Annotated in this window: 209 protein-coding genes, 1 tRNA gene, 2 rRNA genes and 2 pseudogenes (2 of these 214 cut by a window edge); 133 read left to right on the forward strand and 81 right to left on the reverse strand. The window is 52.6% G+C overall.

The window, feature by feature from the left end; genetic code table 11:
- Nucleotides 1-1,029 (forward strand): 23S ribosomal RNA (locus tag MT343_RS01435); it begins 1,860 nt to the left of the window's first position.
- Between the two features lie 151 nt (nucleotides 1,030-1,180).
- Nucleotides 1,181-1,296, forward strand: a 5S ribosomal RNA gene (gene rrf, locus MT343_RS01440).
- A gap of 137 nt (nucleotides 1,297-1,433) precedes the next feature.
- Here the strand turns inward: rrf and MT343_RS01445 are convergent.
- Entirely contained in the window at nucleotides 1,434-2,321 is an 888-nt protein-coding gene (locus MT343_RS01445) for a LysR substrate-binding domain-containing protein (protein ID WP_243989447.1), read from the reverse strand.
- Between the two features lie 99 nt (nucleotides 2,322-2,420).
- Here MT343_RS01445 and MT343_RS01450 point away from each other — a divergent pair, with 99 nt between their 5' ends.
- The gene (locus tag MT343_RS01450; protein ID WP_145470594.1) at nucleotides 2,421-3,191 is read left to right on the forward strand and encodes a glutathione S-transferase family protein; all 771 of its coding nucleotides are present in this window, start codon (nucleotides 2,421-2,423) and stop codon (nucleotides 3,189-3,191) included.
- Nucleotides 3,192-3,254: 63 nt separating this feature from the next.
- Here MT343_RS01450 and MT343_RS01455 read toward each other — a convergent pair whose 3' ends face one another.
- The gene (locus tag MT343_RS01455) at nucleotides 3,255-4,283 is read right to left on the reverse strand and encodes a hypothetical protein (protein ID WP_145470596.1); all 1,029 of its coding nucleotides are present in this window, start codon (nucleotides 4,281-4,283) and stop codon (nucleotides 3,255-3,257) included.
- A 198-nt stretch (nucleotides 4,284-4,481) separates the two neighbouring features.
- On the opposite strand from MT343_RS01455, the gene MT343_RS01460 reads away from it, so the two are divergent.
- From MT343_RS01460 to MT343_RS01470, 3 genes are read left to right on the forward strand one after another with little or no spacing between them, the layout of a single operon-like run.
- Nucleotides 4,482-4,826 (forward strand): histidine triad nucleotide-binding protein, encoded by a 345-nt coding sequence (locus MT343_RS01460; protein WP_145470598.1) that lies wholly within the window; start codon nucleotides 4,482-4,484, stop codon nucleotides 4,824-4,826.
- A 7-nt stretch (nucleotides 4,827-4,833) separates the two neighbouring features.
- Nucleotides 4,834-6,267, forward strand: a complete 1,434-nt coding sequence (gene modF / locus MT343_RS01465) for a molybdate ABC transporter ATP-binding protein ModF (protein ID WP_145470599.1) — start codon at nucleotides 4,834-4,836, stop codon at nucleotides 6,265-6,267.
- 56 nt (nucleotides 6,268-6,323) lie between these two features.
- Nucleotides 6,324-7,613, forward strand: a complete 1,290-nt coding sequence (locus MT343_RS01470) for an HD-GYP domain-containing protein (protein WP_145470601.1) — start codon at nucleotides 6,324-6,326, stop codon at nucleotides 7,611-7,613.
- A gap of 44 nt (nucleotides 7,614-7,657) precedes the next feature.
- On the opposite strand, the gene MT343_RS01475 is transcribed toward MT343_RS01470, so the two are convergent.
- Together MT343_RS01475 and ilvD are read right to left on the reverse strand one after the other, a co-directional pair.
- On the reverse strand, nucleotides 7,658-8,929 hold the full coding sequence (locus tag MT343_RS01475) for a hypothetical protein (RefSeq protein ID WP_145470603.1): 1,272 nt from the start codon (nucleotides 8,927-8,929) through the stop codon (nucleotides 7,658-7,660).
- Nucleotides 8,930-9,054: 125 nt separating this feature from the next.
- Nucleotides 9,055-10,890 carry a dihydroxy-acid dehydratase gene (ilvD, locus tag MT343_RS01480; protein WP_145470604.1) on the reverse strand — a complete coding sequence of 612 codons (1,836 nt, stop codon included), beginning with the start codon at nucleotides 10,888-10,890 and terminating at the stop codon, nucleotides 9,055-9,057.
- Nucleotides 10,891-11,373: 483 nt separating this feature from the next.
- Here ilvD and MT343_RS01485 point away from each other — a divergent pair, with 483 nt between their 5' ends.
- A complete protein-coding gene (locus tag MT343_RS01485) occupies nucleotides 11,374-12,084 on the forward strand; it encodes an HNH endonuclease (RefSeq protein WP_222428617.1) in 711 nt (236 codons plus the stop codon).
- A 22-nt stretch (nucleotides 12,085-12,106) separates the two neighbouring features.
- Here MT343_RS01485 and MT343_RS01490 read toward each other — a convergent pair whose 3' ends face one another.
- On the reverse strand, nucleotides 12,107-12,433 hold the full coding sequence (locus tag MT343_RS01490) for a branched-chain amino acid transporter permease (protein WP_145470606.1): 327 nt from the start codon (nucleotides 12,431-12,433) through the stop codon (nucleotides 12,107-12,109).
- The gene (locus MT343_RS01495) at nucleotides 12,430-13,131 is read right to left on the reverse strand and encodes an AzlC family ABC transporter permease (protein ID WP_145470608.1); all 702 of its coding nucleotides are present in this window, start codon (nucleotides 13,129-13,131) and stop codon (nucleotides 12,430-12,432) included. The genes MT343_RS01490 and MT343_RS01495 overlap by 4 nt, the downstream gene beginning before the upstream one ends.
- Nucleotides 13,132-13,374: 243 nt before the next feature.
- Between MT343_RS01495 and MT343_RS01500 the strand changes: the two genes are divergently transcribed.
- From MT343_RS01500 to MT343_RS01530, 7 genes are all read left to right on the forward strand, one after another.
- A complete protein-coding gene (locus MT343_RS01500) occupies nucleotides 13,375-14,757 on the forward strand; it encodes a ribonuclease J (protein WP_145470610.1) in 1,383 nt (460 codons plus the stop codon).
- Nucleotides 14,758-15,168: 411 nt separating this feature from the next.
- On the forward strand, nucleotides 15,169-15,768 hold the full coding sequence (locus tag MT343_RS01505) for an FMN-dependent NADH-azoreductase (protein ID WP_145470612.1): 600 nt from the start codon (nucleotides 15,169-15,171) through the stop codon (nucleotides 15,766-15,768).
- A gap of 562 nt (nucleotides 15,769-16,330) precedes the next feature.
- Nucleotides 16,331-18,016 (forward strand): arginine--tRNA ligase, encoded by a 1,686-nt coding sequence (gene argS, locus MT343_RS01510; protein ID WP_145470614.1) that lies wholly within the window; start codon nucleotides 16,331-16,333, stop codon nucleotides 18,014-18,016.
- 78 nt (nucleotides 18,017-18,094) lie between these two features.
- Complete coding sequence (locus MT343_RS01515; protein ID WP_145470616.1) at nucleotides 18,095-18,631, forward strand: SPOR domain-containing protein; 537 nt, start codon at nucleotides 18,095-18,097, stop codon at nucleotides 18,629-18,631.
- A gap of 3 nt (nucleotides 18,632-18,634) precedes the next feature.
- Nucleotides 18,635-19,450 (forward strand): DUF817 domain-containing protein, encoded by an 816-nt coding sequence (locus MT343_RS01520; protein WP_243989448.1) that lies wholly within the window; start codon nucleotides 18,635-18,637, stop codon nucleotides 19,448-19,450.
- Nucleotides 19,451-19,493: 43 nt separating this feature from the next.
- The gene (locus MT343_RS01525) at nucleotides 19,494-20,366 is read left to right on the forward strand and encodes a hypothetical protein (protein ID WP_145470618.1); all 873 of its coding nucleotides are present in this window, start codon (nucleotides 19,494-19,496) and stop codon (nucleotides 20,364-20,366) included.
- Nucleotides 20,367-20,417: 51 nt separating this feature from the next.
- Nucleotides 20,418-20,960: a hypothetical protein gene (locus tag MT343_RS01530; protein ID WP_243989449.1), complete on the forward strand. Its 543-nt coding sequence runs from the start codon at nucleotides 20,418-20,420 to the stop codon at nucleotides 20,958-20,960.
- Nucleotides 20,961-21,050: 90 nt separating this feature from the next.
- Here MT343_RS01530 and MT343_RS01535 read toward each other — a convergent pair.
- A pseudogene (locus MT343_RS01535) lies at nucleotides 21,051-21,248 on the reverse strand (transposase); the annotation flags it as partial.
- Between the two features lie 216 nt (nucleotides 21,249-21,464).
- Here MT343_RS01535 and MT343_RS01540 point away from each other — a divergent pair.
- Together MT343_RS01540 and MT343_RS01545 are read left to right on the forward strand one after the other, a co-directional pair.
- On the forward strand, nucleotides 21,465-22,337 hold the full coding sequence (locus tag MT343_RS01540; RefSeq protein ID WP_145471126.1) for a hypothetical protein: 873 nt from the start codon (nucleotides 21,465-21,467) through the stop codon (nucleotides 22,335-22,337).
- Between the two features lie 85 nt (nucleotides 22,338-22,422).
- A complete protein-coding gene (locus MT343_RS01545) occupies nucleotides 22,423-22,842 on the forward strand; it encodes a hypothetical protein (protein WP_243989450.1) in 420 nt (139 codons plus the stop codon).
- A 358-nt stretch (nucleotides 22,843-23,200) separates the two neighbouring features.
- On the opposite strand, the gene MT343_RS01550 is transcribed toward MT343_RS01545, so the two are convergent.
- Nucleotides 23,201-24,196 carry a transposase gene (locus MT343_RS01550; protein ID WP_145470622.1) on the reverse strand — a complete coding sequence of 332 codons (996 nt, stop codon included), beginning with the start codon at nucleotides 24,194-24,196 and terminating at the stop codon, nucleotides 23,201-23,203.
- Between the two features lie 366 nt (nucleotides 24,197-24,562).
- On the opposite strand from MT343_RS01550, the gene MT343_RS01555 reads away from it, so the two are divergent.
- The 3 genes from MT343_RS01555 to MT343_RS01565 all read left to right on the forward strand — a co-directional run bounded on the left by MT343_RS01555 (nucleotide 24,563) and on the right by MT343_RS01565 (nucleotide 27,950).
- Complete coding sequence (locus tag MT343_RS01555) at nucleotides 24,563-26,035, forward strand: hypothetical protein (RefSeq protein WP_145470624.1); 1,473 nt, start codon at nucleotides 24,563-24,565, stop codon at nucleotides 26,033-26,035.
- A gap of 14 nt (nucleotides 26,036-26,049) precedes the next feature.
- Nucleotides 26,050-26,568, forward strand: coding sequence for a hypothetical protein (locus tag MT343_RS01560; protein WP_145470626.1), 519 nt, complete (start codon nucleotides 26,050-26,052; stop codon nucleotides 26,566-26,568).
- A gap of 302 nt (nucleotides 26,569-26,870) precedes the next feature.
- Entirely contained in the window at nucleotides 26,871-27,950 is a 1,080-nt protein-coding gene (locus MT343_RS01565) for a hypothetical protein (RefSeq protein ID WP_145470628.1), read from the forward strand.
- Nucleotides 27,951-28,061: 111 nt separating this feature from the next.
- On the opposite strand, the gene MT343_RS01570 is transcribed toward MT343_RS01565, so the two are convergent.
- Complete coding sequence (locus MT343_RS01570) at nucleotides 28,062-28,922, reverse strand: sterol desaturase family protein (RefSeq protein ID WP_145470630.1); 861 nt, start codon at nucleotides 28,920-28,922, stop codon at nucleotides 28,062-28,064.
- Nucleotides 28,923-29,011: 89 nt separating this feature from the next.
- Here MT343_RS01570 and MT343_RS01575 point away from each other — a divergent pair, with 89 nt between their 5' ends.
- The 7 genes from MT343_RS01575 (at nucleotide 29,012) to MT343_RS01605 (ending at nucleotide 38,650) form a co-directional block, all read left to right on the forward strand.
- Nucleotides 29,012-30,055: an AraC family transcriptional regulator gene (locus tag MT343_RS01575; RefSeq protein WP_145470632.1), complete on the forward strand. Its 1,044-nt coding sequence runs from the start codon at nucleotides 29,012-29,014 to the stop codon at nucleotides 30,053-30,055.
- 6 nt (nucleotides 30,056-30,061) lie between these two features.
- Complete coding sequence (locus MT343_RS01580) at nucleotides 30,062-32,053, forward strand: RecQ family ATP-dependent DNA helicase (protein WP_222428618.1); 1,992 nt, start codon at nucleotides 30,062-30,064, stop codon at nucleotides 32,051-32,053.
- A 49-nt stretch (nucleotides 32,054-32,102) separates the two neighbouring features.
- Nucleotides 32,103-32,966 (forward strand): alpha/beta fold hydrolase, encoded by an 864-nt coding sequence (locus MT343_RS01585; RefSeq protein WP_145470634.1) that lies wholly within the window; start codon nucleotides 32,103-32,105, stop codon nucleotides 32,964-32,966.
- Nucleotides 32,967-33,253: 287 nt separating this feature from the next.
- A complete protein-coding gene (locus MT343_RS01590) occupies nucleotides 33,254-34,885 on the forward strand; it encodes a BCCT family transporter (RefSeq protein ID WP_145470635.1) in 1,632 nt (543 codons plus the stop codon).
- 71 nt (nucleotides 34,886-34,956) lie between these two features.
- On the forward strand, nucleotides 34,957-36,837 hold the full coding sequence (locus MT343_RS01595; RefSeq protein ID WP_145470637.1) for a DUF294 nucleotidyltransferase-like domain-containing protein: 1,881 nt from the start codon (nucleotides 34,957-34,959) through the stop codon (nucleotides 36,835-36,837).
- 3 nt (nucleotides 36,838-36,840) lie between these two features.
- Entirely contained in the window at nucleotides 36,841-37,590 is a 750-nt protein-coding gene (locus MT343_RS01600) for a 3'-5' exonuclease (protein ID WP_145470639.1), read from the forward strand.
- A 379-nt stretch (nucleotides 37,591-37,969) separates the two neighbouring features.
- Nucleotides 37,970-38,650 carry a DNA-3-methyladenine glycosylase I gene (locus tag MT343_RS01605; RefSeq protein ID WP_145470641.1) on the forward strand — a complete coding sequence of 227 codons (681 nt, stop codon included), beginning with the start codon at nucleotides 37,970-37,972 and terminating at the stop codon, nucleotides 38,648-38,650.
- A 20-nt stretch (nucleotides 38,651-38,670) separates the two neighbouring features.
- On the opposite strand, the gene MT343_RS01610 is transcribed toward MT343_RS01605, so the two are convergent.
- The 11 genes from MT343_RS01610 to MT343_RS01660 form a co-directional block, all read right to left on the reverse strand.
- Entirely contained in the window at nucleotides 38,671-39,444 is a 774-nt protein-coding gene (locus tag MT343_RS01610; protein ID WP_145470643.1) for a response regulator transcription factor, read from the reverse strand.
- Nucleotides 39,444-40,805, reverse strand: coding sequence for a sensor histidine kinase (locus MT343_RS01615; protein ID WP_145470645.1), 1,362 nt, complete (start codon nucleotides 40,803-40,805; stop codon nucleotides 39,444-39,446). The genes MT343_RS01610 and MT343_RS01615 overlap by 1 nt, the downstream gene beginning before the upstream one ends.
- 172 nt (nucleotides 40,806-40,977) lie before the next feature.
- A complete protein-coding gene (locus MT343_RS01620) occupies nucleotides 40,978-41,838 on the reverse strand; it encodes a CLCA_X family protein (protein ID WP_145470646.1) in 861 nt (286 codons plus the stop codon).
- Between the two features lie 122 nt (nucleotides 41,839-41,960).
- Nucleotides 41,961-43,676 (reverse strand): peptidase inhibitor family I36 protein, encoded by a 1,716-nt coding sequence (locus MT343_RS01625; protein ID WP_145470648.1) that lies wholly within the window; start codon nucleotides 43,674-43,676, stop codon nucleotides 41,961-41,963.
- Nucleotides 43,677-43,918: 242 nt separating this feature from the next.
- Nucleotides 43,919-44,638: an enoyl-CoA hydratase/isomerase family protein gene (locus MT343_RS01630; RefSeq protein WP_145470649.1), complete on the reverse strand. Its 720-nt coding sequence runs from the start codon at nucleotides 44,636-44,638 to the stop codon at nucleotides 43,919-43,921.
- A gap of 12 nt (nucleotides 44,639-44,650) precedes the next feature.
- Complete coding sequence (locus tag MT343_RS01635; RefSeq protein WP_145470651.1) at nucleotides 44,651-45,535, reverse strand: SDR family oxidoreductase; 885 nt, start codon at nucleotides 45,533-45,535, stop codon at nucleotides 44,651-44,653.
- A 33-nt stretch (nucleotides 45,536-45,568) separates the two neighbouring features.
- Nucleotides 45,569-47,518: an acetyl/propionyl/methylcrotonyl-CoA carboxylase subunit alpha gene (locus MT343_RS01640; protein ID WP_145470652.1), complete on the reverse strand. Its 1,950-nt coding sequence runs from the start codon at nucleotides 47,516-47,518 to the stop codon at nucleotides 45,569-45,571.
- On the reverse strand, nucleotides 47,515-48,321 hold the full coding sequence (locus MT343_RS01645; RefSeq protein WP_145470654.1) for an enoyl-CoA hydratase/isomerase family protein: 807 nt from the start codon (nucleotides 48,319-48,321) through the stop codon (nucleotides 47,515-47,517). The genes MT343_RS01640 and MT343_RS01645 overlap by 4 nt, the downstream gene beginning before the upstream one ends.
- An 11-nt stretch (nucleotides 48,322-48,332) precedes the next feature.
- Nucleotides 48,333-49,493 carry an acyl-CoA dehydrogenase family protein gene (locus MT343_RS01650; protein WP_145470655.1) on the reverse strand — a complete coding sequence of 387 codons (1,161 nt, stop codon included), beginning with the start codon at nucleotides 49,491-49,493 and terminating at the stop codon, nucleotides 48,333-48,335.
- A 24-nt stretch (nucleotides 49,494-49,517) separates the two neighbouring features.
- Nucleotides 49,518-51,134 (reverse strand): acyl-CoA carboxylase subunit beta, encoded by a 1,617-nt coding sequence (locus MT343_RS01655; RefSeq protein ID WP_145470656.1) that lies wholly within the window; start codon nucleotides 51,132-51,134, stop codon nucleotides 49,518-49,520.
- 9 nt (nucleotides 51,135-51,143) lie between these two features.
- The gene (locus tag MT343_RS01660; RefSeq protein ID WP_145470658.1) at nucleotides 51,144-52,952 is read right to left on the reverse strand and encodes an acyclic terpene utilization AtuA family protein; all 1,809 of its coding nucleotides are present in this window, start codon (nucleotides 52,950-52,952) and stop codon (nucleotides 51,144-51,146) included.
- Nucleotides 52,953-53,099: 147 nt separating this feature from the next.
- Here MT343_RS01660 and MT343_RS01665 point away from each other — a divergent pair, with 147 nt between their 5' ends.
- The 6 genes from MT343_RS01665 to MT343_RS01690 all read left to right on the forward strand — a co-directional run bounded on the left by MT343_RS01665 (nucleotide 53,100) and on the right by MT343_RS01690 (nucleotide 56,955).
- Nucleotides 53,100-53,696, forward strand: coding sequence for a TetR/AcrR family transcriptional regulator (locus MT343_RS01665; protein ID WP_186436024.1), 597 nt, complete (start codon nucleotides 53,100-53,102; stop codon nucleotides 53,694-53,696).
- Nucleotides 53,697-53,715: 19 nt separating this feature from the next.
- Nucleotides 53,716-53,934: a DUF6500 family protein gene (locus MT343_RS01670; protein ID WP_145470659.1), complete on the forward strand. Its 219-nt coding sequence runs from the start codon at nucleotides 53,716-53,718 to the stop codon at nucleotides 53,932-53,934.
- A 41-nt stretch (nucleotides 53,935-53,975) separates the two neighbouring features.
- Complete coding sequence (locus MT343_RS01675) at nucleotides 53,976-55,238, forward strand: RNA polymerase sigma factor (protein ID WP_145470660.1); 1,263 nt, start codon at nucleotides 53,976-53,978, stop codon at nucleotides 55,236-55,238.
- Between the two features lie 86 nt (nucleotides 55,239-55,324).
- Entirely contained in the window at nucleotides 55,325-56,188 is an 864-nt protein-coding gene (locus MT343_RS01680; protein WP_145470662.1) for a YciI family protein, read from the forward strand.
- A gap of 55 nt (nucleotides 56,189-56,243) precedes the next feature.
- Nucleotides 56,244-56,627, forward strand: a complete 384-nt coding sequence (locus tag MT343_RS01685; protein ID WP_145470663.1) for a YciI family protein — start codon at nucleotides 56,244-56,246, stop codon at nucleotides 56,625-56,627.
- A 64-nt stretch (nucleotides 56,628-56,691) separates the two neighbouring features.
- Nucleotides 56,692-56,955, forward strand: a complete 264-nt coding sequence (locus tag MT343_RS01690; RefSeq protein WP_145470665.1) for a hypothetical protein — start codon at nucleotides 56,692-56,694, stop codon at nucleotides 56,953-56,955.
- A 77-nt stretch (nucleotides 56,956-57,032) separates the two neighbouring features.
- Here the strand turns inward: MT343_RS01690 and MT343_RS01695 are convergent, their stop codons facing one another.
- From MT343_RS01695 to MT343_RS01720, 6 genes are all read right to left on the reverse strand, one after another.
- A complete protein-coding gene (locus MT343_RS01695) occupies nucleotides 57,033-58,583 on the reverse strand; it encodes a Dyp-type peroxidase (protein ID WP_145470666.1) in 1,551 nt (516 codons plus the stop codon).
- 56 nt (nucleotides 58,584-58,639) lie between these two features.
- Entirely contained in the window at nucleotides 58,640-59,269 is a 630-nt protein-coding gene (locus tag MT343_RS01700; protein ID WP_145470668.1) for a hypothetical protein, read from the reverse strand.
- Between the two features lie 2 nt (nucleotides 59,270-59,271).
- The gene (locus tag MT343_RS01705) at nucleotides 59,272-59,946 is read right to left on the reverse strand and encodes a hypothetical protein (RefSeq protein ID WP_145470670.1); all 675 of its coding nucleotides are present in this window, start codon (nucleotides 59,944-59,946) and stop codon (nucleotides 59,272-59,274) included.
- Nucleotides 59,947-60,062: 116 nt separating this feature from the next.
- Entirely contained in the window at nucleotides 60,063-60,326 is a 264-nt protein-coding gene (locus MT343_RS01710) for a hypothetical protein (protein WP_145470672.1), read from the reverse strand.
- Complete coding sequence (locus MT343_RS01715) at nucleotides 60,323-62,182, reverse strand: Na/Pi cotransporter family protein (protein ID WP_145470674.1); 1,860 nt, start codon at nucleotides 62,180-62,182, stop codon at nucleotides 60,323-60,325. Before MT343_RS01715 ends, MT343_RS01710 begins: the two co-directional genes overlap by 4 nt.
- 921 nt (nucleotides 62,183-63,103) lie before the next feature.
- On the reverse strand, nucleotides 63,104-64,006 hold the full coding sequence (locus MT343_RS01720) for an AraC family transcriptional regulator (RefSeq protein WP_222428619.1): 903 nt from the start codon (nucleotides 64,004-64,006) through the stop codon (nucleotides 63,104-63,106).
- Nucleotides 64,007-64,129: 123 nt separating this feature from the next.
- Here MT343_RS01720 and MT343_RS01725 point away from each other — a divergent pair, with 123 nt between their 5' ends.
- Nucleotides 64,130-65,269, forward strand: a complete 1,140-nt coding sequence (locus MT343_RS01725; protein WP_145470678.1) for an aminotransferase-like domain-containing protein — start codon at nucleotides 64,130-64,132, stop codon at nucleotides 65,267-65,269.
- Between the two features lie 600 nt (nucleotides 65,270-65,869).
- On the opposite strand, the gene MT343_RS01730 is transcribed toward MT343_RS01725, so the two are convergent.
- From MT343_RS01730 to MT343_RS01775, 10 genes are all read right to left on the reverse strand, one after another.
- A complete protein-coding gene (locus tag MT343_RS01730; protein WP_145470680.1) occupies nucleotides 65,870-66,622 on the reverse strand; it encodes an ImmA/IrrE family metallo-endopeptidase in 753 nt (250 codons plus the stop codon).
- Nucleotides 66,606-66,926, reverse strand: a complete 321-nt coding sequence (locus tag MT343_RS01735) for a helix-turn-helix domain-containing protein (RefSeq protein ID WP_145470682.1) — start codon at nucleotides 66,924-66,926, stop codon at nucleotides 66,606-66,608. The genes MT343_RS01730 and MT343_RS01735 overlap by 17 nt, the downstream gene beginning before the upstream one ends.
- 576 nt (nucleotides 66,927-67,502) lie before the next feature.
- Entirely contained in the window at nucleotides 67,503-67,901 is a 399-nt protein-coding gene (locus MT343_RS01740) for an HNH endonuclease (RefSeq protein WP_145470685.1), read from the reverse strand.
- Nucleotides 67,902-68,029: 128 nt separating this feature from the next.
- Nucleotides 68,030-68,950 carry a zonular occludens toxin domain-containing protein gene (locus MT343_RS01745; protein WP_145470687.1) on the reverse strand — a complete coding sequence of 307 codons (921 nt, stop codon included), beginning with the start codon at nucleotides 68,948-68,950 and terminating at the stop codon, nucleotides 68,030-68,032.
- A gap of 2 nt (nucleotides 68,951-68,952) precedes the next feature.
- Complete coding sequence (locus MT343_RS01750) at nucleotides 68,953-69,225, reverse strand: DUF2523 domain-containing protein (RefSeq protein ID WP_145470688.1); 273 nt, start codon at nucleotides 69,223-69,225, stop codon at nucleotides 68,953-68,955.
- Nucleotides 69,218-70,333, reverse strand: coding sequence for a hypothetical protein (locus MT343_RS01755; RefSeq protein ID WP_145470690.1), 1,116 nt, complete (start codon nucleotides 70,331-70,333; stop codon nucleotides 69,218-69,220). The genes MT343_RS01750 and MT343_RS01755 overlap by 8 nt, the downstream gene beginning before the upstream one ends.
- Before the next feature lie 292 nt (nucleotides 70,334-70,625).
- Nucleotides 70,626-70,781, reverse strand: coding sequence for a major capsid protein (locus MT343_RS01760; RefSeq protein ID WP_145470692.1), 156 nt, complete (start codon nucleotides 70,779-70,781; stop codon nucleotides 70,626-70,628).
- Between the two features lie 125 nt (nucleotides 70,782-70,906).
- A complete protein-coding gene (locus MT343_RS01765; protein WP_145470694.1) occupies nucleotides 70,907-71,188 on the reverse strand; it encodes a single-stranded DNA-binding protein in 282 nt (93 codons plus the stop codon).
- Between the two features lie 30 nt (nucleotides 71,189-71,218).
- Nucleotides 71,219-73,018: a replication endonuclease gene (locus MT343_RS01770; protein ID WP_145470696.1), complete on the reverse strand. Its 1,800-nt coding sequence runs from the start codon at nucleotides 73,016-73,018 to the stop codon at nucleotides 71,219-71,221.
- A 90-nt stretch (nucleotides 73,019-73,108) separates the two neighbouring features.
- The gene (locus MT343_RS01775; protein WP_145470698.1) at nucleotides 73,109-73,324 is read right to left on the reverse strand and encodes a helix-turn-helix domain-containing protein; all 216 of its coding nucleotides are present in this window, start codon (nucleotides 73,322-73,324) and stop codon (nucleotides 73,109-73,111) included.
- Between the two features lie 147 nt (nucleotides 73,325-73,471).
- Between MT343_RS01775 and MT343_RS01780 the strand changes: the two genes are divergently transcribed.
- Together MT343_RS01780 and MT343_RS01785 are read left to right on the forward strand one after the other, a co-directional pair.
- On the forward strand, nucleotides 73,472-74,083 hold the full coding sequence (locus MT343_RS01780) for a hypothetical protein (RefSeq protein ID WP_145470700.1): 612 nt from the start codon (nucleotides 73,472-73,474) through the stop codon (nucleotides 74,081-74,083).
- A gap of 7 nt (nucleotides 74,084-74,090) precedes the next feature.
- Nucleotides 74,091-75,086, forward strand: coding sequence for a phage integrase (locus MT343_RS01785; protein ID WP_145470702.1), 996 nt, complete (start codon nucleotides 74,091-74,093; stop codon nucleotides 75,084-75,086).
- Here MT343_RS01785 and MT343_RS01790 read toward each other — a convergent pair.
- The 7 genes from MT343_RS01790 to MT343_RS01820 all read right to left on the reverse strand — a co-directional run bounded on the left by MT343_RS01790 (nucleotide 75,075) and on the right by MT343_RS01820 (nucleotide 81,595).
- Nucleotides 75,075-75,731 (reverse strand): DUF3800 domain-containing protein, encoded by a 657-nt coding sequence (locus MT343_RS01790; protein ID WP_186436025.1) that lies wholly within the window; start codon nucleotides 75,729-75,731, stop codon nucleotides 75,075-75,077. The two genes, MT343_RS01785 and MT343_RS01790, sit on opposite strands and share 12 nt — an antisense overlap.
- A 251-nt stretch (nucleotides 75,732-75,982) precedes the next feature.
- A tRNA-Phe gene (locus MT343_RS01795) sits at nucleotides 75,983-76,058 on the reverse strand.
- Between the two features lie 82 nt (nucleotides 76,059-76,140).
- The gene (locus MT343_RS01800; protein ID WP_145470706.1) at nucleotides 76,141-76,419 is read right to left on the reverse strand and encodes an oxidative damage protection protein; all 279 of its coding nucleotides are present in this window, start codon (nucleotides 76,417-76,419) and stop codon (nucleotides 76,141-76,143) included.
- The gene (mutY, locus tag MT343_RS01805) at nucleotides 76,416-77,519 is read right to left on the reverse strand and encodes an A/G-specific adenine glycosylase (protein ID WP_145470708.1); all 1,104 of its coding nucleotides are present in this window, start codon (nucleotides 77,517-77,519) and stop codon (nucleotides 76,416-76,418) included. The genes MT343_RS01800 and mutY overlap by 4 nt, the downstream gene beginning before the upstream one ends.
- Before the next feature lie 61 nt (nucleotides 77,520-77,580).
- A complete protein-coding gene (locus MT343_RS01810; RefSeq protein WP_145470710.1) occupies nucleotides 77,581-80,004 on the reverse strand; it encodes a bifunctional diguanylate cyclase/phosphodiesterase in 2,424 nt (807 codons plus the stop codon).
- A 425-nt stretch (nucleotides 80,005-80,429) separates the two neighbouring features.
- Nucleotides 80,430-81,074, reverse strand: a complete 645-nt coding sequence (locus tag MT343_RS01815) for an MlaC/ttg2D family ABC transporter substrate-binding protein (RefSeq protein ID WP_145470712.1) — start codon at nucleotides 81,072-81,074, stop codon at nucleotides 80,430-80,432.
- A 110-nt stretch (nucleotides 81,075-81,184) separates the two neighbouring features.
- Nucleotides 81,185-81,595, reverse strand: coding sequence for an acetyl-CoA sensor PanZ family protein (locus MT343_RS01820; protein ID WP_186436026.1), 411 nt, complete (start codon nucleotides 81,593-81,595; stop codon nucleotides 81,185-81,187).
- Between the two features lie 145 nt (nucleotides 81,596-81,740).
- Here MT343_RS01820 and hisB point away from each other — a divergent pair, with 145 nt between their 5' ends.
- The 6 genes from hisB to MT343_RS01850 all read left to right on the forward strand — a co-directional run bounded on the left by hisB (nucleotide 81,741) and on the right by MT343_RS01850 (nucleotide 87,558).
- Complete coding sequence (gene hisB / locus MT343_RS01825) at nucleotides 81,741-82,331, forward strand: imidazoleglycerol-phosphate dehydratase HisB (protein ID WP_145470716.1); 591 nt, start codon at nucleotides 81,741-81,743, stop codon at nucleotides 82,329-82,331.
- Between the two features lie 17 nt (nucleotides 82,332-82,348).
- Nucleotides 82,349-82,993, forward strand: a complete 645-nt coding sequence (gene hisH, locus MT343_RS01830) for an imidazole glycerol phosphate synthase subunit HisH (RefSeq protein WP_145470717.1) — start codon at nucleotides 82,349-82,351, stop codon at nucleotides 82,991-82,993.
- A gap of 28 nt (nucleotides 82,994-83,021) precedes the next feature.
- On the forward strand, nucleotides 83,022-83,762 hold the full coding sequence (gene hisA / locus MT343_RS01835; protein ID WP_145470719.1) for a 1-(5-phosphoribosyl)-5-[(5-phosphoribosylamino)methylideneamino]imidazole-4-carboxamide isomerase: 741 nt from the start codon (nucleotides 83,022-83,024) through the stop codon (nucleotides 83,760-83,762).
- A gap of 1 nt (nucleotide 83,763) precedes the next feature.
- On the forward strand, nucleotides 83,764-84,528 hold the full coding sequence (gene hisF / locus MT343_RS01840) for an imidazole glycerol phosphate synthase subunit HisF (RefSeq protein ID WP_145470721.1): 765 nt from the start codon (nucleotides 83,764-83,766) through the stop codon (nucleotides 84,526-84,528).
- 108 nt (nucleotides 84,529-84,636) lie between these two features.
- Nucleotides 84,637-85,050, forward strand: a complete 414-nt coding sequence (locus tag MT343_RS01845; RefSeq protein WP_145470723.1) for a hypothetical protein — start codon at nucleotides 84,637-84,639, stop codon at nucleotides 85,048-85,050.
- A 321-nt stretch (nucleotides 85,051-85,371) separates the two neighbouring features.
- Nucleotides 85,372-87,558: a TonB-dependent receptor plug domain-containing protein gene (locus MT343_RS01850; RefSeq protein WP_186436027.1), complete on the forward strand. Its 2,187-nt coding sequence runs from the start codon at nucleotides 85,372-85,374 to the stop codon at nucleotides 87,556-87,558.
- 99 nt (nucleotides 87,559-87,657) lie between these two features.
- On the opposite strand, the gene serA is transcribed toward MT343_RS01850, so the two are convergent.
- Nucleotides 87,658-88,887, reverse strand: a complete 1,230-nt coding sequence (gene serA / locus MT343_RS01855; protein ID WP_145470727.1) for a phosphoglycerate dehydrogenase — start codon at nucleotides 88,885-88,887, stop codon at nucleotides 87,658-87,660.
- Between the two features lie 232 nt (nucleotides 88,888-89,119).
- Here serA and MT343_RS01860 point away from each other — a divergent pair, with 232 nt between their 5' ends.
- Nucleotides 89,120-90,523: an FAD-binding oxidoreductase gene (locus MT343_RS01860; protein WP_145470729.1), complete on the forward strand. Its 1,404-nt coding sequence runs from the start codon at nucleotides 89,120-89,122 to the stop codon at nucleotides 90,521-90,523.
- Nucleotides 90,524-90,610: 87 nt separating this feature from the next.
- Here MT343_RS01860 and MT343_RS01865 read toward each other — a convergent pair whose 3' ends face one another.
- A complete protein-coding gene (locus MT343_RS01865) occupies nucleotides 90,611-93,079 on the reverse strand; it encodes a penicillin-binding protein 1A (RefSeq protein WP_243989451.1) in 2,469 nt (822 codons plus the stop codon).
- Nucleotides 93,080-93,284: 205 nt separating this feature from the next.
- Here MT343_RS01865 and MT343_RS01870 point away from each other — a divergent pair, with 205 nt between their 5' ends.
- The 19 genes from MT343_RS01870 (at nucleotide 93,285) to MT343_RS01960 (ending at nucleotide 119,538) form a co-directional block, all read left to right on the forward strand.
- Nucleotides 93,285-94,382: a pilus assembly protein PilM gene (locus tag MT343_RS01870; RefSeq protein WP_366516530.1), complete on the forward strand. Its 1,098-nt coding sequence runs from the start codon at nucleotides 93,285-93,287 to the stop codon at nucleotides 94,380-94,382.
- Complete coding sequence (locus tag MT343_RS01875; protein ID WP_145470732.1) at nucleotides 94,382-94,930, forward strand: PilN domain-containing protein; 549 nt, start codon at nucleotides 94,382-94,384, stop codon at nucleotides 94,928-94,930. Before MT343_RS01870 ends, MT343_RS01875 begins: the two co-directional genes overlap by 1 nt.
- 4 nt (nucleotides 94,931-94,934) lie before the next feature.
- On the forward strand, nucleotides 94,935-95,579 hold the full coding sequence (locus tag MT343_RS01880; RefSeq protein WP_145470734.1) for a type 4a pilus biogenesis protein PilO: 645 nt from the start codon (nucleotides 94,935-94,937) through the stop codon (nucleotides 95,577-95,579).
- 1 nt (nucleotide 95,580) lies between these two features.
- Nucleotides 95,581-96,120, forward strand: a complete 540-nt coding sequence (locus MT343_RS01885; protein ID WP_145470736.1) for a pilus assembly protein PilP — start codon at nucleotides 95,581-95,583, stop codon at nucleotides 96,118-96,120.
- A 55-nt stretch (nucleotides 96,121-96,175) separates the two neighbouring features.
- The gene (pilQ, locus tag MT343_RS01890; RefSeq protein ID WP_243989452.1) at nucleotides 96,176-98,230 is read left to right on the forward strand and encodes a type IV pilus secretin PilQ; all 2,055 of its coding nucleotides are present in this window, start codon (nucleotides 96,176-96,178) and stop codon (nucleotides 98,228-98,230) included.
- A gap of 3 nt (nucleotides 98,231-98,233) precedes the next feature.
- Entirely contained in the window at nucleotides 98,234-98,749 is a 516-nt protein-coding gene (gene aroK / locus MT343_RS01895) for a shikimate kinase AroK (protein WP_145470740.1), read from the forward strand.
- 5 nt (nucleotides 98,750-98,754) lie between these two features.
- Nucleotides 98,755-99,846 carry a 3-dehydroquinate synthase gene (gene aroB, locus MT343_RS01900; RefSeq protein ID WP_145470742.1) on the forward strand — a complete coding sequence of 364 codons (1,092 nt, stop codon included), beginning with the start codon at nucleotides 98,755-98,757 and terminating at the stop codon, nucleotides 99,844-99,846.
- A 22-nt stretch (nucleotides 99,847-99,868) separates the two neighbouring features.
- A complete protein-coding gene (locus MT343_RS01905; RefSeq protein ID WP_145470744.1) occupies nucleotides 99,869-101,401 on the forward strand; it encodes an AAA family ATPase in 1,533 nt (510 codons plus the stop codon).
- Nucleotides 101,402-101,605: 204 nt separating this feature from the next.
- Entirely contained in the window at nucleotides 101,606-106,057 is a 4,452-nt protein-coding gene (gltB, locus tag MT343_RS01910; protein WP_145470746.1) for a glutamate synthase large subunit, read from the forward strand.
- Between the two features lie 30 nt (nucleotides 106,058-106,087).
- Nucleotides 106,088-107,506 (forward strand): FAD-dependent oxidoreductase, encoded by a 1,419-nt coding sequence (locus MT343_RS01915; protein WP_145470748.1) that lies wholly within the window; start codon nucleotides 106,088-106,090, stop codon nucleotides 107,504-107,506.
- 162 nt (nucleotides 107,507-107,668) lie between these two features.
- A complete protein-coding gene (locus MT343_RS01920; protein WP_145470750.1) occupies nucleotides 107,669-111,286 on the forward strand; it encodes an Ig-like domain-containing protein in 3,618 nt (1,205 codons plus the stop codon).
- A gap of 157 nt (nucleotides 111,287-111,443) precedes the next feature.
- Nucleotides 111,444-112,511 carry a uroporphyrinogen decarboxylase gene (gene hemE / locus MT343_RS01925; protein WP_145470751.1) on the forward strand — a complete coding sequence of 356 codons (1,068 nt, stop codon included), beginning with the start codon at nucleotides 111,444-111,446 and terminating at the stop codon, nucleotides 112,509-112,511.
- 231 nt (nucleotides 112,512-112,742) lie between these two features.
- Complete coding sequence (locus tag MT343_RS01930; RefSeq protein WP_145470753.1) at nucleotides 112,743-115,538, forward strand: monovalent cation/H+ antiporter subunit A; 2,796 nt, start codon at nucleotides 112,743-112,745, stop codon at nucleotides 115,536-115,538.
- On the forward strand, nucleotides 115,538-115,861 hold the full coding sequence (locus MT343_RS01935) for a Na+/H+ antiporter subunit C (protein WP_145470755.1): 324 nt from the start codon (nucleotides 115,538-115,540) through the stop codon (nucleotides 115,859-115,861). Before MT343_RS01930 ends, MT343_RS01935 begins: the two co-directional genes overlap by 1 nt.
- A 2-nt stretch (nucleotides 115,862-115,863) precedes the next feature.
- Nucleotides 115,864-117,384 carry a monovalent cation/H+ antiporter subunit D gene (locus MT343_RS01940; RefSeq protein WP_186436028.1) on the forward strand — a complete coding sequence of 507 codons (1,521 nt, stop codon included), beginning with the start codon at nucleotides 115,864-115,866 and terminating at the stop codon, nucleotides 117,382-117,384.
- Nucleotides 117,381-117,866 carry a Na+/H+ antiporter subunit E gene (locus tag MT343_RS01945; protein ID WP_145470759.1) on the forward strand — a complete coding sequence of 162 codons (486 nt, stop codon included), beginning with the start codon at nucleotides 117,381-117,383 and terminating at the stop codon, nucleotides 117,864-117,866. Before MT343_RS01940 ends, MT343_RS01945 begins: the two co-directional genes overlap by 4 nt.
- Nucleotides 117,860-118,144, forward strand: coding sequence for a K+/H+ antiporter subunit F (locus tag MT343_RS01950; protein ID WP_145470761.1), 285 nt, complete (start codon nucleotides 117,860-117,862; stop codon nucleotides 118,142-118,144). The genes MT343_RS01945 and MT343_RS01950 overlap by 7 nt, the downstream gene beginning before the upstream one ends.
- A gap of 5 nt (nucleotides 118,145-118,149) precedes the next feature.
- A complete protein-coding gene (locus MT343_RS01955) occupies nucleotides 118,150-118,509 on the forward strand; it encodes a Na+/H+ antiporter subunit G (protein WP_145470763.1) in 360 nt (119 codons plus the stop codon).
- A 93-nt stretch (nucleotides 118,510-118,602) separates the two neighbouring features.
- A complete protein-coding gene (locus MT343_RS01960) occupies nucleotides 118,603-119,538 on the forward strand; it encodes a chemotaxis protein (RefSeq protein ID WP_145470765.1) in 936 nt (311 codons plus the stop codon).
- A 46-nt stretch (nucleotides 119,539-119,584) separates the two neighbouring features.
- Here the strand turns inward: MT343_RS01960 and radA are convergent, their stop codons facing one another.
- On the reverse strand, nucleotides 119,585-120,955 hold the full coding sequence (gene radA / locus MT343_RS01965) for a DNA repair protein RadA (RefSeq protein WP_145470767.1): 1,371 nt from the start codon (nucleotides 120,953-120,955) through the stop codon (nucleotides 119,585-119,587).
- Nucleotides 120,956-121,134: 179 nt separating this feature from the next.
- On the opposite strand from radA, the gene MT343_RS01970 reads away from it, so the two are divergent.
- From MT343_RS01970 to MT343_RS01990, 5 genes are all read left to right on the forward strand, one after another.
- Nucleotides 121,135-122,406 (forward strand): bifunctional O-acetylhomoserine aminocarboxypropyltransferase/cysteine synthase, encoded by a 1,272-nt coding sequence (locus MT343_RS01970; RefSeq protein ID WP_145470769.1) that lies wholly within the window; start codon nucleotides 121,135-121,137, stop codon nucleotides 122,404-122,406.
- A 61-nt stretch (nucleotides 122,407-122,467) separates the two neighbouring features.
- On the forward strand, nucleotides 122,468-123,121 hold the full coding sequence (locus tag MT343_RS01975) for a hypothetical protein (RefSeq protein ID WP_145470771.1): 654 nt from the start codon (nucleotides 122,468-122,470) through the stop codon (nucleotides 123,119-123,121).
- A gap of 36 nt (nucleotides 123,122-123,157) precedes the next feature.
- Nucleotides 123,158-123,892, forward strand: a complete 735-nt coding sequence (locus MT343_RS01980; RefSeq protein ID WP_145470773.1) for a hypothetical protein — start codon at nucleotides 123,158-123,160, stop codon at nucleotides 123,890-123,892.
- Complete coding sequence (locus MT343_RS01985; RefSeq protein ID WP_145470775.1) at nucleotides 123,889-124,557, forward strand: hypothetical protein; 669 nt, start codon at nucleotides 123,889-123,891, stop codon at nucleotides 124,555-124,557. The genes MT343_RS01980 and MT343_RS01985 overlap by 4 nt, the downstream gene beginning before the upstream one ends.
- Before the next feature lie 101 nt (nucleotides 124,558-124,658).
- A complete protein-coding gene (locus MT343_RS01990) occupies nucleotides 124,659-124,892 on the forward strand; it encodes a TIGR02647 family protein (protein WP_145470777.1) in 234 nt (77 codons plus the stop codon).
- A gap of 27 nt (nucleotides 124,893-124,919) precedes the next feature.
- On the opposite strand, the gene MT343_RS01995 is transcribed toward MT343_RS01990, so the two are convergent.
- The 4 genes from MT343_RS01995 to pomA all read right to left on the reverse strand — a co-directional run bounded on the left by MT343_RS01995 (nucleotide 124,920) and on the right by pomA (nucleotide 128,078).
- On the reverse strand, nucleotides 124,920-125,648 hold the full coding sequence (locus MT343_RS01995) for a 16S rRNA (uracil(1498)-N(3))-methyltransferase (protein WP_145470779.1): 729 nt from the start codon (nucleotides 125,646-125,648) through the stop codon (nucleotides 124,920-124,922).
- A gap of 110 nt (nucleotides 125,649-125,758) precedes the next feature.
- Nucleotides 125,759-126,316: a PilZ domain-containing protein gene (locus tag MT343_RS02000; protein ID WP_145470781.1), complete on the reverse strand. Its 558-nt coding sequence runs from the start codon at nucleotides 126,314-126,316 to the stop codon at nucleotides 125,759-125,761.
- A gap of 17 nt (nucleotides 126,317-126,333) precedes the next feature.
- Nucleotides 126,334-127,314, reverse strand: coding sequence for a flagellar motor protein MotB (locus tag MT343_RS02005; RefSeq protein ID WP_145470783.1), 981 nt, complete (start codon nucleotides 127,312-127,314; stop codon nucleotides 126,334-126,336).
- Nucleotides 127,315-127,319: 5 nt separating this feature from the next.
- The gene (gene pomA / locus MT343_RS02010; protein ID WP_145470785.1) at nucleotides 127,320-128,078 is read right to left on the reverse strand and encodes a flagellar motor protein PomA; all 759 of its coding nucleotides are present in this window, start codon (nucleotides 128,076-128,078) and stop codon (nucleotides 127,320-127,322) included.
- A gap of 195 nt (nucleotides 128,079-128,273) precedes the next feature.
- Between pomA and MT343_RS02015 the strand changes: the two genes are divergently transcribed.
- From MT343_RS02015 to MT343_RS02035, 5 genes are all read left to right on the forward strand, one after another.
- A complete protein-coding gene (locus MT343_RS02015; protein ID WP_145470787.1) occupies nucleotides 128,274-128,516 on the forward strand; it encodes an exodeoxyribonuclease VII small subunit in 243 nt (80 codons plus the stop codon).
- A complete protein-coding gene (ispA, locus tag MT343_RS02020) occupies nucleotides 128,516-129,418 on the forward strand; it encodes a (2E,6E)-farnesyl diphosphate synthase (protein WP_145470789.1) in 903 nt (300 codons plus the stop codon). Before MT343_RS02015 ends, ispA begins: the two co-directional genes overlap by 1 nt.
- Before the next feature lie 212 nt (nucleotides 129,419-129,630).
- The gene (dxs, locus tag MT343_RS02025) at nucleotides 129,631-131,511 is read left to right on the forward strand and encodes a 1-deoxy-D-xylulose-5-phosphate synthase (protein ID WP_145470791.1); all 1,881 of its coding nucleotides are present in this window, start codon (nucleotides 129,631-129,633) and stop codon (nucleotides 131,509-131,511) included.
- 79 nt (nucleotides 131,512-131,590) lie between these two features.
- Nucleotides 131,591-133,267, forward strand: coding sequence for a sensor histidine kinase (locus MT343_RS02030; RefSeq protein ID WP_186436029.1), 1,677 nt, complete (start codon nucleotides 131,591-131,593; stop codon nucleotides 133,265-133,267).
- The gene (locus MT343_RS02035; RefSeq protein WP_145470795.1) at nucleotides 133,257-134,597 is read left to right on the forward strand and encodes an HD domain-containing phosphohydrolase; all 1,341 of its coding nucleotides are present in this window, start codon (nucleotides 133,257-133,259) and stop codon (nucleotides 134,595-134,597) included. Before MT343_RS02030 ends, MT343_RS02035 begins: the two co-directional genes overlap by 11 nt.
- Nucleotides 134,598-134,612: 15 nt before the next feature.
- Here MT343_RS02035 and ribA read toward each other — a convergent pair whose 3' ends face one another.
- Complete coding sequence (ribA, locus tag MT343_RS02040) at nucleotides 134,613-135,269, reverse strand: GTP cyclohydrolase II (protein ID WP_145470796.1); 657 nt, start codon at nucleotides 135,267-135,269, stop codon at nucleotides 134,613-134,615.
- A gap of 247 nt (nucleotides 135,270-135,516) precedes the next feature.
- Here ribA and MT343_RS02045 point away from each other — a divergent pair, with 247 nt between their 5' ends.
- The 10 genes from MT343_RS02045 to MT343_RS02090 all read left to right on the forward strand — a co-directional run bounded on the left by MT343_RS02045 (nucleotide 135,517) and on the right by MT343_RS02090 (nucleotide 148,470).
- Nucleotides 135,517-136,194, forward strand: a complete 678-nt coding sequence (locus MT343_RS02045; protein WP_145470798.1) for a zinc metallopeptidase — start codon at nucleotides 135,517-135,519, stop codon at nucleotides 136,192-136,194.
- A gap of 65 nt (nucleotides 136,195-136,259) precedes the next feature.
- Entirely contained in the window at nucleotides 136,260-138,347 is a 2,088-nt protein-coding gene (locus tag MT343_RS02050) for an ATP-binding protein (protein WP_145470800.1), read from the forward strand.
- Complete coding sequence (locus tag MT343_RS02055) at nucleotides 138,340-139,161, forward strand: mechanosensitive ion channel family protein (protein WP_145470802.1); 822 nt, start codon at nucleotides 138,340-138,342, stop codon at nucleotides 139,159-139,161. The genes MT343_RS02050 and MT343_RS02055 overlap by 8 nt, the downstream gene beginning before the upstream one ends.
- A gap of 76 nt (nucleotides 139,162-139,237) precedes the next feature.
- Complete coding sequence (locus tag MT343_RS02060) at nucleotides 139,238-140,005, forward strand: hypothetical protein (protein ID WP_145470804.1); 768 nt, start codon at nucleotides 139,238-139,240, stop codon at nucleotides 140,003-140,005.
- A 28-nt stretch (nucleotides 140,006-140,033) separates the two neighbouring features.
- Complete coding sequence (nudC, locus tag MT343_RS02065) at nucleotides 140,034-140,858, forward strand: NAD(+) diphosphatase (protein WP_145470806.1); 825 nt, start codon at nucleotides 140,034-140,036, stop codon at nucleotides 140,856-140,858.
- Nucleotides 140,859-141,073: 215 nt separating this feature from the next.
- The gene (locus tag MT343_RS02070) at nucleotides 141,074-142,459 is read left to right on the forward strand and encodes an SWIM zinc finger family protein (protein ID WP_145470808.1); all 1,386 of its coding nucleotides are present in this window, start codon (nucleotides 141,074-141,076) and stop codon (nucleotides 142,457-142,459) included.
- Complete coding sequence (locus MT343_RS02075; protein ID WP_145470810.1) at nucleotides 142,453-143,925, forward strand: DUF5691 domain-containing protein; 1,473 nt, start codon at nucleotides 142,453-142,455, stop codon at nucleotides 143,923-143,925. Before MT343_RS02070 ends, MT343_RS02075 begins: the two co-directional genes overlap by 7 nt.
- The gene (locus MT343_RS02080; protein ID WP_145470812.1) at nucleotides 143,918-144,997 is read left to right on the forward strand and encodes an ATP-binding protein; all 1,080 of its coding nucleotides are present in this window, start codon (nucleotides 143,918-143,920) and stop codon (nucleotides 144,995-144,997) included. Before MT343_RS02075 ends, MT343_RS02080 begins: the two co-directional genes overlap by 8 nt.
- Before the next feature lie 21 nt (nucleotides 144,998-145,018).
- On the forward strand, nucleotides 145,019-147,319 hold the full coding sequence (locus MT343_RS02085; RefSeq protein WP_145470814.1) for a DUF5682 family protein: 2,301 nt from the start codon (nucleotides 145,019-145,021) through the stop codon (nucleotides 147,317-147,319).
- A complete protein-coding gene (locus MT343_RS02090) occupies nucleotides 147,307-148,470 on the forward strand; it encodes a VWA domain-containing protein (protein WP_145470816.1) in 1,164 nt (387 codons plus the stop codon). Before MT343_RS02085 ends, MT343_RS02090 begins: the two co-directional genes overlap by 13 nt.
- Before the next feature lie 214 nt (nucleotides 148,471-148,684).
- Here MT343_RS02090 and MT343_RS02095 read toward each other — a convergent pair whose 3' ends face one another.
- The 5 genes from MT343_RS02095 to MT343_RS02115 form a co-directional block, all read right to left on the reverse strand.
- The gene (locus MT343_RS02095) at nucleotides 148,685-149,260 is read right to left on the reverse strand and encodes a YdeI/OmpD-associated family protein (protein ID WP_145470818.1); all 576 of its coding nucleotides are present in this window, start codon (nucleotides 149,258-149,260) and stop codon (nucleotides 148,685-148,687) included.
- A gap of 59 nt (nucleotides 149,261-149,319) precedes the next feature.
- A complete protein-coding gene (locus MT343_RS02100; protein WP_145470820.1) occupies nucleotides 149,320-149,691 on the reverse strand; it encodes a VOC family protein in 372 nt (123 codons plus the stop codon).
- Between the two features lie 176 nt (nucleotides 149,692-149,867).
- Nucleotides 149,868-150,380 carry a phosphatidylglycerophosphatase A family protein gene (locus tag MT343_RS02105; RefSeq protein ID WP_145470822.1) on the reverse strand — a complete coding sequence of 171 codons (513 nt, stop codon included), beginning with the start codon at nucleotides 150,378-150,380 and terminating at the stop codon, nucleotides 149,868-149,870.
- A 22-nt stretch (nucleotides 150,381-150,402) separates the two neighbouring features.
- A complete protein-coding gene (locus MT343_RS02110) occupies nucleotides 150,403-151,218 on the reverse strand; it encodes a CZB domain-containing protein (RefSeq protein WP_186436030.1) in 816 nt (271 codons plus the stop codon).
- Nucleotides 151,219-151,330: 112 nt separating this feature from the next.
- Complete coding sequence (locus tag MT343_RS02115) at nucleotides 151,331-153,541, reverse strand: primosomal protein N' (protein WP_145470826.1); 2,211 nt, start codon at nucleotides 153,539-153,541, stop codon at nucleotides 151,331-151,333.
- A gap of 142 nt (nucleotides 153,542-153,683) precedes the next feature.
- On the opposite strand from MT343_RS02115, the gene rpmE reads away from it, so the two are divergent.
- A complete protein-coding gene (gene rpmE / locus MT343_RS02120) occupies nucleotides 153,684-153,893 on the forward strand; it encodes a 50S ribosomal protein L31 (protein ID WP_145470828.1) in 210 nt (69 codons plus the stop codon).
- Nucleotides 153,894-154,252: 359 nt separating this feature from the next.
- On the opposite strand, the gene MT343_RS02125 is transcribed toward rpmE, so the two are convergent.
- Nucleotides 154,253-155,116: a hypothetical protein gene (locus MT343_RS02125; RefSeq protein WP_145470830.1), complete on the reverse strand. Its 864-nt coding sequence runs from the start codon at nucleotides 155,114-155,116 to the stop codon at nucleotides 154,253-154,255.
- A 271-nt stretch (nucleotides 155,117-155,387) separates the two neighbouring features.
- On the opposite strand from MT343_RS02125, the gene MT343_RS02130 reads away from it, so the two are divergent.
- Entirely contained in the window at nucleotides 155,388-155,948 is a 561-nt protein-coding gene (locus tag MT343_RS02130) for a hypothetical protein (RefSeq protein ID WP_145470832.1), read from the forward strand.
- A 75-nt stretch (nucleotides 155,949-156,023) separates the two neighbouring features.
- Here MT343_RS02130 and MT343_RS02135 read toward each other — a convergent pair whose 3' ends face one another.
- The 3 genes from MT343_RS02135 to MT343_RS02145 all read right to left on the reverse strand — a co-directional run bounded on the left by MT343_RS02135 (nucleotide 156,024) and on the right by MT343_RS02145 (nucleotide 158,976).
- Nucleotides 156,024-156,671 (reverse strand): MBL fold metallo-hydrolase, encoded by a 648-nt coding sequence (locus MT343_RS02135; protein ID WP_145470834.1) that lies wholly within the window; start codon nucleotides 156,669-156,671, stop codon nucleotides 156,024-156,026.
- A gap of 99 nt (nucleotides 156,672-156,770) precedes the next feature.
- Nucleotides 156,771-158,327 carry a hypothetical protein gene (locus MT343_RS02140; protein WP_145470836.1) on the reverse strand — a complete coding sequence of 519 codons (1,557 nt, stop codon included), beginning with the start codon at nucleotides 158,325-158,327 and terminating at the stop codon, nucleotides 156,771-156,773.
- Nucleotides 158,328-158,397: 70 nt separating this feature from the next.
- Nucleotides 158,398-158,976 (reverse strand): LPP20 family lipoprotein, encoded by a 579-nt coding sequence (locus tag MT343_RS02145; protein ID WP_145470838.1) that lies wholly within the window; start codon nucleotides 158,974-158,976, stop codon nucleotides 158,398-158,400.
- A gap of 106 nt (nucleotides 158,977-159,082) precedes the next feature.
- Here MT343_RS02145 and MT343_RS02150 point away from each other — a divergent pair, with 106 nt between their 5' ends.
- A complete protein-coding gene (locus MT343_RS02150; protein ID WP_145470840.1) occupies nucleotides 159,083-159,481 on the forward strand; it encodes a hypothetical protein in 399 nt (132 codons plus the stop codon).
- 103 nt (nucleotides 159,482-159,584) lie between these two features.
- Here the strand turns inward: MT343_RS02150 and MT343_RS02155 are convergent, their stop codons facing one another.
- Complete coding sequence (locus tag MT343_RS02155; protein ID WP_145470841.1) at nucleotides 159,585-160,076, reverse strand: FKBP-type peptidyl-prolyl cis-trans isomerase; 492 nt, start codon at nucleotides 160,074-160,076, stop codon at nucleotides 159,585-159,587.
- A gap of 158 nt (nucleotides 160,077-160,234) precedes the next feature.
- On the opposite strand from MT343_RS02155, the gene hslV reads away from it, so the two are divergent.
- Nucleotides 160,235-160,765 carry an ATP-dependent protease subunit HslV gene (gene hslV / locus MT343_RS02160; RefSeq protein ID WP_145470843.1) on the forward strand — a complete coding sequence of 177 codons (531 nt, stop codon included), beginning with the start codon at nucleotides 160,235-160,237 and terminating at the stop codon, nucleotides 160,763-160,765.
- 3 nt (nucleotides 160,766-160,768) lie between these two features.
- Entirely contained in the window at nucleotides 160,769-162,112 is a 1,344-nt protein-coding gene (gene hslU / locus MT343_RS02165; RefSeq protein WP_145470844.1) for an ATP-dependent protease ATPase subunit HslU, read from the forward strand.
- Nucleotides 162,113-162,179: 67 nt separating this feature from the next.
- Here hslU and MT343_RS02170 read toward each other — a convergent pair whose 3' ends face one another.
- Entirely contained in the window at nucleotides 162,180-163,814 is a 1,635-nt protein-coding gene (locus MT343_RS02170) for a methyl-accepting chemotaxis protein (RefSeq protein ID WP_145470846.1), read from the reverse strand.
- 144 nt (nucleotides 163,815-163,958) lie between these two features.
- Here MT343_RS02170 and MT343_RS02175 point away from each other — a divergent pair, with 144 nt between their 5' ends.
- The 9 genes from MT343_RS02175 (at nucleotide 163,959) to MT343_RS02215 (ending at nucleotide 175,317) form a co-directional block, all read left to right on the forward strand.
- Nucleotides 163,959-164,330: a gamma-butyrobetaine hydroxylase-like domain-containing protein gene (locus MT343_RS02175; protein ID WP_243989453.1), complete on the forward strand. Its 372-nt coding sequence runs from the start codon at nucleotides 163,959-163,961 to the stop codon at nucleotides 164,328-164,330.
- A gap of 51 nt (nucleotides 164,331-164,381) precedes the next feature.
- The gene (gene rnr, locus MT343_RS02180) at nucleotides 164,382-167,042 is read left to right on the forward strand and encodes a ribonuclease R (RefSeq protein WP_145470850.1); all 2,661 of its coding nucleotides are present in this window, start codon (nucleotides 164,382-164,384) and stop codon (nucleotides 167,040-167,042) included.
- Nucleotides 167,043-167,049: 7 nt separating this feature from the next.
- On the forward strand, nucleotides 167,050-167,793 hold the full coding sequence (gene rlmB, locus MT343_RS02185; protein ID WP_145470852.1) for a 23S rRNA (guanosine(2251)-2'-O)-methyltransferase RlmB: 744 nt from the start codon (nucleotides 167,050-167,052) through the stop codon (nucleotides 167,791-167,793).
- A 75-nt stretch (nucleotides 167,794-167,868) separates the two neighbouring features.
- Nucleotides 167,869-168,951 (forward strand): mechanosensitive ion channel family protein, encoded by a 1,083-nt coding sequence (locus MT343_RS02190; RefSeq protein WP_145470854.1) that lies wholly within the window; start codon nucleotides 167,869-167,871, stop codon nucleotides 168,949-168,951.
- A gap of 175 nt (nucleotides 168,952-169,126) precedes the next feature.
- Entirely contained in the window at nucleotides 169,127-169,684 is a 558-nt protein-coding gene (ahpC, locus tag MT343_RS02195; protein WP_145470856.1) for an alkyl hydroperoxide reductase subunit C, read from the forward strand.
- A 202-nt stretch (nucleotides 169,685-169,886) separates the two neighbouring features.
- Nucleotides 169,887-171,440, forward strand: coding sequence for an alkyl hydroperoxide reductase subunit F (ahpF, locus tag MT343_RS02200; RefSeq protein ID WP_145470858.1), 1,554 nt, complete (start codon nucleotides 169,887-169,889; stop codon nucleotides 171,438-171,440).
- 199 nt (nucleotides 171,441-171,639) lie between these two features.
- Nucleotides 171,640-173,055: a hypothetical protein gene (locus MT343_RS02205; protein WP_145470860.1), complete on the forward strand. Its 1,416-nt coding sequence runs from the start codon at nucleotides 171,640-171,642 to the stop codon at nucleotides 173,053-173,055.
- Between the two features lie 100 nt (nucleotides 173,056-173,155).
- Nucleotides 173,156-173,692: a DUF1697 domain-containing protein gene (locus MT343_RS02210; protein ID WP_145470862.1), complete on the forward strand. Its 537-nt coding sequence runs from the start codon at nucleotides 173,156-173,158 to the stop codon at nucleotides 173,690-173,692.
- Between the two features lie 107 nt (nucleotides 173,693-173,799).
- A complete protein-coding gene (locus tag MT343_RS02215; RefSeq protein WP_145470864.1) occupies nucleotides 173,800-175,317 on the forward strand; it encodes a phage tail sheath family protein in 1,518 nt (505 codons plus the stop codon).
- A gap of 43 nt (nucleotides 175,318-175,360) precedes the next feature.
- Here the strand turns inward: MT343_RS02215 and MT343_RS02220 are convergent, their stop codons facing one another.
- Nucleotides 175,361-175,903, reverse strand: a complete 543-nt coding sequence (locus tag MT343_RS02220; RefSeq protein ID WP_145470866.1) for a thioesterase family protein — start codon at nucleotides 175,901-175,903, stop codon at nucleotides 175,361-175,363.
- Nucleotides 175,904-176,011: 108 nt separating this feature from the next.
- Here MT343_RS02220 and MT343_RS02225 point away from each other — a divergent pair, with 108 nt between their 5' ends.
- From MT343_RS02225 to MT343_RS19515, 3 genes are all read left to right on the forward strand, one after another.
- Nucleotides 176,012-176,995, forward strand: coding sequence for a GlxA family transcriptional regulator (locus MT343_RS02225; RefSeq protein WP_145470868.1), 984 nt, complete (start codon nucleotides 176,012-176,014; stop codon nucleotides 176,993-176,995).
- A gap of 70 nt (nucleotides 176,996-177,065) precedes the next feature.
- Complete coding sequence (locus tag MT343_RS02230; RefSeq protein ID WP_145470949.1) at nucleotides 177,066-177,275, forward strand: hypothetical protein; 210 nt, start codon at nucleotides 177,066-177,068, stop codon at nucleotides 177,273-177,275.
- A 38-nt stretch (nucleotides 177,276-177,313) separates the two neighbouring features.
- The gene (locus MT343_RS19515) at nucleotides 177,314-177,439 is read left to right on the forward strand and encodes a hypothetical protein (RefSeq protein ID WP_255449072.1); all 126 of its coding nucleotides are present in this window, start codon (nucleotides 177,314-177,316) and stop codon (nucleotides 177,437-177,439) included.
- 48 nt (nucleotides 177,440-177,487) lie between these two features.
- Here MT343_RS19515 and MT343_RS02235 read toward each other — a convergent pair whose 3' ends face one another.
- The gene (locus MT343_RS02235) at nucleotides 177,488-178,444 is read right to left on the reverse strand and encodes a LysR family transcriptional regulator (RefSeq protein ID WP_145470870.1); all 957 of its coding nucleotides are present in this window, start codon (nucleotides 178,442-178,444) and stop codon (nucleotides 177,488-177,490) included.
- A gap of 136 nt (nucleotides 178,445-178,580) precedes the next feature.
- Here MT343_RS02235 and MT343_RS02240 point away from each other — a divergent pair, with 136 nt between their 5' ends.
- The 3 genes from MT343_RS02240 to MT343_RS02250 all read left to right on the forward strand — a co-directional run bounded on the left by MT343_RS02240 (nucleotide 178,581) and on the right by MT343_RS02250 (nucleotide 182,603).
- Nucleotides 178,581-179,996, forward strand: a complete 1,416-nt coding sequence (locus MT343_RS02240) for an acetyl-CoA carboxylase biotin carboxylase subunit (RefSeq protein WP_145470872.1) — start codon at nucleotides 178,581-178,583, stop codon at nucleotides 179,994-179,996.
- 19 nt (nucleotides 179,997-180,015) lie between these two features.
- A complete protein-coding gene (gene oadA / locus MT343_RS02245; protein ID WP_145470951.1) occupies nucleotides 180,016-181,827 on the forward strand; it encodes a sodium-extruding oxaloacetate decarboxylase subunit alpha in 1,812 nt (603 codons plus the stop codon).
- Nucleotides 181,828-181,937: 110 nt separating this feature from the next.
- A complete protein-coding gene (locus MT343_RS02250) occupies nucleotides 181,938-182,603 on the forward strand; it encodes a carbonic anhydrase (RefSeq protein WP_145470874.1) in 666 nt (221 codons plus the stop codon).
- 39 nt (nucleotides 182,604-182,642) lie between these two features.
- Here MT343_RS02250 and MT343_RS02255 read toward each other — a convergent pair whose 3' ends face one another.
- The 3 genes from MT343_RS02255 to MT343_RS02265 are packed head-to-tail and all read right to left on the reverse strand — an operon-like array spanning nucleotide 182,643 to nucleotide 185,083.
- Nucleotides 182,643-183,014: a hypothetical protein gene (locus tag MT343_RS02255; RefSeq protein ID WP_145470876.1), complete on the reverse strand. Its 372-nt coding sequence runs from the start codon at nucleotides 183,012-183,014 to the stop codon at nucleotides 182,643-182,645.
- Nucleotides 183,015-183,051: 37 nt separating this feature from the next.
- Nucleotides 183,052-183,672 (reverse strand): trimeric intracellular cation channel family protein, encoded by a 621-nt coding sequence (locus MT343_RS02260; protein WP_145470877.1) that lies wholly within the window; start codon nucleotides 183,670-183,672, stop codon nucleotides 183,052-183,054.
- 43 nt (nucleotides 183,673-183,715) lie between these two features.
- Nucleotides 183,716-185,083 (reverse strand): leucyl aminopeptidase family protein, encoded by a 1,368-nt coding sequence (locus MT343_RS02265; protein ID WP_145470879.1) that lies wholly within the window; start codon nucleotides 185,081-185,083, stop codon nucleotides 183,716-183,718.
- Nucleotides 185,084-185,273: 190 nt separating this feature from the next.
- Here MT343_RS02265 and MT343_RS02270 point away from each other — a divergent pair, with 190 nt between their 5' ends.
- A complete protein-coding gene (locus tag MT343_RS02270) occupies nucleotides 185,274-185,693 on the forward strand; it encodes a YeeE/YedE family protein (protein WP_145470881.1) in 420 nt (139 codons plus the stop codon).
- Complete coding sequence (locus MT343_RS02275; protein WP_222428620.1) at nucleotides 185,690-186,121, forward strand: DUF6691 family protein; 432 nt, start codon at nucleotides 185,690-185,692, stop codon at nucleotides 186,119-186,121. Before MT343_RS02270 ends, MT343_RS02275 begins: the two co-directional genes overlap by 4 nt.
- A 5-nt stretch (nucleotides 186,122-186,126) precedes the next feature.
- Here the strand turns inward: MT343_RS02275 and MT343_RS02280 are convergent, their stop codons facing one another.
- Nucleotides 186,127-186,378, reverse strand: coding sequence for a hypothetical protein (locus MT343_RS02280; protein ID WP_145470883.1), 252 nt, complete (start codon nucleotides 186,376-186,378; stop codon nucleotides 186,127-186,129).
- A 166-nt stretch (nucleotides 186,379-186,544) separates the two neighbouring features.
- On the opposite strand from MT343_RS02280, the gene MT343_RS02285 reads away from it, so the two are divergent.
- The 5 genes from MT343_RS02285 to MT343_RS02305 are packed head-to-tail and all read left to right on the forward strand — an operon-like array spanning nucleotide 186,545 to nucleotide 189,892.
- Entirely contained in the window at nucleotides 186,545-187,120 is a 576-nt protein-coding gene (locus MT343_RS02285) for a hypothetical protein (protein WP_145470885.1), read from the forward strand.
- Nucleotides 187,117-187,791, forward strand: coding sequence for a response regulator transcription factor (locus MT343_RS02290; protein WP_145470887.1), 675 nt, complete (start codon nucleotides 187,117-187,119; stop codon nucleotides 187,789-187,791). The genes MT343_RS02285 and MT343_RS02290 overlap by 4 nt, the downstream gene beginning before the upstream one ends.
- Complete coding sequence (locus MT343_RS02295) at nucleotides 187,791-189,140, forward strand: ATP-binding protein (protein WP_145470889.1); 1,350 nt, start codon at nucleotides 187,791-187,793, stop codon at nucleotides 189,138-189,140. Before MT343_RS02290 ends, MT343_RS02295 begins: the two co-directional genes overlap by 1 nt.
- A 7-nt stretch (nucleotides 189,141-189,147) precedes the next feature.
- Entirely contained in the window at nucleotides 189,148-189,507 is a 360-nt protein-coding gene (locus MT343_RS02300) for a Bor family protein (protein WP_186436032.1), read from the forward strand.
- Nucleotides 189,500-189,892, forward strand: a complete 393-nt coding sequence (locus MT343_RS02305; protein ID WP_145470893.1) for a hypothetical protein — start codon at nucleotides 189,500-189,502, stop codon at nucleotides 189,890-189,892. Before MT343_RS02300 ends, MT343_RS02305 begins: the two co-directional genes overlap by 8 nt.
- A gap of 72 nt (nucleotides 189,893-189,964) precedes the next feature.
- Here the strand turns inward: MT343_RS02305 and MT343_RS02310 are convergent, their stop codons facing one another.
- The gene (locus tag MT343_RS02310; protein ID WP_145470894.1) at nucleotides 189,965-192,940 is read right to left on the reverse strand and encodes a hypothetical protein; all 2,976 of its coding nucleotides are present in this window, start codon (nucleotides 192,938-192,940) and stop codon (nucleotides 189,965-189,967) included.
- Nucleotides 192,941-193,195: 255 nt separating this feature from the next.
- Between MT343_RS02310 and rpsF the strand changes: the two genes are divergently transcribed.
- From rpsF to MT343_RS02350, 8 genes are all read left to right on the forward strand, one after another.
- A complete protein-coding gene (gene rpsF / locus MT343_RS02315) occupies nucleotides 193,196-193,621 on the forward strand; it encodes a 30S ribosomal protein S6 (protein ID WP_145470896.1) in 426 nt (141 codons plus the stop codon).
- Between the two features lie 15 nt (nucleotides 193,622-193,636).
- Nucleotides 193,637-193,867: a 30S ribosomal protein S18 gene (gene rpsR / locus MT343_RS02320; protein WP_145470898.1), complete on the forward strand. Its 231-nt coding sequence runs from the start codon at nucleotides 193,637-193,639 to the stop codon at nucleotides 193,865-193,867.
- A gap of 152 nt (nucleotides 193,868-194,019) precedes the next feature.
- Nucleotides 194,020-194,880 carry a hypothetical protein gene (locus MT343_RS02325; protein ID WP_145470900.1) on the forward strand — a complete coding sequence of 287 codons (861 nt, stop codon included), beginning with the start codon at nucleotides 194,020-194,022 and terminating at the stop codon, nucleotides 194,878-194,880.
- 24 nt (nucleotides 194,881-194,904) lie between these two features.
- Nucleotides 194,905-195,351, forward strand: coding sequence for a 50S ribosomal protein L9 (gene rplI, locus MT343_RS02330; protein WP_145470901.1), 447 nt, complete (start codon nucleotides 194,905-194,907; stop codon nucleotides 195,349-195,351).
- A gap of 167 nt (nucleotides 195,352-195,518) precedes the next feature.
- Entirely contained in the window at nucleotides 195,519-196,919 is a 1,401-nt protein-coding gene (gene dnaB, locus MT343_RS02335) for a replicative DNA helicase (protein ID WP_145470902.1), read from the forward strand.
- A 51-nt stretch (nucleotides 196,920-196,970) separates the two neighbouring features.
- Nucleotides 196,971-197,585, forward strand: coding sequence for a GNAT family N-acetyltransferase (locus tag MT343_RS02340; RefSeq protein ID WP_145470904.1), 615 nt, complete (start codon nucleotides 196,971-196,973; stop codon nucleotides 197,583-197,585).
- On the forward strand, nucleotides 197,582-198,112 hold the full coding sequence (locus MT343_RS02345; RefSeq protein ID WP_145470905.1) for a GNAT family N-acetyltransferase: 531 nt from the start codon (nucleotides 197,582-197,584) through the stop codon (nucleotides 198,110-198,112). The genes MT343_RS02340 and MT343_RS02345 overlap by 4 nt, the downstream gene beginning before the upstream one ends.
- 27 nt (nucleotides 198,113-198,139) lie before the next feature.
- Complete coding sequence (locus MT343_RS02350) at nucleotides 198,140-198,925, forward strand: hypothetical protein (protein WP_145470907.1); 786 nt, start codon at nucleotides 198,140-198,142, stop codon at nucleotides 198,923-198,925.
- Nucleotides 198,926-199,017: 92 nt separating this feature from the next.
- Here MT343_RS02350 and MT343_RS02355 read toward each other — a convergent pair whose 3' ends face one another.
- Complete coding sequence (locus MT343_RS02355; protein WP_145470908.1) at nucleotides 199,018-199,734, reverse strand: hypothetical protein; 717 nt, start codon at nucleotides 199,732-199,734, stop codon at nucleotides 199,018-199,020.
- 198 nt (nucleotides 199,735-199,932) lie between these two features.
- Here MT343_RS02355 and MT343_RS02360 point away from each other — a divergent pair, with 198 nt between their 5' ends.
- Nucleotides 199,933-200,565 carry a glycoside hydrolase family 25 protein gene (locus tag MT343_RS02360; protein ID WP_145470910.1) on the forward strand — a complete coding sequence of 211 codons (633 nt, stop codon included), beginning with the start codon at nucleotides 199,933-199,935 and terminating at the stop codon, nucleotides 200,563-200,565.
- 39 nt (nucleotides 200,566-200,604) lie between these two features.
- Here the strand turns inward: MT343_RS02360 and MT343_RS02365 are convergent, their stop codons facing one another.
- Nucleotides 200,605-201,792 (reverse strand): ABC transporter substrate-binding protein, encoded by a 1,188-nt coding sequence (locus MT343_RS02365; RefSeq protein ID WP_145470911.1) that lies wholly within the window; start codon nucleotides 201,790-201,792, stop codon nucleotides 200,605-200,607.
- 190 nt (nucleotides 201,793-201,982) lie between these two features.
- On the reverse strand, nucleotides 201,983-204,007 hold the full coding sequence (locus MT343_RS02370; RefSeq protein WP_145470912.1) for a TonB-dependent copper receptor: 2,025 nt from the start codon (nucleotides 204,005-204,007) through the stop codon (nucleotides 201,983-201,985).
- Nucleotides 204,008-204,245: 238 nt separating this feature from the next.
- Here MT343_RS02370 and MT343_RS02375 point away from each other — a divergent pair, with 238 nt between their 5' ends.
- The 6 genes from MT343_RS02375 (at nucleotide 204,246) to MT343_RS02405 (ending at nucleotide 213,702) form a co-directional block, all read left to right on the forward strand.
- Nucleotides 204,246-204,746 carry a FecR family protein gene (locus MT343_RS02375; RefSeq protein ID WP_186436033.1) on the forward strand — a complete coding sequence of 167 codons (501 nt, stop codon included), beginning with the start codon at nucleotides 204,246-204,248 and terminating at the stop codon, nucleotides 204,744-204,746.
- A gap of 186 nt (nucleotides 204,747-204,932) precedes the next feature.
- A complete protein-coding gene (locus MT343_RS02380) occupies nucleotides 204,933-205,463 on the forward strand; it encodes an RNA polymerase sigma factor (protein ID WP_186436034.1) in 531 nt (176 codons plus the stop codon).
- Nucleotides 205,464-205,516: 53 nt separating this feature from the next.
- Nucleotides 205,517-206,557 (forward strand): FecR family protein, encoded by a 1,041-nt coding sequence (locus MT343_RS02385; protein WP_145470917.1) that lies wholly within the window; start codon nucleotides 205,517-205,519, stop codon nucleotides 206,555-206,557.
- Nucleotides 206,558-206,570: 13 nt separating this feature from the next.
- On the forward strand, nucleotides 206,571-209,489 hold the full coding sequence (locus tag MT343_RS02390) for a TonB-dependent receptor (RefSeq protein ID WP_186436035.1): 2,919 nt from the start codon (nucleotides 206,571-206,573) through the stop codon (nucleotides 209,487-209,489).
- A gap of 191 nt (nucleotides 209,490-209,680) precedes the next feature.
- A complete protein-coding gene (locus MT343_RS19560) occupies nucleotides 209,681-211,792 on the forward strand; it encodes a phosphatase PAP2 family protein (RefSeq protein WP_145470920.1) in 2,112 nt (703 codons plus the stop codon).
- Nucleotides 211,793-211,977: 185 nt separating this feature from the next.
- Nucleotides 211,978-213,702 carry a jacalin-like lectin gene (locus MT343_RS02405; RefSeq protein WP_145470922.1) on the forward strand — a complete coding sequence of 575 codons (1,725 nt, stop codon included), beginning with the start codon at nucleotides 211,978-211,980 and terminating at the stop codon, nucleotides 213,700-213,702.
- A gap of 782 nt (nucleotides 213,703-214,484) precedes the next feature.
- On the opposite strand, the gene MT343_RS02410 is transcribed toward MT343_RS02405, so the two are convergent.
- Together MT343_RS02410 and MT343_RS02415 are read right to left on the reverse strand one after the other, a co-directional pair.
- Entirely contained in the window at nucleotides 214,485-215,153 is a 669-nt protein-coding gene (locus tag MT343_RS02410; protein ID WP_145470924.1) for a replication protein P, read from the reverse strand.
- On the reverse strand, nucleotides 215,062-216,354 hold the full coding sequence (locus MT343_RS02415; RefSeq protein ID WP_243989454.1) for a DnaT-like ssDNA-binding domain-containing protein: 1,293 nt from the start codon (nucleotides 216,352-216,354) through the stop codon (nucleotides 215,062-215,064). The genes MT343_RS02410 and MT343_RS02415 overlap by 92 nt, the downstream gene beginning before the upstream one ends.
- Nucleotides 216,355-216,505: 151 nt before the next feature.
- Between MT343_RS02415 and alr the strand changes: the two genes are divergently transcribed.
- From alr to MT343_RS02430, 3 genes are all read left to right on the forward strand, one after another.
- Nucleotides 216,506-217,621: an alanine racemase gene (alr, locus tag MT343_RS02420; RefSeq protein WP_145470927.1), complete on the forward strand. Its 1,116-nt coding sequence runs from the start codon at nucleotides 216,506-216,508 to the stop codon at nucleotides 217,619-217,621.
- A gap of 64 nt (nucleotides 217,622-217,685) precedes the next feature.
- Nucleotides 217,686-218,324 carry a glutaredoxin domain-containing protein gene (locus tag MT343_RS02425; protein WP_145470928.1) on the forward strand — a complete coding sequence of 213 codons (639 nt, stop codon included), beginning with the start codon at nucleotides 217,686-217,688 and terminating at the stop codon, nucleotides 218,322-218,324.
- Nucleotides 218,325-218,359: 35 nt separating this feature from the next.
- Nucleotides 218,360-218,743 carry an MmcQ/YjbR family DNA-binding protein gene (locus tag MT343_RS02430; RefSeq protein WP_145470930.1) on the forward strand — a complete coding sequence of 128 codons (384 nt, stop codon included), beginning with the start codon at nucleotides 218,360-218,362 and terminating at the stop codon, nucleotides 218,741-218,743.
- Between the two features lie 50 nt (nucleotides 218,744-218,793).
- On the opposite strand, the gene MT343_RS02435 is transcribed toward MT343_RS02430, so the two are convergent.
- Nucleotides 218,794-219,345 (reverse strand): YdeI/OmpD-associated family protein, encoded by a 552-nt coding sequence (locus MT343_RS02435; protein ID WP_145470932.1) that lies wholly within the window; start codon nucleotides 219,343-219,345, stop codon nucleotides 218,794-218,796.
- Between the two features lie 215 nt (nucleotides 219,346-219,560).
- On the opposite strand from MT343_RS02435, the gene MT343_RS02440 reads away from it, so the two are divergent.
- The gene (locus MT343_RS02440; protein WP_145470934.1) at nucleotides 219,561-220,289 is read left to right on the forward strand and encodes a tellurite resistance TerB family protein; all 729 of its coding nucleotides are present in this window, start codon (nucleotides 219,561-219,563) and stop codon (nucleotides 220,287-220,289) included.
- 163 nt (nucleotides 220,290-220,452) lie between these two features.
- On the opposite strand, the gene MT343_RS02450 is transcribed toward MT343_RS02440, so the two are convergent.
- From MT343_RS02450 to MT343_RS02465, 4 genes are all read right to left on the reverse strand, one after another.
- Nucleotides 220,453-221,802 carry a hypothetical protein gene (locus MT343_RS02450; protein ID WP_145470936.1) on the reverse strand — a complete coding sequence of 450 codons (1,350 nt, stop codon included), beginning with the start codon at nucleotides 221,800-221,802 and terminating at the stop codon, nucleotides 220,453-220,455.
- Between the two features lie 79 nt (nucleotides 221,803-221,881).
- Complete coding sequence (locus MT343_RS02455; protein WP_145470938.1) at nucleotides 221,882-222,259, reverse strand: hypothetical protein; 378 nt, start codon at nucleotides 222,257-222,259, stop codon at nucleotides 221,882-221,884.
- Nucleotides 222,260-222,363: 104 nt separating this feature from the next.
- Nucleotides 222,364-222,675: an SMI1/KNR4 family protein gene (locus MT343_RS02460; protein WP_222428632.1), complete on the reverse strand. Its 312-nt coding sequence runs from the start codon at nucleotides 222,673-222,675 to the stop codon at nucleotides 222,364-222,366.
- Between the two features lie 88 nt (nucleotides 222,676-222,763).
- On the reverse strand, nucleotides 222,764-223,054 hold the full coding sequence (locus MT343_RS02465; protein ID WP_145471109.1) for a DUF1330 domain-containing protein: 291 nt from the start codon (nucleotides 223,052-223,054) through the stop codon (nucleotides 222,764-222,766).
- Between the two features lie 1,437 nt (nucleotides 223,055-224,491).
- Between MT343_RS02465 and MT343_RS02470 the strand changes: the two genes are divergently transcribed.
- From MT343_RS02470 to MT343_RS19565, 4 genes are all read left to right on the forward strand, one after another.
- Nucleotides 224,492-224,929 carry a MarR family winged helix-turn-helix transcriptional regulator gene (locus tag MT343_RS02470; protein ID WP_145471108.1) on the forward strand — a complete coding sequence of 146 codons (438 nt, stop codon included), beginning with the start codon at nucleotides 224,492-224,494 and terminating at the stop codon, nucleotides 224,927-224,929.
- A gap of 171 nt (nucleotides 224,930-225,100) precedes the next feature.
- Nucleotides 225,101-225,523 carry an organic hydroperoxide resistance protein gene (locus MT343_RS02475; RefSeq protein WP_145471107.1) on the forward strand — a complete coding sequence of 141 codons (423 nt, stop codon included), beginning with the start codon at nucleotides 225,101-225,103 and terminating at the stop codon, nucleotides 225,521-225,523.
- A 107-nt stretch (nucleotides 225,524-225,630) separates the two neighbouring features.
- Nucleotides 225,631-226,632 (forward strand): NADPH-dependent aldehyde reductase Ahr, encoded by a 1,002-nt coding sequence (gene ahr, locus MT343_RS02480; RefSeq protein WP_145471106.1) that lies wholly within the window; start codon nucleotides 225,631-225,633, stop codon nucleotides 226,630-226,632.
- Between the two features lie 222 nt (nucleotides 226,633-226,854).
- Nucleotides 226,855-228,153, forward strand: coding sequence for a methyl-accepting chemotaxis protein (locus MT343_RS19565; protein ID WP_145471105.1), 1,299 nt, complete (start codon nucleotides 226,855-226,857; stop codon nucleotides 228,151-228,153).
- Here MT343_RS19565 and MT343_RS02495 read toward each other — a convergent pair.
- Nucleotides 228,144-228,551 (reverse strand): annotated as a pseudogene (locus MT343_RS02495) (MerR family transcriptional regulator); the annotation flags it as partial. The gene MT343_RS19565 and the pseudogene MT343_RS02495 sit on opposite strands and share 10 nt — an antisense overlap.
- A gap of 282 nt (nucleotides 228,552-228,833) precedes the next feature.
- Here MT343_RS02495 and MT343_RS02500 point away from each other — a divergent pair.
- Both MT343_RS02500 and MT343_RS02505 read left to right on the forward strand, forming a co-directional pair.
- The gene (locus MT343_RS02500; RefSeq protein WP_186436052.1) at nucleotides 228,834-228,992 is read left to right on the forward strand and encodes a hypothetical protein; all 159 of its coding nucleotides are present in this window, start codon (nucleotides 228,834-228,836) and stop codon (nucleotides 228,990-228,992) included.
- Nucleotides 228,989-230,218: an NADH:flavin oxidoreductase/NADH oxidase family protein gene (locus tag MT343_RS02505; RefSeq protein WP_145471103.1), complete on the forward strand. Its 1,230-nt coding sequence runs from the start codon at nucleotides 228,989-228,991 to the stop codon at nucleotides 230,216-230,218. The genes MT343_RS02500 and MT343_RS02505 overlap by 4 nt, the downstream gene beginning before the upstream one ends.
- A 48-nt stretch (nucleotides 230,219-230,266) precedes the next feature.
- Here the strand turns inward: MT343_RS02505 and MT343_RS02510 are convergent, their stop codons facing one another.
- On the reverse strand, nucleotides 230,267-230,686 hold the 3' portion of the coding sequence (locus MT343_RS02510; protein WP_145471102.1) for a hotdog fold domain-containing protein. It continues 21 nt past the right edge of the window; 420 of the gene's 441 nt are visible here — the last part of the coding sequence; the start codon falls outside the window, past its right edge — the gene reads right to left on this strand; the stop codon is at nucleotides 230,267-230,269.

A 230,686-nucleotide genomic window follows, 5' to 3' on the forward strand; every position in this document is an offset into this window, starting at 1 on the left:
AAGCTCTTGATCGAAGCCCCGGTAAACGGCGGCCGTAACTATAACGGTCCTAAGGTAGCGAAATTCCTTGTCGGGTAAGTTCCGACCTGCACGAATGGCGTAATGATGGCGACACTGTCTCCACCCGAGACTCAGTGAAATTGAATTCGCAGTTAAGATGCTGCGTTCCCGCGGCTAGACGGAAAGACCCCGTGAACCTTTACTATAGCTTCACAGTGAACTTTGAATTGGCTTGTGTAGGATAGCTGGGAGGCTTTGAAGCAGAGACGCCAGTCTTTGTGGAGCCAATCTTGAAATACCAGCCTGGTCAATTTGGGGTTCTAACTCTGGTCCGTTATCCGGATCGAGGACACTGTGTGGTGGGTAGTTTGACTGGGGCGGTCTCCTCCCAAAGAGTAACGGAGGAGCACGAAGGTCGGCTAATCCTGGTCGGACATCAGGAGGTTAGTGTAATGGCACAAGCCGGCTTAACTGCGAGACAGACACGTCGAGCAGGTACGAAAGTAGGTCATAGTGATCCGGTGGTTCTGTATGGAAGGGCCATCGCTCAACGGATAAAAGGTACTCCGGGGATAACAGGCTGATACCGCCCAAGAGTTCACATCGACGGCGGTGTTTGGCACCTCGATGTCGGCTCATCACATCCTGGGGCTGAAGCCGGTCCCAAGGGTATGGCTGTTCGCCATTTAAAGTGGTACGCGAGCTGGGTTTAGAACGTCGTGAGACAGTTCGGTCCCTATCTGCCGTGGGCGTTTGAGATTTGAGAAGAGCTGCTCCTAGTACGAGAGGACCGGAGTGGACGAACCTCTGGTGTTCCGGTTGTCACGCCCGTGGCATTGCCGGGTAGCTACGTTCGGACAGGATAACCGCTGAAAGCATCTAAGCGGGAAACCTCCTTCAAGATGAGATCTCACTGGAACTTCGAGTTCCCTGTAGGGCCCTGGAAGACTACCAGGTTGATAGGTCAGGTGTGTAAGTGCTGTGAGGCATTGAGCTAACTGATACTAATTGCCCGTGAGGCTTGACCATATAACACCCAAACCCGGTAAGGGTTGATTGAATACGACAAGCAACTGCTTGTTCGCTTGAGAATCTCTTCACTTAACAGTGACTCATGTATCCGCCCTAATTTGAAGTCATGTCGCAGAACGCGTAAGACGACCAGCTTCATAAAGGTTTGCTTGACGACAATAGAGCTGTGGAACCACCTGAATCCATTCCGAACTCAGAAGTGAAACGCAGCATCGCCGATGGTAGTGTGGGGCTTCCCCATGTGAGAGTAGGTCATCGTCAAGCTCTTATTCTAAACCCCCGTCAGCTGAGCTGGCGGGGGTTTTTCTTTGCCCGTAAGAAATATCGATGGCTATCTGCTGAACAACACCCGGCCGTTCAGTCTTTGTCTGAAAAATAGAAAAATAACGCGCCAGATAAATTCACAGCGCAGCAAAGACTCCGCACAACCACCTATTCACACGCTCATAGCCCTTCCGTTTATGGTCGTTCGGTTTACTGACGAAATAGAATCCCGCCCTGCACTCCAGCGGTTGATCGGCAAACGCCTGTAAGCGTCCTGAACGCAGTTCATGGGCTGAGATCGGTAAGATGGCAAGCGCAACTCCAAGGCCCGCTCTGGCCGCGCACAGACCGGCGTCGTAGCTGTCGAAGAACAGCTGCCGGCTGCTGGTGACCGCACTCGCTGTCGCTTCGCCATATGCCTGCCAGTCGTCAAAGCCGTTACGGCCGTGAATCAGGCTGTGCTGCTGCCAGTTTTTATCTTTCTCTTTGTTCTGTTGCACATATTCGCTGCTGGCGACAGGCACGGCGTAGGCCGGGCAGATCAGCTGCGCATCGTGACCGGCCCAGGGTGGTGTGCCGAAGCGTATCGCTGCATCCAGGGTTTTATCCTGCAGGTTTTCTGTGGCCATGCTGGTGTGAATAATCAGATCAATCTGCGGATATGCCTGGCGGAATTCTGCGAGACGGGGAATAACAATCTCATTGGCGACATAGGAGATCATGCTCAGGTGGATGGTCGCCGAAATATATTGGCCGCAGAACTCCTCCCAGCCACTCTCGTACGCGCTGAGTGCTCTGGCTGCGGTTTCGTAAAAACTCGCACCGGCCTGTGTGAGTCGCAGCTCCCGCTGGCTGCGTTTAAACAGGCTCAGGCCAATATTCTCTTCCAGTGCTTTGATCTGCTGGCTGATTGCTGACGGCGTGATATTCAGCTGCATGGCGGCATGCTTGAAGCTGCGCAACTGTGCCGATTTAACAAAAGCCGGCAGATACTGCAGTGGTGGTGCTTTACGATATGGTTTCATAGTTAAGAAATTCTGAATCCGACTTCAGAGATTGTCGTTTGAAATACCGTGCTGCGTAAAACATTATTCCTTTAAATATAAACTGCATAAGGATTTCTGATGCCGGTAAATTATGTTGGATTAGAGCGGGCACGTCAGGCTGATGGGCTGCGCATGGTTGTGGTTGGCGGCATTCCCAGTCCCTGGGGTGAAGCTGCGAAGGGCATTCTGAAAATTAAAGGTCTCGATTGGCTCGCGGTTCGTCTGGATCAGCGCGATGATGCGATGGCTGCTTGGACCGGTTGCAGAAATGCGCCGGTGCTTATGCTGAATGACGAAGCACCACGCAGCGACTGGCAGGAAATTCTGCTGCTGGCAGAGCGTCTGAGCCCGGAGCCGGCATTATTACCTGCAGAAGATCCGCACAGAACGGAAGTGCTGACGCTGTGCGCGGAAATTTGTGGAGCGAATGGTCTGGGCTGGTTCCGCCGTCTGGATGCCGTGCACCGTGGCCTGCAGGGACTTGAGGGATTTCCACCACCGGTAGCCGGTTATCTTGGTAAAAAATACGGTTATGATGCCGCTAATGCCGGGCAGTATGTGCCGGAGATTGTCAGGCTGCTGAATAAACTGAGTAAACGCCTGCAGGAACAACAGCAACAGGGCAGCCGGTTTTATTATGGTGAGCAGCTCAGTGCAGTGGATATTTATGCGGCCTGTTTTATGGCGCTGTTCCGTCCGTTAGCGGAAGAGGTGTGCCCGATGCCTGCGCCAATCCGCAGTGCCTTTTCTGCTCTTGATGAGCGTATTCTCGCTGCACTGGATGAAAGGCTGCTTGAGCATCGCGACTTTATCTACCAGAACTATCTGGAGTTGCCTTTGTCGCTGTAACGCGGAGATAAATAAAAAGCCTGCATTTGCAGGCTTTTTATCATCACAGCCAACGCTGAATTATCACAGGTAGTAGTTTTTGCCAGACTCCGTACCGCGTTTAATATAATCACGCAGTCCGATGCCGTTATCCTGCTTTATTTCTTCCAGCTCTTTCAGCAGCTTTTTCGCATGGAAGCTGTCCAGTGCTTCCATCGCCGAAATGGGGGCAATACCTGCGGCTATACGCATCTGTTCAAGGGCGCGGTCGAGCGCTTTCTGTTTATAGATATAAAGCAGGCTCTGCGCCGCTTCCAGATGAACATTGGCAATTAAACGGTTCTGGGCGAGTGCGGCGTTGTAATAGTTCTCTACCACCTGATCATCTGCACCGTAGGCCATGCGCCCCATAAAATGCCCCATTTTACGCACGATGCCGGCATCCATTGAGCCTTTGGCAGCTAGCACAAACACATTGTAGGGTTCGGCTTCTGCCATCGTGTTCAGTTCGCTGGTCATGGTGTCCATATAACCGCGGCTGAGCACGGTAGGGGAGGAAATTTCTTCACTCAGACGGGCCATGGCATAAAAGGCAAAATAGCGGGCCATAATGTCATGCTGCGTTAATGCCGCAGTCTTTTCATGGCGGGCAATAATGTCTTCCCATAGCGCGTGGCGTTTGTCTTTATCATTTTCCAGACGCAGGCCGTAAGTTGCCTGAGAATAAAATGCCACGCCGTGTCCCAGCGGTCCTATCGCGTAACCCTGTCTGGCGGCCGCCTGAAAATTGCCTTTATAAAATTCACGCCAGGCCTGCTGAAGTTTTTCCGCCAGTTGTTCCACCGATTCAAATTCCGGGGTCGCCAGTCTCAGCTCGGAGTTACTGCTCAGTACGGCTGATAAATAATCTGCATTGGGGAAGGGGTAATCCGTTGCGCGGTTAAGCTGAAACCAGTATTCGTTCAGCCGCTCACCGGCATAGTCATAAGGCGCTTGTTCATAGGGAAAGGCCTGCCACTCAAAGGCGGTTACCGGGTTATCGCTGGTGTCAGCCTGGCACAGCGCAGACAAAGCCAGCAGCCCGGCAGCAAAGATGCGCAGTATCGGGGTCATGTTAGGTTCCTGTGGTGATTTTTATTTTATTGATACCATCGTACCCAAGCCCCGCCATGCTGTCATGGTCATAAGAGGCCGGGCTGAATCTGAAACCAACCGGATCTGAAACCAAAGGACGCGTTAACTGAATGTCTGGTCATTGTCATATTCATCAATTTTTCCTATGGTTGCTGCTTTCCAGTAAAGGAGTTACCCATGTCTGAGGATACGATTTTCGGCAAGATTGCCCGTGGTGAATTACCGGCAACCATGGTTTATGAAGATGAGCATTGTCTGGCCTTCCGCGATCTTTATCCGGCTGCACCTATGCACATCCTGCTGATTCCGCGTAAGCCGATTCCGCGTCTGTGCGATTCGGAGCCGGAAGATCAGGCGCTGCTCGGCCACCTGATGCTGACCGCCAGTAAAATTGCTGCTCAGGAAGGACTGGGTGATGCCTATCGTCTGGTTGTAAATAACGGTGCCGGAGCCGGCCAATCGGTTTTTCATCTGCACCTGCATATTATTGGCGGTCGCTCGCTGAGCTGGCCTCCGGGCTGAGGTTTTCATGCGTTTTTCTGCAATTCAGGCACGTCTGCACGATGGCCGTCATTTAGAAGTTGATCAGTGGCAGCTGAACCCGGGTGAATACTGGGCGATTACCGGCACCAACGGCAGCGGCAAAACCGTGCTGTCGGCGCTGGCCGGTGATCAGGTGGTGCTCAGTCATGGCGAAGCCTGCGATTTGCCAGAGTCGGTGGCCTATGTCTCGCTGGAGGCACAGGCCGCGCAGATTGAGCAGGAGCGCCATGACGACGAGAGTGATCTGAATGATGCGCCGGACAAAGGCACATTAATCTGTGATTTTCTTGCCCCTCTGGCTGAAGTGGAAAGCTGGGTTGATCGTCTGAGCATCCGCCACCTGCTGAACCAGGGCTTCCGCTCGTTATCTACCGGCGAAAGCCGCAAAGTGCTGCTGATTAACGCTCTGCGCCATAAACCCGACCTGCTGGTGCTGGATGAACCGCTGGAGGGGCTGGATCAGATCAGCCGTGAAGCCGTCAGTGACGCGCTGAATGAATTGCAGCAGAAGGGACAGGCCATGTTGTGGGTTGCCAACCGTCTGGATGAATTGCCCGGCTGGATCACGCACGTTGCTTTTATGCACGATGCCCGCCTGCTGTATCAGGGTACAAAAGACGATGTACTGGCGCAGCCGGAACTGCGCGGCCTGATGCACTTTGACCGGCCGCTGCCGGATTTCCCTGCGGCCGGACGTTCAGCACTGCAGCTGGCTGAAGGTGAACCTCTGGTCGGTATGAAAGACGTTGCCATCCGCTATGACGAACGTGAACTGTTCAGTGGCCTTAACTGGCGTGTTGAAGCCGGCGAGCACTGGGCCATTCAGGGGCCGAACGGCAGTGGCAAAACCAGCCTGCTGCAATTGATCACCGGCGATAATCCACAGTGTTACCGCAACGACCTGCGCCTGTTCGGTATGCAGCGCGGACGCGGTGAAAGCATCTGGGATATTAAAAAACACATAGGTCTGGTGTCGGCTTCGCTGCAGTGGGAATACCGCGCGACCACCAATGTGCTGAGTACCGTTATTTCAGGCCTGTATGACAGCATTGGCCTGTATCAGGCAACCGGTGATGACGATAAGCAGCTGGCGCTGCAGTGGCTGGATATTATCGGTCTGCGTCATAAAGCCAACCAGAGCCTGCAACATCTCTCTTATGGTGAACAGCGCCTGGTGCTGATTGCCCGGGCATTAATCAAGCAGCCGCCATTACTGATTCTCGATGAGCCTTGTCAGGGATTGGATGACCCCAGCCGTATGCTGGTTCTGGCCTTTATTAATCGTCTGGCAGAACAGCATGACACTACCTTGCTGTATGTGACCCATCACCCTACAGAAATCCCGGACGCCATTGTTAACCGGTTGCAGTTTGAAACAAAAGACGGCAAAAACCAGCTACAAATCTCCTGCAGAGAATAAAGTGCCAGACAGAGCCGCTACCTTTAAAATAACAATAATAACAAAGGTATTTATCAATGATCGGATCCATTACAACAACGCGTAATGGCCGCAAGTTTCAGATCAATAAACGACACACGCGCAAGCGAATGGACGTGTCGGAACTTACAGCCGGGATGTACATTGTTGAACTGGACCGGCCATGGACGGAGTCACCTTTTCTTTTTCAGGGATTCCTGCTGGAAAACGATGATGATTTATTGCTTATTCAAACCCTATGCAAGTGGGTATTCGTCGATGTTGTCGAGGAAGAATGGAATGAGCTGGATGAAAAAGGAAAAAGTGCGCCGCAAAAACGCACCCGCTATGTTGAAAAACAGGAAATGGCGCAGCAGCTGAGTGCTGCCAACCGCACTTATCAGGCGACCAAACTGCAGATTAAACGTCTGCTGGCCAGTGCTCAGCTGGGGCAGGCATTTAATCTTCAGGAAGCACAGAGAGCGGTTAAAGATTGCGTCGAACGCGTTGTAAATAATCCTAACGCCATTCTCTGGCTGACCCGTTTAAAACACCAGGATGAATATACCGCCGAGCATTCTGTTAACGTTTGCCTGTTATCCATTGCGTTAGGTAAACAAATGGATCTGGCACCCTATGAGCTGGAAAATCTCGGTATCTGCGGATTAATGCACGATATCGGCAAAATGAAAGTGCCAACAGAAATTCTGAATAAACCCGGTCCGCTTGATCCGGAAGAATTTGCCGAGATGGCACGGCATACGCTTTACGCCAAACAATTATTAATGGGCCGTTCGGATATTTATCCGGGGGCAGTGGATGTGGCATACAGCCATCATGAGCGTTTGGATGGCAAAGGCTATCCGCGCGGTATCGACAGCACTAAATTATCGCTGTTTACCCGCATTGTTACCGTTGCCGATGCTTATGATGCCATGACCAGTGACCGTTGTTATAAGCCGGGCATGTCATCGCTGGATGCGATGCGGATACTGAACCGTAACCGCGGTACCCAGTTTGATGAAGAGCTGGTAAGAAAATTTATTTCCATGATTGGGCTTTACCCGCCGGGGTATTTGCTGGAAATGAGTAACGGTGAGGTGGGTATTATTTTATCCGCTGATCCCGGTTACCAGCTGAAGCCTAAAGTTATTATGATTCTCGGCCCCGATAAGCAGCCACAACCGGAGCGCATTGTGAACTTATCCATGGCGCCGGCCGATGATTGCGGTGTTCCGTATCAACCCCAGGGCGTATTCCGCAGCGGTTGTTTTGGTGTGCATGTGAGTGATTACATTAATCGCGGTTTGCGGATTAAGGGTTTTGAATATGCGATGACGGGAGATTGATACACCCGCGCAGAAGATTTCTGCGGCGGGTTTAGCTGTGGATATTAATCTTCGGCCTGCGGTTTTTCTGCAGGCTTTATTTCTTCTTTTTCGGCGCTCTCTTCAACACCCTCTTCAGCACTCTCTGTTGTTACCGCGCTGGTTTCCGTTGCCGCAGGCACAGTGACAGGCTCCGCGGTGCTCTCCTTTTCAGGCGCAGCTTCTACAGGAGCCGTCGTGTCTTCGGCAGGGTTCTGTTGCAGGTCATCTGCCGGTGCTGCTTCTGCGTCCGGTTGCTCAACAACAACAGGAGAAGCCGCCTCCGATATAGCCGTTGCGCTGTTGTTTGGTGACCTGGCTTGCTGTGCCGCGTTACGCCGTGCCTGCTCTTCAGCATACTGAACGATGGCCAGCGTCTGATCTTTCAGGGCCATATGACGCATATCCCCGGCTCCTAAGGTCATGCTTAACTGGTGCAGATAACCTTCAAATTCCAGAGCCGCCTGTTCTGCCTGAGCGGAGTCCAGCCGGGTAATATTTTTGGCTTCACGGGCGATATACAGGGCATGTTGTGCGGCGCGCAGAGCTTCTTTACCCGTGCTTTCCGTCAGGGCACGATCCTGATAATGACGGCGAATGGTTTGCGCCGCTTTTTCTACCTGTAATTCGGCATCGCTGAAGGTTGCCGGCGCATGAGTATCGGCATCCTCGTCATCGGCTTTTTCCAGCGTTTCGTTGGCTGGCTGCCAGTGCAGGCGCAGCATGGTATCCAGCTCCAGCTGCTGCAGGGATTTCAGAACGCCTGCGGATTTATCGATGACCTTGTCGCTCTCCCCGGCTTCGATCATGCTGATCAGACTGCGCAGCTCTTTCATTTCACGCTGATAGCGCGCACTCATTACGCTGCCGGCTTTGATTTCATCCAATACCGCCTTCTGAGCAAACAGCGGAGATAACGCTGATTGCGCCCGCGCTTTGTTCTTAAGAGCGCTGTCGAGCAGGCTCAGCACCCGCGCAGAAGATTCAATACTGGCCTGCGCATCACCGGCCAGTTCATGGCTGCGCGCCTGCTTTAATGCCTGCTGAATCTGCTCCATATGCAGTGGTGCATAAAAACTCAGATCTTCGCTGCTGGCTGTTGCATAAGCGGCTTCGGCCTGGCTCAGCGCACGCTCGGAATCGTTGCCTAACTCACTGACCTTTTCGGTGGTGGCCTGCGTCACGCTGTCTTCGTTGGCAATGCGCTGAGCTGCGCAACCACTCAACAGTGACAGGCTGAGTAAACCGGTGAGCAGTGGGGTGGAAAAAGAAAAAGAGTTAAAAGCAAAACGCAGCATGAATAATTCCTGAATCGCGGCTGGCGTATATAAAAATGCCCGCACCATAACAATAATGAGTGCAGGCATTATAACTGGCCGAAGATCGTCCCGCAGGTCAATTTCCGGCCGGAGTCAGAACAGGCTCAGTCGAGCAGGCTCTTATCGCGTACCGCACCTTTATCGGCGCTGGTGGCGAACTTGGCGTAAACCTTCAGCGCAGTGCTCACTTTACGTGGGCGCTCGGCCGCTGGTTTCCAGCCTTTTTTGTCCTGCTCATGACGACGATGTGCGAGTTCTTCAGCACTCAGATCGACATTAATAGAACGGTTCGGGATATCAATATTGATGATATCGCCGTCCTGCAGCAGGCCAATGGCACCGCCGGCTGCGGCTTCCGGAGAGCAGTGACCAATCGACAGACCAGAAGTACCGCCGGAGAAGCGGCCATCGGTCAGCAGCGCACAGGCTTTGCCAAGACCCTTGGACTTCAGGTAAGAGGTCGGGTACAGCATTTCCTGCATACCCGGGCCGCCTTTCGGACCTTCGTAGCGGATAATCACGATATCACCGGCAACCACTTCATCGGCCAGAATGCCTTTTACCGCATCGTCCTGGCTTTCGAAGATTTTCGCTTTGCCCTGGAATACCAGAATGGATTCATCCACACCGGCGGTTTTTACCACACAGCCATCGAGTGCGATGTTGCCGTACAGAACCGCCAGGCCGCCTTCTTTCGAATAGGCGTGTTCCAGATTACGGATACAGCCGTTCTCACGGTCGCCGTCCAGTGTTGGCCAGCGGGTGCTCTGGCTGAATGCAGTCTGGGTCGGGATACCGGCCGGACCGGCTTTGTAGAACTTCACCACCTCTTCGCTTGGACTGCGCATGATGTCCCACTTATCCAGCGCTTCTTTCATGGTCTTGCTGTGTACGGTCGGCAGGTCGCTGTGCAGCAGACCTGCGCGGTCGATTTCACCCAGAATACCCATGATGCCACCGGCACGGTGTACGTCTTCCATATGGTACAGCGGCGAGTTTGGCGCCACTTTACACAGCTGCGGAACCACTCGTGACAGACGGTCGATGTCCTTCAGGTCGAAGTCGCACTCGGCTTCCTGAGCGGCAGCCAGCAAGTGCAGAATGGTGTTGGTTGAACCCCCCATCACGATATCCAGCGTCATCGCGTTTTCGAACGCTTTAAAGCTGGCGATAGAACGTGGCAGAACCGACTCATCGTTCTCTTCGTAGTAACGCTTGGTGATTTCCACGATGCGGCGACCGGCTTCAAGGAACAGCTGTTCGCGGTCGGCGTGCGTCGCCAGCAGCGAGCCGTTACCTGGCAGAGCCAGACCCAGCGCTTCGGTTAAGCAGTTCATCGAGTTCGCGGTAAACATACCGGAGCAAGAACCACAGGTCGGGCAGGCGCTGCGCTCGTATTCGGCCACTTTCTCATCGCTGGCAGAATCGTCGGCGGCGATAACCATCGCATCAACCAGATCCAGCTTGTGCTCAGACAGCTTGGTTTTACCGGCTTCCATCGGGCCACCGGAAACAAAGATCACCGGAATGTTCAGGCGCAGCGACGCCAGCAGCATTCCCGGAGTGATCTTGTCGCAGTTGGAAATACAGACGATGGCATCGGCGCAGTGCGCGTTCACCATGTATTCAACCGAATCGGCGATCACTTCACGCGATGGCAGGCTGTACAGCATACCGTCATGACCCATGGCGATACCGTCATCCACCGCAATGGTGTTGAACTCTTTTGCCACACCACCGGCTTTCTCGATCTCGCACGCAACCAGCTGACCCAGGTCTTTCAGGTGCACGTGGCCAGGTACGAACTGGGTAAAGGAGTTCGCGACAGCAATGATCGGCTTCTGGAAATCGTCATCTTTCATCCCGGTAGCGCGCCACAGCGCACGGGCTCCGGCCATATTGCGACCTGCAGTGGAGGTCTTGGAACGGTATTCAGGCATGGTGTCCCTCGTCTGATCAACGGCTGAAAAATAAAGGCACATATTGTATCAGCCGCGGCGCAATAGCTCATCTGCCTATTTTCAGCTGGCAGAGCCATAAGTTACCCCCATCTTCAGTGGATAACTTTGTGACTAACTTTGGGATGAATGGCTACAGGTAAGACAAACCGGGCCAGCGTAACAGATTGATGAAAGTTTGAACGCCTGGGCAGAAAAGCCGGAAACTCAGAAAAAGCCTGATGCAGCAAGGCTTTTGTGCAAATTTTTTGTAACAGATTCAGGGGGTTAGTTGAAAAAGATAAGACAGGGTGTCAAGGGGATTAGGTAAGTTATTGATTGGTAGTTTTGTGGATAAGATTGGGGGTAAGTTGGTTATTGGTTGAGGAAAACTTCTCGGCTGGCATGGTTCAACCTGTACGATTAATTGATAGAACCCACTCTAGAGAGTAGATTGCCGATGTCACCTGATTTAGGAATCACTGCATGACCTTTGATGAATGGATGCGAGCACAAGGGCTATCGGACTCTTCAGTTAAAAAATACCTGTCGAGTGTACAGGGCGTTATGTCTGAATGGGCGCAAAGTGCGGGTTTGGTCGATGGTCCTCTGACTTCTATTTCTGGTCTTGCTCAATTTCATGTTGTGGCAGAGCAGCTGAAGCAATTACCAATTTTTATTGAGCGCAACACGGTTGGTAATTCGATGTACAGCAGTGCTTTGAATCGCTTTGCTGATTATTTAAAAGCGGGGTTTGACTCGGATATAGAAGCCGACATAGATGATATTTTTCGACAACCTAATATCAGTGAAACCGAAAAAAGTCGTCTCGTTAAAACTCGCATAGGGCAGGGGGATTTTCGCACAAGGCTTATTGGCTATTGGCAAGGGTGTTCGGTGACGGGCTATCAAGATGTTAGCTTTTTGGTCGCATCGCATATTAAACCTTGGCGTGTGTCTAGCAATGTGGAAAAGCTTGATCACTTTAATGGCTTGCTTCTTTTACCTACGCTGGATAAAGCGTTCGATGGTGGATTTATTAGTTTTAAAAATAACGGTGATATTGTTCTTTCACCACAGTTATCTCACCCGGATGTGTTGGGCATTCGAAGCGATATGAACATACAACTCGCGCAGCAACATTTAGTCTTTTTAGAGTTTCATCGCGACTGTGTTTTTCGCAAAGCACCGTATTAACGTCGTTTAAAGCTCAGGCTAATTAACCCACCCCCATCTGCACCAGCAGCATATACATCGCCGTCCCTCCGACAATACTGATCAGCGCCTGGCGGAACGCCAGGTGCAGCGCCGTTACCAGCAGCAGGCAGCCCAGTTCGGGCAGAAAATCCAGCGAGAATGCCACGTCGTTTTTAAACGAATAAATCACCAGCAGCACCATGACGATGGGCGGCAGAAAACGGCCCAGGTGTTCCAGCAGCGGGTGGTCGGCCACCCGTCCGAGTACCATAAAAGGCAGGGCGCGGGTCAGGAAGGTCACGCCCGCCAGCAGCGCAATTACGCTGCTCAGATACCAGAATTCGTTCATGCCTCAGGCCCCTTGTGTGTGCGGCGCGCGGCGTATTGCATCATCAGTACGCTGAGGCTGAGCAGGATGGCAATCAGCAGCATCTGTTCGCGGCTGATCAGCAGCAATGTGCCGAAGCCAATCAACAGGGCGGCAATAAAAGGACGCATATCGCGCAGGTGTTTGTACTGTTCGATGGTCAGCACCATAAACAGCGCCGGTAATACAAAGGCGATGCCGGCGGTGTTGAATTCCAGTTGGCTGCCAAGCCAGGCGCCAAGGGTGCAGCCGATTACCCAGTACAGCTGGTTCACTGCAGTAATGCGCAGCTGGAACTGGCCGCGGTCGATATCCGCCGGCAGGTGGGTGGCAGTAATCAGTGAGTAGGTTTCATCGGTGAGGCCAAAAATCTGATAGACGCGCCGCCAGCCACGGTTGGGCATACGGCTGATTAATGACAGGCCGTAAAAAATATGGCGCGAATTAATCAGCAGGGTGGCCACCGCCATTTCGGTCAGCGTTGCCTGATTAGCCAGTAATCCCACCGCCAGAAACTGCCCGGCACCGGCGTAAATAAACAGCCCCATCGCCGTGGCGTACAGCCAGTGGTAGTCGAGCTCGCTGAACAGCACGCCGAAGGCCGCACCTAAGGGCAAATAGCCAAACATCACCGGTAGCGAAGTACGCAGCACCAGCGTGTTAAGAGGGGAAAGTGTCATAGCAGAATCTGCGGGTCGTGAATCTGTGGATGAATCCGTAAACAGCGAGTCGCGGCGAGAGCCTGTCGAGCGATCAATCAGTAGCGCGGAGTCTAAGGCCGGGCTTAAGCGTGGACAAGTGGACTTTAGTAACCGGCTGAGGGGTTTACGGGCTGAATAAAGTCTGGCAGTCGGTATACTCGTTATTAAATATATTAATGCCGCGCATTGTGCGCCTTGTCAGGAAGCCAGTCAGGAATAACCATGAGCCCCAGCGAACACGATCTCTTCTTCCTGCCCCTTGGCGGCACCGGTGAGATCGGCATGAACATGAACCTCTACGGCCACGACGATCAGTGGCTGATGGTCGATTGCGGCGTGACTTTTCCCAAGCCGGGGCGGGTCAGCGCCGATGGCACCCGCCACCATTCGGGCGAGCCGGATACGCAAATGCCCGATACGGAATTTATTGCCGCGCGTAAAGATCAGCTGGCCGGCTTAATCATCACCCACGCCCACGAAGACCATATCGGCGCGGTGCCCTATCTGTGGCACAAGCTGCGCTGCCCGGTGTATTGCACGCGCTTTACCGCCGAAGTGCTGAAAAAGAAACTGGCCGAACATGGCCTGCTGCACCAGGTAAAAATCATCGTGCCGGAAACCGGCGAGCGTGTGGCCATCGGCCCGTTTGAGGTGGAATTTTTAGCCTTAACGCATTCGGTGCCCGACCCGAATGCGCTGATGATCCGCACCGCCGCCGGCAATGTGTTTCATACCGGCGACTGGAAGCTCGACCCCGAGCCGGTGGTGGGCCACGGCTATAAACAGGAAACCTTTACCCGCCTGGCGCAGGAAGGTGTGCTGGCGATGGTGTGCGATTCCACCAATGCCACCGTGGCCGGGCATTCCGCCTCGGAAGGCGATCTGTACGATGGCCTGCGCCATTACATCGAAAGCGCTAAAGGGCGGGTTATTGTTACCTGTTTTGGCAGCAATATTGCGCGCTTGTTAACGCTGTCTCATGTGGCCGATGACACCGGCCGTTATATGGGCCTTTATGGCCGCTCGATGATCAATATGCACCAGTGTGCCAAGCGGGCGGGTGTGTGGCCGTTCAGTGCCGGCTCGGTGGACACCGGGCATCTGGGGTATTTACCGCGCCACGAAGTGCTGGCGGTAGCGACCGGCAGTCAGGGCGAACCGCATACCGCATTGCGCCGTCTGGCGGCAGGCACTCATCCGGATTTTGAGCTGGAACCCGGCGACCGGGTGATATTCAGCGCCCGCGCCATTCCCGGTAACGAAGAAGCTATTCAGGGCATTATCGACCAGCTGCACAGCATCGGTGTGGAAGTGATCACCGCCGACGATGCCGAACTGCCGATTCACGCCTCCGGCCATCCGGCACAGGAAGAGCTGGAGACTTTATACCGCTGGGTGCAGCCGGAAATCGCCATCCCGGTGCATGGCGAAGACGTGCATATGAAAGCCCACGCCGCACTGGCTAAAGGTTGCGGCGTACCGCGCACTCTGACCGGGCGCAACGGCGACCTGTTCATGCTGGCGCCGGTGCCCGGTATTCAGCGCCAGAAGGTGCGTACCGGACGGCTGGGCTGGGAAAAAGGCGCGCTGGTGCGGGTGATCTGAGTGCAAGAATCCCCTGCGGGCCTGCTGCTGCATCATTAACCCGATCACCTGGCTCCCACGCTCTGCGTGGTAGCCACTGCTGGCACAGTTGCATTCCCACGCAGAGCGTAGGAACGAGGAAACGTATTCTTTTAAATATCATGTCGCAAACACGGTTTTCGTTGAAATACCTGGCGCCGCACGATCGCCGGTTTTCACCTGGCTCCCACGCTCTGCGTGGTAGCCCTTGCTGGTACAGTTGCATTCCCACGCAGAGCGTAGGAACGAGAAAAAATCACCCGTGGGCCTGCTGTTTTCAGCAAAGGAACAACTTTTTAGAAAGATAGCCACGGATTTTTGCGATTTTTAATCGAAATCGTCCGGAGCAAAATGCCCTCAATTCCTGCGAACAGCACATTGAGGAGCACAAACATGGCAACACTTCTGTACATCAAAGGCAGCATCTTCGGCGACCACGGTCAGTCCAGCCAGCTGGCCGAAAAATTCATCGCCGGCTGGAAAGCCGCTAACCAGAACGGCGAGGTTGTGATTCGCGATCTGGCCACAGACGTTCCGCCTTATCTCGATGCCAACAGCGTTGGTGCCTTTATGACCCCGGCCGAACAGCGCACAACTGAGCAGCAAAGCATTGTGGCTTACTCCGATGCCCTGATCGCCGAAATCAAAGCAGCCGATGAAGTGGTGGTGGGCGTGCCTATGTACAACTTCACCATTCCGGCGCAGATGAAGTCTTACCTCGATTTCCTGTGCCGTGCCGGGATCACCTTTAAGTACACTGAAGCGGGTGCCGTTGGTCTGCTCGACAACAAACCGGTGCATATTCTGGCGACCCGCGGTGGCCTGTATAAGGGCACACCGGCCGATACCCAGACGCCGTTCCTGACCACCATCTTCTCCTTTATCGGCCTGAGCGATGTGCGCTTTGTCTATGCCGAAGGCCTGAACCTGGGCGACGACAGCAAGAATGCCGCTCTGGAAGCTGCCGGTCAGGAAATCGCCGCACTGGCGTAATTCCCGGTTCTCCCGGTTTTGTTGACGCGACAGCGTAAGCGGAAGGTGCGAAAGCAGCTTCCGCTTTTTTATGCCTGTTGTTCAGGGTCTGTATCCACAACGATCAGCCTGCTGCGGCTGATGTGAATGTTATCCAGAGATTCTGTGGATAAAATCGTGGAAAAGTTTGGGGTAAGGGGCTGCAGGGCACTTTATGCGGGCGTTGTTGTCAGATCGTGCGAATTTTAAACGCCTGTACGAATTCAGCCGCAGGCCACGGATGGCAAGCGCTGGCAAGAAAATTTTGTAATAAAAATCAGTAGGATGAGCGCTGCTGCTGTGTTATGGCGCGGCGTTTGCGCAGGTGTTTACAAAAAATAAAATGTGGATAACTTTGTGAGTTAACTGCGGGAAAGTTGCGTATAAGCTGGGGCCAAACAGCATTTTTGCTGTAAAAACAGACATTTAAGATCGCCTCTTAAATCTCCCCGGCGCCCTTCACCCAAACCGGCATTTTTGCGATAATCGCGCCCTTTTCTGAAAACATCTTCTGAACACAAATTAATCAGGCCAGATTTCCTCTATGAAACCGCAAATTGCTGAGCTTTTGTCCGCTGCCGTCGCCTCTCTTAAGGCCCAGGGAACCCTTCCCGCTGATCTCGAACCGCGCATCCAGATCGACAACACCCGCGACAAAGCCCACGGCGATCTGGCCACTAACCTGGCGATGATGCTGGCCAAGCCTGCCGGTAAAAATCCGCGAGAACTGGCGCAGCTGCTGGTGGACGCCCTGCCGGCCAACACGCTGGTAGAAAAAGTTGAAATTGCCGGCCCGGGTTTTATTAACTTCTATCTGAGCGATGCCTCGACCGCCAGTCTGGTAAAAGCCGTGCTGGAACAGAAAGAAGCCTACGGCCGCAACAACGATGGCGCCGGGCGCAAAGTGCAGGTGGAATTTGTGTCGGCCAACCCGACCGGACCGCTGCATATCGGTCACGGCCGTGGTGCTGCCGTTGGCGATTGTATATGCCGTCTGCTCGATGCCTCCGGCTGGGATGTAACCCGCGAATTTTATTACAACGATGCCGGTGCGCAGATTAACAATCTGGCGCTGTCGGTACAGGCGCGCTGCAAAGGCCTGACCCCGGACGATGCCAGCTGGCCGGAAGACGGCTACCGTGGCGATTACATCGTCGAGCTGGCCAACAGCTATATGAACGGCGATACCGTTGAATCTGCCGACCAGAGCTTTACCGGAGCCAAAGACGCCGACGACCTCGAAGCCATCCGTCACTTTGCCGTGGCTTATCTGCGTCGCGAACAGGATCTGGATTTAAAAGCCTTTGCCGTCGATTTCGATGTGTATTTCCTCGAGTCTTCCCTGTACAGCGAAGGCAAAGTGGAAGCCGCCGTAAAAACCCTGATCGATAATGGCTACACCTACGAAGACGGCGGCGCACTGTGGCTGCGCACCACCGATTTCGGTGATGACAAAGACCGCGTAATGCGCAAAAAAGACGGCGGTTACACCTACTTTGTTCCGGACGTAGCCTACCACCTCGACAAATGGCAGCGTGGTTTTGAGCGCGTAGTGAACGAGCAGGGCGCCGACCACCACAGCACCATTACCCGTGTGCGCGCCGGTCTGCAGGCGCTGAATGCCGGTATTCCAAAAGGCTGGCCAGACTACGTGCTGCACCAGATGGTGACCGTTATGCGCGGCGGCGAAGAAGTGAAAATTTCCAAGCGTGCCGGCAGCTATGTGACCCTGCGCGATCTGATCGACGAAGTGGGCCGCGATGCCACCCGTTACTTCCTGGCCGCGCGTAAAGCCGACAGCCAGTTAACCTTCGATATCGACCTGGCGCGTTCACAGTCGTCCGATAACCCGGTTTACTACATCCAGTACGCCCATGCCCGTGTATGCTCTATTTTCCGCAAACTGGCGGAAGCGGGTCAGAGCTGGACGCTGGCCGAAGGCCTGGCGGCACTGCCAAAACTGGAACTGGAAAGCGAAAAAGACCTGATTGTAAAACTGGGTCGTTTCCCGGAAATCGTTAAAGTGGCTGCCAATAATCACGAGCCGCACAGCGTGGCGAATTACCTGCGCGATCTGGCCGGTGATTTCCACACCTACTACAACTCAGAAAAAACCCTGGTGGACGATGCCGATGTGCGTAACGCCCGTCTGGCACTGGCGGAAGCCGTGCGTCAGGTGATCAGCAATGGTTTAGGGTTATTAGGCGTTTCAGCGCCGCAGGAAATGTAACCTTTTATTTGCATGATTGGGCCGCAGCGGAGTCTGCGGCTTTATTCTTTTTAACGAACACGGAAAAAAGGCAACGAAATGTCGGACAGCGCAAGTCGTATTCCCAAGTGGGTGTGGGTAACCACGCCAACACTGGCAGTCGCCTTTATCGGATTTATTCTGTATCTGGCGACTATTCCCGCCGGCGATGAACTGGAAGCCGTAAAAGGCGATGCCAAAAAAGCGCTGAAGCTGGGCGTGGAAAAAGCCAAAGAAGAAGCGGCAAAAGAAGTCGCCAAACCCAGCTATGAATTTTACCAGCTGCTGGAAAAACAGACTGTCGAAGTACCTAAAGTCGATGTGTATAAATCGACACCCAAAGATGCCGAAGTCAGCTACACCTATCGTTTACAGGCCGGTTCTTTCCGCTCTGCTGACGATGCCGAGCGCCTGCGCGCCAGCCTGCTGCTCGAAGGCCTGAATGCCTACCGTCAGGAATCGACCGTTAATGGCAGCACCTGGCACCGTGTATTTGTCGGCCCCTTTACTGACCGCTCAAAAATGAATAAAGCACAGGATTTACTGGTCAGCCGTAATATCAGTCCGTTAGCGCTGAAAGAACCGGTTAAGAAATAAACCGTGCACTATCATCGCGCCAGGGACTGGCTGCACGAATTCTGGTTATTTGGTCTGAAGCAGGCCTATGCCTGCATGTTCGGCGGATTTCTTTTGCTGGTAATGATCGTTACCCGTTACTGGTATCCGCTTGAATCCCTGCACCGTTACGATTTTATCTTTCTCGCCGCCATCGCCTTTCAGTTGCTTTTACTGGCCTTTAAACTGGAAACCATGCGTGAGGCCTGGGTGATCGTCGTATTCCATCTGGTGGCCACCGTGATGGAATTATTCAAAACCTCAGACGCCATCGGCTCCTGGGTTTACCCCGAAGATTATGTATTTGGTATCGGCAATGTGCCGCTGTTTACCGGCTTTATGTACAGCGCCGTGGGCAGCTATATTGCCCGCGTATGGCGGATATTCGACTTCCGTTATTCGTATTACCCGCGCCGCCGCTGGACCATAATTCTGGTGGTTCTGATTTATCTGAATTTCTTCAGCCATCATTTTATCTGGGATCTGCGCTGGCTGCTGCTGGGCGCAACCATCGTTTTATTTGCCCGCACCCATATTTATTTCCGTATGCACCGCGAGCACCGCCATATGCCGTTACTGGTTGGCTGGCTGCTGGTAGCCCTGTTTATCTGGCTGGCAGAAAATATCGCCACCTACACCAATATCTGGATTTACCCCAATCAGCAGAATGGCTGGCAAATGGTGCCGCTGGCCAAGCTGTCCTCCTGGTATTTACTGATGCTGCTGAGCTTTGTGCTGGTGTCGTTAATTAACAGGATTGAGATACCGCAATCTAAAGGCGTATCACAGAAACAAGGCTGAATGCCAGGCAGAGTGAAGCCAGCAGCGAATAAGGATATACGCAATGTTTGAGTACGAGAAAATAGAGCCTGTATTTCCTGGCAATCATATTGATGACTGGCAGAAGATCCGGAAGAAACAGTGGAAATATGTGAAACGTTCTTTAGGTATTGGGTTGGGAATCCTGCCTGATGCAATTGCGTCCATCAAAAAGAATGTCTACCTCTTAGAATCTCCGATATTTGATACAGCAGGAAGTGAAAGTTCTGCATTTCCGACGCCAAAAGATCACCCAGGTCATTGGGGGCCAGCTCCGCTTGCCGGTTTTTTCTTATGCGCTGATCAAAGTGAGGAGGCTTGGGATGAAATCTGGAAACTCTATTCCGAAACAACAAATGGAGAAACATTTGATGGTTTTCGTCAACGATTTTTGCAATACGTCCCCTATGGGCAGGGGCCGGATGAAAATAATCAGGATTTGTTTGGAACCTTTGGTGGGCTTGAGCAGCGTATGCTGCCGTACCTGATTCAGAGTGATGTCTACACCGATGACGTGTTTCAGATAGGGCGATTTGAATATCGTAAAGTGCCTTGGAAGTCGGCACACTATACTTTTGCTCACATTTTCAGTCATATCTCTCGAGCAGTAGATAAAGACTACTTTATATCACCTTTCACATATGCTCAGTGGTTGCACGGCTTGTATGTATCTTGTTTTAGTTTTGATCTTGAACAAGATGCTGAGTTTGATGAAGAGAGTCTTTATCTTTATTGCCAGCGATTGGTTAATGTATTGGATAGTAATGCTGATGAAACCTTCCACCCCAACCATCTCAAAGCCGCCCGCCTGTTGCTCACCATCCTCGAAGATGAAGGAACACCGAACTGGCTGCGTAAAATCTGGGTGGATGTGCGAGATGGCAAGGTGTCAGTCTGATGCTTGATTCCCATGTGTGAGCATGTAAAACCCTGAACAGGAAATAACGGAATGGAAGCCTGCTTTATTATCTTCGATGCGACATTTACTACTCAGTCGCTGCGCGACCGTGCAGCGTTCTACTTGTCTAAATATACCCGCCCGGAATGGGGCGACGATTACCCGGATGAAGATGAAGCCATCTTCGAAGCAGTGGATGACTGTATATTCCCATTAAAAATTGAACTGCGTGGTGAGTGTGGCCTGCGCTGGATCTGCAGTGGTGGTGAGTATGATGATATCCCTGCCGACTGGCCTGAGCGCCTGCAGGCACAGCAGGGTTTTAGCATTATCTGCATCAGCGCCGGCGGTGAAATTGAATGGCAGGTTCTCGCCTTCGATGGAAATACAACTCAGAACCGCTACGTCACCCGCTTTTATGATGATCGCGGGCGCGACCAGCCGATTGAAGATTTCGAACGTCAATTTACTACCCAAAAATGGCAGCAGGCGATGTTTGATGATAACGAAGATGCTTTGCTGGCTATGGCCGATATGCAGGCAGAGCGCTGGATTAAGGCACTCTCAGATAATGCGTTCACGGATATTTTTTAGGGTGCAGGATTATTTAGCCTGTCGTATTAATTCTGCTGGCGAAGAGAAAGCAGAGAAGTTGCTTAATGTGTTAGGGGGGGATTAGTTTTCCGCGTAAGCTGCAATCTGAATGGTAAATATTTGTGGTAATTCCAGTAATTTATTTTCAAGCCAGCCACGACGATGTTCGTAGTTTTCACCGCTAACCAGATCATGACCACAGAGAAAGGCGCGCCGTACACAGCGTGATACGCAGTGGTAGTAGGGGGTTGCCTCAACAGAGACCTGTTGTTTCCTTGGCTTTGGCATAACGCACTCCGGAAAAAGTGTGAGCTTTCAGAGTAGGTTCTGGTCGGTAATTGATCAATCAGAAGAATGTGTTAGGGTGGGTGTCCAATTAGTTTTCCAATTAGTTTTCTGCGCAATACCCGCAGCTACTTTACTGAGATTCTTGAATAATATGCATCAAAACTGGACATTGAAGATATGGTTGAGATAGCCCAGACCATTGGAGTGGATTAATACATGAACGACACCGCAGAGCGAATAGAGTTTCCAGTAGTTGATACAACTTACTGGAAAACTAAAGACAAACAATGGATGGCCGGCCGCCATGAACAATGGGCCGTCATTGAAAATTACTTTGTAGGACCGGCAACCAAAAGTAAGAAAGCCAAAGGCATTTTAAAGCGCTATTTTTTGCACGGATCGATGCCTGACTTTAAAGCGCTAAAAAGCTGGAAAAGTAACGAACGACACTTGGATCTGTTTTGCTTTTTATGGCTGCATCCCTCCTGGGATTCCGATGTGCTCGTACCATTACGCGATGCCTATATCCATTCACCGTTGGTATTGGAAGAGGATGTCAGTGTCGGTATGGAGTTGTTATTTCAGTATGGGGCGCTTATTGCCTCAGCAGAATATTTCGAAAATGAAGATGTTTCTGATGTAATACAAACCGATGGTAATAATAGGCTTTTATTTGATTTGATGATAGGAAACTTGTCGGAACAAAAAGGGATAGAAAAAAAAGTCAATTACCCAATGCATCATATTATAGAAATGTCAAAATGGTTGTGCAATAAAAAACTGCACATTATAAATAATGACTGTCTTTATCAATATGGTAGTTATCTTGATTTCTGGTATCAATCCTGCCCGAAAAATGAGAACTATTTTGATGATGCATTTTACAAAGGGGCTTTGCCTTATATAGAAAAAGCTCTTTACCGGATTTATTACTTTGATACCGAAAAAGAGGGCGATACCTGTCGTACCCGTTTTGTTGTTAAGATAAGAAAGATATTGGATGAGCGGGAGTTTATACAGGACTTTAAACAACTATGGCTGGATGTCAAAGCGGGTAAGATCCAGGTGGAGAATCCATGGAAACGATAGACTCTATTGCTTGACCTTTGAATGCCATAAAGATTGAAATACCAAAAGAGTAGTCAGTCTTTTTAAGAGTACGGGCATAACACGGATGCTATACCTAAGCCTGCTGCTGTTGCTGGCACTGCCTGCCCGGGCCTTAAACCCCGATGGCTTTGAGACCTTTATTCATATCGGCCATGTCTTTGCCCGCAGCACCGTCACCAATGACGATGGTGCGCCACTATGGGCCGAGTACAACGACGACGGCGGCCACGTCCGCCTGCGTTCGCTGGACGGACAGTACGGTGACGTCTATGCCGGTAATCAGATCCGTAGTTTCCTTGAAACGCTAAAAAGTTTTCGCGAACGCGACCAGCCGATTGAAGATTTCGAACGTCAATTTACTACCCCAAAATGGCAGCAGGCGATGTTTGATGATAACGAAGATGCTTTGCTGGCTCTGGCCGATATGCAGGCAGAGCGCTGGATTAAGGCGCTCTCAGATAATGCGTTCACGGATATTTTTTAGGGTGCAGGATTATTTAGCCTGTCGTATTAATTCTGCTGGCGAAGAGAAAGCAGAGAAGTTGCTTAATGTGTTAGGGGGGGATTAGTTTTCCGCGTAAGCTGCAATCTGAATGGTAAATATTTGTGGTAATTCCAGTAATTTATTCTAGAAGGTTAATAGGACACCCACTCTAGTAAGTAGAAATTTTATGAAGAATTCAAGGGTCAGCCCTATGTGTTATTACGCAGAGTGAACGTATTTGATTTTGAATAAGTTTTTATAGCTTTGGGTCGTGAAAATTCAGGCTCAGAGGAATTTCAGGTGCAATCCGGCCTCAGGTTTATCCTGAAATATAAATTGACGGAACATTTGAAAGTAACTAGCCGAATGCTGCTTTACATCGACTCACGCTAGGTGGTCTTTGGTAATCGAGTTTCTCGCAAGCGCTGCGCAGATGCCTCTCCTGTCCGGCAAAGGTTCTGAAGCATTGCTCGAACTGCTGCGTCATGGTGAACCACTGATCCTGATTAATGCCCAGTCGTTCAAGAACAGAGGCTGAGGTTGAAGATATAGCCCCGCGTTTGTCCTTACGAATAATACGCCCGGTGGCGTCGACCAATTCAAGGTAATCTGTCAGGCGCATGGGGATACCGCTGGGCATATTGTCACGCGGATTTCCCGCAAAAGGTAAAAGCATTTTGGTCTGCTGGTTGGAATGATTCGGTTGCACTACCGATTTTGCCTTTTCTATGCGCATTTTCACGGATGTATGATCCGATGTTTCCAGTGATTGAGCCATTGATGCCCGCACCGGGTTAAGATCAACGTAGGCCATGCACGCTGCCAGAGCAGCTTCATCCAGCAGCGCCTGAGATTTAAACCGGCCTTCCCAGAAACGGCCAGTACAGCTATCTTCCTGATTGGCTTCACGGGCAATCGATTCATTCAATACCCGCATGAACCAACTGATATCCGCCAGCCGTGAACGCCATTCCGCGATATAAATCTGAAGACGGGCCATTTCAGGTACTGAAAGCGTCTCGCCACGAGAGAACTTCTGTGACAGTAAATTGCCATTAAATAACTGATGCCAGCGTTCGACGACTTCAATATCAGCCCAGGCTTTACTGGTCGCCGAATCAACAAACAGTACAACATGGTAGTGATTGCTCATAATTGCGTAAGCTGCAATCTGAATGGCAAATATTTGTGGTAATTCCAGTAATTTATTCTCAAGCCAGCCACGACGATGTTCGTAGTTTTCACCGCTAACCTGGTCATGACCACAGAGAAAGGCGCGCCGTACACAGCGTGATACGCAGTGGTAGTAGGGGGTTGCCTCAACAGAGACCTGTTGTTTCCTTGGCTTTGGCATAACGCACTCCGGAAAAAGTGTGAGCTTTCAGAGTAGGTTCTGATCGGTAATTGATCAATCAGAAGAATGTGTTAGGGTGGGTGTCCAATTAGTTAACAGAGAAAGGCGCGCCGTACACAGCGTGATACGCAGTGGTAGTAGGGGGTTGCCTCAACAGAGACCTGTTGTTTCCTTGGCTTTGGCATAACGCACTCCGGAAAAAGTGTGAGCTTTCAGAGTAGGTTCTGATCGGTAATTGATCAATCAGAAGAATGTGTTAGGGTGGGTGTCCAATTAGTTGGTGTCCTATTAGTTCATTAGGGTGGGTGTCCTATTAGTTCTTAAGGCTATTAAAGAAAATTTCGATATTGAGATAAGTGAACTGTAATGAAGATTTTACATATATCTGATAAATCGGATGAAGGGGCTCAGCCAGGCTCGGAATCTCTGGTATTCCGGGGGCATACTTACGCGGCTGTCATTACAGGTGATCAACTGTCTTATGATTACCACCATTATTTCCCTGAAAGAGCCATGAGCTCTTGGCTGGATACGCCTAATGGAAGCGTTTGCCAGATATCAAAAGAAAAAGGGATCGAAGGTATCGCTTTGGACCTTGAATGTGATGTCTATGATGTGGAATTTCAGCCGTCAACCTATTTTGGATTATCTTCCACGAATAGACGAGGCAATATGTTTAATGGTTATTGTCTTCTTCCTGAATGTACTGATTCGAGTGCAAGTGTATTTGACAGAGAGTATGTTACTAATGCTTATAATGATTTTAATGAAAAACCTATCGCTCAGTTTGAAGGCTATCTGGGGTGTGGGGTTTGGTTTGATGGTTATTATGTTGCATCGTTAATATCAGATGAATTGATTATTGCTATAGATAGTGATTTCAATATGGTTTGGAAACGGAAGTTTTTAAATAAAGACATAGGCTGTACAGTATCGAAATTATTTCAATACAGCAGCATCACTATCGCTCGTTTAGGTCAGTTGCCAGGTACAGATATTAAAAGCCAGATAATTTCTCTTGATACCAAAACCGGCAACACCGTCTGGAAGATCGACCTGCCTTTCTATGTGAATCACTGTACTCTGATTGGTGATCGGATTTATATATCGAGTCAAAAGGAAGGCTGTTGGTGTGTGCTAAATGCCGATTCAGGTGAGATTCTTCTTCAGGATGAGGTTGTACTGACCGAAGAAGATCAGCCTGTTGGTTGGCTATGGGCAGACAGTGGCTATCTGTTTTTTTTCTATCAACATAACCTTCTACGGGTAATGGACGAAGCAAATGGAAAAATAATTCAAGATATTAATATCCCTAAAGGCTTTGGATTAACCAGTAGGTTCTATCCCGAAGTAAGAGATAACTACATATATTTCAGACTGGTGGCATCTGGCGGAATTGAAAAGTTCTCCACCTACGGCGGCATTATGATCCTGTCCCGCGAAGAACTCAGGCAAGGGCCGCCCTGGACTATCGAAGTCGAAGACAAAGGCGATATCAGCTATCAGGCCATTGTGGGCGGCAAAACTGAATACTACGAGATTAATGCTTCCTACGAAGAATTGGGTGATGTCTTACGTTTTGGACAGATTGAAATAAAATTGGTCGCTCAACGTTATGCATACAACCACTGGGGGAATCTGGACGACAATTGGAAAACCCGTATTAACAAAAAATTTGATGGCCGTATCGTGCTGAATATTGACAAAGCTAAACTGAGAAACTCAGATGAAGCCAAATTCGATCTGATGGTAGAGTTGTTTAACAAGCACTTTGAAAAGAAATTCCGGGCGCCAGCGAATAAGAAAAAGCCACTGACCCTGATCTGGAAATACATTTAAAAAGAGTAAGGGTCATGAGTTCTGTTGCAGAAAAAATTATCGAATGGGCGAAATCCAATGATCTTTCTCTGGATGAAGAAGAAATCATGGATGCCAGATTGGAAGATCAGATGGCATTTGATAATGCTCTGGTCAATGCATTTTCAGAAACTGCTTTTTTTGCTTTTTCAGAGCAGGGCTGTCCTCCAAAGGAGTTTCTTCCAGGTGTTCTCTCGGGATATCTGGAACAAATCACAGAAAGAGAATTTGATCTGAATTCTGTTGTATCGGAGGATGATTGGAAAACCGCTAGGGCCATCATATCTTGTGATGGTGAAGATATTGAGCTGAAAATTGATTATGTAAATGATTCCGACTGGGTGCCACCTGAGTTGGCTGGCCAGATGAGAGATTTTTCAAAGAACTATTGCGAAAAGCTACTCTATACCCTGTATGGAGAAGATCCTTTCGTTGTGTTGTATTTATCAGAAAATTCAATATCAGTACTGGACAGTATTCGCAATACACTGCCTGCACACCAGTATAATAGATAAAACATCATTACCCCTTTAACTTCAAAACCGGGAGTATGGGGTTAGTAGAGCATTCACTCCGAAACGCTACACCAAAATGGCAGCAGGCGATGTTTGATGCTAACGAAGATGCTTTGCTGGCTATGGCCGATATGCAGGCAGAGCGCTGGATTAAGGCGCTCTCAGATAATGCATTTCCGTTAGTATAAGCAGTCCATCACCGTGTTGAGGCTGGGGTAAAAAGCCTGATATACGCAGCTATGTTCCCTCCGCCACAAATCATGCTAGGGTGAGCATCCGGATAATCACTTAAGGGCTGGAATATGGATGTTCGTTCTTTGATCTCTCGCTTTATCACTCGCTTTGTTACCAACAGCGGGCTGGCGTTCTGTCTTGGTGCTGCTGTCTTAAGCCCTGCCAGTCTGGCGGATATTAATGCCGGTACGAACAGTGAAGACCGCTTCTGGATCAACCGCACCCACGATAACCTGGCTAAGTTTGATAACTATCAGGCGCAAACAGAGCAGGCGCAGTCGGGCGCTGGTGCTGCGGTTATCAGTGATGTGCTGTTTAAAAAACCGGATGGCTTTTATCAGGTGGTGCTGCAGCCGGATTCTCTCCGCGGAATTGAAGTCAGCCAGCGTGCCGGGGTGATCACCCTGCATGATAAACCGAACCAGCGGGCATTCATCGTCAAAGGGCTTGAGGCTTATCAGGCGGGTGGTTCTCTGGAGACAATCAAAGATATCTATCTGTTCAACAAAGAGCATTACGAGCAGACCTTTACGCCCTCTATTCACGTTGCCGACCGTCTGGCGGTTGGTATCGATTTTGTCGCCAGAGATGAAAGCGATGAAATCAGAAAGATAGAAGCCTTTGTCGATTATCATCACTCCCTGTTTATGCAGGCCCGGTTTGTATTTAACCATGGTGTTGAATCGACCATCAGAAACAACAGCATCGAATTTAATAAAGAAGGCCTGACACTACCGGAGATTAACTTACCGCAGAGTACTCAGGTAAGGGTTTTGGATTTAAGTAAGAAAGCCCTGTCGCAGAAAGAGCTGAGTAAAAAGGCCGCTAAAAACATTGTCTGGCCGGAGGATAAAAATAATACCTGGGGTTTCTCTCAGCGTAAGTTTTACCAGCAAAGCAACAGCAGTGCGGCTTATTACTATGGTGATAAATTCTTTCTGCTTGCTATTGCCACCCCAGAGGGAAGCCAGCCGGTAACTGTACCCGCCGTGCCGCTGACCATTGGCAATACGCCGGTGTTGCTCAGCCAGTTTCCGCTCTTTGCGCATTTAGCCTTTGACCATAAGGGCATCAGTTACACATTAGTATCCAACGCTCATCCTGAAAGCCTGTTGTCTATGGTGAAAGGGATGACTTCAGCGCAATAGCACGCGGAGTTATCCCGGCGTTGTTCAATACGCTGTAAGCCAGCGTATTGAACCCGGAGTCTTGAATCCTTCTCTTCAAGTCCTTCTCTTCAAGTCCTTCTCTTAAATGCCTTATCTGCGGCCGTAATGCTCTTCTACCCAGGATGGGTGCTTCCACAGAATACGGATATCACGGTAGTGCAGAATATCGCGCCACATGCTGACAAACTCGGCGATCACTAACCGAAACGGATTCAGGCTGTTAGCCGGGCGGAAATCAACGCCGTAACGGATTTCGCCGGCGTCTTTTTCATCGACAAAGGTGCCGAATAAACGATCCCAGATAATCAGCACACCGGCAAAATTGGTGTCGATCTGCTTCGGGTTGCTGCCGTGATGCACGCGGTGGTGCGACGGTGTATTAAATACAAATTCAAACCAGCGCGGCAGTTTGCGCACGACTTCTGTGTGGACAAAAAACTGGAAGAACAGGTTAAGTTCGAGAGCAATCACCGCCTGTTCGAGACTGAAACCAATCACCGCTGCAGGCAGCATGGCAACCAGCATAATACCGTTAAAGGACACAACCGGCGTCTGCCGCAGTGCGGTGGAAAAATTAAAACGCTCAGAACTGTGGTGTACCCAGTGCCCGGCCCAGCCGTAGCGCACTTTGTGCATAAAGCGGTGCACCCAGTAGAAATTAAAATCGACCAGCACCATCAGCAGAATAAAATTCAGCAGCGGTGATGATGACTGCCACTGAAAGCCATAGCTCTGTACGGCCAGATAAATCACGGAACCAATAAAAATAATCGACAGCGCATCAAGCACTTTATAAATCAGACCGGTGCCGATATTGGCCGCCGATTCTTTCAGGTCGTAGGCATCGGTTTTTCCCTGGCGTATCAGCCAGGCGCGTTCGGCAAACATCACGGCAAAAAATACCGGGCCGGCCAGAACGATAAACACAAGGGCGTGTAAGAAGTCTTCCATCTTTTTCTCCGCTGGGTTTGACATGCTGGCCAATCTACCGGGAAACTGAAAAGCAAGATGACTTTCTCGTGCCAGGTTTTTAGCATTTCATGCCAACTCCACAAAATGCAGGTATTGTCCGTGTCACCGGCAGCTGGATCCGGCTGCTTACTGACTGGCTTGATCAGAACGGGCTGGATGCCCCGGCATTGCGCGCAGCGGTTGCAGCCTACGGGCCGACCGATAATGTGCCGATTAACGACTGGGCGCAGATGCTGGCAGCGGCTTTTGCCCTGCGTCCGCAGGATCAGGCCGCCTCGCTGGCGTTAGCACGCCTGGTGACGCTTCAGCATACCGGCGTATTGGGTTATCTCGCCGCCGCCTGCGACAATCTCGGTCAGGCGCTGCTGAGTTATCAGCGCTTTGAGCGTTTATTTTATGGTGCTTCGGTGGCGCAGATTCACAGCCGCAGCGTGGATAGCACTCCGTGTGTGGAAATCGCCTGGCAGCCGTTACCGGGGATGGCTCTGGTGGACGAAACAGCCATTGCCGCGCTGGTGCATATTACCCGGCAGAATCTGGTGCGTGATGTTGCCTTACAGCAGGTGCACTTCAGTCATCGCTGTAACCCGCAGCAGCTGCAGGCGCTGGAAGATTTTTTTGCCTGTCCGGTGGTGATGGAAAGTGACCGCATCCGCCTGCTGTTCAGTGTTGATGTTCTGAGTCTGCCATTAATGCGCGGTGAGCCGGGGTTACGCCATCTGCTGGAAGAGCAGGCGCTGTCGATGTTGCGTGCGGTGCCGGAGCCGGATGAATTTCTGCGCCAGCTGCAGGCGGAAATGGTGCGTTTGCTGCCGGAAGGGGAAGCGACCATCGAATCGCTGGCACCGCGCCTGTACTGTTCAGTAAGAACCTTACAGCGGCGGCTGGATGAAAAAAATCTGAGCTGGAAAGCGTTACTGGATCGCACCCGTGAACAATTAGCCTGCCAGTATCTGGCCGATAACAGTCTCAGTCTGCTGGAGGTGTCCATGCTGCTGGGCTATCGCAATCAGGGCACTTTTTCACGGGCTTTTAAACGCTGGCAAAACTGCAGTCCGCTGACTTACCGCAAACATCAAATGCATAAAAATGCGTCTGATCATAAGGATTAATTAACGATGAAAAATATGAACTGGCAGGCCGCACTGCAGCAACACTTCGGCTTTGCAGCGTTGCGTCCCGGTCAGCAGCTGGTGGTTGAGGCCTTACTGGCCGGGCATTCGGCCGCGGCTATTTTTCCGACCGGCTCAGGTAAATCGCTCTGCTATCAGTTGCCGGCCTTATTACTGCCAAATTTAACGCTGGTGATTTCGCCTCTGCTGGCATTAATGCAGGATCAGGTGCAGTTTTTACGCAGCAAGGGTATTGCTGCAGCGACCATTGATTCTACCCAGAACCGCGACGAAGCACAGGAAGTGATGAACGGCGTGCGCAGCGGCAGTATTAAAATTTTAATGGTGTCGGTTGAGCGCCTTAAAAATGAACGCTTCCGCCAGTTTATTCAGCAGATTCCCATCTCGTTGCTGGTGGTCGATGAGGCGCACTGTATTTCGGAGTGGGGGCATAATTTCCGCCCGGATTATTTAAAACTGCCCGATTACTGCCGTGAATTTGCTATTCCACAGGTATTGCTGTTAACCGCTACGGCAACCACCGCAGTGATTGCCGATATGCAAAAGCATTTTGCTATTAAACCCGAGCATGTGGTCTGCACCGGCTTTTACCGGCCAAATTTACGTTTACTGGCCCAGCCAACCGCAGAGCATGGGCGCGTTGCCAAATGCGCCACCTGGCTGAATTATCTGGCGAAAAAGAGTGCGGAAAAACACGAGGATTTTGCCGCGGTTATTTATGTCACCCTGCAGAATACCGCCGAGGAAGTCGCCGCCGCGCTCAATGCTCAGCTGCCCTTTGCCGTTGAAGCCTATCATGCCGGTATTGGTCATGAAGAACGTGATGCCATTCAGCAGCGTTTTATGCGCGGTAATACGCCGGTGATTGTGGCCACCATTGCCTTTGGTATGGGCGTGGATAAAAGCAATATCCGTCAGGTGATTCATTACGACCTGCCCAAATCCATCGAAAATTACAGTCAGGAAATCGGCCGTGCCGGACGCGACGGCAAAGCCTCGGACTGCATTATGCTCGGTGATGAATCGGGCCTGACGGTGCTGGAAAACTTTGTCTACGGTGATACGCCGGAGCTGAGCAGTATTCAGCAGGTGCTGCAGACGATCAGTACACAAACCCAGAATGGTCAGTGGGAAGTGCTGATGACACCGCTGTCGGCGGCCAGCAATATCCGTTTATTACCGTTAAAAACCCTGCTGGTTAATCTGGAAATGCGCGGCGTATTAACCTCGCAATACAGCTATTTTGCCGAATATAAATACCGCCTTAACAGTAACGAAGAAGAATTGCTGGCGCATTTTCAGCCGGAGCCGCAGCAGTTTCTGCGTACGGTATTCAACAGCAGCGATAAAGGCCGCAGCTGGTACACACTGAATATTCCGGCACTGGAGCAAGCTCTGGCTCAGACTCAGACAGGCAGCGATGTACCACCACGGCTGCGCGCACTGCGGGCGCTGGAATACTGTCAGGAAAAAGGCTGGCTGCAGCTGGAAAGCAAACAGATGACTGATGTTTACCGGGTAAATACCGCATTATTGCAGCCGGCATTGGCCAATGATTTATATCAGCATTTTGCCGCCAAGCAGCAGAGCGAAATTCAGCGTATACAGCATATGCTGGAGCTGTTCCGTCAGCCGCGTTGTATCAGCCGTACGCTGGCCGGTTATTTCAGCGATAACCTGAGTGAAGATTGCGGTCGCTGCTCGGTATGTCGTGGTGAACATCAGCCGTGGCCGGTACGCAATACGCAGGGTAATTTCAGCGGACTGGATGCGCGTGCGCTCTGTGCTCCGGTGCAGCAGGCTATTCAGGCGCAATTCGGCCAGCCGGCCTCCATCGAGCTGTTAACCCGCTATTTATGTGGTATTTATGTGCCCTGGCTGAGCAAGATAAAAGCCCGCTCGCTGGGAGCCATGGGCAGGCTTGAGCAACAGCCCTACGCCCAGGTACAGCAGTGGTTAACACAAAACCTGAGCTGACACAGACAGCGCCTGCGGTATTTGCCGCTATTTCAGGCAGGGAGAGATTATGAGCATTCTGCACAGCCAGCACCGGCTGGACATTCAGACCCCGGAAGGGACGCGCAGCATGGCCTATATGCAGTGGCATAACAGCCTGCACGAACAACAGCCCTTGCTGCTCTGTGTTCATGGCCTGACCCGTAACAGCCGCGACTTTGATTTGCTGGCCGGAAAACTGGCTGAACATTACCGCGTAATCTGCCCGGATGTATTAGGGCGTGGTGACAGCGACTGGCTGCAACAGCCGGCGCTGTACGGTTATCCGCTGTATATCGCACAGATGCAGCAATTGCTGGCGCATCTGTTCAGCGAGTTTGCTGTCAGCCGTTGTGACTGGGTAGGCACCTCGATGGGCGGACTGATCGGCATGATGCTGGCTGCCGCTCCCGGCGACACCATCGGCAAGCTGGTGCTGAATGATGTCGGGCCTTTTATTCCTTACAGTGCGCTGGCACGGCTTGGGCAATATGTGGGCAAAGCGCCGTATTTTGCTCATGTTGGCGAAGCCGAACAGTATTTGCGTCAGGTAGCACAGCCTTTCGGCCCGCTGACCGATGAGCAATGGGTGCATCTGGCGCTGCACGGCACTGAGAGCTGTGACGATGGATTATGCCTGCGTTACGACCCGGCCATTGCCGATGGCTTTGCCGCGGTGACCGGGGATGTCGATTTATCGGCAGTCTGGAGTGCGGTGCACTGCCCGGTGCTGGTGATCCGTGGTGCCGAATCCGATTTACTGCTGGCCGAAACGGCGCGCAGCATGCTGCAGCATAACGATACCCAGCTGGTTGAGTTTCCCGGAATCGGTCATGCACCGATGCTGATGGCACGTGATCAGATCACCGCAGTGCAGAATTTTCTGACGCGCTGAGGTTGCCTTCCTGACTGTTGCTGTTGCTCTCTCTCCCGTATTTGTTAGCCCTCACTTCGGCTGGAATGGCCGTGGTTATTGAAAGTTCAGGGGCGTTTTTTGCCCAATACCTTCCTTTTTGCTAGGCTGTTCAGGCCATTTTCTGTATCAGACTGATGCCCTGGCAGGCATTTCTTCCCGGTGAAGCAGTCTGGTATGCACTTGCCCGATCCTGTATCGGCGCCTGAAATCCAAGCCTGCGCGTAAGCAATAAGCAGGTCTGAATAAACCACGGGAGGCTGGCCGCAATGGCTGAAAAAAATGATCCTATGATCCCCGATGGCGATGTGAATCCGATCGACACTGATTATCAGGTCGGTCAGGACAACATCATTGTCAATGTTGGCCCTTTTGGGCTAGATATCCACAACCGCGTGTTTGCGGTGTCTGGTCTGTCAGTTATCGCTTTTGTGCTGCTGACTCTGCTGTTTCACAATCAGGTTGAACCACTGTTCGGCAGCATCCGCAGCTGGCTGACCACCAACCTGAGCTGGTTCTTCCTCAGTGCCGGTAATATTTTTGTGATTGTCTGTCTTGGTTTGATTGTTTCGCCTCTGGGGCGCATTCGCTTAGGCGGCACCGAAGCCACCCCCGATTACAGCTATACCGCCTGGTTCTCCATGCTGTTTGCCGCTGGTATGGGGATCGGCCTGATGTTCTACGGCGTATCTGAGCCGCTTTCACACTTCGGCAGTTCCTTTGCCGGTATCAGTACAGAAAATGGCGTACGCACCGATTGGGCTCCGCTGGGAGCTGCGGCGGGTGACGCTGAGGCAGCTGCCCGTCTGGGTATGGCGGCAACCATTTATCACTGGGCACTTCATCCCTGGGCTATTTACGCAATTATGGCGCTGGGGCTGGCGTTATTTTCGTTTAATAAAGGTTTACCCCTGACCATCCGCTCGGTGTTTTACCCGGTGCTGGGCGAGCGTGTCTGGGGTTGGCCGGGGCATATCATTGATATTATCGCGGTACTGGCAACGCTGTTTGGTCTGGCCACATCGCTGGGTTTGGGTGCTTCTCAGGCAGCCTCCGGTCTGCATTATTTATTTGGCCTGCCAGAAGGCAATACCACGCAGGTTGTACTGGTGATTGGTATTACCGCCATTGCCATGATGTCGGTGGTTGCCGGTCTGGACGCCGGGGTTAAGCGTCTGTCTGAAATCAATATGATACTGGCCATTCTGTTGCTGTTGTTTGTGATTATCGTTGGCCCGACGCTGGCGATTGTGACCGGCTTTTTTGACAATATGCTGGCCTATTTCCAGAATTTGCCGGCGCTTTCCAATCCGGTTGGGCGGGAGGATGTGAATTTCACCTCCGGCTGGACGGCCTTCTACTGGGCCTGGTGGATTTCCTGGTCGCCATTTGTCGGTATGTTTATCGCCCGTGTTTCCCGTGGCCGTTCGGTGCGTGAATTTATGGTGTCGGTGTTGCTGGTGCCATCGGCCGCCTGTGTTTTATGGATGACGGTATTTGGCGGCACCGCAATTGAACAGTACGTTCAGGACGGCTACAAAAGCGCCGCAGAATCGGCACTGCCGCTGCAGTTATTTGCCATGCTGGATGCATTGCCGTTAGCGCAGATCACGTCCTTTATCGGTATTATTCTGGTGATCGTGTTTTTTGTAACGTCATCGGATTCCGGCTCACTGGTTATTGATGTGATTTCTGCCGGTGGCAAGGTCGATGCGCCAACCCCGCAACGGGTGTTCTGGTGCACCTTTGAAGGGCTGGTGGCCATTGCCCTGATTCTCGGCGGTGGGCTGGTGGCTTTGCAGGCGATGGCGGTGTCGAGCGGATTACCCTTTACCATCGTTTTACTGGTAGCAACCTTTTCCATTATTAAAGGTTTGTCTTCTGAGCCTAAACCGGCTTAAAGCGGCCTGAAGCGGCTATAAGTAACAACAGCACAGGGGTTCCTGTGCTGTTGTTTTTTTACGGAATTGCCATGCAATCAGAACATATCGAAATTGTTGATTTCCTGCGTCAGCACCAGCCCTTTACCGGCCTGAGTGATGAGGTTTTGCAGCAGGTCGCTGTACAGATCAGCATTACCTATTTCAAAGCCGGACAGCAGATTCTGGAATTCGGCGCCGAAATTAATGACTGGTATGTGATCCGCAGTGGCGCGGTTGAGGTATTCCGCCGCAACGGTGAACTTTATAACCGCTTAAGCGAAGGCGGCTTTTTTGCCGAGTTCGGTTTGCTGCGTAATAAGCGTGTGCGCTTTCCGGTTTATGCGCTGGAAGACACGCTGGTGTATATGATTCCGGAGCCTTTATTTACCGAATTATTTGATAATAACGAAGAATTTGCTGATCAGGTTGAGGTGGAAGACCGCACGCGTCTGCGTCAGGCTGTTGCCCGGCGCGAAGACGCCAACGAGCTGATGACGGCCCGTATCGAAACCCTGGTCAGCCGCGAACCGGTACTCTTACCGGCCAGTGCTACAGCACGTGAAGCGGCTATCCGTATGACCGAAGAAGGTGTTTCCTCGTTATTGGTTGTGACCACCTCGGATGATCAGCCGATGGCGGCGTCACGTCTGGTGGGCATCGTTACCGACCGCGATATCCGCGACCGGCTGGTGACGCCGGGGTTGCCATTCGATACGCCGGTAACCGATATCATGACCGCCGAATTAACCAAGGTAGAGCACAATCAGTTTGTGTTCGAAGCCATCTTATTAATGCTGCGGTATAACGTGCATCATCTGCCGGTCATTAAACAGGGATTACCGCTGGGAGTGATCGCGCTGGCGGATGTTATCCGTTATGAATCGCAGAACAGTCTGTTTGTGGTGCGCAGTATTTTTAATGCACAAACGGTGGAAGAGCTGACGGCATTGGCCAGCGATGTACGCGCCTGCTTCAGCCGACTGGTGGCTGAGGACGCTAATTCACGCATGATTGGTGGCTCCATGGCGGTGATTGGCCGCAGCTTTAAACAGCGCCTGCTGGAAATGGCGGAAGAAAAATTTGGCCCGCCACCGGTGCCTTATTGTTTCCTGGCGCTGGGTTCCATGGCACGGGAAGAGCAGTTAATTGTTACCGATCAGGATAATGCCCTGATTCTGGATAACCGCTTTGATCCGCAATTACACGATGAATATTTTTCCAATCTCGCGACCTTTGTGTGTGATGGGCTGGCGGCCTGTGGTTATACCTATTGCAAAGGTAAGGTGATGGCCACCAACCGCCAGTGGCGCCAGCCATTAAAAGTATGGGAACAATATTTCAGCGAATGGATTGAACGCCCCTCACCGGAGTTTCTGCTTAACAGCGCCATCTTTTTTGATCTTGAAGGGGTGTGGGGCGAAACCCAATGGAGCGACATGCTGAACGACCTTATCCGGCGTAAGGCACGCAGTAATTCGCGCTTTCTTGCCTGTATGGCACGCGCTGCATTAATGCGCACACCGCCACTGGGATTTTTTAAAGGCTTTGTGATGGAGACCGACGGTAAGCATACCAATTCCATCAATATGAAAAGACGTGGCACGGCGCCGCTGGCCGATCTGATCCGTGTGCATGCGCTGGCGGTTGGCTCTGCTGCGCATAATTCGTTTGAACGCCTGGAAGATATCATCGAAGCCGGTATTTTACCGCCGGGTAATGGCCCGGATTTGCGCGACGCGCTGGAATTAATTGCCATGGTGCGCATCCGGCATCAGGCGCTGGATCTGCAATCGGGAACCGAGCCGGATAATAATATCGAGCCGGAAAATCTGTCGGATTTTGAGCGTAAAAACCTGAAAGACGCTTTCCAGATTCTCAGCAATGCGCAGAAGTTTCTGAAGTTCCGTTATCAGCCCGGACGGGCGGTATAAGCCGTGTTTTATCTGCCCCGCAGTCAGTTGCAGAATGAATCCAGTCTCAGCGGAGAAGATCTGTCGGCGGTCGACTGGCCGGCCCGTTTCCGTGAACTGGCCGCCAGTGCCCGTCACCCGGCTCTGCAACAGTATTACCAGGCCGGCGTACCGGCCGGCAGCACGGCCATTGCCGATGTTCCTATGGTGGCCATGGACTTTGAAACCACCGGTCTTGATCCGCAGCAGGGCGGTATTGTCAGTATCGGGCTGGTGCCCATGACACTGGCACGGATCTCCTGCGCCGGTGCTGTGCACTGGATTGTGCGGCCGCGGGCACGCTTATCCAGTGAATCCATTGTCGTGCACGGTATTACTCACAGCGATATTGCCGCAGCTCCGGATCTCAGCAAGGTGCTGGACGACCTGCTGGCCCAGCTGGCCGGGCGCGTGGTGGTGGCGCATCACCGCAGTATCGAGCGGCGTTTTCTCAGCAATGCACTGCAGGCAAGGATTGGTGAAAGCATCGAATTTCCGGTGATTGATACCATGGCTCTGGCATACCGCGTGCGTCGTGAGCCGGGGTTCTGGCAGCGTTTGCGTGGCCGCAAACCCGACTCGGTGCGACTGGCCGATTGCCGCCGCCGTTACCATCTGCCGTTTTACCGCCCGCATCATGCGCAGACCGATGCCCTCGCCTGTGCTGAACTGTTACAGGCGCAGATTGCGCATCACTTCAGCCCCCAGACAGTATTAAGTGATTTATGGTGCTGAATGGCTGTGCCGGGCGTGTAATGAGCCGTTTCCGTGGCCGGATTACAAAACAGCACAGGATGGTTACGAAAATTCCGGCAATAAACAGAACGTCCGTTCATAGCTGATCTAGAATAATGGTCATAGACGGCCAATTGAGATTATTGTCGTGGACGATACTGAAACCTTTGAGCATGAGCTCAGCGAACATGAAATGCTGCATATCCATATGTGGGCAACCCTGATCAGCTCGGTATTACTGTTTGCTATTGCCTACCTGAGCATGTGAATTCCTCCTGCATCTGCTTCAGCCCGCCACTGTGCGGGCTTTTTTGTGCGCGCACGGTGGCGGATGCTGGTAGTCTGAACGGGTTTTCTGACCGCAGTTACGAGGGGTGCTATGTCTTTCCGCCATTTCAGTGAAATCGAACAACGTGCGCTGTCGCGTCATTCTGAAGCCAGTGTCAAAGCGCGCCTGACGAAGCCCAAAAGCACGGCAGAGCTGTTGCAGATTCCGGCGCCGCAGTGGTTGTCGGAAGCCTCGCGCGCGGTGTTTCAGTCGGGTTTCCGCTGGCAGGTGGTGGACGATAAATGGCCGCGCTTTGAACAGGTATTCGGCGGATTTAATCTCGCCTACTGCCGTCAGTTATCGGACGAGCAGCTCGAAGCCATGATGAAGGAAGACGGGCTGATCAAACACTGGAGCAAGACCCGTTCTATTCAGAGTAACGCCGATTATCTGGCCGGACTGGAAGCACAGTATGGCTCGGTTGCCGCATTCTTTGCCGCCTGGCAGCCGGAAGATATCTGCGCCAATATCGCCACCCTGCAAAAATCCGGTGCCCGTCTTGGTGGCAAAACCGGACAGCTGTGGCTGCGGCGTATGGGGGTGGATATGCCGATCTATTCCAACGATGTATTGGCCGCACTGAAGCTTGAAGGTGTTACCAACAGCATGCCGGGTTCAGCCAAAGCGCGGGCGACAGTGCAGCAGGCGTTTGATCAGTGGCGTGCCGACAGTGGACGCTCGCTGAATGAAATCAGCCAGCTGCTGGCACTGTCGGTTGCCGGCGGAAACTGAGGCCGCTTGCCGGTAGCGGTCTACATGCCCTCAACTTCTTCGGCCAGGGCTGAGCTGCCGATAATCTCAATCGCACCATTAAAGGAATAGCCGATACTGTGAACGGTTTTAATCGGCATTTCCTGGCCATCGGCTTTGCAGCGACGACGCAGGCGCGACACCATCACATCCAGACTGCGGGTTTCCGGTGCATATTGTTTAAAACCGAGGGCGGCATAAAGTTCTTTGCGTGAGATTGCTGTCCCCGGCGTTTTGGCCAGCTTCAGCAATAATTTTAATTCCGACAAGTTCAGATTCTGTGTGGTTTTCTGCGGCAGAATGATTTGCCACTCCGGCAGATTAAGCTGCCAGACCTGTTCACCGGCCGGGATTGTCAGCGGAGCCTCCTGGTGCAGAACCGGAACCTCTGGCGGCAGCTGAATACTCTGTTGTTGTCTGCCGGCCAGGTTCCTGATAATTAACAGCAATTCGCGGCTGTCGACCGGTTTGGGCAGGTAATAATCGACACCAGAGCTCAGACCTTGCAGGCGATCTTCCAGCGCGCCGTAAGCGGTCAGCATAATAATTTTACTGCTGTTCTTTTGTTTCAGGCGCCGGGCAGCTTCAAAGCCATTCTCTCCGGGCAGGTTTACGTCCAGTACGATGACATCAGGCTGATAACTCTGCAGTACATAGTCCATCGCTTCGGCAGAATCTGCCTGGCACACATCCATGCCCTGACTGGCCAGAATCATGGCGATCGGTGCACGGAAGTCGTCTTCATCATCCACAAGCAATACGCGGATGTCGCTCATTATGTGTTCTCCTTTAACGGCAGGCTGATGCGGAAACGGGTGCTGTCCCCGTCGACCAGCCTTGCTTTTCCATGATGTTGTCCGGCGATAACGCGCACAAAATACAATCCTAAACCGGTACCGGGAGTGCGCTTGTCGGCGTTAATGCGGAAGTATTTTTCAAATATTTTTTCACGGGCTTCTGCAGCAATGCCCGGGCCGTCATCGGCGACATCGATATGTACGGCGTGAGCATCCAGGTACCAGGAAAATTCAATATTTCTGCGATCGGTTGAATGCTTGATCGCGTTATTGATCAGGTTAGAAAAAAGAATAAATAGCAGATCACGGTCACCCTGTACGACGATCGGTGATCTGTTATCACCGTGCAGCTGCACGTCATATTCATCGGCAACTTCCTGCAATACACCGGTCAGGTTGACGTCACTGAAGGTTTCCTGGCTGTCGGTCAGAAGATTCTGTACACGGTCGTTGTTCAGACAACCATTAACCAGCGTGGTAAGGCGTAAATTGGCACGATTGATCCGTTCCACCGAGGTATCAATATCATTGTTCTGATGATCAGAGAGCAGGGTTATTGCGTCGGTATTGGCGCGGATAATAGCCAGTGGTGTGCGGAATTCGTGTGACAGCATAGTGACAAAAGCCCGCTGTTCCTGCAGAGCCCGCTCGGCAACCTGGTGTGCTTTCTGCTCATCATTAAGCTTTTGTTTCAGTGATTCCCGCAGTCTCTCTGACGTCATCATGATGATGGAAAACGCATAAATAAATGCCAGGATAATGCCCCAGATAAAAATCAGGGAATCGTCGCTTTTATCGAGAAAATGAATATCGCCGGGCGGGTACTTCAGTGTCACAACAATGCGGATCAGGCTGCAGACCGACGCTCCGGCAAAGGCAATGGCGACACCGCGGCGGGCTGGTAGTTGCTGCTGTCGTTCACGGTAGAGAACAAGTGCAATCAGAAAACACAGCGAGCCAATACCAATCGCGCTGGCGATTACCCGCATGCCAAGATATTCATTGCCGGGAAAAAATAAGAAAACCGGGGCAAGAGCAATAATAATGATTGCAGGCAAGCGCCACTCGGTCGTCTTACCGCAAAAAATACGCATCGTCTGATACAGCAATGCGTATGACAGCAGTAATAATATATTCGACGCAAAGATGGATAAAACATCGGCAATTTGACCACGAAGCAGAATCAGTATGGTGGCCAGCGACTGGCAGGCAGCACCAAATACAGCAGGGCGTAAGCCGCGCTCTTCCGGCAGCAGGCGCCAGAATAAAAACAGGGTGATGGCACTGACCAGGGTGGTGATTGCCATTACGGCAACCAGGGTGCGGATATCGAATAACATGGGGTAACCTTTGCCTCAGCTCTGGCAGAAGTTCCAGCGCCAAAGACAATATTTTTCAACTCGTTACATTTGAGGATTGCCGGACAGTGCACTGCCTGACGTATATCCTGAGGCTTATCTTACCGGACAACAACAGCCAGATTACAAGAAATGGCTTTATAAATGCTTCAGGTCAACGGTTGAATTCTGTGGGCTGGCGCAGCAATGCCTGACACAGGGCGGAGAAGTAGCGGCTGAAAGCCAGATTGATAGTGCGGCGCTGTTCATCTTGTGGATACAGGCCTGATTGCGCTTCCGCCGATGCTTTGCTGCCTTTTACCAGAAAAACATTTTTGATACTGGCGTCCTGAATAAAGGCCTCAAAAGCGCGTGCGCAGAGTTCTTCCGGCTGACTGTAGTAGTGGATATTCAGCGCTTTATCCTGCGCGGCTGAAGCAATAAACAACGGGCTGGGGTCGTTGCCATCAACGCTGAGCAGAATGGCTTTAAAGCAGTCGCCCAATAAGGTATTCAGCGGATGCTCTGTCGCGCTTTTATTCTGTAGCCAGAGGGACGAGGCAAAACTCATAGCCGGTGCGCCGGTAAAAGCTTTGGTGGCCATATAGTGGTCGAAGGCATGAAACCATTCGTGAGCAATGCTGCCGGGACCGGCATTTTTGGCTAAAGCAAAACTGCGTTGCAGCGGCGAATAATGGGCCGATACGCCAGGGCGGCCACCACGGCCATATTGCAATGCCAGCGTGCCGCGTAACGAGATCAGCTCGCGCCGCAGGCGCAGGGCTTTTGCTGTGGGTAATGGCTGGCCGGCAAGAATCTGGGCTAAATCACACAATGCATCGTAGAAACAGGCCGCGGCATGTTCCTGCTCATCCTGTGTTACCCAGCGACCAATTTCGACACCGCGAAAATCAAACAGCTGACGGATGGTGAGAAAATCCGGAATGACGCCACCCAGTACGCTGCGATGGTCGGGGCCGGCGCGATAAAAACTGCGCTCAGTTAATGCGGTGGTCGGCTTGCCTGATTTGCGCATCGGATGTTGGCTGCTGTCTTTGGAAACAGCATTATGCCTGCAGAGTTTTCTGTGCTGTAGCGGAAATAAAAAATCCCGCGCAGGCGCGGGATTTTAAGGTCAGAGCCGAGCGGCAGACGCTGTTACCAGCGATCCGGCAACCACTGACCATTGCTGACCGCAAAGTTCACATGCACGTCGCTGCCGGAGGTGATGGCATTACGCAGCAGGCGCGCTTCATAGGCACTGGCCGGGGTTGTATAGCTATAGCCCGGATATTCAGCGGCACATGCAGCGGTACCGTTGGCGGCATTACCCATCGCCTGAGTGATGGCCCACTGGCCGCTGTTGTTACGGCAGGCATAGTTCAGGCTGTTGTCGGCAGCAACGCTCATAAAACGATTGCCACTGGCGTGGAAACGGGCAATGCGGCCATTGCTGTAGGCTGAGCCTGCACCTTCCGGTCCGACTGCCCAAAGCTGGTTGTTCAGGCGGTCACCGCTGTTATCCATATCGCCTTCATCAATCATATCCAGACCAAAAGCGTTGATACCGTTCTGCAGGCCGGTTAATGCATCTGCAGCGCTGACGTTGTCGTTACAGAAATAGTTAATGCATTCCTGTGAGCGTACATAGCGGCTGCTGTTAAAGTGATTTTCATAAACGTTCAGGCCACTGACACCTTTGTTTTGCTCAAAGTTAACAGCAACACTTTTGGCAATATCACAGCCGGTGCTGCCATCATCTTTATAAATAAAGACCCGTTTTCCCTGTTGGCGGATTTGCTCGAAGGTCAGGTCGTAGGGAAGGGTCTGACAACTACCGGCGGTGTAGACGATATCGCCCAGCCAGGCGACGTCGTTCTGCAGCTGTTGATAGCCACTGCTGTCACCGTTGATATCGTCCTGCAGGTAGAAGAACACCACGTCATTGGCGTCGGCCCCTTTCAGCCAGCTGTCCACTTCACCCAGCATGCGGCGCAGCGTGGTGGTAAAGGTGGTGCCGCAATCAACCGAGTGACAGACCTTGGTGTAGCTGCCACCTTTACTGACATCCAGTTCAAAGAAACGCACACCCAGCTGCAATTGCTCGATTAATGCACGGCGATGGTTCGGGCCGGGAATCAGCTGACCGCCAAAATACGCGGTGCTGTTAAACGCGTTGTGGGCTGCCAGAGCATTGGTTTCGCGGATAGGGCTGCGGAAACCGGCGGCTTCGGTAATATCGATCGCAGCTTCCTGAGCGGTAGGTGCGCGTGAAGTCACGCGGAAAGAGTCGATATTATCTTCAACCCAACCGGCCGGACGTTCTTCCAGATTGGACGTGCTGCGCGTCAGGATGCGGTTTTCTTTGCTGTAGTTAAAGCCGGGGTAATTAAAAATCTCGACATTGGCTTTACCGGCAACCAGCAGCGAAGAGGCTTTGTTACGGCCCAGTAATACATTATTCAGATCGGATTCACCTTCACCGGCCTGCAAGCAGTGTGGTGTACCGCGAAAGCCCGGATGCTCAAATAAACAGGCAAAATCATTGCTGTTGCGGTTACGCACTTTAAACGAGCTGATGCCGTCATTCATATTGCCCATTTTGTAGGTGTTGGCCATCACCCGGCTGTGTTTACCGCCGTAATTGCTGTGCTCGAAAATTTCGATATAGCTGTTGCCGTACAGTTTAATGGACGACACCTTGTCGTTGCGGGAAGAGCCGATCCAGCTGTTATCACCAACGCCATAACACCATTCGGCGCCCTGATATTCTGCATGTTCATACAGACAGACTTTGTCTTCGGCCTGGGCTGCCAGCGCAGTGCCTGACAGCAATAATGCGGCGGTCAGCGCGCGCACAGAAGGTTTTTTCATACCGACCTCACAGAGAGAGTGGAGAGTTATTTTTATTGCTCTCCGGTGGCGGCGTGAGATCACTCAACGGAGATAAGCTTCCATGCAGGAACTATCTTAGACCTGTGGTTGTGAAGGGAGTATGACAATATGAGACGATGGTCTTGTTTTTTTAGCAGAATTTAAACTGATGAAATTGTCAGAAGAAACCAGCCGCAGAGAGCGGCTGGCCAGGTGTTCGCGTCAGCGGTTCAGCGCTCTGCTCAGAGCAGTTTCATGGCATCAATAAACGGCGGGTTTTTCTCGCGCAAAGCATCCAGTACCGGCTTGTGAAAGCGCTTTTTATGCTCGGCAAAAATAGTGCGTTTTTTATTAAAGGTGCGGGCAAAGGCCAGTGCGCCTTCCAGTACCGCTTCGCCGCCTTCAAACGCAGCGCTGAGGAAGTTATCGGCGAGCAATTCCGCTGCACCAACCCGGCGGCCGGTCAGCAACATGTCGTTGTAGCGATACGCCGGCAGACTCTTCAGCACCACATCAATTAAACCCGGTACAAAGGGAATGCTCATATCCACTTCCGGAAAACAGAAGTAGCCACGGTCACTGCGCATCACACGGAAATCACAGGCACAGGCAATCACACAGCCATTGCCAAAAGTATGGCCGTTAATGGCGGCAATCGCTGGCACAGGAAGCTGCATCAGCCGTGCATGACAACGATCCATGGTGTGCATAAATTCTTTCACATCATCATGCTGACCACCCTGAATGGAGCCCATCAGCCAGGGCACATCCAGACCCTGGCTCCAGCTTTTTTCATCGGATGAGGTAATTACCAGCGCTTTAAAATCGATATTATCTTCCACCGCCTGCAGGTGTTGCTCAAATTCCCGGGCAAACTGCAGATTGTGAGTGTTGGCACCGTTATCGAAAGAGATAATGGCAACCTTACCGCTGTCATCGCTGCGTAAACTGATCAGACTCATATTTATCCTGCCTTATTCTTCGCTTAAACCGCCCAGTGGTGGCTGTGCGCCATACACATAGGCGTCCGGCGCCTGGACAAATAAATCCGGCATTAAGTCGGTTTTGTCGCTGTCCGGGTTGGCACGGTACTGATCGAAATTGGTTTCACCACGGCTGCGCAGAAAATCTTCATCGATCAGCAACTGGCCGGTGACTTCACGTGCGCTGGTTTGCAGCAGCGTGTGGGCGGCGTCGGCCATAATCAGAGGATTACGTGCGCGGTCAAAAGACTGCTTACCGCCAAACGAGGTTGCCGCGGTGTGAATAACGGTACGTGGCCATAATGCATTAACGCTGATGCCATAGCGTTTGAATTCATCCGACATACCCAGTGTCAGCATCGACATGCCGTACTTGGTCAGGGTGTAAGGCGAATGGTTACGCAGCCAGCGACGGTCCATATCCAGTGGCGGACACAGGCTTAAAATATGCGGGTTGTCGGATTTTTTCAGATGTGGCAACGCTTTCTGGCTGAGCAGAAACACTGCGCGGAAGTTTACCTGCATCATCAGATCGAGTTTTTTCAGCGGCGTGCTTTCCACACCGGCCAGCGCGATGGCACCGGCATTATTGATGATGGCATCGATGCCGCCAAAACGCTCAACGGTTTTTGCAATCAGGTTATCGACGTCTTCTTCGCTGCGCACATCCACTTTAATCGCCAGCGCCTGACCGCCGGCTTCTTCCACTTCGCGGGCAACGGAATGAATGGTGCCTTCGAGTTTCGGGTTCGGCTCGTCGGACTTGGCGGCAATCACAATATTGGCGCCGTCACGGGCACAGGCCCATGCAATTTCGCGCCCGATGCCACGGCTGGCACCGGTAATAATAATGGTTTTATTGTTGAGGCTGGCCATGCTCAGCTCCTGTTTTTTATTAATATGTAAGAATTATTCGGCGCTTTCATCTGCCTGTAATTGGATCAGCAACTGGCGGCCTTTTACCTGATCACCGGCCTGTACCAGAATGTCCTGCACCACGCCATCCACACCGGCTTTTAACGGATGTTCCATTTTCATGGCTTCCAGTACCGCCAGTGTCTGGCCTTTCGTTACGCGCTCGCCGGCTTCAGCCAGTACGGTAACAATGGCACCGTCCATCGCCGCGCGCACCTGATCGGAACCGGCGCTCTGGACGCGGCTGCTGACCAGCGTGACATCGCTGAAGCACAGGTTACCACGCGGCGTGTCCAGCCAGAGCTGGCCGTTATCTTCCGCCCAGGCAATGCTTTGTTGCACATTATCAATTTCATAACGCAGCAGGTATGAGGTTTTTTCCAGCAGGCGCAGGGCGCATTCTTCGCCGTTATGGTTAACCAGCAATTGCTGGCCGTCACGGCGGATGCTGAGGGTAAATACCGTTTCGCCCTGTTTTAATTTCAGCGGCCGTGCCGCACTGTGACTGCTGGTAAAACCCTGAGGCGCAGCGATTAATGCCGCCGCCAGTGCCAGATCATTAAGCTCAGGCTGCAGCGGTTGCATGCTGGCGTGGTCGCTCAGGTGCTCGCTGATAAATGCGGTGGTTGCCTCGCCGTTAATAAAGGCCGGATGAGCCAGAATCGCGGCTAAAAAGGCGCGGTTATCGGCAATGCCGAGCAAATGCGATTCACGCAGGGTGCGCAATAAACGCCGCCGTGCTTCTTCGCGGTTGCGGCCGAAGGCAATCAGCTTGGCCAGCATCGGGTCATAATGCGGGGTAACCTTTTGGCCTTGCTGAATACCGGAGTCGATACGGATACCATCGTTAATGCTGTGCTGATCGGCGGCCTGCCAGAGTAATAGTTTTCCGGTTTGCGGGGTGAAATTATTGGCCGGATCTTCGGCGTATAAACGCACCTCAATGGCGTGGCCCTGCAGGGTAATATCCTGTTGCGTGAAGCCCAGCGTCTCACCCTGTGCAACCTGTAATTGCAGCGCAACCAGATCCAGTCCGGTAACCAGTTCAGTCACCGGATGCTCGACCTGCAGACGGGTATTCATTTCCAGAAAATAAAAATTCTGCTCAGCATCGACCAGAAATTCCACCGTACCGGCACCGTAATAACCGCAGCTTTTCGCGGCGGCTACGGCAGCTTCGCCCATTGCCCGACGCAGGTTGTCATTCACAAACGGCGATGGTGCTTCTTCCACTACTTTCTGGTGACGGCGCTGTACCGAACAATCGCGTTCGCCCAGATACACCACATTGCCGTGCTGATCGCCGAATACCTGAATTTCGATATGGCGTGGTTGCAGCACCGCTTTTTCAATAATTAATTCGCCACTGCCAAAAGCATTCTGCGCTTCGGAGCGGGCCGAGCGGATATGTTCATTTAAGGTCGCGGCATCATTCACCAGACGCATACCCCGGCCACCACCGCCGGCAGAGGCTTTCAGCATTACCGGCAAACCAATGGCTAACGCTGCGCTGTGCAGGGCTTCGTCACTCTGATCTGCCCCTTCGTAACCGGGGATGCAGGGCACACCGGCTTCGATCATGGCAATTTTTGATAAACGCTTGCTGCCCATTAATTCAATGGCGCTGGCGGACGGGCCGATAAAAATAATACCGGCCTGCTCGCAGCTGCGGGCAAAGGTGGCATTTTCAGATAAAAAACCATAACCCGGATGAATGGCATCGGCACCGGTCTGTTGTGCTGCGGCAATAATCCGTGCGGCATTTAAATAGCTGTCGCCAACGGCGGCGGCACCAATGCACACAGCCTGATCGGCCAGTTGTACATGGGGTGCGTTGCGGTCGGCTTCGGAGTAAACAGCAACGGTTTCGTAACCGGCGGATTTGGCGCTGCGTAATACGCGCACGGCAATTTCGCCACGGTTAGCGACCAGAATTTTATTCATGCCTTTTCCTCCTGCACAGCGGCCTGAGCCCAGGCGGCCGGACGCTTCTGCATAAAGGCCATTGCGCCTTCCCGTCCTTCGCCCATGACGGCAGCGGCAAAATTCTGTGCGGCCTGATCCAGTAATTGCGCCAGCGGTTGTTCAGCATCGGCGACCGCATGCAGCAGTGTCTTGGTTTTGGCGGTAGCGGCCGGTGCGCATTTTAATGCCTGCTGAATAGCGGCTATTACTTCGGCTTCAAGGCTGTCATTGTCGGCACACAGCTGATGAACAAGGCCTAAACGCAGCGCTTCTTCAGCATTTATACGGTTGCCGAATAATGCCAGACGGCGCGCTTGCGTCAGACCAATACGCTGCACCACAAAAGGAGCAATCTGCGCTGGTAAAATACCCAGCGAGGTTTCCGGCAAGGCAAAGCGGGCAGTGCTGCTGGCGATGGCCAGATCGCTGACGCAGGCCAGACCAAAACCACCGCCCATCACCGCGCCTTTTAAAGCGCAGATAACCACCGCCGGTAAGCGGTTGGCGGTTTCGATCATATGGCCAAAGGCGCGATTAAATTCGGCCAGACGGGCGCTGTCGCCACCGGCCGCCTGCATATCTTTAATATCGCCACCGGCACAGAAATGATCGCCATTACCTTCAATCACCAGTACACGGCAGTCGGCCTGTTGGGCGCTGTTCATCAGCGTCAGCAGTTCTTCCACCATGGTCAGGCTCATGGCGTTGGCGAGCTGCGAACGGTTAAGGCGTACACGCCAGACGGCGGGCTGCTGCTCAAGTTGCAGGGTTGTAAATTCCATACCGCCTCCGCTCAGGATTTTTTACGCTTAGGCAGAATGCCCATGTACTTGCAGATAATGCCGAGCATAATTTCGTCAGCGCCACCGCCAATAGAACCCAGACGGTTATCGCGGTAGAAACGGGCAACCTGGTTATCCCACATAAAGCCCATACCACCCCAGTACTGCAGACAGCTGTCGGAAACTTCACGGGTCAGGCGGCCGGATTTTAATTTCGCCATCGACGCCAGACGGGTCATATCTTCGCCGTTCAGATAACCTTCACAGGCCTGATACACCATGGCGCGCAGTGCTTCGACTTCGGTCTGCAATTCGGCCATACGGAAATGAATCACCTGATTATCAATCAGTGGCTGGCCAAAGGTGTGGCGCTCACGGCAGTAATCAATGGTCTGGTTAATGCAGGTTTCCATACCAACCAGCGACATGGCGGCGGCGTACATACGCTCTTCCTGGAATTGCAGCATCTGCATCATAAAACCAGCACCTTCAGCACCGATACGGTTGCGCTGTGGTACGCGCACGTTATCGAAGAAGATCTGGGCGGTATCGGATGAGCGCATACCTAATTTATTCAGTCGTGGTGACAGGGTAATGCCGGGAGAATTCATCGGCACCACAATCAGGGATTTATTCGAATGTGGCTTGTCGTCTGAGGTGTTGGCCAGCAGACAGATAAAATCGGCCTGGGTGGAGTTGGTGATCCACATTTTGGTGCCGTTAATAATGTAATCGTCACCGTCTTTTTTCGCCGTGGTTTTTACCGCGGCAACGTCGGAGCCGGCACCGGGTTCACTGACGCCGATACTGGCAACCATATCACCGGCAACGGCGGGGGCGAGGAAGTTCTCTTTTAAATAGTCACTGCCGAAACGGGCAATGGCCGGTGTCGCCATACAGGTCTGCACACCAATGGCCATAGGAACACCGCCACAGGCAATGCCGCCCATTTCTTCAGCGGCGGCCATTTCATAAGAAAAATCCAGACCTAAACCGCCGGCACTTTCCGGTTTGCTGATACCCAGCAGGCCGAGGTTACCCATTTTCTTGAACAGTTCATGGGCGGGAAAAATACCTTCTTTTTCCCATTCGTCGACATGCGGGTTAATCTCGTTTTCGACGAAGTTTTTAACAGTTCGTTTAAGTTCTTTATGTTCCTGAGTCAGACGCATGAGAAAATTTCCTGAAATTATTGTTTAAAAACGGGCGATGCCAAAGGTGTTAGGTCGTAACGGCCGCTGCTGCGCTTCGTGGCAGATGCTTAACAGATGCATCAGCAGAGTGCGGGTGTCGCGCGGGTCAATCAGGCCGTCATCCCACAGACGGGCAGTACCGAACAGGGCGGTTGAGCCCATTTCCAGTTTGGCGGCGGTCATCTGCTCTAACTGCGTGAGCATTTTTTCATCGGGCTCAACACCCATCTTGCGTTGTTTTTCTTCGGTGACAATGCGTAATACCTTACCGGCCTGAGCACCACCCATAACCGCGGTTTTGCTGTTTGGCCAGGCGAAAATAAAACGCGGATCAAGACCGCGGCCACACATCGCATAATTACCGGCACCATAAGAACCGCCGACCACAATCGACAGCTTAGGCACGGTAGCGTTGGCGACCGCCTGCAGCATTTTTGAACCGTGTTTAATAATGCCATTGCGCTCGGATTCGGTACCGACCATAAAACCGGTGGTGTTATGCAGGAACAGCAGGGCAATATTGTTCTGCTCGCACAGCTGAATAAACTGTGCCGCTTTGTTTGCACCTTTGGCAGTTATCGGCCCGTTATTGCCGATAATGCCGCAGGAGAAGCCACCAATGCGGGAAAATCCACATACGGTTTGCTGGTCAAATTCGTTTTTAAAATCCTGAAATTCTGAACCATCGGCGATACGCGCAATAATTTCGCGCACGTCGTAAGGTTGTTTGGCTTCGGCCGGAACCACACCGAGTAATTCGTCAGCGCTGTACAGCGGCTCGTTAAATTCGGCGGCTGGCTGATAGGGCAGCTGGGCGTTCCACGGCAGGGCAGCCATGACATCTCGGGCAATACGGATACCATCGGCATCGTCTTCGGCCAGATACTCGGCGGTACCGGCATCGCAGGCGTGCAGTTCGGCGCCACCTAATTCTTCGTCGGTGGCAATTTCACCGGTGGCGGCTTTTAACAGCGGCGGCCCGGCGAGAAACATTTTCGCTTTACCGCGTACAGCAATCACCACATCGGATAAACCGGGCTGATAGGCTCCACCGGCGGTAGCGTTACCATGCACCACCGTTACCTGCGGAATACCGGCAGCACTCATGCGTGCCTGATTGGCAAAGGCTTTAGCTCCGGGAATAAATACATCGGTAGCGTAATTGAGGTTGGCGCCGCCACTTTCGGCCAGAGTCACTACCGGCAGTTTGTTGTCGCGGGCAATTTCCTGAATACGCAGGATTTTATCCAGACCGCCGGGAGAAATGGTGCCGCCTTTAATCGCACTGTTATTCAGCACGATTAAACAACGGATACCGGCAACCCGGCCGATACCGGCAATAATGCCACCACCGGCACCGCTGCCGTCTTTATCGTCGTGCATTTTATGGCCAACCAGTGAGCCCAGTTCGATAAATTCGGAACCGGCATCCAGCAGCAGACTTAAACGTTCGCGTGGCAGTAATTTGCCGCGTTTATGAAATTTTTCCTGCGCTTCCTGTTCTTTGGCGCGCACTTTTTCTTCGACCGCACGGAATTCTTCCAGCGCTGCCAGCATGGCCTGCTGGTTATTGCGGAACTGTTCGCTGTTGCTGTCGAGTTCTGAGGTGAGAATGGTCATGATGTGTCCTTAACGATTCAGCAGCTGCTGATATTCAGCATCGGCCCGGGCAGCAATGTCCGGTGTTACCGCAACCGGTAAATCCAGTAACTGCTGAGCAAAGGCTTTACCCTGCGGGTCGATGCGCAGGCTGGCCATGCCACCGCCGCCGAGGGAATTGCGCAATAAAAGATTAAAAGCGTTTAAGCCGGGCAGGGCGAACAGCTCCACATCGCTGTTATCGGCCAGCACGTGGGCGAACCACTGGCCGATATTTTCCGGTGCCAGTGCGGCCTGAATAAATGGCAGATAATCCGCATCGCGCGCCATGACACCAATATTGCTGTGATTACCTTTATCGCCACTGCGCGCTACCGCCAGTTTGACTAACGGCACACTGATATCAGAGTCGGGTGTTTCAGCGGCGGCATTAATTTTGGCTGAGGGCCAGTGCGGAGCATGGTCAGCGCAGTCGATAGCCACGGCTGTTTTATTGTCATCCAGCTGAATCTGTACCGGCACATCGGCTTTCGGCCAGAGGAAAGAAAATAAGCGGATATTCGGGCTGGGTTTTGGCCGGCCACCAACAATACCGGTTAAGCCCGGTGCCATGGCGGTAGCTGCCTGAGCAATTTCGCGGGCGAACACTTCCAGCGCTTTTTTATCGGCGTGACGTACGGCGATTTTAACAATCACTTCGCGGCTGTCTGCAGCGCGGGCATTGGCGCCGTAGGTGGTTTCAGAGCCGAGAATTTCAATATCCTGTGCAGTAAAAGCCTCCATGCCCAGTACCGAATGCAGCACGCTGACGCGCTGCAGAATGGCTTCGGCCACGCGCTGGCCTTTTGCGACGGCATCGCGCCCGCCAATCATAAAGGTTGCCGTGCAGCGGAAGCCGTCCATCCAGGTAGCGCTGACTTTATAGTCGGCCGGTGGTGCATAACCGCAGGCGCCGCTGACGCGGACCTGCTGCTCGCCGCTCTGGACAATATTTACCTGAGTAAAATCGCAGCAGACATCGGGCAATAAATAACAGGCCGGATCGCCGATTTCATACAACAGCTGTTCGCCCACGGTAAAAGGCGAAATCAGGCCGCCGGTTCTTGCTGGTTTGCTGACCACAAAGCTGCCGTCGGCAGAGCATTCAACAATGGGGAAGCCCATATTGGCGTAGCCGCTTTCAACCAGCTGCCAGTCGGTGAAATTACCGCCGGTACACTGCGCACCACATTCAATGATATGGCCGGCCAGAGAACCCTGCGCGAGCTGATCGTAATCGGATTCGCTCCAGTTAAATTCATGCATCAGCGGGCCCAGCACCACAGCGCTGTCGACCACGCGTCCGGTGATGACAATATCGGCACCGGCGGCCAGGACATCGCGGATGGCCGGAGCGCCGAGGTAGGCGTTAACGCTCAGGCAGCGGCCGGGCAGCGGCTCGTCGCTGAACATATCTTTTACGCCGGCAAAATCAGCCTGACGTGCGCTGAGGTTATCGCCCTGTACGGTGCCGACGCTGAGGTTCAGCCCGGCTTCGGCGATTAACGCGCGCAACGCCGCGGCGCAGCCTTCAACATTGATACCACCGGCGTTACTGACCACCTTAATGCTCTGGGAGGCGATGGCCGGCAGCAGTGGCTTAAGCGTCTGGACGAAATCCGGGGCAAAACCGGCTTCTGGATTTTTCAGGCGTGCACCGGCCATGATCGACATGGTGACTTCGGCCAGATAATCGAACACCAGATAATCGAGCTGACCCTGCTGTACCAGCTGGTGGGCGGCGGTGCCGGTATCGCCCCAGAAGGCGGAGGCGCAGCCGATGCGGACGGTATCCTGCATGGTGAAATCCTGTTGTTAGCGTTTGCCTAAGACTATCAATCATCGCGTAACCAAGCAAGCGCTTGGTTTTTAGTTTTGCGGCCTGACCGGGATTGCCCCTACAATAGGCCTGTTCGTCATACAGACGTCTTCAGATAAGGAAAACCCGTGATAGAACAACTGATTGCCGAAGGGGTTATTACGGACCCGGGCAGTGCCCGTGGCCGCCTGCTGGCTGCCGCCGCGCGCCTGTTTAAACAGCAGGGGTACGAACGCACCACCGTGCGTGATCTGGCTGCTGAAATCGGCATACAGTCGGGCAGCCTGTTTCACCATTACCGCAGTAAGGAAGATATTCTGCGTGCGGTGATGGAAGAGACCATTCAGCTGAATACCGCGCTGATGCGCATTGCGCTGCAGCAGGCGCAGGACCCGCGCGGCAAAGTGCTGGCGCTGATCCGTTGCGAGCTGCAATCCATTCTCGGTGAAACCGGCGAAGCCATGAGTGTGCTGGTGTATGAATGGCGTTCACTCAAACCCGACAGCCAGCAGCACATCCTGAAGTTGCGCGATATTTATGAACAGCTGTGGCTGGATGCGCTGGCCGAAGCCCGTGCTGCCGGCATGGTGGCGATTGAACCTTTTATTCTGCGCCGCTTCTTAACCGGTGCACTGAGCTGGACCACCAACTGGTATAAACCCGATGGTGATATGACGCTGGATGAACTGGCCGAATACGCGCTGACCCTGGCGATAAAACAGTGAAACACAGCGGAGAAATACAGTGAGAGCCAGTCTACGCGCTAAGATCGTGCAGGTTTGCGACAAGAAAATAGCCACTAAGGGCGATAATGTCGGCGTATCCTTTTATGCGTTTTTCGCCAATAAAAATGACGATCCGGACCTGCTGATGGAAGCGGCCGAATGGTGGATCAAAACCCATTGCCTCGATCATTTTGAAAAAGCGGTAAAAATTAAAGCCATGGTGCTGGCGGGCGACTGACGCCGGCTATGGTGACAGGGCGCTGACAGGATGCATGCGTGATGCAGACAGGGATTGAGCAGATATATCAGCAGGTCGCGCGTCAGGTGTTTGCCACACTGGTGCGCCTGCTGAAAGACTTTGATCTGGCAGAAGATGCCCTGCAGGACGCCTATCTGAGCGCGCTGGAACAATGGCCGCATGATGGCATTCCGCATAATCCCGCTGCCTGGCTGATCTCGGCCGGGCGTTTTAAAGCCATCGACCAGCTGCGTCGCCGCAGCCATTTCAATGACAACCTGTTGCCGCAACTGACCGATCTGGAAAACGGCTTTTACGATTTTGACCCTGAGCGTGAGCTGAGTATTCACGATGACCAGCTGCGGCTTATCTTTACCTGCTGCCATCCGGCACTGGCGCAGGAAGCACAGCTGGCATTAACTCTGCGCGAAGTCTGTGGCCTGACGACCGAAGCCATCGCCCGAGCCTTTGTCAGCAAAGCGCCGGCCATCGCCCAGCGCATTGTGCGCGCAAAAAATAAAATCCGTGACGCCAATATTCCCTACGAAATCCCCGCCCAGAACCAGTTGCCGGAGCGCTTAAACGGTGTTCTGAAGGTGATTTACCTGCTGTTTAACGAAGGCTATTCGGCGGCCAGTGGCGATGAAACACTGCGCAACGATTTAAGCTCTGAGGCGATCCGGCTGGCGCGTTTACTCTGCGCCCTGCTGCCGCAAGAGCACAGCGAAAGTATGGGGCTGCTGGCCTTATTACTGTTGCAGGATGCCCGCCGGGCGGCGCGTATAGATGAGCAGGGTGAACTGATTCTGCTGGAAGACCAGAACCGTGATCTGTGGAACCGCGCACAGATCCGCGAAGGGCTGGAATGGATTACTCGGGCGCTGCAGCTGGGGCCGGTGGGCAGTTACAGCCTGCAGGCTGCCATTGCTGCCGTGCATGCTGAAGCCCGCGATTTTGCCGCAACCGACTGGCGCCAGATTGCCGCACTGTACCAGCGTCTTTATACACAGGAACCCAGTCCGGTCGTGGCGCTGAACCATGCGGTGGCGGTGTCGATGATGACCGAAGGCGGCGGTCCTGAGGTGGCGCTGACTCTGGTGGATGAGCTGCTGAGCCATGGCCAGCTGGACGATTATCACCTCCTGCATGCGGCCCGCGCCGACTTCTTAAGGCGTCTGCAGCGCCCGGCGGAAGCCCTGCACGCCTACGAAAAAGCACTGAGTCTGACCAGCTCCGGCAGTGAGCTGCGTTTCCTGCAGCGGCGTATCGACGAGTGCCGTCAGGCGGCAGATAAAAAAAATTAAAAATACTTTCATCTGTCTGTCGATTTCGTCTTTCACCATTCGATTAGTTAATGCCAACAGGCGTTAACTTATATGGAGAAAGTACTATGCGTTTTATGGTGATCAGAAAGGCGGATGCCGAAACCGAGCAGGGCTGTATGCCGAGCAATGAGCTGATTGCGCAGATGGCAGCCTTTAATAATGAACTGGCCAATGCCGGTGTGCTTATCGATGGGACGGGTCTGCAACCCAGTAAAGAGGGTGCCCGCATCAGTTTCAGCAACGGTCAGGCGCTGGTTACTGATGGCCCCTTTACCGAAACCAAAGAGCTGGTTGCGGGTTTCACCATGATTGAGGTGCAAGATAAAGCCGAAGCCATTGAGTGGATGAAACGCTGGCCGGTACTGGATGGCGGCGGTAATGCTCAGCTGGAACTGCGCCGGTTGTATGAACTGTCGGATTTTGAGCCGGGCAGTGGTATTGCCGACACCCATAAAGTGTTTGAGAAAATCACCCGTCAGCCGCAGAGCTGCGCGACCTATCTGACCTTTGATGGCCGTTGCCGTGAAGCCTTTGAGTTTTATGCTGAGCTGCTGGGCGGCGAAATTAATGTGATGCAGACCTTTGCGGCATTACCGCCGGAAGAAAATAACGCCGATGAACATGGCTGTGCCGGCGTTATCACTGATGCTGACCGCGATAAAATCATGCATGCCTGTCTTACGTACGGTAAGGGCACACTGATGGGCTCTGATGCGATGCCGGGCCAGTATCAGCAACCGCAGGGGTTTTATCAGCAACTGCAGATTGATGATATGCAGCAGGCGATCAGGGTATTTAATGCGTTAAGCGAAGGCGGTAGCGTGCATATGCCATTTGGCGAAACGTTCTGGGCTGAAGGTTTTGGTATGCTGGTCGATGCCTGGGGCATTCCGTGGATGGTTAACAGCGGCTTTAAAGCACCGCAGTAATAGCAGTGGCAATAAAAAAAACGCAATAAGAGCGGAAATAAGAACAGGAGAAAATATGAAATATCTGGCTCTGGTGTATTACCAGGAATCAGCAATGAACCAGATGTCGCAACAGGAATGGGATGCACTTAACCGTGAGTGCATCGCCTGCGTGGGGTCTCTGCAGCAGAGCGGGAATTTCCTCGATGGTGCGCCGCTGGAGCAGTCGCCGTCGGCCACCACCATCCGTGTGCGCGACGATAAACTGCTGGTAACCGACGGCCCTTTTGCCGAAACCAAAGAACAGCTGGCAGGGTATTATCTGCTGGAAGCCAATGACCTGAATCAGGCCATTCAGCTGGCGCAGAAAATTCCGCCGGCCCGTTACGGCAGTGTGGAAATACGGCCGCTGCGGGAATTACAAGAAGAAGGAAACAGTGGCCATAACGCGGTTAATTAATGTCTGATACTCCGTCTGCGTCAGCGACTGAGTTATCAGCACCGTTGCGACCGGAGAACATATTATGGATGAGGTCAGAGCCCGTTACCGGCAGCTGAAGTGGCTGCTGGTAAGTGCCGAGTTGATCTGGCTTGCCTGTTGTTTGCTGCTCAGCCTGATTGTTGACCCTGGCATCTCTGTGCCAGCGATCTGGGCGGCGGTGGGCTTTTTAATCGCACTGGCGGTGGAAGTGATGGCTGGTCGCCTGTGTTGTCCGAAATGCCGGCAACCCCTGGGTTTAAGGGTTTACCGCTGGATTCTGATATTCCGTTGCCGGAACTGCTGTTAAAAAACCGGCGCTAAGCATCCGGAATAAAAAAATGCCGCTGTTAAAGCGGCATGTTTATGACTGCAACAGAGCAAAAATCAGGTCGGATCAATAATCCCCTGCGCGATCATATCCAGCGCGGTAATGCTCGGGATAAAGAAGTAATCGCCGCCACGGGTTTCGACCATACGTGGCAGGTGGGTGCAGAAAAACGGTGCTTTACCGTCTTTCGGATTCACCTGAACAATATGCTTGTCGGTCAGTTTGCCGTTGTTGGCGCCGATTAATACATCGCGGTCGTTACCAAGATGAAAATCGTTGGAGTAATTCACCCACTGCTGCTGCACAAACTCGAACTGACGCTCGAGGCTGGCGCTGATGCACATAAAAATAATGCCCTGTTCGCTGTTGTCGTTGGTCAGCTCATCATGGCCGCCATAAGGCAGTCCGCGGCGCATTAAACGGCGGCGGTCGACCAGTGCACCCGGACGGTCAAAGGCTCCTTTTTCGGTTTCCAGCGAGCCACGGGTATTGGTGCGGCGGATATGAGCACCAATCGGACATTTTGCTCCGTGCTTATCGTCGTTATAGGTAAAATTAATCCACTGTTCTTCCAGAGCTTTTAACTGACCAACAGCGCAGGCATCACCTTCAGCGGCTTTTTTCTGTAATTCTGCCATTTTCCGGTCGAGTTCGGCCTTGGCTTTATCATCCGGTGCCAGCACCAGCGGGGCGCCGTTATCCGGCCAGCGACCGGAAAATTTAGCCATTAATAATTCGCGGCTACCGTCAAAATCTTTGGCCATATTTTCGACATAGTCGTTAAAGGTTTTTACGTTTTCGTGCAGCTTGCGGTACACCATGTAGGTACCGTTGCGTGCCAGCAGGTGCGGTTCCGGTGCCAGCGGGTATTCTTTGGCTTCATCGATATGACCGAGAATAAATTCACCGGTCGCCAGCGGCTCCCACTTACCATCACGGTTCAGTTTACCGCGTCCGGGCAGGCGTTCCGGGTCATGGCCGCAGCCTTCAAAGTAAGGATTGCCGATACCATCGACAAAACCAAAGTGTTCTTTGGGCGTGGCTTTACCGTTTTCAAAAACGGCAGAGGCATCCTGATAAGGCAGCAGGCTGCCGTTCGGGCCTTTATGACCAGGGCGGATGCTGACGCTGCCCTGTACGTTTTGCATCAGCTCTTCGATCTGGGCGAAGCGTTGTTCCACCGCTTCCTGGGTCTGACCGTTAATGGAAACCCAGGCGTGTACGGTGTCACCCTGCCATACCGGGTCCCAGTGCTGTGGGCTGCTTGGGCCGTTGTCACCCAGAATGGCGGCACGGGGTTTCATGCCCATTTTAAATTCCTGCGGAAAACCGTCGAGGGAGCGGCGTGGTAAACCCAGTGCGCACAGACCGTGATAGGTAAAGGCAATATTGGTGGTGGCTGCTGGCTTATCGGATTGATCCGGGTGCTTTTTCTCACTCCAGGGTTCGGCGGTGGTAATCAGCGGAATTAACTGCTGCAGAAAATTGCGGCCACCGGCGTAGTCGTGAAATTCGAGAAAAAAGTATCGCGCCTTGGGAAAACCAAAGCGGCCATAGCCTTTACAGATATTGCCCTGAATATCGTACAGATCGAGAGGTCGGTTCATAATCAGTCCTTGTCGCCAGGCGTGCCGCGCACGCGCTGAATAAATCCCTGGGAAATTCAGTACATGTTTTGCAGACGGGTCTGACCGGGCGCCCAGCTTGGCTGGTCCAGGTCGGCCAGTTTGATTTCTGCCATAAAGTTATTAAAAGCGGTACGCAGTGCTGCGGCATCCTGCCCCTGATGAGCGAGAGCAAATTCGCTGAAAACCTGTTTTACATACAGGGCTTTCAGTTGCTCTTTTAATGACACATCGGTCGAGCCGTTAAAGAACAGCGTCGTAGTGAGCTGACACTTTTTGATATAGGCGATGAAATCATCGGCGTTCTGCACTTTGTCAAAGGCGACGGCATATTGCCACAGGCTGCGCACATCGGCTTCAGCGTTATCCCACATGCCTTTCAGATAGGGTTCCAGCTCACCGTGGAAGTTACTGGTAAATACCAGGTATTTGGATTTCAGGTGATCGCGGGCAACGTCGTTACCCTGCTGAAAAAACACGTCGTTAAGAATAAACAAACGGGCAAAATAGGTATTGGGAATACGGGCAAAAGGACTGCCGGCATCTTCTTCCAGACGCTGAATGCGGCGGCGGGTAATTTTGTCGAATGAGGTCTGTTCGTCATGGACGCCGTTGATCAGCGGACAGAGCGTGGTCAGGCCGTAGGAATTTCCGAAAGTGTTTGCCATGCTCAGGCCTCCTGCTTGCCGGCCACGCGGGCCATCATAAGATTGGCGTGCTGGTGTTCCTGCACCAGTTCGTGCGATGCGCTCATCAGCGGGCTTTCACCCATGCTGCCAAGGTTGTGCTGGTTGCTGGCAAGAAACTGCTGGTAAGCCTGGAAGAATTCTTCATCGCTGAGGCTTGCGGTATTTTTCTGGAAAGTGTTCAGATTGGTGAATAATTTCTGCGCCGTTTTTACATCGTTGGCCGCGGCCAGCGGATAGGCGTTGTAGTAATGGCCGCTCTCTATCTGGTTAAAACGGATGTAGTTATAAAAATCGTGCAGCGGAATGGATTTCGGATATTTGATATTCCAGCGCCAGAACATGTCGAGGCCGGAGGGAATCGCAAAAGAAAAGGAGTCGATGTACTGATCCCAGCTGCCGTTAAAATTACTTTCAAACAGCATGTAGCTGTAGGTCAGTTTTTCTTTCGGCTGGCTTTTGTCTAAGCGTGGAAATGACCAGCGGTTAATAATGGTCCAGCGTGCGTAGTGAATCAGCGACAGGGTCAGTAAACCCTTGAGGAAGTAGGGGAAGGTTTTTACCACCACCCAGAAAATCAGTTTTTGCCAGAGGGCAGTCCACCACCGCAGCGGGGTGAGTACATTCATACCATAGGCTTTGCCGGCGACGTTCGACATAGTGAATTCCTTTTCTGGTGCCAGATAAATCGTGCAGTCATGCAAGCGGCAAAGACTCTAGCGGTTTCTGCGTTGCGGGTAAAGGACGCAGCGGACCTCTTTAGGGCGGGGCGCGGCTAAAGGTTATCGTCTTCGTTATTGTCCAGTTCGCGCAGCATTTCCAGCCCTTTGCGCCGTTGTGTGGCGAGAATGGAAATCTTTTCTTCCAGTTCCGCCCGTTCCAGTTCGCTGTCGCAATTCTGTAACTTAGCTTTCAGTTCATGCTGTTTGTGTTTGAGCTTATTCAGCGCGGCAGCCAGCTCTTTGCGCTGGCGCTGCTGGTGTCTTTGCTGCTGGTTAAACAGCGCATTGAGCTTTTTCACCAGTCGGGAAAATTTCATAAGCCTTGCTCCGGTGGCGGGGTGGCAGTGTCTTCATCACTGCGTTGCTGTTCCAGTTGCTTGTTAATGGCCGACAGGTCGGCGTGTTCCAGTTGCAGACTTTCCGGTGTGTCGCCCTGTGGGCTCTGCTCATCAATAAACAGATAGCGCGCAGCCTGAATCAGCGCGCGGCAGACTTCCTGGCAGTAGCCTTTATCGGTCATCAGTGAGGTGGCCATCTCAGCGCTGATTTTACGGGTGCGGATCAGACCTTCGATCAGACTGTCGGACTGTTCGCGCTCGCGTTCGGTCAGCAGCAGCTGGTGGTCGAGAGCGAGGCGGCTTTCCACCACGTCATCGATCTGGCGTACCTGCTGGATGGCGCGCAGCACGTCGCCGATTTGCTGCCGTAATTGCTGATAGGCCTGCGCCATATCCGGGTTTTCGCTGTGAATATAAAACAGCAGGTTGCGCTGCAGATGTTTGACACCCTTGATAGCCTCAATCAGATAGTGATCGGCGGCACGCAACTCGCGCAGCTGTTCGTCCTGACGACCGCTGGCTTTTTCCCGTGCACTGCTGATAAAGCTGATGATGGCCGAGTAAATTCCCTTCACCTGTTGTTCGTACAGCTGTTGCAGGTTGGTATGAATGGCTGAGTGGCTCTGGTCGCTTAACAGCGCAATAGGCTGCCCTCGGTGAAATTCATCGGCCTGCCAGCCCAGCCCCTGTAGTACCAGATCGGTGGATAACGCGTACAGACGGATGCTTTCGCTGCGGGTTACCGCAACGGCAGCAGAAGGGGATTCCATCGCCGATTGATTCAGATATTGCGGCTGCATACGGCTGGTGGCCCGTTCCGGCACCAGATGCAACAACCAGCCTTGCAGACGTGGCAGCTGCGGCACTATCAGCATGACGCCCAGCAGGTTAAACAGGGTGTGGAACAAGGCCAGCTTCAGTGTGTAGTTATCGGCGCCGATACCCAGCAGCACGCTGAGATGTTCAACCAGCCACAACAGCACCGGCATTAACACCAATGCCACCACACCGGTCAGCAGGTTAAACAGCAAATGTCCGAGAGCAAGCCGCTTGCCTGCCGTATTGGCGCCAAGGCTGCCCAGCACGGCGGTAACCGTGGTGCCGACGTTGGCGCCGATAGCCAGTGCCAGCGCATCCATATACTGCACATGACCGGCCGCCAGCGCGGTCAGGGTTAATACCAGGGTGGCATGGCTGGATTGCATCACCACCGTGGCAATAATGCCGAACAGGGTGAACAGCAGCAGCCCGGCAATGCCCTGTGGGCTGATGGTGCTGAGATCCAGACTGCCCTGCAGCGTGGCAAAGCCATCCTTCATGTAATCAATGCCGAGAAACAGAAACCCCATGCCGGCCAGAATATGGCCGATACCGGCGCGGCTCTGATTGGGCTGAAACAGCAGCATGACGCCAAACACCAGCATTGGCATCGCCAGCTGGGAAAGGTTGATATCAAGGCCAAAACCGGCAATCAGCCAGGCGCCGGTGGTAGTGCCCAGATTTGCACCAAAAATAACGCCCAGTCCGGCACCGAGGTTGATCAGCCCGGCCGACAGAAAGGAGATGCTCAGCACCGATACCAGTGAGCTGGATTGCATCAGGGTGGTGGCGGCCACACCAAAGAGGAGGGCTTTGCCGGTGGTATTGGTGGAGCGCTGCAGGACACGTTCGATCAGGCCGCCACTGAAACTCTGGAAGCCACGTTCCAGTGACAGCATGCCGAACAGGAAGATGGCGACACCGGCAGCAATCTGCTGCAGCTGGGGACTGCTCCACAGGCTGAACGCCAGCAGCAGCATAATGACCGGAAAGAGCATGCGCTTGAGCAATTCCAACGGGGGTAATCCTGTAGTTCCGGGCAGAGCTGTCAGTTAACCCAATGGCCTTTTGTTCAGCAAGGGAAATTGCTGTAGCAGTATCTGCAGACGTTGATCTAAGTCGCTGAAAAAGCAGTTCTTTGTGTGAATAACCTGATCGGAATTTCACCCGGGCAGAGGTTGTTCAGTGAAAGCCTGTTTATTTATGCACAGAATGCTGTGTATAACTAAGGGATAAGCTGGCGATAACTGCCTGCAGCCCGCAACAGGCCAGTAACGCTTTGCCATGGTGCCAGTCCGGTATCGGCCGGTTTACCGGAAACCCTTGAAAATCAAGGCTTTTATGGTGTTTTTTACACAGCCGTCAGGTTTTTCAGAGTAATGCGTTGGCAAGTCATTTTTTTTAATAATCAGCAGAATTAAGAGTTGTTTTTAACAGAAAAACTCTTTATATGGCGATTCTGTTACGGTTTACCCACAGAATCTGTGGATAACTTTGAGTATAAGTTGAAGAAAAATCCCCCTGTCCCCCACGCTTTGTAACACCCGTTTAAATTGTTTAAAAAATAATCAATCTGCAGCCCGATGAAAATCAGAGCGAAGGAAGCGAGGAGGTTGGCTAATACTGCAATATCCAGCTGGATTCGATGGCTGCTTTGTGGGCTTGTGTATTTTATGGAATATAGATTAAAGCTATAAATTATCATTAAGCGAGTGAGAAAGGGTATCAGACTGTTCAGGGACTATTTGTTGCATCTGAGCTTGTGTGGCTCGGATTGAGCGGTAAAGGAGTCAGTTGAAGTAAGAGCGCGCCAGGCTTCGATGGTCGTTTCTCAGGAGAGGAGTTGGTCTGTTTTGCTAAAGAGGCCTTATGCCTTGTGTTTGGCAAATGTCCTGAGTTGCAGCATCAGCCAATGTCGGTTTGATCTATCCACGGCTTTACATCAGTGAAACAGGCAAATTGAAGACCAGCCTGAAGTGAGCATCTTCGGCTAAAAAGTGATTCTTTTCATAGCAGACCAGTGCTGGAGTTGTCTGCATTTTAAAACCTGACTGAGGGAGCCATTCCTCCATAATACGACTCAGATAAGGTAATAAATCGCCATAGCAACCTTCCAGACGAAATGCTGCATGCACGCCTCCCGGAATAACCATGCTGTTCACAACTCCGCTACGAGTGAGCGGCTTTTCAATGCCAATGCATGCAACATAACGGCATTTGGGCAGAGGCACCCAGGCCGGATTGCTGTGGTGGAGTGCGATTTGTTGTGTGCTATCGCGTCCTTCTGATGCCGCCCAGGCCTGTAGTGTCTGCCAGGCCTGGCGAATGTCTCGCCCATAGCCCTGGTGTCTGACATAGGCAACGGGCTGGTTTTCTAGGGTGACAATATCCGGCTGAGGTAATTCCCGACTTTGTACCCGCTGATAGCCGGCTGCAATTTCAGGATCGTTCAGATAAGGCGGTTCGGTACTTTTGCTTCCGGTAGAGCGCCAGGCTCCTGGTGAAACGGAAAACAGTTGCTTAAAGGCATGGCTGAATGAGGATACCGAATGGAAGCCACACTTTTCGGCAATTTCCTGAACGCTGCTGCGGTGCTCAAACATCAGTTGGTTGGCGGCATGCTCCAGCCGTGTGCGGCGGATGTATTGATGAACAGACTCACCGACAACTTGACGAAAAATACGATGAAAGTGCTGCTCGGAATAAGAGGCAACATCAGCCAATGCTTTAGCTGTCAGTTCTGCTGAGATGTCTTTGTGGATAGCGTACAGCGCATTATTTATCCGCGATCGTTGATGATAGTCCAACAGATTCTCTCCCCCGACATCATATATCGACATGTGAAAACGCATGTTTCGACAATAGATGTGCGTTATACCAACAATCTTCAGATTATTTGAGAAGTATATTATCAACACCGTCTTTTATTACTAATAACAGAGTTGATTCAGGCGGAGAGCTATATGCAGACGGCAAAACACGTACAACAACTGCGCTCATCCTATATACGCGAAATTCTCCGGGCGGCCACGGCTGATGGCGTTATATCTTTAGCCGGAGGCCTGCCTGCGGCGGATTTATTTCCCCATGCCTTGCTGCAGGAAGCGATGATTAAGGTGGCAAGTAATAAACAGGTTTTTCAGTATGGCGAGACGCGGGGTTATGCACCGCTGCTGGAGCACCTGAGGGTAACCTGTGATCTGAAGGAATCGCACGGCACGCTGGTGACAACCGGGTCTCAGCAGGGATTAGACCTTATTGCCAGAACGTACATTAATCCAGGGGATCACATTGTTCTGGAAGCTCCGAGTTATCTTGGTGCTTTGCAGGTATTTACCCTGGCACAGGCAAACATCAATACCGTAGTGCAGACGCCAAATGGCCCGGATCTCATGGCGCTGGAACAATTATTTACATCAAGGCCAGTCAAACTGTTTTATGCCGTACCGGATTTTCATAATCCAACCGGCATCAGCTGGTCATTGCAAACTCGCAAAAAGGTAGCAAATCTGTGTCAGGCTTTTAATGTTACGCTGATTGAAGATGCCCCTTACCGGGACCTTAGATTTTCAGGTGAAGATCTTCCCCTCGTATCATCTTTCTGCCCTGAAAATGCCATGGTGTTACGGTCATCATCAAAAATATCAGCGCCGGGTTTGCGGCTTGGTTCTGTAACCGGGCCCGAGGAATGGATTACTCACCTGATAAGGGTTAAACAGACATCTGATCTGCATAGCAGTTTACCGATGCAGGCTGTTTTGCTGGAAGTTTTCACTCACCCTGAATTTGAAGCGCATCTCCGTAATGTTCGAAGCCACTATCGCCAGCGTTATCAAGCGCTGGCACAGGCAATTAATCAGCATCTTCCGCCAGAGGTATCATATGCGGAAGTTGAGGGTGGCATGTTTCTCTGGTTGAGGCTTGCTCAGGGAGATCCAATGGAAATTGCAAAAAATGCTTTAGAGAAAGGCGTAGCCGTTGTGCCTGGAGATGTTTTTTATAGTGCTGATGACATTCAATCTCCGGCCATCAGACTTAATTTTAGCTATTGCAAGCCAGAAGATTTAAACGCAGCAATTCAGCTGTTAGCAAGGGTTGTATAGCTACTCACGATGGAGTGACGTAGATCTTATTATAAGGATATCGTGCACACTAATATGGGCGGCAGTAAATCATTATCAACCAATGGGCTATCAAACCGGCAGTCGTTTTTTATTCGTCCTGTTTGCCTGTTCTCTGTGACTTTCAGAGAGAAGCAGAGGCGATTGAAGTAGAAAAGGAATCGAGCCAGATCAGAAAGAGTGTCACGAATGTGTACCATATGTGTGACAACCTGAAAGGCGGGCATGAAAAAGTTGCGCACTAGCGAGTGCTCTTAGAAAGCGTGGTGCCCAGAGGTGAACAAATCGGCCGGGAACAGATTTGCACAGCCGCAGACTGTCCGCAGGAGTAGAGCCATAGATGGCTCTGATGAATCGAACCTGAGATGACGCCGGATTTCAGGCAATAAAAAAGCCCGCATATTGCTATGCGGGCTCTTTAATATTCGTGGTGCCCAGAGGCGGAATCGAACCACCGACACGGGGATTTTCAATCCCTAAGCAGTATCCTCACTATTCCACAGAATTGCACTTAGCTCCATGAAATCAGTGACGTATCTATGGAATCTCCACACAATGCCGCAATATTCCACAGCTTGGTAGTCAAAATGTAGGCATTCTGGATAGAACCACCAATATGGATTTGTAGGCTGGCATTTCAATAACCGCTTGATGAACAGGAAATTCGAATTCACTCCCCCCCCAGTCTGCTGCAGAAGCATAGCTATTGTTACTGAGATTTATTAGCTGCCCTTTCCTTACGAAAAAATGAGGGAAGTAAGAGTTTCTATAACTCCAAAGCACTTTTTGATTGCTACTGAGCATGATGACTGCAGCTGGTAGATTATGCTTCTCTACGGCTCTACATGCTGTGGCGGTCATGCTAGTTTCGTAGAGGTTATGCAGATCTTGGATAAGTGGAAGTGAAAGCACTTGTTTATGTATTCTTTGTCTTATGTCCTTTCCTGGCATCAAAAGTGTTGCCGCAAAAAGATTGGCTTCTCGCTCAATATCCTGCCCATGAGGAGCTAAATCACCAAAGTTTTGCAGATCATCGATACTGCAGCGTAGTTGTTGCTGATCTTTATGCAGGGAAAAATGGCCCAGCTCATGAGCTATGGTAAAGTTAATCCTTCCTTGTTCTTTAATTGCGTCATTGTAAATGATGGCCTTGAGGTTATTCTCAATGACTAAGCATGCTTGGAAGTCATCGGGAAATACTTCGCTTACGACTTTGATTCCATACTCTTCCGCAATCTCTTTGCAGTTGACAGGGAAGGGCTTAGTTGGATGGGTTGCAATCCAGACGTTAGCAAGCTGGATCGCAAACTTTTTACAATCAGGAGTCTGAGTCATCGTCTTTGGCTCCTTGCCGTAGTACTTTCAGCATTCCTTGCAGCTGTTTCTTTGTCGGATCGCTTAGACTTTTATATTCTCTAAAGAAAACCATGTCTTTATCGTCATGGTCAGCACCTAGCATATATTCAACTGTCGTCCCCAGTTCTTTGGCTAGCTTGTTTACTAGGTCGGCAGATGGCTTTTTGTCATTGTTCTTCTCCAGTTCCCATATGTAACTCTTGGTAGAGTCAACCTTAACAGCCAAGGCTTCAAGGGTTAACCCTTGCTCTGTTCTTAGCTTCTTTAAGCGCTCTGAAAACATTTGGAATTCTCCTTACATTCTACAAAGTTCATTATAGCAAAACTTTATGTAACGCTTAAGTGAAAAAAAAGCTTGATCGTGTTCATTTTGGTAGTATATTGAGTATTGCAGAAGCGAACTTTCTGCAAAATTAACTACTACGAGGTATTTAGCATGGCTAAATCATACAAACCGGGGCAAACAGCTCCCGCATCAGGTCAGTACGCAATTTTAGGACCACGTGGAGGGGACACGGGCAAAGAAAGAACGGTCACCAGAGGTGAGCCTATGCCACCCACCCCGCAATCAGGGCAGACTTATGTATTGGTAGATCCAACAAAGAATGGGAGTGGGAAAATTAAGCGATAGGTAAAATAGGATTTGTATCTTACCTATCGCGGCATGACTACAGGAAACCGCAGATCACGTTGGGGAACGGAATACTGCGGCTTCCCTGTAGGCTTGTCAATGTAGTCAATCAAATCATGCCAATACGTTTTTTGATTACAGAACGGCAAATCAATTGAGATTTTGAATACGTTAGATATGTCGTTGTTTATCATGGGGCGCTACCGCCCCCATACCCCCGGTAGGCGCTCAATCGCCGCGGGGCTGGTCAGCCAGGGCGAGCATCTCATCTGGAGGCGTTAAGGGCTCGGAACTACCGATATCCCTTTCAGTTCGGTATGGCAAGCCGGGGTCGTCATAGTCTGTGAACATCGGAGGCATTGGTCTGGTCGGTGGTCTGACAATCGTTGGATCCGGGCAGGGGCAGCCGCCCCAGTGATTCAGCAGAAGTTCAATCTTGTGCTTGGGTGAAATACCCTGAAGATGAGAATTCATGGATTTGCAGCAGGCAGCCAGGTTGTTGAAGCCTTCGGCTCCGATTGTTGAATTTGGAATGATGTGCTCAATGGAAGCATCTTTCCTCGGCAGTGGTTTACGACAATAGAAGCAAAGACCGCCCTGGCGATGCAGTAAGGTTTCGACTTGCATGTATTATCTCCTTCGGTGGACGTATGTTTTATTCTGGCGGGTATAAATTAATGAGTTTCGCTTGCGAAACTGAGGGCTGATTGCCCTATAGCGTGTCAGACGTGCGCAAGCGCCCGTCTGCCCCGCTATCAGGGCAGAAGTGCCAGTAAATCTCTATCTCTTACCCGATAGTTGAAATCTGCAATGTAAAAGACAATATCCACCCCCTGACGCCTGTAACCGTCAAAGTCCTGGAGTGTGAAATACTGGCCTGACGTTGGATCTTCGAGGAAGACAGTCAGTTGACCGCCACTGCGTTGAAAACCACGATACTGGAGTTCACTATCATTGGTCACAGAGGGTTGTTTACCTGGCTGAGGTTTTGTGACCACTTCGGTTTGTGCAGGAGTCTTGCTCTGTTTTGGTTTGCTGGAATCAATTTTTTCGTTCATTGAATGCCAAAGGCTATAGATGCAATACGAAACGAAAAGAGCTGATCCGGCTGCAAGGCCGATGTATTTCCACGGAAGCCGAAGTTTATGAGTATGGACGGTTGCAGATTTGTAGAACTGAAAAAGCTTTTTATCAAATGGCTTTTGCTTCTTAGCTGCATCTGATGCGGAGTGAGAGGGTTCAGGACTTTCGTTGCAGGTGTTCCACTCTAAGACGGTGCGGCGCTTCATGCCGAATGCGCGGTACATATGCTGATGCAACTCAACCAGTTTACGAATGTTGCGATCAATCAACCCAGGGTGTTGTGTAATCAGAATAATATCCAACCCCTGATGTCGGTGTGTCTCAAAGCGGCTGATGTATTCGGGAACCGCCGACCCGTTGGGGCGTGGACGGAACCATCGCTGACATTCGTCGATAACAATCAGAGCGCCGTCTGGAAGGTCAAACCAGTGCTCAACGTCTTCAAGTTCAAAGCAGCGCAGAGCCTCAGTATCAAGACCGTTGATATTCGAATAAGCCGGTCTGATTTTGTCGGATACTGAGTTCTTATAGAGCAACTCGACGGCTAGTAAGGATTTACCTGAGCCGGGCACTCCAGTAATCAAATGAATCATGATTAAAACCTCATTTGACGCAGTGACATCATCGTAATTCGGGCGGTATATCCGGATACAATGAGATTGATAGCGAGATCGACGTCAGCCAATCCCAATAAAGCGGCAACATCGGCAGGTAAGCCGGTAAACATGTCATGCACCAGCATCACGACCTTGGACAAGATGTAGTCCAATCCCTGAAACGTAACGAAGGATATGCCCAGGGCAAGTAAGATCCTTGCAACTACGTGACCAGCAACCAGAGCTGTGAAATGGAGAAACAGGCTACTCATTGCGAATACCTCCGAAAATAATGGCAATAAAGCTCAATACAGCGCCAAAGCGGATCAAGGGAGAAGCGTAATCCGTAAATAATGAGCAGAGTGTTCCATACTCGAAGGTGAAGGTTTTATCGCCAATCGTGAGAAGATCTTTATCCGCAGGACAGGTCTTTGGTAGCCAGCCAATACCAAAATCAAAATAATCGGACAGATCCACCGTTTCCTCTTCAACGTAATCCATGCCGATCATCGGCTCTGTGGGTTCGGTGTTGTCTGTATCGGTGGGATCAGGATCAATCGGGATTCCAGAAAAATCACCATCTGTAGCAGACTCAGCAACTTCTACAGCTTCAAATATGTCTGCGTAAACACCTGGAACTATCTGAAGCATTTCAGGGTTCTGAAGAGCGATTTCAGTGGCTTGTTCCTCTGATAGTTCTTCATCCGTTGCAGGCTTAACAGGTGCAGTGTCATACCAGTTTTGATAGTGAACTTGGAGTTCTGCGTATTCACCCAGTGAAGGTGAATAAACATACCCGTTCAAGCGGACAACCCCTTGAGGTAAATCGCCGTTATAGGGGGCATCTGGATATTGTGGGTAGGGTTCAAAGGTATACAGCACATACTTGCCAGCCCAGTTTGGGCCTGTTGCACACGGTAGAGGCCCATTGGCGGTGACGACGCCACCTTCATCATTCCAGGGATACGGCTTTTCTACACACTCTGGATAGGTACCGGCGTTGCCTGGCAACACAATTTCACCATCTGAGGTAAGCGTGTAACCGTAGTAAAGCAATGCAGAAGTGAGCGCCGCTGAAGCTGCGCAGGATACGGGGTTCTTAACGCAGGTTTTGACGTAGGTTTTAAGTTTGGCAGAACTGAAACGCGCCTCTTTGAAAACCCTGATGGGGTTTCCGTATTTATCACGAAGATCAAGAACAAGGCTGGCGTTCTTTGTACTGGTATTGATGGATGTTACACCAGCGACTCGTGCTGTTTTACCATCCGTTGTGGGAACTGTATTTGCACCGGGAAACAATGAGGTATCGACAAACCCGAATGCGGTCAGCGAAATAAAATATAAAAGGCAACAAGCATAACCACGATATAAAGAAGCCATTCCATATCAATCCTTTTGTGAGACGCTGGAACACATAAAAGAGAAATTTCTAGTAGCAAATAAAATCGTTATATTTTCATTGCTCACCACTTCTAAGTTAAGTATTGATAATTTTGAAAAACAATAATCAAGACTTATTTATTGCGTATAACGAAAGTATCGTGAAGCATAAAACCAATAAGAGGACAAGTGCCGAATCTAATATTGATTTAAGTTCTAATGGTGTAACGCATTCCATAATCAATCCTTATAGAAAATGGGGCGCGAACGCCCCGATAACCCTGAAAAGGAATTAGCCGATTGCGCGACGAATCCATTTGAAGGCAGCAATACCGACGATGACGCCAAGAATTGCCAGACCAACGGTTTGCACATCACCCAAAGAGCCAGTGATAGTGTCAGTTACTGAGGTCAGATCCAGCGCAGTTGAAGTAGTTGTTTCTTCCATTTTCGTTCTCCTATGAGAGTTAAATTGCTTTTTTGATTTGCACAATTACCCAGGCAGAAGCCCAGAGAAGACCCACCGCTTGAACGAATTCAATGGCCTGTGCGGGGTCAACTTCAGGAAACACGTTATGAGGCCTTTGAAACCGCGCGAGGGGCTTCAGCAGGCTTTAAACGCAGCTCGAACGGATTGAGTTCGAGGTTTTTAAAGCGGCCTACCTGAAAGGTGCTGACATCGAGTGTGTATTCACCAATAGGTTTGGCATCCGCAGGGTTGCGGAGTGGGATTTCAATTTGTTGAGGAAAGGCACCGCCCAGGTGAGCGTAAGCCTCCTGGAAGTAACGGATTCCGTTCTTGGTGCTACGGGATTGGGCCTGATGATGGCCGTCAATGATGCTGATGCTTAACATGGTTTTTACCTCATGGTGGTTGGCGTAGAGTTATTGAAACAAGTCCAAGGCAGCAGGCTGCGCCTGCTGCATGTAGACGCTGTGCAATGACACAGGAAGCTGTTGATTCTGTTCCTGGATCTCTTCAAGAATGTCGGCAATACCGTCCATAATCTTCTGGCGGGCTTTGATGACCTTCTCGTTCTCACGGATCTGCCAGAAGTGGGTTCGGCTTAAGACCGTAATACCGTGAATCAGAATGCCCACAACACGCTCTTTGGCTTCATCGCCATAACGGGTGTGGGTGACTTCGGTAATCTCGCCTGTGGCAAAATCCAGCTTCTCCGACAAGGCATAAGTAGGCCGTGCCAGATACTCATTGCGTGGGATATTCGGGCCGCCCATGGCTTTTACGAATGCAGCCCAGTCACCAGCGTCAGCAGCTTGTCTAACTTGTTCGACGACACCTTCCTGCTCGCTCAGGCGTCTGAGTTCTCTCCATACCGTCACGCTTGGGCCTCCTATGGGCTGAAATTGGCGAATGCGGTTTGTTCTGGCCCATGCTTCGATTCGTTCAGCCGTTTCGTATGGGTTCTTACCGTTCCAGTCTTTGTCTTTTGCGGCCTGTTCATCGTTGTCGATTCCGTGGCCGTCGATGTTTTTACTGATGTACTTAATGATGTAGCCGGTTGCGGAGTACTCCCGCCCGGTTGCCGGATTGATACCAGTTTTAATTTTTTCTACTTTTACGCGGTGTTGGGCTGCACCCTTTTCGTCAGGTGAATCTTTCAGTGCCCAGCGGTGGAAGATTGAAACCAGTTCCTCACTGCGTTCTTTTTGAACGAATAAAAGGAAATGCCAATGAGGTGTGCCATCGTGGTGAGGTTCTGCAACGCGAAAGCCATAAGGGCGAATACCTTCACGGTGGAATTTGGCCTGAATCTTTGCCCAGGTAGAGCACAGATATTCCTGTGTGTCGCGTGGCGTTGCCCCATCAAATTTCCCATTTGGAACGACCTTGATTACCTTGCCGGACTCACCGGTTATTTTGGTCATACGATGGAAGCGAGAGGGGGCTGTGAATGTCACAAACAGGGCTTCATGCCCCATTTCTTTAGCAAGAACTTCGTATCCCTTACAGCGGGTAATCAGTTCTAGGCGGCGGATAGCCGGATTGGATACCCCCAGATCTGACAGCTCAGCGAGTGTATATTCCTGATCAAGTTCGTTGACTGCGATTTGCGCTTGCAGGAATGCACGGTTAGCCAGTTTCTGCTTGCGATGCTCATTCAGTGAAATCGTTGAGCAATAAGGAACGGCATGGTTGTGAACCTGCTTCAGCTCACGGGACACGGCTTCTACCGTAGTCTTTTTCAGCCGCATCAAATTGCGTTTCCACCATTTTTCGCAGCAGAGCCGAGCCAGACAGGCCTCAGTATTATTTGAGTGGTTTTCGGGGGCCGGTGGTGTGAGGGTGTATGACAGAGCGAGTTCAGAGCAGGACTGGTAAGCGTTTTCTGTGCTCAAGCCATTAGCAATACCAAGGCAGATTGAGGCCAGCTTACCGGCAAACTCCGTTACCTGTTCAGGATCTGAAAGCAGGTTGAAGTCCCGGATCTGAAGCGTTTTATCAAGGTCAAGCAAGCGTAGATTCGCCTGCACATGGGATTGCTTCTGAGCAATCTCCAGATACTCAGCTTTGATTGCTGAAGCCAATGGAAAGAATTTGGTGAAGAAACGCTCACGGAACACAGCGCACTCATGGGTACCAAAGCCCATGAGCTCATGATCTGAATGTAAATGGCGATCATGGCCGACAAACTGGCCACGACTGAGTGGTTGAGATACCATTCGTGCGTTCCTTTTTTAGCGAATCGGGACAAACTGAGGGTGTTGGCGCACCCTTGGAGGTCTTACCAGTTGGCGCTGGTAAGGCCACTCTTAACGTTCAAACTCTGCTTCAAGCGCTTCTTTCGTAATCAATGCGACATTGACCATTCGGTGCTTGCCGATCTTCACGGTTGGCAGATGGCCACGATCAATCATTCCCCTGATAGTCTCTTCCGTCAGCCCCGTGAGCTGAGAGAACAGCTTTTTGGTTACAACTGGCCCTAACTGAAGAACGCCTGCCTGGCTAGTGGATTGGATGTCTTCCATAGGAATCTCGTATCTATTGTTTACGAATTTTGTATCTATATTGTTTATTTTTGATGGCTAATTGGCCGTCTGTCAATCATTTGTTTTTGTTTTTAGTAAACTTATGATTTAATTTCACTATCCTGCACATTGTTACATGGTGAAAGAATGAGCATTGAAGCGCGTGCCAAGATTCTGGTTCAGTCCTTGGGGGTCTCTTTAGGTGAGCTTGAAAAGGGGAGTGGAATCTCAAAACAGGTTTGGAGTAATGCGTTCAGGGGAAAGCAACGCATGAACTCATCACATATCGAGTACCTGGGGGCAACTTATCCGGAATACAGCTATTGGCTGGTAACAGGTGATGAAAACGCAGGATTGAGCCCGGTTAATCGTGATACCTATGATTACTTTATTCAGAAAGGCGAGATCTACGCTACAGCAGTATCAGAGTACCGCTATGTTCAAACGATTTTGGCTTTCATCTCTGATAAGTCGGGTATAGCTGATCTTGAGCAAGGTGGACAAGCGAGTCCGTTACCGTCTCAAAGACGGGAATGGCAAGAGAAAGCACTGTCTGACATTGGCAGGAGGTACAGCGAAGCAATTACTTATTCTCCTGATGGAGGCAAAGACGGCATCGATAACTTCTTCAGGAGTCTGGCTATGGCGGATCTGAATGAGATATCGACGGAATACGGATCTGAAAGCCGTGAGTACTTGATGTGCAGTCGCTACTTTATTGAGCTGCTGATTCCTGGATCAACTTCCAATGTTTTCTGACTAAGTTATGACCATTAAGAAAGACGGCGATAAATGGCTAGTTGACCTTTATCCACATGGCCGGGGAGGCAAGCGAGTACGGAAGAAATTTGATACTCGGGGGGAAGCTGCCAGGTTTGAAAAGTTTGTCATCTCTTCGGCTAGTTCAGAAAAGGAATGGAACGCTTCAAAGGCTGACAAGCGTTTGCTTTCTGAGTTGATTCACAAATGGTATGAGCTGCATGGATATTCACTGAAGGATGGTGATAGACGGCGGTCTAAGCTGCTGCAAACTGCTGAGAGATTAGGCAATCCAATTGCGCTGTCATTGACGGCAAAAGAATTTTCTTACTACAGGTCAATTCGAATAGATTCTGAAGGCGTATCTCCGAACACCTTGAATCATGAACTTGCCTATCTTAAGGCGGTGTTTAATGAGTTGGCCCGCTCGGGAGAGTGGGAAACGGAAAATCCCTTAAAGAATATAAAACCTTTGAAGCTTGATGAGGTTGAACTGTCCTGGCTTAGCAGGGAGCAGATTGCTGCTCTTTTGGCTGAGCTTGAACAGAGCAGGAATGACTCAGCGTTGGTAGTCACGAGGATCTGCTTGGCAACAGGAGCAAGGTGGGGTGAGGCTGAAGGGCTTAATGCCAATCAGTTTCGGGATGGAAAGATAACCTTTGCGAAGACCAAAAGTGGAAAGGTTAGGGCAATCCCATATTCCGATGAGGTCGTTGATCGCTATATCTCAGGTAAAAGCGGGCAGCTATTTGAGCCCTGTTCTGGAGCATTTAGAAAGGCGATTGAAAGGAGTGGGATTGAGTTGCCGGCAGGTCAGTTAACCCATGTGTGCAGACACACGTTTGCGAGTCACTACCTTATGAATGGCGGGGATATACTGACGCTTCAGCGGATTCTGGGGCATTCTAGTTTGACAATGACGATGCGCTACTCACATTTTGCACCGGATCATTTGGCAGATGTTTTAGTGAAGAACCCTCTGGGCTGCTACTCAAAAAAATAATTCGTGGTTTTCTAAGTCGTCAGCAAGAACCTTAAAGTAATCTTCATTCAGATCTTCGTATTGTGCTCGAACAACCCCAGATAGCATATCCGCAAATTGAAGGCCGAGACAATTTGCGCTGTCTACAGGGCATGTAGCGAGTTGCGTATTTGAATTTAGTTCGAACCAGAGCTCTGTTTGAAGGTAATCATGGAGGCTGTTTCCACTTTCGACCCGAATCGTTCGGGGATCTGGAACGAGCGTAATGCTCTCGTATTGAGTCATGTACTCACACAAGAATTTTTTGATCATGTAGTTGTACAGTTTGTTGCTGTCGCTCTGACGTTCGGGGGCAACATTTTCTTTTCTTACAGTTATGGCTCTAATGTGGATGTCTGGGTTGCTTGAGCAGAGAGCCTTCACTCGGCTGCTAAAATCAAGCTTTTGTAGTTTGCTCATTTGGGCCCACTTCATTTCCTCTGAGGTCGGCCACTTGTATTTCTGATAGAGCTTTTTAATTAACCTTTTCGGAAGATGCTTTTTTTCTGTTGGAGCTATAACAGCTGCAATGGTCAAGAATCGACTAGAGCCACCACGGCGATAGGGCGAGTCAAACTTCCAACCCAAGTCGCCGCTTTCATCCAAATATACAATTGCAGATCCCACGCATCGAGCTCCCAAAAAAAAACCTCCACGTGGGAGGCTTCTATTCGATTTGTTAGACAATCCCTAGAGCCGACGCACTCACAGTACGCTTACGAAGAACTCGCGGTTGATCTAGGATTTACTTGTCTAACAAAAATATAGCACCCTAATTCGACCTTCACAACTAAATATATTGTGTAGTCAGTTTGTAGTCAGGGTGCTTTGCTATTCCAGCAGGCGTGCTCGCAAGTTGCTGAAATATATACAATTAATGGTGCCCAGAGGCGGAATCGAACCACCGACACGGGGATTTTCAATCCCCTGCTCTACCGACTGAGCTATCTGGGCGTCTTGCTGAACAACCTTGTGTTCGTCAAGTGGCGCGTATTAAACCCGTTGGCTGAGGGAGTGTCAACCCCTCGCAATCGGTTTATTTATCTTTATTTTCAGGAACATAGCCTTCGGCCTTGTCGAACTCGTCGCCGCTGAAGAATTTGTCCCGTTGTTCGGTCAGATATTTGCGCGCCTGCATGTCCATCATATTGAGGTGTTTCTCGTTAATCAGGCGGGTCTGGTGCACGGTCCACTCATCCCAAGCCTTCTTTGACACATGCTGGAAGATCTCTTCGCCTTTCGGGCCGGGGAAGGGCTGGCTGCTCAGGCCTTCAAGTTCCTGTTGGTACTTTTTGCAGAAAACGGTGCGGGTCATAACAATTCCTCGGACGGTATGCCGGATTCGGCGCTGGTGCCGGCCATGCTTTGCAGCAGCATTTTTACCGGTGCTGCCAGGCCCAGCGTGCTGGGGTTGCGGGGATTGTACCAGTGTTGCTGCTGGTCGCCAGTTTCGCCTACGGCGAGATGGCTGTGCGGCAGACGGATGAGTATCGGCTGAATATGCAGGTGATAGTGGCTGAATGTGTGGCGGAAAGGGGTCAGCCACTGCTCTTCATCATCGCTGCTGTGATGATTGAGCTGTTCCTGCAGCAGTTGCCGGGCCTGTTGTATGTCCTGCGCCTCCGGAAAGCTCCATAAGCCACCCCAGATACCTTTCTGCGGGCGCTGCAGCAGCAGGTATTCGCCAGCCGGGTTCTGAATCATCAGCAGCAGGCTGTGCTTTTCCGGTTTTTCTTTTTTCGGTTTGCTGTTCGGGAACTGTGTTGGCTTGCCGGTTTGTAAGCCCTCACATTGTGGCTGCAGCGGGCAGATACCACAGGCGGGTTTGCTGCGTGTGCAGAGAGTGGCGCCCAGATCCATCATCGCCTGGGTGTATTCACGTGAACTGTGTTGCGGCGTCAGTTCTTCCGCCAGCGTCCACAGCTGGTTCTGTACTTTCGTTTCGCCGGGCCAGCCTTCAATCGCGAAGAAGCGGGTCAGAACGCGTTTGACGTTGCCGTCGAGAATCGGCGCATTGATATTCATGCTGATGGAGGCGATGGCGGCGGCGGTGGAGCGGCCGATGCCCGGCAGTTCGCTTAAGGCTTCGACGCTGCGCGGAAACTCGCCGTTAAAGTCGCGCGCCACGGCCTGAGCACAGGCGTGCAGGTTGCGTCCGCGGGCGTAGTAACCGAGGCCGGTCCACAGGTGCAGAACGTCGTCCTGAGTCGCGGCGGCCAGCGCCTGCACATCGGGGAAACGCTGCATAAAGCGTTCAAAATAGGGAATCACTGTGCTGACCTGGGTTTGCTGCAGCATGATTTCGGAAACCCAGACCCGGTAAGGATTAATCTGTTGCTGCCAGGGCAGGTCTTTGCGGCCGTGTTTGTGATACCAGCCGAGCACGGCATCGGCGAAAGAAAATGAGCGCGTCATAAATACAGATGATTAAGATTTGGGCGCCAGTATAGGTATTTCAGCGTTGTGGAACGAGGGCTTATTGCAGCAGGCTGATATGGTTGCCCTGCTGACGCATGCGCTCGTTTTCGTTGAGGAACTGATGCAGCTGGCCCAAAGAGAGTGGCCGGCTGAACAGATAGCCCTGGCCCTCATCGCAGTTGTTCTGCCGTAAAAAGTGCAGCTGCTCCTGGGTTTCGACGCCTTCAGCTACCACCGTCATACTCAGTTTATGCGCCATGGCGATTACCGCAGCGGTGATTGCCATATCGTTCTTGTCGTCCGGGATATCCATAACAAAGGAGCGGTCGACCTTCAGTACGTCAATCGGGAAGCGTTTGATATAGGCCAGAGATGAGTAGCCGGTACCAAAGTCATCGATGGCGATGGCAACACCGATTTTTTTGATTTCCTGCATGATCTGGATCGCGCTTTCTACGTCTTCCATCAGCGTACTTTCGGTAATTTCCAGCTCCAGACAGTGGGGCGGGATCTGACTGATTTCGATCACACTGTTAATACGGGCCAGCAGGCTCGGGTCGGTAAACTGACGGGCCGAGAGGTTAACCGCAACCTTGGCGGTATTGGGAAGTACATTGCTGCGGATCAGTGAGCTGATCTGACGGCAGCTTTGCTCCAGCACCCAGCTGCCGATTTCAATAATTTGTCCGGTTTCTTCTGCAACGGGAATAAAACGGTCGGGAGTAATCATGCCTTTGTCCGGGTGCTGCCAGCGGATCAGGGTTTCAACACCGGTGACGCTGTAATCGAACAGGCTGATTTTAGGCTGGAATACCAGACTGAATTGTTCGCGGTTAATGGCTTCGTTGATTTCTTTTTCCAGTGACAGGTGTTCGAGAATCGACTGGTTCATATCCTCGGAGAAAAACTGGAAGTTGTTGCGTCCAAGCTCTTTGGCGCGGTACATGGCCAGGTCGGCATTTTTCATCAGGGTGTTAACGTCAGTGGAATCGTCCGGCGTCAGGGTAATACCGATACTGACAGTGGTGACGATGTCCTGACCTTTGATACGGATGGGCTTGGCCAGTGCCAGCAGCAGTTTTTCGGCGACCACCAATACGTCGGAGGTGTGATGAACATCGGTCAGCAGGATGGTGAATTCGTCACCGCCGATGCGCGATACGGTGTCATTTTCGCGCACGGTAGCGCTTAAGCGGTTGGAAACTTCTTTCAGCAGAATATCGCCGGCATCGTGACCCAGGGTGTCGTTGATGCGTTTGAATTGATCCATATCGAGGAACATCAGCGCCATCGAAGAGCCGGAACGCAGTACGCTTTTAACGGCTTTTTCCAGACGGTTTTTAAACAGGCGGCGGTTGGCAAGGCCGGTCAGCGGGTCGTAAAAGGCGAGGTTTTCCATCTGAATCTGGGCGGCTTTCAGCTCGGAAATATCTGAAATAGCCCCTAAATAACCCAATAATTCGCCATGACGGTCGTGCAGGGCACTGGCCAGTAACTGAATCCAGGTATGGCTGTGATCGCGGCGTACCAGACGCAATTCCAGTGCGATACTTTCCTGTTCGCAGATCAGCCGGTTCCAGGCTTGCTGGGTGGTGCTGAGATCATCCGGGTGAATACGGGCAAACCAGTCCTGCAGGCTGGGTAATTCATCGGGAATGCCATGAATATCGCGCCAGCGCTGATTCACATATTGCAAACGTTGCTTGCCATCGACCTGAAAAATACCAACGGGCGAGAGGGCGGTGAGTTTGCGGAAGCGTTCTTCACTGGTTTTCAGCGAGGCGTTTTCGTCTTCAATAGTCAGCAGCAGACCGTTGAACAGATCGACCAGATCGCCCAGTTCATCGTTATTTTCTTTGGCTGCGCGGATGGAGTAGTCCTTGTTGAGCATAATATGGCGCAGGGTATTGCCCAGATCTTTCATGGGCCTGGCGACGACGTCCTGCAGCTTGGTCGCCAGGAAAATCGCCAGCAAAACCGCCGCTGCGAGAATCAGCAGTGAAAAAATCAGAAACTGATTAATTCGTTGCAGCAGGTCTTTGTGGCTGATCTCTATATAGAGAGTACCGATGGGGTTGTTGTCCAGCAGAATGGGGAAAAACTGGGCGAAATTACTGTGCTGATTATTTTGCAGGCCCTGCAGGATTTCCGGGCACTGTGTTGCGCCGTCTTCCGGATGATAAGACGCTGCCAGCGCCTGGCTTTCGGCATAGATACAGCCACGCACAACACTGCTATCGGCGCGCAGGGTATTCAGATTGGTGCGCAGTAAGGCGAAGTCGCTGAAGGTCAGGGCGGCGGTAGCACGGTTGGCAATAACTTCACCCAGTACGGTCAGTTTTTTCTGGGTGTCCTGGCGGCTCAGATAGTATTCGAGAGAAATAAAGGCGAGGTTTGAAACCAGCAGGGTCAGGCCTGTGGTAATCAGAGCGATGATAACCAGCTTACGGCGCAGCGACTGTGCGCTGAGAGAGCGGATCACAGCTCACTCTCCTGCGCATGCCCGGGATAACCCTGTGTGCAAATCATCGGATGGATACGATTCTCCCGTTGAATAAAACTGCTCATGCGACCCTGCTGCACAACACTCTCCGATTCCCTGCTGCTGGCAATATGCCCCAGGCTGAATACCTGCCAACAATCCTGTTGAGTGGCCGCGACAGAGGCATCTGCATGATTCTGGCGGCCGGAGACAGACAATAAACTGCTGTGCCGGATTGCGGAAGATATTCCTTCGCGGCGGAGGCGGGCTTTGCCGAGTATGTCCGCCTGCGTACGGCACCTTCTTCAGCTTAGGTAAGGAGTGTGAGGATTACCATTGTCTGGCGAAACGCAGGCATAAAAAAACTGGCCGCAAGGGCCAGTAATAGGGGAGGAAAAAAACAAGAAAGAGAGACTTGCTGTAACTTAGTTGGCGTCCTGTGCAGAAAGTTCCGCCAGCAGTTCATTCATGCTGATATTTTGCAGACGCTCGCTCAGTTGCTCGCGGTAGGTTTTCACCATACCCAGGCCAGCAATGACGGCATCGTAGATACGCCATTCCTGGCTGTCTTTATCGCGGTACAGGCGAAAGTCCACAGGAATCGTGTTGCCATTGTTCTGTTTCAGCGTGCCTTTAACCAGTGCTTTATCGCCGCTGTCATTAAAGCGTGCTTCATCAAATTCGAACTGTTCGCCATTAAAGGCTTTAAAGGCACCACTGTAGGTGCGGATCTGCAGCTCACGGAAGCGGTCAATAAAGGCCTGACGCTGCTCCGGGTTGGCGCGGCGCCAGTACTTGCCCAGTGCGCCCATGGCGATTTTTTCCTGATCGATAGCGGGCACGATATAGGTCTGCACCAGGCGGCGGACTTCCTCTTCGGTGCGCTGTTCCGGCTGCAGTTTGTTCAGCTCGTTAATGATGCCCAGCGTTGCTGAAGCAACTACATCGCGTGGTGCAACTTCAGCCGTAACGGCTGTCGTACCAGTCTCATTGGCTGCAACACCGGAGCAGGCAAGCAATGCGGCTAAAAAAACCGCAAAGGTTGATAATGTCTGGATAGCGATTCGCATATTGGTTATCCGTCAGGAGACTTACAGTTTGACCAGTATGGCTATCGGCGCCGGAGATGAAAAGGTGGCGGTTTATGAATTTTTTGTTGCGTCCATGCAACGATGATGGGTTATTTGTCTGGATTGTATGTCCATAAGTTATCTTTCAGCGTGAATCCGCGGTGCTGCAGAGCAGCAGTAAGGTCGTCCGGGCAGGCTTCAATACGGAGTGTTTTTCCTTCGCCGGTCGCCCACTGCTGAATAAAATGCAGTAACTGGTGCATCACGCCACGGCGCTGGGTGATGGTGCGTACCGCCGCCTGTTGCAGAAGTACTCCCTCGTTGCTTTCGTTTGCCAGAATCACGCCGATAATACGGTCGTTAAAACGTCCGGCCATAATCCAGCCACCACTCTGCAGGTGTTGCTCCAGTGCGGTGCGGTCAGAAAGCAGGCCGTTGGTTGTGGTTTCCTGATGAATTTTGTCGAGATCGTTCCAGTCGGCATCGGCCGGTGACTGGATATGTTCCAATTTAACGGGCACAGCATGGCTCCATAGGATGGCGGGATAGCAGGCCGGAGCGGAATATTGCCGGGAATTTGTCCCGCCGCCTTGTCCCGGCCTATTTTCTTAAGCGCTTTGCTTTATAATGCTTTCTTTTCCTTTTTGCGAGAGTTGGAGCAAGCCCATGGCCCGCAGCGCAACGGTCGAGCGTAATACGCTGGAGACCCAGATCAGCGTCACCATCAACCTGGACGGCACCGGTAAAGCACGCTTTGATACCGGCGTACCTTTTCTGGAACATATGATGGATCAGATTGCCCGCCATGGTCTGATCGACCTCGATATCACCTGTAAAGGTGATAACCACATCGACGATCACCACAGCGTGGAAGACATCGGTATCACCCTCGGTCAGGCATTCGCCAAGGCCGTCGGTGATAAAAAAGGCATCGTCCGTTATGGCCATTCCTACGTGCCGCTGGATGAGGCGTTGTCGCGTGTGGTTGTCGACTTCTCCGGCCGTCCCGGTCTGGATATGAAGGTAGAATTCACCCGTGCCAGCATCGGCAAGCTGGATACTCAGCTGTTCTGGGAGTTCTTCCAGGGTTTTGTTAACCACGCCGGTGTGACTCTGCATATCGATAACCTGAAAGGCTTTAACGCCCACCATCAGGCCGAAACCATTTTCAAAGCCTTCGGCCGCGCACTGCGTATGGCGCTGGAGCTGGATCCACGCATGGCCGGTGTTATGCCGTCCACTAAAGGTTGCCTGTAAGCACAAGGGATAAATGAATGAGCAGTAAACTCTGTGCAGTGATTGATTACGGCATGGGCAATCTGCACTCCGCCCATGGCGCGCTGCAGACTGTGGCGCCGGATACCAAAGTGGTGGTTACCAGCGATGCCGACGTGATCCGCAAAGCTGATCACGTGGTATTGCCCGGTGTCGGTGCTATCCGTGACTGTATGGCAGAAATCCGCCGTCAGGGAATCGATCAGGTCGTGGCCGAAGTGCGTGAAAGCAAGCCACTGCTGGGCATCTGTGTGGGCCTGCAGGCCATGATGGAACGCAGCGAAGAAAACGGCGGCGTTGAGTGCATGGGATTATTTCCCGGCGAAGTAAAATTCTTCGGCAATGATCTGGTGGAAAACGGCGAACAACTGAAAGTCCCGCATATGGGCTGGAACCGTGTTGAGCAGGTTGCGCACCCGCTCTGGGCCGGTATCGCCGATAACAGCCGTTTCTACTTTGTGCATTCCTATTATGTGCAGGCGGCGAATGTTGCCCAGGTGAAAGGCCGTGGCCATTACGGCGTCGACTTTGCGGCGGCGATGGGCGAAGACAACGTTTTTGCGGTGCAGTTTCACCCTGAAAAAAGTCATAACGCCGGTCTGGCGTTACTGAAAAACTTCCTCGCCTGGGATGGTCAGGCCTGATTCCAAATTCAGAATGTAAGGTAAAACAATGCTGGTAATTCCTGCGATTGATTTAAAAGATGGTCAGTGTGTGCGTTTGCGTCAGGGCCGTATGGAAGATTCCACCGTCTTTGGCGATGATCCGGTTTCTATGGCCAAGCGCTGGGTCGATGCCGGCTGTCGCCGCCTGCACCTGGTGGATCTGAACGGTGCATTCGCCGGTACTCCGGTTAACGGCGAAGCGGTGACGGCAATCGCCAAAGCCTTTCCGGGTCTGCCGATTCAGATTGGTGGCGGGATCCGTACACTGGAAACCATCGAGCATTACATTAAGGCTGGCGTCAGCTATGTGATTATCGGTACCAAGGCGGTTAAAGAGCCGGAGTTTGTTAAAGAAGCCTGTAAGGCATTTCCGGGCACTGTCATTGTCGGTCTGGATGCGCAGGATGGCTTTGTGGCGACCGATGGCTGGGCGGAAGTGTCTGATGTTAAAGCCGTCGATCTGGCCAAGCAGTTCAAAAACGACGGTGTAACCTCCATCGTTTATACCGATATTGCCCGTGACGGCATGATGCAGGGCGTGAACGTCGAAGCCACGCTGCAGCTGGCGGTTGAGGGGGGGATCCCGGTGATCGCCTCCGGTGGCGTCACCAATATCGAAGATATCCGTGCGCTGTCCAAAGTGGCCAGCCAGGGCATTCTGGGTGCTATTACCGGCCGTGCGATTTACGAAGGCACGTTGGACGTCGCCGAAGCTCAGACGCTGGCTGACGAGTTAACAGGAGCCTGATATGGCGCTCGCCAAACGTATTATTCCTTGTCTGGATGTTGATAAAGGACGTGTTGTTAAAGGTGTGAACTTTGTTGGTATCCGCGATGCCGGAGACCCGGTGGAAATCGCCAAGCGTTATAACGACCAGGGCGCCGACGAAATTACCTTCCTTGATATTACCGCCAGTCACGAAGGTCGTGACACCACGGTGCATATGGTGGAAGCCATCGCCGAACAGGTATTTATCCCGCTGACCGTGGGTGGTGGCATCCGCGAGCTGGACGATATTCGCCGTATGCTGAATGCTGGCGCTGATAAGGTGTCGATTAACTCTGCCGCGGTATACAACCCGGAGTTTGTTAAAGCGGCGTCAGATAAATTTGGTGCGCAGTGTATTGTCGTTGCGATTGACGCCAAGCAGGTCGGTGATAATCACTGGGAAATCTTTACCCATGGTGGCCGCAAGGCGACCGGTATCAATGCGGTAGAGTGGGCGGTAAAAATGGCTGAATTCGGCGCTGGTGAAATCCTGCTGACGTCTATGGACCGTGATGGCGTGAAATCGGGTTTCGACCTCGGTGTTACTCGTGCTATTGTTGATTCTGTTAATATACCGGTGATCGCCTCAGGTGGTGTGGGCAACCTCGACCATCTGGTGGATGGCGTGAAGATCGGTCATGCCGATGCGGTGCTGGCCGCCAGTATTTTCCACTTTGGCGAATACACAGTGCAGCAAGCCAAGCAGCATATGGCTGCGGCGGGCATCGAAATGCGGCTTGATTAACGACCATCTGCAGAAACGGTGATGCTGGTTCTGCAGGTCAATGAAAAAGATTCGCTGGGAGGCGGATCTTTTTATGTTAATTAGCCTGTCAGAATTTAAGGAATGACAATGGGACTTAAGGAAAAAAAAGCAGCACGTGATTTCGAACAGGATCGTTTGGATTCATTGAAGGCTCAGATCTTCGAAGCTGCTAAGTTCGAGTTCGAAATTGAAATTAAGTGGGACACCATTACCATTGATGGTTACTCACATCTGTATGATCAAACCTGGCCTTTGATTTATTTTGAGCCAGTAATTATTGCACTTAAAGAATTGTGCGCCGATGATTTTTGCCAGGAAGCCGTCCAGGCTGATCTGAAAAAAATAGTTATTGAAAATGATGGCGATATTCATAACTCCGATAAATGTGCCTCATACAGCGATGGTGTGTTAACGATTAACCACTCGCCAATTATCAATGCAGAGAATCAGGTGCAGGATCGTGCGAAAACCATTCGGGAAGTTATCGAAAACGCACTTTAAGTAACGACGTTCTTCTTGTAATAAAAAAACAGACCGCATATTGGCGGTCTGTTTTTTTATAAGCTGCCGTAAAATATTATTCATTACGTAAAAATTGTCAGGCCTGTGATACCAGTCGGTAAGTTCTGTCGTCCTGAATCGCTGCTGCACAAGCATTCTGTATAGCTTCTGCCCTGTGTTTATGGGCTCTGGCCGATCTGTTGCGGTATTAACAGGCATGCCGTAATTGTGTACTATCTGGCCACTTATATGGGGCAGGGATGCATAATGAAATCGGGGAACAGGCGCGGGTATGCGGGCCGGATACTGCTTTGCTCATGCATGGTAATATCCGTCACCTCTGTGGCTGCAGAGATTGATGCCTTTGAATTCGAGCCCGATATCCCTCAGGTTTTAACCCCGGTTCGTCTGCAGCAACCGCTGGCTGAAGTTCCCGCCGCTGTCACCGTTATTACCGCCGAACAGATCCGTCTCTGGGGTGCGGCCGATATCCCCTCTTTATTCCGCTTTGTTCCCGGACTGTTTGTCGCCCGCGAACTGGATTCCAATCGTACCAGTGTGGTTTATCACTCGGGTGAGGTATCGCTGGCGCGGCGGCTGGAAGTGCTGGTGGATGGCCGCTCGGTGTATAAAGCCTCTTTTGCCAATGTCGACTGGGATCAGCTCGGCATTGCCCTGCAGGATATTGAACGCATTGAAATTACCCGTGGTCCGAGTGCGGCCAGTTACGGTATGAATGCCCTGCAGGGTGTTATTCACATTATTACCCGACACCCGGCTGACAGTGCGCGTTTGCGCCTGAATGGCAGCTTTGGCTCAGAGCAACGTCCGCAATTCTATGCCAGCATCAGCCAGCAGGGGGCGCAGCAACAAAGCCGTCTAAGTCTGTTTGGCTGGCGGGAAGGTGAGCATGGTGGCTACCATGCGGATGCTGGCGATCAGGGTGGATTTCCGGATCTGCGTCAGGTGCGTGGGCTGAACTGGTCCGGAGCCTGGCAGGTGGATATGGATAACGAGTTGCGCTGGCAGATTGGGCGCCAGCAATTGCAGCGTGATTATCTCGCTGATAGTAATTTTCAGACCGACTCGCCACAGCAGACGGCACAGTCAGATCTGGGCTGGCTGCGCTGGCGCAGTCAGCGTTCGGCCGATCATGAGGTTCAGCTTCAGGCCTATTGGCAGGCCGATAACAGTGAAGTGGATTACCACGCCTGTGCGCCGTCCATGGCATTTGATGCACAACTGAGTGAGTTGTATCAGCAGCATCCGCAGCTGGCAGAAAAGCTCGGTTATGGCCTGATGCCGCTGCAGAATCCGGCGTTAAGCAGCAGCGAGCGCAGTGCGATTACTCAGCTCTATCAGGGGCTGGCAGCGGGGGTATTTGATGCCGCGCAATTACAGCAGGGGCTGGGATTAACTGCGGCGGTAACGGCCGGTGAATACAGCTCGGCGCAGCAGATTGTGCAGCGTGCTGTGGCTGCCAATGCTCTGGATCAGATGTTATGCGGGCGTGGTGATCTGGATGTCTATGAGCAACGCTTTGATATTGAACTGCAGGATACCCGGCGCTGGAGCGAGCAATTGCGTTCGGTACAGGGGATCGGGTTGCGGCGTGATCTGGTGAATTCAGCAACTTATCTGCAGGGTGAAGTCCGCAACGACCAGTGGCTGGCCTTTGCCAGTGCGGAATATCGCCCGGCACCACCCTGGCTGCTGTCAGCCGGACTGATGGCACAGTATCAGAGCGAAGAGGAAGTCAGCTACCTGCCACGACTGGCGCTGAATTATCTGCCCGCGGCCGATCAGAGTATCCGCGTGCAGTATTCGCGCAGCCGCCGCACTCCGGATATTGCCGAGCGTTATCTGAATGGCCGTGCGGTACTCACGGATTTAAGCAGTAATTATCTCAATCTGGATCAGGGTGGCTTGTTTATTAATGCCAACGCCGATAGCTGGCGTGATGGTTTGCGCGATGAACGTATTCAGGCCTGGGAGTTGGGCTACTTTTTACATTTACCGCAGGCGGCATTGCAGCTGGATATCAAGGTTTTCCGCGAACAGCTGGATGATCTGATTGGCAGTAATGTGACCCTGAACAGTGCCTCGCTTGCCAATGAAGGTCAGATGACCCTGAAGGGTGTTGAGTCACAGCTGCAGTGGCAGCCTTCGGGGAATCACAGTATCTGGCTGGCATTGTTGCGCCAGCAGCGTGACAGCAGCCGTGCCGGCGAGCTGCTACTGGGGGCAGAGAGCAGTGCGCGACTGGTCTGGACCCACAGTGCTGAGCAGCAGGAGCAAATGCTCGGTATTCTCTGGGATGCAAACCGGCAGAATAATGATTCGGGGCAGGGGCGCTACCGGCAGCAGCGTTTGCTGGCACGCTGGAGCTGGCGTACCTGGCTTGGGGAGTGGTCGCTCAGCAGTCAGTATGATGCCTTGCCTGAGCAGGTACTGTATGAAACCACGCCGCGCTGGCTGAATCGCCTTGGCTGGCAGATGAGCTGGTGATGGCGGTACGAAGTAACAGATAAACAGCAGGCATAAAAAAACGGCAGCCAGGGCTGCCGTTTTTTATTGCCGCAATCACAGGGATTACAGCGGAACCGATCAGTACAGTACGCGGGCGCGGATAGTGCCTTCGACAGTTTTGATCTTTTCCAGAGCCAGTTCAGAAGCGTCAGCAGCAACATCAATCACCACATAACCCACTTCTTCAACAGTCTGCAGGTACTGACCTGAGATATTGATACCGTTCTCGGCGAAAATGCTGTTGATCGCATTCATCACGCCAGGAACGTTCTGGTGAATGTGCAGGATACGGTGCACGTTTTTGTTGCCTGGCAAAGCCACTTCCGGGAAGTTAACAGAAGAGGTCGTGGTACCGTTATCACTGTACTGAGCCAGCTTCTCGCCCACTTCTTTACCGATGTTTTCCTGTGCTTCAAGGGTAGAACCACCCACGTGCGGAGTCAGGATGACGTTGTCGAATTCACGCAGCGGAGTAATGAACTCTTCGCCGTTAGCGCGTGGCTCAACCGGGAATACGTCGATCGCAGCGCCCAGCAGTTTTTTGCTGCGGATGGCTTCGGCCAGAGCGTCGATATCAACCACGGTACCGCGCGAGGCGTTGAGCAGGATAGAACCCTGTTTCATCTGTGCGAACTGCTCAGGCCCCATCATCCACTTGGTAGCTGCGGTTTCTGGTACGTGCAGGGAAACAACATCGGCCAGATTCAGCAGTTCGTTCAGGGAACCAACCTGCTTGGCGTTACCCAGTGGCAGTTTGGTAACCACGTCGTAGAAGTACACGTCCATACCCATGCTCTCAGCCATTACAGACAGCTGAGTACCGATGGAACCGTAACCGATGATGCCCAGTTTCTTACCACGGATTTCGTAAGAGTTATCCGCAGACTTGTTCCAGCCGCCACGGTGACACTGGGCATTACGCTCAGGAATACCGCGCATCAGCATGATGATTTCGGCCAGAGACAGTTCGGCAACGGAACGGGTGTTGGAATAAGGTGCGTTGAAAACCGCAACACCACGCTTGGTGGCCGCTTTCAGGTCAACCTGGTTGGTACCGATACAGAAGCAGCCCACGGCGATCAGTTTTTCGGCAGCTTCGAAGATTTCGTCGGTCAGCTGAGTGCGGGAGCGGATGCCGACAAAGTGTGCGTCTTTGATGCGGGCTTTCAGCTCGTCATCCGGCAGCGAGGTCTTCAGGTACTCGATGTTGGTGTAACCGGCGGCATTCAGGGTCTCGAGAGCCGACTGGTGTACGCCTTCCAACAAGAGAAATTTGATCTTGCTTTTATCGAGGGAGGTTTGAGCCATGATGGTACCTATATGCAGTATGTAGAACCGTTGCGGTGAATCCGGCCGGTGCTTGCACGGTACAGCACAGGTAACGACAGGCGCCGGACTCACTTCCGGAGCGAAAACCACTCCGAAAAATAAGGCGCGTATGCTAGCATACCCGGCCTGTTAACGTGAGCCTCAAACTCGCTTTTCATCGCGAAGAATACTCAATTTGAGGTGAATGACATTCATCTATGCGGAATCTCCCATGACTGCCCTGACTCAAGACGCCCTGATTGAACGGTTATCGGCCATTGTTGGTGCCGATAAGGTTCGTACCGATGCAGACTCTCTGGAAACCTTCGGTAAAGACTGGACCAAAATCTACGCGCCCAAGCCAACTGCGATCGTGTTCCCGAAAACCACCGAGCAGGTGCGCGATATCGTACTGCTGGCCAATGAGCATCAGCTGGCACTGGTGCCATCCGGTGGCCGTACCGGTCTGAGTGCCGGCGCGGTGGCAGCCAATGGCGAAATCGTTGTGGCCTTCGATTATATGAATCAGATCAGCGACTTTAATGCCGTTGACCGTACCGTTAAATGCGGTGCCGGGGTGATTACCGAACAGCTGCAGAATTACGCCGAAGAGCAGGGCCTGTTTTACCCGGTGGATTTCGCTTCTGCGGGCTCCAGCCAGATTGGCGGTAACATCAGCACCAATGCCGGCGGTATTAAAGTAATCCGCTGGGGTATGACCCGTGACTGGGTGGCGGGTCTGACCGTAGTAACCGGTCAGGGCGAAATTCTGCGTCTGAATAAAGACCTGCTGAAAAACAACACCGGCTACGATATGCGTCAGCTGTTTATCGGCGGTGAAGGCACGCTCGGCTTTATTACGGAAGCTACCATGCGCCTGACCCGTACACCGAAAAACCTGACTGTACTGGTGCTGGCGATTCCTGAACTGGACGACGTGATGAAGGTGCTGAACCAGTTCCAGGGCAGCATGGATCTGACTGCATTTGAGTTCTTCTCCGATAAAGCCATGCGTAAAGTACTGGCGCGCGGCGATGTGCCTGCGCCGTTCGACAGCAGTGCCGATTTTTATGCGCTGATCGAATTTGAAGCCGTCACCGATGCCGACATGGATCTTTCCATGAGCCTGTTCGAGCAGTGTGTGGAAAACGGCTGGGTGGTTGATGGTGTGATCAGTCAGAGTGAAACCCAGGCGGCGAATCTGTGGCGTCTGCGTGAGGATATTTCTGAAACCATTTCCGAGTGGACACCGTACAAAAACGACATTTCCGTGGTTGTTTCCAAAGTACCGCCATTCCTGAACGATATTGATGAAATCGTAACCCGTGAATATCCGGATTTTGAGATTATCTGGTTCGGCCATATCGGTGATGGCAACCTGCACCTGAATATTCTTAAGCCGGATGCGCTGGCGAAAGAAGAGTTCTTCGAGCGTTGTGCCAAGGTATCCAAATGGGTATTTGAAATCGTGCAGAAATACGACGGCTCGGTTTCCGCCGAACACGGCGTAGGCATGACCAAAAAGCCGTATCTGGAATATACCCGCTCAGCGGCTGAGCTGGCTTATATGAAAGCGGTGAAAGCGGTATTCGATCCGAATAACGTGATGAATCCGGGTAAGCTGGTGGATCTGTAAGCGCCGTTTTATCGTTTGAAATAAACACAAAAAAGGCCGGTTGATCCGGCCTTTTTTATGTCTGTATTTCGTCCTCAGCAGTGTTCGTTAGAACAGCTGCTCCGGCACCAGCTCAGTTTCACCACTGCCGTTGGTTGGTGTGATTTTAACCGGCTGGCTGGGCACATCTTCTTCTCTGAAATATTCAAAAATGGCATTGTTTTGCCCCGGTGCTGCCAGTAAGCCGGTTTCCGGGTCAATGCGTACGCTGACGATTCCTTCCGGTTGCTCGAATGGATGCTCGGGCACACCGTTCAGGGCGCTGCCCATATAATCGACCCAGACCGGCAAGGCGGTGTTGGAGCCAAATGCCCAGCGGCCGAGGGTTTTCGGCTGGTCAAAGCCAATCCATACGGTAGTTACCAGATCGGGGCTGAAACCGGAGAACCAGGCATCCTTCTGATCATTGGTAGTACCGGTTTTACCGGCCAGATCATCACGGTTCAGTGCCAGCGCGCGTTTACCGGTTCCCAGGCGCACCACGTCTTTCAGCATGCTGATCATCAGGAAGTGGGTGCGTGAGTCCATGACGCGTGGTGCGGTGGGCAGCGCTTCTTCCTGCTCTTCCGGCTGCGATTCTGTTTCCGGGTTCAGCTGTTGTTGCAGTTGCTGCTCCAGCAATTCGCTGGCGGCAAGTTGTGCCTGGCCAGCTTCGGTCGCCTGCTGTTTCTCACACTCACGACACACAGTTCGGGGGTTGGCACTAAACAGGACGTTGCCGCTGCTGTCTTCGATACGGCTGATCAGATAAGGATCGACGGCATAGCCGCCGTTAGCCAGTACGCAGTAACCGGTGGCCAGCTCCATCGGAGTAACGGCTGATGCCCCCAGAGCCAGCGACAGGTCGGCATTCAGCTTGCTGCGCGGGAAGCCGAAGGGCTCAATATAATTGACGGCTTTGCCTGGTCCGACCTGCTTCAGAATACGGATAGACACCAGATTCTGCGACTTATAGAGCGCTTCACGCAGACGGGTCGGGCCGTAAAACTTGCCGCTGTTATTCTGCGGGCGCCAGGTGTTTTCCAGGCTGGCGTCTTCGAATACCACCGGCGCATCATTAATAATGCTGGCGGGTGTGAAACCGTTAGCCAGCGCAGAACTGTATATGAACGGCTTGAATGCAGAGCCTGGCTGGCGCTCGGCCTGGATTGCGCGGTTGAATTTGTTGCTGCCAAAAGAGAAGCCTCCAACCAGAGCCTGTATGGCGCCATCTTTTGGACGCAAAGAAACGATGGAGCCTTCGACCTCAGGAACCTGGGCGAGCAGCAGGGCGTCGCGGCTTTCTTCTACCCAGATGCGCTGACCAATACTGAGTACATCGGATGGTTGCTTGGGCTCGGCACCAATGATGTTGACGTCAACGTAGGGTTTGGCCCAGAGCATGCCGCTGAATGGCAGCCAGCGTTCGCTGTTGTTCTGGTAGATCCAGGCGCCATCTTGTTCGACGCTGCGGACAATTGCCGGAGAAATCAGCCCCATATCATCCTGATCGCGCAGAATGTCATTCCACTGGTCGAGGGTTTGTGGCCAGTCGGTATCATGAGCCCTGTCGGCCTTGCTGAGCCAGGGTTCCAGTTCGGGATTGTCAGCCACTTCAAGGGTCATGACCGGGGCCATCGGTTTGGGCTGGCGGTAACCGTGATCGCGGTCATATTTCAGCAATCCGGTCTGCAGTGCCCGGTTGGCTGCCAGCTGGCGGCTGGCATCAACGGTTGTGTAGACGTTGTAGCCTGCAGTGTAGGCATCATCACCATAGCGCTCGACCATTTCGCGGCGCACCATCTCGGCAACGTAGGGGGCAAGAACTTCGGAGGTTGCGCCATGATAGCGGGCGGTAACCGGAGCTCGCGCAGCCTGGTCAAACTCTTCGGCACTGATCATTTCAAGGGTGCGCATACGTGCCAGTACATAGTTGCGACGATCGAGGGCGCGGCGCGGGTTGTTAACCGGGTTGGCCGCTGAGGGTGCCTGGGGCAGGCCAGCGATCATGGCCAATTGCGCCAGATTCAGCTCCTTGATGGATTTGCCGTAGTAAACCTGCGCCGCCGCTTCGATACCGTAGGCGCGCTTGCCCAGATAGATTTTATTGATGTAGAGCTCGAGGATTTCCTGTTTGCTCAAACTTTGTTCAATTTTCAGAGCCAGCAGAATCTCGGTGAATTTACGCGCAAAGGTCTTCTCCGATGACAGGTAATAGTTCTTGGCCACCTGCATAGTGATGGTGCTGCCACCGGATTTTTTCTTGCCGGTGCGGATCAGCTCGAACACCGCGCGGGCAAGGCCTTTCAGGTCGATCCCGAAGTGTTCAAAGAAGCCGTCATCTTCAGAGGCGAGCAGGGCATTGATGAATTGTGGCGGTGTTTCAGCAAAGGTCAGAGGTGTACGGCGCTTCTCGCCAAACTCACTGATCAGCTTGTCGTCAGCGGAGTACACCCGCAGTGGCGTCTGCAGTTCGATGTCCTTCAGTTCTTCGGTATCCGGCAGGGTCGGAGCGAGATAAAGGTAGATTGCCATCATCAGTATGCCGGCGCCGGCAAAAATGGACATTACGAGCCAAAAAAACAATTGCAGGAGCGGGTGTGACTTAGTCATAAAAAAAGATTGTCATCGCCTCGGGAAGCCAGTGAATATGCGGGTTGCGGCATTATAAGGGTTTTTTGTTCTTTTAATAGGAATGTGCTTATAATGACTTCGACTATATAGGATCTGAGTGAGCTTGTGCGTGCAAGTTCGCGAATTTGATGGGGATTTTGTCGTGCTGGCTAACTTGTTTAATAAGAAGAACAAGGCAATTCTCGGGGTGGATATCAGTTCCACCTCGGTAAAAGTCCTTGAGTTGAGTCGCAATAACGATCGCTATCAGGTTGAAGCTTATGCCGCTGAACCCCTGCCTGCCAACGCTGTGGTTGAACAAAGCATCAGCAATGACGAAGCGGTTGGCGAAGCAATACGTCGTGCTTTGAGTCGTTCCCGTGCCAGTGCCAAGCGTGCAGCTATTGCTGTTGCCGGCTCTGCGGTAATCACCAAAACAGTGCAGATGAACGGCAAGCTGAAAGATGATGAAATGGACTTCCAGATCCGCGCTGAAGCGGATCAGTATATTCCCTATCCTCTGGAAGAAGTTGCGCTGGATTGGGAAATCCAGGGCCCGTCCGACTCTGGCAATGACATGGTAGATGTTCTGCTGGCGGCCTGCCGTTCTGAAACCGTTGAGCGCCGTAAAGACGCGGTTGAATACGCTAACCTCGAAGCTGCGGTTGTGGATGTTGAAGCTTTCTGTACCGAACGCGCCTTCTCTTTATTGGCAGGTCAGCTGGATGGTGACGAGATTGAAACCGTCGCTATTCTGGATATCGGTGCGACTATGACCACGCTCAGCGTGTTGCATGAAGGCAAATCCATTTATACCCGTGAACAGTTATTCGGTGGTAAGCAGCTGAGTGAAGATATCATGCGCCGCTATGGTCTCAGTGAAGAAGAAGCGACACGGGCTAAGCTGGAAGGTGGTTTACCGGATGACTACGAAAGTGAGGTTCTGGAGCCTTTCCGCCGTGCGGTAGTTCAGCAGGTCAGCCGTTCGCTGCAGTTTTTTTACTCGTCCAGCCAGTTTAATGATGTTGATTACATCATTCTTGCCGGTGGTACTTCTTCTATCCCCTATCTGTCGGACCAGGTTCAGGACGCTATGGGTATCGCAACTGTGATTGCCAATCCCTTTGTGAATATGACGCTGTCGCAGAAGGTTAACGCGAATCTGCTGAATGGCGACGCGCCTTCGTTGATGATTGCGTGCGGGCTGGCGATGAGGAGCTTTGATTAATGGCCAATATTAACCTGCTGCCGTGGCGTCAGGCGCTGCGGAAAGAAAAACAGAATGAATTTTACGGCGTGATTGCTCTGGTTGCTTTTGCTGCGGCTGCGATTATTTATCTTGTTAATGATTATTATGAAAGCGGCATTCAGACTCAGAACCGAAGAAATGCCTACATTACCAATGAAACCAAGGTTCTTGAAGCGAAGATATCCGAGATCCGTGAGTTAAAAGATAAACGTAAACAGCTGATTGAGCGGATGGAATTGATTCAGGCATTGCAGGGTAATCGTCCGATTATCGTGCGTGTGTTCGATGAAGTGGCTCGTTCTGTTCCGGAAGACCTTTATTTTTCATCCCTTAGTATCAAGGGGACTGATGTAACCGTTAAAGGGGTCGCTAAGTCTAATAACCGGGTAGCTGCTTTGATGCGTAACTTTGATCAGTCTGACTGGTTTGCCGATCCTGCTCTTATTCGCGTTCAGGCCAAATCAGAGGGCGTGAATGAATTTGAGGTTACGATGAAGCGTGTTCAGCCAAAAGCGGCAGAGGAGTGACAGCATGGCTGACCTGAAAAAAATAGACTTGAAGGCCCTCACCGAGAAGCTTAATGAGTTTCAACTTGATGATCTGAATAATATCGACTGGGAGAATATGGGCTCCTGGCCTTTTCCCGGAAAGGTTGTTTTCTGTGTATTGATTTTTATTGCAGTGCTGGTCGGTGGCTACTTCGGCATAGTGGAAGAGAATCTTGATCGTCTTAGTCGGGAAGTCAAAAAAGAAGCGACTCTGAAAAAAGATTATGAAAATAAGGCTTTTAGCGTGGCCAACCTGGCCGCGTACAAGTCGCAGATGGTCGAAATGGAAGAAAGCTTCGGCTCGCTGCTTAAACAGCTGCCGCGGGATACTGAAGTTCCTGGTCTTATTGACGATATCAGCTCAGCGGCGTTGAGTGCTGGCCTTAAACTGAATGCTATCGATCCGCAGAAAATGACCAAAACAGAATTCTATAACGAGCTGCCAATTGATATTGAAGTGGTTGGTGGTTATCACGAGATGGGGGCGTTCGTATCATCGGTTGCTTCCCTTCCGCGTATTGTGACCTTGCATGACTTTTCTATCGAAAAGTCAGGTAAAGATGGCGCTCTGAAAATGAAAATTCTGGCCAAAACGTATCAATACAGCAGTGATGAGGGAGGTAAGTAATATGAGTAAGCTGATGCTGCCTCTCCTTGTTATCTCTTCTGTTTTTTTGACGGCCTGTTCTGGAACTTCAGACAGCGCAGATCTGAAGCGCTTCGTCGAAGATACTTTGAATAAGCCCCGTGGACGAATTGAGCCTATACCTGTGTTTAAGCCTTATGAGTTTTTCAGCTATAGTGCCGCCGGCTTACGCTCTCCTTTTGAGTTGCCCGTGGTTGCTGATGCCGAGATTAACGTACAGCCGGCGAGTGATATCAGACCTGATCTGGAGCGACCAAAAGAACATCTTGAGCAGTATGCTCTTGGGTCTTTGTCAATGGTAGGAACCCTGGCGCGTGATGACGGTGTGCTCTGGGCTTTAATCAAAGACGGTGACAACAGCGTTGTCCGGGTAAAGGAAGGCAATTATATGGGCCAGAATCATGGCCGTATTCTGTCGATCTCCGAATACAGAATAAATCTGATTGAAATTGTACCTAATGGTATTGGTGGCTGGATTGAGCGGCCGAGAACTTTGGCTCTGGAAGGACTGGGTGGAGAGTAATTTTATGAATACGGTGAAAGGTTTTCACGCAATGATAAAGGCGCTACCAGTCCTGATGCTGGCTTTTATGGCCTCGCTTGCTTCTGCAACGACACTTAACGATCTTCGTTTTTCATCTTTACCTGGTGATGTGACCGAGATCCGGATGGAATTTGATGGAACACCGCCACAAGTCAGTGGCTATACCATTGAGCAGCCAGCCCGTATTGCGTTGGATTTGCCAGGTGTGGTCAGTACGCTGAAAACAAAGCGCCATCAGATTGGCTCCGGTAATGCACGCAGCGCCACCTTGGTGTCGACCAAAGATCGTTCTCGTCTGGTTATTAATCTGACCCGCCTGGTGGGTTATACCACTAAGGTTGAGGGGAATACTCTGCTGTTACGGATTGGGCAGACGGAAGGTGACAAAGTATTTGCTGCTGATGTTAAATCCAGCTCTCCGTCAGGCATGCTCAATAATGACCTGAAAGTAGTTAATGTTGATTTTCGTCGTGGTGAGTTGGGAGAAGGTCAGGTTCAGATTATGCTGAATGACCCTCGCGCATCTGCCAATATTCGCCGTGAGGGCAATAAAATTATTGCCGATCTTAAAGGCGTACGCCTGCCGGAAGCTTTGAGTCGTCGCCTGGATGTCACTGATTTTGCCACGCCGGTTCGTTATGTTGATACCAAACGCGAAGATAGCTCTACCCGTATTGTGATTGAGCCTGTGGGCGATGATTTTGAATATCTGGCTTATCAGACAGATAAACTGCTCTCTATTAACGTATCTGTAGTGCCGGAAGAGCAGAGAGAAGAGCGTAAGAAGCAATTCCCGTTTACCGGCGAAAAGCTGTCGCTTAATTTCCAGAATATTGAAGTTCGTGCCGTGTTGCAGCTGATTGCCGACTTTACCGGTTTGAATCTGGTGGCATCAGACACTGTTCAGGGCAGTATTACATTACGTCTGCAAAATGTGCCGTGGGATCAGGCGCTGGATCTGGTGCTGAAAACCAAAGGGCTGGGTAAGCGTCAGATGGGGTCTGTATTGTTGATCGCGCCATCCGAGGAAATTGCTGCGCGTGAAAAAATCGAACTGGAAGCGGTGAAGCAGGTTGAAGAGCTGGCTCCTCTGGTTACTGAGTACATGCAGTTAAAATATGCTAAAGCCAGCGATCTGGCGAAGCTGCTGACTTCCGAGCAGGGTTTGTTGTCTGAGCGTGGCTCTGCGGTCGTTGATGAACGCACGAATACTCTGCTCATGAAAGATACCGCTGGTAATCTGGAAAAAGTCCGTGAAGCTCTGAATATGCTGGATGTGCCAGTGCGTCAGGTGCTTATTGAAGCCCGTATCGTTGTTGCGACGACCAGTGTCGGCGAAGAAATGGGTGTTAAGTGGGGTGGTGCCGGCTACCAAAAAAACAGTGGCAATGATTTTACTCGTTCAACCGTGGTTGGGGGTAGTCAAGCGACACTGGCGGAAGGCAATCAGATTCTGCTTGACCGCTTTAATGGTGACGAGCCGGAAGCCATCAATCTGACTTCAGCCAATATCGTTGATTTTGGTGTGACTAATGCCGCGGCCACAACCTTCGCTATTGGCTATCAGACTGCAGATTATTTATTGGATCTGGAGTTAGCTGCAATTGAAACCGATGGTCGTGCGGAAATCGTATCACAGCCACGGGTGATTACAGCCGATGGTCAGACGGCTTCTATTGAGTCCGGTACTGAAATTCCATACCAACAGGCCAGTTCCAGTGGTGCAACCAATGTGTCGTTCAAGTCTGCGGTTCTGCGTCTGGAAGTAACGCCGCAGATTACACCGGATGACCGCATCATTATGGATCTGGTGATCAATCAGGACTCCGTTGGTGAATTGACCCCTGCAGGACCAAGCATCAACACCAATGCGGTGGAAACTCAGGTGCTGGTCGATAATGGCGAAACTGTCGTATTGGGCGGTATTTTCCGCTCGGAAGAAGTGACGGCAATCAGTAAAACGCCGTTCTTTGGTGACCTGCCATTAATTGGCGCGCTGTTCCGTTATAACAGCCACTCCGAAGACAAGAGCGAACTGCTGGTGTTTATCACTCCACGTCTGGTTAAGGATTCGCTCAGCAATCGTTAATCTATGAAGCGATCACAATCCGTCTTTCTTATAGGGCCAATGGGTGCGGGAAAAAGCACCATTGGCCGTTTGCTTTCCGCCGAACTCAAACTCGAATTCTTTGACTCTGATAAAGTCATTGAAGAGCGCTGCGGCGCCAATATTCCCTGGATCTTTGATATGGAAGGGGAGAGTGGCTTTCGTGAGCGTGAAGAGCAGGCCATCGACGAACTGACCCAGATGGGTTCAATCGTACTGGCCACTGGTGGTGGTGTGGTTATGCGCGAAGCAAACCGCCGTCACCTGAGTGCGCGCGGCACGGTCGTTTATCTTTGCACCTCGGTCGAGCAACAGCTTGCGCGTACGGCCAAAGATAAAAACCGTCCGTTGCTGCAGGCTGAAAACCCGGAGCGTATTCTGCGCGACCTGTTCAGTGCCCGCGATCCGTTGTATCGGGAAATTGCAGACATCATTATTGAAACCGACCAGCGCAACCCGCGCTGGGTGGTGCAGGAACTTAAAAGGCTTATAAAAGGCTGACACACATGAATACCCTGACCGTCGATCTGGGCGACCGCAGCTACCCGATATTTATCGGAGCCGCGCTGCTTGGCGATTCTGCGTTATACACCCCTTATATTAAAGGCCGCCAGGTTCTTATCGTCACCAATGAAACCGTCGCTCCTTTATACCTGCAGCAGGTCAAAGCGGCGCTGGCGGATTATCAGGTGGATGAAGTCATCCTGCCGGATGGCGAGGCCTACAAAGATCTCAGTACACTGAACCTGATCTATGATGCCCTGCTGCAGAAGCAGCATAACCGTACGACAACCCTGCTGGCCCTTGGTGGCGGCGTTGTTGGTGATATGTGCGGTTATGCGGCCGCTTCGTATCAGCGGGGAGTGAACTTTATTCAGGTGCCCACTACGCTGCTGTCGCAGGTTGATTCTTCTGTCGGCGGCAAGACCGGTGTGAATCATCCGCTGGGTAAAAACATGATCGGCGCTTTTCATCAGCCGCAGTGTGTGATCGCCGATACAACTACCCTGAACACTCTGCCTGAGCGTGAGCTGTCAGCCGGTCTGGCAGAGGTGATTAAATACGGTCTTATCTGTGACTCTGCTTTTTATCAGTGGATTAAAGACAATATTCAGGCTCTGATGGCGCGAGAACCGCAGGCTCTGGCGTATGCGATTGAACGATCCTGTCAGGATAAGGCCGAAGTGGTGGCGCAGGATGAAACGGAATCCGGTATCCGCGCGATTCTGAATCTGGGCCATACCTTTGGTCATGCGATCGAAGCCCATCAGGGGTATGGTCAGTGGCTGCATGGTGAGGCTGTTGGTGCCGGCATGCTGATGGCTGCTGACCTTGGCTGGCGGATGGGGCATATCAGTGCTGATGAATTGCGTGAGCTGCGCTCATTGCTGCAGGCGGCGCAATTACCTGTGGTTGGTCCGGCCAATATGTCAGTGGAAGACTATCTGTCACGTATGCAGGTGGATAAAAAGGTGCTGGACGGTCGCATTCGCCTGGTACTGCTGCAGCGTATTGGTGAGGCTTATATGACCTCGGATGTACCAAAAGACCTGTTGACGCAAACCCTGCTGGCAGGGGATAAACTCGGTACGGCTTAACTCAGACCCTGAAGGAGGCACTATGGAAACCGATTTTAATCTGGATCTGGACGCGCATCGCAACAGCAGCACTGCAGATCCGGAAAACGGATACCATTTGCCTTTGCCGCAGTTACTGTCTGGTCAGCGCAAGCATCTTGAGTTGCTTGCGCATCTGGCGTCTTACAGCGAGCTTCTGGTTGCCGTAACCGGGCCTGAAGGCAGTGGTAAGACCGTTTTGTCCCAGGCCTTGGCTGCTCAGCGTGAAGAACCGGAAGAAAGCCTGTTTATTACCGCAGATCTGATGCTGGGTATGCCGGCCATCCTCAATCAGATTGCCCGCTACTGGGATATGCCGCAGCTGGCCGATGATATTGTTCATGCCCGCGAAGCCATCAAAGATATTGCTCTGCTGCGCTACAACGATGGTATCAGTCTGCTGGTTATTATTGATCAGGCCGACCAGCTTGATGCTGATACTCTTAATGAAATAGCTCACTTTGCGCTGCTGGCCCCTCAGGCAATATCTTTTGCGTTATTTGGTCAGCCGGGTTTTGAGCTGGCATTCCGCGAAAGCCCGGCGCAGGCGCCTGTGCATGTTCTGCATCTTGAGTCTCTGTCACTCGACGATTCCGCCGCGCTGATTCAGCAGGTGTTTAGTCCGGGTCAGCCATTGGTGCTGAGTCAGGATGAACTGCTGTTTATCTGGCAGCAATCGGGCGGCTGGCCGCAGTCGCTGTTGCATCAGGCTGAAGATTACCTGCTGTCACCCGGAATGGCTGAAGCGGTACCGGCAGCCAAAGCAACGACTCAGGCAAACCGTTTTCCTTTATTGCATATGCTGGCGATTGCCGGTGTGGCTGCGGCACTGATTGTTTCCTTTCTGTACCGCGATGCTGATGAGCCGGCGACGCTTGTTCCCGCCACCTTGCCGGATAACTCACTGGCGGTTACGGATACACTCACTGACAGTGAGCAATCACCTTTTATCAGTACTCCCGCGAGCGGCAATGAGAGTATTGAATCTGAAAGTATTGAAACAACAGAAATCACTCCACCTGTGGTGAAAACCGACAGTACAGCCGGAGAGCCTGATTACAATTATTCCGCAGCAGAAACCTCTGCCGGAAGTGCTGAAACACAGCCCGAAACTGTGGCCTCTGCGCCGACTCAGGCGCCGGTTGCAGAAACAACCGCTATCGCCGCACCGGTGGCCAGACAGCCGGTTAGCACTCCTGCTGCAGCTGAAGTGACCGCGCCTGCCGTTGTCAAACCGCAGCGCAGCCCTGATGAGCGTGCCTTGCTGGCAGCGAACGGTGGTTTTGTTGTGCAGCTGTTTGGGAGTTATCAGGCGGAGAATGCCAAAGGTTTCCGCCAGCAGTGGCAATCGCAGGTTGCAGGTTCGCTGTACCAGTACCGTACCGAGCATAATAACCGTCCGTGGTTTGTCGTGGTGGCGGGTGTTTATGGCAATCGCGCTGAAGCCAAAGCTGCGGTAAATGCGCTGCCGCGGGAACTGCGTACGCAGTCTCCCTGGATTCGTGAGGTTTCTGCGGTGCAGGATGTACTGCGCTGAGAAGGCTTTTCTGACTGCTATTTGACTCCTCAGGCAGCCTTCCGTCGCTGCCTTACAACAATACGCAAAAACGCTCATATTTGTGACAGGGCCCTCAGATGTGTAGAATGAGCGTCCTTTTGTCTCGATGCTGCTTAAATTTTGAGCATTAGGCTGTTGTAAGCCCTTGATTTTTCAATTGTTTTTACTGATGAGAGCTGTTCTATGAGAACTGGTCTGTATACTCCAGGCGACTTTAAGGACAACTGTGGATTCGGTTTGTTAGCCCATCTGGAAGGGCAGCCGAGTCACAAGCTGTTAACGACAGCAATCGAATCCTTAACCTGTATGACACACCGTGGCGGTATTGCTGCGGATGGCAAAACCGGTGACGGATGCGGTCTGTTGATCCAGAAGCCGGATTCTTTCCTGCGTGCTGTATCTGCACAAGCAGGTATTGAATTACCGGCTCAGTACGCTGTTGGTATGCTGTTTATGGATCTTGATGATGCCATTTTCAGCAAGCAGAAAACCGCCGTTGAGCAAGCTCTCAGCAGTCAGGGTCTGTCTGTATTGGGCTGGCGCACCGTGCCAACCAATAATGACTGCCTGGGACCGATGGCTATCGACTGCCTGCCGCGTTTTGAGCAGGTATTTATTGCTGCCGACTCTGAGCTGGACGAAACCATGTTCGCCGTGAAACTGTTCTACGCGCGTCGCTACGCCGAGAAAGCACTGAGCGAATACCCGGATTTCTACATCGCCAGTCTGTCAGACCGCGTGCTGTCCTATAAAGGTCTGACCATGCCGGTCGATCTGCCGAACTTCTTCCTGGATCTCGGTGACGAGCGTATGGAAACCGCTATCTGCGTATTCCATCAGCGTTTCTCTACCAACACCATGCCGCGCTGGCAGCTGGCTCAGCCATTCCGCATGCTGGCGCACAACGGTGAGATCAACACCATTCAGGGTAACCGCAGCTGGGCTAATGCCCGTACCGGTAAGTACCAGAGTGATCTGCTGCCTAACCTGAGTGATCTTGCTCCTATTGTTAACACCACAGGTTCTGACTCTTCTTCCATGGATAACATGCTGGAATTGCTGGTTACCGGTGGTATGAACCTGTTCCGTGCCATCCGTATGATGATTCCGCCTGCTTGGCAGAACGTCGAAACTATGGATGCCGATCTGCGTTCTTTCTATGAATACAACTCCATGCATATGGAGCCGTGGGACGGCCCGGCTGGTCTGGTTATTACCGATGGCCGTTACGCCGTGTGTGGCCTTGACCGTAACGGTCTGCGTCCATCGCGCTGGGTTATCACCAAAGACAACTTCATTACCGTTGCATCTGAAGTCGGTGTTTACGGCTACAAGCCGGAAGACGTCGTGGCTAAAGGCCGTGTCGGTCCGGGTGAAATCCTCGCGATTGATACCAAAGAAGGTAAGTTGCTTAACGCCGCAGACATCGACAATGCACTGAAGTCTGAGTTCCCGTACAAGAAATGGCTGAAAGAAAATGCCATCCGTATGGAAAGTCAGCTGTTGCTGCAAAAAGTTGATGATGCTGAAGCGCTGTCCGGCGATCAGCTCAATACTCATCAGAAGCTGCAACTGGTTACCAACGAAGAGCGTGATCAGGTGCTGCGCCCTATGGGCGAAGAAGGTCAGGAAGCGACTGGCTCTATGGGCGATGACACGCCAATGGCTGTGCTGTCTCAGCGCGTACGCCATATGGCCGATTACTTCCGCCAGCAGTTTGCGCAGGTTACCAACCCGCCGATCGATCCGCTGCGTGAAGCTATCGTGATGTCGCTGGAAACCTGCATCGGCGCCGAGAAAAACGTGTTCGAAACCGGTGCTGATCATGCCAACCGCATCATCCTGACCTCACCGGTACTGTCACCGCTGAAATTCCATGGCCTGAAAACCACCGGTCTGGAAGCGTTTTCTCATACCACCCTGTCGCTGGCATTTGACCCGACAGTGGGTCTGCAGCAGGCGGTGATCAACCTGGCCGATCAGGCAGAACAGGCGATGCGTAACGGTACCGTTATGATCATCCTGTCGGACCGCGATGTGAACGACAGCCAATGGGTTATTCCTGCGGTTATGGCAACCGGTGCGGTGCATCACCGTCTGGTTAAACAGGGCCTGCGTACCAACGGTAATATCATCGTTGAAACCGGTTCTGCCCGTGACGCGCATCAGTTTGCTGTGCTGTTGGGCTTCGGTGCGACCGCGGTTTATCCGTGGCTGGCTTATGACGTGCTGACCGATCTGCACCGCACCAACGAATTGCTGGGCGATCCGCTGAAGTCTCAGCAGAATTTCCGCAAGGCTATCCGCAAGGGCCTGCTGAAAGTGATGTCCAAAATGGGTATCTCGACCGTTGCCTCTTACCGTGGTTCGCAGCTGTTTGAAGCTGTGGGTCTGAGCAAAGAAGTCGTCGATCTGTGTTTCTGTGGCGTTACCAGCCGTATTCAGGGCGCGACCTTTGCCGATTTCGAAGAAGATCTCGAGCTGGTGCGTAAGAATGCCTGGAAAACCCGTAAGAAAATCGACCAGGGTGGTCTGATCAAATACGTGCACGGCGGTGAATACCACGCCTATAACCCGGATGTTGTGAAAAACATTCAGGAAGCCGTACAGACCAACAGTCAGGAAGCCTACGACCGTTTCGCCGAGCTGGTGAACAAGCGTCCGGTAGCGACTATCCGTGACCTGCTGAGCCTGCGCAAAGACATCACGCCAATCGATATCAGTGAAGTGGAACCGGCTGAGAAGCTGTACCCACGCTTTGATACTGCGGCGATGTCGCTGGGTGCTCTGTCGCCTGAAGCGCACGAAGCGCTGGCTGAAGCGATGAACGAACTGGGTGGCCGTTCCAACTCCGGTGAGGGCGGTGAAGATCCGGCCCGTTACGGCACCAACAAAAACTCCAAGATCAAGCAGATTGCTTCCGGTCGTTTTGGTGTAACCCCGGCCTATCTGGCCAGCGCTGATGTGCTGCAGATTAAAGTTGCTCAGGGTGCCAAGCCGGGTGAAGGCGGTCAGCTGCCGGGTGGTAAGGTTAACGACCTGATCGCGACCCTGCGTTACTCCGTACCTGGTGTAACCCTGATTTCGCCACCACCGCACCACGACATTTACTCGATTGAAGACCTTGCTCAGCTGATTTTCGACCTGAAACAGGTGAATCCGGCGGCTCTGGTCTCGGTGAAGCTGGTATCTGAGCCAGGCGTGGGCACCATTGCGGCCGGTGTGGCCAAGGCTTACGCCGACCTGATCACCATCTCCGGTTATGACGGTGGTACAGCGGCTTCGCCGATCACCTCGATCAAATATGCCGGTTCGCCATGGGAGCTGGGTCTGTCCGAAGCTCATCAGGCGCTGCGTGCCAACGACCTGCGCGGCAAAGTCCGCGTACAGACCGACGGTGGTCTGAAGTCTGGTCTGGACGTGGTGAAAGCGGCGATTCTGGGTGCTGAATCTTTCGGTTTCGGTACGCTGCCAATGGTAGCTGTGGGTTGTAAGTACCTGCGTATCTGTCACCTGAACAACTGTGCGACCGGTGTTGCCACCCAGAACGATGGTCTGCGTGAAGAGCACTACATCGGTACCGCCGAGATGGTGAAAAACTACTTCCGCTTCCTCGCTGAAGAAGTACGCGGCTGGATGGCTCAGCTGGGTGTGCGCAGCATGGAAGAACTGGTTGGCCGTACTGATCTGCTGGATATGCTGGAAGGCCTGACCAGCAAGCAGCGTAATCTGGATCTGATGCCGTTACTGGCTAACGACCATATTCCTGCTGATAAGCCGCATACCGTTAAGGTCGAGCGCAACACTCCGTACGATGAAGGCCTGTTGGCTGAGCGCATGGTGCAGGATGTTCTGCCAGCTATTGAAAATAAAGCTGGCGGTGAATTCAGTTTCCGCATCACCAACTGCGACCGCTCTATCGGTGCGCGTCTGTCCGGTGAGATTGCCAAGCGTTATGGCAATCAGGGCATGGCTGACAAGCCAGTACGCATGAATCTGACCGGTGTTGCCGGTCAGTCATTCGGCGTGTGGAACGCTGGTGGTCTGGAAATGGTGCTGGAAGGTGATGCCAACGATTACGTGGGTAAAGGTATGACCGGCGGTAAGCTGGTGATCTTCCCACCAAAAGGTTCGGCCTTTAACTCGAATGACACCTCCATCGTTGGTAACACCTGTCTGTATGGTGCGACTGGCGGTAAATTACTGGCGGCCGGCCGTGCCGGTGAGCGTTTCGGTGTACGTAACTCCGGTGCGCATGCGGTTGTTGAAGGCGCAGGCGATCACTGCTGCGAATATATGACCGGCGGTATGGTCTGTGTGCTGGGCGCAACCGGCTATAACTTCGGTGCAGGTATGACCGGTGGTTTTGCTTATGTACTCGACCTCGATAACAGCTTTGTCGACAAGTACAACCACGAGCTGGTGGATATCCATCGTATCTCCAACGAACTGACCGAAGCACACCGCAGCCATCTGCGCGGCGTGCTGCGTGAATTCGTCGGCGAGACCGGCAGCGCCTGGGGTCAGACCATTCTGGATGACTTCGATGGCTTCATCGGTAAATTCTGGCTGGTGAAACCAAAAGCGGCCGACTTACAACAATTGCTGAATAACACCCGTGCTCGTCCTGAGTAATCGGTACAGGACGAGAGAGAGAGGTTCGAGATGGCGCAACGTCTGAACAATAATTTCCAGTTTGTCGAAGTGGGTCGTCAGGACCCGGCAAAAAAATCCATCGATCTGCGCAAAGCGCAGTTCGTGGAGATTTATGAGCCTTTCAAACAGGAACAGGTTAATGACCAGGCACACCGCTGCCTGGCGTGTGGTAACCCATACTGCGAGTGGAAGTGCCCGGTACACAACTACATTCCTAACTGGCTGAAACTGGCCAGCGAAGGCAACATTCTGGAAGCGGTAGAGCTGAGCCATCAGACCAATACCCTGCCGGAAGTCTGTGGCCGTGTATGTCCGCAGGACCGTCTGTGTGAAGGGGCCTGTACCCTGAACGACGGCTTTGGCGCAGTAACCATTGGTAATGTTGAGAAATACATCACCGATACGGCCTTCGCCATGGGCTGGAAGCCGGATATGTCTAAGGTGGTGCCAACCGGTAAGCGCGTTGCCATCATCGGTGCCGGCCCTGCAGGTCTGGGTGCGGCCGATGTGCTGGTGCGTAACGGTGTTACCCCGGTGGTATTCGACAAGTACCCGGAAATCGGTGGTCTGCTGACCTTCGGTATCCCTGAATTCAAGCTGGAAAAGAGCGTGATGGTTAACCGTCGCAAAGTCTTCGAAGGCATGGGTGTGGAATTCCGTCTGAACACTGAGGTGGGCAAAGACGTTGATTTCCAGAGCATCATCGATGAATTCGACGCCGTGTTCCTGGGTATGGGTACCTACAACTACATGAAGGGCGGTTTCCCGGGTGAAGATCTGCCGGGCGTTCATGATGCACTGGATTTCCTCATCTCCAACGTCAACCGTAACCTCGGCTTTGAGAAAGACGCCGCGGATTTTGTCAGCGTTAAAGGCAAAAAAGTTGTGGTTCTCGGTGGTGGTGATACAGCGATGGACTGTAACCGTACCTCCATCCGTCAGGGGGCAGCCAAAGTAACCTGTGCTTACCGTCGTGATGAAGACAACATGCCGGGTTCCAAGCGCGAAGTGGTTAACGCCCGTGAAGAAGGTGTGAACTTCCTGTTCAACCGTCAGCCTGTTGCCATTGTTGGCGATGGCAAAGTGGAAGGCGTAAAAGTCGTGACCACGCAGATGGGCGAGCCTGATGAAAACGGCCGTCGCCGTCCGGAAGTGGTGGAAGGTTCTGAAGAGATCCTGCCAGCAGACGCGGTACTGGTGGCTTTCGGTTTCCGTCCAAGCCCGGCGCCATGGTTTAAGGATTTCGGTATCGAACTGAATAGCTGGGATGGTGTTGTTGCACCGGAAGAGCAGGAATTCAAGTTCCAGACCTCTAATCCGAAAGTGTTTGCCGGTGGCGATATGGTACGTGGTTCTGATCTGGTGGTTACTGCCATCTGGGAAGGCCGTAACGCCGCTGAAGGTATTCTCGACTACCTCGACGTATAAGCCATTTTCTGCCTGTTTTAGGCAGAATGTGACAAACGGCATAAAACGCGGCTTACCCGGTGGGTAGCCGCGTTTTTGTTTATGGCCTCTTTTACCGTAGCAATGCTATCCTAACCGGCAATAAGAATACTGTTGGGACAATTACAAATGGAGCGCGCGCGCATGTTCAAGCCCACTGCATTAATCAGTCTTCTGCTGACCCTCCTTCTGACTGCCTGTGGTGGTGATAGTGGTGGTTCGGTGGCTGGTGGATCTAATACTGATGATAATACGCCTGGCACTGGTGGCGATGGAAACCCGGATACCAGTATCCCAATTGTGTTGCAGGTTGGTTCAGGGGATGGTGTCGGGTTCACGTCAGGAGTTATGAGCTTTCTTGCTGTATCTGGTTCAACGGATATTGATGTGACTGTAACTGTAACAGATCAAAATAACTCTAATGCTCTGGTCAGTGGTAACTATCGTGGTGTTTTCGAGGCTGGATGTTTGGTTCCTCTGAATAGCGATACAGCAATTATTCAGAGCAGCAGCAGTATTACTAAGCGCTTCAAGAATGAGGCAAATTGCACCTCAGACACAATAAGTGCCAATGTCTACCCTTTGGGCAGCACAACTTTAATTGGGACTGCATCGGTTGATCTCAACGATATAATCCCTCCTGCTGATACAACCATCCCTGCAGTGTTACAGGTTGGATCGGGCACAGGTGTAGACTTTATTCCTGGGGCCATTGATATCTCCGTATCTGAGTCAACGACAGATCTTGATGTTACCGTGACAGTGACAGATAAAAATAATGGCAGTGCAGCGGTTAGTGGTAACTATCGTGGCGTTTTCACTGCTGGTTGTTTTGTGCCCGTCAATGGCGATGAAGCGGTTATCCAAAATAGCAGCAGCATCACCAAACATTTTAAAAATACATCGAATTGTACTACTGATACAGTAAGTGTGTCCGTTTACCCCTTTGCTGGTGCCACACTGATTGGTACAGCTTCAGGAAGTATCGACAATTCTGTACCTTCGGTCGAAACACCGCTCCCTTCATTGGGCAGTGGTTCTGGTGCTGCATTCAGAGAGAGCCAGATTGCAGCGACTTCCTTTTCGCTCATCGCTGGAGGTAGTCTGCCAATATCCGTCTCTGCAGTAGATAAAAACAAAGGTAATAGCTTGCTGACGGGGGATTACAGCTACAAATTTAGTTCAGTCTGCGAGGCTGCAGGTACTGCTAAGTTTACGAGTAAAACATCCTTATTAAGCTCGGGAGTAGGCGCAAGCGAGTATGTGAATATCAGTTGTAGTGGTTCAGATACGATAACGGCCCGTCTTTTTGCACCCAATGTGGATTCGTCCATTGATAGCAATGCCATCGCATCAGCAACGCTAACAATCAAAACGGCTTTGCCAAAATTAGGGTCTGGTGCTGGAGCTGATTTTATTAATGGATTAATAAGTGGAGATGATACTTTAGAGGGATTGGATTCTCTGGAGTTATCGGCTTCTGTTGTGAATCCTCTGAGCAATAATGTCGTGCTCTCTGGTAGTAACTATGAACTCGAATGGAGTTCAAGTTGTGCTACAGGTGAATTTACGTTGTCAGAGCAAAACCTCTCCAATGCTGATATTCGCACTCGCTATTTTAGTGACCCCAGCAGCTGTATTGGTACGGATACTGTTTCTTTATCTCTATATGAACGAAATAACCCGTCCGTCATATTAGCAACAGCAACTAAAGATATTGTGGTTTCTTTGGGGGTTGACGCGAAATTAGGCTTTGGTTCTGGGGGCTCTTTTGTTGAAAATACACTGCAGATATCTCCAGCAATCTTGGCTGCAGGTGGAACTGCATTGATAACGGCTAATGTCGTTGATGGTAATAACGCTGATGCTTTGGTTGTTAATAAGGCCTATGGTTTAACGGTCTCTAGCGAATGCTCAGATCAGGGGCAGGCTGAATTTGTTTCCGCGGAGCAGATCGTTTTTCAAGGTGAGGCGCGTTTCAGCTATACGGCTCAGGGCTGTGAAGGGGTTGATGGCTTAACGGTTAACTTGTATGCCGTAACTAATGGCGAAATTGATAAAACACGACTGCTGAAATCAACAGTCGGCTCAATTACGGTAAATAAAGCCCAGATTGGTGCTATTTTATCGGGTGATATAAGCGCCTCCCAACTTTCAGTAACATCGATTGCCAACAAGTTGCTGCCAACTCAATCTGAGGTAACTTTCCGCGTTGTAGACAGAAATGGCCTGCCTGTTCCTAATCAGGAAGTCCGATTCTCGTTAAACAGTGAGGTTGGCGGAATTAATCTTACAATCGACTCAGCAATTACTGATGCAGATGGTCAAGTGAAGGCTATCGTTAATTCTGGTACAACCCACGCTATAACCAGTGTTATTGCAGAGACTACAACGGAAGCGGGAAATCTGCTGAAAACCAGCTCCTTGCCTATTTCTATTACGACCGGTTATCCGGATCAGAATAGTTTCAATTTGGTCGCAGATATTCTGAACCCGCTGGGGTTTGATGTGGATGGCACATCAGTTCAGTTTACTGTGCGTGCTGGTGATGCATTCGGTAACCCTGTGCCGGATGGCACCATTATCAACTTTATTGCTGAATCTGGTTTGATTGAACCAACCTGCCCTATCTCTGGAGGATCGTGTTCTGTTAATTGGGTAAGTACGAATCCACGCCCAGGGTTTAATGGGAATGGGGTGCTTAAGACTAATGCTGCAGGCTATCCAGGTTATGACGCAACTTGGCAAGGTGGTAAGGCTGGTGTCGCTACGGTGCTCGCTTATAGCGTGGGTGAGGCAGGCTTTGCTGATAAAGATGGTGATGGGTTGTTGGATGCACTTGGCGTGGCGGGTGATGAGTCGTTCTTCTCTATGGGAGAGGCTTTTCTGGATGCTAATGAAGACGGAGTCTTCAATGATAGTAATACTGTAAATCCTTATGAAAAACTTGTCGATTATGATAAGGACGGATCATGGGATGCTGCGCCAGCTGTTTATGAAGGAGCTTCCTGTTCTCAAGATACTCTTGATGCGGGAGTTCATTGTCAGAAGCTTGTGCATGTACGCGATTCGGTTCAGTTCATTGTTGCTGCAGGCCGTACAGCTCCGGCGATTGAGTTAGTATCGGTAAGTGGTGGCATTACGGCTGATCTTAGTGGTAACAGTTGTATTAACGTGCGCAATGAAGGAAGTGTGACTTTTACCTTCAATGCAACCGATTACAACGGAAACATTCCTCCGATTGACACGGCAATCTCCTTCGAAGCAGAGGGGTTTGAGATTGTATCGGAACCTCCGGCTAGTGTGCCAAACTCTAATAGCACAACAGGCTTTGCCTTTTCTGCAACGATTGAGAAAGATGATACGTTTGAAAATGGCCGTGCTCGCTTAGAGTTGAAAACGACACAGAACTTTGCGTCTGGTTGGACATCAGTAACATTAACTGATGATCCCCGGATTTTGCTGACCCCTGATCAGTATTTATTGGACGTTTCTGGTGGAAATCAGACGGTTACTTATACCTTCCGCAACGCGTGCGGTGGGGTGCCAGCAGCCGGGGATATTATTCTGTTTCGTTTAGGAAATGGCCAGTTTGCTGGTGGCGGCACTAAGTTACAGATTAGTGGGGCAGATTTGACTGCGGGTGCCTATACGGTAACTTACGAAACTGACGGCACTCCAAGTACAGGCAGTGTAACCATAACGACTATTGAATCAAATGATGGTATTAGTTACTCGGTTGATTATGAAATCGAAGACTGATTTTTCATAACAAAAAACCCGGCCCCGGCCGGGTTTTTTGTGTCTACCTCTGGCTTGCAGGCACTGTTCTGCCCTTTGCTGCGCAAAGTCAAAAATCGCCTAGGCGATTTTTTGGTATGATAGCGCGCAAATTCTCTGGTGCTGATTTAGGTATTCCATGTCTGAACTGAAAAATGATCGCTTTCTTAAGGCTTTGCTCCGTCAACCGGTTGACCGCACTCCGGTGTGGATGATGCGTCAGGCCGGGCGTTACCTGCCGGAATACCGCGCCAGCCGTGCTCAGGCCGGTGACTTTATGTCGCTGTGTAAGAACCCTGAACTGGCCTGTGAAGTCACCATTCAGCCACTGGACCGCTTTCCGCTGGATGCGGCGATCCTGTTCTCTGACATCCTGACCATTCCTGATGCGATGGGACTGGGTCTGTATTTTGAGACCGGCGAAGGCCCGCGTTTCAATAAAATCATCCGCACCGAAGCCGATGTGCAGAGTCTCAACGTGGTGAATACCGCCGCCGATCTGGATTACGTGCTGAAAGCGGTTTCCACCATCCGCCGTGAGCTGAATGGTCGTGTGCCGCTGATCGGCTTCTCCGGCAGTCCGTGGACGCTGGCGACTTATATGGTCGAAGGCGGTTCTTCCAAGGACTTCCGTCATGTGAAGGCGATGATGTACGACACGCCAGAAGTGATGCACCAGCTGCTGGATGTGCTGGCAAAATCGGTGATCGATTATCTGAATGCGCAGATCAAAGCCGGTGCCCAGGCGGTGCAGATCTTTGATACCTGGGGCGGCAGTCTGAGCGATGTGGCTTACCGTGAATTCTCGCTGAAGTATATGCAGCAGATTGTGGCTGGTCTGATCCGCGAACACGATGGCCAGAAAATTCCGGTTATTCTGTTCACTAAAGGCGGTGGTCAGTGGCTGGAAGCCATGGCCGATACCGGTGCCGATGCGCTGGGTCTCGACTGGACCACCGATATTGGTAATGCCCGTGGTCGTGTGGGTAACCGGGTAGCGCTGCAGGGTAATATGGACCCGTCGGTATTGTATGCTTCACCGAAGACCATCCGGGCCGAAGTTAAACGCATCCTCGACAGCTACGGCAATGGCTCTGGCCATGTGTTTAACCTGGGTCATGGCATTCATCAGTTTGTCGATCCGGAGCATGCCAAGGCCTTTGTTGAGGCTGTGGTTGAGTTAAGTCCTGAGTACCACCAGGGCTGAGCGCGACGATTATCCCTTAGCTATCCGGGCCGGAGTTTCGTAAGGAACTCCGGCTTTTTTATAACTGTATGATTTCTTTGTATTTATTCTGGTTATCAGGTTAGGCACGGCTGACAATTCTTTGCATCGTAATACCGCCTTTTGTGTAGCACGGGCGCTGATCATGCTATCTTTTGGCGGTTCAGGTCATGGTGGATGACCGTCACCTTCAGGTATGAGGCTTTCATTTTTATGAATCTGCTCTGGATTCCGTTGCTGCCATTGCTGGGAACATTGGTGCCATTACTCAGCTATCGCTTTGGTCGTACGGCAACGGCCGCGCTGACCGCATTACTGCCGGCGATATCACTGATTCTGGTGGTGCAGGCTATTCCGGCGGTTTTTGCCGGTGAGGCTTTAACTTGGCAGGCCAGCTGGATTCCGCAGATAGGTCTGAATCTGGCCTTTCACCTCGATGGTCTGGCTCTGCTGTTTAGCCTGCTGATTCTGGGGATTGGCCTGCTGGTTATTCTGTATGCGCGTTATTACCTGTCTGATAACGATCATATGGGGCGCTTTTATTCGTATCTGATTCTGTTTATGACCGCCATGTTGGGCGTGGTGCTGTCGAATAACCTGCTGCAGTTGTGGTTCTTCTGGGAGCTGACCAGCATCAGCTCCTTTCTGCTGATTAGTTTCTGGTCACATAAAACCGATGCCCGTAAGGGTGCCCGTATGGCACTGACCATCACCGGTGCCGGTGGTCTGGCTTTGCTGGGCGCGTTGATTCTTATTGGTCAGACGGTGGGCAGCTACGACTTACGCACCGTGTTGGCGAGTGGTGATGTACTGCGTGAGAGTGCGGTGTATCCGGTCATTATTGTGCTGTTCCTGCTGGGAGCGTTTACTAAGTCAGCACAATTTCCGTTCCATTTCTGGCTGCCGCATGCCATGGCGGCCCCGACGCCGGTTTCCGCCTACCTGCACTCGGCCACTATGGTGAAAGCCGGTGTATTTTTGCTGGCGCGTTTTTATCCGGTGCTGGCGGATACTGATCTGTGGTTTGTGATTGTCAGTATGGTGGGGCTGGCTACCTTGCTGCTGGGCGCTTATACCGCTTTGTTCAAACACGATTTAAAAGGACTGCTGGCGTATTCCACCATCAGTCATCTGGGTCTGATTACGCTGCTGTTTGGTCTGGATACCGAGCTGGCGGCCATTGCTGCGGTATTCCACATTATTAACCACGCAGTATTCAAGGCGTCATTATTTATGGCGGCGGGGATTATTGACCACGAGTCCGGTTCGCGTGATATGCGTCAGCTGAATGGTCTGTGGAAATATATGCCGTATACCGCAACGTTAGCGATGGTGGCTGCAGCATCCATGGCGGGCGTCCCTTTGCTGAATGGCTTCTTATCGAAAGAAATGCTGTTTGCCGAAACTCTGCATCAGGCCACGCTTGGGTCGTTATCCTGGTTGATTCCATTGCTGGCAACCATCGGTGGAGCGTTGGCCGTTGCTTATTCTCTGCGTTTTATTCACGACGTATTTTTTAATGGCGAACCTATTAATCTGCCGCGCACTCCACACGAGCCTCCGCGTTATATGCGTGTACCGGTAGAAATTCTCGTTGTGCTCTGTCTGCTGGTCGGTATCGTCCCTGACTTTGCCGTTGGTGATTTATTAAATGCGGCTGCCAGTGCTGTGCTGCATAAGCCACTGCCGGATTTCAGTCTGGCGGTATGGCATGGTTTTAACGGCCCTTTGTTGATGAGCCTGCTGGCGGTGGCTGGTGGCGCTACGCTGTATTATAACCGCCGCCATTTGTTTGCCTTTCAGGGTCAATTTGCCGACTTCGATGCAAAAATCGAATTTGAAAAAGGCATTCAGTGGACCACCGAGAAAGCCGCAGTTATTCACCGCTGGCTCGATAATGCCTCACTGCAGCGTTATGTTTTCCTGCTGATTATATTCTCGCTGTTTGTTACCGCCTGGCCACTGCTGCAGCTGGAAAATGCTCAGGGCAGCCGGCCACAGTTACCGGTTAATGGCATAGTACTGGTGGCTGCCGGATTGCTGATTATCGGCACACTGGCAACGGTAATCTTCAGTCATCTGCGCTTACTGGCGCTGATTATGATTTCTATTGTCGGCCTGATTGTGGCTATCGCCTTCGCTTACTTTTCTGCTCCCGATCTTGCCCTGACTCAGCTGTCGGTAGAGGTGGCGACCATTATCCTGTTCTTGCTGGCACTGTATTTTCTGCCACAGAAAACGCCACTGCGTGACAGCTCACCACGGCGGATTGTGCGTGATCTGAGCATTGCCTCGCTGGTGGGTGCGGTGATTGGTACTCTGTGTTACGCCATGCTGACCCGGCCATTGCACAGTATTTCCGAGTTCTTTATTGCCAACAGTAAAACCGGCGGTGGCGGCACCAATGTGGTGAACGTGATTCTGGTGGACTTCCGTGGTTTCGATACTCTGGGTGAAATTACCGTTCTGGCGATTGCCGGTCTGGGTATTTATAAACTGCTGGCCGGAATGCGCTTATACGTTCCTGCTGCAGATTCTGAAGGCCGGCCCTGGGCTAAAGATAAAAACCCGATGATGCTGGCGCTGATTTCACAGAGTCTGTTGCCACTCGCTTTGCTGGTGTCGGCCTATATTTTCCTGCGTGGCCATAACATGCCGGGCGGTGGTTTTATCGCGGGCCTGATTACCGCCATTGCTTTAATCCAGCAGTACATCGCTCATGGTGTGGCATGGATGAAGATCAGACTGAATTTCCCGTATCACTGGCTGATTGCTGCAGGTTTACTGTTGGCAACGTTCTCTGGTTTGGGTAGCTGGCTGTTTGACCAACCCTTCTTAACCACCTGGTTTGATTATTTCTCGCTGCCCTGGATTGGTAAATTCGAACTGGCCAGTGCCATGGTATTTGATTTAGGGGTTTATTTTACGGTGATCGGTGCAACACTTCTGATTCTGGCAAATCTTGGTCAGCTAACCACCAGTGAGCGGCCGCTGCCGGGAGGAAAATAATGGAAACAATTTATGCAATCTGTGTAGGGATAATGACTGCGGGGGGGGTGTTTCTGGTGCTGCGTGGTTACACCTTCGCGGTGGTGCTGGGGCTGACACTGCTGTCTTACGCGGTCAATCTGTTTTTATTTGCCAGTGGACGTCTGGTCATTAACGGGGCCGCCATTCTTGGTGAGTCGGAGGTGTACGCCGACCCCTTACCACAGGCGCTGGTATTAACCGCGATTGTTATTGGTTTTGCCATGACGGCCTTTGCACTGATTCTGGCACTGCGTGCCCGTGCTGATCTGGGTAATGATCAGGTTGATGGAGATAACGACTGAATATGCTGCAGCATCTGATCTTTTTCCCGGTTTTATTGCCTCTGCTGGCAGGTATCTTTTTATTGCTGCCACCACTGCATGGGCATGTTCAGCGTCAGCGTGTGACCGTATTTCTGGTCAATATTCTGCTGCTGGTCAGTGCCGTGCTGCTGTTGCAGCAAAGCCTGCAGCACGAACCGCAAATGTACATGATGGGTAACTGGCAGGCGCCGTTTGGTATCGCTCTGGTTAACGATAAGCTGGCGGCCATTATGTTGCTGTTAAGTGCAGTGTTGGGTTTTGCCGTACATTTATACGCCTGCGCCGGCGATGATCAGCGAGGACCTTTTTTCCATCCGTTGTTTATGTTTCAGCTGATGGGGATTAACGGTGCATTTTTAACCGGCGATGTATTTAACCTCTTCGTATTCTTCGAAATTCTGCTGATCGCTTCATACTCGTTGCTGATCCATGGCGGTGGTAAGCAGCGGACTCAGGCTGCCGTACATTATGTGTTTCTGAATCTGGTGGGCTCGGCCTTTTTCCTCTTTGGTCTGGGAATTATTTACGCCACTTTCGGCACGCTCAATCTGGCCGATATGGCGCATAAAGCTGCGCAGCTAAACAGTGAAGATGTCGCACTGGCAAAAGCGGGCGGGCTTTTATTACTGGTTGTATTTGGTCTTAAAGCCGCGTTATTACCTCTGCACTTCTGGCTGCCGCGCACTTACGCCCATACCTCCACACCGGTTGCCGCGTTGTTTGCCATTATGACCAAGGTGGGCATTTACAGTATCTGGCGCGTGCATACGGCGGTGTTCGGTGAATTTGGTGGTGAACTGGCAAATATTGCCATCAGCTGGTTGTGGCCGCTGGCACTGGCAACGTTGGTTGCCGGCATTATCGCTTTGCTGGCCAGCCAGACACTGAAAATGCTGGCGGCTAATCTGGTGGTGGTTTCTGCGGGTTCATTGCTGCTGACGATTGCGCTTAATACTCCGCAGGCAACCGCCGCGGGGTTGTATTATTTAATTCACAGCACGCTGATGGCCGCTGCTTTGTTCCTGATTGCGGGCCTTGTACATGAACAGCGCGGGCAGGCACAGGATCGTTTTGTGCGTTCGCGTCCGGTGAATCAGCCGGCACTGCTTGGCGGCTTATTTTTTATCGCAGCTCTGGCATTAATCGGTATGCCACCGCTGTCCGGCTTTGTCGGCAAAATCATGTTATTGCAGGCTGCGGGTGCGGGAGCAGACGCTGCCTGGATCTGGCCGCCGCTGCTTATTTCCGGTCTGGCAGCGCTGATTATGTTTTCCCGCGCGGGTACCACTTTATTCTGGCGTGTGCAGGGAACGTCACAAAATCAGGTTATGGCACATCCGCTGCAGATTACAGCGATCATTGTGTTATTGCTGACGTCGCCTTTGATGGTGATCTGGGGTGGTGCTCTGACAGATATGACAATCGCCGCTGCCAATGAACTACACCGGTTACCCCAGCCGCTGAGTCCGGCGGTAAGTACAGTGCAGGAGGTGCTGAAATGAAACGTTGGTTACCGATGCCACTGCACACTTTGCTGCTATTGCTGGTCTGGCTGTTGCTGAATGGTTTTTCTGCCGGGCACTTTGTTCTCGGTGGCTTTCTCGCCTGGCTTATTCCGCTATTAACCGCACCTTATTCGGATCATCAGAGCCGGGCCGGAAAGCCACTGGTGGTTATCCGTTATGTCCTGCGTTTGTTGCTGGATATTGTGTTGTCGAATATTGATGTCGCACGGCGGGTGCTGAAATCCAACCGGAGCCTGCAGCCGGGCTTTGTTGCTTTTCCCCTGGCACTGCAGGGGGATTTTCCGCTGACGGTTTTAGCCAGTACGATTTCCCTGACTCCCGGTACGGTGAGTGTGGATTTTTCCGAAGATAAACAGTGGCTGTATATTCATGCATTGCATATTACCGATGAGCAGGCACTGATTAACAATATTAAGCAGCATTACGAAAAACCCCTGCAGGAGATATTTTCATGCTGAGCCTGACAATATTGCAGGGTGCCGTTTTACTTACATCGACTCTGGTTGTGGTGGCGCTGATTTTAAATATCTGGCGTATGTTGCGTGGTCCGGATATCACTGACCGTATTCTGGCTCTGGATACGCTTTACATAAACAGCATTGCGCTGATTATCCTGCTTGGCCTGTATAACGGTTCGGCCCTGTACTTTGAAGGCGCACTGCTGATTGCCATGCTGGGTTTTGTCAGCACGGCGGCGTTGTGTAAATACCTGTTGCGTGGCGACATTATCGAGTAATGCTTATGGAATCTGTAGTACATATTATCGCTGCGGTGCTGTTGTTGACGGGTGGTTTCTTTGTTTTTGTCGGCTCTGTCGGCCTGTTGAAATTGCCTGACTTTTTTACCCGCCTGCATGCACCAACCAAGGCGACCACAATGGGTATTGGCGCGATTCTGCTGGCCTCTATGGTACTGACGACCATGCGCGATGGTCGTCTGAGCATTCATGAGCTGGTCATCAGCCTGTTTTTGTTTATTACCGCGCCGGTATCTGCACATATGTTGGCCAAGGCGGCACTGCATCGCCGGGTGAAATTGCTTGATCACAGCAAAAATGCACAACTGGCACCGAAGGCGGCAGAGCAGAAAACACCGGAGTGATTTTCGCCGGGCAGATTACAGATCATTGCTATACTTATCAGTATATAGTCTGAGAAGATTCTGCCGTCTGGGCAAATCACCACCGGAATCAACATGCGTAATGGCAGTCAGTACCAGCAATCCCAGGGGTTGCTGCTGTTTAAAATCAACGAACGGCAGACCTTTGGCCTCGGCACTCTTAAAGTAAAAGAAATTGTGCCCTGGCAGCCATTAACTTCTATTCCACAATCCCATGCAGTTGTTGCCGGTACGGCTTATATCCGTGGTGTTACTATTTCGGTAATCGACCTGGCGGCTGCTATTGGTTATCGCCCGGTCAGTCCGGCAGAAATGAAAGACTGCTTTATTATTATTACCGACTGCCAGCGCCAGAATGTCGGTTTTCTGGTGCGTAAAATTGACCGCATTATTGACTACAGCTGGCGCAATATCAGCCCGCCACCCAGTGCTGCCGGGCGGCATATTTATTCCACCGGTATTATTGAGTATGACAAAAAGCTGATTCAGTTGCTGGATATTGAGATGGTGCTGTCGACCATCTTTCCGGCCGACGAAGAAGCATTGCATGCTGATATCAGCCGTGAAGAGCAGAGCCGCTTACGCGCGCATCCTATTTTACTGGTGGATGATTCCAGCGTCGCACGCCGGCAGCTGGCGGAAGCGCTGAATCATGTCGATGTGCCGTTTGAGGTTTGCTCCGATGGTAAGCAGGCGTTAACGCTGCTGACCGACGCTGCAGCACGCGGTACACCGTTCGATATTCTGGTCAGCGATATTGAGATGCCGGGGCTGGATGGTTATGAACTGGCTTTTGAAGTGCGTAATAACAGCACGACTCAGGGCATGTACATTATCCTGCACACCTCGCTTTCCAGTGAAATCAGCGTTGATCGTGCCCATCAGGTGGGTGCCAATGAAGCGCTGACGAAATTTGATGCCGCCGAACTGATTCATGCCATGCTGCGTGGTGCTGAGCAGGTTGAACGCGGTGATGTGATTCCCGGTGTGGAAAGCCGCCGCCAGAATTAAAACGGATTCCTGCGACGACTTCCCTGCCGGCTTATCAGCGCTGCTGTTAAACGGCGTTGATGGCTTCCTGTAATTTATCCACACCAATAATGGTCATGCCGGGTATTGCCTGACGCGGAACATTGGCTTTCGGTACGATAGCGCGGGTAAAACCATGCTTGGCGGCTTCTTTAATGCGTTCCTGACCGGAGGGCACCGGCCGGATTTCTCCGGATAAACCAACCTCACCAAACACGATTAACTCCTGCGGCAATGGCTGATTACGGAAGCTGGAAAGCGCCGACAGTAACAAGGCCAGATCGGCAGCGGTTTCTCCGACTTTTACCCCACCCACCACGTTGATATACACATCCTGATCACCCAGATGTACGCCACCGTGACGATGCAGTGCGGCCAGCAATAAATTCATACGGTTCTGGTCGAGGCCAACGGCCACCCGTTTCGGATGACCAAAGTGACTGTCATCAACCAGCGCCTGAATTTCGACCAGCAACGGCCGCGTACCTTCCCAGATCACCATCACCACGCTGCCGGCGGCGGGCTCTTCGCTGCGGCTTAAAAAAATCGAACTGGGGTTTTTGACTTCTTTTAAGCCGCTGTCGAGCATGGCAAAGACGCCCAGCTCATTAATGGCACCAAAACGGTTTTTAATACCGCGCAGGGTACGGAAGCGGCTGTCGCCGGAGCCTTCGAGCATGATCGAGCAATCGATCATATGCTCCAGCACTTTCGGCCCGGCCAGGGTCCCGTCTTTGGTCACGTGGCCGACGAGAAATAATACGGTGTTGGTTTGTTTGGCGTAGCGGGTCAGGGCGGCGGCGCTTTCGCGTACCTGTGACACGCTGCCCGGCGCCGATTCCACGCCTTCAACGTGCATCACCTGAATCGAGTCGATCACCACAATCTTCGGCTTATGCTGCTGCAGGGTATTGAGCAGGCGCTCGACGCTGGTTTCACTCAGCATATTCAGCTGGTCGGTTGGCAGGCCTAAACGTTTGGCACGCATGGCTACCTGTTGCAGGCTTTCTTCGCCGGTCACGTATAACGCGGGCATATTCCCGGCCAGCGTGCACATAGTCTGCAGCAGGAGTGTGGACTTACCAGCACCGGGATGGCCGCCGATTAAAATGGCCGAGCCCGGCACCAGACCGCCGCCCAGTACCCGGTCAAATTCCAGCATGCCACTGCTGATACGCGGTACTTCGGCCAGATCAACATCGGCCAGACGCTGAATTCCCTGACTGCCCGCGGCGCCGGCATAACCTGCGTAACTGGCATCACGGGACGGGGTTTTGGATGACGATACAACAAATTCCTGCAGCGTATTCCAGGCACCACAGTCGGTACATTGCCCCTGCCATTTGGCGTGTTCAGAGCCACAGTCGTTGCAGACGTAAGCGGTTTTTTTCTTGGCCATAGCGATTTCTGTGCAATAAGCGGAAGGGGAGAGTGTAAGGCATTGCGCGTTCAGCGTCAGGGCCGTTACGTGTTCATCGTCAGGCTCGGTAAAGAGGCTGCATTCTCCCTATGGCGGCGCGGTACAAATTGTTAAACTCCCTGCTTTCCGTCAAACCTGACAATAAGGATAAGATCAGCATGAAAATTGAAACTCAGGCGATTCACGCCGGCTTTGCGGATGATCCGACAACCCGTGCCGTTGCGGTGCCTATTTATCAGACCACTTCTTACAGTTTTCGCGATACTCAGCACGGTGCTGACCTGTTTGACCTGAAAGAGCCGGGTAACATTTACACCCGCATCATGAACCCGACCAACGATGTGCTGGAGCAGCGCGTTGCCGCGATGGAAGGCGGTATCGCCGCACTGTGCATGGCTTCCGGTATGGCCGCCATTACCGCCAGCATCCAGACCCTGGCCCGTGCCGGCGATAACATCGTCAGCGTCAGCCAGTTATACGGCGGCAGCTATAACCTGTTTGCCCACACCTTCCCGCAGCAGGGCATCGAAGTACGCATGGCCTCCGGCGATGACGTTGCTGCACTGGAAGCGTTAATTGACGATAAAACCCGCGCATTATTCTGTGAGTCGATCGGTAACCCGGCGGGTAACGTGGTGGACATTCAGGCGCTGGCCGACATGGCGCACAAACATGGCGTACCGGTGATCGTTGATAACACCGTTGCCACCCCTTACCTGTGCCGTCCGTTTGAATTCGGTGCTGATATTGTGGTGCACTCGCTGACCAAATACATCGGTGGTCACGGTACAACCGTTGGCGGCGCGATTGTCGATTCCGGTAAATTCCCATGGAAAGATAACCCACGCTTCCCGCACTTTAACCAGCCTGATCCGTCTTACCACGGCGTGGTGTATGCCGATGCCTTTGGTGAAGCGGCCTTTATCGGTCGTGCCCGCGTGGTGCCGCTGCGCAATATGGGTGCAGCCCTGTCGCCGTTTAATGCCTTTATGATTCTGCAGGGGCTGGAAACCCTGGCTCTGCGTATGGATCGCCATGTGGAAAACGCGCAGAAAGTGGCTGAATACCTGTCTGCCCATGAGCAGGTTTCCTGGGTGAATTATGCCAGCCTTAAAACCAGCAAATACCACGAACTGGCACAGCGTATGCTGAATGGTAAGCCATCGGCGATTCTGAGCTTTGGTATCAAAGGCGGTGCCGAAGCCGGCGCTAAATTTATTGATGCCCTGCAGATGATCAAGCGTCTGGTGAATATCGGTGATGCCAAGAGTCTGGCCTGTCATCCGGCAACCACCACACACCGTCAGCTGAATGAAAAAGAACTGGCATCCGCTGGTGTCAGCACCGATCTGGTCCGTCTGTCGATTGGTATCGAGCACGTTGACGATATCATTGCCGACGTTGAGCAGGCGCTGAAAGCTGCTCTCTGAGCAGGTTGTATCTGAAAACGTCCGGCGCTGTGCGCCGGACATTCTCCGGAGTTTTTTGGTTATGTCTTTTGGTCAGTTTATTGCCCTGATCTGCACAGTACTATCACTCGGCACCATTGCCGTGACTTATGCCGTTGGCGTAAACGAAGGTACTGCTGTTGCCTGTAATCCTTTCTTTGATGGCTGTACTGACATTACCCATACCGGAATGAAAGGCGATGCCGGATTTATTTTCCGTGGTGGCATGATTGCCGGATGCGCATTTTTTATTGTCTGGTGGCAGGTAATGCGTACCTGGCTGGCCGGACACAGTGGCCGTATGGCTTTAAATGCCATGCAGTTTTTTGGTGTGATCGCTGCTGTTGGTTTATTGGTCGGGACTGCGGTGCTGGTGCCGGAAAAAGACGCAACCCGCTGGGGTGTGCATGTGCGTGGCGCGAATCTGTTTTTTCAGGGCATGCTGATTGCACTGACAATTAACTATGTATTGATTTTCCGCGCCCGTAAGGCCGGACTGGAAGTGCCGTCGTTTATCGCCAAAAGCGTACTGATGGCGATTCTCTGGCTGATGTTTGTCGCCTTTGCCGGTGTGACTGTCGGCGTGGAAATGAGTAACGGCAAACGCATTATCGAGTGGTGGGCCACGCTCTTTATCGGCCTGTACTTTTTGACCTCTTATTGGGACTGGCAACGGGTTCGTCTCAGTCATTATTAAACCGCAACTGTAAAATAACGGAACAAGGATGTTGTTATGACCTTACCGCAACGAACGGCGCTGGTAGCTTGCCTGCTGCCAATAATTACTATTGCGCTGAGTTATTTTCTTACCGTGCAGGGCGGACATAAGCCCTGGTGTATTCCCTATTTTGAGGGTTGTACCACCATTACCGCGACCGGTATTTATTATCCGGCGGCTTATGTGTTCCGTGCCGGATTAATCAGTGCCGCCGTAGTGTTTATTCTCTGGTGGTATTGCGTGCGCGCCTGGCTGGAAAGTGTAGGTCGCCCTGAACATCATCCGTGGATTCACCGTATTGTTACTTTCGCCATTATTGCCAGTATGCTGCTGATCGCCTCCATTGCGGTGCTGGGAGAGCATATGCTGCCGCCTTCTGATCATCGTTTTTTATGGCGTTTTCACACGGTGACGGCGGGGTTGTTTTTTCTGGTAACGGCGTTGTGTCAGATCATGATGACGCTGCGTATGCGTCAGTTGCAGCGTGAGCTGAATATTAAATTCAGCCGTATTGCCAGCAAACAGATTCTGGCGGTTTTGCAGTTGTTATTACTGGCAGCCTTTGTACTGATTCTGCTGCTGGATTTAAAAACCGATGGCGTGGAAGAGATTTTTGAATGGTGGCTGGCAACCTTCAGTTGCTTATATTTTTACACTACCTTCCATGACTGGCGCGATTTCCGTCTGACCCGGCGGGAAAAAGAGCTGGCGTTGCAACAGGATGAAACTCTGCAGGAGGTGACCGCATGACTTTACCGCAACGCGTTGCCTTAGGCAGTTTCTGGTTATCACATCTCACCTTCTGGCTGACTCTGGCGCTGAGCATGGCCTGGGGGGTAACCGATATTTGTATTCCTTATCTGACCGGCTGTACCAGCATTACCGCTACAGGTATCCCCGATCCGCAGGCGTTTATTTTTCGCGGTGGTTTAATTGCTGCCTGCGTTCTGTTTATTGTCTGGTGGTACTGCATGCAGGCCTGGCTGATTGAAATTGCTCCTGAGCGGCCGATCTGGACGGTACGTTATATGGTAACCGCCGGCATTATCAGCTCGGTCTGCCTGATTATCGCAACAGCAGTATTAAGGCCCGATAAAGGCAATTTACCCTGGATATTGCATACCGTTGGTGCGGCTTTATTTTTCCTGATTTCACTGATGGTACAGACGCGTATCACCTATTGGCTGAAACATCTGGCCAAGCGTGGTGTGGATATTGGTTCCAGCCTGCCGCAGAAATTTATTCTGGTGTATGCCCAGTGGTTTTTCCTTGGGGTAATGATCGTGCTGCAGGTTGCCGATAGCGATGATCGCTGGAAAAACGTGGTTGAATGGTGGATGGCGTTGTTGATAGGGCTGTTTTACCTGACCAGCTATCGTGACTGGGCGGATTTTCGCCTGACAGATACAGAATAACTGACCGGAATCATAGCTCCGGCGGCGGCAGCGGTTTATGCTGTGTTTTCCTGGCGGGTGTATTGAAACCGCTCACTGACAAGAACAAGAGGACAGACCCTATGCCGATTTCTCAGGATTTACTGCAGGAGATGAATCTGCTGGCACAGTTTGATCTGCACAGCATGCAGCAGGGAATTAAAGTACATTCTGATGCCGCGCCGGAAATTGTCGCTGCTGCACGGCGGTTGTTTGATAAAGGCCTGATTGATCAGGCTGATGGTGGTTATCTCACCAGTCTGGGACTGGATGCCGCCGAGCATGTGCAGAACGTTTTACAGATATTGCGCGGCTGAGTTCTGAAATCTCAGCTGAGCGTCTGCTCAGCTGAAATCTCCCCACTGAAACTGAAACACGCTCAGCGCTGCAAGGGCTGCGGTTTCGGTACGCAGAATTCGCGGGCCCAGTGTCAGTCCGGCAAAGCCGCTGCTCATGGCCATTTCCACTTCCTGTTCACTGAATCCACCTTCCGGTCCGACCAGCAGGGCGACGCTTGCCGGCTGCGGATAGTCACGCAGTGGTTTCTGCCGGTGAGGATGCAGTAACAGACGCACATCGGCGTTATTGTTTTTTGCCCAGTCGGCAAAATATTGCGGCTGATGAATGGTTGGTATGCGGTTACGACCACTCTGCTCACAGGCAGAAATCGCTACTTTCTGCCAGTGCTCCATTTTTTTATCCAATCGTTCGCCTTTTAAACGGACTTCACAGCGCTCACTCCACAGCGGGGTAATATCGCTGATGCCCAGTTCGGTCGCTTTCTGAATGGTGAAATCCATGCGGTCACCCTTGGATACCACCTGCCCAAGTTGCAGCTTAAGTGGGGTATCTGCTTCACTGTGCAGAATGTCGCCAACCAGCACCGACGCACTTTTTTTCTGCACATCACACAGTTGTCCGGCGTATTCATGGCCGTCACCATTAAACAGGCGGACAGGATCGCCGTCGTTCATGCGCAGCACGCGGATCAGGTGGGCAAAGGCCTGATCATCCAGTTCAGTGCGCAGACCGCTGCTGAGAGCGGCGGCAGAATAAATACGGGGGCCGGACATAATGAACGGATTCCTGCAGAAGGTAGAGCTCTGCATGATAACAAAAAAGTGCAGAAATCAGAGAGTGGACAGAGAATCGGGCGGCGCCAGGCTGGCCCGGCGCTGGTATTTTATTCGTGGTCGCGTTGCTGGCGTAAGGTCCGGCTCTGCAGCTGGAACAGGTGCTGAATCAGCAGTTCCTGCTCGGTTTCTTTCAGGCCTTCAAAGTTAACCCGCACCATATAAGGAGCATCGCTTTCACCGCTGTCATCGATAGAAACAATATTACCCGCCAGTGACAGAATGGCATTGGACGGTTTCAGTTGCAGGTTAAACAGCAGGTGGCTGCTGCCGCGCAGGTCGGCGTCGGTGTTAAAGGCCATACCACAGGCGCTGAGGTTGACCCTTACCCGGGCTTCCGTCATCGACAGGTTGAGCTCCGGATGGGTAGTACTGTTGCCGTTCAGCAGATTGAGTTTGCGGTTCAGTAATTCGAGCACCTGACCAATTGCCGGATGTACCGAACGCACCTGATGAATCAGATTGCCGATATCCTGTTCCAGTTGCTTCAGTTCGCTCTTCTGTTGGCTGTGATTCTCTTTCCAGTGGCTGAATTCATCCTGGGTGATGGCCTGAAAATCCATCACCACCTCATCATCAAGGCGAAAAAAGCGGCGTCTCTCTTCCATTATTTTTATTATCCCAATCAGAATATTTCGTCAGGGCTCAGCTCGAAGTCTTCGGGCCGGGCATTTACCGCATCTTTTACCTGTCCGTCTTCCGGTTGTATTTCCGGAACATCGTCATCGTCATTTTCGTGGGTACGCAGAATCACGATTTCCACCCGGCGGTTACGGGCGCGTGATTCAGCATCGGTATTCGGTACCAGTGGCTGAGTATCGGCATGGCCGACAATCTGAAAACGGCTGGAGTCGAGTTCCGGCGCGACAAACAACTCTTCGGCAAAGGCTGCAGCCCGGGCGGAAGACAGCGTCCAGTTGGAACGGTAGCGGCCACCGGCAACCGGAATATCATCAGTATGTCCCTCAACGGAAATCCGTCCCGGAAGTGTTACCAGCACTTCACGGATTTTATCAATCACCGGCAGGAATTTATCGTCGATATAATCCGAACCTGAGCGGAAAGCGCCGCGCTGCTCGATGCGGATAATAATTTTCTTACCCACGGTTTCGATTTCCAGCTGACCTTGCGCTATTTCGCTTTCCAGTTTGGCTGCCACTTCCATGGCTTCAGCTTCGGTTTTTTTATTTTCAATATCTTCTTTGGGAACCACGACCTCACGGGTTTGCTGCCCCTGATCGCCCTGACGCTCTTCCTGCTGGGTAACTTCATCCTGGCACAACACTTCCAGTGAGCTTTTGGTGATATCGCTGGTTTTTTGCCGCACTTCATTAATAGGCGTCGGCTCCGGAATCGACGGACTGAAATGACGGGCAATAATACTGGTTCCCTTTGGAGGATCACTGACGTTCACAACCGTTTGCACGCCAAAAGCCTCGCGCAGCTCACCGGCCAGGCGTTTAAACTTTAAGGCGTCCATTTCTGAAAATGACAGCAGTAGCACGAAAAAGCACATCAGCAGTGACATCAGATCGGCAAAGGTCATTACCCAACCGGGAATACCGGCCGGACAGGGTGGACATTCCTGTTCTTCTTCAGCGGCCATAATGCTCAATCACCTGATGTGTTGCGTTTGCCTTCCTGAATATAGGCCTGCAACATGGTTTCAATAACGCGTGGATTCTGGCCGCTCTGAATGGCAAGCAGCGCATCAATAATCATAGCTTTCAGCCGGTCTTCTTCGTTTTTACGCAGCGTCAGCTTGTCGGCAATTGGCAGCGACAGCATGGTCGCCATCATTGCGCCATAGAGAGTGGTCAGCAGTGCAACCGCCATGGCCGGGCCGATGGATTTCGGATCGTCCATATTGGCCAGCATGGCAACCAGACCAATCAGTGTACCGATCATGCCCATTGCCGGAGCCACATCACCCAGTGACTTAAAAATAGTGATCCCAATATCGTGGCGTTCGCTGGCCTGCTTGAGTTCTTTATTCATTAAAGTCCGGACAACGTCCGGATCGTGGCCGTCGACCAGCAGCTGAATACCTTTACTGAGAAAGTCATCACTGACTTCTTTGCCTTCCAGAGAGAGCAGACCGCCTTTGCGCGCCATACCGGCCATTTCCACCACTTCTTCAATAATGGCTTCGGGTTTACTGAGCTTGAATGAGAAAGCTTTGGCGGCGACTTTGATGGCACTGAGAAACTGGCCGAGTTCAAACTTCATCATAACGGCGAACATACTGCCAACGATCACAATCAGGATCGAAGGCACGTTCACAAACATACTGATATCGCCGCCCAGAACCATCGCCATAACGACGATGCCAAAGGCGCCGACTACCCCAACTAACGATGCGAGATCCACTGATGCTCCTTGCCACTAAACCATTCACTGCCTCTGAGTTTAGTCAAACATTCGTGATCTTCCTTCGCATTGACGAAATTGTTGGCAGGCTGATTTGTTTGCCGCCAGAGGGCAGACAGGGGCCGCCATAAGCGCACAGGTTGACCCGCCGGAGCCTTGGGTTTAGTGTGGCCGCTCTCCGGGAGAGCGCGATATATGACTGGTAAAAATGCCCCTTTTGAATTTGAAGCAGCACTGACTGAGCTTGAGCAATTGGTCGTGCGTATGGAAAACGGCGACCTGTCGCTGGAAGACTCGTTACGTGCCTTTGAGCAGGGCATTGGCCTGACCCGTCAGTGTCAGCAGGCGCTGAGTGCTGCCGAACAACGGGTACAGCTGCTGCTTGAACAAAATGGTCAGAGCGTGGCACAGCCTTTTGCCGCAGGTGAGGAACCCTGATGGCACAGGATTTACAGCCATTGCAGCAACAGCTGCAGAGCGTACAGCAGCGTCTGGAACAGCAACTGCATCAGCATCTTCAGGTTCTGCAGCTGGCGGATTCACGCCTGGCGGAGGCCATGGCTTATGGCGTGTTAAATGGCGGTAAACGCCTGCGGCCATTTCTTTGCTATGCCGCAGCGCAGGCGCTGGGTGGTAACTGGGAGCAGGCGGATGCCGCGGCTACCGCGCTGGAAATGGTGCACAGCTACAGTCTGGTGCACGACGATCTGCCGGCCATGGATGACGACGATCTGCGCCGTGGTAAGCCAACCTGTCATATTGCTTTTGATGAAGCCACCGCCATTCTGGCCGGTGATGGTCTGCTCACGGCAGCCTTCGAAGTACTGGCCAATGCACCACAGCAAACGGCAGAACAACGCCTGACCCTGATTCGTCTGCTGGCACAGGGTTCCGGTGGTGCGGGAATGGTGGCCGGACAGAGCATCGATCTGGGTCATGTCGGCAAGCCGATGACGTTGCCCGAGCTGGAACGCATGCACCGTCACAAAACCGGTGCGCTGATCCGCAGTGCGGTGTTAATGGGCGCTCATGCCGCCTGCGCCGAGGTGGATCAGGCAACCGAGCAGGCGTTGGTACGTTATGCCGATGCTGTCGGTCTGGCCTTTCAGGTACAGGACGATATTCTCGATATTGAAGGTGATACGGTCACTCTGGGCAAAACCCAGGGCGCTGACCTTGCACTGAACAAACCAACCTATCCGGCATTGCTGGGCCTTGATGGTGCGCGGGCCAAAGCCCGTGAGCTGGTGGCCGACGCCCATGCGGCACTGGCTGGTCTGGGTGGTGATACCTCGGTACTGGCGCAGCTGGCCGATTACATCATCAACCGCGATCACTGACCTGCGTTAAATCTTATTCGTGCAGTGGCAGGGGTAAAAGCGCAGTCTCTGAGCTGTCAGTCCGGGCCATATACGTCACAGTGCTACTCATTACCGTCAACAGCCGTTAGAATGGCAGCCCTTTTGCGGGGCTGCCTTACGGTTTACGGTTCTTATTGTTTCCTGAACATGCCCCCTCCCGACGGATACCGCGACCGCGCTGATATAAGCTGATGACATTGACTGAAATTCCGGGCTCCCGCCCCAGTACACCGCTGCTGGACAGCATTGACTCTCCGGCCGACCTGCGTGCGCTGGATGCAGACCTGTTGCCACAGGTGTGTGCTGAGCTGCGTGAGTTTCTGCTCTACAGTGTTGGCCAGTCCGGTGGTCATTTTGCCGCAGGTCTGGGTGTGGTCGAGTTGACGGTTGCTCTGCATCACGCATTTAACACCCCGGAAGATCGTCTGGTCTGGGACGTGGGTCATCAGGCGTATCCGCATAAAATCCTGACCGGCCGCCGCGAGCAGATGCCAAGCATCCGCAGCGCTGAAGGGCCGGCGGCGTTCCCGCTGCGTGAAGAAAGCGAATACGACACCTTTGGCGTGGGCCACTCCAGCACCTCTATCGGTGCGGCCTTAGGTATGGCGCTGGCATTGCGTGCGCAGCAGAAAGAACAGCAAACCGTGGCCATTATCGGCGATGGTGCCATGAGCGCCGGTATGGCTTTTGAAGCGCTGAACCACGCCGGCCACGTTAAAGCCGATATGCTGGTGATCCTGAACGACAACGATATGTCGATCTCCAACAATGTCGGTGCGCTGAACAAATACTTCACCCGCATCTGGTCGAGCCGTACCTATTCCGCTTTGCGTGAAGGCAGCAAACGGGTGCTGGAGAAGATTCCGGCGGCGTGGGAATTTGCCCGCCGAACCGAAGAGCACATGAAGGGCATGGTCGCGCCCGGTACCTTATTCGAGGAGCTGGGCTTCAACTATTATGGCCCGATTGATGGTCATGACCTGGATGAGCTGCTGCTTACCCTGCAGAACCTGAAAAAGCTCAAAGGCCCGCGCTTCCTGCATGTGGTTACCCGTAAAGGCAAAGGCTTTCAGCCGGCCGAAGATGATCCGATCAAATACCATGCGCTGAAAGGCAGCAATGCCGGCGCTGGTGTGAAAATGCCGAGCTATTCCAATGTGTTCGGTAACTGGCTGTGCGATATGGCAGCGGCCGATGAACGTCTGATGGGTATTACTCCGGCGATGCGTGAAGGCTCTGACCTGATCCGCTTCTCGCAGGAATTTCCTGAGCGTTACTTTGACGTTGCCATTGCCGAACAGCATGCGGTTACTCTGGCTGCCGGTCTGGCCTGTGAAGGTGCCAAGCCGGTGGTGGCGATTTATTCGACCTTCCTGCAGCGCGCTTATGATCAGCTGATTCACGACGTTGCATTGCAGAACCTCGATGTACTCTTTGCCATCGACCGTGCCGGCCTGGTCGGCGAAGACGGCCCGACGCATCACGGAGCCTACGATTTAAGTTACCTGCGCTGCATTCCGAATATGGTGGTGATGACCCCATCGGATGAAAACGAATGCCGCCAGATGCTCTATACCGGCTATCAGTACGAAGGCCCGGCCGCGGTGCGCTATCCGCGTGGCAGCGGCACCGGAGTTGAGCCAACCACAGAGATGCAGGCACTGGCGCTGGGTAAGGGCATTATGCGCCGCGAAAGCTCTGCCGCCGCGGGGATGCGTGTTGCCATTCTCGCCTTTGGCGCGCCGTTACGCGAAGCTCAGCTGGTGGCCGCCACTCTGGATGCCAGCGTCGCCGATATGCGTTTTGTTAAGCCACTGGATACCGAACTGGTATTACAGCTGGCGGCAGACCATGACCTGCTGGTCACACTGGAAGAAAACGCTGTGATGGGCGGGGCCGGCAGTGCCGTGCTGGAAGCGCTGGCAGCCGCCAATGTGCAGATTCCGGTACTGACTCTGGGCATCCCCGACCGCTATATCGAGCATGCTTCTCCTGCCCAGCAGCAGCGGGATATTGCGCTGGATACCGATAGTCTCCTCAGCAGCATCCGTTCGCGGTTGGCGCAAGGCTGATCTACCTTTAATAACCCCTCGTTTTTCTCCCAGACAGTGCTTTACTGATAGCTTAAGCAATGTCCAGGGAGAGGAACTCATGGCTAAACGTCATGTTCTGCTCAGTCTGCTGATTTCCACCATTATTGGATTTGGAGTCTACGAGCTCAGCGTCCGCGTAGAGCAGCAACGTACTGCCGCTGTTTCCCACGATTTACTGCAGCATGTATACATCCGTTCGCTGCGAGAGTATTACCAGCTGCTGGCAGATGCCGAACAACTGCTGAACGATCATCCGCCAGGTTATGTTGAGCTGCAGCAATACCGGCAGAATTCGCCGCTGGGGCCGTTCATGCTGATCAGTGAGGAAAGCAGTGAAAAGCTGGCCGTTACCGGCGACTGGTTGCTGCATATGTCGCTGCAGGATCTGAAAGCCGATATCACTATTCCCGGCCGTCTGGTCGAGCGTCCCGGTCTGGTGCTGACTCTCCATTCCGCGATGAAAGAGCGCAGCCTGATTGTCCGCCTTGAACTTTATGAATGGTTGCAGCAGATCACCTCCGATATGGGTTATGGCGATATTCCGATACTGGTGATGTACCATGCCCAGCCATTATCCGATCCGGCGCCGCAGCAGCGTCAGCAGATGATGGTATTCAATGATTTTCTGTTACCGGAATTCAGCCTTTATCTCGATCGCAGTCAGATCGAAGGACACTTTTTTCAGACCTATTTGCCATATTCGGCTGCCAGTGCTGCTATGGCGCTGAGCCTGCTGTTACTGATTATTCTGTTTTATCAGTATGGCCGCCGTATGCAGGTCAGCCGAGAGCTTGAAGGCCGTTCAGCTGAGCTGGCAGAAACCAGTCATATTCTGCGTACCCAGATGGCGCTGAATGCGCGCAGCCAGAAAGAACTGCTGAAAAGTAATTATCAATTGCGCGGTCTGAACCGTGATCTGGAAAACGCCCAGACACGGCTGAAACTCTCGGAGCGGCTGGCCGGGTTGGGAGAGCTGTCGGCCGGTATTGCCCACGAAATTAATAATCCAGTGGCTTATATCAGCAGTAACCTGAAAGAACTGGGCCATGATCTGCAGGCGTTGCTCGATTTTGTCCAGTCCATCGATGAAGCCTCTGACCTGCTGGATATTAAGTCAGATTTCTATCAGGAGCTGCTGCTCGCCTACCAGCGTCTGGATATCCCGCATGTGTCCAGCGTGGCACCTTCTCGCCTGCAGGACTGCATTCGGGGTACCGAACGTGTTACCCAGATTATTGCCGATATGCGTAAGCTGAGCCGTACCCAGTCGCATATGCAATGGTGCCAGCTGAATGATGACGTCAGCAGCATTATCAATATCGCCCGTTCCCGACTGCCCGACAACGTAAACCTGACGGTAGAGCTGATTGATCTGCCGGAAGTGTTCTGTAATCCATCGCAGATTGGCCAGGTCGTACTGAATGTGCTGATCAATGCCATTCAGGCGCTGGAGGGCTGTGGCGGCAATATTTATATCAGTGAAGCACTGGATCAGAATGTGCTGAGTATCAGTATCCGCGATGATGGCCCTGGTATGGAGAACAATGTTGCATCCCGGGTGTTCGAACCCTTTTTTACCACTAAACTGGAAGGAGATGGCACCGGTCTAGGGCTGGCGCTGTGCTACAAACTGATGCAGGAACATCAGGGAGGGATTGAGCTTGAGACCGCTCCCGGTAAAGGCGCTTGTTTTACCCTGATTCTGCCGATCGGAGAAAAGAACCATGCTGAGTGACAACGTCCAGACTCTGGTACGGGAAAAACACGGCCGCTTACTGATCGTGGATGATGAAGAAGCCGTGCTGCAGGCACTGAAACGCTTATTTCATCGTCACTACGATGTCGTGCTGGTTACCAGCGGAGCCGCCGCTGTGGAGCTGCTGCAGCAGGAAGAGTTTGATCTGATCATTTCCGATATGCGCATGCCGGGCATGAGTGGGGCTGAACTGCTGAAGCATTGCTTTGAACAGTATCCGGAGATGATCCGTATTCTGCTGACGGGTTACTCCGACCTGGAATCCGCCATCAAAGCGGTTAACGAAGGCAATATCTATCGTTATATATCCAAACCCTGGGATAACGATCAGCTGCGCAATATCGTGGCCGAGGCGCTGGATACCCGCGAGCTCAAGGCCGCCAATATTAAGCTGAATGCGCATATTACCGAGCAGAATGCCGAACTGGCGCGCCTGAACCGAGAGCTGCAGGATAAATACCAGCAGAAATCCGATCAGGTCGGCGAGGCCGAGGCCAAGCTGAGTGACGCTTACCGCACGTTGCGGCAGGAGTTTAACAGCATGGTGCACATTCTGGTTGGCATCATGGAGGCACGTAATGGTGAAGAAAAAGGCAGCAGCGAGCGTCAGGCGCGGCTGGCAAAATTATTTGCTGAGTTTTCCGGTCTCGACGGGCAATCCATTCAGGACGTTTATTACGCCGCTCTGCTGAAGAATATCGGTAAGGTATCGCTGCCGGACAGTGTGCTGGGCAAAGCACTGACCCAGATGAGCGCCAACGAAAAATACGAATATGCCCACTTCACCATTAATGGCCAGACCAGCCTGATGCTGCTGGAACCTTTACAGAATGTCGCCAATATCATCCGCTCACATATGGAGCTGTATAACGGCAAAGGCTTTCCCGACAAGCTGAGTGGCAATGCCATCCCCAAAGAGGCGCGCATACTGCGTATCGTCAGCGACTATGTTGAGCTGCAGCGCGAACATAACTTTCTCGGCGAAACCCTGGATGAAGAAACCGCCAGAGCCTATCTGCTGAAAATGGCCGGGCAGCGTTACGACCGCGAGCTGGTGGATGTCTTTATGACGGTGCTGGATGACTTTGAAGAAGGTGTGGTGCCGAATCTGGAGCGTATCAACATCAAAGAGGCGCGCGTTGGTATGATTCTGGCCGGCAATCTGGTCAGTCCGGCGGGGGTGGTTCTGCTGTCAGAAGGAACACAGCTGACGGAGCGTCATGTGGCCAAACTGCAGGCCATGGAGCGGCAGTTCGAGGGCCATGAAATCAAACTGCACGTGCGGCGGGAATCCGCCGCGAAAAAGTAAGCAACAGGCCGTTACTTACTTCTCAGTGTCGTCGCTGCTGCCCGGAATATCATCATCCTGATGAGTGACAATACCGGCTGCCGATTGCGGCAGATAATGCCCCAGCTTGCTGGCTTTGGTGTTCAGATAGCCATCGTTATGCGGGTTGCGTCCCACCTGTAACGATACCCGCTCAACCACATCAACCCCGGCTTCGCTCAGTGCTTTTACCTTGCGGGGGTTATTGGTCATCAGACGGATAGCGTGAATTCCCAGATGATCGAGCATTGGCCGGCACATGCTGTAGTCACGCATATCGGCGCCAAAGCCCAGCTGTTCGTTGGCCTCAACGGTGTCTGCTCCCTGATCCTGCAGGTTATAGGCACGGATCTTATTCAGCAGGCCAATGCCACGGCCTTCCTGACGCAGGTACAACACCACACCACGGCCGGCTTCGGCCACAGCGCGCAGCGCTTCTTCCAGCTGGTAGCCACAGTCACAGCGCATACTGAACAGCGCATCGCCGGTCAGACATTCAGAATGTGCCCGTGCCAGTACCGGCTCGCCATTGGCGATATCGCCCATGGACAGAGCTACGTGCTCTTTGCCGTTGCTGCTGTCTTCAAAGCCATGCATGGTGAAGACACCGAACGGTGTCGGTAATTTGGACGAAGCAATGAATGTGATACTCAATGGGAGTACTCCTGGGTAAAACAGGGCGCGTATTCTAACAGTCTGACACTGCCCTGCCTAATGCGATGTCGCCAAAGACCGGCGGCTTGTTATCCACTGTGGCTTTGTTGTTGCCGTGGCGATTGTGCATCAATGCCCCCGGGAGCAGGCGGAATACAGGGAAAAGTGCAGTAGAATTGCACCATCAGAACGTCACTGGCGGCGTTATTTTTCTCTCAGCGAACAATGAATACAGGAAACCGACCCAATGATCTGGCTGCTGTTGGCCTTGTTAGTACTCGCGATTCTTATTTTACCCGGCGTATGGGTGCAGCATGTGCTGAAAAAGCACAGTGCTCCGCGCAATGATTACCCGGGTAACGGTGGCGATATGGCGCGTCACCTGCTGGCCAAACTGGAGCTGAATGATGTGCAGGTGGAAGCCACCGATCAGGGGGATCACTATGATCCACGCAGCAAAACGGTACGTCTGACCAGCGATAAACTGGACGGCAAAAGTCTCACCGCGGTAGTGGTCGCAGCCCACGAAGTCGGCCATGCACTGCAGCATGCGCGTAAAGAAACCCTGTTTCAGAGCCGCACCGGCTTTGCCGTGCTGGCCTACTGGATGCAGCGTATCGCTCCATTGGCGCTGCTGCTGGCGCCGTTTCTGGCGGTGGTTGCCCCTGTTGCCTCGCGTTTTGCCCTGGTTGTGGCGGTTGGAGCCATGCTGATCGGCACTCTGGTGCATATTGTTACTTTACCGGTGGAGTGGGATGCCAGCTTCGGTAAAGCGCTGCCATTGCTGCGCGAAGGAGAGTATCTGGACGAGCGCGATATGAAAGCCGCGCACAGCATTCTGACGGCAGCGGCTTTAACCTATGTTGCCGCTTCGCTGGTCAGCCTGCTGAATATTGGTCGCTGGCTGCGCTTATTGCGGCGCTGATATTGTGCTGCCTTTTCGTTTAGGGCCTGTTAACGTGCACGCATGGACACCGTAGTGAGTGAAGGATGAACCTGTCTCAATATTCCAGCCGCCGTTATTTCCTGTTACTGCTGGCACCGTTTCTGGCGGTACTGTTGCTGGCGCCTGCCGCACATGCGGCTTTACCCGGAATCGACTGGCCCGGATTGGCAATGATGCTGCGTGCAGAATGGCAGCAATTGCACACCACCTTAAATAATGTTGTCAGCGCCTGGGACAGTCTGCTGCATGGTATTCCCGAAGGTCAGCGCACACAGGTAATTATGAACAGCGGTGCACCGCTGCTGCTGGTTTTTCCCCTGCGCTGGCTGGCCAAACTATTTGCCAACTGGACTGCCAGTATTTTAGCGGCGCTGCATAACCGTCTGATCGGTGGCGGTATTCATCATCAGGGACTGCGTGCAATTACCCGGTTTATCAGTGGTATTACACCACTGCTGCCCTGGGTGCTGCTGCTATGGCTCAGCACGTTGCTGCCGCCTATGCAGCAAGAAACCGCCGGAGTGGGAGGCGCACTGCCTCTGCTGATGCAGGTTTATATTCTGTATGTGTTGCTGAAACTGGCTTCGGAGTGGTTTCTGTTCAGTGTTTGTCAGGGCGCTGGCAGTTATTTAAATGCCGACAGCACCGCGCTGCTGGAGCAGCGTGCCCGTTCATCGACTTCCTGGTTGCTGCTGCCCTGGGCGCTGATTGCGCTGGCCGATTATCTGTTTCACCGTTCGATGATCAGTCAAATGGTGGGTGGTTTTGTCTGGCTGTTCAGCTGGGTGGTTATCAGCTACCTGCTGCATTTTTACCGCGAAGAATTAATACAGAATCTTAAGCGTCTGTTGCCCGAACAGATGGACCCTCTGATTGAAAAAGCCGGTCATGGGCGCTTTATGAATCTGATTCTGCCGCTGTGGATTCCTTTTAATCTGCTGCTGTTCCTGCAGGCATTTATTGCCCAGTTGCTGGTGGAATTTACCTGGTATCAGAAGCTGAATGCACGCTGGTTCCGTATGAAAAATACGGTGGCTGATAACGGCGAAGAAGATGATCAGGGGGAATGTACCGACGACAATTATCTGCGCTGGTTTAATGCCGGCAATGACTGGGATTATCCGATTATCGATACCGGTCTCAGTGCTGCTATCCGCAAGAATTTTGATGCCTGGGACGCCGAACGCAGCGACGATAACGTTATGCTGATTACCGGCGAGCCGGGTATCGGTAAAAAATCGGCGGCCAAACGTTTTGCCAATGCCCTGCAGAATGAAAACAGGGAGGTGCAGATCCGGCAGCTGGACGTGCCGGCAAAAACCACTAATGCCGCCGACATTTATCGCCTGATAGGTGACGCGCTGGAAATAGATTTAAGTGCCGGCCCGGCAGCACTGGTAGCCCAGGATGAACAGCTGCAACCAACGCTGATTATTCTCAATAATGCTGAAAACTCATTCCTTGCCGACGTAGGTTGCCTGGATGGCTGGCGCACACTGCTCAGCCTTACCAATACCCGCGTACAGAATATTTACTGGCTGATTGTTATTAATAATCAGAGCTGGGCTTATCTGTGTAATGTGTTTGGCCGTGATTATCAGATGCGTAATGTGATCCGGGTAAAACGCTGGACGCAGGCAGAAATCCGTTCGCTGATTTTGTCGCGCAACCAGAAGAGCGGTTATCGCCTGCAATACGATGATGTGCTGATTGATCCGCGCTCGCCGGTTGCCGGTGCGCTGCGCAATGCCGAGCAACGTTATTTCAGCCTGCTGTGGGATGCCTGTCACGGTATTCCGGTCACGGCGCTGATGCTATGGAAAGAGTCGGTCAGTACCCAGCGTGGTGTGGCTACAGCCAGCATTCCACGTTTGCCTGCCAGCATCGGCTTTGAAAAATCCGGGCCGCGCATGCTGTTTATTTTTGCGGCCATTGTAACCCACGGCAATCTGACTACGGCCGAACTGGTACGGGTAACCAATACCGCAGAAAACATTGTACGCTTTGCTCTTAAAACTGGGCTGGAAGCCGGTATGATTGAAAAAGGCAATGATGGTCGCTACGGCATTACCGCGCTTTGGTATCACACCGTGGTGAGCACACTGAACAGGATGAATATGCTGAATGAATGAAACCAACGGTCTGGTCGATGGCCTGCTCAGCATCGCCGGTATTTTTAATCTATATGCGATTTTCTGGCTGATTATCGGTGGCTTTGCGCTGTGGGGGGGCGCTCAGGGATTAAATAACCTCAGCCAGAGGTTGATGGAAAAAATCCCCGCCCGGCGTTTTTTAATTCTGCAGATTTCCACGCTGCTGACGTTTGCGCTGTATATCTTCGGTACCGTTGGCTTATTTATTGCCGTGCTGCAACCGCCGAAAGAGCTGCTGTTTGCCGCCGCCGGTTCCGTGGCTGTTGCACTGGGTTTTGCCTTAAAAGATATTGCTGCATCGCTGGTGGCCGGTATTCTGCTGCTGTTTGACCGCCCGTTCCGTGTTGGTGACCGCGTCAGCTTTGGCGATACCTATGGCGAGATTGTTTCTATTGGTCTGCGTACCGTGCGGCTGGTGACACTGGACGATAATCTGGTCACTATTCCCAACTCGCGTTTTATTACCGATGTTGTCGCCTCCGGTAATGCCGGTGAGCTGGACATGATGGTGGTTACTGATTTTCATCTGGCCCTCGATGCCGATCTGGCTGAAGCACAAAAGTTAATCGAAGAAGTGGTGGTGACGAGCCGTTACGCCTATCTGAAAAAACCTGTGGCTTTTACTCTGGAAGAAGTTGAAATAGCTCATGTGCTTGCCATCCGTCTGCGGGTAAAAGCCTATGTGCTTGATGTGCGTTATGAAAAAGCCTTTCAGTCGGATATCGTTCTGCGTGGCACGGCGCTGCTGGCACAACATGATATTGCGCGTCCTAAACCGCTGCAGGCTTTATAGTGGTTTAATGTTTCTGGCCTGAGGTAACAATTGATATGATGCTGCCTTCAGGAATTCTCACCAGGGACATAAAAAAATGAACATTCTCTCTCTGCTTAAAATGCCGCTTATTGCCAGTGTTGTACTGCTCAGCGGCTGCATCGACGGCTTTGAAAAACATCTGCAGGATGCCATCAGCCTGTATGGCGAGCGCAAAGTGCAATACAGCGAACAGACCGGTGGCGCCACCGATGCTTTGTTTGACCGCTTGATTCTGACAGAAACCCTGTTGCTGCCGGTTGCCAAAACCTATGATGCGCGCGCTTATCCGTTTACCGAACAGGGCATTGCGATTATCCAGAATGACTTTGTGCCGATGGACGATAACCGTGGCTTTGATTACCCGTTACCGCCCGCAGCGGAGCTGACCGCAGAGCTGGAACAGCAGGCACGGGATATTATCCGGCAATTATTTGCCATTGACGGTCATGATGCCTTTGCCGTCAGTGATGCCGTCAATAACGTGCTGCGCAGTATTGATGTGTTGGAACACCGTCACAATATTTATCTGCCGATGAGCAAACACCTGATTGAATCTTTGGGCTATGGCGCGTTACACAGTTTGTATTACCGTTGCGAAAGTGCCAATAAAACCTACCAGCTGGGGCAGGATCTGATGGCACTGCAACTGCTGGCGATTAAAATCGGCAACCCGCTGGGTTACGACCGCGACGCTAACGTATTTCATCAGCAGCGTGTCGGCGTATTACTGAATGATTTACCCCATATTCCTTTTTTACAGGAGTATGACCAATACATTATGAATGACAGGGATCGCCTGCAGATTTGCCTGCAAGCGTTTTAAGTCCGGATTGATCGACGGAAAAACGGTTATGACCATCGAATTTATTTACCATCCCGCCATCGTGCCAGGCGAAGACAGCCCGCAAACTCTCAGCCTGTATTTTCTTGGCGAGCGTCTGCTGCTGAAGCCCGGGGTGATGGACAATGCAGAGCAAGCCATGCCGTGGACAACCGATTCCGTTGAACAGGACCCACGGCTGGAGTTATTGCTCGGCAGTGTTAATGGTGTGCCGCTGCGGGTGGTTGGTCTGGCCGATATTCCGCCGGGATTTGAAGAGGTGGCGCTGCGTGATTATCTGCTCGCCGCCAGCGACGATATTTTCCGTGTGGTAAATGCTGCCGCACAGTTACGTTACTGGCGCAGCACGCAGAACTTCTGCAGCCGCTGCGGCACACTGCTGAAACCTATTGTTAATGATCGGGCGCTGGTTTGTCCGGCGTGCAGCTATCGTTCTTATCCGAAAATATCCCCGTGTGTGATTGGCGTTGTGCGCAAAGGACGGACATTATTGCTCGCTCACTCCAACCGCCACCGCACCGCCATGTATTCCTGTCTTGCCGGTTTTATTGAAGCCGGCGAAACCGCCGAGGAAGCACTGGCACGGGAAATATTTGAAGAAGCCGGAGTTCAGATTAAAAATCCGCGCTACCTCGTCTCGCAGGCATGGCCATTCCCGCACCAGTTAATGCTCGGCTATTTATGCGACTACGACAGTGGTGAACTGAATATCGACACCACTGAACTGGAAAGTGCCGACTGGTTTGATATTGACAACCTGCCGCAACTCCCGGCGCCACAGACCGTGGCGCGTAAATTAATTGAAGCGGCGGTGGAGCTGGTGCGAAACGAATGAGACTGTAGTCAGCGCGGATAAATTATCTGATGATATCTGTGTCAGTATTGTGCATTGATCGATTTCTTTTTAAGCCGGAATCGGGCACCATCCGACTTTAATCAGCCATTATATGGCCAATAAATATCATGCCGGGTAAATACTTGCTAACCCGGTATAACCGACCTTCTCAGTCTGCCCGATAAGCACAGCAGGCAAGAAAACAAGGACAGGAAATGGAGCTCCCGTTACAGGTCGTGCAGGACCTGGCCCCGGATCAGTCATCTCTGGGCGCTGCAAAAAAACTGCTTAACACCTCTAAATGGCCCATGTTGGGTCTGGCGTCTGAATTAAATACCATTTGGGGCCAATGTCAGGGCTCCGGGGCCAATCCCTATCTCACCATGGCCGACGTTGCCGATCATGGTTACAAATGTACCTGCCCATCCAGAAAATTTCCCTGTAAGCATGTGCTCGCTCTCATGTGGATCTTCAGCGAAAGCCAAAACAGCTTTGTCGAAGCCACTCCACCGGAATGGGTAGCCGAATGGCTTTCCCGCCGTCGGCGCAGCTCGTCTGGTGCAGCCAGTACAGACGAGCCTAAAGCCGTTGCCGTAAAAGATATTGCCAGTGCCGGTAATGATGAGCCGATTCTCAGCGCGGAAGAACTGGCGAAAAAAGAAGCGCAGCGGCAAAAGCGCGCCGAGAGTGCGATGCAGGCGACCGAGCGCAGTGTCCGCGATGGTTTAGGAGAGCTTGAATTGTGGATCCGCGACCAGCAACGCACCGGCCTGGCCGGGCTACTGAAAGATCTACGCCCGCGTGTGCGGCGTATTGCGGCGCGTCTGGTCGATGCCAAAGCCAGTACGCTGGCGGCACGGGTAGACGAGTTACCTTCATTGCTGGCCGGCTTGCCGCTGGAACGGCAGCTGGCTCGCCTGGTGGAAGAGTTGGGCATGTGGGTACTGTTATCGCGTGCATGGCAGACCGCCCCTCAGGACCCGGACGCACGTCGTGCTTTGCTCGGAGCAGAGAACCGGGAGCAGCTTCTGAACAGCCAGCCAACGCCCGTTAACGGGCGTTGGCTGTGTGTCGGAGAGCGAATCGAAACCCGTCGCGATGGACTGGTAAGCCATGCCACCTGGTTGTGGCCGCTGGATGGCCAGTGCGCTTCTGCTGCCATGTTGCAGGACTACAGCCCGGCTTCTGCCGGTAAGCGCGAGGCCAGTCTCAGGATCGGGACCCAGATCGAAGGTGAGCTGGTGTTTTATCCATCGCGGCTGCCTGAACGCGCGATATTGGCTCAGTACAGGATTGTTGAGCCGGATGTAGTGTCATGGCCCAGCGCCGTGGTGCAGAGCCCGCAACAGGCGTTGTTGTCACTGCGCCGAGCATTGCCATGGCAGCGCACAGTTACGCTGCTGCTTGGTGGTTGCTGTCTGATGCAGGACAACGGCGCGGGCTACTGGCTTAAAGCCGGTGACCAACTGTTGCCGCTGGCGAATAACGATCTGCCCTTGCTGGCTTACGGCGAACATTTGGCGGCCTTTATTTGTTGGGACGGCGTTGCCGCAGAGCTGCTGTCGGTTGCTTCTCCACAATGGGGGATGATTGCATGCTGAGCACCGAAATCCTGACGCAGGATCTTGCACGGGTCGATGCGCTCAAGCAGAGCTGGTTAATAGGCGATGGTGGTTCGGCTGGCGCATTGCCGCCACACTGGCCGCTGCCTGAAAACACACAGGATGATGACCGCGCGTTGCTGGCGCTGGCGTATTGCAGCCAATATCCTTTGCTGGAGCAGATTGCCGTGCCGGAGCAGCTAAAGCCTCTCTCTGCGCTACCGGCGTTGTGCTTACCGACTCTGGCGACGGAGTGCCGTCCGGCCTTCCGGCAAATATTGGCAGCACTGAGTAAGCACGATGGCCTGTATTGGCGGCTGTTCAACCTGTTGGTGAGTCGTGGAGTTGCACCACATCCTCTGGATTGGTTGCCGACCGCCAGTGAACACCGCTTACCGGCGGCATTAGCTCCCTGGCTGCGCTGGGTTGAGGGTGGGGATATTGCCCTGACAGAAACAACCTGGAGCGATTTCAGTCCGGCTCAGCGACTGAACATCCTGCGGGAGCTGCGCCGTGATGCTCCGCACGATGCCCGCTCGTTACTTGCTTTAATGGCTCCTTCTGAGCCGGCCGATAAACGCTTCGACCTGTATGAATTGCTCAGTTTGGGATTGAGTCACGCTGATCTGCCCCTGCTGGAAACACTGGAGCAGGATCGCTCGCAAAAGATTAAAGAACTCGCTGTGCGTTTTAAAATGCGTCTTGGCGAGCATGAGCCGCAGGTACAGGATGAAACTATCACTGAGTTACAGGGTTGGCTGATCAGTAAAACCCGTGGCTTGCTGCGCCGCGAGACCCTGCTGTTGGCCCCGGAACTGAAAAACAGCGTGCAATACCGCGACCGCTGTCAGGCATTGGCCAGCGTACCGCTGCCAGCACTGGCTGCCAGTATGGGGCTGACGCTGAATGCGTTGCTGGAACAATGGTCTTTTTCCGACAACCGTGGCAAAGGCAATTACAGCCCTAATGAATCCCTGTTGCATAACATCGCCGATAGTCTGCCGGAAGCGCAGGCTATGCTGGCTGCTGAAAGACTTCTGCAAGCCGCTGCTGCCGACGGTATCGATCCGTCCATTCAGCTGCTCATTCTGGCTCCCAGGCTGAGTGATGAGGCACGCGTCAGGCTGGCCGCTCATCTGCTTGCGCGGGCGGATCTGCTCCCCAATACCCCGGTTGTTCTGTTCGCTGAGGAATGGTGCTGGCTCAGCCTTGAAGCGTTCAGCCAAAGCCCTTCGGTGGCCTTGTTAATGCAGCGTATAAAAGCGCTGTCCAGTGCAGACGAGCCAGAAGATGCTGATTACCTGTTGACGCAGGCCATGAGACAAATTGGTTTATGCCTGGGCTATGACTGCGCGCAGTGGTTGTTGGCGCAGATAACAAACATGGGGTTATCACCCCTGCATCCCTTACTTGAATATTTGAAATTTAACGTGAGTTTAAAACAGGAAGGACGGAAAGATGAGTGACGTATTAAGGCAACCGGCAGAAGTCATTTATCAGGCTGAGCTGGACGCTCTGAAGGCAGAAGATCAGGGGCAGAAACCAGAGAACTGGCAGATGACTCCGAAGAGCGTGGTTAAGTACTTGCTCGGCGGCACCACCGCCTCGGGCGTGGAAATCAGCCCCAAGTACATTGGCAGCCGGCGCCTGATCGAAACCGCCGTCGCAACACTGGCCACCGACAGGGCACTGTTATTACTCGGGGTGCCGGGCACGGCCAAGTCCTGGGTGTCAGAGCACTTGGCCGCGGCGATCAGTGGCAACAGCTCCCGTGTTATCCAATGCACTTCGGGGACAGATGAAAACCAGATCCGTTACGGCTGGAACTATGCCCAGTTGCTGGCCAAAGGGCCGAGTAAAGAAGCGCTGGTGCCGACGCCGCTGTTCCGTGCCATGGAAGCGGGCAGCCTGTGCCGGCTGGAAGAGCTGACGCGCATGGGCTCGGATGTACAGGACACCCTGATTACCGTGCTGTCAGAAAAGATGTTGCCGGTGCCGGAGCTGAACGAGGTGGTGTTCGCCAAGCGCGGTTTTAATATCATCGCCACCGCCAATAACCGCGATAAAGGCGTTAATGAGCTGTCATCGGCGCTGAAGCGCCGTTTCAATGTGGTGGTGCTGCCGCTGCCGGATGATATGGAACAAGAGATCGAAATTATCCGCCGCCGGGTTGCTGAAATGGGACAAAGCCTGTCGTTGCCGGTACCGGAAAGTGCCGGCAAAGAAATTGAAAAAGTCGTAACCATTTTCCGCGAACTGAGAAGTGGCACCACACTGGACGGCAAAATGGCGCTCAAAGTGCCTTCGGGCACACTCTCTACGGCTGAAGCCATTGCCGTCATGGTTGGCGGCCTGAGTCAGGCGGCGTGGTTTGGTGATGCGTCATTTGGTGCGGCCGATATCGGCGCCAATCTGTTGGGCGCGATTGTTAAGGACCCGGTGCAGGATAAGCTGGTACTCGAAGAGTATCTCGAAACCGTGCTGAAAAAGCGCAATGACTACAGCGATTATTATCACAGCATCAACGAGTTGCTTTAAGCCGGAACCAGCAGAGAACCGATGTCCATGAAGGAAATTCACTATTTCGGCATTCGTCATCATGGCCCGGGTTCCTCCAGGCGTTTGTTGGCGGCGCTGGAGAGGCTACGGCCTGCGGTTGTGCTGATCGAAGGCCCGGCCGACTGCAGCGAATTGCTGCCGTTTCTGGCCAGTGCAGGGATGAAGCCGCCGGTCGCGCTGTTGTCATTTGTGACCGATGAAGTTGGCCACAGCATTTATTACCCGTTTGACGAGTACTCGCCCGAATATCAGGCCTGCTGCTGGGCGCTGCAGGCGGGTGCTGATGTTCGTTTTATTGATCTGCCTGTGTCAGTTCAGCTGGCGGCTGCGCTTGCTGAAACGGGTGAAGACAGCACAGATGATGCCGAAGGTACGGATACTGAAACCCCGGATACCAAAAACACTGCCAGTGCCGGCAGCCAGGCGCTGCGCCTTGATCCCATCTCCGTCCTGGCGCGCCTGGCGGGTTACGACGACGGTGAAAGCTGGTGGAATCATATTGTTGAGCAGGGCGCCGATGACGATCCTGCGGTCTTTGCTGCGCTGGAGCAGGCGATGGCCGAGCTGCGCGACGCCATTCCCGATGACAGCCCAAGGGAAGTACAGCGCGAAGCTTATATGCGCCTGCAGATTGCCGACGCGGCGAAAAAGACCGACGGCCCGGTCGCTGTCATTTGCGGTGCCTGGCACCTGCCGGGGTTAAAGGCAAAAGTCAGCCAGAAAGACGATAAAGCAAGGCTGAAAACCTTACCGGCCAAGCTTCCGGCCAAGCGCATTAACTCAACCTGGATACCCTGGACCAGTCCACGGTTGGCCAGTGGCTCGGGCTACAGCGCCGGGGTATCGGCGCCCATGTGGTATCGCCATTTGTGGCGCTTTGGCCAAGACGAAGCCTCATTGGCCCGCTGGCTGGCTCTGGTTGCCGAGCAGTTACGCCAGGCCGGGTTGTTGGTTTCTACTGCGGCGGTGATAGAAACCGTGCGTCTGTGTCACAGCCTCGCGGTTATCCGTAATCGTCCCAGCCCGGGGTTTGAAGAAGCCCGTGATGCCACGATTGCCAGCCTGTGCGGTGGTGAAATTTTGTGGTGGCAGCAGATTTCCCAACAGCTCCTGCTGGGGTCTTTGGTGGGCGAAGTCCCCGCCGATGTGCCTTTGGCGCCTCTGTTGGACGATCTGCAGCAGTGGCAAAAGAAGACCCGCCTTAAAAGCGAGGCGCTGCCACGGGAATTGTCGCTGGATCTGAGAAGTGAACCGGGGCAACTGAAGTCCTGGCTGCTGCACCGCCTGCGGCTGCTGGATGTGCCCTGGGGCGAACAGGCCGGCAGCGGCAGTAGCCGTGGTACATTCCGCGAACGCTGGGTGATTGCCTGGCAGCCGGAGTTTGCGGTGCAGCTGGTGGAAAATCAGATCTATGGCAGCTCGCTGGCACAAGCCGCTGCCGAGCGCACCATCGAGAAGATGCGCGGCCAGCGCCAGCTGGGCGAACTGGCTAAGTTGCTGCTGGCGGCATTGGAAGCCGAACTGCCGCAGGCAGTGGAGCAAGGATTCTCGCTGTTGGCTGAGCGCGCGGCCCACACGGCCGAGGGGTTGGATCTGCTCGATGGTCTGCCGCCGCTGGTGGATATCAGCCGCTACGGCACTTCCAGAAATTTGTCACTGACTCATGTGAATGGCCTGATCGAACGGCTGGCGGTGCAGGCCTCGCTGTCTTTGCCGGTTGCGGTGCGCCAGCTTAACGAAGAAGAAAGTACACACTACCGGCATGCCATCGCTAATGCCCATGCTCAGCTTGAGCTGGCGCAGGTTAACGACAGCGTTATGGAAGGCTGGTGGCAGGCACTGCAGGAAGTGATGCACAGCAACCTGTGTGATGCCGGTGCTCGCGGTCTTACCAGCCGTTTGTTGTATCAGGCTAAGCGTCTGGATGAAGACAGCCTGCAGCAATTAATGGCTCGCATGCTGTCACCGGCTAACCCCATTGATGAAGCTAAAGGATTCTTTGAAGGCTTTTTCAGCGGTGCGGCTGAGCGGTTGCTCTACGATTCCCGGTTGCGGCAACTGGTCGACGAATGGCTGGGGGCGCTGGAAGAGGAGGCTTTTATCGACAGTCTGCCGCTGCTGCGGCGGGTATTTGCTGAGTTGGATGCGATGGAGCGCCGGCGTCTGTTGGATGCGCTGCATGCCGGTGAGGTACACAACAGTACCAGGCTTGCCGTCAACGAAACCCTGGCATCCCAGTGGTCTGCGCATTTGCAAGGGCTGGGCAAATTGCTTGCGGGAGATAAGCAATGGATGAATTGATGCAACAGCGTCGCTGGCAACTGGCATTGGGGGCGGAGCAGGAAAGCACGCCGCTGAGCGCCAGTGACAAACGTCTGAACGATGCTCTGACCGCGTTGTATGGCGATGGCTCGGATTCAGAAAAAAGCCGTGGTGGTCTCGGTGGCTCCGCTCCGCGCGTTGCCCGCTGGCTGGGTGATATCCGCGAATATTTTCCGGCGTCGGTGGTGCAACTGGTGCAGCGTGATGCTTTTGAACGGCTGGGACTGCGGCAAATGCTGCTTGAACCGGAGTTTTTACAGGCTATGGAGGCCGATGTGCATCTGGTCGCCGATCTGGTCAGCCTGGGTAACATGATGCCGCAAAAAACCATGGAAACCGCGCGTCAGGTTATCCGCAAAGTGGTTGATGAACTGATGGCGCGGCTGGAGCAAAAAACCGCCGAAGCCATTCGCGGTGCGGTCGACCGGGGTAAGCGCACTCACCGGCCACGTCACAGCGATATTGACTGGCACCGCACCATCGCCGCCAACCTGCGCCATTACCAACCCGAACTGGCGACTGTTGTGCCGGAAAAGCTGGTGGGCTTCAGCCGCAAACAGCGGCGATTGGTGGACCTTGACGAAGTGATTCTCTGTGTCGATCAGTCGGGATCTATGGCCACCTCAGTGGTGTACAGCTCAATTTTTGCTGCTGTTATGGCTTCCATTCCTGCAGTGAAAACGCGATTAGTGTGCTTCGATACTGCGGTTGTCGACTTAACGGATGAACTGGCCGACCCGGTACAGGTGTTGTTTGGCGTGCAGCTGGGCGGTGGCACCGACATCAACCAGGCAGTGGCTTATTGCGCTGGCAAAATCGAACGGCCGGCAAAAACGCACCTTATCCTGATTACCGATTTGTACGAAGGCGGCGATGCCGATGCGCTGAAAGCGCGGGTGGCGGAGCTGATCCGCCAGGACGTTAATGTCATCACGCTGCTGGCGCTGAGCGACGATGGCCGGCCGTCATACGACAGTCAGATGGCGGCTGATTTTGCCGCCATCGGCAGCCCGGTGTTTGCCTGTACGCCAGACAGATTTCCGGAACTGATGGCTACGGCGCTGAAGCGGGAAGACGTACTGCAGTGGGCCGCTGATAGCGGAATTGCAACGGTCCGGCCGGCGGAATAAAACGCTGTATTAAAAAGCAGGCTCCGGCCTGCTTTTTAATAATCACAATAAACGCTTCGATCATACGGCCGGGAACTGAATGTTTTGTCTGCTCGGAGTTTTTAGGGTTGTTTAGCGGAATTTATCTGCTGTTGTTAAGTGAAGTGAATTAATCCATAAAGTCACAGGCAATTCTGAATACCAACCCTGTTAATTTTTTTTGTTCTGCGGAATGCTAAAGCGGTTTTTCTCCGTTAATCAGCATCGTCAGAAATTTTTCAAATCTTGCCTGTCGGGTTTCGGGCTTTTTTGCCTCTGCCAGACGGAAAGCTATCAGGGTGCGGCTTGATTTAGGCAGCGTTGCAAAAAACTGCTTTGCCTCTGGTCTGCCTTCCAGCGCCTGCAGAAAGTCGGCGGGAACTTCCATATCGCTGACGCAATAGGCTTTTTCCCAACGGCCATCCGCTTTGGCTGCGTGTACGTGCATCAGGCCGGGTTCCTGCATCCGGCCTTCTGCTATTAAGCGTTCTATATGTTCAGTATTTTTCTTCGACCAGATACTGCGCGGGCCTCTTGGTGTAATCCGTTGCAGATAAGCCTGTTCATCAAGAGATTTGCGGATACCGTCAATCCAGCCCCAGCACAGAACTTCTGATACAACATCTTCCCAGACAACGCTGGGAATACCTGTGTTTTTCTTAAAAATCTTCACCCACAATTCACGCTCAACCGCGTGGTTCTGCCTGAGCCACAGGCCAAGTTCTTCAGCCGTGGCAAAGGCAATGATTTTCTGCGGATCGGGGACAGGCATAAGGCTGGAGCCTCCTCAGTCAGAACAGCGACTGGCGTTCTCAGTCATCGCCAGCGTGATTACATATTTTTTGCACCAAAGGCTATTTTGTTGTTATCCAGATCACGCACATAAGCCGAGAAACGCGGCCCTCTCTGGCCGGGTTTGCCTTCACAGCTTCCGCCTAATTCAATGGCTTTGTTATACAGACGGGTAACTTCATCCTCAGAATCAAGGCTGAAACCCAGCATTGTGCCATTGCCATTGGTCGCTGTGTTTTGATCAAAAGGAATTGCCACGGCAAAGGCTCCGTCGTCATCCTCACCCTGCCAGAATGTCATACGCTCGCTCGCAAAGGTCTGGCGCATTTCCGTATTTTCGAACAGGGCATCATAGAACTTAACCGCTGCTTCCATATTGTTGGTGCCAAACACAAAGTAATTCATCTTCATTATGGTTCTCCTTCAGAAAGCAGCGAGGATAGCGGCGGCTGGTGACAGAAAGCGTCAGCAGTATTGATATCACAATACTTCGCCGACATAGCAATGAGTGCCGGCATGGCCAGCTCCTGCGATATGTGTTGCTTCAACGGCTTTGCAGCATATTAATGTGCCAGCAGGCTGGCGAATTATCCCAGGGCCTGTACCGTTCCCTGTAATACCAGCAAGCCAAAAATCCCGGCAATCACATCGTCAATCATAATGCCGAAACCGCCATGGACTTTGGCATCCAGCCATTTAATCGGCCAGGGTTTGAGGATGTCGAAAAAGCGGAACAGCACAAAGCCGTACAGCAACCAGCCAAAGTCGGTGAGCACATCGCCGCTGTGCGGCAACCAGAGCAGTGTTATCCACACACCAATCCATTCGTCCCAGACAATGCCGCCGTGGTCATGTACGCCGAGGTCGCGCGAGGTGATTTCGCACAGCACGACGCCTAAGGCAAAACCGGCAATCAGAATGCCCAGATACGGCAGCGTTGGCATGCCCTGCAATAAAAAATACCAGACGGGTAATGCTGCCAGAGTGCCAAAGGTGCCGGGTGCTTTTGGTGCCAGGCCGGAGCCTAAACCGAAAGCCAGCAGGTGAATGGGGTTTTTAAGATTGGGGCGTACAGCAGACTGGTTGACTGAGTTACTCACAGGGTTCTCCGGCTGACCTGTTTCAGGCCAGCAGCTGACCCTCTTTAATAGCGGTGGATGATAGCAGCCGGGCGGGATTAATTTCCATGATGGTCACTTCATTACCGGCGATGCGGATGCCTTTCAGCCAGCCACGGGCAAAGGGCGGCATATAGTCCTGCTGCTCTTTTTCAAGCTGTGCGGCGCTGCAACTGAACACTTCGCCGACGTCATCGACCCGCAGACCGAGGGTTTGCTGTTCACTGCTCTGCAGCATGATCACGGTCGGGCGGATGCTGCTGCGTACCATGTTCGACGCTTCGGCAAACAGGTCGCGCAGGCGTTGCAGCGTACTGCTGCCCTGATGACTCAGAATGTTCAGGGCTTCTTCGGCCTGATCGTTATCACGCAGGGTGAGCAGCTGATCAGCGAGGGCGTGAATACGTTTATGCGGTTCGTCAAAGCTGCGCAGTACATGCTGCAACTGGCTGTCGTCGGTGCGGAAGTTGTCGTACCACTGGCCGAATTTGCATTGGTGCGGGTCGCGCGCCAGATCAAAGCTGCCGCCATGCTGCAGGCAGTCTTTTAAGGTGTTAAGCCAGAGAACATGGTCCTGCTCACGGGCCTGCAATAACTCAAGTAATTCACGGCTTTTGCTGCGTTCGGATGGCTGATTGAGCAGACGTGCCAGCGACAGAATAATGCAGGCCTGGCCTTCAAATTCCACCATATCGAATTGCTGGCCTTTACCGGTGGCAACCTGCGTGGGCGTCAGAGCACTTTCGGCGGCAATAAAACGCACGCTTTCAATGGGAACGGCAAAGTGCTGGCGGGCGTGGCGGAAGCTGAGGTATTCCATGGCGGGTCCTTGCGCGGGCATTAGGTTGGCAGTGTGCGGTGGTTATCCTGATAAGTAAGACCAAGTATAGATGGCGCTCGTTATCCTGCCGGACAGTCTGCGGTCTGCCTGTTCAGAGAATGTCGATGGGGTCGATATCGAGATTCCAGCGCACCTTTGATAAGCCCTTGTTCTGCTCAAGAAAATGCACCAGTGCCGCTGCGGTACGGTGCAGCACACTGCGTTCGGCGGCGTAAAACTGTAACTGAAAACGGAAGCGGCCATTGCGCCGTTCCATAATGGCGGGGAAGGGGCCAAGCAGGGTAACCGGTGCCTGCCAGCTGGCGCCGCTGTGGGTTTGCAGCCATTGCTGCACAAAGGCACGCGCCTGTTGCAACAGTTGCTGCGCCTGCATACGGTCTTCGCATTCGCTGCGCAGTAATGCCATATGGCTGTACGGCGGCAGCTGCTGTTGTTGGCGTTCCTGCAGCAGTGACAGCGCCAGTGCGTGGTAGCCGCTGTCGAGCAGCAGGTTAAGCAGCGGATGCTCGGCGTACAGGGTCTGAATCCACACTTCGCCCGGTGCTTCTTCACGCCCGGCGCGGCCGGCCACCTGACAGATTAACTGCGCGCTGTGTTCCATGCCGCGGAAGTCGGCGCTGAATAAACCGGCATCGGCGTCCAGCACTACCACCAGAGTGACATCGGGAAAGTGGTGGCCTTTGGCCAGCATCTGCGTGCCGACCAGAATGCAGGGGCCGCCGCTGTGAATATCGTCGAACAGATTATCGAACGCCTGCTTGCTGCGGATGGTGTCGCGGTCGACCCGGCGCACCGGCACCTGCGGGAACAGCACGGCAAGCTGATCCTGAATTTTCTCGGTGCCCTGACCAATACCCTCAACGTGCTGACTGCCACATTGCGGACACACCGCAGGAATACCCTGCTGGAAGTCGCAGTGGTGACAATGCAGATGCGGCGGATACTGATGCAGGGTCAGGCGTGCGTCGCAGCGGCGGCATTCGGCCATCCAGCCGCAGTCACGACAGGCCAGCAGTGGGGCAAAACCGCGGCGGTTAATAAACACCAGCACCTGTTTGCCGTCGCTTATATGTTTATGCATGGCGTTCAGCACCGGCTGGGCGAAACCGGCGGTCAGTGGTTGGTGCAGAATGCTGTGCAGCTTCATACCCGGTGCTTTGGCATCGCCGGCGCGCTGGCTCAGTTTCAGGTGCAGGTATTTACCGCTGAGCGCGTTGTGCAGGGTTTCCAGCGAGGGCGTGGCCGAACCGAGCACAATAGGTACACCGGCTTTATGCGCCCGTACCAGAGCAAAATCGCGCGCCGAATAGCGCAGGCCATCCTGCTGCTTAAATGAGGCATCGTGTTCTTCGTCGAGAATAATCAGGCCGAGGTCGGGCATCGGCGTGAATACCGCCGAACGGGTGCCGATGAGAATGCGTGCGCCGCCCTCACTCACCTGACGCCAGCCCTGCAGACGCTCGCGGTCGTTCAGGCCGGAATGCAGCATGGCGATGGGCACATTAAAACGCGCCTGGAAACGGCGCACGGTTTGTGGAGTCAGACCGATTTCCGGTACCAGTACCAGTGCCTGTTTGCCCGCCGCCAGTACCTGCTCGATCAGACGCAGATAGACCTCGGTTTTGCCCGAGCCGGTTACGCCTTCGAGCAGGCAGGCGCGAAAGTGATGCAGCTCCGGTTCAAGTGCCTTCAGTGCACTCTGCTGTTGCGGGTTCAGGCTGTGAAAGCGCTGATTCTCCTGAATAACCGGCGGCAGTGGCAGCTGCTGGCGTTCTTCAATCAGTCCGGCGTCGGCTAGGCTGCGCAGCTGTGCAAGGGTAAATCCCTGAGCCGTCAGTTCGCTGTGTGGCCATTGCGGGCTTTGCTGAAATAACTGCCACAGCGCCTGTTGTTTGCTGCCGCGCAGGGCTTTGGCCGGTTCGTCTGCGGTTTTCAGCCAGACCCGTTCGTCGGCCTCGCTCAGCTCACAGCCACGGCGCAGCATGGTCGGCAGCATATGCTCCAGCACTTCGCCCATGCTGTGGTGATAGTAATCGGCCAGCCAGCGGCACAGCGCCAGACTGTGTTCGTCGATCAGTGGGGTGTCGTCAAGGCGCGCCAGCAGCGGTTTCAGCTTATTAGCGGGGACATCCGACTGATCACGGCAGCTGAGCACGATGCCCAGCAGCAGCTGACGGCCAAATTCCACCCGCACGCGCTGGCCGGGCCGATAGTGATCCGGCGTTTCTCCGGGCAGCGGCAAGTAGTCAAAAGTGCGGCGTAGCGGGAGGGGAAGAGCAATTTCGACAACAAAAAAGGACATGAAAAGACTTGCTGCTTAGGTCGGCTCTGGTATTATGCGCGTCCTTATTGCCCATGCAAGGGCAAGTTTTTGTAATCCAGTAGCGCGGTACTTGTGGAGAGAAGATTCGCAAGTGGCGGCGTGAAGACCCAAGAGGTGTCCCATGAAAGAAGGTATTCATCCTGAGTACGCTGCTCTGGAAGCAACTTGCTCCTGCGGCAACGTGATCAAAACCAAATCCACTAAGCCTGGTACTATGTACCTGGACGTGTGCTCCGCTTGCCACCCGTTCTACACTGGTAAGCAGAAAGTTGTTGATACCGGTGGCCGTATCGACCGCTTCAACAAGCGTTTCGGTGCTTTCAAGAAGTAATAAAGCCCGAACCGAAAAAACCCGCCTTGTGCGGGTTTTTTTATGCCCGCCGTCCATGGCGGGCCCCTGCGGGCCGCGCTGAAGCGCGTTAAGCTGCGTTCCATACTGCGCTTTTATGCCCGCCGTCCATGGCGGGCACCCTGCGGGCCATTGCTGCGCAATGTTGACCAACGCTCCCGGCGTTGATGCTATGCCCGCCATCCGCCATCCGCCATCCGCCATCCGCCATCCGCCATCCGCCATCCGCCATCCGCCATCCGCCATCCGCCATCCGCCATCCGCCATCCGCCATCCGCCATCCGACATCCGCCATCCGCCATCCGACATCCGGCATCCGGCATCTGGCATCTGGCATCTGCTCACTGCGCCGCCAGTTCCCAGCTTTGCTGGCAGCGCTGCATATATTGCGCATAGATCGTCAGGCCGACCGCGGGGCCAACGGCAGCGCTGTCGGCGCACAGGTTGGCAATCAATTCTTCCGATACCCGGCTGAGACGGTTAATCCGCTGCTGCAGGGCATCGCCTTCGCTTTGTTCCAGCGCCAGGGCTTTATCTACGTTGGCCAGACGTTGCTGCCACTCCTGTTGTTGCGCACTGGCTTGTTGCTGCTGAGCCAGTAACTGCTGCTGTGCGGCCGTTATCTGGTGTTGGTATTCCTGCTGCGTCTGCCGCCATTGGGCCCGTTCCTGCTGCTGTACGGTTAACTGCTGTGCCAGTTGTTGCTGACCGGATTGCAGACTTTGCTGCAGGCTCAGGAGTTGCTGTTGCAGACTGTGGATATGTTGCTGCTGGCTGAATGTGAGGCTGGCAGTGGTGATGCACAGTAACAGCAAGGCAAGCAGCATCATGCGTGGAGCAGTCATGGCAGGCCAAAGGGAGGTGCTGGAGCCTGCAGAACAATCCGTGCGCATCAGGGGAGGCTGTTGCGGCGGCAGGTTTTCTGCACCCGTGATGTGGGCTGAGACCTCAACAGCAGCCTCGTCCGGGCTGGTTGCCACAGGTTCGTTAAGCAGACTCTGGCGGGCGGCAATCAGCTTATTCAGCGACAGGCAGAGTGCCTGCTGTTCGGCGGGCTGGTGCTGCTGCAGTAGCTGGGTGGCCGTCTGACGCAGTTGATGCTGATAGGCCGCCTCAATGTCCTGTGCCTGATTGCTAAGGGTTCCCAGCAGCTGTCTGGCTGCAGCCTGATCGCTTTCCTGTGTTGTATTGCGGGTCTGTGTCATCGTCAGCTCCTTCACGCGATGAGTGGCCGTACCATCCTCGGCTGCTGCGGCTGTTCCGGCAATCAGGCGAAGCGGCGAATCTGCATTTGCTGAACGAAGAATGCGCCAATGTTGTCAGAAGTGGTCGGGTGGTAACGCAGACTGTGCCGCGCCGGGATGACTGTTGTATGACGCTGTCAGGCCTGTTGTGTTGGTGTATCGGTTTGTTGATTGGCGCGACAGCCAATCCGTTACTAAACTTATCCTGTCATTCGTATACAGAGAGCTTTTTGTGACAAGACGCGAAGAAGGTGAAGAAGAGCTGAGCGAAGCCCAGCGTCTGGCACTGCTGGAAGACACCGTATCGACCAACCGGGTTGTGCTGATGATCATCGCTGTGCTGGCAGTGGTGGCGATATCTGTGGCGGTAACCGTCGCGGTGGTTAAGCTGATGCAGCCGGATGTGACCTATGTCGACAGTAAGAGTTTTGCCAAGCTGGAGCGGGACGTTGGTATTCTGAAAGAGGCGGCTATCGCCTACGAGCAGAGCATGGCCGACACCAAAAATATTCTCGACAGCAGTAATGCCACGGCGTTTAAGGCGTTGATGCTGGAGCAGGAAAAAAGCTATCAGCTGCATCTGAATGCCCTCAAACAGGGGATGCGTGATCTGGCTCGTATGGTGCCCGGCTCGCGCACCTGGCTGGATATTTACGAAGAACAAATGGACGAGGCGCTGGCCGAAAGCCGCGCGCGTATGAACCGTTTGTCGCGTCTGCAGACTTCGGCCCTGCCGGATGTTGAGGCGATTCCTCTGCCCGACAGAGGAGAACCGGTACCGGTTCTGAACTGATGACTCCGCTCTGGCATAAAAAACGGCGTGCACTGCACGCCGTTTTTTATGCCTGTTGTTTACCGGTCAGGATGTTCAGCCGCGATGATCAGACACAAAAGGATTGGTACGGCGCTCGTGGCCAAAGGTGGATTCCGGGCCGTGACCGGGAATAAAGGTTATGTCGTCACCGAGCGGGAATAATTTGTCACGGATGGAAGACACCAGCTCGGCATGGTTGCCCTTAGGGAAATCGGTGCGGCCGATGGAGCCCTGAAAAATCACATCACCGACAATCGCCAGCTGGTCGGCAGCGCTGTAAAACACCACATGGCCGGGGGTGTGTCCGGGGCAGTGAATCACATCCAGTTCAACCCCGCCGACCTGGACTTTATCGCCATCGTTAAGCCAGCGGTCCGGGGTAAAGATCTCGGCCTGCGGAAAACCAAACATCGCCGATTGTTGCGGCAGTCCCTGAATCCAGAACAGATCACCTTCGTGCGGCCCTTCAATCGGCAGGCTCAGACGGCGTGCCAGCTCGGCGGTGCCACCGGCATGATCGATATGGGCGTGGGTCAGCAGGATTTTTTCGACCCGTGCGCCCATAGCGTCTGCCTGTTGCAGGATACGTTCAATATCGCCACCCGGATCGACGATGGCAGCCGCTTTGGTGGCATTACACATCAGGATGGAGCAGTTCTGGGCAAAGGCGGTAACGGGAACAATGGCAACAGATAAAGACATGAACAGGGGCTCTGGTTTGCAATAAAAACGCAAGGGTAGCCTAACAGGAGGGATGGGAGAAGCCCGCAGGCTTCTCCCGCTGGTGCAGTAACGTGCGGCTCAGAAGGCCATGATTTTCGGTTTGACCCCGGCAAACTGCGGCATGGTCATACCGGCATCGGCATTCACATAGGTGGGGTCGGCGATGGTGTAGCGTTTGCCCTGCCAGCTCCAGTTATCGCCCTGTACGCCGCCGTTAAAGGCAACGGCGGTGGCGACGTGTCCCGGGTAATCGAGAATTACGACATCCAGCCCCAAGAGCGATTCGGTCAGCCAGGCAAACAGCGCCGCACGGTCTTCACAGTCAGAGTAGGGGTAGTGCAGGGTTTCCAGTGGGAAAAGGTAATTTTCCTCGTGGAACTGCTCATCGTCGGTCTGGTAGGCGAATGCCGTCTGCACAAAGCGCAGCAGGTGATTCACCGCTTCCTGCTCACTTTTCCCGGCGACGACCGGGCGCAGCTGATTGAGCAGCGATTCGCTGGTCACCGCCGGTAAGCCGGCTTTGAAGTAGTTCGGCAACGACAGCTGTGGATAGCTGCTGAAGTAGCTGACGAAACGCTGCGGATACGCCACTTTGATGTTGTATGACTGATCGCGGTATTTAAATGTCAGCTGGCGCTGTTCTTCGCTGCCGCCAATGGCAAAACGGTTCGGCTGGCTGAAATCAAGGGCGCGTGAGCCTTCGTCATGCTGGCCTTCGTAGGTAAATACTTTGCCGGGCTTCAGTGCTTTTTCATTCAGATTGATGGCGTAATATTTTTTATTACCGAGGCGGAAAAAAGTAACGCCAAACATTTCCTGTTCAGACGTCAGCAGCAGATGAACTTTGTCGTTATAAGCGACGCGGGCATCGTAACCGGCTTTTACCAGCAGGAACCAGCTGGTCAGCTTACGGCTGGTGCTGTCTTTATGCAGGGCGCGGGCAAACTGATCAAACAGCTGGGCGCTGCCCCAGTCGTTCAGGCCCAGACGCTGTGCTGCAGCCTGCAGTGCCTGCACCGTTGGCTTGTGCTCAGCACTGGCCAGTTGCTGCCAGTATGAAGCAATTTTTTCGTTATTAATTTTACCGCTGAAATTGCGTTTGAATTTGGGGTTATACGGAATTTCGATAGCATTTCCGTAGAAACCAAAACGCGCAACCGGGCCGCTGAGCGGTGGTTTTTTTGCGGGTTTTTCTGCTACCGGTTTATCCAGTGTTGGCTTTTCTGTGGCTGGTTTGTCGTCAACCGGTGGCTTGGCCAGAGGTGGTTTGATCAGCTCCGGAGCCGGTGGTTTGGGCGCAGGAACTTCTGCGACCGGCGGCAGCTCGGGCAGGGTGACTTTAGGCGTGTCATCTACCGCAGGTTTGGCATCCGGTTTGGCAGAAGCCGGAATTTCCGGCAGGTCGACCGGTTTGGGTTTTGGGTCGCGCAGCTCGGCAGGCTTCACATCAACCGGTTGCCATTTCTGCTGCAGAAACTGAATAAAGGCTTTGTCGTTTTCATCCAGATAGGTCTGAAAATCGCCACGTGTTTTCTTTAACCATTGTTCATATTCAGACTCGGCTGTTGCTATAGCCGACAGACTGAGTGCTGGTAAGACACAAAGGTAAACAGAGAGCTTTGCTGGAAATTTCATCGGGATTCCTCGCATAAAAAAGCCGGCAGACGCCGGCTTCTTATTATGATCGTGCGTCAGCGTTAAACGCTTACTGCATGTTGGAAATTTCAGAAGCCAGTTCGTCAAAAGACTTCTCGGCCTGGAATTTCTGCCACAGGGCACGTTCATTGTTCATAGAGGTTTTGATTGCCTGTTCCGCCAGTTTATTAACGGTGTCAGCATCCAGACCAACCAGAACTACGATACCACCGCTTGGGGTTGGCATCTGACGGAAGATTTTAGAACCTACCAGAGTTTCTTTGGTGATCTGTTTGGTTACAGAAGTATTAACGCGATCAACGGTTTCAGAGTCACCGGTACCAGTGGTTTCGGCGTACTGTTTGATCATGTTCTGCACTTCCACTTTCATGGTTTGTGCCAGTTCAACACGGGCAGCGGTTGCAGCCATCTGCTTCATGAAGTTAGGGCCGGCAGCAGACTTGTCAGCGTAGCCAACAGCAGACAGATCCAGACCATCAACCGGAGCACCACACACCCACTCAGGAGCGGCCTGACCAGAACCGTCAGCAAAGATGCAGCTGGCTACCGGAGCCGGAGCTGGTTTATTGGATGCACAGGCGACCAGCAGGCTGGTCGTGGCTACAGCAAATAAAGTACGAAGTTTCATCTTCCTCTCCTTGATGAAGTGAGCGGTTTAATAAAGCTCAAAAGGTGTGCCGAGAATAGCGGATGCTATGGCAAAATGCCACACGGGATTATGGCGGATGTGAGACGTGTCAAAGATGAAAAATACAGCGCTGGCAGCAGCATTATTGATCACAGTTTTATTACAGTATGGCTGTGCCGGAGCTAAGGTTCAGGATGGTGCCCCGGCGTGGATTATGAATCCGGGCAACGGCGTTGTGGCATCATGCGGGTTTAATATTAAAGGCCGTTATGCTCAGGAAGAATGCGCATTGCAGCGTGCCCGCGAGCGTCTTGCCGCGCAGCAGGGGGTAGAAATCAGCAGCGTGTCTTATTTATCGGAACGGGTGCGCAACGACGCCAGCAGCGTCAGCCTGAATAAAGAAACGGTGGAAAAGGTCAGCGGCGTAACGGTAAAAGCGCGCATCCGTGATACCTGGTATGACGCCCAGCGGGATGAATATTACGTCTGGCTGGAAAGCCATTAACGATCAAAAAACAGGCTGAACGGCCGGTGGCGGAACAATAAATTCCGTTGCGGGCCGTTCAGTCTGGGTTCAGTCAGGGGCTGTTTTCTCTGATTAAACAGCCTTAGTGCTGGTGGCCACCGGCACCGTGAGCGTGCTTGTGAGAGATCTCTTCGGCGGTTGCAGCGCGTACAGCAACGACATCCACTTCGAACTTCAGTGTCTTGCCGGCCAGCGGGTGGTTGGTATCGACGTCGGCCATAAAACGGCCAACTTTAACGATGGTTACCTGACGGGTGCCCTGTTCTGTTTCGACCCAGGCAACCATGCCTTTCTTCCAGTTTTTCGCGCCCTGCAGGTGTTTTACCGGCACGCGTGCGACGGCATCGGCCTGACGCTCGCCATAGGCCTGATCCGGGGTCAGGGTGATGCTGATATGCTCACCGGCTTCTTTGCCGGCAACGGCCTGTTCAAATCCGGCAATCATATTGTTGTGGCCGTGCAGATAAGCGATGGCTTCGCCGCCGGCATCTTTATTGGTGCTTTCGATCAGCTGGTCCTGCTCGTCGAACAGGCTGTAGTGCAGCTGCACCACGGTATCCTTGGCGATGATCATGATGACTTCCCCATAAACATTAAAAGGCGCGAGTATCGTTTCCGGCCCGGTCTTTGGCAACACCTGTCGCGTTCTGGCGGTTACGCAGGGGAGTGACTTGATTTGTCTGCGGCGACCCCCATATCGGTTATTCGTGCATCAGAAAGCAGGAAATTTTCATGACAACTATTGTATCCGTACGCCGTGGTAATGATGTGGTGATTGGCGGTGACGGGCAGGTTTCTCTGGGTAATACCGTAATGAAAGGTAATGCCCGTAAGGTGCGGCGCTTGTATAACGATCAGGTGCTGGCCGGTTTTGCCGGGGGAACGGCAGATGCCTTTACCCTGTTTGAAAAATTTGAAGCGCAGCTGCAGAAGCACCATGGGCAACTGACCCGTGCTGCGGTTGAGCTGGCGAAAGAGTGGCGTTCTGACCGTGCGCTGCGCAAGCTGGAGGCGATTCTGGCGGTTGCCGACCATACGGCGTCGCTGATCATCACCGGTAACGGCGATGTGCTGCAGCCGGAAAACGATCTGATTGGCGTAGGCTCTGGTGGTAATTACGCACTGGCATCGGCCCGTGCGCTGCTGGAAAACACCGAATTAAGCGCCCGTGAAATCGTCGAAAAAAGTCTGAATATTGCTGCAGATATCTGTGTATTTACCAACAGCAACCTCACTATCGAAGAACTGAAGGCGGGAGAATAATCCATGAGCCAGATGACCCCGCGCGAAATCGTGCATGAACTCGACCGTCATATTATCGGACAGCACAATGCCAAACGTTCGGTTGCCATTGCGCTGCGTAACCGCTGGCGCCGGATGCAGCTGCAGCCGGAACTGCGTGATGAAGTAACACCAAAAAATATCCTCATGATCGGCCCGACCGGTGTTGGTAAAACCGAAATTGCCCGCCGTCTGGCGAAGCTGGCCAATGCACCTTTTATTAAGGTTGAAGCCACCAAATTCACCGAAGTCGGTTATGTCGGTAAAGATGTTGAATCCATTATCCGCGATCTGACCGAAACCGGTCTGAAACTGCTGCGTGAGCAGGAAATGGTCAAGGTTGCCAGCCGTGCCGAACTGGCCGCGGAAGAACGTATTCTGGATGTACTGTTACCGCCGGCGCGCAGCAGCACAACCAGCTGGGACACTACCGAAGAGCCAAAAACAGAAGACAGCTCAACGCGCCAGGTTTTCCGTAAAAAGCTGCGCGAAGGGCAGCTGGATGACAAAGAGATTGAAATCGATCTGGCGCAGGTCAGCGTTGGTGTGGAAATTATGGCACCTCCTGGCATGGAAGAAATGACCAGTCAGCTGCAGAGCATGTTTTCCAACCTCGGTGGCGAAAAGAAAAACAAACGTAAATTAAAAATCAAAGAAGCCTTCAAACAACTGCGCGACGAAGAAGCCGCCAAAATGCTGAATATGGACGAGCTGAAAGCCCGTGCACTGGAGCTGGTGGAACAGAACGGCATCGTCTTTATTGATGAGATCGATAAAGTCGCCAAGCGTCATGAAAGTGGTTCCGGTGGCGATGTTTCGCGCGAAGGTGTACAGCGTGATCTGCTGCCATTAATCGAAGGCTGCACCGTCAGCACTAAATACGGCATGGTCAAAACCGATCATATTCTGTTTATTGCCTCCGGTGCATTCCATCTGTCCAAGCCTTCCGATCTGATTCCGGAATTACAGGGCCGTCTGCCAATCCGGGTGGAACTGGAAGCGCTGACGCCGGATGACTTTAAGCGTATTCTGACCGAGCCAAAAGCATCGCTGACCGAACAGTATAAAGCGCTGCTGAAAACCGAAGGGCTGGATATTAACTTTACCGAGGATGCGATCAAGCGTCTGGCAGAAATTGCCTTTGAGGTGAACGAGAGCACAGAAAATATCGGTGCCCGCCGTCTGCATACCATTATGGAGCGACTGCTGGAGCAGGTATCGTTTGATGCAACCGATATGACTCAGGCGGTCGAAATTGATGCTGCCTATGTTGAGAAGCAATTGGGCGATCTGGCCCGCGATCAGGATCTGAGTCAGTTTATTCTCTGACACAGATACGGATAAAAAAGGAGGCCTGCAGGCCTCCTTTTTTATGTGCAACGTTATTTGGCGCAATTTAAATCCTGAAACGCTCAATTAATCTGACCAGAGCTTCGCTGCTGTCGGACAGCTTCTGTCCGTACTGATCGGTTTTTACCATATTGTCGGCAATATGCCCTGAAGATTCAGCGATCCGTACAACGTTGCCGCTGATCTCGTTGGCGGCGGCGCTTTGTTCCTCAACCGCACTGGCAATGCTCAGGTTCATTTCGGTAATAGTGCTGACTGCTGTGCTGATGGTTGATATCGCGTCCAGTGCCTGCTGTGAAGTGACAGAAGTGGATTCAGAATTTTTTACGTTTTCTTCCATCGAATGTACAGCGCTGGCGGCCTGATCCTGCAGGCGGGAAATCATTTTATTAATTTCTTCAGTCGATTCCTGGGTGCGCGAGGCGAGGGTGCGCACTTCGTCGGCGACCACGGCAAAACCGCGGCCCTGTTCACCGGCACGGGCGGCTTCGATGGCGGCGTTCAGTGCCAGCAGGTTGGTTTGTTCGGCGATACCACGGATAACATCCAGTACCGAACCGATAGCGTCGGTTTCACTCTGCAGACCCTGAATCACCTCGCAGGAGCTCTGGATATCGGCGGCCAGGCTACCAATGCTTTGCTGTGTGGTTTGCATGGTTTTCATACCACGGCGGGCGTTGTCATCGACTTCCCGGGCGGCGGCGGCGGCGCGTTCGGCATTGCCAGCCACTTCGTGAATAGTCTGGCTCATTTCATTCGAGCCTGTGGCAGCAAGATCGGTCTGTTGCAGCTGATCGTCGGTGAGGCGGCGTGTTTCACTGCTGACGGTGGCAATCTCACGGGTCAGTTGCGCCAACAGTTCTGAGGCGGTTTTACTTTCGCTCACAACTTTGTGAATCTGACCAATAAAGGTATTAAAGGCCTGGGCAATATTGGTGATTTCGTCCTGACCTTTGGAAGGTAAACGCTGAGTCAGATCGCCTTCACCGCGGGCAATATCATCCATCGCCTGAGTGATAACCCGCAGCGGATGACGGATGCTGTTCGATACCAGCATGATGACGGCAATCAACAGAATAATAAAAATCAGACTGGTGGTAATAAGGCCGGTGGCACTTTGCCAGAAGGCGGTCATAACGTCGTCGGTATAAACACCGGTGCCGACAATCCAGTCCCAGGGTCTGAACTGTTTAACGTAGCTGACCTTGGATACGGGTTCCGAACTGCCGGCCTTGGGCCAGTAATAGTGCACATAATTGCCTTCGGACTTACTTTTTGCTGCTTTTACAATTTCGCGGAACAAATACAGGCCATTGGGGTCTTTAACGTCGTTAACGTTTTTTCCTTCCAGCTCTGCTTTGACACCATGAACGACAACGACGGGTGCGGAGTCGTTAATCCAGAAATATTCATTGCCGTTATAACGCAGCTCGCGGACAGCATCCTTTGCCCGGGTTTGTGCTTCTGCTACCGGCATTCCCTGCTGGCTGAGCTGGTAATAATGCTCAATCAGGCTGTATGCACTGTCGACCTGCTGTTTTACAGCCTGTTGTTTCGCCTTGTCTATGGTGTTGTAAATATGTTGCATGGCTTGCAGCTGGATCAGCAGAACACATATTACGGAAGCACTGAGAATTACCCATAAACGGGCACGGATACTGATATTGCGTAAAGAATTCATAGGCAGCTCAATCTCACCGATAGTAAACTACATCAGGTACAACCGGAGCCTGATATTGGGCGACACACCATGTATGCCTTACATAAAAGTGTAGCGCGCTTTATCTCATCCGCCCGTTATCCATACTCCCGGAGTGGAATAACAGTGATTCCAAAAGCAATAAAAGTGAAGAAAGTCAGCCACTGTCTTGAGTTGACCTATGGTGAGCAGCCTTATGAGCTGTCTTATGAATTTCTTCGTGTGCACTCACCTTCGGCAGAAGTCCGTGGTCATGGTGTCGGCAATGAGGTGTTGCAGAGCGGTAAAAAAGATGTGGTATTGCTGCGTATTGAACCGGCCGGTAATTATGCCCTGAAACTGGTGTTTGACGACGGCCATGACTCAGGTCTGTATGACTGGAGTTATCTCTATCATTTATGCACGCATCGTGATGAACTGTGGACTGATTACCTGCAGCGCCTGCAACAGGCCGGAAAAAGCCGCGACAGCGCGCAAATCAACTTTAAAGCCCTGTAAATACGTGTGTAACCGTTATACTGGGCGCAAATTAATTATAGGAGCCGCACATTGACGGATTCCAACGCACCAAAAGCCCCGTTCCATGACCCAAATGCCGAGGCCGAAGCGCAAAAATATGAAAACCCGGTTGCCAGCCGTGATGCCCTGCTGGCATTGCTGGAGCAACTGGGCCACCCGGCTACCCACGCGGAAGTCTGCGAAGCACTGGGTGAAACCGATGAAGACCGCGTAGAAGCTCTGCGTCGCCGCCTGATTGCGATGTCGCGTGATGGCCAGCTGATCAGCAACCGTCGCAGCCAGTTTGCGCCGCTGCGCAAAGTCGATCTGGTTACCGGTGTGGTGATGGGCCATCGCGATGGTTACGGCTTTGTGCTGCGTGACGGTGCTGATGATGTGTACCTGTCTAACCGCCAGATGAGCAAAGTCTTTCACGGTGACCGCGTTGCGGTACAGATCCTTGGTCTTGATCGCCGTGGCCGCCCGGAAGGCAAAATTGTCGAAGTGCTGGAGCGTAATACTCAGCAGATTGTCGGCCGTTACTTCGATCAGTCCGGTGTCGGCGTCGTACAGCCGGATAACAAACGCGTGGCGCAGGAAATCCTGATTCCGCCGGTTGGCCGCAAAGGCGCTGAGCACGGCCAGTTTGTGGTGGTGCAGATTGTTGAGCAGCCGAAGCCCGGCGGCTTACCTATGGGTGAAGTGGTCGAAGTGCTGGGTGATCACCTGGCACCGGGGATGGAAATTGATGTTGCCATCCGCAGCCATAATATTCCGCACGAATGGCCGGAGGCAGTGCTGGTAGAAGCCAAAAAACTGCCGGAACAGGTCAAAGATAAAGACAAACACAACCGCATCGACCTGCGTCAGCTGCCTTTTGTCACCATCGACGGTGAAGACGCCAAAGACTTCGACGATGCCGTCTATTGCGAACCTAACCGCAAAACCGGTGGCTGGCGTTTATACGTTGCCATTGCCGATGTATCCCATTACGTACAGGCAGGTTCGGCATTGGATGTTGAAGCTCACGGTCGTGGCAACTCGGTGTATTTCCCTGAGTTTGTGGTACCGATGCTGCCGGAAAAACTGTCCAACGGTTTATGCTCGCTGAACCCGGAAGTAGATCGTCTGGTGATGGTATGTGAAATGACCATCTCCAAAGCCGGTAATATTTCCGGTTATCAGTTTATGGAAGGTGTTATCCACTCCCATGCGCGCCTGACCTATAACAAGGTCTGGAAAATGCTGCAGCCGGAACGTGGTGACGACGGCGATGCCTGGCGTGAACATTACAAAGACGTTGTGCCGCATCTGGAAAATCTCTACGCCCTGTATAAAACCCTGCGCGCCAAACGTGAAGAGCGTGGTGCGATGGATTTCGACTCGGTCGAAACCCGTATCGTGTTCGATGCTGAGCGTAAAATTCAGGAAATCGTACCGACCGAACGTAACGCGGCCCATATGCTGATTGAAGAATGCATGCTGGCAGCCAACGTCTGTGCTGCCGATTTCTTCCAGCGTTATGACGTGCCGGCACTGTATCGTGTGCATAACGGCCCGAGCGCAGAAAAACTTGAGAACCTGAAATCTTTCCTCGCCGAAGTCGGTTTATCCATGCCACATGGTCAGGACCCGTCGCCGAAAGATTATCAGGCATTGCTGAGCCAGATTGGCGACCGTCCGGATTCACATTTAATCCAGACCGTGCTGCTGCGCTCGCTCAGTCAGGCCGTTTATAAGCCGGATAACGAAGGTCACTTTGGTCTGGCTTATAAAGCCTATACTCACTTCACTTCGCCAATCCGCCGTTACCCCGACCTGCTGGTGCACCGTGGTCTGCGCAGCGTGATCCGCAGCGAACGCGAATGCAAACACGTAAAACGTGCCGACGGTGCCAAGCCACTGGCACAGAAAACCATTTACCCATACGACACCGCAGCGATGGTGGTAATGGGTGAGCATTGTTCGATGACCGAGCGCCGTGCCGATGATGCTACCCGTGACGTGGTCGATTTCCTCAAGTGCGAATTTATCAGCGACCGTATCGGTGAAGAATTCGAAGGGGTTATTACCGCGGTTACCGGCTTTGGCTTATTCGTTGAATTAAAAGACGTCTATGTCGAAGGTCTGGTGCATATCAGTGGTCTGGCAAACGATTACTACCACTTTGATGCAGTGAAACATCGTCTGGTAGGCGAGCGCACGCGCCGCAGTTTCCGCCTTGGCGATAAGCTCTGGGTAAGGGTCATGAACGTGAACCTCGACGAGCGCAAAGTCGATTTCGAACTGACCACTGCACCGGTTAACGCCAGACGCAGCAAAGCCAGCGATCTGCCAACGCCTGCGCGTTTACCGCGCCGCCGTAATAAACAGGCCGATGGCAAAGTAACCGAAGAAACGCTGGAGCCAAGCCGCCAAAAAAAAGCACGGGCACCCTCGACAGAATCTGGAGATGGTGCCAGAAGTGGCGGTAATAAAAGCGGCGCTAATAAAAGCGGCGTTAAAAAAGCCGGTGTTAAGCGTACGGCTGACAAGGGCGCTAAAACCTTTGCTGCTGACGATTCAGACGGCACTAAAAGCAAAAAGAAAAAGCCCAAGCCGAGCAAACGGCAAAAGCTGAACGCCAAAAAGAAAACCGAAAGCAACAAAGCGGTAAAGAAAAAGACCGCCAAGAAAAAACCGGCCAAAAAGGCCGGAAAGAAAACAGGTTAATTAATCAATGAAGTTAGAAGCCGTTTACGGTTTGCATGCCGTTACCACCTTATTGCAGCGCAGTCCGGATCAGGTGGTTGAGCTGTGGGTGATGAAAGGCCGTCAGGACCAGCGTATGCAGCGCGTGCTGGAACTGGCTGCCGAACAGGGGCTGGATATCCGTGAGGCCGACAAAGGCCTGATGAATCAGAAGGCCGATGAAGGTAATCACCAGGGCATTATTGCCTGGCGTAAGCCGGTGCAGAATAAAAACGAGAAACACCTGCCGGATATTCTCGATAGTATCAGTGGCAATGCGCTGATTCTGATTCTGGACGGCGTTACCGATCCGCATAATCTGGGCGCCTGTCTGCGTACGGCAGACGCCGCCGGTGTACAGGTAGTGATTGCGCCGAAAGATAAATCCGCACCGTTAAATGCAACAGCCGCCAAGGTGGCCTGTGGCGCAGCCGAAGCCGTGCCTTATATTCAGGTCACCAATCTGGCGCGCACCATGAAAGAACTGCAGGAACGCGGTATCTGGATTGTCGGCACCGCCGGTGAAGCAACGCACAGCATTTATCAGCAGGATTTTACCGGGCCAACCGCTCTGGTGATGGGCGCTGAAGGTGCGGGGATGCGTCGCCTTACCCGTGAACATTGCGATTATCTGGTGAATATTCCGATGGCTGGCGAAGTCAGCTCGGTTAACGTGTCGGTGGCTACCGGCATTTGTCTGTTTGAAGCGGTGCGTCAGCGTCAGTTGAGCTGAGTACCTGTTTGCGGGCAGGTAACCGCTGTTGCCTGTCTGCGCAAAATTCCCTTCTGAATAAATGGAGTCTTCTGCGTGGAGTGGTGGAACGAATTAATTTCACAGAATTATGACTGGTTCTGGGATGTCAGCATTGCCCTGAGTATCACGCTGATTGCCGGTGCGGCGTGGCGCTTTACCCGCAAGCGTCTGGTTAAGCTGGCGCTGGCGACCAAGAACCGCTGGGACGATATTGTGCTGGAGGCCATTGGCGTCCCCATCAGCTGGATTATTTTTGCCATTGGTGCGACCTGGATTGCCGACATCACCGCAGGTCATTTTTCTTCTGAAATTATTTCCAGTATTCCGGTGGTGCGTCAGCTGGCGCTGATTATTCTCACCGCCTGGGCGCTGTGGCGTCTGATTAACCGCGTGGAAGAACGGCAGATTGTGAATGGCATTGATCCGACCACGGTACAGCTGGTGGGTAAGGTGGCCAAACTCAGCGTTACCATTCTGATTATTCTGCCGATTTTTCAGCTGTTGGGCATATCCATTTCCGGCATCCTCGCCTTTGGTGGTGTCGGTGGTCTGATCGTCGGTATGGCCGCCAAAGATCTGCTGGCCAACTTCTTTGGCTCGCTGATTATTTATCTCGACCGCCCGTTCAAAGTCGGTGACTGGGTGCGTTCGCCGGACCGCAGCATCGAAGGAACTGTAGAGCATATCGGCTTTCGCGTGACCCGTATCCGCACCTTTGATAAGCGTCCGCTGTATGTGCCGAACTCGGTGTTTACCAATATCTCGGTGGAAAACCCATCGCGCATGACCAACCGCCGTATCTACGAAACCATTGGTATCCGCTATCAGGATTCACGTCATCTGCCAGCGATTATGGAAGGCGTGCGTGCCATGCTGCGCGAACATCCGGAAATTGATAATAACCAGACCATGATCGTGAACTTCAACAGCTTTGGTGAATCCAGTCTGGATTTCTTTATCTACACCTTCACCAAAACCACCGATTGGGTAAGGTTCCACGAGATCAAGCAGGATGTACTGCTGAAAGTACTGAATATCATCCACGAGAAGGGTGGCGACTGCGCCTTCCCGACCCGCACACTGCATGTCGATTCTTTACCACCGCAACTGGCGGGTACGGCCCCGGCCCAGCGCTGACAAGGCTCAGGCTCTGCCCTGTAACCCAGGGCAGAGCACTTATTCTCCGGACTGTTAGTCAAACGGTTCAATAGCTATACCTAATAGCCTTCTTTGAAAAGATCAATTTAACTAATTAGAAGCATGTCCCTACTATAGGTCCTGTTCCCAACACAAACCTATGGAGCAAGACCACATGATCAACACTGAAATTAAACCATTTGCAGCAACCGCTTTTAAACAGGGCGAGTTCGTAGAAATCACTGAAGCTGATGTTAAAGGCAAGTGGGCAGTATTCTTCTTCTACCCAGCCGACTTCACTTTCGTATGCCCGACCGAACTGGGCGACCTGGCTGACAAATACGAAGAACTGCAGAAGCTGGGCGTAGAAGTATTCTCTGTGTCTACCGACACTCACTTCTGCCACAAAGCATGGCACGACAGCTCTGAAACCATCGGTAAGATCAACTACTACATGGTTGGTGACCAGACCGGCACCATCACCAACAACTTCGGTGTAATGCGTGAAGGTCAGGGCCTGGCAGACCGCGCTACTTTCCTGGTTGATCCACAGGGCGTTATCCAGGCCATGGAAATCACTGCTGAAGGTATCGGCCGTGATGCAGACGACCTGATGCGTAAAGTAAAAGCTGCTCAGTACGTTGCTGCTCACCCAGGTGAAGTGTGCCCGGCTAAGTGGAAAGAAGGTGAAGCGACTTTGGCTCCATCCCTAGATCTGGTCGGCAAGATCTGATTTGGCTTTCCCGGAGAGCGAATCGCGACGTAGTTCTCTTGCGCTTCATCTCTCCGGCTTTGCCAAATGCTTCGGGTGAGTCAACGCTTCGACCAGCCTGCAGTAAATTCCACAGGCCTTGCCAAATAACCTGAAGTAATTGCAATACCCGGCTCCGGTTTTCCGGAGCCGTTTTAAAAATCTTCAATCGGACGGTATTTCCATGCTTGATGCAAATATGAAACAACAATTAGGCACCTACCTGAACAATCTGCGTAATCCGATTGAACTGCAGGTGTCTGTTAATGATTCGCCAAAATCCAAAGAACTGGAAACTCTGGCGCGTGAAATCGCAGAACTGAATGATCAGATTTCCCTGACGGTGACCAACGAAAAAATCGGTGGCCGTTCTCCGGTAATGACCATTGCCAAAGCGGGCAGCGAAGCCCGTGTGGCCTTTGCCGGTGTGCCAATGGGCCACGAGTTTACCTCGCTGGTGCTGGCTTTATTACAGGCGGGCAGTCACCCGTCGAAAGAAGATCAGGCATTGCAGGATCAGGCAAAATCCCTGACGCGCACCCTGAATTTTGAAGTCTATGTATCGTTGTCGTGCCACAACTGTCCTGATGTTGTACAGGCGGTGAATTTAATGGCCGCGCTGAATCCGAACGTTACCGCCACCATGATCGACGGCGGCGTATTTCCGGACGAAGTGAAAGAACGCAATATTATGGCGGTTCCTTCGCTGTACCTGAACGGTGAAGTGCTGGCCAACGGTAAAATGACGCTGGCAGAAATCCTCAATAAAGTGGATGACGACGCCGATGCCAAAGCCGCGGCGGCAATGGCCGATAAAGATCCGTTTGATGTGCTGGTGGTGGGCGGTGGCCCGGCGGGTGCTTCAGCTGCCATTTACGCGGCGCGTAAAGGTATCCGTACCGGTCTGGTGGCGGAGCGTTTTGGCGGTCAGGTATCTGATACCGTTGGCATCGAAAACTTTATTTCTGTGCCTTACACCGAAGGTCCGAAGCTGGTTGCGCATCTGGAAGAACACGTTAAAGAATACGACGTGGATGTGATGAAAACCCAGAAAGCCGTTGCGGTACGCAAAACCGATTCTGGCTTAACCGAAGTCGAACTGGCCAACGGTGCGGTACTGGCGGGTAAGTCGGTGATTCTCGCGACCGGTGCGCGCTGGAGAGAAATGAACGTACCCGGCGAGCAGGAATACAAAGCCAAAGGCGTATGCTTCTGCCCGCACTGTGATGGCCCGTTATTTAAAGGTAAGCGTGTTGCGGTGATCGGTGGTGGTAACTCCGGTATTGAAGCCGCTATTGATCTGGCCGGACTTGTTGAGCACGTCACCGTACTGGAATTCTCTGATGTACTGCGTGCCGATGCGGTGCTGGTGAAAAAAGCCGAAGCTACCGCCAATATCGACATTATTAAAATGGCGATGACCACTGAAGTGATTGGCGACGGTGAGCGGGTAACAGCGATTAAATACCAGGATCGTAATACCGGCGAAAGCCATGTGATCGAACTGGCGGGTATTTTCGTACAGATTGGTCTGGTGCCGAATACCGAATTCCTGAAAGGAACGGTCGAGCTGACTGAGCGTGGCGAGATTATTATCGACGGCCATGGCCAGACGAATGTACCGGGCGTATTCGCCGCCGGCGATTGCACCAACGTGGCGTACAAGCAGATTATTATTTCGATGGGCGCGGGGGCAACCGCTGCTCTGGGTTCCTTCGATTACTTAATCCGCAACTGAGCGACCGCATAATTTAAAAATTCAGCACCCTGAATGCTTGTTGGGAACAGACAAGCAGCCCGCGGCCCGGAAGCAATGATTGCTTCCGGGCCGTTTTTTGTTGCTGCTGTTCTCCGGAAATGGATTTTATTTTTCAGGCATACGCGTTATGTTGGTTCTGTCTGATATTCGATTGGGATGAAATACACAGGGAGGTTCTATGGTTACACGCAATCTCAGCGGCGTTTCACCACAACTGTTGGCTATTGTATTTCTGATTGCTGCACTGCGCCCAGCGGGTTTACTGGCTGCTGAAGCGCCAGGCCAGGAAGGCAGTAATCCTGCGGCACCTGCCGCAGAAAACTGCAATAAAAATCTGATTATGAAACAGTTAATCTCAGTTCAGTTAACTGACGACCTGAGCAGAGATGCGGGAAAAACCGAGGCATTCAACTACTTCTTTACTGGCAATCAACTGACAGAAGACTGGAAGGGGTCAATTACTGCTTGGCAGGAGACTCCGAAGGTAGTCGGTACGTGTCTGAACAATGAAGACTATCTCAGTGTTGTGGATATTCTGGATTATGTGCGGAAAATCAAGGCAATAAGTGCGGTTGCTATCACGCACGAAGGAGCGCCGGAGCTTCTGGCTGCTCAGCTTAAAGTCATAGTTGATCATGTCTGGCGGAATACTTTCTCGGCACTGGCGGTTGCAGGGCAAGCGGGTAATTATATGACTGCTCAGGAGTTCTCTGAGCTGCTCAATATGGTACCGGCCAATCAGGCAAAGCAGTATGAAGAGAAAAATGAAGCCTGGTTTGCCGCTGTATCTAAACTGGCTTCTTATGAAGCCAGGCAGCGTTTACAGGCTAAACGTAAGCAACTGGACAGTCTTTTACAGAAGCAGTTATACAGCATACTGACACCTACGGATGAGATCTCACTGAAAGAATTACTGCAGGATCAGGAGGTTATCAGCAGTGATGTCATTGATATTCCGTTATCGGGTTATAAAGATTACCCTCTGGTTGTCAGTCGTTTTACCCTGGGAGCTGTTTTTACCTCGACAGAGAAACTGGCCGGTGAAGCAAACCCGACCGCGGGCTACCTTTACTACCGTCAGCCGAACAGCAGTGACCTGAGCGGATATCATTTTGGTAATGAATTGCTGCTGACATCAATTAAAACCAGCGAAGAAAATACCAGTTATTCATTGCGTATGGGTCAACTTGTTTACCGGGCTTTGGGAAGCAGTCAGGCTGGTAATCAGCAGAATAATCTGACACATGGTATTGCCCTGGATCTTGGCGGTTATGTTTATGAAAATGAAGATGATTCTCTGGTTTATCTGGCGGAGGCTTATCTGGGTTATCGTGCTGCCTATTCACCGGAGCAATATACAGAACTCATGATTGGGCAATGCCGGCGTCTGGCGAGCGATGGACCAAAGTGCTATCCCAGAGTAAAAGCAAATCTTAAAATAGTGGTTCCGGGTTTTAACGAGCAAGATAAAACCCAGCTGGGTCTGGAGTTGAGTTATAAAACTACGGAAGACGATGTTCTGGGAAATTCAGTCAGCTTTACCGTCCGTTATAACACCAGCTTCGGTGATTTATACCAGTCGCTGTCTCGCTAAAACAAGGGCTGGTTTTTCTGGAAAACCAGCCCTTTTCTGATCATATTCAATGTCGCCATTATCAGATATATGAGTGGGAAATTAACAGGAATGGATACGGATGACCCCTTGTGTTGCGCTGTTACGCGGAATTAATGTCGGCGGCAAAAATATTCTGTCGATGAAGGATTTGGTCGTGGTGTTTGAACAAGCCGGATATCAGCAGGTTAAAACCTATATTCAGAGCGGTAATGTTGTTTTTCAGAGCGCTGCACAACCTGTGGCGGCAGACAGTACGCGGCTGCGCAGTCTGATTGCTGCTCAGCATGGATTTGAGGTGGACGTTCTGTTGCTGAGTGCAGCTGAGTTACAAGCAGTTATCGCGGCCAACCCTTATCCGGTGGATGATGGCAAAGTGCTGCACTTCTTCTTTCTGGCTGCACAGCCAAAGACCGTAGACTCAGAACGCCTTCAGGCTCTGAGTAAGGCATCGGAATCTTTTCAGTTGGCTGACGGCGTATTTTATCTGTATGCGCCAGAAGGTATTGGCCGTTCAAAACTGGCGGCAGGTGTGGAAAAAGTTCTTGGGGTTCCTGTAACCGCCAGAAACTGGAACACCGTCAGCAAGTTAGAAAGCCTGCTGAACGCTGTGGACTAACTCCGTTAACATTCAGGTATGCCAGAACGCGGGAACTTTCCTTGACCCTCTGGCTGGTTCAGGCATGCTCAGTCATTCACGGACAGACAGCAGCGCACGGAGCCACTATGACCACAACAGTCAAAACCCCGGGTGTTTATATCAATGAGATAAACACCTTTCCTGATTCGGTTGTGCCCAGTGCAACCGCTATTCCTGCGTTTATCGGTTATACGCCTGCGGCACAATTAAGCGGTCAGTCACTGCTGAATAAAGCGGTGCTTGTACAATCTTACGAAGAATTTGTCTCCCGCTTTATACATCCGGATGCACTCCAGCCGGTGCAGTATTACCCACAGGGCGGAGATGATAATTACGAACTTCTGCCCGATCCGGCAACGGTGTATTACCTGTGTAACAGTATGCGGCTGTTTTTCGAAAACGGTGGTGGCAGTGCTTATGTTGTATCGGTCGGAAATTACGGTAAGCCGAGCGGAAACCCATTAAGCAGCGCGCAGGCAGCGATTATTAATCCGAATATTCTGTTGGCTGATCTGCTGCGTGGACTGCAGGTTCTGGCAGAAGAATCAGAGCCGACGCTGTACCTGTGTCCGGACGCAACACTGTTGTCGGTGGCAGAAAATGCAACACTGATGCAGGCCATGCTGTTGCAGGCTGAACAGCTGGAGTATCCGTTCTGTCTGTTCGATGTCATTGGCGGGCGCAATCCTGACCCGCTGTTATACAGCGAAGATATCCGGAATTTTCGCGAAAGCACGGGCAGCAACGGGCTGAAAAATGCTGCCTGCTATTATCCGTTTATCGGCACCACGATGGTGGGAAGTAACGAGCTGAATTACACCAATCTGTTTGGCGGTAATCTGCATAAACTGGCGGCGTTTCTTCATGCCGAGTCTGATGGTACATCGGCAGTCAGCCGCATTCTGGCGGATATCGCAGCCTTATCAGAGCCATCAGCAGCGCAGATCCGTCAGCACGATATGGCATTACGGAATGCCAGTAAGCGTTATAACAGCTTGCAGCAAAGACTGAATACCGAGGTCAATATTTTGCCGGTCAGTGCGGCGATGGCTGGCATTTATGTGATTAATGATAGTAACGAGGGCGTATGGCGTGCACCAGCTAATGTCAGCATCGTTGGCGCAGCTGCGTTACCTATCCGCTTATCAGATCATCAACAGGCTGAGCTGAATATTGATGAAGCTTCCGGCAAATCCATTAACGCCATCCGTTTTTTTAATGGCCAGGGCATTCTTGTCTGGGGCGCCCGCACGCTGGATGGTAACAGTCAGGACTGGCGTTATATTCCGGTGCGGCGCACGGCGCTTTTTCTTGAACGTTCAATTCAGGAGGGTATGAAGCGTTATATTTTTGCTGCCAACGATGCCAACACCTGGAATGCTGTAAAAGCCATGATTGAGAATTTTCTCACCAATATCTGGAAAGAAGGTGGTCTGCAGGGCGCTTCTGCCAGTGATGCATTTTCGGTTACGGTGGGATTGGGCAGTAGCATGACCAGTGACGACATTCTGAATGGCTGGCTGCGGGTCAGTGTAAAGGTTGCGATTGTTCGTCCTGCTGAATTTATTGTGCTGAACTTTGAGCAGCAGCAGGAAAATTCCTGATGCTGCCGGAAACGCTGACTGGCCGGTAATCCGGCCAGATTGTTCAGCAGAGCTCTTCGTCGCGCAGCTGGGAGCTCATTCCGTCGCAACTTTCTGACCATGCGCTGAGCCAGTCTGGCAGCGGTGGTGATTGCGGATCAAGATTCATTCCGGCGATAAACTCCTGCGGATCGACCAATCCTTTTGCCGAACGGAACAGGCCACGCATCATCACCACGCCAATAACCCGTTCTTTGCGCATAAAACGGTGTTCAACAAAGACCCATTTATCATCCCAGCCGAGCATACGGCTGTGAATTTCAAAGGCTTCAAACAGCCGCAGCTCACGGCGGAATTTCCCCCAGACATCACCCACAACCGGAAACGCTTTATGGCGCAGAGCCACTTTGTAGGCGCCGCTGCGTAATACGTAATCCATACGCCCGACATCGGCCATGGTGAAGTAACGGCCATTGGTTACATGGCGGTTAAAATCCAGATCCAGTGGCCATACGCGCATTTTCACCACCGTGGTGTCCAGGCCGCCGACCGGCTTGCGCCACGGGCGGCGCAGCAGCATAAGTAACAATCGAAACCAGAGATTCATCTTTATTTTCCTGACTGCTTAAACAGGCGGGCAGTCTAAGGCTTGCGGTTCCGACGTTGTATATGCATAAATGACTTGTTCCATGCGATATCTGCAAGTGAGGGCATTATGCACGTTACTTTGTTGCTGGCTGACCAGTGTTCTGCGGCCAGTGCGACCATGGCGCAGGAGATTTTTTACGCCGCCAATCTGTTTGCCGGTCAGGAGAAGCCGCTGTTTGAGCTGCGTAGGGTGTCGCTGGATGGTTTGCCGGTAGCAGCGTCAGCCGGTCAGCAGCTGAGCGTGGACGGTGGGGTCGCCGATATCCGCCAGACCGATCTGATTGTGATTCCGGGTTTTCTCTTCAGTCTGCAGCAGGCAATGCCGGAATTTGGCCGTTACCGGGCCTGGCTGAGAGAGCGTTACCACCAGGGGGCGACGATTGCCACCATGTGTAATGCAACATTTTTACTGGCCGAAAGCGGTCTTGCCGATGGTATGCGGGTGACGACTCACTGGGCTTTCGCCGGGCTGTTCCGGCGCAGCTTCCCGCAGGTCCGGCTGGATGAGCAGCAAATGTTATGTGAAGACGGCCAGCTGATCAGCAGTGGCGGAGCGACGGCAGTGCTGGATCTGCTGCTGCACCTTATACGCCGTTTTGCTTCATTAGAGCTGGCACAAACCTGCAGCCGTTATTTGCTGATTGATAATGTCCGCAGCGTACAAAGCCCCTATGCCTTATGGGCCGCGCCGAAAAATCACACTGATCAGGATATTCTGAAGGTACAGAACTGGCTGGATGAACACTTTGCCGGAGCGCTGGTCATCGATGAACTGGCCAGCCGTTTCGGCTTTGGTGTGCGTAACTTTAAGCGGCGTTTTAAAGAGGCGACGGGGCAGGCGCCGCTGGCTTATCTGCAGGCGCTGCGCATAGAAAAAGCCAAGCAGCTGATTGAGTCGACCCGCATGACCATTGACAGCATTACGCTGGCAGTCGGTTATGAAGACAGTAATTCATTCCGCCGTCTTTTCCGTCAGCGGGTGGGTTTATCGCCGGCGGCTTATCGTAAACAGTTTCAGCCAAAGTCCAGAGCGGAGTCGTCTGCAGAGTAATTAACGTATTGCATAATGATATACAATGTATATCATGAAGTTCTCTTCATCTTATTGGGCTTCAGGCGTCGTGGATAAGGCAAAGGCTTCAGCCAAAACTGGCCGTAGTAAAAAGGCCAAAGCTGTAAAGAATGATGCACAGCTGCTTATCCGTATTAATGGCGAAGAGCGGGAGCAGTTTCTTGCTCTGTGCGAAGAGCTGGACACCAGTGCAGCCCGTGAAATCCGGCGATTTATCCGCGGTTTTATCCGGAAAAATCAGCAGACTGAAGAGTCATAGTGCTTAATGCACCCATCGGAATAAAGAAGGAATTTGTTATGTCTAAGAAAATATCCAAGAAAGTCGTCAGCCTGAAAAAAGAGATCAAAGCGCGTAAGGCCAAGATCTCCAAGCAGGAAAGCAAACTGAAAGTGCTGAAGAAAAAGCTGAAAAAAGCCGCTTAACAGCTGGCTGGTATAAAAAACGACACCTGCGGGTGTCGTTTTTTTTGGTCAGGACTTCAACTGTGGGTTACGTAAAAATACCTGCTCGAACTGTTTAATATTCTGCTGAATATAATCAATAAAAGCCTTCATGGCCGGGGTCGGATGTTTGGCCTGCGGATACACCACACACCAGCTGCGGCGCAGTGGAAAGCCCGGAATATCCAACACCCGCAGCGTCCCCAGCTGCAGTTCCGGCAGGATGCTGAGCTTAGGCAGCACGGCCACGCCAAGGCCGGCAATCACGGCGTGTTTAACGGCGTCGTTCGAGCCGATTTCCATGCTGGGTTTCACCCGCAGGCGTTGTTGCTGGCAGTGTACTTCCAGCGCCAGGCGGCTGCCGGAACCCGCCTCGCGCATCAGCAGGTTGCTGTCGAGGAAGTCCTGCGGGCTGACTGCTTCCTGCAGTAACAGCGGATGTCCGGCCGGCACCACCGGTACCAGCTCATTATTCAGAAACGGCAGTGATGCCAGCGGTTTCTCGCTTGGCACCATGCCCATAATCACCAGATCGTCACGGTTATCGTTCAGGCGCTGAATCGCTGCGGCGCGGTTCACCACGCTGACGCTGACGTTGATCTGTGGGTAAAGATTAAGGAAAGCGCGCAGCAGATACGGCACAACATATTGCGCCGTATTCACCGCCACCAGTTTCAGCTCACCAGCCACTTTACCGTCCAGCTCGGCCAGATCGGTCTGCAACCGGCGCAGTTCACCGAAAATACCATCCACGCTCTGGGCCAGCTTCTCTCCGGCCGCTGCCACAAATAAACGGCGGCCGACGTATTCGAATAAGGGCATTTCCAATGCCTGCTCCAGCTGGCGCATTTGGCTGCTGACCGCCGGCTGGGTCAGGCCGAGCAGCTCGCCCGCCTTACTGTAACTTTCCAGCTCATATACTGCGTGGAATACCTGCAACTGGCGAAAAGTCAGGCGGCTGGCTAATTTTTGTACGCTGAGTGGCATGTTATGTTGCTCGCTGGTCTTTATCTATAAGTAATACCTTATAGGTTGGGTAAAAAATATCAATTTTTGCTTTGGTCTGGTGTTGTCTAAGCTGATCTGACCCTTTCACTCAGGGACTACGAACGAGGAGTTCCCCATGCTGAAGAAAGTTCTTATTGCTAACCGCGGCGAGATTGCCGTCCGTATCGTGCGCGCCTGCGCCGAGATGGGCATCCGCTCGGTGGCTATCTATACCGAACCGGACCGCTATGCGCTGCATGTTAAGCGTGCGGACGAAGCTTATATGCTGGGTGAAGATCCGCTGGCCGGTTACCTCGATCCGCTGCGCATTGTGAATCTGGCATTGGAAACCGGCTGCGATGCCATTCATCCGGGCTACGGCTTTTTGTCAGAGAACGCTGAGTTCGCCCGCCTGTGTGAACAGAAAGGAGTCACCTTTATCGGGCCGAAGTCGGATGTTATCCACAAAATGGGCGATAAAACCCAGGCCCGTGATTCCATGCGCGCCGCTGGCGTACCTATTACTCCGGGTTCTGACGGTAATCTGGCCGATCTGGACGAGGCGCTGAAACTGGCCGCCGAGATTGGTTATCCGGTGATGCTGAAAGCCACTTCCGGTGGTGGTGGTCGCGGTATCCGCCGTTGTGATTCTGCCGACGAATTAAAATCCCAGTACCCGCGGGTTATTTCCGAAGCCACCAAAGCCTTCGGTTCGGCCGATGTGTTTATGGAAAAGTGCATCGTAAACCCGCGTCATATCGAAGTGCAGATTCTGGCCGACAGTCAGGGCAATGTGGTGCATCTGTATGAGCGTGACTGCTCTATTCAGCGCCGTAACCAGAAGCTGATCGAGATTGCGCCAAGCCCGCAATTAACACCGGAGCAGCGCCAGTATATTGGTGGGCTGGCGGTGAAAGCGGCCGCAGCCGTCGGTTATGAAAATGCCGGTACGGTCGAATTCCTGCTGACCGGCAATGAAGTGTACTTCATGGAAATGAATACCCGTGTTCAGGTCGAGCACACCATTACCGAGCAGATCACCGGGGTGGATATTGTGCGTGAGCAGCTGCGCATTGCCGCTGGCCTGCCGCTCAGTTATCGCCAGGAAGATATTGCCTATCGCGGTTTTGCCCTGCAGTTCCGTATTAATGCCGAAGACCCGAAAAACGATTTCCTGCCAAGCTTCGGCCGTATTTCTCACTATTACGCGCCGGGTGGTCCGGGTGTGCGGGTCGATACGGCAATTTATACCGGCTATGAAATTCCGCCTTATTACGACTCCATGTGTTTAAAACTGGTGGTCTGGGCGCTGACCTGGGAAGAAGTGATTGCCCGTGGGCAGCGCGCACTGGATGACATGCGTCTGCACGGTATTAAAACCACTGCGCACTATTACCAGCAGATTCTCAGTAACGCCGATTTTAAACGGGCGGAATTCGACACCAGCTTTGTGCCGACCCATCCGGAATTATTGAATTATTCAGAAAAACGTCACCCCAGCGAAGTTGCGCTGGCCATTGCCGCAGCCATTGCCGCACACGCCGGCTGGTAATCCGCAGGAGGAATGAATGATGAGTAACGTGAAAAAGATTGAAGTCACCGATGTGGTTCTGCGTGATGCACACCAGTCGCTGATTGCGACCCGTATGCGCACCGAAGACATGCTGCCGATCTGCGACAAGCTGGATAAAGTCGGCTACTGGTCGCTGGAAGTCTGGGGCGGCGCCACCTTTGATGCCTGTGTGCGTTTCCTTAAAGAAGACCCGTGGGAGCGTCTGCGTCAGCTGAAAAAAGCGCTGCCCAATACCCGTTTGCAAATGCTGCTGCGTGGTCAGAATCTGCTCGGTTACCGCCATTACGCCGACGACGTGGTGGAAGCCTTTGTGCAGAAAGCGGCTGATAACGGCATTGATGTATTCCGTGTATTTGATGCGCTGAACGATCTGCGTAACATCGAAACCGCAATGAAAGCGGTTAAAAAAGCCGGTAAACATGCGCAGGGCACCATCTGCTACACCACCAGTCCGGTGCATACGCCAGCGCTCTTTGTTGAACAGGCCAAGGCGATGCAGGCCATGGGCGCCGACTCTATTGCCATTAAAGATATGGCGGGTCTGCTCACACCATACGGCACTTATGAGCTGGTAAAAGCGATTAAAGCCGAAGTGGATTTACCGCTGGTTATTCACAGTCATTCAACGGCAGGTCTGGCGCCGCTGTGTCAGCTGAAAGCGATAGAAGCCGGTGCCGACCGTATCGATACAGCGATTTCTTCCTTTGCCTCAGGTACCAGTCATCCGGCGACCGAGTCGCAGGTTGCTGCGTTAAAAGGCACAGGCTACGACACCGGTCTGGACCTGGAATTACTGGGTGAAATTGCCGATTACTTCCGCGAAGTGCGGAAAAAATACCACCAGTTTGAAAGTGAATTTACCCGCGAAGATGTTTCCGTGCAGATTAATCAGGTGCCGGGCGGCATGATGTCCAACCTGGCGAATCAGCTGAAAGAACAGAACGCGCTGGATAAAATCCGTGAGGTGTTTGCCGAAATTCCACGGGTACGTGAAGACCTTGGTTTTCCTCCGCTGGTAACGCCAACATCACAGATTGTTGGTACCCAGGCGGTATACAACGTGCTGGCGGGTCAGCGTTATAAAACCATCACCAACGAAGTTAAGCGTTACCTGCAGGGTGGCTATGGTGCAGCACCGGCGCCGGTGAATGCTGAGCTGCAGAAAAAAGCCATTGGTAATGAGAGTGTTAATGATGGTCGTCCGGCGGATTTATTAAGCCCGGAAATGAATAAACTGCGTGATGACATTGGTGCTCTGGCACAAAGCGAAGAAGATGTGCTGACCTTCGCCATGTTCCCGGATCTGGGCCGTGAATTTCTGCAGCAGCGTGCTGATGGCACCCTGAAACCGGAAGAACTGCTGCCACCGGACCAGAAAGGCAAAGGCCGTATGGGCGAAGCGATGGCAACTGAATTCCGTATCGACGTACACGGCGAAAGCTATGAAGTGGCTATTACCGGTGTCGGCGACTCCGGTGTCGGTAAACGCAAGCTGTACCTGTCGCTGGACGGTATGCCGGAAGAAGTAATTTTTGAATCGCTGAACGAATACGTCGCCGAAGGCAGCAGCAATCATGGCCGTAAGCGTGCCACACAGCCGGGTCATGTTACCGCAGCAATGCCGGGCAATATCGTCGATGTGCTGGTGAAAGAAGGTGATAAAGTCGAAGCCGGCCAGTCGGTGTTGATTGCCGAAGCGATGAAAATGGAAACCGAAGTTCACGCCAATATCGCCGGTACCGTACAGGCGGTTTATGTGAGCAAGGGAGACCGGGTAACGCCGGGTGAGGTATTAATCGAAATCGGTTGATACCGGGGAGGATTGTTGTGTCGTCAGCGGCACAACAGTCCGCTGAGAAAATCATGTTTCTTACGGAGGGAATACCGTATTCTTAGCGCCGTTGATAAGGGGAGATTGCAGTGGAAAAACTGATACGTGGTGTACTGAATTTTAAACAGAATGTGTATCCGCAACAGAAAGACCTGTTCGGCACGCTGGCTGACGATGGCCAGAATCCGGACGTACTCTTTATTACCTGTTCGGACTCCCGTATCGATCCGAATATGGTTACCGGCTCAGCCCCTGGTGATCTCTTTATCTGCCGTAATGCCGGTAATATTATTCCCCCACACTCTAACGAAACCGGTGGCATGACCGCATCTATTGAGTATGCCGTTGCGGTATTAGGCGTACGCCATATTATTGTGTGCGGACATACCGATTGTGGTGCGATTAAAGGCGCTCTGGATATGACCAAGCTGAAGGGGCTGCCGCACGTTAAAGAGTGGTTAGGTCATTGCCGTTCCGCGATGGAAATCGTGCGCGAACGTAATGGGATTCCATCGGATATGTGTCTGGGTCATGAGCACCTGAACGAAGCGATTGAAGAGAACGTTTTGCAGCAGGTTCAGCATTTACGTACCCATCCAGTGGTGGCCGCCAAGCTGTCGACACAGAAAGTACATATTCACGGCTGGGTGTATGACATTAAAAGCGGTGGCATTCGTTGCTGCAGCCATAACAGCGACACCTTTAACGATTTCTCGGCTCATTATGCCGATATTATTGCGAGCGTCGGCGAATAATCGTCCGGGCCGGTTTCTTCACCGGCCCTGATTCTGCAATCAGCAGGTCCAATAAATTTTATTCTTCAGATCAACGACCGCCGGACCATCGCTGCAACCGCCAACATCCTTTGCCTCTTTATCCTTCGGTTCATAGATAATAATCCAATGACCGGAGCGGGCATGCCAGTACAGCTCTCCCTCATCAATTAATCCCAACGGAAATACGCCGTCACTATCGTTGTTGGTCAGAGAGATTCTTCCCTGTTTTATTTCGGTATCCAGATTGATGCCCTGCATCTGTGGGTGCTCGGCGTAGCGTTGCTGAAATACATACTGACCATCGGCCAGCGGTAATTCTGGTGCTGCGTACGCTGTGCCAAGGGTCAGGCTGGTTAACAGCAACAGGGTGTGTGTCAGAGTGGGGGTCATGTTCATTCCTTTGAATTTACAGGGTACTGTGCGGACGTTATTTCTCTTTATAGCGTGGCAAAACCAGATTCCAGCGGATGGCGCTGAGGCGCAGCAGAAAAATAAAAATACCGGCAACCAGGGCAGCGGCGCCGATATTTATATCGTTATGAATCAGCAAAATATACAGCAGGGAGCCGCTCCAGGCGGCGGTCGCATACCACTGCCCCTGAAATACCAGCGGGTCCTGATTGAGCAGTATGTCCCGCAGAATCCCACCGGCAACACCGGTAATAACCCCCATAAACGAAGCGACCAGCATATCGGCACCAACACCCAGGGCAGCCTGAGTGCCGGCCACCGTATATAAACCTAATGCCGCAGCATCCGGCAGTACAAACCAGCGGCCGGACAATTTAATCCAGCGTGCGAGAAAAAAAGTGGCCAGTGCACCAAACCAGGTAAAAATCAGATAGCTGGAATCCGCTACCCAGAATACGGTGCGGTCGAGCAGGGTATCGCGCAGGGTGCCGCCACCGAGGGCGGCACAAAACGCGATAATCATAATACCGAACAGATCAAACTGTTTGCTGCGCGCATCCAGCACACCGGCGGAGGCCGACAGAATCGAAGCAAACATGGTTGACCAGTACATCACTTCAGCGGTGCTCAGAACCATCGTGATCGCCCGGCATTAAGTAATATTAAAAAAACAGCAGCGCTTATTGCGCTGCATAACGGTTCTGCAGATAAGCGAAAACGGCACGCATACCCATGGCTTCACCACCCACCGGACGGCCCGGTAATTTACGGCGGTTCCAGGCCATTACGTCAAAATGCACCCAGGGCGTGTTATCAACAAAATGCTCCAGGTACAGCGCGGCGGTAATCGCGCCACCAAAGGGCCCGGGTACAGAGTTCACCAGATCGGCGATATCGCTTTTCAGTGAATCGCGGTAAGCCTGATGCAGGGGCAGGTGCCAGACCGGATCGGTAATGCGCTGACCGACCTGCATTAAATCAGAAGCGAGCTGCATCTGATTGGTAAAGAAACCCGGTAATTCAGTACCCAGCGCGACCCGGCAGGCGCCGGTGAGCGTGGCGAAATCGATGACCAGATCCGGTGACTCACTGACCGCTTCGGTTAATGCATCGCACAGAACCAGACGGCCTTCGGCGTCTGTGTTGTCAATTTCAACGGTTGAGCCTTTGCGCGTATTCAGTACATCACCGGGACGGAAACTGTCAGCGCTGACGGCATTTTCAACCGCCGGAACCAGCACGCGCAAACGCACCGGCAGCTGTTGCGCCATAATCAGGTAAGCAAGACCAACCACATGGGCAGCACCACCCATATCTTTCTTCATGGTGCGCATGGCATCGGCAGGTTTTAAATCCAGACCGCCGCTGTCAAAGCACACACCTTTACCCACCAGAGTGACCAGCGGATGTTTTTCATCGCCCCAGCGCAGATCAAGCAGGCGTGGAGCATGGGCACTGGCGCGCCCGACCGCATGAATCATCGGATAATTTTCGCTCAGCAGATCATCGCCGACAATCTGAGAAAACTGTGCGCCAAACTCCTGCGCCAGATTTTCCAGAGTAGCTGCCAGATGCTGCGGCATCATATCGGCGGCAGGAGTATTGACCAGATCACGCACATGACGGGTTGCGCTGACCAGCTGCTGGGCGTACGCCAGTGCGCCGCTGTCGGCCAGTAATAAACGCGCCTGTGGCTTACCCGGTTTTACATAGCGCTCAAACCGGTAGGCGCCAGCGCCCCAGGCAAAGGCAATGCTGATTAACTGATCGGTATCGCTGATATTGTCGATCACGTAATCCGCTGCGGGCAGCAGGTTGGCCAGCTCGCCACAGGCAAACATATCGTCGAGGTTATCGCAGACAAAGAGCGCGCTTTGCAGGGAGCCATTGGCTGCCGGTAATAACTGTACTCCCTTGCCGCTGTAGCCGCAGGCATCCAGCCAGGCTTTAACGCTGTCAGCCTGTTGTTCGAGCCAGCGCGGAAAATCGCTGCTTTCAAGAATGGTAAGAGGGATACCCTGCTGGCCTGCGGCTAAAACATCAGACATGGAAACTCCGGACTACTGAAAATAATGTTCACAGTATAGGTAATTCCCGCAAATTACAGAATGGGCGGCACCAGCGACCTTGGTGGTGAATATCAGCTTGCTGTGCGCGGAAGCGCCAGCAGACGCGCCGGCAGACGTAACCCGGCACATGGATTAGAATACCCCACGGTTTTATTCAGGTATCTCTTCTATGAACGAATTTATTCCGGAGCTGATCGGCGGCACGCTGATTGGTCTGGCGGCAAGTCTGTTGTGGCTGGGCATTGGCCGTATCAGTGGTATGACCGGGGTGTTATCCAGTCTGTTTTTGCTGCGCGAAAAACAGCGCTACTGGGCACTCTGGTTTCTGGCCGGACTGGTGCTGGCTTACCCTTTATATCTGGCTTTGGGTTACAGCGCGGCTATCGTCGTCACCAATAATACGCTGTTGCTGGGCAGTGCCGGTCTGCTGGTCGGATTCGGCACTTATATCGGCAATGGCTGTACCAGTGGTCATGGTGTGTGCGGTATGGGGCGGTTATCGCTGCGTTCTGCGGTGGCCACCGTCACTTTTATGGTTGCGGGTGTGGCTACTGTTGCGGTTATGAATCTGGCCGGAGGTATTTTATGAACGCACGCCTGCTGGGTCCGCTGGTGGCTTTGGCCAGTGGTCTGATTTTTGGGCTGGGGCTGCTGATTTCCGGAATGAATAATCCGGCGAAAGTGAGGGCATTTCTCGATGTTTTTGCTGCCTGGGACCCATCGCTGATCGCGGTTATGGGATCGGCCATTCCGGTGTTTGCGCTGTTTTTCTATTTCAGTAAGCGCCGCAAAACGCCGTTCTGCGCCACGGCTTTTCATGAGCCTAAGCTGACACGTATTGATCTGCGTCTGCTGGCCGGAGCGCTGCTGTTTGGTATTGGCTGGGGCCTGGTTGGTCTTTGTCCGGGACCGGCGCTGGTGAACCTGCTCGCATTTGAGCCGGGTGTGCTGATCTTTGTGCTGGCCTTGTTAGCCGGCAACCGTATTGCACACTGGCTGGTAGGGCCTGTGCGATAACAGAGTCAGGCGGCTTTGTCGGTACACATCATACCGTCACACAGAGCGGCAGAGCCGGCAATACTGCCGGCATCGTCTTCTGAGCTGATGCGTAACGGTTCGACAACTGCGCTGTTGTTTTTCGCCTGACGGTTGCTGGCCATGGTTTCGCTAAACTGACGGGTGATGCCGGGCAGCAGGTCGAAATAGGCGGTAAAGTGGCGCTGTGGCTGTTGCTCTTGTTGTGCTTCTGCACTGGATTCCTGTGGAAATTCCATCTGAGTATCTTCCATTCTGGTTATTGAATCTGCACTGTAACGGACTGAGTCTGAACCTGAGCTGAATTTCCCGTTCAGCTGGCGTCGTTATTTATTCAGCTTTGGTTCACCTGCAGCGGGTATCCTGTTTAAATTGCCCGAATACTGATGTACAGGTACCCCACTCTTGATCCTCACTTTCATGTCGCTGCAATCTGTATTCAGTGCCCGGATGGCATCGCCTGCGTTGTCCCGGTCTGCTGATCGCCGTGCGCTGCGGTTGCTGTTATGCCTGCTGCTACAGGCGCTGGCATGGCCGGTGCTGGCCGGGCAGGATGACAAGCCGGGAGAAGAATCCGACTGGGTAGAGGAAACCATCAACCCTAAAACCGAATGGGTTGAAGAGGTGTTTACCCCATTTAACCGCTGGGTTGAGCGTAAAATTCAGGGCAAACCCGCTAAATCAGAACCGCCGGCGGTACCACCACCGGATGTGTTCTCACACCGGGTCAACCCTCCGGCAAATGCTATTTCGCCACAGGAAGCCGGGCGCTTATTGCGTTTGCTGTATCCGGGAGAAATCCTGCGTATTCACTTTGAGCCAGGCCCACCACCTTATTACCTGATCAAGCTGCTTGGCAGTAAGGGCAATATTGCCAGTTACTATATGCACGCAATTGATGGCACGCTGCTCGACACTATTCCCCCTGCAGCTGATACCGTCCCGGCGCGGCAGAACGAAGCACAAGGAGAACAGCGATGAAAATCCTGATTGTGGAAGACGATGCAAATCTGCGCAGCCAGCTGGCCGAAGGTCTGGATAAAGCCGGATTTCAGTGCCAGTTGGCAGCCGATGGGTTGGAAGGTTATTTTCAGGCCAGCGAATATCCATACGATATGGCCATTATTGATCTGGGCCTGCCCAAAATTGATGGCATCGAGTTGATTCGTCGTCTGCGTAAAGATGGCTGTGCTTTTCCGCTGCTGATTCTGACAGCCAGAGGCGGCTGGAAAGCCAAGGTAGAAGGGCTGGAAGCCGGAGCGGATGACTATCTGGAAAAGCCCTTTCATATCGAAGAATTAATTGCGCGTAGCCGGGCGTTATTGCGCCGTATTACCGGCCACAGTGCCGTACTCAAAGCAGGCCCGCTGGAACTGGATGTGCAGAGTCAGCAGGTTTTGCTGGCAGGAGCCCGTCTGGAACTGACCGCATTTGAATACAAAATTCTGGAATATATGCTGCGTCACAGCAGTGAGGTTATTTCCAAAAATACTCTCACCGATTATCTGTATGCGCAGGATTTTGACCGTGACAGTAATGTGATTGAAGTACTGATTGGCCGGCTGCGTAAAAAGCTGGCTCAGGCGGATGGCTTCAGTCCGATTGTTACCCTGCGGGGGCGGGGTTATCAGTTTATAGCGGAAAACGGTTAATGCTGAATTCGCTGCGTGCCCGGCTGATGTTATTGACAACATTATTGTTGGCAGTATTAATGCTGGGTATTGGCGTATGGCTTTATCAGTCGTTTTATTACGCGCAGGTTAATGGTCTGCAGGAGCGTTTGCGCCTGCACAGCTATTCACTGCTGGCTTTGGCTGATTATCGCTCGGGCAAACTCTGGGTTCCTGATTACCTGCCGGAAGAACGCTTTAATCATACCGGCTCCGGTTTGTACGCTCAGATTCTGGATGCCTCTGATCAGATTGTCTGGCGCTCATTGTCCGCCAAAGAGTTACCACCGGTGAGCGGCAGCAACGCCGCGCCTGGGGAGTGGCGTTACAGCTTTGCACGCATGCAGGGCGAAGAATATATGATTGCCCGACTGGGGGTTAACTGGGGAAATGCCGGTAATAATAATCCGCAGTTTAATCTGCTGATGATCGAGAATCTGCATGATTTTAACCGGCAGCTGATCGACTACCGCAACAGTATGGATTATGCGTTGCTGACATTTGCGTTACTGCTGATCGTTATGCAGCTGCTGATTCTGCGCTGGGGGTTGGCACCGTTACGTCGTGTCAGTCATGATCTGGAAAAACTGCAGCGCGGTGAGCAGGCTGATTTAACGGGTGAGTATCCGCGTGAACTGCAGCCACTGACCACCAACCTGAATCAGTTGCTGCAGAGTGAACGGGCACAGCGTGAACGTTACCGTAATATGCTGGCTGATTTATCACACAGTCTGAAAACGCCACTGGCGGTGATGAGTGGCATGGTACATCAGCCGCAGATCAGTGATGATGACCGGCAGGAGCTGGAGCGGCAGATTAATACGATGAGCGAGCGCATCCGGTTTCAGTTGCAGCGCGCGGTCAGCCAGGCACAAAGTTTCAGTCTGCAGAAAGTAGCGGTAAAACCGGTGGCAGAATCGCTGCTGGGTGTTATGAAAAAAGTGTATGCCGATAAACATCTGACGTTACAGCTGGTTGCTGATGACGATGTATTCTTTCTGGGTGATGATAACGACCTGACCGAGATTATCGGTAATCTGCTGGATAATGCCTGTAAATATGGTCGCCGGCAGGTGCTGATCAGTGCGCATAATACTTTATCCGGCTGGCAGCTTTGTGTTGAAGATGACGGCCCGGGGGTTGCCGAAGAGCAACATGAGCATGTTCTGCAACGTGGTGTGCGCCTGGATACCATGACCGCGGGGCAGGGACTTGGGCTGGCACTGGTCAGTGATATTCTGGCATTGTATGACGCCCGCCTCAGTATTCGCGAGTCGCTGTTGGGCGGAGCCTGTTTTATTCTGGAGTTTGAAAATCAGGGAGCTCTCTGAGGTGTCGATGAACAAGGGATTAATCCGATGCAGCGTATTACGCAATATCAGCGTAATGCGTTTGTCTGTGCTGGCAGGATTGCTGTTTTTGACAGCCTGCTCCAGTGTCACTATTCGTCCTTATGGCGGCGAAAAAGACACATCACCACCGGATTATCAGTCGAGCAAAACATTTTATCTGGCCGGGATTATTGGCGAACACGAAGTGAACACCAGTGTTATTTGTGGTGAACGGCGGGTTATGCAGATGCAGGCAATTACCAGCTTATCGGACTGGCTGCAGAGCGTACTGACACTACTGATTTATACGCCGCGTACGGCCAAGGTATGGTGTGATCATCCGGCACAGGAGACGCAGAATGACTGAATGGAAAATTGTCAGAACTGCAGCCGTTATTGCCTGCACACTGCTGTCAGCCTGCAGCACAATTCATTTTACCCATGACCTGAGCAGCAACCGTCAGCCGGCAGAACCTCTGCGCATCAAATGGCATGACACAACCATCGACGGCATGATTGAAATCAGCCCACCGGTGAATCTCTACCGTGAATGCCATGGCAAGCCCTGGAGTAAAGTAACGGTGGAGTACACCTTTGCCAATGGTCTGACCACTGCCCTGATCAGCGGCACCTTGGTCAGCGTGGCACCCGTTTTTAATTTGGTCAGTGTGTATTCCCCATGGTCGGTACAGACCTACTGTTCTGTCTCTGTCAGCGATCTGCAGGCTGCTGCAGTCAGCAACAGTGACTGATATGTTTATCGCAGCACCGGAGTGCTGCGATGTTTGCCGCGTATTAACAGCGGCTCTTTGTTGGATAATTCCTCAGAACTGGTAATTCACCTGCAGGTAAGTCCGGTCACCGCCTTCGTCTTTATCAAAGCCGTAGGCGTAACCCAGACGTACCGGCAGCGCAAAACCATACATCACAACAACTTCTGTCATCAGCTCCACACCGGCACTGGTAAGATAATGCGAGCGCCCACCTTCCTGCCAGGCGGCACCATGATCGGCAAAAATATTGGCATTAATACCGCCAAGGCCGATGGGGAGTAAGTTCCAGCCACGTTCAACGTTCAGCAGTGGAAAACGGTACTCAAGACTGTTGGTCTGAATGCGGTTACCTTGCTGCACATTTTCTTTATAGCCACGCAATGCCCATTGATCACGGCCAAATAATGACTGCTCCAGAACACCTTCTTCGCCGCCCAGCTCAAAAGGTTCCGGTTGTTCGAAACCATAAGCGCCGCTGCTGTGCAGAGCCAGTACCTGATTGCCGGGTAAATCAATAAAATGACTGATGCTGGCATTAATGATGTCGCCATTGTAGTCGCTGTCGAGATAGTCATTGGATTCCCACAACAGGGTTGCCTGGGTTCCCCAACTGACCGAAATCGACTGGCTGTACATTTCGCGGTTATCAAAATCCAGACGGGCACCGACCACTGAATTATGTAAGCTGTTTTCCTCGCGCAATAAATCATCGGCCGGAATATCGTACTCGTGGCTGCGGTTAATACCGGCGCTTAACTGCAGTTTATTTTCCAGAAAATCGACGATATTCGTGCGCGCGAGTTCTACCGTGTCTTCGCGGCGGATGCGTTGCAATCTGTCGTTGTTGTCGAGGTAGTAACTATGGTTGCGCTGTGCCAGTAGCTGCCACTGGTTATTGTAGGAATACATCAGGTTGCCACTCGCGATGTCGTTTTCGGTATCGACAAACAGAGTGCTGCTGTAATTATGCCGCCCGAGGGCATCCTGCCCGGAAGTGCTCAGTCCGATGGCATTATATTCTTCGTTGCCCGAATACACCGGCAGCCACTGCTGTGGCATCAGGCTCGACCATGGGCTGTATTCTTCGGCTTCGCTATGTGTCTGTGGCTGATTATATAAGGGGGCATAATCGTACTGGCTCTGCAGCTCAGATAACGGCAATACCGCCAGCGGTTTACGTTCGGAAGCCGGCAGGCGTACGTGGCTGAAGCCACGGGCCTGATAACTCTGGAAATAAATATCATCGCCCACCAGAACCGGTTGCACTGCACCGCCTAATAAATGGGTTAGCTGGGACACCTCTCCGCTGGCCAGATTCAGACTGAAAATATTATAGGTAGCCGTCGCGCTGGCCAGATCAACACCTTTAACGTTGCTGTAATCGGCGCTGAAAATAATATGCTGATCGTCGTGGCTGAAATTCGGACTGCTTTCATTGGCGCGGGTATTGGTCAGCGGCAACCATTGTGGTTGCTCAGTCTGCATATTCAGTAATTCAAGGTTCCAGCCCTGTTGCTTGCGTTTAATGCTGGCAACGATTTTTTTCCCGTCGTGGGATATGGCGTAATCGCTGATAACATCATCCAGCGATCCCTGCCACAGAGTGCGGATAAAGTGCCCGTTCTTATTCAGCATATCCAGCTGGCTGACACCGGCCTGAATACGTTTGGCAATTAAATAGGGTTGTTGTGGGTCGGCTGCGTTTGGCATCCAGCGTACGGCACGATAGCGCTGATCGCTGGTCAGGCGTTGCTCGCCACCGTCACGCATAATAAAAATATCACTCCAGCCGCGCAGGTCGGCACGGTCGGTAATACGGGTATAGGCAATATCCCCCCGGGGACTGACATCCAGGCTGAGCATGCCGGTGGTTTGCAGTAATACTTCGCTGACCGGATTTTCGGCTGTGTTGCTGGCAGAGCGGACCTTGACCAGACTGTTACGGTCTTTACCGTTTTCACGCAGGTAATAATAATTTTTACCATCGCTGGCAGCAGCATCGATGGATAAACCTTCGTTGCTGATAGCCTGTACCGGGGTGTCAGCTGTCTTTTTCAGCTCGGTAATTTGTGGGGCAAAACGCTGCTGCAGCCAGACTTTAAACTCCTGCCATAACACCTCATGGCTTTTGCCGAAGACTTTACGCGCTTCGTAATTCTGCAAAAAGAACGGAATAATATTGCGCGAGTATTCACTCAGGTAATCACGGATTTTGTCATCACCGTAGGTGTCGGCGATAAACTGCCAGTAGTAGTAACCGTACAGGTAATGCTTACCCAGCGGCCAGTCACGCAGGGTAACCACTGCCTGAGATAAATCGTCGATACCATTAATGACCTCCATACGCATCATCATGTCGTAGGTCGTGCTCTGGCCACGGCCATAACCCTGAGCTGCGCTGGTTTCTTTGTAGACTGCCAGGCCTTCAATGATAAAACCCGGCGTGTAGGCATGAGGAAAGGTCAGCGGATTACGTCCCAGAATTTTACGGATGAAAGCCGGAATGCCGCGCGCCATATCAACATGAATGATATGCGTCAGCTCGTGGGTGATCAGCAGATTCAGCCAGTCGTCATAGGCTTCCAGCGTGCTGTTGCCATCGGGCGGACTTAAAAACAGCCGGATCTGATTAAAAGGCTCCGGATGTGCCCAGCCGTTGGAAAAATCAAAGTCGTCGGTCAGTACCACATGAACGCGGTCTTTGGGCGTCCAGTCAAAATCCTGCGTCAGTTCGCTCCAGGCCCGCTCGGCAATCACAGCGGCCCGTTCGGCTTGTGCTTTATGGGCCGGAATAAAATGAAAGTAAAAGTGGTCGCTGCTGAACGTTTGCCATTCCATACCGGGCAGGTCCGGGCTGACCGCCAGTGGGTTTTCGGCATGCGCGGCCGGAGTCAGAACCATGGCCGGGCCGGCCAGCAGCAGGCTGATGGCGCTGGCCAGTAACAGCTTTCGGCTCTTCAGGGTCCGTGCCGGCGGCAGAAGTGCATCAGAATGGGATATCAATAAGGTAGGGTGTGGATACGTCATACCGCAATCTCCGTTAAAAACCGCGGCAGTATAGGAATTGGCCACTGAACCCGTGGTGAACCACTGGGCGCTGAATGATTCAGTCGCGGTTCAGCTATAACGGTGGATGTGGTGGATTGTGCAAAGATTGATCCGTCGTCAGACCTCTGGTAGACTCCGCGCTCCTTTTTATCCGTATATTGGCCCTCGGGCGAACAACGGACTCCTTGCCTTACCGGATGGGCCGGAAGGCTGACTACCCATAAGGAGTTGACAATGCGTCACTACGAAATCGTTTTTCTGGTTCACCCAGATCAAAGCGAGCAGGTACCTGCGATGGTTGAGCGTTACACTAACTCAATCGAAGCCGCTAACGGCAAAATTCACCGTTTCGAAGACTGGGGCCGTCGTCACCTGGCTTACCCGATCAACGATGTGCACAAAGCCCACTACATCCTGATGAACATCGAATGTACTCAGGAAGTTCTGGACGAACTGACCACCAACTTCCGTTACAACGACGCTGTTCTGCGTAACATGGTGATCCGTTGTGATGAAGCCATCACCGAAATCTCTCCGATCAAAGCTGCTGAAAGCCGCGAAGATCGTCGTCGTTCCGAGCCACGCGCTGAAGAATCTGAAAGCGCTGCGGAAGAAGCGGATGACGCTGACGAGATCGATTCTGACGATAACGCTGAATAAGAGAGGATTTGAGTCATGGCACGTTTTTTCCGTCGTCGTAAGTTCTGCCGTTTCACTGCTGAAGGCGTAAGCCAGATCGATTACAAAGATCTGGATACCCTGAAAGGCTACATCACTGAAACTGGCAAAATCGTACCAAGCCGTATCACTGGTACCCGTGCTAAGTATCAGCGTCAGCTGTCTACTGCGATCAAGCGCGCGCGCTACATCGCACTGCTGCCGTACACTGATCAGCACGACAACTAAGTTCGCCTTCCCAAGCTGGCTGCGTTGATGCAGCGGCGTTAAAAATGCCCTCGGAATGCTCATGTATCACTTATACACTGCGCTTCCTCGGGCATTTTCGCCTTGCTTCATCGGCCTCGCCGACGCTTGGTTTGCGCAATTGAGTTAATAGTATGAAAGCACTGGCACGTTGGGCTATGACCGGACGCTGGCAGGCAGCTGTTGCTGCCGGTGGCTGTCTGGCTGTGCCACTGCTGTTCTGGATCGGAGCAGCCATTCTGGCGCTGGTTATCCTGCGTCAGGGTGTCCGTGAAGGGGGACAGGTGGTTTTATGGGCGGTTTTACCGGCCATCGCCTGGAGCGCCATTGGCGATCCGACCCCGTTACTCGTTGCCATTGGCACCAGCGCCATGGCCGCGTTGCTGCGCTACAGTATCCGCCTTGACTGGTCGATGCTGCTGGCCTGTGCTCTGGGCGTGCTGGTGTATCTGTTGTTGCCGCTGATGTTGTCTGAGGTTCTGCCTCAGGTTGTGGCCAGTAGTGAAACCGCCGTCAGTGAAGCACTGAAAGATCAGCCGGAATTACTGGCTCATCTGCAGCCACTGATCGCCCCGATGATCAGCGGAGTGCTTGCTGCTCTGCATGTGCTGGTATTTATTTTGTGTCTGTTACTGGGACGCTACTGGCAAAGCGAACTGTATAACCCCGGCGGCTTCGGCACCGAGTTTAAACAGCTGCGTTTGCCTCTGGCCTTCAGCTTGCCGGCAGTGCTGGTTTGTCTGACTGCCGGACAGTTGCAGCCTGAACTGGCAGGATTAACGCCCGTATTAACGGTACCGTTAATGATTGCTGGTCTGGCCTTGTTCCATGGTGTTGTGAAAATATCACAGGCCAGTCCGAACTGGATGTTGCTGGTGTATCTGGCACTGATGTTGTTCGGGCCTTACATGTACACATTACTAATTTTCGTAGCGTTGCTGGATAGTTTACTGAACATCCGCGCGCGACTAAAAGACACGGCGGGTAATGCATAGCCGCCCTGTAATGAGGATTTTAAGATGCAAATTATTCTGTTAGAAAAAGTAGCAAACCTGGGTTCACTGGGTGAACAGGTTAACGTTAAGCCAGGTTATGCCCGTAACTTCCTGTTCCCACAGGGTAAAGCGGTTCCTGCGACCAAAGCCAACGTTGAGCATTTCGAAGCCCGTCGTGCTGATCTGGAAGCTCAGGCAGCTGCCAAACTGGCTGATGCACAGGCCCGTAAAGAAAAAATCGAAGAAATCGAACTGTCTGTTGCTGTTAAAGCTGGCGACGAAGGCAAACTGTTCGGTTCTCTGGGCAACCGCGACATCGCAGACCTGATCTCTCAGGCTGGCGTTGAAGTGAGCAAAGCTGAAGTTCGTCTGCCAAATGGTCCTATCCGTGCCGTTGGCGAATTCGACATCGCGATTCACCTGCACGCAGAAGTGAACGCAACTCTGAAACTGCACGTAGTAGCAGAATAATTCAGAGGCTTGTTGTCGCCGCCTGGCCGATTGCCGGCTGGCAGCAATGAGCAAGATAAGGCACTATTAGCAGCCTGCTGATAGTGCCTTTTTTTATGTCCGCGCCATGACCGGAAGACGGGCCGCTATCACCTTTTATTGTCTGATCATCTCCGGGAATTGCTTGCATGAGTGAAGAGTATTCTGCACCGCCACATGAGCAGAGACAGGAAAACAGCCAGCGCACGCCGCCGCATTCGGTAGAGGCCGAGCAATCGGTGCTGGGCTCGCTGATGCTGGATGAGCGCGCCTGGGAAACGGTGGCTGAAACCCTGCAGGACAGTGACTTTTATCGTCACGACCACCGCCTGATTTTCCGTGCCATCAGACACCTGGTTGATCAGGAACAGCCGATTGACGTGGTCACCGTGGCCGAAGAGCTGGAAGAGCGCAGCAAGCTCGAGAGCGTCGGAGGTGCCGCCTACCTGAGCCGTCTGGTCGATATGACACCGTCGATCGACAACTGCGCAGCCTATGCCGAGATCGTGCGCGAGCGGGCGCAGCAGCGCCGCCTGATTGAAGCCGCCTCGGACATTATGGCCAAAGCCTATGAGCCGGAAGGTGAAACCTCGCTGACACTGGTGTCGGATGCCGAAAAAGCCATTGCCCAGATTGCCGAAGGCAGCCGTAAAGACGGTGGCCCGCAACTGGTGGCTCCGATCCTGAAAAATACCCTCGAACAGCTCGATCAGATGTTCAACCAGCCGGATGGTCTGACCGGCGTCACCACCGGCTTTAACGAGATTGATAACCGCACCTCGGGCTGGCAGAAAGCCGACCTGGTGATCGTCGCGGCGCGTCCGTCGATGGGTAAAACCACCTACGCCATGAACCTGGTGGAAAATGCGCTGCTGGCAACCAAGCGTCCGTGTCTGGTGTTCAGTCTGGAAATGCCGTCGGAATCCATCGTCATGCGTATGCTGTCGTCCATCGGCAAAATCGACCAGACCCGTATCCGTTCCGGTAAATTAATCGATGAAGACTGGCCGAAATTATCCGCTGCAGTGAATCTGTTAAAAGATCTGCCGCTGTATATCGACGATACCCCGGCGCTGACACCGCAGGAAATGCGTGCCCGCGCACGTAAAGTCTACCGCGAAAACAACAATGACCTGGCGCTGATCATGGTCGACTACCTGCAGCTGATGCGGGTGTCCGGACCATCGGAAGGCCGTACCCAGGAAATTTCGGAAATTTCGCGCACCCTGAAAGTGATCGCCAAAGAATTTAACTGCCCGATGATTGCTCTGTCGCAGCTTAACCGCTCCCTTGAGCAGCGGCCGAATAAACGCCCGGTGAACTCCGACCTGCGGGAATCCGGTGCGATCGAGCAGGACGCCGATATTATTCAGTTTATTTACCGCGACGAAGTGTATAACGAAGACACGCCGGACAAAGGTGTGGCCGAAATTATTACCGGTAAACACCGTAACGGTCCTATTGGTATCGACCGTCTGGCTTTTATCGGTAAATACACCCGCTTTGAGAATCTGGCCCGCCCTTATGACGGCGGCGATGATGAGTATTAATTAAAAACCCGCCGCTACTATGGTGGCGGGTTTTATCTCCTGGATTTCAGTATGAAATTTACCCCCGAATTATCCTTCTCCGGCGGTCGTGTCCGGCCGCTGACTTATGATGATGCCGATGCATTATTCGAGCTGTATCAGCACCCTGAATTACCGGGTCAGCGGGTACTGGATAATAAAGATAATCTGATCCGCATGGTGGATCTGAGCGTGCAGATGGCGGCGACGCAGCGCGGCATGATGTGGGCGCTGGAAGTGGATGGTGCCATCATCGGCATGGTCAGTGCTTTTGACTGGCAGCCATCACTGCTGCGCACCATGTTGCGCGTGGATGGTTTGCCGCAATTAACACTGGCGCAGCGCAGTGCAGCCTTGCAGGTATGTATGGATTTTATGGCGCAGAAATATCATCTGCGTAATTTTGGCTATCAGTGGATTGAAGGCCAGAACGAAGAATTTAAAACCATGCTCACTGAGTTGGGTTTTAAGCAGAGTGCTGTAATGCGTGATGCCTGGCGCAGCGGCGAACATTCGTTCGCCAATGTAGTGCAGTTTAATCTGGTACTGGATAAGAAAAAGCCGGTGGCCGGTCGCCTGGGGGAAGACAGTGATATTAATCCCGGCCAGAACCTGAATGCTGATAATAGTAACGGAGGTGTCGCATGAACTGGAATTTTTCTGCCGGTAATTTCAGCCTGCGTCTGCCGGTATCCGAGCAGGACGGTGATGCGCTGTTCGCCTTATTAAAAGAACAGAGCCGGGTTGATCATATTCCGCGTTCAGCCATGACGGTGGATGTTCAGGCGCTGGATGAGCTGCGCCGTATGGCAATGCGCTTTGAAACCCGCGAGGCCGCTTTCTGGCTGGTGGAAGGTCTGTACGATAAACAGCTGATTGCGCGTATCGGTATTCAGAAAATTAACTGGATGCTGAGTTGTGCCCAGTTGCAGTGGGAACTGAGCGACGCGGCCGACTTGCTGGTGTTGCAGGAAGTTATGCCACCACTGTTGAGTTTCTGCTTTAGCGAACTCGGGCTGCACCGTATTGAAGTGCGTCTGCGTGCTGGTTCTGAGCCGCACGAAACGCTGCTGCAGCAACTGGGTTTTCACTACGAAGGTTGCCTGCCTGCTCAGATTGAATATAACGACACCAGTGTCGATATGGCGTTGTACTCCAGATTGTCTACGGACTGAGATTGGTTGAGTAAAAAAGGAGTTATTTTGCGATACATTGCATTTTTGTTGTTTCCTCTGATCGCCATAACCGCTGTTGCGGGTGAGTTGGACAATTTTGAAGCTTCAGCCAATAAGCCTCAAAAGAAAAAAGCATCAACTTTGCCGAAGGCACCTGACAGTACAGGTTCAGACGAATTGGATGCGGATATCAGGGCATCTGCTATTGAGCTGACGGCGAAAATTGTTGGTGGTGTGATACTTTTAGGCACTGCGGGCAGCTTGAATGCAGCGAATGAACGCTTGGGAAGCGACGATGTGATTGTAGAGCTTCCGTATGATTGGTCTCTGTCTGATATGGCAACTCCCTTTGTTCAGGTAGATCTTGCTCGTGGCTCGGGTGATCACATTGAATGGCGGGATAAAAGAATCGAGGCTGGATTCGGCCCTGTCAGTGCATTTCATCGCAAATCTGTTTATCAGGAACCGGACACTGATGATGAAATGTACATCATAAACAACGGTTTTAATTATCGGCTTTTATTTGGTAAACGGGTTGAGGTTGATCTTGGCATTGGCAGATACCGTCTGACTGGGAATCAGCGTTACAGTAGTGAGTCTTTTCAGTTCGGATTAAATATTCAGATCACAGATAATGTGTGGCTGGATTATAACCGAACCTCGGTGAGTGGCAGGAACCTGAATCTGGCGGACAGTGAATATGCGGTGCTGTATGGCGTCAAGCATATATTCCTGAGCCTCGCGTACCGAAGTCTGGACGCTCAGGATTCTTCTCTGGATGGCTTAGTCACAGGCATAACTCTGCTCTACTAGATAATCTCTTAAAACCTGGATTCAGCGCTGATAAATTGTTTGCCGATATGGTGCTCCAGTTTATCCAACGATAACTGAAAACTGTTCAAGTATTAGAGCATTAGGGCCTGAATGGCCCGTTGCCCGTCGTGTTCGGCGGGCTCCGACATCATGCTGAGTTCCTGCAGCAATACCTTCAGAGTTTTGTTCCAGTCGGCGATAAATTGATCGCTGGCTTTGCTATAACGCCTGATGTTGGTGTCAATCCAGAACAGCTCACCGTTATCATTCGTCATCATATTGCGGAAGGATAAATCCCGGTACACACAGCAGGCATCGCGCAGGCGCTGCAGATCGCGTATCAGCTGGGTCAGTATTCTTTGCCGGGCAGTCTGATTACAATGACGGAAATGATGTTTGACGATGTCCACCGCCGGATGTTTTTCCATCAGGTAATAACCAGTTACCCCCCACAGATGCCCCGGAATAAAAGCCATACCGTATTCCAGAACAGTGGGGACGCGCAGGCCAATATTCTGCAGAAAAATACAGCTTCTCAGTTCGGCGGAAATTTTACTGGCACCAAAAAAGATACGCAGATTGTCGTGCCAGGTGCGCTGCTTAATGTACTTAACGATGTAACCTTCGGGAGTTTCAATCACCCGGGATATTTCATCGTTTTTAATTTCATGAGCGCTTTCTTCCTGCCAGTGCGGCGCCTGTGGTTTTCTGTGGACAATAAAGCACTGGCGCTGCCGGTCTTTATTAATCGTCCTTACTTTAAGGCTGTGCTCAGGAAACTGATTCAGTACGGAGGTGAAAAAAGGCATAGGTTTCTTGCCAAAAAAATGGGCGTCTGTTGCGATTCTGCCTGACCGGCAGATATTGCAGTCTATACGGTATTTGTCCTGCACTCCCGGATAATATAGGCTAGTCTGCATCTGAGAATCAGTGTTTCATTCACTGAATTTATCCGGCGCAGAGTTTCTGCCGGAACCCGCCTGCCATTTGCCGACAAGGAGTCTGCGATGCTTAACGCCGTCATCGACCTTTCCCACCATAATCAGATCAGCAGTTTCCAGCAGATAAAAGACGCCGGTATTCTTGCGGTTATTCATAAGGCCACCCAGGGGCAGAGTTACACCGATCCGACGTTCAGCAGCCATCGTGATGCTGCACATGGCGTGGGGCTGAAATTCGGTGCGTATCATTTTGGTACCGGTGGTGATGCTGTAGCACAGGCCGAGCATTTTCTCAGCGTAGCCGGCAACGATGGCCTGCTGGTGCTCGATTTTGAAGATAATACTCAGGGTCAGAGCATGACGCTGGCAGAAGCGGAAGCCTTTGTCAGCCATATTTATTCAGTAACCGGACGCTATCCCGGATTGTATTCCGGTAATACGCTGCGTGAAGCTCTGGCCGCAGCTGGTATTACCCGCCCGGAGCAAACGGTGCTGTCAAATTGCTGGTTGTGGCTGGCGCGTTACGGTGCTGCACCGGTTGTACCGTCACCATGGTCGCAGTGGACCCTGTGGCAATACACCGATGGTAATGTCGGTGATGAGCCGCATACCGTCGATGGTGTCGGCCCCTGTGACCGTGAGCAGTTTAATGGTACTGCCGGGGAGCTGGCGACATTCTGGGCGGCGCAATGCGGTTGAGAGAAGGCCGCCGATAATACGGTTCTGAAGTGATGTAAGTCAGTGGATTGTACGGTGCTGCTGGTGAGGACGGTTGCTGACGGTATCGTTCGCTGGCAGTAATAAACGTTGCATCACATCACGGGTATCAAAGGCATACTTCTGCGCGGATGTTCCGTGGCTGCGGGTCAGGCTGCGGAAATTCATACTCTGCCAGCGCTGCGGGTCCAACAGTTGTCGGTAACGGGCAAGATTACTGTGCGTAATAATATCCATGTGCCGCAGAATATTTGCTTCCTGTGCATCCGGCCCTTTGCCATTGGCGTGGTCGTAAATTATGGCCAGTGCCAGCGCACCATCCATAAACTGTCCTCCGGCGGAGGCGAATAATGAACCATCGTCAATGGCGTTGAGGGCTTCTGCTGTCCAGTCGGTACCGACAATCAGAATGTCTTTACCCGCATGCCGTCCGAGCGCCTGAGCTTGTTGTATGACAGCCATGGCCATTACATCGCTGGCCGTCCAGATCAGACTGGCAGACGGATAACGTTGCAGCAACGCCCAGCTTTGTCGCTGAGCGGTGTTGGCTGACCAGTTAGCGTGTACCAATTGCATCAACAGCGTATTGTCCTGCTCATTGATTGCCTGCAGCAGCCCTTCATTGCGTAAGACAGTGGCTGATGTATCACGCATGCCGGAGATACCAATCAGCTCTAATTTGCCGCTGGCGCCCTGCAATGATAAATGCCTGCCTTCGGCGATCAGTTGTCGGCTTAATTCATAACTGGCCTGGCGGTCATCCGGCATGATGCGCGCAAGAAAATGCGGAAATTTATCCTGCGGTGTACCCGCGTCTTTCTGATCCTGTTGCGGAATATCGGTACTGATGAGTAGCGTATAAACGCCAGCTTTTTCTGCAGCCTGAAGAATCTGCCAGCCCTGAGAAAAAAAGTAATTACATATCAGATAATCAGGAGGGTTTTCACGGTTAAGAATGTCGTAGGCTTGTTGCGTTGTGTGAAAGCGATTATCTGCGCCATACACAATTTCAAGATCAATCCCCAGATCTGCAGCTGCCGCCTGCATAAACTGTGTTTGCATATTCCAGAATAGATTGGCCGGAGTGCTTGGATTCAGCATGGTAACGCGAATACTATCTGGCGTTGCCTGACTCTGATTAGCCAGCAGCAGAACAATCATGATTCCTGCCAACAGGGCACTGCGTAAGGTTCCGGTGTGAGCGGTCATAACCCGAATAATCCATTATTACTGTTGCAACGGGGCAGTATAGCAGTGCTTATCGCGGTATTAATGTAACAGTGTGTTTAAGGCACCTCTGGATAATTCTTTGCCCGATATGGCTCCGGCCCCAATTCAGCAGATACTGATGTTGGGCCGGATAACCACGATATTGGCCGACGTTTCAGGGGCGGTTGTATTATTTAAACGCCCACTGCATTTTTAACCATAGTGTGCGTCCGGGTTCATTTACCCGGGTGGTGCTTTCGTAACCCGGAATAGCCGCACCGCTGCGGGAGATATGTTCGGCGTAGGTAACGTCAAACAGATTATCGATACCGGCGGTCAGCAGCATATCGTCCAGCGGGCGATAACCGGCATTCAGCGAGAACACATTAAAGCCACCGCTTTTACCAATATCCTGACCGACAATATTACCGCTGCCTTCAGCAACGCGGTTCTGCTCTGCGACTAAGCGCCATAACGCACCGGCTGACCATAAACCGTTGTCGTAATTCAGACCGAAGCGGGCTTCGAGAGGAGGCATCTGGCCCAGTGCGCGGTGGTCGCTGTCGTTTTCGCCATGCACCCAGGCGAGGGTGGCGGTGCTGTTCCAGCCGGGGGTAAATTCCCAGCGGCTGTCGGCTTCTGCACCGTAGCTGGTGGCGTCGATATTACGTGCATTACTGGCAAAGGCACTCACCTCCGGCAGGGTTTCAATCAGGATGTAATCTTTGTGTTTGGTATAAAATGCCGATACCGATGCCTGCACATCCTTGCTGTTGTGCAGCGCGCCGATATCCAGCTGAGTGGTTTTTTCCGGATCAATATCAAAGGTTGATGCCATGCCTGTCATCATAGTGCTGGTGGCTGCCGGATTTTTACTGCGCTCCCAGTAATCGGCAGCACGTTCGCTGTGTCCCAGGCCGGCGTATAAACGATTGGTGCTGTTCAGCTGGTGTTCGTAGCGGATAAAACCATTACGCAGCGTGTTGTTGTCATCTGTGTCACTGGTGGTTTTATTGCTGCGTAAATCTTCGGCTTTATCTTTATTGATGCGTACACCGGCATGCACACTGTGGCCAGCGTTATAGCGATGATCCAGTTCGGCATAAATACCGTTGCTGGCGAAGCGCATATCATCCACACGGCTCAGGCTTTCGTAATCCGGTGTGCCACTCATGCTGCTGGCTTTACGCAGCGAGTGTTCATTGCGCTGGGTATCAACGCCGATTTCCAGTTCAGTCGTATTACTTAATGCCAGCGTGCTGCTGAGGCTGGCACCTTTGGTTAAACGATCCGGGTTGGAAACCATTTTCATACCGCTGTTAGCGCGTAATGAATAATTATCCATCACGTGGTCAACGTAATTGCGGTAAATACGGGCTTTTACGTTATTAAACAGCGGCGAGATATTTTCCTGTTCGTAGCTCAGTCCCAGATTGGAACGATCGAATTCTGCGCCGTCCATACTGCGGTCGCCGTAGCGTGCTTCACCATCGCTTCTGGCGCCGCTCAGTTCGATGCGGGTATCGTTATCCGGCGTCCAGCCCAGTGCTGCGTTGGTACTCCAGCGGGTATAGGCCGAGTGTACTTCGTTGCCGTCACCGTCTTCATAGTTATTGGCGTCGGAGCGGGTACCGCTTAAATCGATATAGCCTTTCTGGCCACCGGCCAGCAGATGGGCAACCTGATCGTTACGGTCGGCGCTGCCTGCCAGCAGGCTGACTTCGCCCTGTACCGGCGTAGTGGAAAAATCCGGCGCAGCACGTTCAAACATCACCACACCGGCACTGTTGCCGGGGCCGTATTTAACCGTTTGCGGGCCTTTTAATACGGTCACTTCGTCATAGGCTTCGGGGAAAACATAAGCGGTGGGCGGGTCCATACGCATACCGCAGCCGCCGAGAATCATTTCACCATCCAGTAAAATGCCCAGGCGTGATGCTGCCATGCCACGGAATACCGGATCACCGTCGGTACCGCCTTTGCGGATCACTGAAAAGCCAGGAATATTCTTTAATAAATCGGCACCATCATGGGCAGGAATGGGCTGGCGCGGCGCTTTCGGGTCGGTGGTAACTGTCAGTACATCGCTCATTGGCGGAGCGGTAACCACCATCGGCTCCAGTTGGGTTGCAGTATCAGCTTCTGCCGCCAGAGCATTCTGCACGCTCAGGGAAGTAATCAGAAACGCTAATAACGATGGTCGGAAGGCCGGCATAAATACTCCGCAATAAAAAGATAAATACATCAATGGCGCGCAGGGTAACTGCTGGGGCGCCTGTGCGGGATGCGACAGGGTGTCGCAGGGCTGATATGCGTCAGTTATTGCCTGTCTGGCCGGCGTTAGCGAAAAGTCTCATGCCTGAGAATGGATTGCGGTGTTAGGGTAATTGTTCTGTCACAGTGGCAGCCCATAACAACAAAATCACCCGATCCGGAATGATATGAGGCCTTTTATGGCAGGACGATACGACTCTTCCGCAGAGCATCAGGCAACACCGGGCAACCCGCGTATGCTGCTGGCCGCGTTACTGCTGCTGGTGGGGGTGCCATTGCTGGTGTATCTGTTTCTGGCCCCCGCACAGAATGAACAGGCGGCGGATGTGGAAACCTACAGCACGGTGAGCGCCGAACAGCGTGCGCTGCGGCTGGATGACGGTTCAGAATTACGCCTGCAGGAAAACAGCAGCGTGGCCGTGCGTTACAGCGCAGAGCAGCGCCGCGTGCAGCTGTTGCGTGGTGAAGTGCTGTTTATTATTGCTCCTGACAATGCCCGGCCTTTCTGGGCGCAGGCCGGAACCCTGAGACTGCGCGCCGATGCCAGTGCTTTTGCACTGCAGATGGGCGAGGGGGTTGTGGCACTTGAAGTACTGGAAGGCAGTGTGCGTGCACAGTCTGGCGGTGGTGTGCAGACACTGAATGCCGGCGAGCGGGTAGAACTGGCACTCAGCCGCTGAATTATTTTCCGTTGTAATGTCCCCCTTTGACGCCTTGCGGCGTCTTCTTCCCTTTAATTAGTGTGAACAGGCCCTGGAGCAGCGCATGGCTGCTCAGCCGTTCCGGCATAATTCGGGGGTTTATTCATAATGTTGTCATCCGCCGCTGGCAGATTGCGCCCTTCTGTATGCGATATCGGGGGCTCCATGTCAGCAGGCAAGTCATATTCTGCCGGGGTTAAGTGTAATCAGCCTCAGGCTTATGCTCAGCAGCTGACCGGGCATCTGCCGAATATCCGCAACTATATTGCCAGCCGGGTGTACAACCATCAGGACGTGGACGACCTGCTGCACGACACTCTGGTGCGCGCATTAACGGCGGTGGCGAAAAAACCGGTGGATAACCTGCTGGCGTATAGCCTGACCGTGGCCCGCAGTGTGGTTTTTGATTATTGGAACCGTAACCGCCAGCAGCCATCCGGCAGTGACAGCGTACCGGAAATGGCATCCATCCCCTTGGACGATGTGCATATTCAGGCGCAGAAGCTGGAACAACTAGAAAAAATCCTGCAGCAGCTGCCGCCATTAAGACGGCAGGTTTTTATCATGCGCCGCTTACAGGGCAAATCGCGTGAAGCGATTGCGCAGGAATTAAATATGAACATCGAAGCCGTTAAAAAACACATCACCAGAGCCACGCTGAGCATTGCGGAAGCCATGGAAAAAAGTGGCTGTTAATCCGGCGCCGGCCGACCGCCGGAATTGAAAAGTTAGTGCGGAATACGCGGTATATGACCATACAAACAACAGACAATAACATCCGTGAACAGGCTGCAGACTGGTACGACCGGCTGCATGAGCTGAACGCGGCAGAACAGCAACAATATCAACGCTGGCTGATGCAAAGCCCGCAGCATGCGGCAGCCATGAGCTGGCTGCAGCAACAGCTGGGTGAACACGACGAGGCGTTATTAATCGCGCTGGAACGTGTGGCCACAGCAAACCACAAAGCTCCGTCAGTTGCGGTGGCAGAGGGCGAGGAGGTTTTGCCAGCCAGGGGAACAAAACTGCTGCAAACACTGTGGCAAAAGCTGCGGCCTGTATCCGGCCCGCGCTGGTGGCCGGCACCGGCGGCACTTGCCATGATGCTGGCACTGGTGCTGGCTTATCCGCTGCTAATGCAGCCGTCTGTACCGGCTGTTCAGCCGCTCAGTTTTAATACCGCCGTGGGCGAGCAGCGCCGTGAGCGCCTGGCGGATGGTTCAGAAATACACCTGAATGCCGGTTCTGCGGTATCGGTGGTGCTGGAGGAAAAACAGCGGCTGGTCAGCCTGACTCAGGGCGAAGCCTATTTTTCGGTCGCAGCCGATAAGCAGCGACCGTTTTATGTTGATACCGGCAAGGTGCAGATCCGGGTTGTCGGTACCGCATTTAATGTGGATAACACCGCCGGAGCGGTCAGTGTTGTGGTTGAGCATGGCGAAGTAAGGGTAACGCTCGCCGGGCAGGAATGGACGCTGCATGCCGGTGACGGTGTGCGTATCAGTGCCGACCGTGGCGAACGTTTCCAGCGTGCCGTGGCATCCGACTGGCGTCAGGACTGGCGCCGTGCAGAGGCGGAACCGCTGGCTGATGTGGTCGCGCATTTACAGCGCTATTCGGCACGGCCCATCCGTTTGCAGGGCATTGAGCAGACGTTGCCGTTTTCCGGCCGTTATAACCAGAGCGATGTGGAAGGAACCCTCAGCCTGATTGCCAGTTTGTTTGATCTGTCACTGCAGGTCAGTGACGATCTGATACTGCTGTCGGGCAATGATCCGGAAACGCGCTGAAGAGCAACGGAACATGCGCAGCTGGCGCAGATTATGGCCGCAGCTGGGGCTCGGCCTGCTGCTGACCGGCAGCGCTTATACACAGGCCGCCAACCGCTGCTTCTATGATGGCGTCAGCCAGACAACCCTCAGTCATATTATTCAGCAGGTGTCTGACCGTTATCAGCTGGCGGTGCTGACCAATTATCCGCAGCCGGATACAACCTGGCTGGCACAGCCACTGGGTGATTGTTCGCTGAGCGAATTTCTTAACTATGCCACCGCCAACAGTGGCTGGCATTACCGCCAGACCGCTGCCGGAGTGGTGCTGGTTTTTCAGCCGCAGGATGCAACAGAAACGGCGGCCAACAACATCGCCGAAGAAGTCATCGTTACCGCAGCGCCTTTTATCCGCGATGCGTCGCTGGCCAGCCGTTATAACAGCAATACCCTCAGCACCCGCGCGACGTTATCCCGCGGTCAGCTAGCCGGAAATAATGATCTGACCTCATCCGTTGCGGCAACCAGCGCCGTGGCTTTCAGTCAGGAAGCCGGTATGGACCGCAACCTCAGCATCCGCGGTCTGGGGGCTGATTTTACCCGGGTATTGGTGAACGGCATGCCGATGCTGGCTACCGGTACCAGCATCGATGCGCGGGGCTCGGTGAATAATTCGCGCAGTTTTGATTTTGATACGTTGCCGCCGGGGCTTTTTACTCAGATCGAGCTGGATAAATCTGCGGCGGCGCGAACGGAAGAAGGTGCCATTGCTGGTTCGGTTGATTTACGCACACCGCTGCCGCTGGTGGATAACAACGTCGGCCAGCAATGGTTTGCGCTGCAGAATGAACAGAACCTCAGCCATGATGGTAAGGGGTTTGCCTTATCGGGTGGATTACAGGGGGCCCGCGATAATGGCACGGCAGGAACAATCGGCTGGTTAATCGGGCTGAGTTATCGTACCCGGGCAACTCAGGAGCGGGGATTTTCCACCGTACGCTGGCAAACCGCTGATTGGGGAGAGCAGCCGGCATTAAGTGTTGAACAGCAGACGCAGCTGGAAAATGGCGAAGTCTTTTATCCGCGCCATAACCGTTACGATATTCTCGATCGTGAACAGATTTCCTACGGCTTAAACAGCGCACTGCAATGGCATAACACCGGCTGGGGCGACTTTGACCTGACGGCCTTTATGGCCCGCAGTCAGCAAACCATGCACGAATACCATATCAGTTCGGCCGGACTGAAAACCCAGGACCTGAGTCATATCCGGGTTAACGATTTTGCAACCCGTCATGCCGGAATGGTGTACGGGAATTTTTCCGGCGTTGATATCCGCAGCGAACATAATTACGAAACCGACGAAACCCGCCTTGGCCAATTAAAATTTGACTGGTATTTACCGTTATCAGAACGCGTACGTCTGCATTCGGCGCTGGGTTACCAGCGCTCGGTTTTCGACAGTCCGGACCACGATAAAGTGACGCTGATGTCGTACGCTCAGGATTTCAGTTTTGATCTGCGCCAGAACGATCGCTTTGCGCTTAATCATTACGGCTTTGATATTACCAATCCGCAGGAATGGCAGCTGTATCAGATTAATCTGCGTGAAGATCAGGTAACGAATCAGTACCGCGTTGCTTCCTTCGAGCTCGACATTAAGCACAATGATAATTTCAGACACTTTGCCGGGACGCAGTTGCAGGGCTTTTTAAATGACCGCGCCGAGGGCGAATATAATAACAGTGACATTAATGGCCCGGTCGATGAATTTTACCAGCGTACCCCCGGTGATTTTTCCGCTGGTCCCGGGCCATCAGGACTGCCGCATCACTGGATTGTTGGCAGCCACGCGGTTATTGGCGCTCTTGGGACAAACACCGCACTGGTGCATGATCCGTTACAGCAGCGGCGGTTAAACGAATATACCTGGTCGTCCTGGTGGCAGACCTCTTACGAATTCTGGCAATGGCCGTGGCCACTGCGTGGCGATCTGGGCCTGCGTTATTCGGCTACCCGTCAACTTGTGCGCGGGCGCTGGTCGATAGACAGCGACAGCAGCGCCGTTAATAACCGCTCAGATTACGCTAACTGGTTACCGGCGTTTCATCTGGTTATGCAGGCGCGCGATGATTTATTGCTGCGTTTCGGTTATCGCCGTGATCTGGCGCGACCATCGATAGAAGACCTGACGTCACCCTTATTATTACGCAGCAGTGCCCGGCTGGTGGAAGGTGGTAATACCCAACTGCAACCGTCGCGCGCGCACTCGTTTGATGTCTCTGCGGAATGGTACGGTGATGAGCAGCAGTTTTTTTCCGCCGGATTATTTTATAAACGCATCGACAGTCTGGTCGTCGCGCAGGTTGAAGAACTGACGCTGGAGCAGTTGCCATATTACAACCCGCAATGGGATCAGCTGGCACTGAGCGACGGTTTATATACTTACCGGCGGCCGGTGAATGGGCCGGGAACCGATATCAGTGGTCTTGAACTGAACCTGAAACTGCCATTTTATTTTTTGCCCGCTGCGCTGCAGAATTTTGGCGTGCGGGTGAGCTATGCACTGAATCGAGGGCTGGTCCGTTATCCGCTGGATGACGGCGTTACCACCTTGCCAGCACCGGGATTATCACGCCATGTGGTTAACGGTGAATTATGGTTCCGCAACCAGAATGTCAGCGCCGGTCTGACATTAAAGGCGCGTTCGCAATATCTGACGCGGGTGCCGGGCGCGAATAATAATGATCGCGAAGGTGTGAATGCGTCATTAATTACCGGTGCTTATCTGCGCTGGAATGCCAGCCCGGAACTGACATTTTCTCTGGATGCCCGCAATCTCGGCAACGAACCCTTTGATCTTTTCGTTGATAAAACCAACCGGGTTTACAGTTATTCCACCACAGGTACAGAAATACTGGCCGGTATCAGTCTGAATTTTTCTGATCACTGAATATTCACTGCCCTAAACAATTCCAGCCTGTGGATATCCTGTTAGGAAAACTTCACAGAACTGTAATGTCCCCTTGTGCTGCTTAAGCCGGTCTTCACTGGTGTCTCTCTCAACATAGATCGCATGTTTTGCATGCGGTTTATGTCTTTTTAAATCTGACAAATTTTAAATCCGACAACCAAGTGAACGTTATGAATACTGAAAAAAACCTGAATAAACGCAACGGTCTGTATCTGGCCATGGTCGCGGCCGCTACGCTGATGCTGAGCGCCTGTGGCGACGATAATAACGATGACAACAGCACGGCAGACATCAGCAAACCGGTAATGCCTGCAGGCCTGGGTTTTGAGCAATATGTAGCAGCCCCTGATGCTGCCTATCCTTTGCCGGTGATTTTATACGGTAAAAATAATGGTCACAGTACGCTGAAATACAGCATTCATGACAACCCCTATCCACATGCCCTGAAAGGTATTAACAGCATCTGGAAAGGCACTAGTGACGCTTACCAGAGTGCCGCCAGCGGCAGCGGTCCGGACAGTTATGAAGCCAATCCGATTAAAAATGCAGCGGTCTGGGCGGCCAATATTGCCTACGTTGAAAAAGTTACGGCTGAGCGTTCTGACGAAGCAGCAATTCGCGCTTATCTCGATGACCGCCGCGGTAAAAGCTATTCCGTTGTTGATGGTTTTGGCCCGCTGACCGAAGACTATGTGGCGAACAGCGGCACCTATTACGATATTACCGAACCGACCGTGGCGCAGGTGCTGGAAGACAGCCATTACCTCGGCGACAGTGATGACAGCTGGACCTTTACCGGTGATGAAAACAGCGCGTTCGGCGCAGCCGTACGTTTCACCAATAATGTGCGTTACAACATGGCGGCAACATCAACCAGTGGTTCCAAATATATTTTCTCGACCCCGCGCCCGTGGCGTATGACCAGCACCGGTGCGGTGGAATATCTCGGCAATGATCTGCGTACCTGTATCAACAGCAGTGGTGCACCGGCAGACATTAATTTCGATATTTATAACAGCGATGTCAGTGTGATTCCGGGGCTGGTATGTGCCCGCCGTAAGAGTAACAGCGGTGATGAACAGAGCCTGCGCAAAGACGGTGGTTATCCGAGTGGTCACACCAATGCCGGTGTGGTGTCGTCATTGTCGCTGGCGTATGCCTTCCCGGAACGTTTTGCCGAGCATGTTGTGCGCGGTTCTGAGCTGGGTGAAAACCGTATTGTTGCCGGTATGCACTCGCCTGTGGATGTGATTGGTGGCCGCATTATGGCGTTGATGAGTGCGGCCGATGCGCTGAACACCACAGCAGGTTATGAGTCCGGCCAGGCCGCTTACAACCAGCTGCATGCTTTCTACGAAACCAAAGCCGCAGAAGCGGGTATGAGTCTGTACGACTATGCCCACCGCACTCTGGCAGAAGGTGAAACCGGCAGCGTTATCGAGGCCGACGGCGTTACCGTTAATGCCGATGTGTTTAACAATAATGACTACGATGACCACGCCGCGATCAAGGCGTTATACCGCTTCCGTATGACCTACGGTCTGCCACAGGACAGCAGCAAAGCCGGCCAGCCTGCGGTCGTGCCTGAAGGTGCGGAAGCCCTGCTGAAAACCCGCCAGCCTTATCTGTCCGATGCTCAGCGCCGGGCGGTGTTGTTTACTACCGAAGTCGATTCCGGCTATCCGATTCTGGATGACTCCAACGGCTGGGGACGCATTAATCTGGTCGATGCGGCTGACGGTTACGGCGCTTTCCTGGGTGATGTGAGCGTGACTATGGAAGCCAGTGATGGCGGTTTCTCTGCCCGTGACTGGTGGCGCAACGACATCAGCGGCGCCGGCAAGCTGAGCAAAGCCGGCAGTGGTCATCTGACGCTGACCGGTAACAACAGCTACAGCGGTGGCACCGTGATTAACGGCGGTACGCTGGAAGCAGCGTCTGCTTCGGCCTTCGGTCAGGGCGATCTGTTTGTGAACTCCGGTACGGCACTGGTTGATGCCCGTGGTGCATTGCAGCTGGGCGGCAATATCACCCTAAATGGCGCTGCAGTACTGAAGCTGGCCATGGATGCAGACAGCACTCAGGTTGCCACTGCTGAAACCCTGTTTATTGATGGTGCCACGCTGACTCTCGATTTTGCCGGCCTGACGCCGCAAAGCGGGGCTGCTTATACCTTGCTGCAGGCAGGTAAGGTTGCCGGTGAGTTCAGCCATGTGGATGCCGGTGATTACGGGGTAACGCTGGAATACACCGGCACCAGTGTCATCGCCCGTCTGAACTGATCGTTCATGGTGGCGGAAAACGAGTGGTTTTCCGCCATCTGGTCATGATGGGCCGCTGTTGGCATCTGGCGTGTTACGCAGCGGCCCGTGTTGTCCTGCCGCGGATGAGTTCTGATGTGGTACAAAAGTACCGCAATCTGATTGCGATGGGCCAAATAATAATCATAAATACGAAGGTAACGCTTATGAACAGATCCATGCTGACCGCCGGCATGATGCTGGCCGCACTCAGTGCCGCGCCTGCTCAGGTATCGGCCTCACAGGAAGGCAGCTTCAGTACTCTCACCTACAACGTGGCCGGTTTACTGGAATTGTTTTCCAGTGCGGTATCGCCGCGCCAGAGCGCCACGGAAGAGATCAGTTGTTATATCAACGAATTTGATGTGGTGAACGTGCAGGAAGATTTTAACTATCACGCCGCACTCTATGACACCTGCAACACCCATCCATACCGCTCCGCCACCACCGGCGGCATGGGCATTGGCAGCGGCCTGAATACCCTCAGCCGCTTTCCGTACAGCGACTGGGAACGGGTCCGCTGGAAAGACTGTAATGGCGTTGATTGTTTAACCCCTAAGGGCTTCACCCTGGCGCGCACCCGTCTGGCAGAAGGCGTGTATGTGGATATCTATAACCTGCATACCCAGGCTCAGGTGGGCGATGCCGATCTGGCTGCCCGTCGTGGCAATATCCGCCAGTTAATCAGCTATATCGATGCCAATTCTGCCGGTAATGCGGTGATCGTGATGGGCGATACCAACACCCGTTATACCCGCAGTGGCGATAACATCTGGGAACTGCTGAACCGTGGTTTCAGCGATGCCTGGCTCAAACTGTCGCGTAACGGCGACGTGCCGGTAAGCGGCGCTGATGCCCTGACCTGTGATCCGCAGACCTCGGCCCCGGATTGCGAAATTGTCGATAAAGTACTGTTCCGCGATAACGGTTTTGTCGGGCTGGATGCGGTCTATCACCTGCTGCGTCAGGACGACAACACCAGCGATGGTCTGCGTTTATCTGACCACCCACCGCTGCAGACTGACTTTGTTTATTCCACCCCGGCCGACCGCCGGCTGAGCGATCCTTTTGGTGGCCCGCACGGTACGCATTTTAACGATGTGGCGGTATTACCGCAGAATCCGGCTGTAAGCGGCGTTAATATCCGCGCCGGTTCCCGCGTTGACCGTATCGACCTGACCCTGAGCAACGGCTTCGTGCTATCGCACGGCGGTAATGGCGGTACGGATCATGTGCTGAACCTCAACAGTGGCGAATACCTGACGTCACTGCAGCTATGCAGCGGCCAGAAAGACGGCAGAACCCGTATCTTCTACAGCCGCTTTACCACCAGTCAGAACCGCAGCATAGCGGCGGGCTCAACCACCGGCAGCTGTCAGACCTTTAATGCTCCGGCTGGCTGGCAGATTGTTGGCCTGCATGGCCGCGCCGGTGAAGAGCTGGATAAAGCCGGTGTGGTTTACGCACCGTTCCAGGCGGGCAATATTCCGCCAGCGGTGGACTACGTGCAGTTTATTAATAATGCCTCCGGCCTGTGTCTGGATATCAGCAATGCCAACATGAGCAACGGCACCAACGTAGGCCAGTGGACCTGCAATAACGGCAACTGGCAGAAATGGCATTACGACGCCAGCAGCGGATTAATCCGCAGCCTGCAGGACAACCGCTTTTGTCTGGATAATGGCGGCAATTTTGCCAACGGCGCCAACCTGATGATCTGGCAGTGCAATGGCAATGCTAATCAGCGCTTCAGCCTGAATGCCGATGGCTCAGTAGCTATGCGTACATTACCGGAACAGGTGGTGGATGGTTACGGCAGCAATGCCGGAGATAACGCCGGAACCTGGTATAACTGGGGTGGGAATAACCAGCGCTGGACGCTGGTGCCTTAAGGACCGGGCTTAATAGCCGCTGCGCGGGCAGGCTTTGCGATTGATTAAAGCCTTTGCGGGGAAAGCCCCTGCGCCCCGCAAAGGCTTCTCACACGCAATCAGCGTTTCATCATGATTTAAATAAAAAAATCCCGGAGTATTCCGTAATTTTGTTCGCTTAATGTTTTAAATCATTTTGAAACGCCCTGTGCCTCCCAGGGGAACTTATCCCCTTGCCGGCGGGCCGACCCCAGCTTCGCGCTGTGCAGGCCTTTTTCCTCCATTCAGACCACCTCGGTCACGATAACGCGGATAATGGGCCATCCATGGCCCTATCCGCTCGCTCTGCATCCATGCAGAGACGTACCGGCTCAGTGCTCTTCATTCCGGCGTCCTGCAGGCGCATTGATTACTCCGCCAAGCGGCTTTTCAGAACGGACATTATTGTTCGATAAAAACGACGTTGCGGCCGGGATAAACCGCGCCTCTGGGCCCGCCGCCATGAGCGATGATTTTTACGATCTGTCTGGCATGGATGCCAGACAAGCGTATCCGGCCATGGATGGCCGATATACGCGTGGTCAGTAAAAACCGAGTGAATAAGGATGACGGGCCAGAAAGCGCAAAGCAGGGGTTTGGGGATAAGATCTCCAAGTTGGGGCGCAGGGGCTTGCCCCGCAAAGGCTTTGCGTGAATTACAAAAGCCTGCTCGCGCAGCGGCTATTTAATCCCTGAAAAGGATTCTCACGTACATGCATCGTTTTAAAATGATTTAAAGCGTTAAATGAACAGTGTTGCGAGCTTTAACTTAACTGCTTCTTCAGTTCCTGCAGCCGCTGTTGCTGCTCTTTACGCGGCAGCGGTGTCTCGCTGTGTTCGGGCAGCGCTTTGGCCACTTCCATCTCGATACTTTCGCCATTCTGCAGGCGCTTCAGCAATATTTCATAATTGCGTTTAAATACCGGGAAGGTTTTTTCTTCAATATTATTGGCCAGAAAAAACCAGTCGCTGGCACGGCCGGCGTAATACACCGCCGGATGGCTCCAGTTAAATTCTTTTTTCGGTGATGGCGCGCGGCAGGCTTCCATAAAAGCGGCGTGGGCCGAGGGTAAACCCAGGCTGTCGGCCACGTCGCAGCGGGCCAGTACTTCGTGCACACTGGGCAGAAAACTGCTTTCTTTTACCGCTCTTTCGGCGGCACGCATCATCACGTCACCACTGTATTCACCCAGCAGCCGCGCCCATAACCGCTTCGCCATAATCATGGTGTCGAGGTCGGGAAAGGCCTTTAAAAACTGGTTGTGATAATTAAAGCGGAACAGCTCAAAAATCTGGTTAATGGCTTCTTTCTGCTCAATGCTCGGCTCGTGCGCCAGGGCTTCACCAGCTGGTGTCTTTGAGTCGCTGGACGCTTGCTTCAGCTGTTGCGTAACCCGGTTGAGCAGTTGTGTGCTGGCCGGTGTGCGTGCCATAGGATTCTCCTGACGAAGTCTGGGCTAAACGCTTGCCCCATTGCTGTTTAACGTATTGCAGAAAACGGCTGTTCCAGCTGTTATGTACCTGATTGGAGTCGCGCCAGTAAAGCACAAATTCCGGTACCAGACCCTGAGCAAACTGACGGTCGATATGACCCATGGCGAGAATGTCGTAGCAGTCTTCCGCCGGTTGCCAGTTATCGGGAATACGGGTCGGCAGAGAGGAATGCTCCACCGAGGCACTGTAGCGCGCCCATTGCTGGCGCACCTGCTGAATAAACTTGCTGTTCCAGGTTTTAAACGCGTCGCCACGTTCGGCCCAGTAGAGTACAAACTCGGCCACAGCATCGGTAATAAACTGCGGGTCGATACCGGCACGCTGCAGAATCTGGCAGGCATCCTGGCTCGGCTGCCAGTCGAGACTGATGGGGGCAGCTTCATCCTGTGCCGGCTTAAAGGCACTGCGTTCCTGTATGCTAACGCCCGCCGCGGTGCCCTGAAAACCACGCTCAAGGGTGCGTTGTTGCTTCTGTGCATCGTTCTGAGTGAATACCCACTGACTCTTCACATGGCGGAAAAAGCGGGTGTTCCAGTCATTGCGGTTCGCGCCCTGTTCCTGTCCCTGCAGAATAAAGGTATCCAGCTGGGCCCAGGCAAAGCTGCGCGGAATACCGTGTTGTTCGAGTCGGGCGAGGGTGTCTTCCTGTGGCTGCCAGCGCGATTCCAGCGGCTGCTTAAAGTGGCCTGGCTGTGTAGGGGCAATGCTTTGCTGTGGCTGTGCTTCGCTGCCGGGTTGCGCACGCCCCTGTGGTTGCGCGGCGCTGAAGGCGTAAATCAGACCTTCGGCATCGGGAAACATCGGCCCCTGCAGGCTGAGCAGGCCTTTATCGAGCAGGCTGCGCAGTACCCGGCGGATGCTGACGTCATCCCAGAACGGCAGCTGATTGCGCAGCGCCTGATTATGCAGTCGCGCCCAATGCTGCCCCTGGATGCTGGCGGCATCGTTAAGCACGGTCAGCAGCACGGCTTCTTCCAGACCAATGGTCGCCGCCAGCGTTGCCGAGAGGGCAATGGTTTTGTCGGTAAACAGCGGGTGACTGGGCATGGTGATTTCCGTAGCGGGTTTGCAGCCAGAGGCAGCGGGTGTTTTTGCCGGACAGGCCTGACATAATGGCTGCCCGGCAGATTCTGCCGGCATTGTACTCCGGCGGCCCTGCACTAAATACCCGGCATTCCGTATCAGCGAACGATTCCCGCCATAGCGGTTACGGCGTTATTGATACCGGCATCACTGGTTGTGGCAGGGCCAAAGCGCTATTGTACCTATTTTCGAGGTTGTTCCCACGTCCATGACACGTCCAACGCGCGCATTAATCAACTGGTCTCACTTCCGCCACAATTACCAACTGGCCAAATCCGGCGTCAGCGGTAAGGCCTATGCGGTGATCAAAGCCAATGGCTACGGCCACGGGCTGGTCAACTGCGCCCGCGCCCTGAGCAGCGCCGACGGCTTTGCCGTGGCCTGTGTTGACGAGGCTCTGGCCCTGCGCGAAGCCGGTATCCGCCGTCCGCTGGTGGTGTTGCAGGGCGCTTACGACGCGCATGAATGGACACTGGCCGCCGAACACAAAATTCAGCTGGTGGTGCATCACCGCAAACAGCTGCAGGACCGGGCCAGCGCCACGCTGAGCCAGCCGGTGGGGGTGTGGCTGAAGATCAACAGCGGCATGAACCGTTTAGGGTTCCGCGTCAGCGAAGCCGACGACATCCTCGCCCTGATCGGCGCCGATGAACAACTGGAACTGCGCTATGTGATTTCGCACTTCTCCAGTGCCGATGAATGGCAGTCTCCGGTACTCGCCGCACAGCTTGATACCCTCTACAGCCGCGACTGGCCGGTGCCGCTGAGCATCAGCAACAGTGCCGGCCTGCTGACCGAAAAACGCATCAATGATGAACTGGTCGCCGAAGGTTTAAGCCGCCCCGGCATCATGCTCTATGGCAGCTCGCCGCTGAATTATAAAAGCGCTGCCGAGCTGGGCCTGAAAGCGGTAATGAGCCTCGAATCACAACTGATCAGCACCCACGACGTACCCGCCGGTGAAACCGTAGGCTACGGCGGTGACTGGACGGCTGAACGCGATACCCGCATCGGTGTTGTCGCTATTGGTTATGGCGACGGATATCCGCGCCATGCGCCGGCCGGCACGCCGGTGCTGGTGGACGGTGTTGAATGCCCGCTGATTGGCCGGGTGTCGATGGATATGATCACCGTCGATCTTACCGACCATCCGCACGCGCAGATCGGCTCGCCGGTTGAACTCTGGGGCGAGCATCTCAGCGTCGACCATATCGCAGAACTGTGTGGCACCATCAGCTATGAGTTGTTCTGCCAGCTGACGCCGCGGGTAAAACGCGTGGCGCGCGAACTGCCGAGCGATGGCGCAACAGTACTTAACCCCTGAGCTTTAATTTCCACAATCAGGACGTTTAACCGCAACCTGAATAAGCCATATAAGGATGTAAGGCATGAAAAAACTGCTGATACTGGCCGCGGCTGTCGCGGCCTATATTTACCTGCCGCTCGGCGACACCCTGAATGACTGGTTTGCCCGCATCAGCGGCTCCGGTGTGTATGACAGTGCTGGTAATCCACGGGCGGTATTGCTGATTAACAGCAGTTGCGGAGAGCCCTGCAATGACGCCAGCGCCGAACTGCGCCGCCGTTATATTGATGCCGAAATTGTTGTTACCGACCGCGACCCGCAAGGCGCAGAGCGTTACGGCAACCCGCGTACCGTGCCCACACTGCTGGTTGGCCGCGAACGTATGCAGGGCTACAACGCCGCTCACTATGCATCGGTTCTGGCCAATAACTTTGGCGAGCAGGCTTTAACCGCGCAGGAACAACGCATTTTTTCCAAACACTTTGATGACAACGGCGCTCCGCGCATTGTGCTCTATGGCACCACATGGTGTGGCTACTGCAAAAAACTGCGTGGTGAATTTGCCGAGCACAATGTTGATTATCTGGATTACGATGTGGAAAAACCCGCCAAACAAACCTGGCTATTAAAAGCGCTGGGTATAGGCGGTTACCCAACGGTGTATGTGGGTTATCAGCGCGTGCGCGGTACCGATTATGCGGCCGTTAAAAAACTGCTTTAAACGTATCAGACTTAGTTGTTGTCAGGTTTCAGATTATGAATTTTCAGACCCTGCGTGCTTACCTGCTGAGCAAGCCCGAAGCGCTGGAGGATTTTCCCTTCGGCCCGGATGCTTATGTTTATAAAGTACAGGACAAAATGTTTGCCCTGCTGTACGAAAAAGACGGCAAAGCGCGGATTAACCTGAAGTGTGATCCGCAGCAGGCGGTGGAATTACGTGATGTATTCAGCGCTGTAATTGCCGGCTACCATATGAATAAAACCCACTGGAATACCGTGCTGCTGGACGGCGATGTGCCCGACGGTGAGCTGGAACGTATGGTCGATCATTCTTACCGGCTGATTTTTCAGAAATTAACCAGAGCGCAGAAGCGCTATCTGACTACCCGTTACAGCGATAAAGAATTATGTGCGGAATAATGCATATTTGGCGGGCCTGTGCATCAGGTCTGTCAGGCTTTTAATATTGCTTAATTTTTAGCGTCCGGCGAACGCAAAGCTTTACTGTAAAACCCGGACTGATCAAAACAGCACACCCGCTTTTTACCCGATGCGAGCATATCGCAGGCGTTTTCTATACGGGTTGCGCGGGTTTTAGCCTGCTTGGCAGACTCAATCCAGTGAATCCAGTCGACCCGGGCAATGGTGGTTGTTGCTTCCCATACCGCTTTGGCCTGCGGTGAAGTATCAAGAAGGGCCTGAAAATCGGCAGGCAGCGCAGGCTCTGGCTCCTTTTGCATGGCAGCAATTTCTACAGTGACAGTCTCACCGATTTTTGCGCCACAGGCCTCATACAGGGCTTTATCCATTTTAAGCCAGTGACTGAGCTGGCCGTCCGGCTCCAGTGTTGCCTGAAAGGGGTGGTTATTGATGGTGCCTTCGACACTGGTGCGGCCACGGCGGGGCAGCAGATCACTGACTTCTTTAGGCAAAATCAGAAACGCCCGCAGATCATCGCCAGCGGCTTTTGCCGGAGCGAATAACTGCGCGGTAAATGTGGTTTTTTCTGCATCCTTGCTCATAAATAATTCCGTCTGCACTTAATGAGTAACGGAATGATAGTAGCGGCTCAGACTGCGGCTGTTAACCTCTGTGGCTGCGCTGCCTGCTTATTATTTTGTAAATTTTATCGAATAACCTTGCATGCCCTGCCTGACCCTTCCTCACAATCCCTGACCCAACCTTAAATTTAAATCCGCATACTGGTAATGGACTCATTTGTTATCAGGTATGCGTTATGGATATTAAAGGACTGGTGAATCTGTTCCTCAGCTCTGCCACGGATCTTGCCCGGCAAGGCAGGCAGGGCGCGGAGAAAGCACTGAATATTCCGGCGGAAGGCGACGCCCGCAGCGATACCTTATCGACCCTGGCCAAAGGCGCCTTGGGTGGCGGTGCACTGAGTTTGCTGCTGGGTTCAAAAAGCGGCCGCAAACTGGGATCAACCGCCCTGAAAGTCGGCGGCAGCGCCGCGCTGGCTGCTGTTGCCTTTAAAACCTACCAGAGCTGGAAAGCCGGTAAAAACGCAGCGGCGACTGGTAGCGACCATGATGCCGCAATTCAGACTCCGGCCGCTTTGCCAGAGCAGGCCGATATCAGCGCCCCCGCACTGAACGAACGTGAAAGCCTGCTGCTGTTATCTGCCATGATTGCCGCCGCCAAAGCGGACGGCCATATTGACGACGCCGAACAGCAGCGCATCAGCAACGCCGTGCAGGCCATGGGCGCAACGGCAGACGTAAACCGCTTTGTGGAACAGGAACTGCGCAAGCCACTCGACCCGGCAGAAATCGCTGCTCAGGTAAAAACACCGGAAGAAGCCGCCGAAGTCTATCTGGCCTCGGTGTTAATCGTGGATGAACAGAACTTTATGGAAAAAGCCTACCTGCAGGAACTGGCACGGCAATTAAAACTGGAGCCCGGTTTGGTGGCTGAACTGGAAAAACAGGTACAGCAGGCGGGGTAGGGATGACTGATTGAGGACAGCGGACTTGCGCAGGTTAAGGGATGGTAGTGCGGGGTTCTAACGCCCTGTTAAGGTGTGAGCAACGCAATACTGAAGCTCCCGCATACCACCTTAAACACTAAAACCAACGCATAGTAAAAATGCCACGCGTTGCGAATCACTCTTAAAAAGTTTGGTATATTTTATTGTATCCACAGATATCTGGTAGCATAAATAATTCTCGACTTCTAGCCTCTTCAAACCATGAGAATGCATTATCTAATCCATACCTAGTAATTAATTTTTCAGCTATCTCTTGATGGTTTAAGAATAAAAGTGAAATGATAAAATTATCAACCAAGTTTGCTTTGTCGTACAAGTGGAAGAAACTCTTCTTAAAAGTTTCCTTGTCACTATCAAAGTAAAAAGAAGCGTCCTTTAACTCATTTTCATATAGAATTTCATAGTATTCAGAAAATTTTTTATAGTTTGCAAAATAAAATAGTGCTTTAAATCCAGCCAAAACTTTCGGTGTAATCATAGGGGATAGTTCCTCCCACACTTCGTCTTTGGCAACCCTTCTTTGTTGTGATTTTTCAAAAACTTTTGCCATCTCTTCAATATTAGAGAAACTAATAGACACAAATTTATGTTCATTTAAGTGCCTCGTTTTGATTTCAGGGTTTATTTTTATCCACTCATCTAGTAATAGACATAACTCTTCGAATCCTAATGACTTTAATGAAATAATTTCACCAATCATTGGAGCCATCTCGTAGTGGTTTAGAATCAAATTAATTGATTTTTTCAAGTCATTACTACTAAGGGAGTATTTGTTTTTTAAATCTACTTTAATTCCCCCAAAACTTTCTTCTCTCCATGTGGATTTATTCGGTAGATCATTAGCTAAATTAAAAAGCTTCGCTCTTGACATTTTGGTTGTAAATGAATATAGGTTATACTCTTCTAACAGATAAGTGTTCAAAAAATGAAGAGAATCCAAATTTTTTTCTAACTCATTAAACCTTTGCTTAAGCCTTAAAAAGTTGATGGTTGATACATCTGTCAGATGTTTTTGACTTTCCGTATCTACAGGGTATCTGAATGTTTGACCTGTCGAGTCTATTTCAGCCACATCTAATATTGTAGATTCAAGGCGTGTATTGATATCGACATATCGAATGTCTAGTTTTTCAGATTCTTCCTTAAAGAACTTCCATATATTTCCAATGTCATGAGAACCAGAAAGATCAAATTGAAGTGTTCTTTTCTGTATTTGTGATAGCTTAATAAGCTCTTCGACTGCCCCCTTTAACCTTAATTCGATAGAATGCCTCATATTAAAGCAAACTGGATAAATTAAGTCATCAACTGGATAGTCTATACCGTGGTTATTTAATACCAAATCTATCAAAACATTTGCCGCTTGTGAGAATCCCTTTGAATACTCGACATAGCTAGGGTTTCCGTTGTTTCCAACACATGCATTTGCCCAAGTTGGCTCGTCTCCGCAAAATGTATTATTTATTCTCAAAACTTTAACCTTAAAATATAACGCCTCAATCAGCCGGCGCGTCAGTCCTGCAAGATGCACTTGTTAGGCTCTTGATGCATTAAAAAATTTCCATAATAAGCGCACCATCTTCAGGTGGGAATTCGAATATAACTGACTCATATTGATTTTCACAGGTTTCAATATCTATTGAATCGCCACTAGTAAATGTAATGCTAAAAATTGAAGGGCCTTTTAAGGAAGCTTTTACTGCTAACTGCCGACCGAGTAAACCCCATGGTGCTGAAGTTGGGGCATCCTCCCATTCGTAGGTTTTGCCGCCAATTGAGGCAAACACCCGTTCGCTACAGTAGATAGTAAAACTTAGAAATTGAATATTAAAACCATAAGAGGCCACCAATATGGATTCAACGTACTCTTCATTATTCGAAAAATACTGATTTACGAGGTCAATAATTTCCGAGTTAAACAGTTTCATGTTCGAGTTCTTTTTTTAAGCCTAACGCCGCCAACAGCGGCCGAGCGTAGCGAGGTCCAGCGCACGTAGTGCGCGATGCTGCTTGGCCTTGTTAAATGGCTTGCTCATTGCTGCATATAGCCTTTGAATTCTTGAAGGCTGTTTGCAATTTTAATTGCTGTATCTGGTGCCATGCCTATACATGGCATGTAGAACACCTCGCCTAATTCATTTACAACCAGAAGCTCACCGCCACCATTGCCACCGAAGGTTAGGAAACCAGGAGCATACTCAGCGAGTTGATAATCACGATTGAACTCTTCCAGTTCTTCCGGACGCCACAAGACATACCACTCTGGCTCTACTGAGAGCTCACCTTCGAGGAAACCCTCACTTATCCAAGACTTCAGAACTTGTTTAATAGAGTCGATATTCATATTTGCCATTTAACGCCTAGCTCACCCGACGAAAACCGCGTAGCGGTTTTTAGTCGGGTGGAGCGCCGTGTTAGGTGATTTGGCTATCTTAGGCAAAACCTTCCACAACCATCACTTCGAACTCCGCCGCACCTTTGCGAAGCAGTATTGCATCAGTGTACTCTGGAGACCGATAAAAGGACTTCGCCTTTTCCATCGTTGGAAACTCGATTATGACAGTTCTTCGATTATCGGTAGACCCTTCCAGTGAGACAACCTCTCCGCCTCGCGCCAATAGTGTCCCCTCATACTGTTCAATGATTGCTGGGGCTACTTTTTGATAGGCTTTTAGTTTATCAGGATCGTGAACAGTTATTCTAAGAATTACGTATACGGTCATGTTTAGTCCTTTTGTTCACCTAACAGTTTATTCGTAGGCATGCTCGTTAACACACCTGAGCCCTTATTCAGATTTCCAGCCTAACCCATTGTCCGGGCTGTAAAAATCATCGTTATTCTCTTTCTTGTCAGGATATAAACGCGCATGCGTGCTTTTGCCCTGAATCGCTCTTTACACTTTGCGCGTTATCACTTTTCGTAAAACCCTAAACGATTGATTTTTCGGGCATCTTTCAGGGCTGAAGGTATCAACTCGCGCATGCGCGTTTTGCTACAGGAGCGAAATCGCGCATCAGATTCCGGCAAACGGAAAATATACTGTTTGCATATACAGATTTTTCTGTCGAAGGTTTTCCGTGTCTTCCGGTCACAGACAGCAGCTGATTTTTTTCACACACGCTGCCGCCCGTCCTTATAAGCGCGGGGCAGGAATTGCGTGATAAAACAGTCAGATTTCGGGCGGGGAGGGTATCGGTGCTGAGCCAGATAAACAGACCTGACGGTCTGAGTTCTGGTGTTGTATCGTGCGGATACGGCTTCCCTGCTGGTCTGAAGAGTACTGAAGTTCTGGTATGGGTTCAATAATTGATAAAAATGGTTACAAGTGGCAAAGGGCGACAGTGGAAATCCGCCACCTATTGTTGAGCAGCGGCTTTCCTTTCAGATATTTGGTGGGCAGTGCCCTCCCTACATTTTGGTGTGAATGACAGGCTTTTGTCTGTCGTGGATAAGATCCACTCCTACGATTCAGCGCCTGTTTCATATTCGGTTTTGCGTGATTGATGGTTTGTGCGCCTGCAGGACGCCGGTTTGAATCATTCTGCGCCGGTACGTCCCGGCATGGATGCCGGGCGAGCGAATAGGGCCATGGATGGCCCATTATTCGCGTTACCGAGACGGCAGGATTATTCAGATCGGATGAAGTCTTGCACAGCGCGAAGCAGGGAGTTTGCCCGACCGGCGTGAGGGGTAAGACCCCTCAAAGAGGTCATAGGGCCGGGCGGCAGCCCAAAAGCCAGTCCGCGCTGCGGCTACAACTCAGAGCACAACCACCTCCAGCGGCAGCACTACCACGCAGAGCGTGGGAGCGAGTCAGACACAGCAACCAGCCCGCGCAGCGGCTACAACTCAGAACACAACTACCTCCAGCGGCAGCACTACCACGCAGAGCGTGGGAGCGAGTAGAAAGCAGAGCGGTGTAGCGAGTCGTATCGCGACTGAAAGTCGCTCCCACAAGTCTCTCCCACAAGTCTCTCCCACAAGTCTCTCCCACAAGTCTCTCCCACAAGTCTCTCCCACAAGTCGCGGATAAGATCCGCTTCCACACACTGCCAGCCTACAGCTGCCAGCCTACAGCTGCCACCAACACTGTTCCGCAACGCCGGCTTATGGCAGCATTCCCCTATTGTCATCTTTGATCACGCAGGCCCGAGCCTTTATGTCCGATTCCAATCCGCTGCTGCTCGATAAGCAATTGTGCTTCTCTCTGTACGCCACCTCGCTGGCGATGACCCAGGTGTATAAACCCCTGCTGGAGCCGCTGGGGCTGACCTATCCGCAGTATCTGGTGTTGCTGATTCTGTGGGAGCAGGACGGTCTGGGGCTGAAGGATATTGCCGCGCGTCTGGGGCAGAAGCCGGGGGCGTTAACGCCGGTAATCAAGCGGATGGAGGCTGAGGGCCTGATCAGCCGTTCGCGCAGCAGCGCCGATGAGCGGTTGCTGGAGATTCGCCTCAGTGAGCATGGCCGCAGCCTGCGCGAGAAGGCGTTGCAGGTGAATGCCTGTGCCGCCAGTCACTGCAATGCAGCCATTCCGGAGCTGATGGATCTGAAAGAGCGGCTGGATGTTCTGCGCCGGGCATTGCAGGGGGAATGATTTTATATTGCGAGCAATAGATTATTGCGATAATCTTTTCTCCGTTCTGGCCGCACAAGGCCATTTTTTACAGGCAAATAGTTATCGCGATAACTATATCTTGGTGGCAGCGGGCAGAAGCAAGCAGCAGAAGACGGTGCCAGCAACGACGAACCGAAAACGGAGAATCCTATGGAAATTTTGTATACCGCCCAGGCAACCTCAACCGGTGGCCGTGATGGCCGCTCTGTCTCATCTGACCAGGCGCTGGATGTCAAACTCAGCACACCCAAAGCACTGGGTGGTGCCGGTGGTGATGGTACAAATCCGGAGCAGCTGTTTGCGGCAGGCTATTCCGCCTGTTTTATTGGCGCGCTGAAGTATGTGGCGATGCAGGATAAAACCGCGTTGCCGGCCGACACCGCCATCACCGCGCATGTGGGTATTGGCCCTAATGATAAGGGTGTGGGTTTTGCCATCGACGTTGAGCTGCATATCAGCCTGCCGGGCATGGATAACACTGTCGCTCAGACATTGGTGGAAAAGGCACACCAGGTATGTCCATACTCTAACGCTACCCGCGGTAATATCCGTGTTGAGCTGGTGCTGGTCTGAGTCATCGCAGTCTTTTGTCGGTGTAATACAACGGCGTGTGAACAGCGCACGCCGGCATCAGCTCAGGTGTAACCGCTAAGCCCATTTTTTATGTCAGGAGAACAACCATGATCAAAGCCTACGCAGCCTTCGAACCGGGTGGTGAACTCAAGCCGTTTGAATACGATCCGGGCCCGCTGGGTGACCATGATGTGGAAATCGATGTTGAATACTGCGGTATCTGCCACAGTGATCTGAGCATGCTGAATAACGAATGGGGCATGACCCGCTATCCCTTTGTGCCGGGCCATGAGGTGGCGGGGCGCATCAGTGCGGTAGGCGCTCATGTGAAAAAACTGCAGGTGGGTGATCGGGTCGGCCTCGGCTGGCATTCCGGTTACTGCAACGAGTGTCAGACCTGTATGGAAGGCGACCACAACCTCTGTGCCGGCGCGCGCGGCACTATCGTTGGCCGTCATGGCGGTTTTGCCGACAAGGTGCGGGCACAGTCAGCCAGCGTGGTGAAACTGCCGGATAACGTCAGCAGCGAAGTGGCCGGGCCGCTGTTCTGCGGTGGCGTAACGGTGTTTAACCCTATTGTGCAGTTTGGTGTTAAACCCACGGCGCGTGTTGGCGTGGTGGGTATTGGTGGTCTTGGCCATATGGCGCTGCAGTTCCTCAATGCCTGGGGCTGTGAAGTAACGGCCTTTACCTCGTCGGAAGCCAAGCGCACCGAAGCGCTGGAGCTGGGTGCACACCGTACGCTGGATTCCCGTGATGAGCAGGCGCTGAAAGATTCCGCCGGTTATTTCGATCTGATTCTGTCGACGGTGAATGTAAAACTCGATTGGGGTTTGTATGTAAATACCCTGCGCCCGAAAGGCCGATTGCATCTGGTCGGTGCGGTACTGGAACCGGTCGAGCTGAATGTGTTCTCGCTGATGGGCGGCCAGCGTTCGGTGTCGTCGTCGCCGGTTGGCAGTCCGGCAGTGATTGCGCAGATGCTGGAATTTGCCGCCCGCCATCATATTGAACCTAAAGTAGAAGTGTTTGATATGGCGGACGTGAATAGCGCCATCGACCGTCTGGAAAACGGCAGCCCGCGCTATCGTGTGGTGCTGAAAAAGTAAGCGGCGTTGCTGTTGTGCTGCTGTTGTACCGCTGTTGTACTTAAAGCCCGGAGCCGCCTCGTTTGGCGGCTTTTTTATGCCTGCAACACGATGCCGGATTGTTATACATCACTGGTTTTTATAAATAGTGCCTGTCGCTTGTAGTCAGCACTGGCGGGCAGGCAGGACTGGGCTAGATTGAGAGCGTGTGTACCCTGTATGCAAACTTATTCCGGAGCAGTTATGTGGTTCGATAAAAACAAAGACAAGGTTCAGCAGCTTGAACAGGCCCTGGCCAGTGCTCAGGCACTGGAGCAGGCATTGCGTCAGGATTCTGCAATGATTGAATTCGCCCCGGATGGCACGATTAAGGATGTGAATGATCTTTTTCTGCAGGTGGTTGGCTATCGCCGCGATGAGGTGGTGGGCCAGCATCACCGTATGTTTTGCAGCACCGACTATGCGGCTTCAGAAGAGTACCGTGCGTTCTGGAAAAAGCTTGCCGCCGGACAATTTGCGAGCGGCTCTTTTCCGCGGATTAATAAACAAGGGGAGCGCCTGTGGCTGCGCGCTACCTATTTTCCGGTGTTGCAGAATGGCCGTGTGATTCGTGTTATCAAGCTGGCTCAGGACGTAACGGCTAATACAGAAAAACGCCGTAGCCAGGAAGCGGTAATGGATGCGCTGAACCGCTCGCAGGCCATTATTGAATTTACCCCGGATGGCACCATTCTCGATGCCAATGACAATTTCCTGAACACCATGGGCTACCGGGCGGAAGAATTGCGCGGTAAACATCACCGCATTTTTTGCAACGACGCTTTTTACCGCGAGCAGCCGGACTTCTGGCAAAGGCTGGCACAGGGGCGGGTGCAGAGCGGTAAGTTTGAACGACGTGACAAGCGTGGCCGTACGGTATGGCTGGAAGCCAGCTATAACCCGATTTTTGATGCGCAAAAACGCGTTATTAAGGTGATTAAGTTTGCCAGCGATATTACCGAACGGGTGCTGCAGGCCGAGCAGGTGCGTGAAGCATCGGAGCTGGCACGCAGTAATTCGGCCGATACCGTTAACCTGGCCCAGAATGGCAGTGGTCTGTTACGTGCCAGTGTTACGGCATCGGCGCAGGTGGCGACGCAGGTGGGTGATGTGGCACAGAGCATCAGCAAACTAAGCAGTAAATCGGCGGAAATTTCCGCCATCGTCACCACCATCAGCAGCATTGCTGAACAAACCAACCTGCTGGCATTAAATGCTGCGATTGAAGCGGCGCGTGCCGGTGAGCATGGCCGTGGTTTTGCGGTGGTCGCCGATGAAGTGCGCAGTCTGGCATCGCGAACTAACAGCTCAACGCTGGAAATCGACGAAATGGTTAAGGCGAATGAAGCCCTGACCCGTGCGGCGATGGAGCAGATGGAAAAAACCCAGCAGCAGACAAAACAGGTGGGCGAACAGATTCAGCAGGCAGCGGATGTGATTGAGCAGATCCGCCACAGCGCTGAAGATGTGGCCGCTACAGTCGCGCGCCTGAATCAGTCCTGATTGCCCGCACGGTCTGGCGGCTGCAGATACTGATCGCGCAGCGCCAGAATCTGCTCGTCACTCAGACAATGGCCTGCCTCCCAGCTGCTTTCCAGCAGGCAACGCAGCGCATGCAACTGATCGCGCTGCCGTTGCAGGCTGGCTAAGGTATCGATATTCTCCAGCCGGCCATTCAGGGTCGTCATTACCCGCTCATGATCCACAGCTTGCTGCTCATCGCGCAGCAGGGCCGGAATATCCCCCAGCGCAAAGCCCATATTCTGCAGGCTGCGGATCATCTGCAGGCGTAACAGTGCGCTGCCATCGTAACGGCGGCTGCCGCCAGCGGTACGCTGCACGCCACTCAGCAGGCCCTGCTGTTCGTAATAGCGGATGGTGGACGCAGGCGTCTGACTATGGGCTGCTAGGGCCTGTTGACACTAAGTGAATCGGGCCTGCTGAGAGCCAGTTTTTCTCAGAACAAGGAGAGAGGAGTGATATTAGCGGGCTAAATGAATGACGAGCGACGAAGTTAATGGGGAAAACTGGCCTCAGCCCGAAGGGTTATGGCTAAAAATCCCTCATTCTGCGTTGCTGTTCGCTCGCTTAACCCGTTAGGCCACACTCTCAGCGCCTTGTCTGAGGAATTTTTATCCGATAACAGGCCTGTTTAATTAGTGTCAACAGGCCCTGGCTCACCAATGCGCATTAAGCGTGTATCCGCTTTGCCGGAGGGGGTTACAGAGGATTTATCGACAGATGAAAACGGCATAAAAAAATCAGTTGAACTTAAAGTTAACTTTAAATTTAACATGGGCGCTGTTCAGTTATCACCAACCAATGATCGGGAGTTGTTATGAGCTCAGTTGTCTTTACGCCGTTGACCCTGCCTAACGGTCAGCAGCTTGCTAACCGCATCGCCAAAGCGGCGATGGAAGAAAATATGGGCGATGCGCGGTTACTGCCGGATGCGGCACTGACTCATCTCTACCGGCGCTGGGGACAGGGCGGCAGCGGCCTGATCATTACCGGTAACGTCATGGTCGATCATCTGGCGATGACCGGCCCCGGTGGTCTGGCGCTGGAAGCGCAAACGCCGTTGGCCCCTTTTATTGCTTTGGCACAGGCGGCGAAGGAGCAGGGCGCAAAAATCTGGATGCAGATTAATCACCCGGGCCGTCAGGTGTATGCCGCACTGGGCGGTAAGGTGTTGTCGGCATCTGCAGTGGCGGTGGATCTGGGTAAGCACTCGCATTTATTCGCCCGGCCACAGGCGATGACTGCAGCAGAGATTGAAGACGTTATCAGCCGTTTCGTAACCACCGCGCAGCGGGCTGAACAAGCCGGTTTTGATGGTGTGGAAATTCATGCGGCACACGGTTATTTACTCAGCCAGTTTTTATCACCACTGACCAATCAGCGCACGGATGAATGGGGTGGTAGTCTGGAAAACCGTGCGCGCTTATTACTGGAAATTACCCGTCGTATCCGCGCTGTGGTTAAACCGGGGTTTGCTGTTGCGGTTAAATTAAATTCCGCCGATTTTCAGCGCGGCGGATTCGATATTGCCGATGCCAAAGCGGTGGTGGAATGGCTCAATCCGCTGGCGGTCGATGCGATTGAAATTTCCGGCGGCAGCTACGAAGCTCCGGCAATGCAGGGACGTACCGCCGATGGCCGCACTCTGGCACGCGAAGCGTATTTTCTCGAATTCGCCGCACAGATTGCGGCAGTCGCTAATATGCCGGTCATGAGTACCGGTGGTATTACCCGTCTGCAGACGGCGGAACAGGTTGTTAATGCCGGTGTGGCATTATTGGGGATGGCCAGTGCACTGGCGGTCTGCCCTGATCTGCCCAAACGCTGGCAACAGAATCCGGCGTTTGAGTTACCGCTGGCGCGTATCGAATGGAAAGATAAGGCCATCGCCAGCGTCGCTACCATGGCATTAATCAAACGCCATTTACGCCGCTGGGGGAGTGGGGCAAAAAAAGAAACGGTATTAAATCCGCTGTTAAGTTTGATACTCGACCGGGTGCGGCTGAAAAAACTGATTAAGCGTTATCGTAAGCTGATTGGTGTCTGATTACAGGAAAAACAGGCGTCCATTAACGGACACCTGTTTTTATAAGCTTCAGGCATGCTTCACATTCATGGTGATATCGGCGGTAAAGCACAGCGTGTTCTGGTCGTCGTAAGCAGCGACCGGAATATGCACTTCTCCGGGTTGGGAAAAATCCACCGCACTGCAATCGGCCTCAACCTTTAAATCGGTTTTGGCTTTAGCCACATATTTCACGCTCATACCCGCCGGAATCCAGCGTGCGCCAGCCGGGATGCTGGCGTCGGTCACAATGCCGGCCATTAATTCAGCCGCGTTGCACATGGCAATCGCATGAACAGTACCAATATGGTTATGCACTTTTTTCTGGTTACGCAGAATCATACTGGCGTAGCCCGGACGCAGTTCGGTGACTTCCGGATCAATGGTGGAAAAATACGGGGCGACCATGCCGATACCGGCCGAAAATTGCTGTGCACCGAGTTGTTCAAA

It is taken from the genome of Venatorbacter sp. C2-1, assembly GCF_022832715.1.
GTDB classification, from domain to species: domain Bacteria; phylum Pseudomonadota; class Gammaproteobacteria; order Pseudomonadales; family Oceanobacteraceae; genus Venatoribacter; species Venatoribacter alkanivorans.

What these genes read in the sequence shown, in the direction of transcription:
- MT343_RS01645 (WP_145470654.1), bottom strand. Translation starts at nt 48,321, where the DNA reads ATGGAATTTACAACCCTGCAACTTGAGCAGCAGCCCGCCGTCTGGCGT.
- MT343_RS01695 (WP_145470666.1), bottom strand. Translation starts at nt 58,583, where the DNA reads ATGAACCGACCTCTCGATCTGTACGATATTCAGGGCAATATCTGTAAA.
- gltB (WP_145470746.1), top strand. Translation starts at nt 101,606, where the DNA reads ATGAGAACTGGTCTGTATACTCCAGGCGACTTTAAGGACAACTGTGGA.
- MT343_RS01785 (WP_145470702.1), top strand. Translation starts at nt 74,091, where the DNA reads ATGACCATTAAGAAAGACGGCGATAAATGGCTAGTTGACCTTTATCCA.
- radA (WP_145470767.1), bottom strand. Translation starts at nt 120,955, where the DNA reads ATGGCCAAGAAAAAAACCGCTTACGTCTGCAACGACTGTGGCTCTGAA.
- mutY (WP_145470708.1), bottom strand. Translation starts at nt 77,519, where the DNA reads ATGACGCGCTCATTTTCTTTCGCCGATGCCGTGCTCGGCTGGTATCAC.
- MT343_RS01575 (WP_145470632.1), top strand. Translation starts at nt 29,012, where the DNA reads ATGCCAACTCCACAAAATGCAGGTATTGTCCGTGTCACCGGCAGCTGG.
- hemE (WP_145470751.1), top strand. Translation starts at nt 111,444, where the DNA reads ATGTCTGAACTGAAAAATGATCGCTTTCTTAAGGCTTTGCTCCGTCAA.
- MT343_RS01930 (WP_145470753.1), top strand. Translation starts at nt 112,743, where the DNA reads ATGAATCTGCTCTGGATTCCGTTGCTGCCATTGCTGGGAACATTGGTG.
- MT343_RS01780 (WP_145470700.1), top strand. Translation starts at nt 73,472, where the DNA reads ATGAGCATTGAAGCGCGTGCCAAGATTCTGGTTCAGTCCTTGGGGGTC.
- aroK (WP_145470740.1), top strand. Translation starts at nt 98,234, where the DNA reads ATGAAGCGATCACAATCCGTCTTTCTTATAGGGCCAATGGGTGCGGGA.
- MT343_RS01580 (WP_222428618.1), top strand. Translation starts at nt 30,062, where the DNA reads ATGAAAAATATGAACTGGCAGGCCGCACTGCAGCAACACTTCGGCTTT.
- MT343_RS01950 (WP_145470761.1), top strand. Translation starts at nt 117,860, where the DNA reads ATGCTGAGCCTGACAATATTGCAGGGTGCCGTTTTACTTACATCGACT.
- MT343_RS01550 (WP_145470622.1), bottom strand. Translation starts at nt 24,196, where the DNA reads ATGCCAAAGCCAAGGAAACAACAGGTCTCTGTTGAGGCAACCCCCTAC.
- MT343_RS01515 (WP_145470616.1), top strand. Translation starts at nt 18,095, where the DNA reads ATGTCGGACAGCGCAAGTCGTATTCCCAAGTGGGTGTGGGTAACCACG.
- MT343_RS01760 (WP_145470692.1), bottom strand. Translation starts at nt 70,781, where the DNA reads ATGGAAGAAACAACTACTTCAACTGCGCTGGATCTGACCTCAGTAACT.
- MT343_RS01770 (WP_145470696.1), bottom strand. Translation starts at nt 73,018, where the DNA reads ATGGTATCTCAACCACTCAGTCGTGGCCAGTTTGTCGGCCATGATCGC.
- MT343_RS01860 (WP_145470729.1), top strand. Translation starts at nt 89,120, where the DNA reads ATGACTGCCCTGACTCAAGACGCCCTGATTGAACGGTTATCGGCCATT.
- MT343_RS02325 (WP_145470900.1), top strand. Translation starts at nt 194,020, where the DNA reads ATGAAAGCACTGGCACGTTGGGCTATGACCGGACGCTGGCAGGCAGCT.
- MT343_RS02225 (WP_145470868.1), top strand. Translation starts at nt 176,012, where the DNA reads ATGCACGTTACTTTGTTGCTGGCTGACCAGTGTTCTGCGGCCAGTGCG.
- MT343_RS02360 (WP_145470910.1), top strand. Translation starts at nt 199,933, where the DNA reads ATGCTTAACGCCGTCATCGACCTTTCCCACCATAATCAGATCAGCAGT.
- MT343_RS01985 (WP_145470775.1), top strand. Translation starts at nt 123,889, where the DNA reads ATGACTTTACCGCAACGCGTTGCCTTAGGCAGTTTCTGGTTATCACAT.
- MT343_RS02240 (WP_145470872.1), top strand. Translation starts at nt 178,581, where the DNA reads ATGCTGAAGAAAGTTCTTATTGCTAACCGCGGCGAGATTGCCGTCCGT.
- MT343_RS01735 (WP_145470682.1), bottom strand. Translation starts at nt 66,926, where the DNA reads ATGTTTTCAGAGCGCTTAAAGAAGCTAAGAACAGAGCAAGGGTTAACC.
- MT343_RS02305 (WP_145470893.1), top strand. Translation starts at nt 189,500, where the DNA reads ATGACTGAATGGAAAATTGTCAGAACTGCAGCCGTTATTGCCTGCACA.
- MT343_RS02475 (WP_145471107.1), top strand. Translation starts at nt 225,101, where the DNA reads ATGGAAATTTTGTATACCGCCCAGGCAACCTCAACCGGTGGCCGTGAT.
- MT343_RS02055 (WP_145470802.1), top strand. Translation starts at nt 138,340, where the DNA reads ATGAATGAAACCAACGGTCTGGTCGATGGCCTGCTCAGCATCGCCGGT.
- MT343_RS01765 (WP_145470694.1), bottom strand. Translation starts at nt 71,188, where the DNA reads ATGTTAAGCATCAGCATCATTGACGGCCATCATCAGGCCCAATCCCGT.
- ahpC (WP_145470856.1), top strand. Translation starts at nt 169,127, where the DNA reads ATGATCAACACTGAAATTAAACCATTTGCAGCAACCGCTTTTAAACAG.
- ilvD (WP_145470604.1), bottom strand. Translation starts at nt 10,890, where the DNA reads ATGCCTGAATACCGTTCCAAGACCTCCACTGCAGGTCGCAATATGGCC.
- MT343_RS01530 (WP_243989449.1), top strand. Translation starts at nt 20,418, where the DNA reads ATGGAAGCCTGCTTTATTATCTTCGATGCGACATTTACTACTCAGTCG.
- MT343_RS01570 (WP_145470630.1), bottom strand. Translation starts at nt 28,922, where the DNA reads ATGGAAGACTTCTTACACGCCCTTGTGTTTATCGTTCTGGCCGGCCCG.
- MT343_RS02050 (WP_145470800.1), top strand. Translation starts at nt 136,260, where the DNA reads ATGAACCTGTCTCAATATTCCAGCCGCCGTTATTTCCTGTTACTGCTG.
- MT343_RS01620 (WP_145470646.1), bottom strand. Translation starts at nt 41,838, where the DNA reads ATGCGCAAATCAGGCAAGCCGACCACCGCATTAACTGAGCGCAGTTTT.
- serA (WP_145470727.1), bottom strand. Translation starts at nt 88,887, where the DNA reads ATGGCTCAAACCTCCCTCGATAAAAGCAAGATCAAATTTCTCTTGTTG.
- MT343_RS02275 (WP_222428620.1), top strand. Translation starts at nt 185,690, where the DNA reads ATGAACGCACGCCTGCTGGGTCCGCTGGTGGCTTTGGCCAGTGGTCTG.
- nudC (WP_145470806.1), top strand. Translation starts at nt 140,034, where the DNA reads ATGACCATCGAATTTATTTACCATCCCGCCATCGTGCCAGGCGAAGAC.
- MT343_RS01775 (WP_145470698.1), bottom strand. Translation starts at nt 73,324, where the DNA reads ATGGAAGACATCCAATCCACTAGCCAGGCAGGCGTTCTTCAGTTAGGG.
- MT343_RS01920 (WP_145470750.1), top strand. Translation starts at nt 107,669, where the DNA reads ATGTTCAAGCCCACTGCATTAATCAGTCTTCTGCTGACCCTCCTTCTG.
- MT343_RS01885 (WP_145470736.1), top strand. Translation starts at nt 95,581, where the DNA reads ATGAGTAAGCTGATGCTGCCTCTCCTTGTTATCTCTTCTGTTTTTTTG.
- MT343_RS02210 (WP_145470862.1), top strand. Translation starts at nt 173,156, where the DNA reads ATGACCCCTTGTGTTGCGCTGTTACGCGGAATTAATGTCGGCGGCAAA.
- hslV (WP_145470843.1), top strand. Translation starts at nt 160,235, where the DNA reads ATGACAACTATTGTATCCGTACGCCGTGGTAATGATGTGGTGATTGGC.
- MT343_RS01875 (WP_145470732.1), top strand. Translation starts at nt 94,382, where the DNA reads ATGGCCAATATTAACCTGCTGCCGTGGCGTCAGGCGCTGCGGAAAGAA.
- ahr (WP_145471106.1), top strand. Translation starts at nt 225,631, where the DNA reads ATGATCAAAGCCTACGCAGCCTTCGAACCGGGTGGTGAACTCAAGCCG.
- hisB (WP_145470716.1), top strand. Translation starts at nt 81,741, where the DNA reads ATGGCCCGCAGCGCAACGGTCGAGCGTAATACGCTGGAGACCCAGATC.
- MT343_RS02205 (WP_145470860.1), top strand. Translation starts at nt 171,640, where the DNA reads ATGGTTACACGCAATCTCAGCGGCGTTTCACCACAACTGTTGGCTATT.
- MT343_RS01455 (WP_145470596.1), bottom strand. Translation starts at nt 4,283, where the DNA reads ATGACCCCGATACTGCGCATCTTTGCTGCCGGGCTGCTGGCTTTGTCT.
- MT343_RS02370 (WP_145470912.1), bottom strand. Translation starts at nt 204,007, where the DNA reads ATGCCGGCCTTCCGACCATCGTTATTAGCGTTTCTGATTACTTCCCTG.
- rpsR (WP_145470898.1), top strand. Translation starts at nt 193,637, where the DNA reads ATGGCACGTTTTTTCCGTCGTCGTAAGTTCTGCCGTTTCACTGCTGAA.
- MT343_RS02355 (WP_145470908.1), bottom strand. Translation starts at nt 199,734, where the DNA reads ATGCCTTTTTTCACCTCCGTACTGAATCAGTTTCCTGAGCACAGCCTT.
- MT343_RS01740 (WP_145470685.1), bottom strand. Translation starts at nt 67,901, where the DNA reads ATGCAAGTCGAAACCTTACTGCATCGCCAGGGCGGTCTTTGCTTCTAT.
- MT343_RS02340 (WP_145470904.1), top strand. Translation starts at nt 196,971, where the DNA reads ATGAAATTTACCCCCGAATTATCCTTCTCCGGCGGTCGTGTCCGGCCG.
- rpsF (WP_145470896.1), top strand. Translation starts at nt 193,196, where the DNA reads ATGCGTCACTACGAAATCGTTTTTCTGGTTCACCCAGATCAAAGCGAG.
- MT343_RS01590 (WP_145470635.1), top strand. Translation starts at nt 33,254, where the DNA reads ATGGCTGAAAAAAATGATCCTATGATCCCCGATGGCGATGTGAATCCG.
- MT343_RS01630 (WP_145470649.1), bottom strand. Translation starts at nt 44,638, where the DNA reads ATGAGTCTGATCAGTTTACGCAGCGATGACAGCGGTAAGGTTGCCATT.
- MT343_RS02145 (WP_145470838.1), bottom strand. Translation starts at nt 158,976, where the DNA reads ATGAAACTTCGTACTTTATTTGCTGTAGCCACGACCAGCCTGCTGGTC.
- MT343_RS02385 (WP_145470917.1), top strand. Translation starts at nt 205,517, where the DNA reads ATGACCATACAAACAACAGACAATAACATCCGTGAACAGGCTGCAGAC.
- MT343_RS01750 (WP_145470688.1), bottom strand. Translation starts at nt 69,225, where the DNA reads ATGAGTAGCCTGTTTCTCCATTTCACAGCTCTGGTTGCTGGTCACGTA.
- MT343_RS01595 (WP_145470637.1), top strand. Translation starts at nt 34,957, where the DNA reads ATGCAATCAGAACATATCGAAATTGTTGATTTCCTGCGTCAGCACCAG.
- MT343_RS01485 (WP_222428617.1), top strand. Translation starts at nt 11,374, where the DNA reads ATGACCTTTGATGAATGGATGCGAGCACAAGGGCTATCGGACTCTTCA.
- MT343_RS02015 (WP_145470787.1), top strand. Translation starts at nt 128,274, where the DNA reads ATGACTGGTAAAAATGCCCCTTTTGAATTTGAAGCAGCACTGACTGAG.
- MT343_RS02110 (WP_186436030.1), bottom strand. Translation starts at nt 151,218, where the DNA reads ATGGAATACCTCAGCTTCCGCCACGCCCGCCAGCACTTTGCCGTTCCC.
- MT343_RS02435 (WP_145470932.1), bottom strand. Translation starts at nt 219,345, where the DNA reads ATGAGCAAGGATGCAGAAAAAACCACATTTACCGCGCAGTTATTCGCT.
- rplI (WP_145470901.1), top strand. Translation starts at nt 194,905, where the DNA reads ATGCAAATTATTCTGTTAGAAAAAGTAGCAAACCTGGGTTCACTGGGT.
- MT343_RS02080 (WP_145470812.1), top strand. Translation starts at nt 143,918, where the DNA reads ATGAGTGACGTATTAAGGCAACCGGCAGAAGTCATTTATCAGGCTGAG.
- MT343_RS01960 (WP_145470765.1), top strand. Translation starts at nt 118,603, where the DNA reads ATGCGTAATGGCAGTCAGTACCAGCAATCCCAGGGGTTGCTGCTGTTT.
- MT343_RS19565 (WP_145471105.1), top strand. Translation starts at nt 226,855, where the DNA reads ATGTGGTTCGATAAAAACAAAGACAAGGTTCAGCAGCTTGAACAGGCC.
- MT343_RS01975 (WP_145470771.1), top strand. Translation starts at nt 122,468, where the DNA reads ATGTCTTTTGGTCAGTTTATTGCCCTGATCTGCACAGTACTATCACTC.
- MT343_RS01845 (WP_145470723.1), top strand. Translation starts at nt 84,637, where the DNA reads ATGGGACTTAAGGAAAAAAAAGCAGCACGTGATTTCGAACAGGATCGT.
- MT343_RS01490 (WP_145470606.1), bottom strand. Translation starts at nt 12,433, where the DNA reads ATGAACGAATTCTGGTATCTGAGCAGCGTAATTGCGCTGCTGGCGGGC.
- MT343_RS02220 (WP_145470866.1), bottom strand. Translation starts at nt 175,903, where the DNA reads ATGAATCTCTGGTTTCGATTGTTACTTATGCTGCTGCGCCGCCCGTGG.
- MT343_RS02425 (WP_145470928.1), top strand. Translation starts at nt 217,686, where the DNA reads ATGAAAAAACTGCTGATACTGGCCGCGGCTGTCGCGGCCTATATTTAC.
- MT343_RS02215 (WP_145470864.1), top strand. Translation starts at nt 173,800, where the DNA reads ATGACCACAACAGTCAAAACCCCGGGTGTTTATATCAATGAGATAAAC.
- MT343_RS02310 (WP_145470894.1), bottom strand. Translation starts at nt 192,940, where the DNA reads ATGACGTATCCACACCCTACCTTATTGATATCCCATTCTGATGCACTT.
- MT343_RS01650 (WP_145470655.1), bottom strand. Translation starts at nt 49,493, where the DNA reads ATGCGTCTGACTCAGGAACATAAAGAACTTAAACGAACTGTTAAAAAC.
- MT343_RS01470 (WP_145470601.1), top strand. Translation starts at nt 6,324, where the DNA reads ATGATCGGATCCATTACAACAACGCGTAATGGCCGCAAGTTTCAGATC.
- MT343_RS01635 (WP_145470651.1), bottom strand. Translation starts at nt 45,535, where the DNA reads ATGGCCAGCCTCAACAATAAAACCATTATTATTACCGGTGCCAGCCGT.
- ispA (WP_145470789.1), top strand. Translation starts at nt 128,516, where the DNA reads ATGGCACAGGATTTACAGCCATTGCAGCAACAGCTGCAGAGCGTACAG.
- MT343_RS02390 (WP_186436035.1), top strand. Translation starts at nt 206,571, where the DNA reads ATGCGCAGCTGGCGCAGATTATGGCCGCAGCTGGGGCTCGGCCTGCTG.
- MT343_RS02410 (WP_145470924.1), bottom strand. Translation starts at nt 215,153, where the DNA reads ATGGCACGCACACCGGCCAGCACACAACTGCTCAACCGGGTTACGCAA.
- MT343_RS01850 (WP_186436027.1), top strand. Translation starts at nt 85,372, where the DNA reads ATGGTAATATCCGTCACCTCTGTGGCTGCAGAGATTGATGCCTTTGAA.
- MT343_RS01945 (WP_145470759.1), top strand. Translation starts at nt 117,381, where the DNA reads ATGAAACGTTGGTTACCGATGCCACTGCACACTTTGCTGCTATTGCTG.
- MT343_RS02135 (WP_145470834.1), bottom strand. Translation starts at nt 156,671, where the DNA reads ATGTCTTTATCTGTTGCCATTGTTCCCGTTACCGCCTTTGCCCAGAAC.
- MT343_RS02155 (WP_145470841.1), bottom strand. Translation starts at nt 160,076, where the DNA reads ATGATCATCGCCAAGGATACCGTGGTGCAGCTGCACTACAGCCTGTTC.
- hisA (WP_145470719.1), top strand. Translation starts at nt 83,022, where the DNA reads ATGCTGGTAATTCCTGCGATTGATTTAAAAGATGGTCAGTGTGTGCGT.
- MT343_RS02470 (WP_145471108.1), top strand. Translation starts at nt 224,492, where the DNA reads ATGTCCGATTCCAATCCGCTGCTGCTCGATAAGCAATTGTGCTTCTCT.
- MT343_RS01655 (WP_145470656.1), bottom strand. Translation starts at nt 51,134, where the DNA reads ATGACCATTCTCACCTCAGAACTCGACAGCAACAGCGAACAGTTCCGC.
- MT343_RS02290 (WP_145470887.1), top strand. Translation starts at nt 187,117, where the DNA reads ATGAAAATCCTGATTGTGGAAGACGATGCAAATCTGCGCAGCCAGCTG.
- MT343_RS02500 (WP_186436052.1), top strand. Translation starts at nt 228,834, where the DNA reads ATGCGCATTAAGCGTGTATCCGCTTTGCCGGAGGGGGTTACAGAGGAT.
- MT343_RS01995 (WP_145470779.1), bottom strand. Translation starts at nt 125,648, where the DNA reads ATGTCCGGCCCCCGTATTTATTCTGCCGCCGCTCTCAGCAGCGGTCTG.
- MT343_RS02280 (WP_145470883.1), bottom strand. Translation starts at nt 186,378, where the DNA reads ATGGAATTTCCACAGGAATCCAGTGCAGAAGCACAACAAGAGCAACAG.
- MT343_RS01495 (WP_145470608.1), bottom strand. Translation starts at nt 13,131, where the DNA reads ATGACACTTTCCCCTCTTAACACGCTGGTGCTGCGTACTTCGCTACCG.
- MT343_RS01625 (WP_145470648.1), bottom strand. Translation starts at nt 43,676, where the DNA reads ATGAAAAAACCTTCTGTGCGCGCGCTGACCGCCGCATTATTGCTGTCA.
- MT343_RS02100 (WP_145470820.1), bottom strand. Translation starts at nt 149,691, where the DNA reads ATGAAGATGAATTACTTTGTGTTTGGCACCAACAATATGGAAGCAGCG.
- MT343_RS01980 (WP_145470773.1), top strand. Translation starts at nt 123,158, where the DNA reads ATGACCTTACCGCAACGAACGGCGCTGGTAGCTTGCCTGCTGCCAATA.
- MT343_RS01605 (WP_145470641.1), top strand. Translation starts at nt 37,970, where the DNA reads ATGTCTTTCCGCCATTTCAGTGAAATCGAACAACGTGCGCTGTCGCGT.
- MT343_RS01445 (WP_243989447.1), bottom strand. Translation starts at nt 2,321, where the DNA reads ATGAAACCATATCGTAAAGCACCACCACTGCAGTATCTGCCGGCTTTT.
- MT343_RS01540 (WP_145471126.1), top strand. Translation starts at nt 21,465, where the DNA reads ATGAACGACACCGCAGAGCGAATAGAGTTTCCAGTAGTTGATACAACT.
- MT343_RS01615 (WP_145470645.1), bottom strand. Translation starts at nt 40,805, where the DNA reads ATGTTATTCGATATCCGCACCCTGGTTGCCGTAATGGCAATCACCACC.
- hisH (WP_145470717.1), top strand. Translation starts at nt 82,349, where the DNA reads ATGAGCAGTAAACTCTGTGCAGTGATTGATTACGGCATGGGCAATCTG.
- MT343_RS01610 (WP_145470643.1), bottom strand. Translation starts at nt 39,444, where the DNA reads ATGAGCGACATCCGCGTATTGCTTGTGGATGATGAAGACGACTTCCGT.
- MT343_RS02465 (WP_145471109.1), bottom strand. Translation starts at nt 223,054, where the DNA reads ATGACCGTATACGTAATTCTTAGAATAACTGTTCACGATCCTGATAAA.
- MT343_RS02005 (WP_145470783.1), bottom strand. Translation starts at nt 127,314, where the DNA reads ATGGCCGCTGAAGAAGAACAGGAATGTCCACCCTGTCCGGCCGGTATT.
- MT343_RS02235 (WP_145470870.1), bottom strand. Translation starts at nt 178,444, where the DNA reads ATGCCACTCAGCGTACAAAAATTAGCCAGCCGCCTGACTTTTCGCCAG.
- MT343_RS01725 (WP_145470678.1), top strand. Translation starts at nt 64,130, where the DNA reads ATGCAGACGGCAAAACACGTACAACAACTGCGCTCATCCTATATACGC.
- MT343_RS02095 (WP_145470818.1), bottom strand. Translation starts at nt 149,260, where the DNA reads ATGCCTGTCCCCGATCCGCAGAAAATCATTGCCTTTGCCACGGCTGAA.
- argS (WP_145470614.1), top strand. Translation starts at nt 16,331, where the DNA reads ATGAAACCGCAAATTGCTGAGCTTTTGTCCGCTGCCGTCGCCTCTCTT.
- MT343_RS01680 (WP_145470662.1), top strand. Translation starts at nt 55,325, where the DNA reads ATGCGTTTTATGGTGATCAGAAAGGCGGATGCCGAAACCGAGCAGGGC.
- MT343_RS01745 (WP_145470687.1), bottom strand. Translation starts at nt 68,950, where the DNA reads ATGATTCATTTGATTACTGGAGTGCCCGGCTCAGGTAAATCCTTACTA.
- MT343_RS01815 (WP_145470712.1), bottom strand. Translation starts at nt 81,074, where the DNA reads ATGCGAATCGCTATCCAGACATTATCAACCTTTGCGGTTTTTTTAGCC.
- MT343_RS01675 (WP_145470660.1), top strand. Translation starts at nt 53,976, where the DNA reads ATGCAGACAGGGATTGAGCAGATATATCAGCAGGTCGCGCGTCAGGTG.
- rlmB (WP_145470852.1), top strand. Translation starts at nt 167,050, where the DNA reads ATGAAGTTAGAAGCCGTTTACGGTTTGCATGCCGTTACCACCTTATTG.
- MT343_RS02405 (WP_145470922.1), top strand. Translation starts at nt 211,978, where the DNA reads ATGAACAGATCCATGCTGACCGCCGGCATGATGCTGGCCGCACTCAGT.
- MT343_RS02505 (WP_145471103.1), top strand. Translation starts at nt 228,989, where the DNA reads ATGAGCTCAGTTGTCTTTACGCCGTTGACCCTGCCTAACGGTCAGCAG.
- MT343_RS02170 (WP_145470846.1), bottom strand. Translation starts at nt 163,814, where the DNA reads ATGAATTCTTTACGCAATATCAGTATCCGTGCCCGTTTATGGGTAATT.
- MT343_RS02440 (WP_145470934.1), top strand. Translation starts at nt 219,561, where the DNA reads ATGGATATTAAAGGACTGGTGAATCTGTTCCTCAGCTCTGCCACGGAT.
- MT343_RS02365 (WP_145470911.1), bottom strand. Translation starts at nt 201,792, where the DNA reads ATGACCGCTCACACCGGAACCTTACGCAGTGCCCTGTTGGCAGGAATC.
- MT343_RS02125 (WP_145470830.1), bottom strand. Translation starts at nt 155,116, where the DNA reads ATGACACAGACCCGCAATACAACACAGGAAAGCGATCAGGCTGCAGCC.
- MT343_RS01970 (WP_145470769.1), top strand. Translation starts at nt 121,135, where the DNA reads ATGAAAATTGAAACTCAGGCGATTCACGCCGGCTTTGCGGATGATCCG.
- MT343_RS01690 (WP_145470665.1), top strand. Translation starts at nt 56,692, where the DNA reads ATGGATGAGGTCAGAGCCCGTTACCGGCAGCTGAAGTGGCTGCTGGTA.
- MT343_RS02270 (WP_145470881.1), top strand. Translation starts at nt 185,274, where the DNA reads ATGAACGAATTTATTCCGGAGCTGATCGGCGGCACGCTGATTGGTCTG.
- MT343_RS02030 (WP_186436029.1), top strand. Translation starts at nt 131,591, where the DNA reads ATGGCTAAACGTCATGTTCTGCTCAGTCTGCTGATTTCCACCATTATT.
- dnaB (WP_145470902.1), top strand. Translation starts at nt 195,519, where the DNA reads ATGAGTGAAGAGTATTCTGCACCGCCACATGAGCAGAGACAGGAAAAC.
- MT343_RS02115 (WP_145470826.1), bottom strand. Translation starts at nt 153,541, where the DNA reads ATGTCCTTTTTTGTTGTCGAAATTGCTCTTCCCCTCCCGCTACGCCGC.
- MT343_RS02380 (WP_186436034.1), top strand. Translation starts at nt 204,933, where the DNA reads ATGTCAGCAGGCAAGTCATATTCTGCCGGGGTTAAGTGTAATCAGCCT.
- MT343_RS02070 (WP_145470808.1), top strand. Translation starts at nt 141,074, where the DNA reads ATGGAGCTCCCGTTACAGGTCGTGCAGGACCTGGCCCCGGATCAGTCA.
- MT343_RS19560 (WP_145470920.1), top strand. Translation starts at nt 209,681, where the DNA reads ATGAATACTGAAAAAAACCTGAATAAACGCAACGGTCTGTATCTGGCC.
- dxs (WP_145470791.1), top strand. Translation starts at nt 129,631, where the DNA reads ATGACATTGACTGAAATTCCGGGCTCCCGCCCCAGTACACCGCTGCTG.
- MT343_RS01560 (WP_145470626.1), top strand. Translation starts at nt 26,050, where the DNA reads ATGAGTTCTGTTGCAGAAAAAATTATCGAATGGGCGAAATCCAATGAT.
- MT343_RS02035 (WP_145470795.1), top strand. Translation starts at nt 133,257, where the DNA reads ATGCTGAGTGACAACGTCCAGACTCTGGTACGGGAAAAACACGGCCGC.
- alr (WP_145470927.1), top strand. Translation starts at nt 216,506, where the DNA reads ATGACACGTCCAACGCGCGCATTAATCAACTGGTCTCACTTCCGCCAC.
- MT343_RS02140 (WP_145470836.1), bottom strand. Translation starts at nt 158,327, where the DNA reads ATGAAATTTCCAGCAAAGCTCTCTGTTTACCTTTGTGTCTTACCAGCA.
- MT343_RS01460 (WP_145470598.1), top strand. Translation starts at nt 4,482, where the DNA reads ATGTCTGAGGATACGATTTTCGGCAAGATTGCCCGTGGTGAATTACCG.
- MT343_RS02430 (WP_145470930.1), top strand. Translation starts at nt 218,360, where the DNA reads ATGAATTTTCAGACCCTGCGTGCTTACCTGCTGAGCAAGCCCGAAGCG.
- MT343_RS02075 (WP_145470810.1), top strand. Translation starts at nt 142,453, where the DNA reads ATGCTGAGCACCGAAATCCTGACGCAGGATCTTGCACGGGTCGATGCG.
- MT343_RS01500 (WP_145470610.1), top strand. Translation starts at nt 13,375, where the DNA reads ATGAGCCCCAGCGAACACGATCTCTTCTTCCTGCCCCTTGGCGGCACC.
- MT343_RS01800 (WP_145470706.1), bottom strand. Translation starts at nt 76,419, where the DNA reads ATGACCCGCACCGTTTTCTGCAAAAAGTACCAACAGGAACTTGAAGGC.
- MT343_RS01720 (WP_222428619.1), bottom strand. Translation starts at nt 64,006, where the DNA reads ATGTCGATATATGATGTCGGGGGAGAGAATCTGTTGGACTATCATCAA.
- MT343_RS02085 (WP_145470814.1), top strand. Translation starts at nt 145,019, where the DNA reads ATGTCCATGAAGGAAATTCACTATTTCGGCATTCGTCATCATGGCCCG.
- MT343_RS01565 (WP_145470628.1), top strand. Translation starts at nt 26,871, where the DNA reads ATGGATGTTCGTTCTTTGATCTCTCGCTTTATCACTCGCTTTGTTACC.
- MT343_RS02260 (WP_145470877.1), bottom strand. Translation starts at nt 183,672, where the DNA reads ATGGTTCTGAGCACCGCTGAAGTGATGTACTGGTCAACCATGTTTGCT.
- MT343_RS01940 (WP_186436028.1), top strand. Translation starts at nt 115,864, where the DNA reads ATGCTGCAGCATCTGATCTTTTTCCCGGTTTTATTGCCTCTGCTGGCA.
- MT343_RS01685 (WP_145470663.1), top strand. Translation starts at nt 56,244, where the DNA reads ATGAAATATCTGGCTCTGGTGTATTACCAGGAATCAGCAATGAACCAG.
- MT343_RS02345 (WP_145470905.1), top strand. Translation starts at nt 197,582, where the DNA reads ATGAACTGGAATTTTTCTGCCGGTAATTTCAGCCTGCGTCTGCCGGTA.
- modF (WP_145470599.1), top strand. Translation starts at nt 4,834, where the DNA reads ATGCGTTTTTCTGCAATTCAGGCACGTCTGCACGATGGCCGTCATTTA.
- MT343_RS19515 (WP_255449072.1), top strand. Translation starts at nt 177,314, where the DNA reads ATGTCTAAGAAAATATCCAAGAAAGTCGTCAGCCTGAAAAAAGAGATC.
- MT343_RS02090 (WP_145470816.1), top strand. Translation starts at nt 147,307, where the DNA reads ATGGATGAATTGATGCAACAGCGTCGCTGGCAACTGGCATTGGGGGCG.
- MT343_RS01935 (WP_145470755.1), top strand. Translation starts at nt 115,538, where the DNA reads ATGGAAACAATTTATGCAATCTGTGTAGGGATAATGACTGCGGGGGGG.
- MT343_RS01555 (WP_145470624.1), top strand. Translation starts at nt 24,563, where the DNA reads ATGAAGATTTTACATATATCTGATAAATCGGATGAAGGGGCTCAGCCA.
- MT343_RS01990 (WP_145470777.1), top strand. Translation starts at nt 124,659, where the DNA reads ATGCCGATTTCTCAGGATTTACTGCAGGAGATGAATCTGCTGGCACAG.
- MT343_RS02265 (WP_145470879.1), bottom strand. Translation starts at nt 185,083, where the DNA reads ATGTCTGATGTTTTAGCCGCAGGCCAGCAGGGTATCCCTCTTACCATT.
- MT343_RS01545 (WP_243989450.1), top strand. Translation starts at nt 22,423, where the DNA reads ATGCTATACCTAAGCCTGCTGCTGTTGCTGGCACTGCCTGCCCGGGCC.
- MT343_RS01505 (WP_145470612.1), top strand. Translation starts at nt 15,169, where the DNA reads ATGGCAACACTTCTGTACATCAAAGGCAGCATCTTCGGCGACCACGGT.
- hslU (WP_145470844.1), top strand. Translation starts at nt 160,769, where the DNA reads ATGAGCCAGATGACCCCGCGCGAAATCGTGCATGAACTCGACCGTCAT.
- MT343_RS01755 (WP_145470690.1), bottom strand. Translation starts at nt 70,333, where the DNA reads ATGGCTTCTTTATATCGTGGTTATGCTTGTTGCCTTTTATATTTTATT.
- MT343_RS01955 (WP_145470763.1), top strand. Translation starts at nt 118,150, where the DNA reads ATGGAATCTGTAGTACATATTATCGCTGCGGTGCTGTTGTTGACGGGT.
- MT343_RS01880 (WP_145470734.1), top strand. Translation starts at nt 94,935, where the DNA reads ATGGCTGACCTGAAAAAAATAGACTTGAAGGCCCTCACCGAGAAGCTT.
- MT343_RS02255 (WP_145470876.1), bottom strand. Translation starts at nt 183,014, where the DNA reads ATGACCCCCACTCTGACACACACCCTGTTGCTGTTAACCAGCCTGACC.
- MT343_RS02060 (WP_145470804.1), top strand. Translation starts at nt 139,238, where the DNA reads ATGAACATTCTCTCTCTGCTTAAAATGCCGCTTATTGCCAGTGTTGTA.
- MT343_RS01525 (WP_145470618.1), top strand. Translation starts at nt 19,494, where the DNA reads ATGTTTGAGTACGAGAAAATAGAGCCTGTATTTCCTGGCAATCATATT.
- ahpF (WP_145470858.1), top strand. Translation starts at nt 169,887, where the DNA reads ATGCTTGATGCAAATATGAAACAACAATTAGGCACCTACCTGAACAAT.
- MT343_RS02300 (WP_186436032.1), top strand. Translation starts at nt 189,148, where the DNA reads ATGAACAAGGGATTAATCCGATGCAGCGTATTACGCAATATCAGCGTA.
- MT343_RS01705 (WP_145470670.1), bottom strand. Translation starts at nt 59,946, where the DNA reads ATGTCGAACGTCGCCGGCAAAGCCTATGGTATGAATGTACTCACCCCG.
- MT343_RS01450 (WP_145470594.1), top strand. Translation starts at nt 2,421, where the DNA reads ATGCCGGTAAATTATGTTGGATTAGAGCGGGCACGTCAGGCTGATGGG.
- MT343_RS01640 (WP_145470652.1), bottom strand. Translation starts at nt 47,518, where the DNA reads ATGAATAAAATTCTGGTCGCTAACCGTGGCGAAATTGCCGTGCGCGTA.
- hisF (WP_145470721.1), top strand. Translation starts at nt 83,764, where the DNA reads ATGGCGCTCGCCAAACGTATTATTCCTTGTCTGGATGTTGATAAAGGA.
- aroB (WP_145470742.1), top strand. Translation starts at nt 98,755, where the DNA reads ATGAATACCCTGACCGTCGATCTGGGCGACCGCAGCTACCCGATATTT.
- MT343_RS02045 (WP_145470798.1), top strand. Translation starts at nt 135,517, where the DNA reads ATGATCTGGCTGCTGTTGGCCTTGTTAGTACTCGCGATTCTTATTTTA.
- MT343_RS02455 (WP_145470938.1), bottom strand. Translation starts at nt 222,259, where the DNA reads ATGAAACTGTTTAACTCGGAAATTATTGACCTCGTAAATCAGTATTTT.
- MT343_RS02000 (WP_145470781.1), bottom strand. Translation starts at nt 126,316, where the DNA reads ATGGAAGAGAGACGCCGCTTTTTTCGCCTTGATGATGAGGTGGTGATG.
- pilQ (WP_243989452.1), top strand. Translation starts at nt 96,176, where the DNA reads ATGCTGGCTTTTATGGCCTCGCTTGCTTCTGCAACGACACTTAACGAT.
- MT343_RS01915 (WP_145470748.1), top strand. Translation starts at nt 106,088, where the DNA reads ATGGCGCAACGTCTGAACAATAATTTCCAGTTTGTCGAAGTGGGTCGT.
- MT343_RS01710 (WP_145470672.1), bottom strand. Translation starts at nt 60,326, where the DNA reads ATGAAATTTTCCCGACTGGTGAAAAAGCTCAATGCGCTGTTTAACCAG.
- MT343_RS01865 (WP_243989451.1), bottom strand. Translation starts at nt 93,079, where the DNA reads ATGATGGCAATCTACCTTTATCTCGCTCCGACCCTGCCGGATACCGAA.
- MT343_RS02375 (WP_186436033.1), top strand. Translation starts at nt 204,246, where the DNA reads ATGGCAGGACGATACGACTCTTCCGCAGAGCATCAGGCAACACCGGGC.
- MT343_RS01730 (WP_145470680.1), bottom strand. Translation starts at nt 66,622, where the DNA reads ATGACTCAGACTCCTGATTGTAAAAAGTTTGCGATCCAGCTTGCTAAC.
- MT343_RS02295 (WP_145470889.1), top strand. Translation starts at nt 187,791, where the DNA reads ATGCTGAATTCGCTGCGTGCCCGGCTGATGTTATTGACAACATTATTG.
- oadA (WP_145470951.1), top strand. Translation starts at nt 180,016, where the DNA reads ATGAGTAACGTGAAAAAGATTGAAGTCACCGATGTGGTTCTGCGTGAT.
- MT343_RS02460 (WP_222428632.1), bottom strand. Translation starts at nt 222,675, where the DNA reads ATGAATATCGACTCTATTAAACAAGTTCTGAAGTCTTGGATAAGTGAG.
- MT343_RS01660 (WP_145470658.1), bottom strand. Translation starts at nt 52,952, where the DNA reads ATGCAGGATACCGTCCGCATCGGCTGCGCCTCCGCCTTCTGGGGCGAT.
- MT343_RS01585 (WP_145470634.1), top strand. Translation starts at nt 32,103, where the DNA reads ATGAGCATTCTGCACAGCCAGCACCGGCTGGACATTCAGACCCCGGAA.
- MT343_RS01700 (WP_145470668.1), bottom strand. Translation starts at nt 59,269, where the DNA reads ATGGCAAACACTTTCGGAAATTCCTACGGCCTGACCACGCTCTGTCCG.
- MT343_RS02415 (WP_243989454.1), bottom strand. Translation starts at nt 216,354, where the DNA reads ATGCCGGCAGAATCTGCCGGGCAGCCATTATGTCAGGCCTGTCCGGCA.
- MT343_RS01905 (WP_145470744.1), top strand. Translation starts at nt 99,869, where the DNA reads ATGGAAACCGATTTTAATCTGGATCTGGACGCGCATCGCAACAGCAGC.
- rpmE (WP_145470828.1), top strand. Translation starts at nt 153,684, where the DNA reads ATGAAAGAAGGTATTCATCCTGAGTACGCTGCTCTGGAAGCAACTTGC.
- MT343_RS01475 (WP_145470603.1), bottom strand. Translation starts at nt 8,929, where the DNA reads ATGCTGCGTTTTGCTTTTAACTCTTTTTCTTTTTCCACCCCACTGCTC.